Source organism: Pseudomonas sp. MF6755 (assembly GCF_016405635.1).
Classification (GTDB): domain Bacteria; phylum Pseudomonadota; class Gammaproteobacteria; order Pseudomonadales; family Pseudomonadaceae; genus Aquipseudomonas; species Aquipseudomonas haemolytica.
The window spans coordinates 56,891-282,745 of the sequence record NZ_JAEKDA010000002.1 but is presented as its reverse complement, the minus strand read 5'-3'; the positions used below and the strand labels follow the sequence as shown (position 1 = coordinate 282,745).

210 protein-coding genes, 1 other RNA gene, 3 pseudogenes and 1 riboswitch (2 of these 215 only partly in view) are annotated in these 225,855 nt (G+C 60.0%); of the genes and pseudogenes, 116 read left to right on the top strand and 98 right to left on the bottom strand.

What is annotated here, in order from left to right; all coding sequences use genetic code 11:
• The 5 genes from JFT66_RS03705 to JFT66_RS03685 form a co-directional block, all read right to left on the bottom strand.
• On the bottom strand, positions 1-2,468 hold the 5' portion of the coding sequence (locus JFT66_RS03705; RefSeq protein ID WP_198858780.1) for a toprim domain-containing protein. 331 nt of this gene lie to the left of the window's left edge; the window shows 2,468 of its 2,799 coding nt (coding positions 1-2,468); the start codon lies at positions 2,466-2,468; its stop codon lies beyond the left edge, outside the window.
• Positions 2,469-2,472: 4 nt separating this feature from the next.
• Entirely contained in the window at positions 2,473-2,706 is a 234-nt protein-coding gene (locus JFT66_RS03700) for a hypothetical protein (protein ID WP_122456916.1), read from the bottom strand.
• A 75-nt stretch (positions 2,707-2,781) separates the two neighbouring features.
• The gene (locus JFT66_RS03695; RefSeq protein WP_153838211.1) at positions 2,782-3,018 is read right to left on the bottom strand and encodes a hypothetical protein; all 237 of its coding nucleotides are present in this window, start codon (positions 3,016-3,018) and stop codon (positions 2,782-2,784) included.
• Positions 3,015-3,494 (bottom strand): YmfL family putative regulatory protein, encoded by a 480-nt coding sequence (locus JFT66_RS03690; RefSeq protein ID WP_332875111.1) that lies wholly within the window; start codon positions 3,492-3,494, stop codon positions 3,015-3,017. Before JFT66_RS03690 ends, JFT66_RS03695 begins: the two co-directional genes overlap by 4 nt.
• Before the next feature lie 29 nt (positions 3,495-3,523).
• The gene (locus JFT66_RS03685; RefSeq protein WP_198858812.1) at positions 3,524-3,724 is read right to left on the bottom strand and encodes a DNA-binding protein; all 201 of its coding nucleotides are present in this window, start codon (positions 3,722-3,724) and stop codon (positions 3,524-3,526) included.
• A 92-nt stretch (positions 3,725-3,816) separates the two neighbouring features.
• Between JFT66_RS03685 and JFT66_RS03680 the strand changes: the two genes are divergently transcribed.
• Both JFT66_RS03680 and JFT66_RS03675 read left to right on the top strand, forming a co-directional pair.
• The gene (locus tag JFT66_RS03680) at positions 3,817-4,164 is read left to right on the top strand and encodes a helix-turn-helix domain-containing protein (protein WP_153838259.1); all 348 of its coding nucleotides are present in this window, start codon (positions 3,817-3,819) and stop codon (positions 4,162-4,164) included.
• A 101-nt stretch (positions 4,165-4,265) separates the two neighbouring features.
• Entirely contained in the window at positions 4,266-4,442 is a 177-nt protein-coding gene (locus JFT66_RS03675; RefSeq protein ID WP_198858778.1) for a hypothetical protein, read from the top strand.
• 59 nt (positions 4,443-4,501) lie between these two features.
• On the opposite strand, the gene JFT66_RS03670 is transcribed toward JFT66_RS03675, so the two are convergent.
• The 3 genes from JFT66_RS03670 to JFT66_RS03660 all read right to left on the bottom strand — a co-directional run bounded on the left by JFT66_RS03670 (position 4,502) and on the right by JFT66_RS03660 (position 7,656).
• The gene (locus tag JFT66_RS03670) at positions 4,502-4,750 is read right to left on the bottom strand and encodes an ogr/Delta-like zinc finger family protein (protein ID WP_198858777.1); all 249 of its coding nucleotides are present in this window, start codon (positions 4,748-4,750) and stop codon (positions 4,502-4,504) included.
• A 70-nt stretch (positions 4,751-4,820) separates the two neighbouring features.
• Positions 4,821-5,666 (bottom strand): phage portal protein, encoded by an 846-nt coding sequence (locus JFT66_RS03665; protein WP_233097006.1) that lies wholly within the window; start codon positions 5,664-5,666, stop codon positions 4,821-4,823.
• Positions 5,605-7,656 (bottom strand): terminase large subunit domain-containing protein, encoded by a 2,052-nt coding sequence (locus JFT66_RS03660; protein WP_198858776.1) that lies wholly within the window; start codon positions 7,654-7,656, stop codon positions 5,605-5,607. Before JFT66_RS03660 ends, JFT66_RS03665 begins: the two co-directional genes overlap by 62 nt.
• A gap of 163 nt (positions 7,657-7,819) precedes the next feature.
• Here JFT66_RS03660 and JFT66_RS03655 point away from each other — a divergent pair, with 163 nt between their 5' ends.
• The 24 genes from JFT66_RS03655 (at position 7,820) to JFT66_RS03545 (ending at position 25,958) form a co-directional block, all read left to right on the top strand.
• Entirely contained in the window at positions 7,820-8,737 is a 918-nt protein-coding gene (locus JFT66_RS03655; RefSeq protein WP_198858775.1) for a GPO family capsid scaffolding protein, read from the top strand.
• 1 nt (position 8,738) lies between these two features.
• Positions 8,739-9,761, top strand: coding sequence for a phage major capsid protein, P2 family (locus tag JFT66_RS03650; protein WP_198858774.1), 1,023 nt, complete (start codon positions 8,739-8,741; stop codon positions 9,759-9,761).
• Positions 9,758-10,483 carry a phage terminase small subunit gene (gene gpM / locus JFT66_RS03645; protein ID WP_198858773.1) on the top strand — a complete coding sequence of 242 codons (726 nt, stop codon included), beginning with the start codon at positions 9,758-9,760 and terminating at the stop codon, positions 10,481-10,483. The genes JFT66_RS03650 and gpM overlap by 4 nt, the downstream gene beginning before the upstream one ends.
• A gap of 98 nt (positions 10,484-10,581) precedes the next feature.
• Positions 10,582-11,052, top strand: coding sequence for a head completion/stabilization protein (locus JFT66_RS03640; protein ID WP_198858772.1), 471 nt, complete (start codon positions 10,582-10,584; stop codon positions 11,050-11,052).
• Positions 11,049-11,498: a phage tail protein gene (locus tag JFT66_RS03635; protein ID WP_043047329.1), complete on the top strand. Its 450-nt coding sequence runs from the start codon at positions 11,049-11,051 to the stop codon at positions 11,496-11,498. The genes JFT66_RS03640 and JFT66_RS03635 overlap by 4 nt, the downstream gene beginning before the upstream one ends.
• A complete protein-coding gene (locus tag JFT66_RS03630; protein ID WP_198858771.1) occupies positions 11,488-12,168 on the top strand; it encodes a virion morphogenesis protein in 681 nt (226 codons plus the stop codon). Before JFT66_RS03635 ends, JFT66_RS03630 begins: the two co-directional genes overlap by 11 nt.
• A gap of 11 nt (positions 12,169-12,179) precedes the next feature.
• Positions 12,180-13,295 (top strand): DUF2586 domain-containing protein, encoded by a 1,116-nt coding sequence (locus JFT66_RS03625; RefSeq protein WP_198858770.1) that lies wholly within the window; start codon positions 12,180-12,182, stop codon positions 13,293-13,295.
• A gap of 5 nt (positions 13,296-13,300) precedes the next feature.
• Complete coding sequence (locus tag JFT66_RS03620) at positions 13,301-13,750, top strand: phage protein (RefSeq protein WP_133633468.1); 450 nt, start codon at positions 13,301-13,303, stop codon at positions 13,748-13,750.
• The gene (locus JFT66_RS03615) at positions 13,750-13,968 is read left to right on the top strand and encodes a TraR/DksA C4-type zinc finger protein (protein ID WP_198858769.1); all 219 of its coding nucleotides are present in this window, start codon (positions 13,750-13,752) and stop codon (positions 13,966-13,968) included. Before JFT66_RS03620 ends, JFT66_RS03615 begins: the two co-directional genes overlap by 1 nt.
• Positions 13,965-14,171: a hypothetical protein gene (locus JFT66_RS03610; RefSeq protein WP_198858768.1), complete on the top strand. Its 207-nt coding sequence runs from the start codon at positions 13,965-13,967 to the stop codon at positions 14,169-14,171. Before JFT66_RS03615 ends, JFT66_RS03610 begins: the two co-directional genes overlap by 4 nt.
• Positions 14,168-14,701, top strand: coding sequence for a lysozyme (locus tag JFT66_RS03605; protein WP_198858767.1), 534 nt, complete (start codon positions 14,168-14,170; stop codon positions 14,699-14,701). Before JFT66_RS03610 ends, JFT66_RS03605 begins: the two co-directional genes overlap by 4 nt.
• Entirely contained in the window at positions 14,701-15,159 is a 459-nt protein-coding gene (locus JFT66_RS03600) for a lysis system i-spanin subunit Rz (protein WP_198858766.1), read from the top strand. Before JFT66_RS03605 ends, JFT66_RS03600 begins: the two co-directional genes overlap by 1 nt.
• Before the next feature lie 33 nt (positions 15,160-15,192).
• On the top strand, positions 15,193-15,480 hold the full coding sequence (locus JFT66_RS03595; RefSeq protein ID WP_038451166.1) for a putative phage tail assembly chaperone: 288 nt from the start codon (positions 15,193-15,195) through the stop codon (positions 15,478-15,480).
• A 20-nt stretch (positions 15,481-15,500) separates the two neighbouring features.
• Positions 15,501-15,644: a DUF6890 family protein gene (locus JFT66_RS30140; RefSeq protein WP_032872601.1), complete on the top strand. Its 144-nt coding sequence runs from the start codon at positions 15,501-15,503 to the stop codon at positions 15,642-15,644.
• Positions 15,645-15,650: 6 nt separating this feature from the next.
• Positions 15,651-17,879 (top strand): phage tail tape measure protein, encoded by a 2,229-nt coding sequence (locus JFT66_RS03590; RefSeq protein ID WP_198858765.1) that lies wholly within the window; start codon positions 15,651-15,653, stop codon positions 17,877-17,879.
• Positions 17,876-18,193 carry a DUF2590 family protein gene (locus JFT66_RS03585; RefSeq protein WP_198858764.1) on the top strand — a complete coding sequence of 106 codons (318 nt, stop codon included), beginning with the start codon at positions 17,876-17,878 and terminating at the stop codon, positions 18,191-18,193. The genes JFT66_RS03590 and JFT66_RS03585 overlap by 4 nt, the downstream gene beginning before the upstream one ends.
• A complete protein-coding gene (locus JFT66_RS03580) occupies positions 18,190-19,362 on the top strand; it encodes a baseplate J/gp47 family protein (protein ID WP_198858763.1) in 1,173 nt (390 codons plus the stop codon). Before JFT66_RS03585 ends, JFT66_RS03580 begins: the two co-directional genes overlap by 4 nt.
• The gene (locus tag JFT66_RS03575; protein WP_120247865.1) at positions 19,359-19,883 is read left to right on the top strand and encodes a phage tail protein; all 525 of its coding nucleotides are present in this window, start codon (positions 19,359-19,361) and stop codon (positions 19,881-19,883) included. The genes JFT66_RS03580 and JFT66_RS03575 overlap by 4 nt, the downstream gene beginning before the upstream one ends.
• A gap of 9 nt (positions 19,884-19,892) precedes the next feature.
• A complete protein-coding gene (locus JFT66_RS03570) occupies positions 19,893-22,244 on the top strand; it encodes a phage tail protein (protein ID WP_198858762.1) in 2,352 nt (783 codons plus the stop codon).
• A 10-nt stretch (positions 22,245-22,254) separates the two neighbouring features.
• On the top strand, positions 22,255-22,833 hold the full coding sequence (locus JFT66_RS03565) for a DUF4376 domain-containing protein (protein WP_198858761.1): 579 nt from the start codon (positions 22,255-22,257) through the stop codon (positions 22,831-22,833).
• A complete protein-coding gene (locus JFT66_RS03560; protein ID WP_198858760.1) occupies positions 22,830-23,753 on the top strand; it encodes a hypothetical protein in 924 nt (307 codons plus the stop codon). Before JFT66_RS03565 ends, JFT66_RS03560 begins: the two co-directional genes overlap by 4 nt.
• On the top strand, positions 23,750-24,301 hold the full coding sequence (locus JFT66_RS03555) for a baseplate complex protein (protein ID WP_019817394.1): 552 nt from the start codon (positions 23,750-23,752) through the stop codon (positions 24,299-24,301). The genes JFT66_RS03560 and JFT66_RS03555 overlap by 4 nt, the downstream gene beginning before the upstream one ends.
• The gene (locus tag JFT66_RS03550; RefSeq protein WP_198858759.1) at positions 24,298-25,002 is read left to right on the top strand and encodes a hypothetical protein; all 705 of its coding nucleotides are present in this window, start codon (positions 24,298-24,300) and stop codon (positions 25,000-25,002) included. The genes JFT66_RS03555 and JFT66_RS03550 overlap by 4 nt, the downstream gene beginning before the upstream one ends.
• Entirely contained in the window at positions 24,975-25,958 is a 984-nt protein-coding gene (locus tag JFT66_RS03545; RefSeq protein WP_198858758.1) for a hypothetical protein, read from the top strand. The genes JFT66_RS03550 and JFT66_RS03545 overlap by 28 nt, the downstream gene beginning before the upstream one ends.
• Positions 25,959-25,960: 2 nt before the next feature.
• Here the strand turns inward: JFT66_RS03545 and JFT66_RS03540 are convergent, their stop codons facing one another.
• The 4 genes from JFT66_RS03540 to JFT66_RS03525 form a co-directional block, all read right to left on the bottom strand.
• A complete protein-coding gene (locus tag JFT66_RS03540; protein ID WP_198858757.1) occupies positions 25,961-26,497 on the bottom strand; it encodes a hypothetical protein in 537 nt (178 codons plus the stop codon).
• Positions 26,494-26,829, bottom strand: coding sequence for an STAS-like domain-containing protein (locus tag JFT66_RS03535; protein ID WP_198858756.1), 336 nt, complete (start codon positions 26,827-26,829; stop codon positions 26,494-26,496). Before JFT66_RS03535 ends, JFT66_RS03540 begins: the two co-directional genes overlap by 4 nt.
• Positions 26,819-27,910, bottom strand: a complete 1,092-nt coding sequence (locus tag JFT66_RS03530) for a hypothetical protein (protein WP_198858755.1) — start codon at positions 27,908-27,910, stop codon at positions 26,819-26,821. The genes JFT66_RS03535 and JFT66_RS03530 overlap by 11 nt, the downstream gene beginning before the upstream one ends.
• An 822-nt stretch (positions 27,911-28,732) precedes the next feature.
• The gene (locus tag JFT66_RS03525) at positions 28,733-28,948 is read right to left on the bottom strand and encodes a hypothetical protein (protein WP_198858754.1); all 216 of its coding nucleotides are present in this window, start codon (positions 28,946-28,948) and stop codon (positions 28,733-28,735) included.
• Between the two features lie 834 nt (positions 28,949-29,782).
• On the opposite strand from JFT66_RS03525, the gene JFT66_RS03520 reads away from it, so the two are divergent.
• Entirely contained in the window at positions 29,783-31,318 is a 1,536-nt protein-coding gene (locus tag JFT66_RS03520; RefSeq protein WP_034120712.1) for a sensor domain-containing diguanylate cyclase, read from the top strand.
• A gap of 178 nt (positions 31,319-31,496) precedes the next feature.
• Here the strand turns inward: JFT66_RS03520 and JFT66_RS03515 are convergent.
• The 4 genes and pseudogenes from JFT66_RS03515 to JFT66_RS03500 all read right to left on the bottom strand — a co-directional run bounded on the left by JFT66_RS03515 (position 31,497) and on the right by JFT66_RS03500 (position 33,789).
• A pseudogene (locus tag JFT66_RS03515) lies at positions 31,497-32,537 on the bottom strand (EamA family transporter).
• A 70-nt stretch (positions 32,538-32,607) separates the two neighbouring features.
• Entirely contained in the window at positions 32,608-32,943 is a 336-nt protein-coding gene (locus tag JFT66_RS03510; RefSeq protein WP_034120710.1) for a hypothetical protein, read from the bottom strand.
• Positions 32,944-33,042: 99 nt separating this feature from the next.
• Positions 33,043-33,396 (bottom strand): gamma-glutamylcyclotransferase family protein, encoded by a 354-nt coding sequence (locus tag JFT66_RS03505; protein ID WP_034120709.1) that lies wholly within the window; start codon positions 33,394-33,396, stop codon positions 33,043-33,045.
• 9 nt (positions 33,397-33,405) lie between these two features.
• A complete protein-coding gene (locus JFT66_RS03500) occupies positions 33,406-33,789 on the bottom strand; it encodes a DUF2784 domain-containing protein (RefSeq protein ID WP_034120708.1) in 384 nt (127 codons plus the stop codon).
• Positions 33,790-33,898: 109 nt separating this feature from the next.
• Between JFT66_RS03500 and JFT66_RS03495 the strand changes: the two genes are divergently transcribed.
• On the top strand, positions 33,899-34,585 hold the full coding sequence (locus JFT66_RS03495; RefSeq protein ID WP_153872694.1) for an HAD-IA family hydrolase: 687 nt from the start codon (positions 33,899-33,901) through the stop codon (positions 34,583-34,585).
• Between the two features lie 143 nt (positions 34,586-34,728).
• On the opposite strand, the gene JFT66_RS03490 is transcribed toward JFT66_RS03495, so the two are convergent.
• On the bottom strand, positions 34,729-35,475 hold the full coding sequence (locus JFT66_RS03490; RefSeq protein ID WP_034120705.1) for a 3-oxoacyl-ACP reductase family protein: 747 nt from the start codon (positions 35,473-35,475) through the stop codon (positions 34,729-34,731).
• Positions 35,476-35,581: 106 nt separating this feature from the next.
• On the opposite strand from JFT66_RS03490, the gene JFT66_RS03485 reads away from it, so the two are divergent.
• Positions 35,582-36,505, top strand: coding sequence for a LysR family transcriptional regulator (locus JFT66_RS03485; protein ID WP_034120703.1), 924 nt, complete (start codon positions 35,582-35,584; stop codon positions 36,503-36,505).
• A 5-nt stretch (positions 36,506-36,510) separates the two neighbouring features.
• On the opposite strand, the gene JFT66_RS03480 is transcribed toward JFT66_RS03485, so the two are convergent.
• From JFT66_RS03480 to JFT66_RS03470, 3 genes are all read right to left on the bottom strand, one after another.
• Positions 36,511-37,239: an aspartate/glutamate racemase family protein gene (locus JFT66_RS03480; RefSeq protein ID WP_198858753.1), complete on the bottom strand. Its 729-nt coding sequence runs from the start codon at positions 37,237-37,239 to the stop codon at positions 36,511-36,513.
• A 13-nt stretch (positions 37,240-37,252) separates the two neighbouring features.
• Positions 37,253-38,782: an NCS1 family nucleobase:cation symporter-1 gene (locus tag JFT66_RS03475; protein ID WP_153838188.1), complete on the bottom strand. Its 1,530-nt coding sequence runs from the start codon at positions 38,780-38,782 to the stop codon at positions 37,253-37,255.
• Between the two features lie 475 nt (positions 38,783-39,257).
• On the bottom strand, positions 39,258-39,992 hold the full coding sequence (locus tag JFT66_RS03470; protein ID WP_005790417.1) for a phosphoadenylyl-sulfate reductase: 735 nt from the start codon (positions 39,990-39,992) through the stop codon (positions 39,258-39,260).
• A 152-nt stretch (positions 39,993-40,144) separates the two neighbouring features.
• Between JFT66_RS03470 and thrH the strand changes: the two genes are divergently transcribed.
• Positions 40,145-40,762 (top strand): bifunctional phosphoserine phosphatase/homoserine phosphotransferase ThrH, encoded by a 618-nt coding sequence (thrH, locus tag JFT66_RS03465; protein WP_034120700.1) that lies wholly within the window; start codon positions 40,145-40,147, stop codon positions 40,760-40,762.
• Positions 40,763-40,900: 138 nt separating this feature from the next.
• Here thrH and pabB read toward each other — a convergent pair whose 3' ends face one another.
• From pabB to rloA, 4 genes are all read right to left on the bottom strand, one after another.
• Positions 40,901-42,244 (bottom strand): aminodeoxychorismate synthase component I, encoded by a 1,344-nt coding sequence (gene pabB, locus JFT66_RS03460; protein ID WP_198858752.1) that lies wholly within the window; start codon positions 42,242-42,244, stop codon positions 40,901-40,903.
• 100 nt (positions 42,245-42,344) lie between these two features.
• On the bottom strand, positions 42,345-43,331 hold the full coding sequence (locus JFT66_RS03455) for an alpha-L-glutamate ligase-like protein (RefSeq protein ID WP_003193326.1): 987 nt from the start codon (positions 43,329-43,331) through the stop codon (positions 42,345-42,347).
• Positions 43,331-44,863, bottom strand: a complete 1,533-nt coding sequence (rloB, locus tag JFT66_RS03450) for an osmotic stress tolerance membrane protein RloB (protein WP_034120698.1) — start codon at positions 44,861-44,863, stop codon at positions 43,331-43,333. Before rloB ends, JFT66_RS03455 begins: the two co-directional genes overlap by 1 nt.
• A gap of 5 nt (positions 44,864-44,868) precedes the next feature.
• Positions 44,869-45,405 (bottom strand): retropepsin-like aspartic peptidase RloA, encoded by a 537-nt coding sequence (gene rloA / locus JFT66_RS03445; RefSeq protein ID WP_034120697.1) that lies wholly within the window; start codon positions 45,403-45,405, stop codon positions 44,869-44,871.
• Positions 45,406-45,676: 271 nt separating this feature from the next.
• Between rloA and JFT66_RS03440 the strand changes: the two genes are divergently transcribed.
• From JFT66_RS03440 to prpD, 6 genes are all read left to right on the top strand, one after another.
• Positions 45,677-46,390 (top strand): GntR family transcriptional regulator, encoded by a 714-nt coding sequence (locus JFT66_RS03440; protein ID WP_034120696.1) that lies wholly within the window; start codon positions 45,677-45,679, stop codon positions 46,388-46,390.
• Positions 46,387-47,277 carry a methylisocitrate lyase gene (gene prpB, locus JFT66_RS03435; RefSeq protein WP_034120695.1) on the top strand — a complete coding sequence of 297 codons (891 nt, stop codon included), beginning with the start codon at positions 46,387-46,389 and terminating at the stop codon, positions 47,275-47,277. The genes JFT66_RS03440 and prpB overlap by 4 nt, the downstream gene beginning before the upstream one ends.
• Before the next feature lie 130 nt (positions 47,278-47,407).
• Positions 47,408-48,535 (top strand): bifunctional 2-methylcitrate synthase/citrate synthase, encoded by a 1,128-nt coding sequence (gene prpC / locus JFT66_RS03430; RefSeq protein ID WP_153838185.1) that lies wholly within the window; start codon positions 47,408-47,410, stop codon positions 48,533-48,535.
• Between the two features lie 200 nt (positions 48,536-48,735).
• Positions 48,736-51,330 (top strand): Fe/S-dependent 2-methylisocitrate dehydratase AcnD, encoded by a 2,595-nt coding sequence (gene acnD / locus JFT66_RS03425; protein ID WP_198858751.1) that lies wholly within the window; start codon positions 48,736-48,738, stop codon positions 51,328-51,330.
• Between the two features lie 11 nt (positions 51,331-51,341).
• Positions 51,342-52,532, top strand: a complete 1,191-nt coding sequence (gene prpF / locus JFT66_RS03420; RefSeq protein ID WP_198858750.1) for a 2-methylaconitate cis-trans isomerase PrpF — start codon at positions 51,342-51,344, stop codon at positions 52,530-52,532.
• A gap of 125 nt (positions 52,533-52,657) precedes the next feature.
• The gene (gene prpD, locus JFT66_RS03415; protein ID WP_198858749.1) at positions 52,658-54,142 is read left to right on the top strand and encodes a 2-methylcitrate dehydratase; all 1,485 of its coding nucleotides are present in this window, start codon (positions 52,658-52,660) and stop codon (positions 54,140-54,142) included.
• Between the two features lie 66 nt (positions 54,143-54,208).
• Here prpD and JFT66_RS03410 read toward each other — a convergent pair whose 3' ends face one another.
• Genes JFT66_RS03410 through JFT66_RS03390 form a run of 5 tightly spaced genes read right to left on the bottom strand, consistent with a single transcriptional unit; the run spans position 54,209 to position 59,736 of the window.
• A complete protein-coding gene (locus tag JFT66_RS03410; RefSeq protein ID WP_034120690.1) occupies positions 54,209-54,943 on the bottom strand; it encodes an alanyl-tRNA editing protein in 735 nt (244 codons plus the stop codon).
• Between the two features lie 2 nt (positions 54,944-54,945).
• Positions 54,946-55,938 carry a serine O-acetyltransferase gene (locus tag JFT66_RS03405; protein WP_198858748.1) on the bottom strand — a complete coding sequence of 331 codons (993 nt, stop codon included), beginning with the start codon at positions 55,936-55,938 and terminating at the stop codon, positions 54,946-54,948.
• Between the two features lie 37 nt (positions 55,939-55,975).
• A complete protein-coding gene (locus JFT66_RS03400) occupies positions 55,976-56,890 on the bottom strand; it encodes a PLP-dependent cysteine synthase family protein (RefSeq protein ID WP_034120835.1) in 915 nt (304 codons plus the stop codon).
• Between the two features lie 15 nt (positions 56,891-56,905).
• Positions 56,906-58,768: a molybdopterin-synthase adenylyltransferase MoeB gene (gene moeB / locus JFT66_RS03395; RefSeq protein ID WP_198858747.1), complete on the bottom strand. Its 1,863-nt coding sequence runs from the start codon at positions 58,766-58,768 to the stop codon at positions 56,906-56,908.
• Between the two features lie 23 nt (positions 58,769-58,791).
• Positions 58,792-59,736 (bottom strand): DMT family transporter, encoded by a 945-nt coding sequence (locus tag JFT66_RS03390; protein WP_034120685.1) that lies wholly within the window; start codon positions 59,734-59,736, stop codon positions 58,792-58,794.
• Between the two features lie 109 nt (positions 59,737-59,845).
• Here JFT66_RS03390 and JFT66_RS03385 point away from each other — a divergent pair, with 109 nt between their 5' ends.
• The gene (locus JFT66_RS03385) at positions 59,846-61,270 is read left to right on the top strand and encodes an aminotransferase-like domain-containing protein (RefSeq protein WP_153838180.1); all 1,425 of its coding nucleotides are present in this window, start codon (positions 59,846-59,848) and stop codon (positions 61,268-61,270) included.
• Between the two features lie 121 nt (positions 61,271-61,391).
• On the opposite strand, the gene ppsR is transcribed toward JFT66_RS03385, so the two are convergent.
• Complete coding sequence (ppsR, locus tag JFT66_RS03380; protein ID WP_003193298.1) at positions 61,392-62,210, bottom strand: posphoenolpyruvate synthetase regulatory kinase/phosphorylase PpsR; 819 nt, start codon at positions 62,208-62,210, stop codon at positions 61,392-61,394.
• Positions 62,211-62,388: 178 nt separating this feature from the next.
• Between ppsR and ppsA the strand changes: the two genes are divergently transcribed.
• The 8 genes from ppsA (at position 62,389) to JFT66_RS03340 (ending at position 70,527) form a co-directional block, all read left to right on the top strand.
• A complete protein-coding gene (ppsA, locus tag JFT66_RS03375) occupies positions 62,389-64,764 on the top strand; it encodes a phosphoenolpyruvate synthase (RefSeq protein ID WP_153838179.1) in 2,376 nt (791 codons plus the stop codon).
• Positions 64,765-64,870: 106 nt separating this feature from the next.
• Positions 64,871-65,860: an alpha/beta fold hydrolase gene (locus JFT66_RS03370; RefSeq protein ID WP_034120681.1), complete on the top strand. Its 990-nt coding sequence runs from the start codon at positions 64,871-64,873 to the stop codon at positions 65,858-65,860.
• Positions 65,861-66,089: 229 nt separating this feature from the next.
• A complete protein-coding gene (gene rraA / locus JFT66_RS03365; protein ID WP_034120679.1) occupies positions 66,090-66,581 on the top strand; it encodes a ribonuclease E activity regulator RraA in 492 nt (163 codons plus the stop codon).
• Positions 66,582-66,606: 25 nt separating this feature from the next.
• Positions 66,607-67,602, top strand: coding sequence for a zinc transporter ZntB (locus JFT66_RS03360; protein ID WP_034120677.1), 996 nt, complete (start codon positions 66,607-66,609; stop codon positions 67,600-67,602).
• An 86-nt stretch (positions 67,603-67,688) separates the two neighbouring features.
• Positions 67,689-67,934 carry a hypothetical protein gene (locus JFT66_RS03355; protein WP_005790375.1) on the top strand — a complete coding sequence of 82 codons (246 nt, stop codon included), beginning with the start codon at positions 67,689-67,691 and terminating at the stop codon, positions 67,932-67,934.
• Positions 67,935-67,936: 2 nt separating this feature from the next.
• Entirely contained in the window at positions 67,937-68,761 is an 825-nt protein-coding gene (locus JFT66_RS03350) for a mechanosensitive ion channel family protein (protein ID WP_003193288.1), read from the top strand.
• A gap of 87 nt (positions 68,762-68,848) precedes the next feature.
• Complete coding sequence (sigX, locus tag JFT66_RS03345; RefSeq protein WP_034120675.1) at positions 68,849-69,439, top strand: RNA polymerase sigma factor SigX; 591 nt, start codon at positions 68,849-68,851, stop codon at positions 69,437-69,439.
• 107 nt (positions 69,440-69,546) lie between these two features.
• Entirely contained in the window at positions 69,547-70,527 is a 981-nt protein-coding gene (locus JFT66_RS03340) for an OmpA family protein (RefSeq protein ID WP_034120674.1), read from the top strand.
• Positions 70,528-70,587: 60 nt separating this feature from the next.
• Here the strand turns inward: JFT66_RS03340 and cobA are convergent, their stop codons facing one another.
• The 8 genes from cobA to JFT66_RS03300 all read right to left on the bottom strand — a co-directional run bounded on the left by cobA (position 70,588) and on the right by JFT66_RS03300 (position 81,867).
• The gene (gene cobA, locus JFT66_RS03335) at positions 70,588-71,331 is read right to left on the bottom strand and encodes a uroporphyrinogen-III C-methyltransferase (RefSeq protein ID WP_034120672.1); all 744 of its coding nucleotides are present in this window, start codon (positions 71,329-71,331) and stop codon (positions 70,588-70,590) included.
• Between the two features lie 10 nt (positions 71,332-71,341).
• Positions 71,342-74,050 carry a nitrate reductase gene (locus JFT66_RS03330; protein ID WP_198858746.1) on the bottom strand — a complete coding sequence of 903 codons (2,709 nt, stop codon included), beginning with the start codon at positions 74,048-74,050 and terminating at the stop codon, positions 71,342-71,344.
• Complete coding sequence (nirD, locus tag JFT66_RS03325; protein ID WP_005790365.1) at positions 74,050-74,367, bottom strand: nitrite reductase small subunit NirD; 318 nt, start codon at positions 74,365-74,367, stop codon at positions 74,050-74,052. Before nirD ends, JFT66_RS03330 begins: the two co-directional genes overlap by 1 nt.
• The gene (gene nirB / locus JFT66_RS03320) at positions 74,364-76,817 is read right to left on the bottom strand and encodes a nitrite reductase large subunit NirB (protein WP_198858745.1); all 2,454 of its coding nucleotides are present in this window, start codon (positions 76,815-76,817) and stop codon (positions 74,364-74,366) included. The genes nirD and nirB overlap by 4 nt, the downstream gene beginning before the upstream one ends.
• A gap of 231 nt (positions 76,818-77,048) precedes the next feature.
• On the bottom strand, positions 77,049-78,719 hold the full coding sequence (locus JFT66_RS03315) for a bifunctional protein-serine/threonine kinase/phosphatase (RefSeq protein WP_198858744.1): 1,671 nt from the start codon (positions 78,717-78,719) through the stop codon (positions 77,049-77,051).
• Positions 78,719-79,930 carry a nitrate/nitrite transporter gene (locus tag JFT66_RS03310; protein WP_198858743.1) on the bottom strand — a complete coding sequence of 404 codons (1,212 nt, stop codon included), beginning with the start codon at positions 79,928-79,930 and terminating at the stop codon, positions 78,719-78,721. Before JFT66_RS03310 ends, JFT66_RS03315 begins: the two co-directional genes overlap by 1 nt.
• Before the next feature lie 148 nt (positions 79,931-80,078).
• Positions 80,079-80,654, bottom strand: coding sequence for an ANTAR domain-containing response regulator (locus JFT66_RS03305; protein ID WP_034120662.1), 576 nt, complete (start codon positions 80,652-80,654; stop codon positions 80,079-80,081).
• Between the two features lie 13 nt (positions 80,655-80,667).
• A complete protein-coding gene (locus JFT66_RS03300) occupies positions 80,668-81,867 on the bottom strand; it encodes a CmpA/NrtA family ABC transporter substrate-binding protein (protein WP_198858742.1) in 1,200 nt (399 codons plus the stop codon).
• A 358-nt stretch (positions 81,868-82,225) separates the two neighbouring features.
• Between JFT66_RS03300 and JFT66_RS03295 the strand changes: the two genes are divergently transcribed.
• The 4 genes from JFT66_RS03295 (at position 82,226) to JFT66_RS03280 (ending at position 84,549) form a co-directional block, all read left to right on the top strand.
• The gene (locus JFT66_RS03295) at positions 82,226-82,441 is read left to right on the top strand and encodes a FliM/FliN family flagellar motor switch protein (protein WP_034120657.1); all 216 of its coding nucleotides are present in this window, start codon (positions 82,226-82,228) and stop codon (positions 82,439-82,441) included.
• A gap of 165 nt (positions 82,442-82,606) precedes the next feature.
• Positions 82,607-82,990 (top strand): winged helix-turn-helix domain-containing protein, encoded by a 384-nt coding sequence (locus JFT66_RS03290; protein WP_153872674.1) that lies wholly within the window; start codon positions 82,607-82,609, stop codon positions 82,988-82,990.
• Positions 82,983-83,444, top strand: a complete 462-nt coding sequence (locus JFT66_RS03285) for a transglycosylase SLT domain-containing protein (protein WP_034120654.1) — start codon at positions 82,983-82,985, stop codon at positions 83,442-83,444. The genes JFT66_RS03290 and JFT66_RS03285 overlap by 8 nt, the downstream gene beginning before the upstream one ends.
• Positions 83,445-83,529: 85 nt before the next feature.
• Complete coding sequence (locus JFT66_RS03280; protein WP_198858741.1) at positions 83,530-84,549, top strand: quinone-dependent dihydroorotate dehydrogenase; 1,020 nt, start codon at positions 83,530-83,532, stop codon at positions 84,547-84,549.
• Between the two features lie 123 nt (positions 84,550-84,672).
• Here JFT66_RS03280 and rmf read toward each other — a convergent pair whose 3' ends face one another.
• A complete protein-coding gene (rmf, locus tag JFT66_RS03275) occupies positions 84,673-84,888 on the bottom strand; it encodes a ribosome modulation factor (protein ID WP_002553055.1) in 216 nt (71 codons plus the stop codon).
• A gap of 532 nt (positions 84,889-85,420) precedes the next feature.
• Here rmf and rlmKL point away from each other — a divergent pair.
• Positions 85,421-87,685 (top strand): bifunctional 23S rRNA (guanine(2069)-N(7))-methyltransferase RlmK/23S rRNA (guanine(2445)-N(2))-methyltransferase RlmL, encoded by a 2,265-nt coding sequence (gene rlmKL / locus JFT66_RS03270; protein ID WP_034120650.1) that lies wholly within the window; start codon positions 85,421-85,423, stop codon positions 87,683-87,685.
• A gap of 150 nt (positions 87,686-87,835) precedes the next feature.
• Positions 87,836-90,259, top strand: a complete 2,424-nt coding sequence (locus JFT66_RS03265) for a sensor domain-containing diguanylate cyclase (protein ID WP_198858740.1) — start codon at positions 87,836-87,838, stop codon at positions 90,257-90,259.
• A gap of 56 nt (positions 90,260-90,315) precedes the next feature.
• Here JFT66_RS03265 and dacB read toward each other — a convergent pair whose 3' ends face one another.
• The gene (gene dacB, locus JFT66_RS03260) at positions 90,316-91,776 is read right to left on the bottom strand and encodes a D-alanyl-D-alanine carboxypeptidase/D-alanyl-D-alanine endopeptidase (RefSeq protein WP_198858739.1); all 1,461 of its coding nucleotides are present in this window, start codon (positions 91,774-91,776) and stop codon (positions 90,316-90,318) included.
• A 237-nt stretch (positions 91,777-92,013) separates the two neighbouring features.
• Here dacB and JFT66_RS03255 point away from each other — a divergent pair, with 237 nt between their 5' ends.
• Positions 92,014-92,358, top strand: a complete 345-nt coding sequence (locus JFT66_RS03255) for a YggL family protein (protein WP_003193255.1) — start codon at positions 92,014-92,016, stop codon at positions 92,356-92,358.
• A 36-nt stretch (positions 92,359-92,394) separates the two neighbouring features.
• Here the strand turns inward: JFT66_RS03255 and JFT66_RS03250 are convergent, their stop codons facing one another.
• Positions 92,395-93,585, bottom strand: coding sequence for a benzoate/H(+) symporter BenE family transporter (locus JFT66_RS03250; protein ID WP_153838171.1), 1,191 nt, complete (start codon positions 93,583-93,585; stop codon positions 92,395-92,397).
• A gap of 225 nt (positions 93,586-93,810) precedes the next feature.
• Between JFT66_RS03250 and JFT66_RS03245 the strand changes: the two genes are divergently transcribed.
• The gene (locus JFT66_RS03245; protein WP_017739583.1) at positions 93,811-94,575 is read left to right on the top strand and encodes a GntR family transcriptional regulator; all 765 of its coding nucleotides are present in this window, start codon (positions 93,811-93,813) and stop codon (positions 94,573-94,575) included.
• Between the two features lie 137 nt (positions 94,576-94,712).
• On the opposite strand, the gene guaD is transcribed toward JFT66_RS03245, so the two are convergent.
• The 4 genes from guaD to xdhA form a co-directional block, all read right to left on the bottom strand.
• Positions 94,713-96,017, bottom strand: a complete 1,305-nt coding sequence (guaD, locus tag JFT66_RS03240) for a guanine deaminase (RefSeq protein WP_198858738.1) — start codon at positions 96,015-96,017, stop codon at positions 94,713-94,715.
• A gap of 12 nt (positions 96,018-96,029) precedes the next feature.
• Entirely contained in the window at positions 96,030-96,869 is an 840-nt protein-coding gene (gene xdhC / locus JFT66_RS03235; RefSeq protein WP_034119298.1) for a xanthine dehydrogenase accessory protein XdhC, read from the bottom strand.
• Between the two features lie 116 nt (positions 96,870-96,985).
• Complete coding sequence (gene xdhB, locus JFT66_RS03230; RefSeq protein ID WP_198858737.1) at positions 96,986-99,385, bottom strand: xanthine dehydrogenase molybdopterin binding subunit; 2,400 nt, start codon at positions 99,383-99,385, stop codon at positions 96,986-96,988.
• Positions 99,378-100,826 (bottom strand): xanthine dehydrogenase small subunit, encoded by a 1,449-nt coding sequence (gene xdhA / locus JFT66_RS03225; protein WP_198858736.1) that lies wholly within the window; start codon positions 100,824-100,826, stop codon positions 99,378-99,380. The genes xdhB and xdhA overlap by 8 nt, the downstream gene beginning before the upstream one ends.
• A 280-nt stretch (positions 100,827-101,106) precedes the next feature.
• On the opposite strand from xdhA, the gene JFT66_RS03220 reads away from it, so the two are divergent.
• The 7 genes from JFT66_RS03220 to JFT66_RS03190 all read left to right on the top strand — a co-directional run bounded on the left by JFT66_RS03220 (position 101,107) and on the right by JFT66_RS03190 (position 112,394).
• Positions 101,107-101,766, top strand: a complete 660-nt coding sequence (locus JFT66_RS03220; protein WP_153838168.1) for a GntR family transcriptional regulator — start codon at positions 101,107-101,109, stop codon at positions 101,764-101,766.
• Between the two features lie 2 nt (positions 101,767-101,768).
• The gene (gene smc / locus JFT66_RS03215) at positions 101,769-105,257 is read left to right on the top strand and encodes a chromosome segregation protein SMC (RefSeq protein WP_162524859.1); all 3,489 of its coding nucleotides are present in this window, start codon (positions 101,769-101,771) and stop codon (positions 105,255-105,257) included.
• Positions 105,258-105,516: 259 nt separating this feature from the next.
• On the top strand, positions 105,517-106,380 hold the full coding sequence (gene zipA, locus JFT66_RS03210) for a cell division protein ZipA (RefSeq protein ID WP_034119293.1): 864 nt from the start codon (positions 105,517-105,519) through the stop codon (positions 106,378-106,380).
• An 87-nt stretch (positions 106,381-106,467) separates the two neighbouring features.
• Positions 106,468-108,834: an NAD-dependent DNA ligase LigA gene (gene ligA, locus JFT66_RS03205; RefSeq protein ID WP_198858735.1), complete on the top strand. Its 2,367-nt coding sequence runs from the start codon at positions 106,468-106,470 to the stop codon at positions 108,832-108,834.
• A gap of 76 nt (positions 108,835-108,910) precedes the next feature.
• Positions 108,911-110,077: a zinc-binding metallopeptidase family protein gene (locus JFT66_RS03200; protein ID WP_198858734.1), complete on the top strand. Its 1,167-nt coding sequence runs from the start codon at positions 108,911-108,913 to the stop codon at positions 110,075-110,077.
• 99 nt (positions 110,078-110,176) lie between these two features.
• An RNA gene (gene ffs / locus JFT66_RS03195) (signal recognition particle sRNA small type) lies at positions 110,177-110,273 on the top strand.
• A gap of 159 nt (positions 110,274-110,432) precedes the next feature.
• Positions 110,433-112,394, top strand: coding sequence for an AAA family ATPase (locus tag JFT66_RS03190; RefSeq protein ID WP_198858733.1), 1,962 nt, complete (start codon positions 110,433-110,435; stop codon positions 112,392-112,394).
• Between the two features lie 19 nt (positions 112,395-112,413).
• Here JFT66_RS03190 and JFT66_RS03185 read toward each other — a convergent pair whose 3' ends face one another.
• The gene (locus JFT66_RS03185; RefSeq protein ID WP_153838163.1) at positions 112,414-113,277 is read right to left on the bottom strand and encodes a LysR family transcriptional regulator; all 864 of its coding nucleotides are present in this window, start codon (positions 113,275-113,277) and stop codon (positions 112,414-112,416) included.
• A gap of 102 nt (positions 113,278-113,379) precedes the next feature.
• Between JFT66_RS03185 and JFT66_RS03180 the strand changes: the two genes are divergently transcribed.
• From JFT66_RS03180 to JFT66_RS03155, 6 genes are all read left to right on the top strand, one after another.
• The gene (locus tag JFT66_RS03180) at positions 113,380-114,321 is read left to right on the top strand and encodes a DMT family transporter (protein WP_198858732.1); all 942 of its coding nucleotides are present in this window, start codon (positions 113,380-113,382) and stop codon (positions 114,319-114,321) included.
• Positions 114,322-114,398: 77 nt separating this feature from the next.
• Positions 114,399-116,462: a DNA polymerase III subunit gamma/tau gene (gene dnaX, locus JFT66_RS03175; protein WP_034119286.1), complete on the top strand. Its 2,064-nt coding sequence runs from the start codon at positions 114,399-114,401 to the stop codon at positions 116,460-116,462.
• Positions 116,463-116,505: 43 nt separating this feature from the next.
• The gene (locus tag JFT66_RS03170) at positions 116,506-116,844 is read left to right on the top strand and encodes a YbaB/EbfC family nucleoid-associated protein (protein WP_034119285.1); all 339 of its coding nucleotides are present in this window, start codon (positions 116,506-116,508) and stop codon (positions 116,842-116,844) included.
• A gap of 141 nt (positions 116,845-116,985) precedes the next feature.
• Positions 116,986-118,020 (top strand): NADP-dependent oxidoreductase, encoded by a 1,035-nt coding sequence (locus JFT66_RS03165; protein WP_034119284.1) that lies wholly within the window; start codon positions 116,986-116,988, stop codon positions 118,018-118,020.
• A 66-nt stretch (positions 118,021-118,086) separates the two neighbouring features.
• Positions 118,087-118,689 (top strand): recombination mediator RecR, encoded by a 603-nt coding sequence (gene recR, locus JFT66_RS03160; RefSeq protein WP_034119283.1) that lies wholly within the window; start codon positions 118,087-118,089, stop codon positions 118,687-118,689.
• Positions 118,690-118,880: 191 nt separating this feature from the next.
• Positions 118,881-120,029 carry an acyl-CoA dehydrogenase family protein gene (locus JFT66_RS03155; RefSeq protein ID WP_198858731.1) on the top strand — a complete coding sequence of 383 codons (1,149 nt, stop codon included), beginning with the start codon at positions 118,881-118,883 and terminating at the stop codon, positions 120,027-120,029.
• A gap of 117 nt (positions 120,030-120,146) precedes the next feature.
• Here the strand turns inward: JFT66_RS03155 and JFT66_RS03150 are convergent, their stop codons facing one another.
• Both JFT66_RS03150 and fnr read right to left on the bottom strand, forming a co-directional pair.
• Positions 120,147-120,695: an adenine phosphoribosyltransferase gene (locus tag JFT66_RS03150; RefSeq protein ID WP_034119280.1), complete on the bottom strand. Its 549-nt coding sequence runs from the start codon at positions 120,693-120,695 to the stop codon at positions 120,147-120,149.
• 77 nt (positions 120,696-120,772) lie between these two features.
• Positions 120,773-121,507 carry a fumarate/nitrate reduction transcriptional regulator Fnr gene (fnr, locus tag JFT66_RS03145; protein WP_034119279.1) on the bottom strand — a complete coding sequence of 245 codons (735 nt, stop codon included), beginning with the start codon at positions 121,505-121,507 and terminating at the stop codon, positions 120,773-120,775.
• 152 nt (positions 121,508-121,659) lie between these two features.
• Between fnr and JFT66_RS03140 the strand changes: the two genes are divergently transcribed.
• Positions 121,660-122,121, top strand: a complete 462-nt coding sequence (locus JFT66_RS03140; protein ID WP_153838159.1) for a hypothetical protein — start codon at positions 121,660-121,662, stop codon at positions 122,119-122,121.
• A gap of 5 nt (positions 122,122-122,126) precedes the next feature.
• Here the strand turns inward: JFT66_RS03140 and hemN are convergent, their stop codons facing one another.
• From hemN to ccoG, 6 genes are all read right to left on the bottom strand, one after another.
• Complete coding sequence (gene hemN, locus JFT66_RS03135; RefSeq protein ID WP_198858730.1) at positions 122,127-123,509, bottom strand: oxygen-independent coproporphyrinogen III oxidase; 1,383 nt, start codon at positions 123,507-123,509, stop codon at positions 122,127-122,129.
• Between the two features lie 111 nt (positions 123,510-123,620).
• Positions 123,621-124,304 carry a sulfite exporter TauE/SafE family protein gene (locus JFT66_RS03130; protein WP_198858729.1) on the bottom strand — a complete coding sequence of 228 codons (684 nt, stop codon included), beginning with the start codon at positions 124,302-124,304 and terminating at the stop codon, positions 123,621-123,623.
• Positions 124,297-124,509, bottom strand: coding sequence for a cbb3-type cytochrome oxidase assembly protein CcoS (gene ccoS, locus JFT66_RS03125; protein WP_034119272.1), 213 nt, complete (start codon positions 124,507-124,509; stop codon positions 124,297-124,299). The genes JFT66_RS03130 and ccoS overlap by 8 nt, the downstream gene beginning before the upstream one ends.
• 22 nt (positions 124,510-124,531) lie before the next feature.
• Positions 124,532-126,976 (bottom strand): heavy metal translocating P-type ATPase, encoded by a 2,445-nt coding sequence (locus JFT66_RS03120; RefSeq protein ID WP_198858728.1) that lies wholly within the window; start codon positions 126,974-126,976, stop codon positions 124,532-124,534.
• 114 nt (positions 126,977-127,090) lie between these two features.
• A complete protein-coding gene (locus JFT66_RS03115; RefSeq protein WP_153838156.1) occupies positions 127,091-127,630 on the bottom strand; it encodes a FixH family protein in 540 nt (179 codons plus the stop codon).
• 16 nt (positions 127,631-127,646) lie between these two features.
• Complete coding sequence (ccoG, locus tag JFT66_RS03110; protein ID WP_198858727.1) at positions 127,647-129,062, bottom strand: cytochrome c oxidase accessory protein CcoG; 1,416 nt, start codon at positions 129,060-129,062, stop codon at positions 127,647-127,649.
• 431 nt (positions 129,063-129,493) lie between these two features.
• Here ccoG and JFT66_RS03105 point away from each other — a divergent pair, with 431 nt between their 5' ends.
• Positions 129,494-129,880, top strand: coding sequence for a hypothetical protein (locus JFT66_RS03105; protein WP_153838155.1), 387 nt, complete (start codon positions 129,494-129,496; stop codon positions 129,878-129,880).
• Between the two features lie 73 nt (positions 129,881-129,953).
• Here JFT66_RS03105 and JFT66_RS03100 read toward each other — a convergent pair whose 3' ends face one another.
• From JFT66_RS03100 to ccoN (JFT66_RS03055), 10 genes are all read right to left on the bottom strand, one after another.
• Entirely contained in the window at positions 129,954-130,364 is a 411-nt protein-coding gene (locus JFT66_RS03100; RefSeq protein ID WP_034119267.1) for a type II toxin-antitoxin system VapC family toxin, read from the bottom strand.
• Positions 130,364-130,618, bottom strand: a complete 255-nt coding sequence (locus JFT66_RS03095; protein WP_034119266.1) for a type II toxin-antitoxin system Phd/YefM family antitoxin — start codon at positions 130,616-130,618, stop codon at positions 130,364-130,366. The genes JFT66_RS03100 and JFT66_RS03095 overlap by 1 nt, the downstream gene beginning before the upstream one ends.
• 175 nt (positions 130,619-130,793) lie before the next feature.
• The gene (gene ccoP, locus JFT66_RS03090) at positions 130,794-131,771 is read right to left on the bottom strand and encodes a cytochrome-c oxidase, cbb3-type subunit III (RefSeq protein ID WP_005790276.1); all 978 of its coding nucleotides are present in this window, start codon (positions 131,769-131,771) and stop codon (positions 130,794-130,796) included.
• Entirely contained in the window at positions 131,768-131,953 is a 186-nt protein-coding gene (locus tag JFT66_RS03085; protein WP_005790274.1) for a CcoQ/FixQ family Cbb3-type cytochrome c oxidase assembly chaperone, read from the bottom strand. The genes ccoP (JFT66_RS03090) and JFT66_RS03085 overlap by 4 nt, the downstream gene beginning before the upstream one ends.
• Before the next feature lie 5 nt (positions 131,954-131,958).
• Positions 131,959-132,567, bottom strand: a complete 609-nt coding sequence (gene ccoO, locus JFT66_RS03080) for a cytochrome-c oxidase, cbb3-type subunit II (RefSeq protein WP_003193167.1) — start codon at positions 132,565-132,567, stop codon at positions 131,959-131,961.
• Complete coding sequence (gene ccoN, locus JFT66_RS03075) at positions 132,567-134,009, bottom strand: cytochrome-c oxidase, cbb3-type subunit I (protein ID WP_034119262.1); 1,443 nt, start codon at positions 134,007-134,009, stop codon at positions 132,567-132,569. The genes ccoO (JFT66_RS03080) and ccoN (JFT66_RS03075) overlap by 1 nt, the downstream gene beginning before the upstream one ends.
• A gap of 353 nt (positions 134,010-134,362) precedes the next feature.
• A complete protein-coding gene (gene ccoP, locus JFT66_RS03070; protein ID WP_034119261.1) occupies positions 134,363-135,310 on the bottom strand; it encodes a cytochrome-c oxidase, cbb3-type subunit III in 948 nt (315 codons plus the stop codon).
• Positions 135,307-135,507, bottom strand: a complete 201-nt coding sequence (locus tag JFT66_RS03065; RefSeq protein WP_003193161.1) for a cbb3-type cytochrome oxidase subunit 3 — start codon at positions 135,505-135,507, stop codon at positions 135,307-135,309. Before JFT66_RS03065 ends, ccoP (JFT66_RS03070) begins: the two co-directional genes overlap by 4 nt.
• Before the next feature lie 3 nt (positions 135,508-135,510).
• Positions 135,511-136,119 carry a cytochrome-c oxidase, cbb3-type subunit II gene (gene ccoO, locus JFT66_RS03060; protein WP_003193159.1) on the bottom strand — a complete coding sequence of 203 codons (609 nt, stop codon included), beginning with the start codon at positions 136,117-136,119 and terminating at the stop codon, positions 135,511-135,513.
• 10 nt (positions 136,120-136,129) lie between these two features.
• The gene (gene ccoN, locus JFT66_RS03055; protein ID WP_034119260.1) at positions 136,130-137,554 is read right to left on the bottom strand and encodes a cytochrome-c oxidase, cbb3-type subunit I; all 1,425 of its coding nucleotides are present in this window, start codon (positions 137,552-137,554) and stop codon (positions 136,130-136,132) included.
• Between the two features lie 79 nt (positions 137,555-137,633).
• Between ccoN (JFT66_RS03055) and JFT66_RS03050 the strand changes: the two genes are divergently transcribed.
• Positions 137,634-138,326 (top strand): alpha/beta family hydrolase, encoded by a 693-nt coding sequence (locus JFT66_RS03050; protein WP_198858726.1) that lies wholly within the window; start codon positions 137,634-137,636, stop codon positions 138,324-138,326.
• 93 nt (positions 138,327-138,419) lie between these two features.
• Here JFT66_RS03050 and JFT66_RS03045 read toward each other — a convergent pair whose 3' ends face one another.
• Complete coding sequence (locus tag JFT66_RS03045; RefSeq protein ID WP_034119258.1) at positions 138,420-139,985, bottom strand: methyl-accepting chemotaxis protein; 1,566 nt, start codon at positions 139,983-139,985, stop codon at positions 138,420-138,422.
• Positions 139,986-140,080: 95 nt separating this feature from the next.
• Complete coding sequence (locus JFT66_RS03040) at positions 140,081-140,872, bottom strand: CPBP family intramembrane glutamic endopeptidase (protein WP_198858725.1); 792 nt, start codon at positions 140,870-140,872, stop codon at positions 140,081-140,083.
• A gap of 422 nt (positions 140,873-141,294) precedes the next feature.
• Between JFT66_RS03040 and JFT66_RS03035 the strand changes: the two genes are divergently transcribed.
• The gene (locus JFT66_RS03035) at positions 141,295-142,155 is read left to right on the top strand and encodes a DMT family transporter (RefSeq protein ID WP_034119256.1); all 861 of its coding nucleotides are present in this window, start codon (positions 141,295-141,297) and stop codon (positions 142,153-142,155) included.
• A 33-nt stretch (positions 142,156-142,188) separates the two neighbouring features.
• On the opposite strand, the gene JFT66_RS03030 is transcribed toward JFT66_RS03035, so the two are convergent.
• On the bottom strand, positions 142,189-143,073 hold the full coding sequence (locus JFT66_RS03030; protein ID WP_034119255.1) for a DMT family transporter: 885 nt from the start codon (positions 143,071-143,073) through the stop codon (positions 142,189-142,191).
• A gap of 141 nt (positions 143,074-143,214) precedes the next feature.
• On the opposite strand from JFT66_RS03030, the gene aceK reads away from it, so the two are divergent.
• From aceK to JFT66_RS29725, 3 genes and pseudogenes are all read left to right on the top strand, one after another.
• Positions 143,215-144,930 (top strand): bifunctional isocitrate dehydrogenase kinase/phosphatase, encoded by a 1,716-nt coding sequence (aceK, locus tag JFT66_RS03025; RefSeq protein ID WP_198858724.1) that lies wholly within the window; start codon positions 143,215-143,217, stop codon positions 144,928-144,930.
• A 70-nt stretch (positions 144,931-145,000) separates the two neighbouring features.
• Positions 145,001-148,912 (top strand): ATP-dependent RNA helicase HrpA, encoded by a 3,912-nt coding sequence (gene hrpA / locus JFT66_RS03020; protein WP_034119253.1) that lies wholly within the window; start codon positions 145,001-145,003, stop codon positions 148,910-148,912.
• A gap of 97 nt (positions 148,913-149,009) precedes the next feature.
• A pseudogene (locus JFT66_RS29725) lies at positions 149,010-149,198 on the top strand (group II intron reverse transcriptase/maturase); the annotation flags it as partial.
• A 122-nt stretch (positions 149,199-149,320) separates the two neighbouring features.
• On the opposite strand, the gene JFT66_RS03015 reads toward JFT66_RS29725, so the two are convergent.
• From JFT66_RS03015 to JFT66_RS30135, 3 genes and pseudogenes are all read right to left on the bottom strand, one after another.
• Positions 149,321-149,953: a hypothetical protein gene (locus tag JFT66_RS03015; RefSeq protein WP_198858723.1), complete on the bottom strand. Its 633-nt coding sequence runs from the start codon at positions 149,951-149,953 to the stop codon at positions 149,321-149,323.
• Complete coding sequence (locus JFT66_RS03010) at positions 149,950-154,644, bottom strand: RHS repeat-associated core domain-containing protein (protein ID WP_198858722.1); 4,695 nt, start codon at positions 154,642-154,644, stop codon at positions 149,950-149,952. The genes JFT66_RS03015 and JFT66_RS03010 overlap by 4 nt, the downstream gene beginning before the upstream one ends.
• A 139-nt stretch (positions 154,645-154,783) precedes the next feature.
• Positions 154,784-154,960: pseudogene (locus JFT66_RS30135) on the bottom strand (DUF7840 domain-containing protein); the annotation flags it as partial.
• A 498-nt stretch (positions 154,961-155,458) separates the two neighbouring features.
• Here JFT66_RS30135 and JFT66_RS03000 point away from each other — a divergent pair.
• The 3 genes from JFT66_RS03000 to JFT66_RS02990 all read left to right on the top strand — a co-directional run bounded on the left by JFT66_RS03000 (position 155,459) and on the right by JFT66_RS02990 (position 157,520).
• Positions 155,459-156,580 (top strand): beta-ketoacyl-ACP synthase III, encoded by a 1,122-nt coding sequence (locus JFT66_RS03000; RefSeq protein WP_034117172.1) that lies wholly within the window; start codon positions 155,459-155,461, stop codon positions 156,578-156,580.
• 98 nt (positions 156,581-156,678) lie between these two features.
• Positions 156,679-157,293: an RNA polymerase sigma factor gene (locus JFT66_RS02995; protein ID WP_034117171.1), complete on the top strand. Its 615-nt coding sequence runs from the start codon at positions 156,679-156,681 to the stop codon at positions 157,291-157,293.
• Positions 157,287-157,520, top strand: coding sequence for an anti-sigma factor family protein (locus tag JFT66_RS02990; protein ID WP_034117170.1), 234 nt, complete (start codon positions 157,287-157,289; stop codon positions 157,518-157,520). Before JFT66_RS02995 ends, JFT66_RS02990 begins: the two co-directional genes overlap by 7 nt.
• A 76-nt stretch (positions 157,521-157,596) precedes the next feature.
• On the opposite strand, the gene JFT66_RS02985 is transcribed toward JFT66_RS02990, so the two are convergent.
• The gene (locus tag JFT66_RS02985) at positions 157,597-158,919 is read right to left on the bottom strand and encodes a putative porin (RefSeq protein WP_034117169.1); all 1,323 of its coding nucleotides are present in this window, start codon (positions 158,917-158,919) and stop codon (positions 157,597-157,599) included.
• Between the two features lie 284 nt (positions 158,920-159,203).
• Between JFT66_RS02985 and JFT66_RS02980 the strand changes: the two genes are divergently transcribed.
• Positions 159,204-160,328, top strand: coding sequence for a GNAT family N-acetyltransferase (locus JFT66_RS02980; protein WP_034117897.1), 1,125 nt, complete (start codon positions 159,204-159,206; stop codon positions 160,326-160,328).
• A gap of 11 nt (positions 160,329-160,339) precedes the next feature.
• On the opposite strand, the gene aqpZ is transcribed toward JFT66_RS02980, so the two are convergent.
• The 5 genes from aqpZ to JFT66_RS02955 all read right to left on the bottom strand — a co-directional run bounded on the left by aqpZ (position 160,340) and on the right by JFT66_RS02955 (position 165,477).
• Positions 160,340-161,041 (bottom strand): aquaporin Z, encoded by a 702-nt coding sequence (gene aqpZ / locus JFT66_RS02975; protein ID WP_034117168.1) that lies wholly within the window; start codon positions 161,039-161,041, stop codon positions 160,340-160,342.
• 179 nt (positions 161,042-161,220) lie between these two features.
• A complete protein-coding gene (locus tag JFT66_RS02970) occupies positions 161,221-163,053 on the bottom strand; it encodes an ABC transporter ATP-binding protein (protein WP_034117167.1) in 1,833 nt (610 codons plus the stop codon).
• An 82-nt stretch (positions 163,054-163,135) separates the two neighbouring features.
• Positions 163,136-163,732, bottom strand: a complete 597-nt coding sequence (locus JFT66_RS02965; RefSeq protein WP_198858721.1) for a peptidylprolyl isomerase — start codon at positions 163,730-163,732, stop codon at positions 163,136-163,138.
• A 3-nt stretch (positions 163,733-163,735) separates the two neighbouring features.
• Entirely contained in the window at positions 163,736-164,539 is an 804-nt protein-coding gene (locus tag JFT66_RS02960; protein ID WP_034117165.1) for an alpha/beta fold hydrolase, read from the bottom strand.
• Between the two features lie 14 nt (positions 164,540-164,553).
• Complete coding sequence (locus JFT66_RS02955) at positions 164,554-165,477, bottom strand: LysR family transcriptional regulator (RefSeq protein WP_198858720.1); 924 nt, start codon at positions 165,475-165,477, stop codon at positions 164,554-164,556.
• Positions 165,478-165,526: 49 nt separating this feature from the next.
• Between JFT66_RS02955 and JFT66_RS02950 the strand changes: the two genes are divergently transcribed.
• The 3 genes from JFT66_RS02950 (at position 165,527) to JFT66_RS02940 (ending at position 167,662) form a co-directional block, all read left to right on the top strand.
• Positions 165,527-165,841, top strand: a complete 315-nt coding sequence (locus tag JFT66_RS02950) for a hypothetical protein (RefSeq protein ID WP_034117163.1) — start codon at positions 165,527-165,529, stop codon at positions 165,839-165,841.
• A 151-nt stretch (positions 165,842-165,992) separates the two neighbouring features.
• Positions 165,993-166,592, top strand: coding sequence for an FMN-dependent NADH-azoreductase (locus JFT66_RS02945; RefSeq protein ID WP_034117162.1), 600 nt, complete (start codon positions 165,993-165,995; stop codon positions 166,590-166,592).
• A gap of 203 nt (positions 166,593-166,795) precedes the next feature.
• On the top strand, positions 166,796-167,662 hold the full coding sequence (locus tag JFT66_RS02940) for a carboxylate/amino acid/amine transporter (protein WP_198858719.1): 867 nt from the start codon (positions 166,796-166,798) through the stop codon (positions 167,660-167,662).
• A 36-nt stretch (positions 167,663-167,698) separates the two neighbouring features.
• Here the strand turns inward: JFT66_RS02940 and JFT66_RS02935 are convergent, their stop codons facing one another.
• Positions 167,699-168,997, bottom strand: coding sequence for a mechanosensitive ion channel family protein (locus JFT66_RS02935; protein WP_198858718.1), 1,299 nt, complete (start codon positions 168,995-168,997; stop codon positions 167,699-167,701).
• 193 nt (positions 168,998-169,190) lie between these two features.
• Here JFT66_RS02935 and JFT66_RS02930 point away from each other — a divergent pair, with 193 nt between their 5' ends.
• Positions 169,191-170,537: a DEAD/DEAH box helicase gene (locus tag JFT66_RS02930; RefSeq protein WP_198858717.1), complete on the top strand. Its 1,347-nt coding sequence runs from the start codon at positions 169,191-169,193 to the stop codon at positions 170,535-170,537.
• Between the two features lie 48 nt (positions 170,538-170,585).
• Here JFT66_RS02930 and JFT66_RS02925 read toward each other — a convergent pair whose 3' ends face one another.
• A complete protein-coding gene (locus JFT66_RS02925; protein ID WP_034117155.1) occupies positions 170,586-170,861 on the bottom strand; it encodes a hypothetical protein in 276 nt (91 codons plus the stop codon).
• A 154-nt stretch (positions 170,862-171,015) separates the two neighbouring features.
• Here JFT66_RS02925 and JFT66_RS02920 point away from each other — a divergent pair, with 154 nt between their 5' ends.
• Positions 171,016-171,405, top strand: coding sequence for a hypothetical protein (locus tag JFT66_RS02920; protein ID WP_034117154.1), 390 nt, complete (start codon positions 171,016-171,018; stop codon positions 171,403-171,405).
• Between the two features lie 286 nt (positions 171,406-171,691).
• On the opposite strand, the gene JFT66_RS02915 is transcribed toward JFT66_RS02920, so the two are convergent.
• The 3 genes from JFT66_RS02915 to JFT66_RS02905 form a co-directional block, all read right to left on the bottom strand.
• Positions 171,692-172,558: a DUF6279 family lipoprotein gene (locus JFT66_RS02915; protein WP_198858716.1), complete on the bottom strand. Its 867-nt coding sequence runs from the start codon at positions 172,556-172,558 to the stop codon at positions 171,692-171,694.
• Between the two features lie 66 nt (positions 172,559-172,624).
• Positions 172,625-173,347: a TorF family putative porin gene (locus JFT66_RS02910; RefSeq protein ID WP_034117152.1), complete on the bottom strand. Its 723-nt coding sequence runs from the start codon at positions 173,345-173,347 to the stop codon at positions 172,625-172,627.
• 205 nt (positions 173,348-173,552) lie between these two features.
• On the bottom strand, positions 173,553-173,732 hold the full coding sequence (locus JFT66_RS02905) for a hypothetical protein (protein WP_034117151.1): 180 nt from the start codon (positions 173,730-173,732) through the stop codon (positions 173,553-173,555).
• Between the two features lie 322 nt (positions 173,733-174,054).
• Here JFT66_RS02905 and JFT66_RS02900 point away from each other — a divergent pair, with 322 nt between their 5' ends.
• Entirely contained in the window at positions 174,055-174,891 is an 837-nt protein-coding gene (locus JFT66_RS02900) for a CvfB family protein (RefSeq protein ID WP_034117150.1), read from the top strand.
• A gap of 113 nt (positions 174,892-175,004) precedes the next feature.
• Entirely contained in the window at positions 175,005-175,403 is a 399-nt protein-coding gene (locus tag JFT66_RS02895) for a DUF2177 family protein (RefSeq protein ID WP_080752902.1), read from the top strand.
• Here JFT66_RS02895 and JFT66_RS02890 read toward each other — a convergent pair.
• Positions 175,347-176,525, bottom strand: a complete 1,179-nt coding sequence (locus JFT66_RS02890; RefSeq protein ID WP_198858715.1) for an MFS transporter — start codon at positions 176,523-176,525, stop codon at positions 175,347-175,349. The two genes, JFT66_RS02895 and JFT66_RS02890, sit on opposite strands and share 57 nt — an antisense overlap.
• Positions 176,526-176,629: 104 nt before the next feature.
• Here JFT66_RS02890 and ptrR point away from each other — a divergent pair, with 104 nt between their 5' ends.
• Positions 176,630-177,523, top strand: a complete 894-nt coding sequence (ptrR, locus tag JFT66_RS02885; RefSeq protein WP_198858714.1) for a putrescine utilization regulator PtrR — start codon at positions 176,630-176,632, stop codon at positions 177,521-177,523.
• Positions 177,524-177,665: 142 nt separating this feature from the next.
• Positions 177,666-177,788, top strand: coding sequence for a PA1414 family protein (locus JFT66_RS30005; RefSeq protein WP_003193089.1), 123 nt, complete (start codon positions 177,666-177,668; stop codon positions 177,786-177,788).
• A gap of 97 nt (positions 177,789-177,885) precedes the next feature.
• Here JFT66_RS30005 and JFT66_RS02880 read toward each other — a convergent pair whose 3' ends face one another.
• Complete coding sequence (locus JFT66_RS02880; RefSeq protein ID WP_198858713.1) at positions 177,886-179,268, bottom strand: sodium:solute symporter; 1,383 nt, start codon at positions 179,266-179,268, stop codon at positions 177,886-177,888.
• A gap of 161 nt (positions 179,269-179,429) precedes the next feature.
• Positions 179,430-180,380, bottom strand: coding sequence for an agmatinase (gene speB / locus JFT66_RS02875; RefSeq protein ID WP_034117146.1), 951 nt, complete (start codon positions 180,378-180,380; stop codon positions 179,430-179,432).
• 157 nt (positions 180,381-180,537) lie between these two features.
• Here speB and JFT66_RS02870 point away from each other — a divergent pair, with 157 nt between their 5' ends.
• The 7 genes from JFT66_RS02870 to JFT66_RS02840 all read left to right on the top strand — a co-directional run bounded on the left by JFT66_RS02870 (position 180,538) and on the right by JFT66_RS02840 (position 188,225).
• Positions 180,538-181,431, top strand: a complete 894-nt coding sequence (locus tag JFT66_RS02870; RefSeq protein WP_198858712.1) for a LysR family transcriptional regulator — start codon at positions 180,538-180,540, stop codon at positions 181,429-181,431.
• 5 nt (positions 181,432-181,436) lie between these two features.
• The gene (locus JFT66_RS02865; protein WP_153838137.1) at positions 181,437-182,042 is read left to right on the top strand and encodes a tRNA-uridine aminocarboxypropyltransferase; all 606 of its coding nucleotides are present in this window, start codon (positions 181,437-181,439) and stop codon (positions 182,040-182,042) included.
• A 140-nt stretch (positions 182,043-182,182) separates the two neighbouring features.
• Complete coding sequence (gene cysM, locus JFT66_RS02860; RefSeq protein ID WP_005790197.1) at positions 182,183-183,085, top strand: cysteine synthase CysM; 903 nt, start codon at positions 182,183-182,185, stop codon at positions 183,083-183,085.
• Positions 183,085-184,437 carry a 23S rRNA (uracil(1939)-C(5))-methyltransferase RlmD gene (rlmD, locus tag JFT66_RS02855; protein ID WP_034117143.1) on the top strand — a complete coding sequence of 451 codons (1,353 nt, stop codon included), beginning with the start codon at positions 183,085-183,087 and terminating at the stop codon, positions 184,435-184,437. Before cysM ends, rlmD begins: the two co-directional genes overlap by 1 nt.
• Positions 184,438-184,577: 140 nt before the next feature.
• Positions 184,578-186,821: a GTP diphosphokinase gene (relA, locus tag JFT66_RS02850; protein ID WP_198858711.1), complete on the top strand. Its 2,244-nt coding sequence runs from the start codon at positions 184,578-184,580 to the stop codon at positions 186,819-186,821.
• The gene (gene mazG, locus JFT66_RS02845) at positions 186,821-187,654 is read left to right on the top strand and encodes a nucleoside triphosphate pyrophosphohydrolase (protein ID WP_198858811.1); all 834 of its coding nucleotides are present in this window, start codon (positions 186,821-186,823) and stop codon (positions 187,652-187,654) included. Before relA ends, mazG begins: the two co-directional genes overlap by 1 nt.
• 25 nt (positions 187,655-187,679) lie before the next feature.
• Positions 187,680-188,225, top strand: a complete 546-nt coding sequence (locus tag JFT66_RS02840; protein WP_014719402.1) for a DUF2058 domain-containing protein — start codon at positions 187,680-187,682, stop codon at positions 188,223-188,225.
• Between the two features lie 94 nt (positions 188,226-188,319).
• On the opposite strand, the gene JFT66_RS02835 is transcribed toward JFT66_RS02840, so the two are convergent.
• From JFT66_RS02835 to purM, 4 genes are all read right to left on the bottom strand, one after another.
• Positions 188,320-188,508, bottom strand: a complete 189-nt coding sequence (locus JFT66_RS02835; protein WP_034117140.1) for a hypothetical protein — start codon at positions 188,506-188,508, stop codon at positions 188,320-188,322.
• A gap of 264 nt (positions 188,509-188,772) precedes the next feature.
• The gene (locus JFT66_RS02830) at positions 188,773-189,486 is read right to left on the bottom strand and encodes a DUF3108 domain-containing protein (protein ID WP_198858710.1); all 714 of its coding nucleotides are present in this window, start codon (positions 189,484-189,486) and stop codon (positions 188,773-188,775) included.
• Between the two features lie 8 nt (positions 189,487-189,494).
• Entirely contained in the window at positions 189,495-190,145 is a 651-nt protein-coding gene (purN, locus tag JFT66_RS02825) for a phosphoribosylglycinamide formyltransferase (RefSeq protein ID WP_034117138.1), read from the bottom strand.
• Positions 190,145-191,203 carry a phosphoribosylformylglycinamidine cyclo-ligase gene (gene purM / locus JFT66_RS02820; protein ID WP_005790182.1) on the bottom strand — a complete coding sequence of 353 codons (1,059 nt, stop codon included), beginning with the start codon at positions 191,201-191,203 and terminating at the stop codon, positions 190,145-190,147. The genes purN and purM overlap by 1 nt, the downstream gene beginning before the upstream one ends.
• A gap of 352 nt (positions 191,204-191,555) precedes the next feature.
• Between purM and JFT66_RS02815 the strand changes: the two genes are divergently transcribed.
• The 5 genes from JFT66_RS02815 (at position 191,556) to JFT66_RS02795 (ending at position 196,157) form a co-directional block, all read left to right on the top strand.
• The gene (locus JFT66_RS02815) at positions 191,556-192,596 is read left to right on the top strand and encodes a DUF2066 domain-containing protein (RefSeq protein WP_198858709.1); all 1,041 of its coding nucleotides are present in this window, start codon (positions 191,556-191,558) and stop codon (positions 192,594-192,596) included.
• A 55-nt stretch (positions 192,597-192,651) separates the two neighbouring features.
• Positions 192,652-193,725: an AI-2E family transporter gene (locus tag JFT66_RS02810; protein WP_034117136.1), complete on the top strand. Its 1,074-nt coding sequence runs from the start codon at positions 192,652-192,654 to the stop codon at positions 193,723-193,725.
• Positions 193,726-193,929: 204 nt separating this feature from the next.
• Positions 193,930-194,634, top strand: a complete 705-nt coding sequence (gene hda, locus JFT66_RS02805; RefSeq protein ID WP_003193052.1) for a DnaA regulatory inactivator Hda — start codon at positions 193,930-193,932, stop codon at positions 194,632-194,634.
• Positions 194,635-194,843: 209 nt separating this feature from the next.
• Entirely contained in the window at positions 194,844-195,473 is a 630-nt protein-coding gene (locus JFT66_RS02800; protein ID WP_198858708.1) for a C40 family peptidase, read from the top strand.
• A gap of 144 nt (positions 195,474-195,617) precedes the next feature.
• Complete coding sequence (locus JFT66_RS02795) at positions 195,618-196,157, top strand: C40 family peptidase (RefSeq protein WP_034117134.1); 540 nt, start codon at positions 195,618-195,620, stop codon at positions 196,155-196,157.
• 68 nt (positions 196,158-196,225) lie between these two features.
• On the opposite strand, the gene JFT66_RS02790 is transcribed toward JFT66_RS02795, so the two are convergent.
• A complete protein-coding gene (locus tag JFT66_RS02790) occupies positions 196,226-197,539 on the bottom strand; it encodes a PQQ-dependent sugar dehydrogenase (RefSeq protein ID WP_153838133.1) in 1,314 nt (437 codons plus the stop codon).
• A gap of 99 nt (positions 197,540-197,638) precedes the next feature.
• A riboswitch (cobalamin riboswitch) is annotated at positions 197,639-197,884 on the top strand.
• A 79-nt stretch (positions 197,885-197,963) separates the two neighbouring features.
• Between JFT66_RS02790 and cobO the strand changes: the two genes are divergently transcribed.
• The 13 genes from cobO (at position 197,964) to JFT66_RS02725 (ending at position 209,439) form a co-directional block, all read left to right on the top strand.
• Positions 197,964-198,575 (top strand): cob(I)yrinic acid a,c-diamide adenosyltransferase, encoded by a 612-nt coding sequence (cobO, locus tag JFT66_RS02785; protein WP_034117132.1) that lies wholly within the window; start codon positions 197,964-197,966, stop codon positions 198,573-198,575.
• On the top strand, positions 198,572-199,963 hold the full coding sequence (locus JFT66_RS02780) for a cobyrinate a,c-diamide synthase (RefSeq protein WP_034117131.1): 1,392 nt from the start codon (positions 198,572-198,574) through the stop codon (positions 199,961-199,963). The genes cobO and JFT66_RS02780 overlap by 4 nt, the downstream gene beginning before the upstream one ends.
• Positions 199,960-200,610 carry a 5,6-dimethylbenzimidazole synthase gene (gene bluB, locus JFT66_RS02775; protein WP_198858707.1) on the top strand — a complete coding sequence of 217 codons (651 nt, stop codon included), beginning with the start codon at positions 199,960-199,962 and terminating at the stop codon, positions 200,608-200,610. The genes JFT66_RS02780 and bluB overlap by 4 nt, the downstream gene beginning before the upstream one ends.
• Complete coding sequence (cbiB, locus tag JFT66_RS02770) at positions 200,607-201,515, top strand: adenosylcobinamide-phosphate synthase CbiB (RefSeq protein ID WP_034117129.1); 909 nt, start codon at positions 200,607-200,609, stop codon at positions 201,513-201,515. The genes bluB and cbiB overlap by 4 nt, the downstream gene beginning before the upstream one ends.
• On the top strand, positions 201,508-202,497 hold the full coding sequence (cobD, locus tag JFT66_RS02765) for a threonine-phosphate decarboxylase CobD (RefSeq protein ID WP_034117128.1): 990 nt from the start codon (positions 201,508-201,510) through the stop codon (positions 202,495-202,497). Before cbiB ends, cobD begins: the two co-directional genes overlap by 8 nt.
• Positions 202,494-203,945, top strand: coding sequence for a cobyric acid synthase (locus JFT66_RS02760; RefSeq protein WP_198858706.1), 1,452 nt, complete (start codon positions 202,494-202,496; stop codon positions 203,943-203,945). The genes cobD and JFT66_RS02760 overlap by 4 nt, the downstream gene beginning before the upstream one ends.
• A gap of 208 nt (positions 203,946-204,153) precedes the next feature.
• A complete protein-coding gene (gene cobU, locus JFT66_RS02755; RefSeq protein WP_034117126.1) occupies positions 204,154-204,675 on the top strand; it encodes a bifunctional adenosylcobinamide kinase/adenosylcobinamide-phosphate guanylyltransferase in 522 nt (173 codons plus the stop codon).
• Positions 204,672-205,727 carry a nicotinate-nucleotide--dimethylbenzimidazole phosphoribosyltransferase gene (gene cobT / locus JFT66_RS02750; RefSeq protein ID WP_198858705.1) on the top strand — a complete coding sequence of 352 codons (1,056 nt, stop codon included), beginning with the start codon at positions 204,672-204,674 and terminating at the stop codon, positions 205,725-205,727. The genes cobU and cobT overlap by 4 nt, the downstream gene beginning before the upstream one ends.
• Positions 205,724-206,299, top strand: a complete 576-nt coding sequence (gene cobC / locus JFT66_RS02745; protein WP_198858704.1) for an alpha-ribazole phosphatase family protein — start codon at positions 205,724-205,726, stop codon at positions 206,297-206,299. The genes cobT and cobC overlap by 4 nt, the downstream gene beginning before the upstream one ends.
• 2 nt (positions 206,300-206,301) lie before the next feature.
• A complete protein-coding gene (locus JFT66_RS02740) occupies positions 206,302-207,030 on the top strand; it encodes an adenosylcobinamide-GDP ribazoletransferase (RefSeq protein ID WP_198858703.1) in 729 nt (242 codons plus the stop codon).
• Between the two features lie 42 nt (positions 207,031-207,072).
• Positions 207,073-207,477: a MarR family winged helix-turn-helix transcriptional regulator gene (locus JFT66_RS02735; RefSeq protein WP_153838126.1), complete on the top strand. Its 405-nt coding sequence runs from the start codon at positions 207,073-207,075 to the stop codon at positions 207,475-207,477.
• A 63-nt stretch (positions 207,478-207,540) separates the two neighbouring features.
• Positions 207,541-208,740 (top strand): MFS transporter, encoded by a 1,200-nt coding sequence (locus tag JFT66_RS02730; RefSeq protein ID WP_161793247.1) that lies wholly within the window; start codon positions 207,541-207,543, stop codon positions 208,738-208,740.
• Between the two features lie 150 nt (positions 208,741-208,890).
• Positions 208,891-209,439: a glutathione peroxidase gene (locus JFT66_RS02725; protein WP_153838125.1), complete on the top strand. Its 549-nt coding sequence runs from the start codon at positions 208,891-208,893 to the stop codon at positions 209,437-209,439.
• A 65-nt stretch (positions 209,440-209,504) separates the two neighbouring features.
• On the opposite strand, the gene JFT66_RS02720 is transcribed toward JFT66_RS02725, so the two are convergent.
• From JFT66_RS02720 to JFT66_RS02705, 4 genes are all read right to left on the bottom strand, one after another.
• The gene (locus JFT66_RS02720) at positions 209,505-210,785 is read right to left on the bottom strand and encodes an OmpP1/FadL family transporter (RefSeq protein WP_034117119.1); all 1,281 of its coding nucleotides are present in this window, start codon (positions 210,783-210,785) and stop codon (positions 209,505-209,507) included.
• A 146-nt stretch (positions 210,786-210,931) separates the two neighbouring features.
• Complete coding sequence (locus tag JFT66_RS02715) at positions 210,932-211,414, bottom strand: hypothetical protein (protein ID WP_034117118.1); 483 nt, start codon at positions 211,412-211,414, stop codon at positions 210,932-210,934.
• A 278-nt stretch (positions 211,415-211,692) separates the two neighbouring features.
• On the bottom strand, positions 211,693-211,917 hold the full coding sequence (locus JFT66_RS02710; RefSeq protein ID WP_005790139.1) for a hypothetical protein: 225 nt from the start codon (positions 211,915-211,917) through the stop codon (positions 211,693-211,695).
• A gap of 443 nt (positions 211,918-212,360) precedes the next feature.
• Positions 212,361-212,666, bottom strand: coding sequence for a hypothetical protein (locus tag JFT66_RS02705; protein ID WP_034117117.1), 306 nt, complete (start codon positions 212,664-212,666; stop codon positions 212,361-212,363).
• Positions 212,667-213,123: 457 nt separating this feature from the next.
• Between JFT66_RS02705 and JFT66_RS02700 the strand changes: the two genes are divergently transcribed.
• On the top strand, positions 213,124-213,447 hold the full coding sequence (locus JFT66_RS02700; protein WP_034117116.1) for a hypothetical protein: 324 nt from the start codon (positions 213,124-213,126) through the stop codon (positions 213,445-213,447).
• A 175-nt stretch (positions 213,448-213,622) separates the two neighbouring features.
• Entirely contained in the window at positions 213,623-214,987 is a 1,365-nt protein-coding gene (rmuC, locus tag JFT66_RS02695) for a DNA recombination protein RmuC (protein ID WP_167524269.1), read from the top strand.
• Positions 214,988-215,048: 61 nt separating this feature from the next.
• Here rmuC and JFT66_RS02690 read toward each other — a convergent pair whose 3' ends face one another.
• From JFT66_RS02690 to JFT66_RS02680, 3 genes are all read right to left on the bottom strand, one after another.
• Positions 215,049-218,519: a hybrid sensor histidine kinase/response regulator gene (locus JFT66_RS02690; RefSeq protein ID WP_198858702.1), complete on the bottom strand. Its 3,471-nt coding sequence runs from the start codon at positions 218,517-218,519 to the stop codon at positions 215,049-215,051.
• A 119-nt stretch (positions 218,520-218,638) separates the two neighbouring features.
• Positions 218,639-219,022: a YbaN family protein gene (locus JFT66_RS02685; protein ID WP_153871087.1), complete on the bottom strand. Its 384-nt coding sequence runs from the start codon at positions 219,020-219,022 to the stop codon at positions 218,639-218,641.
• A 20-nt stretch (positions 219,023-219,042) separates the two neighbouring features.
• Positions 219,043-219,630 carry a UPF0149 family protein gene (locus JFT66_RS02680; RefSeq protein ID WP_034117113.1) on the bottom strand — a complete coding sequence of 196 codons (588 nt, stop codon included), beginning with the start codon at positions 219,628-219,630 and terminating at the stop codon, positions 219,043-219,045.
• A 276-nt stretch (positions 219,631-219,906) separates the two neighbouring features.
• Here JFT66_RS02680 and recQ point away from each other — a divergent pair, with 276 nt between their 5' ends.
• Positions 219,907-222,036: a DNA helicase RecQ gene (gene recQ / locus JFT66_RS02675; protein ID WP_034117112.1), complete on the top strand. Its 2,130-nt coding sequence runs from the start codon at positions 219,907-219,909 to the stop codon at positions 222,034-222,036.
• 121 nt (positions 222,037-222,157) lie between these two features.
• A complete protein-coding gene (locus JFT66_RS02670) occupies positions 222,158-222,592 on the top strand; it encodes a MarR family transcriptional regulator (protein WP_034117111.1) in 435 nt (144 codons plus the stop codon).
• A 52-nt stretch (positions 222,593-222,644) separates the two neighbouring features.
• Here JFT66_RS02670 and JFT66_RS02665 read toward each other — a convergent pair whose 3' ends face one another.
• Positions 222,645-224,834 carry a patatin-like phospholipase family protein gene (locus tag JFT66_RS02665; protein ID WP_198858701.1) on the bottom strand — a complete coding sequence of 730 codons (2,190 nt, stop codon included), beginning with the start codon at positions 224,832-224,834 and terminating at the stop codon, positions 222,645-222,647.
• An 83-nt stretch (positions 224,835-224,917) separates the two neighbouring features.
• Between JFT66_RS02665 and JFT66_RS02660 the strand changes: the two genes are divergently transcribed.
• A complete protein-coding gene (locus JFT66_RS02660) occupies positions 224,918-225,205 on the top strand; it encodes a SelT/SelW/SelH family protein (protein ID WP_198858700.1) in 288 nt (95 codons plus the stop codon).
• Between the two features lie 2 nt (positions 225,206-225,207).
• Here the strand turns inward: JFT66_RS02660 and JFT66_RS02655 are convergent, their stop codons facing one another.
• Positions 225,208-225,855, bottom strand: partial view of a DMT family transporter gene (locus JFT66_RS02655; RefSeq protein WP_034117109.1) — the 3' portion only. 234 nt of this gene lie beyond the right edge of the window; only the last 648 of its 882 coding nucleotides appear in the window; its start codon lies beyond the right edge, outside the window — the gene reads right to left on this strand; the stop codon is at positions 225,208-225,210.

Genomic DNA, 225,855 nt, shown 5'->3' with positions numbered 1-225,855 from the left:
GCCTGGCGCTCGATCGCCATCCGCACGATCTGTCGCTGAGTGGCAGCGACCTGGGGATCACTGAGTTTCAGCACCAGGCGCAGGCAATCCAGCAGCGAGAGTAGCTGCGCGTGGTTCTTGCTGATGCGCTCGACACGGATGTACCCGCGCAAGTCATAGCCGCAACTGCTGCAGTTGCCCTGATCGCTGGTATAGGCGGTGCCGCAGGCAAAACATTGGGTATGCAGGCGACGCAGCTTCGCTTCGTGTTCGGGCATACGCTGGGCGAACAGCTCAAGCACCGCGGACTCTTTGCCTACAGCCCGTAATAGAAAGTGGCTGAGGGTGCCGCCGTCCAAAGCGTTTAACTGATCAGCTGCAGCGCGGCTTTCCGGTGTGACGATGGGGCGTACAAAGTGCAGTTTTACGATGCGCGTCATGATCGCTTCGTGAGCGACCACGGCCGCGTTTTGGCTGATTGCGATCGTTCCCCGGAATGGCGGCTCGTAGGTTTCGTTGCCTGCCGTCTTGACGCCTTTCGTAGCCAGCGTGCCGCCGCCGTAGAAGTCCTTCAGCTCGTCCCATTCGAAGGTTTTAGCGTGTGCCCGATCATCGCTGTGGCGATCGGCTTCCAGGAAAACAACCGGCATGCCGGACACTTGGCCCATCAGACGAGAGCGTCCGGCCTTTGTCGATTTCATCGGGTCGAAGCCCTCATAGCCTTCACGGCCGAGGAGTTTCCACAGGAGGTTCAGCAGGGTTGTTTTGCCGGCGCCGGCTTCACCGGTAGCCTCCAGAAACGGAAAGGACTGGTAGCGAGCGCGGATCTGTTCGCAGAACAATGAGCCGAAGAAGAACACCAGGGCGACAAAGCCCTGGGCACCGAAGCAGGTCCACAACAACGGCACCCATTTTTCATCAAAGCCCTTTGCTTCCCGCTGCAGTCTGATGGGGACACCTTTCTGCAGGGTTTTCAGGCGTAGCTTGCCGAACTCAAAATAGTCTTCGCTGTTGACCTTGTAGGTGGTGCCGTCCTTGATCGCGATATCGCCGTAGACGTAGCAGGCGTATTCCTTGCTGTAACCCACGTAGTCGATGGTCGAAACCGTTTTGATGCCGAACAGCTGGTCCTTCATGAGCTTGTCGAGCTGCTGGCCACTGCCGGTAAACATTGCACCTGCCGCCATGCCAAGCAGTCGCTTTTTGAATTCGCTCGCGGCCGACAGCTGGCCGCTGGTGAAGGTGTTTTTCACGCTTTCGGAGTCGTGCGGGAAGTCCACGCGCAGGTAGTACCAGGATTCGTCCGTTACCTCGTTACGCTGGAAGTACAGGGCTTGTGGGTAGCAGTTGGCAATCTCCACAACACTGCCGGACTGCTGCAGCGCTTTTTCACGTTGTTGCGCCTGGTTAAGCAGTTGGTCGTCGTGATTCTCGCTGTCCTCGATGTCGGACATGGCCCGGTTGAATTTCTCCATGTCCAACTTGAACCAATATAGGCGGCTGCCGAAGCCCAGGTGAAATTCCCCGCGTTTGTTCCAGTCGTACATCAGCAAGGCCTTTTCCGCTGCGCTCTCGGCCAGCAGCAGGGCGCCCTGGTGGCGGGCTTGCTTGAGGTCAGTAGCGATCTGTTCGGCGCGCTTGGTGTCGTCCTGGATGAAGCCCCAACGCTGATGAAGGTCGTTCCAGTCTGACTTGCGGCCGTCACGTTGCGGGATCTGCGCAGACTCACAAACAAAGCCCAGGGCACGGGCTTCGCGTACCCAACGTCGGGTGTAGGCGTTGGCGCTGGGCTCGTTATCAAGCGCCCAAACCAGCTTGGGCAACTTCCCGCCCTCGCGTGTCTTAACCAGTGCCTTGAGCGAGTCCCCAGGAAAAGCATTGGAGGACATGGCCGACACGGCTGCGATGTCGTTATGCACCAGGGCGATGGCGTCGAAGATGCCTTCAACAATCCAGATTTCCTTGGCTTCAAGAAGGTCGACGCAGGGAGGGCACCACCAGACGCCGCGATAGCTATCCTTGGATTTGAAGCGGGCTTTCATGTTGCCGAAGCGGTGTGGCTGATCGATTAGGCGTTCCCACCAACCGCCTTTTTCCAAGGCGAAGCGCACCGTTGCGCTGCCGGCGTTGTGTTCAGCGGAGTAGAACGTTTCCTGGGTGAACCAACCCTGGATTAGCTCAAACCGAAAGCCCCGGGCGAACTCCAGGTAGGCGCGTGCCGTTGCGTTGGGGTGCTGGTCTGTCGCCGGTGCTCGCTTGCTCCAATCTTCGAACAGATCGTCGTATAGCTCTTTCACATGTAGTGTGTGGCCACACTTTTCGGGGCGACCACAGATCACCATCCATGGCGTATCAAAGCGGGAATACAGCTCTTTCTTTTTGCACTTTGGGCAGGTGCCGCCGCGCATGTAGTCGGTGCCCGTGCGGTGCTTGAGCCCGAAGTCGGCCTGAAGGCGTTGCAGCACGTCGTGACGAAGGTCTTCTTTCATGGGGTTACTTCACTGCTTTGAGGCTGTGGGACAGGGCTGCCATGAGGCGTTTTTGCGCAGCCATGACCGGGATGTGAGCGAGAATTGCGCCATGGCGCAGACCAGCCGCTACAAGGCGGAATTGGTCGGCGTACCAGTGCTCGTTGAGGCTCAAGCGATACTGTTCACGCAGGTTGGCCAGCAACGCTTCGGCCTCGGCCGGGGGCAGTTGTGTGGTGACAATTACGGCGTTTGCCATCGTTAAACCTCAATTTCGGGCGCAGCTCACCCAAACCCACGTGGGCGTGGGGCCGGCGATTGGTTGGGTTTGGTGTTACGAGTTTGCGGAGCGTTGGCGCTTTGGCAGGTCCAGCAACTCGATGTGGGCAAGGTCGGTCAGTTTGGTTGCAACCGGTTCGGCCACGTCGAGGTTCTCCACCAAATGAATAACGGCCCGTTTACGTAGTGCCGACAAGTCGCCCAGGTGTTCGGCTTGGTGGCGCTTAAGGAACTCCAGTGCAGCGTTTTGCACACACTGTTGGTAGTCCAAAGCGTTGATGTGAGTGTTCATTGGCCTTTACCTGACCTAGCGCGGTAGAGATCGATGGCGGCATGAATTTCGGCAGTTCGTGCAGCTATGTGTAAGACGTGCGCGTTCAAGATCAATTCGGCCTCTTCTTCGGTGATTACTCCGTCCTCGATAGCCTGAGCGATAACCTGGTCGACCGTGCCCTGTTTGGCCGACGTCTGCACTGCCCGTGCATACATCTCAACGTTGTCTAGGTTTTCCGGTTGGATGACCGGTACGAACATGCCGCCGTACATGGCCGCTACGTAGTTGGCCAGGTGCTGGGTGCCTGTGACTTGTTCCAACTGATAGATCTGTAGGTCTGTCAGCGGACGGCAGTTATTGTTCTCGTAAGCGTGGTTATCAAACTTCTTGAGAGGTAGGCCGATGCGAGCGGCGGCGCGTTCGCGGCCACCTTCAAAGGTGCAAATAATTGCACTGACAACTTCACGCCGTGTTTTTAGAACCTGACTTTTCATTTTCTGCTGTTCCCTACCTATGCTGACCATTACTGTGCGATCACGCCGTTTTTGATACCGAGCAATACAGCGGCGCGATGTGCCTCCCCCCGGCGACCTTTGATCCGACCGTTCAATAGGTCGCTGACTAAATTTTTGTTCAGTCCGTGTTTGCGGCTGAACTCCGCGATGCTCACTCCCTTGTGATCAAGAGCGGCCCGGGCTTGCTCGGGTGTAACAGTGGCGGGCATCATGTCTACTCTGTTCGTTTGTGGTTGTTTCTGTTTGTCTGTGGCGATTCTTGGTCAAAAAATTGATCAGGTCAAGTGTGGTGAATAAAAAAATGCTCATAGCTGACGGAGTAGGTGATCGCCTAAGGGAAGAGCGCGAGCGCTTAGGTTTGAATCAAACTGATTTTGGGACGTTGTTGGGGGTTAGCCGTGGAACTCAGAAAAATTATGAGTTAGGCGCCAATTCGTTGGACCTGCGCTACGTCTCTGCGTTGGTAGAACATAAGGTTGACGCGGGTTACGTTCTTTCTGGGCATCGATCTCCACCACCTGGTCAGGGGCTCGCTCCCGCAGAGGCGGATCTGGTCGAACAATTCAGGCGGCTACCGCCTGATGATCAAAAAACTGTGCGGCGTATCGTTAAGTCCATGGCTGCAGAGGCCTCTGACCCATCCGATTAACTTGTAACAAACTGCGTATCTCCAATGAAATCGCTGGGTCAGAGCAGGGATCACAGCCCAATACCGTCGATTCAACAAATGCAAAGAACGGAGCAGTACGCATGTTGGATCGCAACAAATTGGAAAGTGGTTTTCGTGACTCGGCGGGTTGTGAATGGTTGAAACTTACGGATTTGGAAGTCCGGCTTATCGAGCTATATCGACAGATATCTGAAAAAGACCGTAAACAGATTCAGCGAATTGCCGGCTATTTTGCTGAGCCTTCTGACATCGAATGACCTTCCTGGCATAACACTCAAAGCACGCGCCGGCCTTTGCGACTGGCGCTTTATATCGTTCATGCAACGCCAAGCTGATCGATTAGCTCCCGCTGTTTCGCCTTGGGCATATCCCTCAAACGATCAAACAGCATTCTTTCGTATGACTGAGCGGAGGGGCTCAGCGTGTGTGAGAACGTCAAGTTTGCTACCCAGGTGTGCCCGCACGTTGCATCGAGGCACTGGCAATACAGCTTCGCAAAATCCCGCGATAGCTCTTCTCTGGAAGCAATCCGGCCCTTATTTCCGCATTTGCATACAACTCTCATTGTGTCCCTCCCCAGGGCAGCCAATATCCAATATGTTGCCATAAAGTTAGTGGTAGTCGCTGCTTTAGCCTTATTTCGTAGTGTTTGTGTCTGCTGATTTGGCTTTTAGCCAGCTAATACTCCTGTCTTTTCTCAGTGTGTCGTTCAACTGATTGAACAATTGACAGATCGGCCTGATTTCATTGCTGGTGTACACGCGATCGATTTTTTCGATGTCCCCGAACCCGCCGTTGTTTTCCGGGATGATTCCGGCTAGGGCAGGGTTCATACGCCACGCCGCGATTACGTCATTGCGGGTGATGTTCTTCACTTTCTCCAGTTCGTCCTTGGCCTGGAAGTCCCCCACGGGGATGATCTGGATGGCGTTTTCCTTGCCGTTGGGGATGTTGACGAACATCGAGCGGAAGTTGCCCACGCCCTTGCTGGCGCTGATCTGAGCGCGCAGGTTCTCTTCGTCTTCTTCGGTCAAGTCCGGGTCGTTGGTGTAGAAGATGTAACCCGCGTGTGCGCCGTTGCTGTAGTAGCGCCGGCGGAACAGGGTCGCGGCTTCGTTGAGCAGCAGCGCCTGCAGACCGCCCAGGTAGTCGGGCACGCCGTAGATGTTCTGTTCCACGTCATAGTCCAGGACGTGTTCGATTTCATCCTGGTGGAAGTCCATGTATTTGCTGTCTGGCAGTAGCATCCTGAAACCGCCGTCGACCTTCACCCGCATGTTGATGGCGGGCAGGTGCTGCATCTCCAGCACTTCGCCAAAGGCGTTGGTATCGCGATAGAAGTACGCTTCGCCAAACACCATGTAGTCCAGGCTCGCCCGGCCCATGGTCTGTGTGCTGCAGCCCTCGGACGGGATGAATTCACGCAACAGCAGGTTGCGCTTGAACTTCGGAATGGCGCCGTGGTGTGCGTTGGCGCGCAGCAGCTTGGCCAGGCCCGCCCGTGATACCGGCGGCTTGTAGATTTCGCCGTCGTCGCTGAGAAATACCCCCAGGTACTCGCCTATGTTGCCGGACAGTACCTGTTCGGGTTCCCCGAAAGTGAAAGCCCGCATGGGCTGTGGCTGTCGTACCTGCTGGCTGACTTGGGGCTTTTTGTGTCGTGGCTTGGGCATTGGTTCCGCTCGTGACATAGCGGCTACGGCGCCGCTTGTTGGTGTTGAGGGGTTCATTGAACAGGGCGTGCATGATCGACCAGGCGATATCGGCGTGACCGGTGGCGTCCGTGCGTGAAGCGCTGTAGGTGACCTGGCCGCTGGTGGTGGTGCCGCGCTTGATGGTCAGGAATGCCTGAGCGATATCAGTCCAGCCGGCGTCCCACTCGATGCGACTGCCCTGGATCGTGTCCTGGGCCTTGAGTACCAGAGTATTTTTGGTCTCAAGGCTGTAATGGATAGCGGTCGCACGCGGGTAGAAGTCCCGCACCAGGTCAAACACGCCGTAACCGATACCGGTCGTATCGATGCCGATGTGCTGCACGTTGAAACGCTCGGTAAGTTTCTTGACCTGGTCGGCCTGGTATTTGAATGACTGCCCACGCCAGCTGTGTTTTTCCAGGATGCGGAATTTCGCCCCGGGTTCCAGTGGCGGGGCGACCACCACGCAGGTAGCGTCGTCGCGGGTACGGCTCGGATCGTAGCCAAGCCATACCGGGCTGTTGCCAAACGGCTGATCCAGTTCCGGGTTGTAGTCCTCCCACAGCGACAGATCGGAATAGCAACGCTCCAGATCCTTGAGGCCGAATGCGCTCTGGCTGCTGTCGATGAACTTGCAGTAGAACAACTGCTGGAATTTGTCTTCGTCGTACTCCAGCTGCAGCTGTTCAAGGTCGAACAGATCGCAGCCGCCGGCGATGGCGTCGTCCAGAGTAATGGTCTTGCGCCATTGACCATCGGGGCACAGCGCGCCCTGGGTGTATGACGCCTCGGTGGGCCAAGTGCCGCCGGCTTTCTTGCCGCGTTTGCTGTTGCGGAATTCCTCACCGGACCAGAACGGGTACGCCTGGTGCGACACCGCGCTGGGCGTCGAGAAATAGGTTTTGCGCCATTTCTTGTGGGTGCCCATGGCGCTGGCCACGGTGCTGAGTTTGTCGAAGTCACGTATCCAGAAATACTCATCGACGTAGACGTGGCCATGGTAGCCCTGGGCGGTGCTGCTGTTGGTGCTTAGAAAGCGCAACTCGGCGCCGTTGCTGAGCGTGATCGGGTTGCCGGTCAGCTCGATGTCGAACCACTGTTTGGCAAACTGGATGATGTAGCTGCGGAAAATCTCCGACTGCGAGCGGCTGGCCGACAGGAACACCTGGTTGTCGCCAGTCAGCACCGCATCCATGAAGGCTTCGCCGGCGAAGTAGTAGGTCAGGCCCACCTGGCGGCTTTTCAGGATATTGCGGATTCGGCATGTCAGCGGGTTTTGCTTGGCCGCGAACAGCTCCTGCTGATAGCGGTACATCTTGCTGATGAACTTATTCAGGAAGTCGACTTCGGTTAGCCCGCTGATATCGTTCTTGGCTTTCTTCTCGCGTTTCTTCCCTCCGCTATCGCCACGGCCCGAACGTTCGCCACGCGCGCCCTGGCGGCGTTCCTGAGGTTCGCTGCCTGATTCCCCGGCCGGGGCCGGCGATGGCTTGACCGCTTGCTTTAACAAGCGCTCGCGCACCGTTGTCAGTCGGTCCAGCTCGTTGAGTTCGTCTTTGGTCAGGCTGCTGGCTTTGTCCAGGAGCAGGGTGATACGCCGGCCGACTGCGGTCAGCGGTTCTTCGTCCGACAGCATGTCCTCCCAACCGCCCTGGCGTATCCAGTAGTAGACGATGCGGATGTTGGGCAGGTTGAGCTGCGCTTGAATTTCCTTGGCCTTACAGCGGCGTAGAAACAGGCGTTTGGCAGCTTCTTTAACTTCGGTCGAGTAGTACATGGGCCGCAGTCTATGCGGCGAAAACGCTTGAAACGCGGGGTTAAATTCCGCGATCCGCCTATATCGCAGATATAGGAGAAACGCGCATTTGAACCGTTTGTTTGGGGCTTGGCGGCTCCCTATCGTGGCGGCTCATTCAACCGATTGAGCGCAGTTATCGCCCATGCCCCGTTCCCTTGTTTCATTCTGGAAACGTGTCGCCACCAGCGGCATTACCGCCGATGGTCGCGAGATCCTTCCCCAGGAACTGCGCGATATCGCTGAAACCTACAAGCCGTCGAAATACACAGCTGTGATCTGGTGTGAACACCAGCGTGCGGAAGGTTCTTTCGGCACCGTATACGCGGTCCGTCTGGTCGAGGAGGGCGATGATCTGGAGGAAGGGCAAGTCGCCCTGGAGGCCCAGCTCAAGCCCAACGATCGACTGCTGTACCTGAATGATCAGGGGCAGAAGCTGTTTACCAGTGTTGAGATTTGGCCGAATTTCGCCGGTAGCGGCAAATCCTACCTGACCGGCCTTGCGGTCACCGACACACCGTCGAGCCTTGGCACTCAAGAACTGTACTTCTCCCGCCAAACCAACAAAGCGACGTACTACGCCGCGTCCGTTGAACTGGGCTCTTTTGAAGCTGAGCCGCAAAGCGAGGTCGGCAAGCTGATCGGCTTGCTCTCCGGTTTGTTCAAGCGCTTTTCCACGGATGCCGAGCCCGCCGAACCCACCCCCCCAACTGAGAGCAAACCCCCAATGGATGAAGCTACCGCAACGGCGCTTAAAGCCCTGCTGGAGCAGCTGCTTGTCGTCGCTGCCGGCATTCAGGCTGTGATTGAGCCCGCCGCCGCAGATGCACCAGAACCCGAACAGGCACCAATCGACGACGTGAGCGCGGCCGTAGACGAGATCGTCACTACAGCAGAAGACGAGCGTGAGTTCAGCCGTAAGGGCGCGGCCACGAATAAGGCACTGTTGGCGAGCATGGCGGCTTTGGAAAAGCGCTTCACCGCGCTGCAGAACACTTCCGCAGGTCGCCAGTTGCCACGCAACCCCGGTCCAGTAGCCGCCCCACGACGTAAGGTGCTCTGACATGGCCCAGCCTTTAAGCGCCCGTGGCGCCAAGCAATATGCCGAGCTGCAGGAAGCCATCGCCGAAGCGTATGGCGTCCAAAGTTCGGCCCGCATGTTCAGCGTCGACCCGACGATTGCCCAGGAACTGAACGACGCAATCACCGCGAAAGCCGACTTCCTGGAGCGTATCAACGTCACCCCGGTCAGCGAGATCAAGGGTGAAAAGGTGTTCATTGGCGTGAACGGTCCGGTCACTGGCCGCACCAACACCAAGACCACCGACCGCGAAGCCAAGGACGCTTCGGCGCTGGACAACACCACCTATGAACTGGCTGATACACAGTCAGACGTTGGCCTGCCATATGCCAAGATCGACGCCTGGGCGAAGTTTCCCGACTTCAAAGAGCGCTATTCCGCTGCAGTGCAAAAGCGTATTGCCCAAGACCGAATCGTTATCGGCTTTCACGGCACCCGTGCCTCCCCTCAGACTGATCTGGCGGCCAATCCAAAGCTGCAGGACGTGAACAAGGGCTGGCTGCAGCAACTGCGCGAGCAAGCCCCGCAGCAGGTTCTTAAAGAGGGCGCCACCGCCGGTAAGGTGATGTTGGGCGCTGGTGGTGACTACGCCAACCTTGATGCCCTGGTGCATGACACCAAGCAGATGGTGGACGAGATCCTGCGCGAAGACGGCGACCTGGTCGCAATCATCGGCACCGACTTGCTCGCCTCCGACAAGGCAAAGCTGTACACCAAGCAAGGCGACACGCCGACCGAAAAAGAGCGCATCGAAAACGCCCAGGTTATTGCGACCTATGGAGGTCTGCCGGCTTTCAGCGTGCCGAACTTCCCGGTCAACGCCGTGCTGGTCACCAGCTGGGACAACCTGTCGATCTACTACCAGGACACCAGTTGGCGTAAGCAGACGATCGAGAACCCGAAACGCTCCCGCGTCGAGGACTACAACAGCCGCAACGAAGGCTATGTGATCGAGCAGCTGGAAAAGATCGCGCTCACTGAAAACGTTGAATTGGTGGCGGCGTGAGTTTGGCCCTGGCGCACAAGCGCCGCACCCTGGCCATGGGCAGCACTGCAGTAGCGGCGATGTCCGCTGCTGCAAGCTTGGCCTATTCGCCGGCCGATGCGCTCAGCAGTCCCGCCAATGCTCGCAAGCACCTGCTACTGCAGGAAGCGGCGTTGGACCAGGACCTGGAGCGAATCAGCGCCATTAACGGGCTGGCCGGACGTCAGGCACTCAAGCGCGAAGAACTGCTGCCCAAGTACCAGGAATACGTACAGCGCTACTGCGAGTCGGGCCTGAACTTCCCTAACCGCGTTGCGGTGCAGGTCATGGTCTGGCTGTTCGATACGACCCAGTTCGATGACGCTCTGGAACTTGCCGACTTCCTGATGGAGCAGGGCCAGCAGATGCCGGAGCGCTTCAAGCGCCGCGACATCCAGACCTTTGTGGCCGACGCAGTGTGTGAGTGGGCTTACGCCGAATACAACGCTAGCCGCAGCCCGGAGCCCTATCTGTCCGACCTTCTGCCCCGCGTTGACGGCGAATGGCAACTGACGGAGCAGATCCCAAGCAAGTACCACAAGTTGATCGGCATGCGCGCCATGGAGGCCGAGCAGTGGGAAACCGCGCTCAAGCATTTGGAACGATCCACCGAGCTATACGCCCAGGCTGGAAACAACACGCGCATCGATAAGGTCCGCAAGGCCCTGGCAAAACAAGCGGCCACTAACCCGGTCACCGAATAACCGACTACCCCCCCCAGCGGGGACCTGTGGAAGTGAGCCGCCCATTTATGGACCGTCCCACTGAAAACAGGCTCCCCGCCCTATTTGAGCGGCCAGCAATGAGCTTTTCCGGGAAACCCACCACCTTTGTGGAACTGACGATCGAGAATGACGGCTTCTGGCCTGACCTTTCTGTGACCGAGTTTCAGAAAGAACAACGCGTGCCGGCGGAGTACCTGGTGGAGCTGCTGGTCGACACACTGAAAAGCGCCATGTTCGAAGTGAATACCGACCTGGCCCGCGTGAAAGCGAAGCTGCAGACGGCAGGGGTATCGAACCTGCAAGCAGCGACCGGTGTGGCCACCCCGGCAGAATGGGCTTACGCCTATAAGGTCACGCTCTATAAACGCGCCGTCTACAGCCGTGCCAAGGGCAACTCACTGCCCCAGTTCGCCACTGTCACCCGCCGCGAAAGCGCCGAAAACACCGGCAAGGAAGCGCCGGAGCGTGCTGAAACCTTCCTGGCTTTCAGCCAGCAGGCCGTGCGTGCCCTGCAAGGCCGCGGCCGCATTACGGCGTCTTTGCAATGATCCAGCTGCAGGCGCTAACCGCCTACCTGATGGCCCGTAACCTGGTGGCGCCTGAGCTATTCGACAGCTGGACGGAGCAGGTCAGCCTTGAGCTGATCTGGAAGCCCGACCGCGACGGCTTGCACATGGCTGACATGCGCTACCGCGCTGTGTTCTCGCTGGAGAGCTTCACTGGCAATCCTTCCAGGCTGATGGCCCTGGTCGGTAGTTGGCTGGAAACCCACGACAGCAACCGCGACCGCCACGAGCTGCCGGCCCCGATGTTTACCGTTGAACCACTTGACCAGGACAGCTTCGACGTGGAGCTGTCGCTTGAATTCATTGAGCCGCAATACCTGGCCGAAGATCCTACCGGCGAGATCGAGGCGTTCGGCAAAACCTGGGCGTTCGTCCCCTTCGATTTGTGGGTAGCTGAGCAAGGCGAGGTGGGCAGCGATGGCCGCTAGTCCGCTCGCCCTCGATGTCAGGGGCATGGTCAATGTCGACGCCCAGTTGGCGTTGCTTGAGCTGCCGCCCCAGCTGCGCCGACGACTACTGAACAACGTCACTAAGCGCGTGCGGACGATAAGCCGTAAGCGAGTGCGCGAACAAAAGAACCTGGACGGCACGCCGTTCGCTGAGCGCAAGGGCTCGGCCAAGGGCAAAAAGAAGATGGAAGCCGGCCTGGCCAAGCTGCTGCAGGTCACCCGTGTCAGTTCGGATGAAGCCGAACTGGGCTGGAAAAACGCCCTGACCCGTTGGGTCGCCGCGCAGCAGCACAACGGCGTCAGCGAGCGACGCACCGCCGCGCAGATGCGGCGCTGGAACAAAGTCCCCCCGGGCATCGCTTGCACCGACAAACAGGCCAAGCGCCTGCGCCGGCTGGGCTTCCGTGTCCGCCAGAAGGGCAAAAAGGCGCTGGCCAGGCCGTCAGTGGCTTGGATTCAAGAACACGTGAACTACGCCAAGGCCGGCTTGCTGATCCGCATTTTGAACGACGAACGCACCGAGTCCACCGGCGCGCAAAGCTGGGATATCACCCTGCCAAAACGCCAGTTCCTCGGCGTGGAGAGCGGAAGCGAAACCCGCGACCTGGTTAACCAGGTGCTCCAACAAATCCTTAATTCACCCCGCTAACGAGGCACAGCATGGCACTTGGCAAAGTCAGCGTTAACAATCTCAATCTGGGCCAAGGCGCCGTGACTGAGATCGAGCGCTATTTTCTGTTCATCGGTCCCGGCCCGAAAAACACCGGCAAATTGATCGCCCTCAACACCGACAGTGACCTGGATTCGCAGCTGGGCGTGCCGGCCAGCGACTTGAAAACCCAGGTCACTGCTGCCCGCTTGAACGGCGGTGATCGCTGGGCCTGCCTGGCGGCGCCGATCAGCGCTGACGGTGACTGGAAAATCGCCCTGGAAACCGCGCAGCAACAGGGCTTTTCCGTCGAAGCCGTGGCGATCACCAAGCCGGTATCCAAGGGCGACGAACTGTCGGCCATGCATGACGCGGCTGTTTCCCTAAACAACACCTACGGCCGGCGCGTATTCGTCATGGCCGCGTCTGCCGGCATCGTCGCACCGCTGACCTGGGCGCAGTACCTGGTAGAGCAGAAGGCAATCACCGCCGACGTGGCCGCGCCGCGTGTGTTGGTGGTTCCGCAGCTCCACGGCAATGACTTGGGCGTTTTGGCCGGTCGCCTGGCCAATGCCGCCGTCAGCATCGCTGACAGTCCAATGCGCGTGGCCACCGGTGCGGTGTTGGGCTTGGGTGCGGTGCCGGTCGACGGCGAAGGCATCCCGCTACCGTCCGCGATTCGTGCCGAGTTGGATAAAGCCCGGTTCTCGGTCGCCCAGACCTATCCCGACTACCCGGGCGTGTACTGGGGTGACGGCAACATGCTGGACACGCCAGGCAGCGATTACCTCGTGATCGAATACCTGCGCCTGGCTGACAAGGCCGCTCGCCAGATCCGTCCCCTGTTGATCCGCCGCGTGGCCGATCGCCGCTTGAACAGCACCGCCAACAGCATGGCCGTGAACGTCAACGCGCTGATGGCACCACTGCGCAAGATGGCCAAGTCGACCAAGTTCGCAGGCCAGGTGTTCCCGGGCGAGATTCAAACGCCCAAAGACGGCGACATCGTACTGACCTGGACGAGCAAAACCGCCGTCGAGGTGTACATCAAGCTCAAACCCCACAACTGCCCGAAAGACCTCACGGCGAACATCGCCCTGGACCTTTCCACCGACGATTCGGAGTAACCCCCATGTCACGTATTGGCGGCAAGAACTTCGACGTGAACCTGGGCGATCTGCAGGTCCACGTTGAGAGCTGCACCCTGGATATCACCGACAACAGCAAGACCGCGCAAACCCGGGGCGTGCCTGACGGCTACGTTGACGGCGATGTGGCGGCAGCGGGCGAGATGGAATTGGACTCCACCAACTTTGCCCTGGTCGTAGAGGCGGCACGTACTGCAGGCAGCTTTCGCAAGCTTGAAGCCTTCGACGTCGTGTTCTTCGCCAAGGCCGGCGACGACGAGCTGCGCATTGAAGCGTTCGGCTGCAAGTTGAAGGTGTCGAGCCTGTTGAACATCGACCCCAAGGGCGGCGAAAAGACCAAGCACAAGGTGCCGTTTGAGGTCACCAGCCCGGACTTTATCCGTATCAACGGCGTGCCGTACCTGGATGCCACTGAGATTGAGGGCATTAGCTGATGGTCTGCCCGTTCGATCGCGCCCAAGCCCTGGAACAACGTCAGCGGGACCAGGCTATCAACGCCCAGTTGGCCCAGGCCCGGCGTGAGTCAGCGGGCCCAAGCCTTACTCACTGCCAGGACTGTGACAACGAAATTCTTGCAGCGCGCCAGGCGCTTGGCGGCAAGACCCGTTGCGTACCGTGCCAGTCTTTTTTCGAAAGAGGAATGCAGCGATGAGCGCGAATCAGGTGGCCCAGGACACCGCCATCGCATTGGCAAAGGCGTCGCCTGCGATCGGTGTAGCGGCCACTGGCGCGACAGGGACCGTCGATTGGTCGGCTGTCGCTTACATGCTGACTGCCCTTTACATGGTGCTGCAGATCCTGCTGCTGGTTCCCAAGTATCGCCAAATGCTGCGCGACTGGAAGGTGAAACCATGAGCCTGCGCGGCAAGATCGCCGCCGGCGCCATTGCGCTTTGCAGCTCCACGCTGGTGGTGTTCCTGGGCACCTGGGAGGGCAACGGCCAAAACACGGTCTACGCCGACAAGTTGGCCCGTGGCCTGCCCACCGTGTGCAAAGGCATCACCCGCCATACGAGCCCGTACCCAGTGGTTGTGGGTGACTACTGGTCGGACGCCCGGTGCAACGAGGTAGAGCAGCTGGTGATCAGCAAAGGCCAACTGCAGCTGGCCGACTGCATCACCAATCAGGACGTGGGCCAGAACACATTCGACGCCCTGAGCAGCCATGGCCACAACTTCGGCAACCCCAGCACCTGCGCCAGTCGCGCAGTGGGCTTGATCAATGCCGGCCGCATCAAAGAGGGCTGTCAGGCCCTGGCCTGGGCGCCTGATGGCAAAACCCCGGTGTGGGCCTTCGTCACCACCGCCCAGGGCAAGAAGGTGTTTATTCCGGGGCTGCACGCGCGCCGTTTGGCGGAAGCGGCTCTGTGTGAGGCGGGCCTGTGATGCGCGAAGGCACTTTCATCCTGGTGCTGTGCCTGGTGGCCTGGTTCGGCTTCGACCTGCTGGAAGGCCAGCGCGACACCGCCCGTAGCGAGCGTGACGCCGCGCTGTTCGAAGCCAGCGGCCTGCGTGAAGCGGCGCGCATCAGCGGCGAGATGCTGGCCGAGCGTGACGCGATCGATCTTCAACGAAGCCTGGAACTGACCCATGAACGTGCTGAAAACGATGCTCTGCGCCTTGACGTTGCTGCTGGCCGTAAGCGGTTGCGCGTCACCGCCACCTGCAGCACCTCGATGCCCACCAGTGCCAGTGCCAGTGCCAGCGGCGTGGCTGATGCAGTCGCCGCCGAACTCACAGCAGACGCTCGACAGGATTATTTCACCCTCAGAGATCAGCTTGCCCTCAGTCGGCAAATGATCCTGGGCCTGCAGGACCACGTGCGCCGGGTTTGCCTGCGCTGAACCTTACTTTTACCCCTAAACGGAGCAACACCCATGACCGATAGACGCGAAATCACCCTGGAGATTGGCGACCAGGAATTCACCTTTGAGCTGACCCCGCAGGACGTCACCAAATACTTCAACGCGGTGAACCAGAACAACAAGGTTTCGCCCGCCAACAACCTGCTGGTCACCACCGTCAAGCAAGAAGAACGCGCCCGCCTCAAGGGGATGCTGGGCAATCCGGTGTTGGTTATGCAACTCGCCGGCACGCTCCTCGAGGAGTACGGCCCTGATGTTGAAGTCACCGTAAAAAAGCCCTCGACCACGCCGAACGACTAACCGAAAACGGCCTTGGCCAACTGGTAGCCCTGGCCAGCCGCTGGCTACCTGGGGCCGAGCCCACCGCCGAGGTGATGGGCACGGCCAAATGGCTGGAGGACGAGCACTGGCGGCGGATGGAAATTGCCATCGCCAACGGTATCGCCCACGCACTCAACGGATAAACATCGATGACAGACCGTAGCGCCCGCCTGGCCTTCATTTTGAGCCTGACCGATAAGGTCACAGCCCCAATGGGCAAGGTGAAGACGAGTTTTTCTGACTTGGCCCAACAGGGCCAGAAGAACATCACCCAGATGGGCCTTGGCCTGGCTGGGATGGTGGGCGCCGGTGTGGCCATCACCCAGTCCCTGGAACCGGCTCTGGAGATGAACCGCGCCCTGGGCGAAGTCCGATCGCTGGGCGTGGCCGAAGATGCGTTGAATGCACTCAATCGCAAGTCCCTGGAATTCTCCGTCGCCTATGGGGAGAACGCCCGGGATTTTGTCGCCTCGGCTTATCACATTGAAGGCGCTATTAAAGGGTTGGTGGGTAATCAACTGGCGACGTTCACCAACGCCAGCGACGTGCTGGCCAAGGCCACCAAGGCCGACGCGGACACCATGGGCACCTACGTCGGCACCATGTACAACCTGTTCAAGGGCCAGGCCGACGCCATGGGCAAGGGCCAGTGGGTTGAAACGCTGGCCGGCCAAACTGCCACCGCCGTTCAACTGTTCCGCACCAGTGGCGAGCAGATCGGCGAGGCATTCAAAAGCGCCGGTGGCTTGGCCAGCACCGCCGGTGTAAGCCTGGCCGAACAAATGGCCGTGTTGGGCACGTTGGGCGGCACCATGGACGGCGGGGAGGCCGGTGGTCTCTACAAATCGTTTTTTGAGAACGTCAGCGGCGCATCGGAAAAGCTCGGCATGTCCTTTGTCGACCAGCAGGGCAAGTTGCTGCCAATGATGGACATCCTGGATAAGCTCAAGGGCAAGTTCGGGGATCTGTCGATCGAGGCCAACGGCAAGCAGCTACGCGACGCCTTTGGTGGTGAAGCGGCCCGCCTGATCACCACCCTGATGGGCGACACCGGCCGCTTGAAAAACGGCATGGAACAGCTCGGTAAAGTGCGCGGCCTGGAGAACGCCGAGCGCATGGCCAAGGCCATGGTGGACCCGTGGCAACAGTTCGGCGCCGCTGTGCAGGCCCTGCGTATCGCATTCGGCCAATCATTGATCCCAATCCTGGCGCCGCTGATGGATCGCCTGGTGGGGATCGCCAGCACGCTGACTCGCTGGACCCAGCTGTTCCCCAACATTACCCGCGTGATTGGCATCGCCACGTTGGTGGTGTTCGGCATCATCGCCGCCATGTCCTTGCTTACTTTAACCGTGGGCATGTCGAAGATGGTCTGGTTGGGCCTGGTCACGGTGTGGAAAGTGCTGACTATGGCCGGCCTGCGCAGTATCGCTATGTTCCTGTACCACACCGTTATGGTGATCGGCTTCGTGGCCGGCCTGGTGCTGATGGTCGCCTGGATGGGCCTGGTTAAGGGCGCCATGCTGCTGTGGCAAGGCGCTATCTGGTTGGTCAACACCGCGTTGCTGGCCAACCCGGTGACCTGGGTTGTGATCGGCATTGTTGCCCTGGTCGCGGCCGTGGCGGCGGCGATCATTTACTGGGACCAGTGGACCAGCGCGCTACTCAACAGCGAGGCGTTCAAATGGGTCAGCGGCCAACTGACCGCCTTGTCTGACTGGTTCGATTCGATGGGCGGCTGGTCGAGCATGGCCAGCGCCGCCTGGGACGGCATCGTCAGCATCTTTAAACAGGCCATCAATGGCTTGATCGAGATGTTGAACAAGATCCCCGGCGTAAACATTGAAGCGGCGTTCGGTGACATGCCAGCAGCGCCTGAGCTGCCAGGTATCAGCGCCCCCACCGTCGAGGCGCCGTTGCTGCCGCAACTGGTGAGCGCACCCCAGCAGCCGATCCAGGCACCTCTGGTAATGGCCAACACACCGAAAATGCCTGCGTCAGCCATGCCGACCTTGAACGGCCTGCAGCCCCGGGCCGAAGCGCCGGCCCTGGTCCTGGCCCCGGTACCGAAAACCCCGGCGCCGATCGCGCAGCCACTCGCTGCCCTGGAGCCACCACGTCAACCGCCTGCCCTAGTGCTGGCCTCGGCTCCTACAGAGAAGGCCAACCAGAGCCAACAGCGCATCAACGGCGCCGTGGCCAGCCTGTCACCGAAGCGGCCCGACGCCGTGCCCCGGGGCGGCTTGCTGGCGAGCATCCAGAACAACAACCAGACCCAAAACAAAGGCACCCACGTGGAGAACGTGAACATTCATACCGGTAAGCAAATGAATCCGCTGGAGCTGGAAGGCATGTTGGCCATGGCGGTGGGCGGATGAGCGAGTACATAGACCTCTTGATCGTCGACAACGATCTGGCGCTGGACCCTTCCCGCCAGCCGCTGCTGATCGAGGACCGGGCCAGCATCGCCCAGGACATTGCTCACATGATCCGCGAGAGCGGCTTGCTGGTAACGCTCGTGGCCGAGCGCAGCAAGTTGCGTCAGCGCGACTGCATCCAGCAACTGGAGCTGCTGGTGGAGGCCGACGCACGCCTGGTTCCGGGCACTGCGTTGATTAACCAGGTGCAACCCGGGCAGTACCTAGTTACGGCCAAAACGCTGAAATTCGGCGACATCGAGGTGACCCTGTGAGCGACGTCGATTTTAAACAGGCGCTCGCAGACGCCGGCATTCCAATCACCGAGGAAGGGCTACGCCAAGCCTGGGAAAAGGAAGTCGCCGCCCAGGGTAGCAAGATGAGCAACACCAGCGCCTATTCGCCTTTCTGGCGGGTAATCACGGCGCTGGTGACCAAGCCGGTTATGTGGCTGATCAGCTTTATCAGCGACACCGTGTTGCCCAACTTCTTTGTCAAAACCGCCCGCGCCAAGTGGCTGGACATGCTGGCTTGGGCGGTCAACGTCGAGCGCAAGGGCGCGACCAAGGCCAAGGGCGTATTGCTGTTTATCCGCGACGTCGCCGGCGGTGCGTTGGAGCTGCCCGCCGGCATTCTGGTGCAATCGGCGGCTATCAACGGCCATATTTACCAACTGGTGACCACCCAGGCCGTGACCTTCGCTGACGGGTTGGTGCAGCTTGAAGTCCCCGTGGAAGCGCAGGACGTGGGCAGCGGCTACAACCTGGCCCCCGGTTATTACGCGATCCTGCCGGTACCGATTGCTGGCATTGTCCAGGTGGTGAACGCGGAAGGTTGGCTGATTGCACCAGGTGCAGATCCTGAGCCGGATGATCAGCTGCGTTTGCGCGTGCGTAACCAGTTCTCGGCGGTCAACCAGTGGCACACCGACGCGGTCTACCGGGCGATGATTTCAGCCTTCCCCGGCGTGCGGCCAGATGGCGTGTACTTCCTGCACGGCGCACCCCGGGGCCCAGGCAGTGCCAATGCCTACGTGCTGTTTGAAGCGGACGTGCCGGCGGCGACCTACCTGGAGCAAATCAACGCGCATATCCGCGACCAGGGCAACCATGGCCACGGCGACGATCTGCTGGTGATGGTCATGCCCGAAACCCAGCACGCGCTGCACCTGACCCTGTGGCCACGCGCACTGTTGGGCGCCGAACAGCGCGCCAAGCTGCAGGCCGACGTCGATCAGTTCATTCGCGCCGCCTTCCGTGAGAGCGGCACCGGTGACTATCAGCCGACGCTGACCTATCCGCAGTCACGGTTCTCATTCAGCCGCCTGGGCGAAGAGCTTCACCAGCAGTTCGCCGGCATTGAGTCATTGCACTTTGATAACGCTGACATCGTGTCGGAGCTGAGCATCCCCCGGATTCAATCGCTGCAGGTGGTGTTCGCATGATCAAGCTGAATTTGCCGTTCTGGCTGGATGGCCCACAACTGACCAAGCTCAAAGCCGCCAGCCAATCCTGGTGGGAAAAGGTCGAGGGTTGGTTGCAGTGGCCCTTGTTGCAGATGGATGCAGACACCTGCCACCTGACCGTCCTCGATCTGCTGGCCTGGCAGCGCGATATCAGCCGCTTCAAGGATGAACCCGAAAGCTTGTACCGTTTGCGCGTCAAGTTCGCCTTTATCAATGCCGTCGACGCCGGCAGCACCGCCGGGCTTAAACGCATTCTGCAGCGTCTGGGCGTGGGCTACGTCGAGATTGACGAACGTATGCCCGACCGGGACTGGGACGTGGTTCTGCTGCGTCTGTCCGACTCGCAGCTCTCGCAAAACCCTGAGCTGATGCGGGTTCTGATCCAGCAGTACGGCCGCACGTGCCGGCGTTATGACTTCGTGACCATCACCCCCGTATCACTGCGCATTGTCGCGGTGGACTTCAACGACGACCAGCAAACGCTGGTTGCCAGCCTGTAGGAGCCTCCCGTGGGAGCCAGTATTACCCTTGCAGGTGAAAGCCTGATCGCGCAAAAACAAGGCGCACAACAACCCCTGATTGTTTCCCGATTCGTCCTGGCCAACGTGCCCGGGCTGGATCCTAACGGCCCGATCGACCGGGCGGCGCCGAAGCCGGCCGCGCATCTGGTGGCGACCTATGACGTCACCCAAAAAGGGTTCGTGAACCCCAACCAGATTGTTTACAGCCTGATGATGGGCAGCGATATCGGGGACTTTGACTGGAACTGGATCGGCCTGGAGAGCGCCGAAAACGTGCTGTTGGCCGTGGCCTACGTGCCGCTGCAGCAGAAGCGCAAGAACATTCCCCCGCAACAGATGGGCAACAACGTTACGCGCAACTTCCTGGTGGTGTTCGACGGCGCCCAGGCGCTGACCGGGATCACCATCGATGCCAAGACCTGGCAGCATGACTTTACCGTGCGCCTGCACGGCATCGACGAGCGCGAGCGCTTGAGCAATCGCGACACCTTTGGCCGGGCCTGCTTTTTCAGTGATGGCCTGAAACTGTCCAAGGTCGGCAACGGTTACCAACTGCAGGCGGGCACCGCCTATATCGAAGGTGTGCGGGTGCTTTCGACTGCAGCAGTTGCCGCCTCACCGCCGGCGTTTCCCGCGAGAGCCTGGCTGGATGTGAGCCTGGAGCGTCAGTTAAGTGATGTGGTGGCCCGCTGGGAGGTGCGTTTTGGCGCCGCCCTGGCTGACTTCACCGACAGTGCCGGCGTGCGCCATTTCTGCGTGCCGCTGGCGGATCTTCCCGACTCCAACACTGTGATCGATCTGCGTCAGGCTGAGCCGATCAGTGATTCCCTGGTCAAGCATTTCGCAAGTAAGGAGTGGGTCGAAGATGAATTGAAGAAGAAGGCCGACAAGGGGACCACCCTTGGTAGCTACGGCATCACCGACGCCATCCCGAACCTGAACATATTGCCGGGTTACAACCTGGATGTGCACGCGGGCCAATACGGTTTTCTGTCCGCAGCAGATGAGACCCACTTGTGCCAGAACTGCTATTGGAACGGCTCCAGTTGGTTGCGTCATGACGTCACTAAACCCGCTGTGGCGCTGATTGCTGGGGCCGGTAGTGTGCGTATCCAGCGCGTACGCGCAGGTGCCAATCCAATCGTTTGGGATCGCGGCGACTATGTGAGGGATAGCGGCGATACCTACAGCTCGACGGACGTTGATCAACTGATCAAAACGATCAATACGGCCATTAGCAAGAAGGCAGATAAAGGAAAGACGCTGGCTGAATACGGCATCCATGACGCCATTCCCAACCTAAACCCACTGCCCAATAGCAGCTTCGATATTCACGGTGGTTCCTACGCATTTCTCACTTCAATCAGTGAATCGAACCTCAGTCAAAACTGTTATTTCAACGGGGCGGAGTGGGTGCGCCATGACGAGACAATGCCGTCTGCCACGGTGTTTACCAATTCCGGCGGCGCTTATGTGCGCAAGGCACTACCTGGGCCGAATCCGATTCAGTGGTCCTATAGCGCTCAACTGATGGACAGCGGCAATACCTATGATACGAAGGCCATCGACCGCTTTTTCTTTGGTGTGAATCAGTCACTGGCGCAGCACGATAAGTCTATTTCACAGATCAATTCTGACCTCAGCAAAAAAGCGAACAAAGGTACAACGCTCGCTGAGTATGGGATCAACGATGCTATCGAGAACATCAACCCACTGCCCGAGGCGAGCCTTGATCTGCACGGTGGATCTTATGCGTTTGTCACGGCTGAGAGGGAATCGCACCTAACGCAGAACTGCTACTGGAACGGTAGGAGCTGGGTTCGCCACGACACGAGCAAACCCGCTGTAGCGCTGATTGCCGGGGCCGGTGGGTTGCGGGTTCAGCGGGTTGCTCCTGGGGCGAATCCTATTGTTTTCACGGGCTCGTCCGAGGTGATCGATTCCAGTAAGAAGGCCGGACCTGGTACGGCGGGTATTGCTCCGATTGCCACCTTAGAACAAGTGGCAGCGGGCGCCGATGAAACCAGCATCGTGACGCCTCGCACCTTGCGCTGGGGGTTCTCCATCAATCTGGCTGTCAATGGCTACCTTGCGTTCCCGCGCTGGATGGGCGGGCTGATCATCCAGTGGGGCAATGCCTACATCGCTACCAATGGCACCCAGTTCCTTTTCCCAATCGGGTTTCCCAATACGTGCTTCGTGCTGAACCTGGGCACAGGGGAGGACACCACCGGCCAGGCAGAAGTGATGAACATCAAGCCGGGCTCCCTCACTCAAAGCGGATTTATCGGCAACGCCACTGCCGCGTCGACCTATCCCTACATTGCGATCGGGCATTAAGGAAATTTTCATGAGCAAATACTTTTACAGCCCGTCGCTGCACACCTTCTTGGTCGAGGGCATACACCCGAAACGACCAGGTGATTGTGTGGTGGTCAGCTATCAGGACTATTCCTATCTGCTGGCCAAGCAGTCCCAGGGTTATCAGATCGTATTCGACGCAGAGGCCAAACAGCCCGTGGCGCGTCTGGCCCCCGGCACCAGTAAGCCCGAGCAATTGAAGGCCCTCTATCAGCAGAAGAGCGGCGAGATCAATGCAGCGTGTGAGGCCGCGATCATTGGTGGCTTCTGGTCGGACGCGCTCGGTTCGCCGCACCAGTACCCCAGCAAGCTGGACGATCAGTTGAACCTCACCGGCGTGATCCTGCAGGGCTTTGACAGCCCATACGGCTGCAGAGACGCGGACGGTTTGAAAGAGCTACGACCGCACACCGCCAAGCAATTGCGCCAGGTCAGTGAAGACTTCACCACCTACAAGATGGAGCTGCTGCAGCGCGCCAACCAGTTGAAGCAGCTGCTCGACCAGGCGCTGGCAGACGGCGACTTAAACGCGCTTGAGGTGGTGACCTGGGAGAGCCTGCAGTCATGACCTGGGCAGCGGTGACGATGCGCTGGCCAGCCCAGGCCACCCAATGGATGGGCCAACTAACAGAGGCCAAGGATCTGGCCAGCACTGAACAGGCCAGTACCTCCAAGCGCTTGGCGGATCTGGACGGCAAGACCAGCACCAACCCGGGGCCGGTGGGTGACGCCGCCCTGGGCGCGATCGTTGCCGGCCGTGGGGCACTGGCTGATCAGATGGGCGAGGCCCCGGCGTGCCTGGTGGTGACGCCGTTTCAGAGTGGTATCGGCCAGGGCCGGGGCTACCAGCGTTTCCTGTCGGCACCGAACCTGCTGCAGCAGCTGGCCGGCAAACTGGTGGACGTGAGCGACACCGGCCGGCCGGACGGCCCCCAGTTCGCCCTGTGCATGATGTTCCTGGCCACGCGCTTTGATCAGTTAGCCGAGAGCCTGGCGCGCTTCAATGCGCTGTTGCCCATACCTGGCCTGGTGCGAGCCGAGCGCCGCGCACGGCACCTGTCGAAGCTGGAGACGGAAAAGTGGGAGATCCCCGCCGCCGGCACTTTGCCGCGTTGGCAGGCGTTGCCCTTGGAGCGCTGCACCGTGGTCAAGGCCGCGCAGCAATCCATGTCTGGCCAGCTCGCTGTCCTGGAGAGCTACGCGGCCGACAGCTCGCCCATGGCCGACCTCGCCGCGCTGGCAAACCGCAAGGCGGCTCAACAGCATGGCCGGGATCAGCAGCTGGCCGACCTTAAAGCCTCACTTGCCGGCGGCAACCCTGACAGCAGTATGCGCGCTCGCCTGATTGGCCCAGGCAACTCCACCGAACTGCGTCAGGCGCTGTTGGCCGGTGACGCCCCGGGGCATGAATGGGTGCTGTGTGCCGGCGCGCTCCTGGTGGGATCTGAAAAGGGGCTGAGCTTTGTTCGTGAGTTGGTGGGCCTATGACGCTGCTACTGGATGGGCAAGAGGTGCGCGGGAAAAATCTCAAGGTCACCGGCAATCTGCGCATCGAGAGCGACGATTTGTCAGGCCAGACCAGCAACACCGACAAGGGGCACAAGGGCTTCAAGCCCAAGACCCTGACCGTCAGCCTTATGATTCCTTTCGTTGACCAGGTGCAGCTGCGCGACCTCATGCGGCTGGTGGAAGCAACCGAAGGCGGTGGTCAGCTCAAGACCTACCGCATCGTCAACGACACCGCCGCCGCGTTTGGTATGCGCCAGGTGACGTTCACCGAAGGCGTGAGCGCCCGGGAGGACGACAACCTTCGCGGCTGGCTGATCCAGTTCACCCTGACTGAAAAGCTGTCGAACCCTGAGAAAGTAGAGGGCCGGCGATCGGGTAACGCGGTTACCGCGCAGTCAGGCCCAGGCGGGGCAGTGGGTGGCAGCGGGGGCACCGGTGGCGACTCCAGCAGCGGACCGGAGGAACTGACCGGCTTTGAAGCCACGCTGAAGAAGGTGGACGGATGGCTGGGCGGGGCTAACACATGAAGCTGCACAAGGAGTTGGCCATCAACGGCGTGCCCTACGTCCTGGTCAAAAACGAAGTCCGGCTGGACGCGAAAAGCCCCGGCCGGGCGACGTTCACCATTCAAGCCTCGGCGCCGGTCAACGGCCTGGTGACGCTCGATATCGGCTACAACGGCAACATGCTGCAGCGACACTTCATTGGCTACGTCGAACGCTCCACCACGGCCAGCAGCACCCAACAGGTGCTGTTCTGCCGCGAGCTGGCCGCGATCCTGGCCAACCCGCTGCCGCTGAATCTGCGCCACGTCGACCTGCGCGCTGTCCTGGTCGAGATCAGCCAGCACACCGGATTGCGCTTTCGCGTCCCGGACCGGCATTACGCCGGCGTTAAGGCGCCGTTCTTCTACAGCCTGGCCGCTGGTTACCAGGCCATGGACAGTCTGGCCCGGGTTTTCAACATCCCCGACTTTATCTGGCAGCAACAGGGTGACGGAGAGGTATTCGTGGGCAGTTGGGCCGACAGCTTTTTTGGCGTTCGCCCGCCGCTGCAGCTGCCGGTGGAACTGTTCGACGACTACCAGGGCAATCAAAGCGCGATGATTGCAGCCCTTCCCGGGTTGCGACCAGGTGCAACAATCAACCACGGCGAGCGCATCACCAGTGTGACGCTCATCGACAACCAAATGGCCATCCGATGGACGACGCAATCCGCCGCAGCGTAGAACGACAATTTCCTGAACTCACCGGTGGTTACCACCTGCCACGCTTTGCCCGGGTTGTCGCTGTGGCCGATGCCCCGGCGGGCGCCGGGATCTGTGACGACTTCCGGCCGCGCTATGCGGTCGACATCGAGGTGCTGGGCCCGGACGGTGAGCCAGACACCAAGCTGCCGATCCTGGCGGGCGTGCCGTTGCCACTGCCCACCGGTGGCGAGGAAATGGGCATCTATGCGTTTCCCGAGGAAGGCACCCAGGTGGTGGTGTGCTTTGCCTATGGCCTGCCGCACAAGCCCTATATCCAAACCATTCTGCCCCACGGTCTGAGTATGCCCAGCGTGCCGAAAGGGGACCAGGTGTGGCAGCACAGCGAGGCTTGTCAGCAGCGTGTGGACGCCGATGGCAACTGGCTGCGCCAGACTGACGGCAAGATCCGCGATAAGGCGATCGAGCGGGAAGTAGAGGCGATGGGGAACACTGAGCGTTTCCAGAATCACACCAGGACGGTGGATGACCATTCAAAGGAGTTGGTGGGGGGCATCAAGACGCTGGAGGCCTTGGGCGCGCTCAAGCTGTTGTCGGGCGGATCTGCGAGCCTGGCGGCAGTCGATGATCTGCACCAGGCGACCGGGCGAGACTTGAATCTGGTGGTGGGGCAAAGGTACAACGCTACGGTGGGAGGTGATATGCGCGAACGAGTTGAAGGTGTACGCCAGAGTGTTGCCCGTTTGAGTCAGATTCACCAAGCCCCAAAAAACTGGATAGGTTCCGAAAGTGTAAATCTTTTTCAAGTTGTATGTGAAATTCTCGACTTATTGGAGAGGTTGAGTTTACAAGTTGCTAAACATTCTCATACGCCAGGGGCGTCACCGCTCCCTGAAGACGTAAAGGAGTTTCTCGTTACTGCGTCGGTAGCTAACAGCCTATTGTACAAGACTGCAGAGGTAACTGATCTGAGATGAAACTAGTAGTTGTCGGGCCACTTCCACTCAGTCATTGGCTGAAAACGAAGATGAATAAATTCCGATACCTCAGAAAAAAGTTTCATTGTTAAATGGTTGATTGCATTGATGCGAGCGTACTTGCTTTTTACAAGGGCGAGGTTTTCAGAGTTTATTGTGGATCTGTCACGTATCTTAGCAATTAAATCAATCGCATCTGGAAGAAAAGTTGATTTCGGGACTGCCGGGTTAAGACATGCTATAGATTTGTTAAAGAGTAAGTTTATTTTTTTCTCAACAATGTTGCATCGGTATTCTATATAAGAGCTAAATAGTTTGCTTTTTGCTAGATGTGTTTCGTCATCGTTTTCTGCATCTTTCCAAAACTTGTAGTTCTCGTCTGCAATTTCTTGCAGCGTCTTTTCAATAGACGCTGCAAGTGAGTTTATTTCAGATTGACGTGCGAGAGCTCGTGAGTTTTTAAAAACAAAAATCCACCCGATGAACATCAGGGCTATCGCCAAGATTCCAGTTTCAGCGAGATACTTGATAGCTGTCAATTTGATTTAGCCTTAGGCTTGGCCTCTGAAATGTATTTTAAAATATTGTTCTTAATGCTGTCGAACTCAGTAATGAAGCTTAGTCTTCTCAATACATCTTCTTTTTTGAAGCCTTCATAGATTACCAATCCTGCAAATGCCTCATCTGAAAAAGATGAGGGGCAGCCAAGTACATTGCTTAAGTCAATGATTACATGCTCATACTCTTCCAAGCGTTTGAGTAGAATGTCTTTCCTAAAACGAAGGCCATTATCTTCCCCATCCTTATCATCCCTTCCGAAGGGCATGTCGGAAAACTCATTCCCGACGTCGATGGTGGTTTCAGGTTTCATCGTTGGTCTCCAACATTAAATTCCACTGGATCAGTGTCCCACGGAACTGTGAACCTAAAGTTTCAAGAGTCTCTTGATCATCTTTAGTCTTGTACTCGTAGTGACCCGATCCGCTAAAAATCAGCATAGAACCATGAGGGTTGCGTTGAACAAAATCTTTTGCCTCTGTCAACCCTTTACCTCTGTTATCTAACTTAAATCTGGATCTTCCATAGTCTACCGCTGCCTTGATACTTTTTGCGTCTGGCGAAACCAAAACTTTATAACCTTTTAGATCAACCCATTTTGAAATAGTTTCAATGAGTGCTGCTGCCCAAGGCTTAGTGCTAATTGTAGCAGGTATGCCTGCCCCCATATCATACACAGCAATAAAAAATTGATCATCTATGCGCTGTGCAATGAACCACCAATTTCGCAATATTAATGGCACGGGGCTAGTATGGAACTCATCATCGTATGCATGTTGCCACACATTTGAAATTGACTCCGTAATAGCATTGTAAGCGAGTACCTTGCCTTCGTGCATTCCAGCTTTTAGTACTGAAGCTTGTGCGTACTTTAAAAGCTTTCTGAGCTCACTTTTGTCTTTTTGTAAGTGAGCCTCATATGTCATTGTGCAGATTTCTAAGGAGTCTGGATACGCCTGCAAAGATCTAGATCTAGATTCGCCAGTTAGATTCCAGAATCCATAAGTTCGAAGGATTACGGAAATTTCTTTAGATGTTGTGCATGTGGTTTTAATTATGTTTTTGTCGTTATAAGTCTTTTGTAGCTGCTCGATGCTGGCATATAGAACTAGCAAGGCTGCGCTTTTGATTGTTGTAACGTTTTTCAGGTCGATAAGAACTCGGCCCGAGCGGCATAGTTTATTAAGCTCTTTTATGAACTTATCGAATTCATCATATCTTTTTTCAAAAAAAGAGATGCTTGATGGTGCTGTAATCACCGTTCTTGAAAATACTTTTCTGAATCTATTTTCCGACTTTAAGGAGTTGTATTTCCGTTTGGCTCGAGCATTTTGCGTACTCCTGCGGGTGGAAATTTCTTGCTTGACAAAGTCAGCTTCCGTTCTTTTCTTCATTGAGATCTGAGATCCATACCTTGCGCTGCGAAATCTGCCCCTGCAGAGAGAGCAAGCACGATAGGTGGACGACCTTCGGGCGTCAATATTTACACCAGCTTCTCGCTGGTCAGAAAGGGACTTTTTTAGCCTCTGAGCGTGAGACTTCATCGCGAGAATGCCTTCTTCTAGGCGCCTGTAGACGCCCTCGATAGAGGTAATTGACAGCGAAAGTAGTCGAAGCTTCCAATTTATACCACTGGTTCCTGTGCCCAAAATGGGGCTGTGTATCTCTTCCTGCTTGGCCATCCTGGCCTGCTCACCTAGCATGATTTCCACTCCTTGATTTCGCTGTATATATATACAGGTTATCGTGAGTGTCTGACTACATTTTCTTGGCTTCGCGCAATGGGTTTGATTCGATGGGGATAAGTGCGCAGCTTGAGAAAAAAGGGAGCGAAATAGCACTTATCCCCCTCCCGCCGACGGGGTTTGCGTCCTTTTTTTGTGCAAACCCAGATGTAGTGCAAACGAACCGGCAGCCCAGACGGGCCGGGGGGCTTTAGGGGCAACCGGCAGTTTCATAGATTGCAAAGTTTTGAAGAGAAGTGCAGGGCGACTGCACAGAGGTGCAGCTGACGATCACGGACGGGGCAGGGCTGGAGGCCCCGGGTTCATTGATCCGTATACAGAAAAATATAGGAATACGGGTGTTTTCAAAAACGAGATAGATCTTTTTTCTCGCCGTCCGTGGCTGCCTTCGATGAGGTCGAATGCTGTCATAAGCCACGAATCGTGTGGGTTTCGCCGAGATTGGAGCATTTCACAATTTGTCGCGATTCCTTAACTGTCGCCTGACCTTCTCAATCGGGCCAAACCTTGCTTGATATGCCCCGCGTTCTCACCGATTGCATCCAAGGCACCACGCACGTTTTCACCTACTTCTACTGAGCCTTGTTGTTCCAGGCGTAGCGTGAGTTCCATCACAGCGGCTTCAAGTGCCAACTGGTTTTCATACATCCTTTCAAGCACATCTGAGAGCGAATATTCATGCGCCATACGAAGGTTCCTATCGTGTCTGAGTCTCTCAGACTAGCCCCAAGCTGAAGGACCCGCCAAATAGATGGCTATTTTGGAACCAGGGCTGGGAAAGAGGTAATTTTGGTTAGGAAAGGCATTAAATCTCCCGCAGCCCGCGTATTTCTTGGGTTTGACGCATTACCCTGAGAAGTAATATTGGGTAATTGCAAAGGTAATATTCGCCCAAGTGCCCGGTTTTGCTGGGGATTGAGCTTGTCAGGAATTACCCGATGAAAAGGTAATGACCTAACCTATAAATTACCAAATTATTACCTTTCTAAATATCTATCAAGCTATTGAAATTAAAGGGTTTTATTCTGTTTTATCAAGCGTATTACCAATATTACCTTTTTCCCATGCCTCAACATAAACCGGGCGGCACGCCGTTTTTTACCCTCTCTCAACCCTCGCGCACTAACTTGGTGCAAAACCCATGGGACTACCATGGGACTGAGAATGCCGATTTTTTGGAGAGCGAGCATCGCTGCAGCCCTCGTAAACCGGGCACTTGCATAATGAAAGTGACTTTGCGGGTAGTTTCGAATCTCTCCTTCACCGCCACATTAAGTAAACACAAACCCCTGGTTTTCCTAAAGAAAACCGGGGGTTTGTGGTTCTTGGTGTCTGAAAAATGGCCCATGGAACTGGCGGGTTCTTAACGTTGATCTTGCGTAGATTCATAGCGTGCATGTTGGGCGTATTAAGCCCATATTGACTTGGTATTTTGATCGCTGTGGGTACGCTCAACCTGGATACTGATGAACCTAGAAAATTCACAGTAAGGTTCAGCACGCCAACACTATGAAGAGGTCCATGAAAACCATCACGCTCGTGTCTGGTCGATTAACACCTAAAGCTCTTTCTGTGGGCCTGGTAGCGTTCATCTTTCTGGTGTGTGTCATGTTGGTTTCCGCAATTGCCTGGCAGTTAAAGCAATCGGCGGATGAACGATTGGCGAATGCCAAAATTGCTGTTCATAACATTGTTCGGGCTTCCGAGCAGCAGGCTCAAGATACCTTGCGTCAGGCTGAAAGCATTCTCAGCAATCTTGCAGAACGCGTTGAACATGAAAAACTTGACGCCGAACAGAGAGTTCGCTTATCCAAAGTAATGGCCAACAACGTTGAGGCAACCGACGGCATTCAAGGATTGTTCATTTACGACCAGAATGGCGACTGGGTAGTCAATTCGTTCTCCGCAGAGGCGGTCGCGAAGAACAATAGCGATCGATCTTATTTTATTTACCACAAAAATCATCCTGGCTCGGCTATCCATGTAGGCCAGGTCATTTTGAGCCGCACCACTGGCGACATGATCATCCCTGTCAGCCGCCGCACTCAATACCCGGATGGCAGCTTCAGCGGTGTGGTATTGGCGACGTTGCCTGTCGCATATTTTCAACGTTTCTTTGAGCGTTTAGACGTAGACAAACAAGGGGTGATACTGCTTGCGCTGAATAACGGCGATTTGTTGGCCCGCCGACCAATGATTGACGCGCTAATGACGACGAATATCGCCAAGGGGGAGCTGTTTAGTCGATATTTGATAAACAGCAACGACGGAACAGCAAGCCTGACTTCCGTTGTGGACGGGATAGAACGAGTCTATGCCTACAGCCGCATACGGGGCCTTCCGATCGTCGCCGCAGCGGGATTGTCGTTAGACTCAGTATTTGCAACATGGTGGACGTACGTCTATCAGGCATCCATTATGGTGGCGCTAATCATTTTTGTGCTGACCGGTCTGGGCTTTCTCTTTTACCGACAAATTCAACGTTTGTTGGTGGCAGAAGAAGATCTGCGTCTTGCGCATCGTGATTTAGAACTTATTGCTAAAACTGATAGCCTTACTGGGTTGCCCAACCGTAGGTGTTTCGACATTACACTGGCGCAAGAGTGGTCCAGAGCATGCCGCACGGGGAATAGCGTAGCGCTCATACTTATCGATATAGATTGGTTCAAGCAGTACAACGATTATTATGGCCATGTTCTCGGCGACGAATGTTTAAGGCGAATTGCACAGTTAGTCGGCAAGAATATAAATCGTCCGGCCGACCTGGCTGCTCGGTATGGTGGGGAAGAGTTTGTAATCCTGCTTCCAGAGACGGAACTGGCAGGTGCAGTAGGGATCGCAGAGGAAGTGCGGTCAGCAATAGAGGCTGCAAAAATTGAACACAGGGGCAGTGCGACAGGCATTGTCACCATCAGCGCAGGTGTCGCTTCCAACCACCAGGATGGCGTAATTGAAGCAACTGATTTGCTGGAAAAATCAGATAGTTTTCTGTATCGCGCAAAAAAACTGGGGCGCAACCGAGTGGAGCATCAGTCGCTGGAAGTCCTCGAAACATAAAGCGTCGCGGCTCCCCCGCATATCATTTTAATCAACAGCACGTAGCCTCTCGGATCATCGGTAACTCGGCCGCCCTGGAGCGACTTGGCAGCTATTGGAGTTGCGATTTCGAGGCGCAAGCATGTCACTTCTGAGTGGTGTGTAAGGTGTTGCCAACACCTTGCGCACAAACTCGTCATTAATGCCTATGCCGATGATGCACATCCGGAAAATGCGCATGGCTATGCCTCATCACACCATGAACATGCACATGACTATGGGGCACCTTCGGATCCCACTCAAAACCATGCTCATGCTGATGATGTTCATCATGCACATGCCGATGCCCGTGTTCCGTGGCCTCATGCAGATGCTCATGGGCGTGCCGCTCAGTCAGGTGCAGCCACACGCCCACAGCCATCAGCGCTGAGGCAATCCAGAACGCCACGGTCACGGACTCTCCGAAGCCTAGCAAGGCTACTGCGGCACCGAGGAAGGGCGCGGTCGAGAAGTAGGCCCCGGTACGCGCGCTACCCAGCCCGCGTAAGGCCAGCACAAACATGACCAGGCTGATGCCATAGCCGAGGAACCCAACCAGCAAGATAGGCGCCAGTTGCGCCACGCCGGGAATCTGCGCCCCGAGGTAAAGCGCCAGGCTGCAATTTACCAGCCCTGCAATCAAGCCCTTGGCTGCGGCGATAAACACCGCGTCAGATGCAGAGACCTTGCGCGTCAGGTTGTTATCGATTCCTCAGCACAAGCAAGCCAGCGCAACGGCAAGCGGCCCGGTCCAATCCTGGTTGCTACCGCCAGCGCCGGTCCATGACAACACTACGCCGCCGAGCACAATGGCAAGCATGCCGAGGACGATGCGGCGGTCTGCGTTTTCTCGGAATATGACCCAGGCGATCACGGCGGTCAGTACCGATTCAAGGTTGAGCATCAGGGAGGCAGTGGCGCTGGCGGTGCGGGTCAGGCCGAACATGAGGGCGACGGGACCGAGGATGCCGCCGAAGGCGATGGCGCCGAGTAGCCAGGGCCATTCCGATGGGGTCAGCCCGGTGGGTACCCAGCCGCGATCGCGGATCAGGCGTACGCTGGCAAGGCCAATGCCGCTGCCCAGGTAGAGCAGGCCGGCGAGCAGTATGGGCGAGAGGCCCAGGCCGAGGCTTTTGGCGAGCGGGGTGCTGGCGCCGAACAGGGCGGCGGCCGCGAGGGCGTAAACGATACTGAGGTTCATGGGCCAGCCTCGAGAAGGCTGGCCCATGATACGTCGCTTGCCGAGGTCAGTGCCCTGGCAATTGCTTACTTTATTGCGCGTTTTTCAGCTTGATCACATCACCGGAAATCTTGGTGGTGTAGCCGTTCAGTACCCAGGCCCAGAACCACTTTTCCTGCACTTGGGTATTGATCAGCGCGTCGCCGCCTTTGGCCTTGATGGCTGCATTCTGGGCGCGTACGAAACGGTTGTTCTGGCCGATTGGGATGATGCCCAGCAGCATGATGCCGGTGGCGCTGGCTTCGCTGTGGCCGATGACGGTGTATTGGCTGGCGTCGTATTGCGGGGTTTTCATGGCGGTGCCGGTGCAACCTGCCAGGGTGAAACCAAGAACGGCTGCTGCAACTACTTTACTGACGTACTTCACGTGTAACTCCATGGACTAGATCTCGAGATTCAATTCTCGGGGGGCGACACTCTAAGCGCTTCGCTGGCAGATTGAAATCAATCGGCCAGGGTTTCATGTTCAGGCTTGCACGTACACCCAGGCTGTCAGGCCCGACGCCAATGCCACCGAAACGCGCTTGTAGTCCGACACTTCATAGGCATCGGCTGCCGCGAGTTCCTGTTCGGTAATCTGAAAGACCATGCCTTCAACGCTGCAGCCCTTTTCCGTGGTGGGCGCGACGATGGGGTGGTGGGTCTTGCCGCTGGTGGCCAATACGGCGGGGTCGGTGATCTCTACCCAGCTTTGGGAGTAGCCCAGCATCGCGTCGTGCTGGCCGAGGAGTTCGCGGCCGAAGTTGGCGAGTTGTACGGCTTTGTCTTGCAGGGTGCCGTAGGAAAACAGCAGCACGGGAAATTCGGTGGAGTGTTCCATTGGGGATCCTTAAAGGTTCAGGCTAGTAGGTCTACGGAGAAGGCGCCGGATAACCAGCCCATACACTGTGACGTTGATCACCACCACCACCGCCCCCAGCACCAGTTGAATATTCGGAGTGAGCCCGGCGGGGTAGATCAGCGTCAGGATGTAGTGCTCGATAAAACCGCCGCCATAACCGTCCTGCCCGGCCAGGTGGCGAAACAGATTTTCCCAGCGGGTGAGCGGGCAGGGCAGGTGCAGCAACTCTACCGCAATACCCCAGGCAACGGCGGGCAAGTGCAGCCACATCGCCCGGGGCCACTTCAGGGTGAGCAGGCCGCCGAACAGCACGAACAGGATAAACGTCAGGTGAAACAGCACGAGGCCGTCGGCGGCTAAACGGTAGAGCATTATGAGTACTTCGAAAAAAGGGGGCTGACAGTCTAAAGGGTTGCTTGCCGGCAAGCGTGGCCGTTATTGTGCTGAATCCTTTTAGTCCTTGCCCTAAGGTTGTGTCGTGATGAATGCACCGCGTACCGCTGTCCCGATCAAGGCCGTGATTTTCGATATGGACGGGTTGTTGCTGGATACCGAAGGCATCTACACCGAAGTCACGCAGATCATCGCCGAGCGCTATGGCCGTACCTATGACTGGGGGATCAAGCAGCACATTATTGGGCGGGGTGCCCAGGATCTGGCCGATTACGTGGTCAAGGCGCTGGACTTGCCGATCACGCCTGCCGAGTTTCTGGAGATTCGCGAACCGCTGATGAGCGAGCGTTTTCCCAAGGCACTGGGCATGCCGGGCGCCGAGGCGTTGGTGCGGCATTTGAAGGCGCACAATATTCCGATTGCGGTGGGCACCAGTTCATCGCGTAACTCGTTCGGCCACAAGACCACCCTGCACCGCGAATGGTTTGGTCTGTTCGACACTATCGTCACTGCGGACGACCCCGAAGTCGGCGCCGCCAAGCCAGCGCCGGACATCTTCCTCACCGCCGCGCGCCGTTTGGGTGTCGCGCCCGAGGATTGCCTGGTGTTCGAAGACTCGCCGTTCGGCGTGACTGCAGCGAAGGCTGCTCACATGACCGCTATTGCCGTGCCCGATGAAGCCATGGCTGACAGCAAGTACCAGCATGCTGACCAGATCATCCGCAAGCTCGCCGACTTTGACCTGGCGGCCTACGGCTTGCCACCCATGTCCTGACCCAATAAGGTCAAAATGTGGGAGGGGCGGTGCGACGATTCGACTTGCTCCCGATAGCGGTGTATCACTCAGTTATCTATAGCTGACCCGCCGCCATCGGGAGCAAGCCCCCTCCCACATTTGGTTTGCGGTTCTCCCAAAAATCAGGCGCTGAAACCACCGTCGATGGTCAGGCTGGCACCCGTGATATACCCGGCTTCCGGCCCAGCGAGATACGCCACAAAGCTGGCAATCTCCTCCACATGCCCATACCTGCCTACCGCCATCAACCCAATCAAGCTCTCGGCAAACTCACTGTTCGCCGGGTTCATATCGGTATCCACCGGCCCAGGCTGCACGTTATTGATGGTGATACCCCGTGGCCCCAGATCCCGCGCCAAACCCTTGGTCAAACCCACCAGCGCGGCCTTGCTCATCGCGTAAGGGCCGCCACCACCAAATGGCATGCGCTCGGCATTGGTGCTGCCGATATTGATCACGCGGCCACCTTCGCCCATGTGCTTGGCGGCTTCCTGGGTGGCGATAAATACGCTGCGCACGTTGATCGCCAGGGTCTGGTCGAAGTCTTCCAGCGTGAAGTCTTCCAGCGGGGCGACGGCCAGCACGCCGGCGTTATTGACCAGGATATCCAGGCGCCCAAACGCTTCCACCGTGGCGTTGACCGCATTGCGAATCGCCGTGGCATCGGCGCTGTCGGCATGAATCGCCAGGGCTTTGCCGCCTTCGCTGATCACGCTGTTCTGCAATGCTTCGGCCTTGGCAGCCGAACTGACATAAGTAAAGGCGACGGCAGCACCTTGGGCGGCGAGGCGCTTGACGATGGCGGCGCCGATTCCGCGGGAACCGCCTTGGACCAAGGCGACTTTGCCGGTGAGGTTGGATGTAGTCATGTCGATCTCCGAGTAGTTGATGGGCCGAGTATCGACCTCACCCGTTCGAGCCGGTAGACCGTGGTTGCTATAGTCTGTGTAAACCAAAAGTTTAGAGTGGGACGGTATGGAGAGCTTTGGCAGTATCGAATGCTTTGTGCGCAGCGCCGAGGGTGGCAGTTTTGCCGAGGCTGCCCGGCACCTGAGCCTGACCCCGGCAGCCGTGGGCAAAAGCGTCGCCAAGCTGGAGGGGCGCCTGGGTGTGCGGCTTTTCCAGCGCAGCACCCGGCGCCTCACCCTGACCGAAGCCGGCAAGCTGTTTCTTGACGAGGTCAGCGGCAGCCTCACCACCATCCAGAACGCCGTGGCCAACCTGGCCAGCGCCGAAGGCCGGCCGGTGGGCACGCTCAAGGTCAGCATGGGCACAGTATTCGGCAATCGTTATGTAGTGCCGCTGCTGGGGGCGTTCATGCGGCGTTTTCCGGATATCAGCCCCGACTGGCATTTCGATAACCGCCAGGTCGACCTGATCGGCCAAGGGTTTGATGCCGCCATTGGCGGTGGTTTCGAATTGCCCCAGGGCGTGGTGGCGCGCAAGTTGACGCCTGCGCACCGGATACTGGTGGCCTCACCGGACTACTTGGCGCAGCGTGCGCCCGTGCGGGTGCCCGAAGATTTATCGCGCTGCCTTGGCATCCTGATCCGCTCACCGCAAACCGGCCGCGTGCGTTCCTGGCAACTGACCCGCGCTGACCGCGAACAGCGCCCGCTGATGCTCAAGCCAAAGATGACGATGAGCGACTCCGAAGCCGCCTGCTTCGCCAGCGCCCAAGGCTTGGGTATTGCGCTGGTAAGCATGCCCATGGCCGTGCCGTTCCTCGACAGTGGCGCGGTGGTGCGAGTGCTGCCGGATTGGTACGTCGACGACGGTAATATTTCCATTTATTACGCCGAACACAAACTGCTACCCGGCAAAACCCGGGCGTTTGTAGATTTCATCATCGAGCAGTTTGCCGAGCAGCGGTTGGCACAAAGATTCAGTGCAGTCTAACGGCTTCATTGGCCGAACTTGCCGGGCCAACCCATGACTTTCTTCGGCCTTGGCGTCGCATAAGTCCTGACTTTGGATGTCGACAATCCCAACCGCACCAACGATTCGGCGATCATCACCGCCGCCGTCACCCCGTCCACCACCGGCACCCCGGTGCGCTGGCGAATCTGCTCATCCAGCCCGGCCATGCCCCCGCAACCCAGGCAAATCACCTCAGCCTTGTCGTCGCGGATGGCCAGTTCCGCCTGGCGCACGATGGCCTCCATGGCAGCCGGCGGGTCTTCTTCCAACTCCAGCACCGCCATGCCACTGGCGCGCACCGATGCACAACGCGGGTACAGGCCAGCGAGTTTCAGCCGGTCTTCAATCAGCGGTACCGTGCGGTCCAGGGTGGTGACCACCGAGTAGGCATGCCCCAGGAACATCGCGGTGCTGGCTGCCGCTTCGGTGATATCCACCACCGGCACATTGAGCAATTCCTGCAAGCCTTCACGGCCATGTTCGCCGTAGCCGGCCTGGATCACCGCATCAAACGGCTGATCGTAGGCCATGACCCGGTCCATCACGGCGATGGCCGCCAGGTAGCTTTCAAAATTACCCTCCACCGATTCTGCGCCGAAGTAGGGGGTGAGCCCGACTATCTCGGTGCCCGGTGACGCGATGGCTCGCGCTTGCTGGGCGATGGTTTCAGTGATGGATTCGGTGGTGTTGACGTTGACCACGAGGATGCGCATGGAATGTCCTTGTTTAATGACTGACGTTATCGACGGCAATGCTTTCGCCGCTGACATCGGCGTAGTGCGGTTGGCGCTTGGCGATCAGCAGGTACAGCAGCCCCGCAATACCGGCGCCAAACAACCAGGAAAACGGCGAGACACTGGCAAATCCCGGCAACAGCGCCAGCAGAATGGCGATCACCGCCGCAGGAATAAACGCCGCCACTGCGCGCATATTCACCCCACGGCTGTAGTAATAAACGCCATGGGGGTCTTCGCTATACAGCTGCGGCACATCCACCTGGCTTTTACGGATCAGCCAGTAATCGACCATGATCACTCCATACAATGGCCCCAGCAGCGCGCCCAGGCCGGAGAGGAAATACACGATCACCAACGGGCTGTTGTAGAGGTTCCACGGCAGAATCAGCACCGCCACGAAGGCGCTGATCAACCCGGCGCGCCGGAAGTTCAGGTACTTGGGTGCCAGGTTGCTCAGCACAAAGGCCGGGGCGACGAAGTTGGCCATGATGTTCACCGCCACGGTGACGATCAGGAAGGCCAGGCAGCCGAGCACGAGGAAGAAGGTGTTGGGGATCGCCGCGATGATTTCGGTCGGGCTTTCGATCACCCGGCCATTGAGTTGGAACTGCCCGCCGCACAGCAGCACGGTGATAGCGGCAAACACCAGGATATTCACCGGCAGGCCCCAGAAGTTGCCGACCTTGATGGTCGTGCGGCACGGTGACGAGCGGGCGAAATCACAGAAGTTGAGGATCAAGGTGCCGTAGATCGCCAGCCACAGTGCGCCACCGGCAAATATATTGCGCCACATCTCGCCGCCGCTCAGCGGTTCGCGGATCGACCAGGCGATAACGCCGCCCGCCTGGTAATACATCCAGCCGGCCAACGCGGCCACAGTGAGCAAAATCACCGGCCCGGCGAAGCCTTCGTAGCGACGTACCATTTCCATGCCGTAGGCGAGGATTACTAACTGCACCAGCCAGATTGTCACAAAACACGCCCAGCCCAAGGTCGACAAACCGAGGATCGAGTTGTGGTCATAGTCGGCAAAACTCGGATGAATTGCGGTCAGCAATACGCGGAAAACGACCGATGCAAGGTAGGTCTGGATACCAAACCAGGCAATCGCAATCACCGCGCGAATCAACGCCGGAATCTGCGCGCCGTGAATACCGAAACTGATTCGGCTGATCACTGGAAACGGCACACCCGTCTTCTGCCCCATGTACCCCGACAAGTTCATGAAGAAGTACACCAGCGCCGCGCCGATCCCCAGGGACAGCAAGATCTGCCAACCGCCCAGCCCCAACGCATATAAGCCGATCGCGAATGAGTAGTTGGCGATGTTGTGAACGTCATTGGTCCACAACGCAAAGATGCTGTAGCGCCCCCAGCGCCTGCCTTCGACTTTGGTGGGGGCCAGGTCCTTGTTATGCAGGCGCGGGCTGAGTACCAGTGGGCCGGGGCCTGTGCCCGCGGGGGTCAGGGCGGAGGAGGGCAGGTCCAGTGCGATATTGCTCGAGAGACTTGTACGCATTCCGGCAGGCTCCAGCACATCTGCAGCAAAGCGGCGGATGGAAAAGTGTATGTAGGTTTTGTATTGATTGTATACAAAGCGTACTTTTCACTAAGCCACATGCGTGCCAGTTTTCGATATATAAAAAACGAGGTTAATTTCTTTTTAACACGATATTTAAATAAACTACTGAATTAAAACAAATATAAATTGACCGATTGAACAGGTATTTATTTTTTGATTGGGAATGGCGCGATTCAGATAGGAGGGAACTAGCAAAGAGGGATGTTACGTTTTGGTGCGCTGGATTATAAGTTGCACACAAAAATGGCACCGATGGTTACATAGTTGTGTACATTTTAAAGCTATGCACAAAACAAGTGTGGGAGGGGGCTTGCCCCCGATGACGGTGTATCAGTCAGCAAATCTGTGGCTGACCCACCGCTATCGGAAGCAAGCTCCCTCCCACACTTTTTAGCGCATCAACTTTCGGGCTTCATGCCTTGCTGATGATATTCCCCGCATGCAGCCCGCATTCTTTCTGCGTGGCTTCTTCCCACCACCAGCGGCCTTCACGCTCATGCTGGTTAGGCAATACCGGGCGGGTGCAGGGCTCGCAGCCAATGCTGATAAACCCGCGCTCATGCAGGCTGTTGTAGGGCAGTTCCAGCATGCGGATATAACCCCAGACCTCTTCGCTGGTCATCTGTGCCAGCGGGTTGAACTTGTACAGGGTGCGTTCCGGGGTGGAGAAGGCGGTATCGATTTCCAGCGCCGCCACCTGGCTGCGGGTGCCAGGGCTCTGGTCGCGGCGCTGGCCGGTGGCCCAGGCACTTACGCCCGCGAGTTTGCGGCGCAAGGGTTCGATCTTGCGGATGCCGCAGCATTCGCCATGGCCGTCCTTATAGAAGCTGAACAAGCCCTTTTCCTTGACGAAGGGTTCCAGCTTGCTCTGGTCGGGTGAGATCAGTTCGATGTCGATTTTGTAGAACTCACGCACCTGCTCGATAAACCGGTAGGTCTCCGGGTGCAGGCGGCCGGTGTCGAGGCTGAACACCTTGACGTTCTTGTTCAGCTTCCAGGCCATGTCCACCAGCACCACATCCTCGGCACCGCTGAAGGAAATCCACAGGTCATCACCGAACTGGCTGAACGCCAGCTTGAGAATGTCCTGGGCAGACTTGTTGGCATAAGTCGCGGCGAGTTCAGCGACGTCGAAGGCTTGGTTCATCAGGACGGTTCCTACAGGTCAATGGCGCTGAGCGCTCTATAGGGGGGCGATGGTATCAAAATCCGTCCCGCGTTGCGGCGGCGTGCTTGAGTCGCTAGAGTTCGGCAGTCCTTTTGCTCGCTCAACTAACAACATCTATATGGGAGTGTCTTGTGGAAATTGCCTGTCTTGACCTGGAAGGGGTGCTGGTTCCGGAAATCTGGATCGCCTTTGCCGAAAAAACCGGTATTGAATCCCTGCGCGCCACCACCCGCGACATTCCCGACTACGACGTGCTGATGCAGCAGCGCCTGCGCATCCTCGACGAGCACGGGCTCAAGCTGGCCGATATCCAGGAAGTGATCGCCACCCTCAAGCCGCTGGACGGTGCCATCGAGTTCGTCAACTGGCTGCGTGAGCGCTTCCAGGTGGTGATCCTGTCTGACACCTTCTACGAATTTTCCCAGCCGCTGATGCGCCAGTTGGGCTTCCCGACCTTGCTCTGCCACCGCCTGATTACCGATGAGAATGATCGGGTGGTGAGCTACCAACTGCGCCAGAAAGACCCCAAGCGCCAATCGGTATTGGCGTTCAAGAGCCTCTACTACCGTGTGATCGCGGCTGGTGATTCCTACAACGACACCACGATGCTGGGTGAAGCTGATCGTGGGATTCTGTTCCATGCGCCGCAGAATGTGATTCGTGAGTTCCCCCAGTTCCCGGCGGTGCACACGTTTGAGGAGTTGAAGCGGGAGTTCATCAAGGCGTCGAATCGGCAGTTGACTCTGTAAGTTATATAGCGAGGCGGGTGGCCCCATCGCGGGCAAGCCCGCTCCCACATTGGACTGCGTTCCTCCAGGATAAACGCAGTCCAATGTGGGAGGATGAGGCCGGCGCAGTCAGCCTCTACAGCACTGGAAGGGAGTGCTCTACAAACTTTCCAACGTTTGCAACAACACCCGCACCTTCGTCAGCGACTCCTGATACTCCGCCTGCCACTCTGAATCTGCCACAATCCCGCCGCCGCCCCAGCAACACACTTGCCCATCCTTGACCAGCAAACTGCGAATCGCGATGGAGCTATCCATCTCGCCGCGCACGTCCAGGTACACCAGCGAGCCGCAGTACAGCCCGCGGCGGGTGGGCTCCAGCTCGTCGATGATCTGCATGGCGCGAATCTTCGGCGCGCCGGTGATGGAGCCGCCGGGGAAGCTGCCGGCGATGAGGTCCAAGGCGTCTTTATCGTCGGCCAATACGCCGGTGACGCTGCTCACCAAGTGATGCACGTTGGGGTAGCTTTCCAGGCTGAACAACTCCGGCACTTTCACCGAGCCGATGCGGCAACTGCGGCCGAGGTCGTTGCGCAGCAGGTCGACGATCATCAGGTTCTCTGCGCGATCCTTGGGGCTGGCCAGTAGTTCGGCGGCGTTGGCGGCATCCTCTTGCGGCGTTAAACCGCGAGGGCGGGTGCCCTTGATCGGGCGGGTCTCGACCTGACGTTCGCTGATGCGCACAAAGCGTTCCGGCGACAGGCTCAGCACTGCGCCGTCATCAGGCAGGCTCTGGAACCCGGAAAATGGCGTCGGGCAGGCTTCGCGCAGGGCGCAATAGGCTGCCCAGGGATCACCCATGCATGGCGCGCGAAAGCGCTGGGCGAAGTTGACCTGGTAGCAGTCGCCGGCCTGGATGTAGTCCTGGATACGCACGATGGCTTGGCGGTAGGCCTCTGCGGTGAGGTCGGGCGCCATCGGGCCTTGGAGTTTGAACGTCGCAGAGGTGTCAACAGCGCCATGGCTGAACAGCGCGATCAGTCGTTGCCGTTCGCTATCCGCCAGCGTGGGATGAAACACCAGTTGGCTGCCCTGGGCCTGGTGGTCACTGATCAGCGCCCAGGCGTACAGTCCGAAGCGCGCATCCGGCAGGTGCAGGTCATCCACCGCCAGGTGCGGCATGTGCTCCAGGTGCCGACCGAAGTCGTAGCTCAGGTAGCCGATCAAGCCTCCGGCGAACGGCAACTGCAAACCAGCGGGGATTGCGGCTTCACCCAATCGCGAGAGGTTTTCGCGCAAGCGTTGCAGGAAAGCAGCGCCGCTTTCGTCAGGCGCTACCGTCAAGGTCGCTTCGGGCCAGGCGCTGAGCAGGTCGTAACGCCCACGCTCGGCCGTCGGTCGGCCGCTGTCGAGCAGCACCGCGCCGGGAGCATGGCGAATCGCCGCAAAATACTCGGCGGGGTTGGCCCGGTAGGGCAATGGGTGTACGGAGCAGGTCAACATGCGGGGTTGGATCAGCTAATGGCGCGGGGAGGGGGATTGTAGTCCCCTGTAGGATTTGCTCCTAGAGGGGATGTCGGGGATAGACGGTTCGAAGACCGGATCAGCCTTCCACGGGCGGAATATGCCCGAACATCTCCTGCACGAACTTCACCCGTTCTTCCGGGGTTTCCGTCACGCCGGCAGCCTTGAGTTCTTCCAGCCGCGCTTCCACCGCATGGGTGCGCAAGGTCAAGCCGCAGTCATTGGCAATCTGGATGTTCAGCCCCGGCCGCGCATTCAGTTCAAGGATCAGCGGGCCTTTTTCCTGGTCCAGCACCATGTCCACGCCGATATAACCCAGCCCGCACAGCTCATAGCAGCCGGCCGCGAGCTTCATGAAACCGTCCCAATTAGGCAGTTGCACACCATCCACGGCATTGGTGGTGTCAGGGTGCTTGGTGATGATGTTGTTCAGCCAGGTCCCGCGCAGGGTCAGGCCGGTGGCCAGGTCGACGCCCACGCCAATCGCGCCCTGGTGCAGGTTGGCCTTGCCGCCGGACTGGCGGGTCGGCAAGCGCAGCATGGCCATTACCGGGTAGCCCATCAGCACGATGATGCGGATATCCGGCACGCCTTCGTAGCTGATGCTCTTGAAGATCTGGTCGGGCACCACGCGGTATTCGATCAGCGCGCGGTCGCGGTGGCCGCCCAGGGAGTACAGGCCGGTGAGGATGCTGGAAATCTGGTGCTCGATCTCTTCATGGCTGATGATCTTGCCGGACACTGTGCGATAGCGCCCTTCAAACCGGTCGGCCACCACCAAAATGCCGTCACCGCCGGCACCCTGGGCTGGCTTGATCACGAAGTCGCTGCGCCCCCCGATAATCTCGTCGAGCTTGTCGATTTCCTTTTCGGTGGAGATCACCCCGTACATTTCCGGTACATGGATGCCGGCCGCCAGGGCCCGTTCCTTGGTGATGATCTTGTCATCCACGATCGGGTACAGGCTGCGCTTGTTGTACTTGAGCACGTAGTCGGCGTTACGCCGGTTGATGCCCATGATCCCACGCGCTTCGAGGGCCTTCCAGGTCTTCCAGAAGCCGAACATCAGGAGTCAGCCTTCAAGAACGCCTTGAAGCGCACCAGCTCGGTGAGGCGGTAGCCGCGATAACGACCCATGGCCAGCATGAAGCCCACCAGGATCAACAGGATCGCCGGGAACGTGAACACGAAGTAGATCAGCTCCGGCACGCTCATGATGAGGTGCGCCAGGGACGCGGCGAACAGCGTGCCAATCGCCACTTTCAGCGCATGGTTGGCGCCACGCTCCTCCCAGGTGATCGACAGGCGTTCGATGGTCATGGTCAGGATCACCATCGGGAACAGCGCCACCGACAAGCCCCGCTCCAGCCCCAGCTTGTGGCTGAACAGGCTGATGGCGGCAATCAGCACTACCACGAAGGTCAACACCACCGACAGCCTCGGCAGCATCTGCAGTTTCAAGTGCTCCAGGTACGACCTGAGGGACAACCCGAGCGCTGTGATAATCGTAAACAGCACAATCCCGAAGCCCAGTTGCGTCTCGCGGAACGCCAGGGCGATCAGCACCGGGGTAAAGGTACCCAGGGTCTGCAGGCCGATCAGGTTGCGCAGGATCAGGATCACCAGCACGCCAATCGGGATCATCACCATGATCATGAAGGTCTGCTGGGTTTGCAGCGGCAGGCCGTACAGCGAGTATTCGAGGAAGTTGGCGTCGGTGTTTTCGTCGGTCAGCTTGGCCAGGCGGATGGCGTTCATCTCGCTGTTGTTCAGGCTGAAGGTCACCATGGCTTTCTTGCCGCCATCGACTGTGATCAGGTTTTCATCGCCGGTCCACCACAGCAGGCGGTCGGCCGGCAGGCCCTGTTCGCCGGTTTCCGGGTTGAAGTACAGCCAGTCATTGCCATTGAAGCTGCGCAGCCACAGTTCCGGGGTTTGCGGCTGGTCGGCCACCAGGCGGATGGTGTGGACTTTCTCTACCGGCACATGGGCGATGGACAGCAGCAGTTCGACGATCTTGGCCTTGTGCGGCGTCGACGGGTCGCCGGCCAGCAACAGTTTCACGTTGTCGTCGTTGAGGTTGTTGGTGCGCTTGATGGCTTCGCTGATAAAGGTCTCGACGTCGGCCGAGTGTTGGCGGATCGGCGCCAGCAAGGCTTCGGCGGCGATCTTCTCCGGGCCTTCCACGGCGATGCTGTCGCGGAAGGTCGGGCCCTTGATCTTGACCTTCTCGCCGCTGTAGCGCTTGGTCAATACCAGGCGGTAATACAGGGTCTGGTTGCCCTTGGCCCGGCGCGCCGACCAGGTGACTTTGCGGTTGCCGTCGATGCGGTTGACGCTCACCCCGTAGTTGTTCGAGATAAAGCTTTCATTAAGGCTGACGAAGTCGCGGCTCAGGGGCGGCACGAACATCTGGATCTTGACCGGGTCTTTCGGGTTGGCGACGAACTCGACCTTGGCGTCGATGTTCCACAAGTCGTCGGTGGCATCCTCGGTAACGGGGATCCCCAACACGAAAATCTGATAGGCGGTGACTGAAATGCCCAGCACCACCAGCAAGGTGATCAGGATTTTCAGGTGCAGGGTCAGAGAGCGCATTCGGTTTACTCGGCGGTATGAGCGTCGGCGGCGCAGGCAGGTTTGCCTGCTGCATATTTAAGACTGGGGTCGACCAGCGCATCAAAGCGTTTCAGCGCTTCGGAGCCGATCAGCAGCGGGTATTGGAAGGCGCTGCGGTCAGTCAAGTTCACTTCGATGCTGCGTAAAGCAGTGCCCATGCAGATATCCAGGGCAATCACCGGACGGGCGGTGTAGTTCTTGTCCTCATCGGGATCGTAGTCACCGGCGCGGCGCTTGATCTTGCTGACGCGGGCCAGGGGGCGTTCGATGGGGTGGGAGTGGGCGGTGTCGATGGCCAGGTAGAAGCGCACCCAGGATTCGCCGTTGCGCTTGAAGCGCTTGATATCGCGGGCACTCAGCGAAGCGGTCTTGGCGCCGGTGTCGAGTTTGGCCGCGACTTCCAGGTCGATACCCGCAAGCTTGGCGTATTCATTGAGGCCATACACCGTTTTCTCGGCGGCGATGCCAAGGCTCGGTATCAACAGTAGGCAGAAAAGCAGGGGGAAGGGCTTGAGTCTCATAAATCCTGAGGCGGTGCCGTGCGATGTTCAATTCAAGGCGACTGGCATTGCTGCGCAAACTCCCTCGTGCGCCGTTTCATCCAGAGATGTCAGGCAAATACGCCGGGCATTCTAACATGATGCTTTTTTGGCGCCAGCGCTGGCAGGCGGCCATGCCTGGTGGTCATTAACAAAGCGTATTAGACGATTGTCGACAATGTTCATTTATTCTTTGACTAATGCGGGGTGATTGGCTAGTTTTTGCGACATTGCTTTTAAAGGTGTCGACAATATGCTCGGTCAGTCGGAAGTTCCGATAGCAGCGTCAGACGAATCCCAAACGATGTCCGAGAACGTCTTCCGGCGTATCCAGGCCGCCATCGTCAAAGGCGAGATCGCCCCCGGCAGCAAGATCTCCGAGCCGGAGCTGGCGCGTACCTACGGCATCAGCCGTGGCCCGCTGCGCGAAGCGATCCACCGCCTGGAAGGCCAGCGCCTGCTGGTGCGCGTGCCCCACGTCGGCGCGCGGGTGGTGTCCTTGAGCCACGCAGAGCTGATTGAGCTCTATGAAATCCGCGAGTCCCTGGAAGGCATGGCCTGCCGCCTGGCAGCCGAACGCATGACCGATGCGGAAATCGAAGAGCTGCGCCAGGTATTGCACACCCATGAACGGGATGCGGCGTTCCAGGCCGGTGTCGGCTATTACCAGCAGGAAGGCGACTTCGACTTTCATTACCGGATTATCCAGGGCGCCGGTAACCGCACCCTGACCCAGATGCTTTGCGGCGAGCTGTACCAATTGGTGCGTATGTATCGCATCCAGTTTTCCGCCACCCCCAATCGTCCACGCCAGGCCTTTGCCGAGCATCACCGCATTCTTGATGCGATTGCCGATCGCGACGGTGAACTGGCCGAACTGTTGATGCGCCGGCATATCGGTGCATCCAAACGCAACATCGCCCGTCACTTCCCGGACGGTGCTCCTTCATCACGAGGTGAGTCATGAGTTCCAACAACAGCACTCCCGGCCAGCGTTTCCGTGACGCAGTCGCCAGCGAACAGCCCTTGCAAGTGGTGGGCGCGATCAACGCCAACCATGCCCTGCTGGCCAAGCGCGCCGGTTTCAAGGCGATTTATCTGTCAGGTGGCGGCGTAGCGGCGGGTTCCCTCGGCGTGCCGGATTTGGGTATCACCGGCCTGGATGACGTACTCACCGACGTGCGCCGTATCACCGACGTGTGCGACCTGCCGTTGCTGGTGGACGTGGACACCGGTTTCGGCTCCTCGGCGTTCAACGTGGCGCGCACCGTCAAGTCGATGATCAAGTTCGGCGCCGCCGCTATCCATATCGAAGACCAGGTCGGCGCCAAGCGCTGCGGGCATCGCCCCAACAAAGAAATCGTGTCCCAGCAGGAAATGGTCGACCGCATCAAGGCCGCCGTGGATGCGCGCACCGATGACAGCTTCGTGATCATGGCGCGTACCGACGCCCTGGCTGTCGAGGGCCTGGAGTCCGCCCTTGAGCGTGCCGCCGCGTGTATCGAAGCCGGTGCCGACATGGTGTTCCCGGAAGCCATCACCGAGCTTGAGATGTACAAGCTGTTCGCCTCCCGGGTAAAGGCGCCGATCCTGGCTAACATTACCGAGTTTGGCGCGACCCCGCTGTATACCACCGAACAGTTGAAATCTGCCGATGTTTCCATCGTGCTGTACCCGCTCTCGGCCTTCCGCGCCATGAACAAGGCCGCCGAGAACGTCTACACCGCAATCCGTCGCGACGGCACCCAACAGAACGTGATCGACACCATGCAAACCCGCATGGAGCTTTACGATCGCATCGACTACCACACCTTCGAGCAGAAGCTCGACGCGCTGTTTGCCGCGAAAAAATAGACCCTGTGGGAGCGGGCTTGCTCGCGAATGCGGTGGTTCAGTCAGATAGTCAGCGACTGACACGACGCCTTCGCGAGCAAGCCCGCTCCCACAGGCGCCTCCCTAATAAATTCAAGATTGGAGAACGAACATGGCTGAAGCAAAAGTATTGAGTGGCGCCGGCCTGCGTGGCCAGGTAGCCGGGCAGACGGCGCTGTCCACCGTGGGCCAGGCCGGGGCTGGCCTGACCTATCGCGGCTACGACGTGCGCGAACTTGCCGCCGATGCGCAGTTTGAAGAGGTCGCCTACCTGCTGCTCTACGGCGAGCTGCCGACCAAGGCCGAACTGGCTGCCTACAGTGCCAAGCTGAGCAAACTGCGTGATTTGCCCCAGGCACTGAAAGAAGTACTTGAGCGTATCCCCGCCGACGCCCACCCGATGGACGTGATGCGTACTGGTTGCTCGTTCCTGGGCAATATCGAGCCGGAAAAAGACTTCAGCGTGCAGCGCGATGTCACCGACCGCCTGCTCGCCGCGTTCCCGGCGATCATGTGCTACTGGTACCGCTTCAGCCACGACGGCAAGCGCATCGATTGCGTGACCGACGAGCCTTCCATTGGCGGCCACTTCCTGCACCTGCTGCATGGCAAGAAGCCCAGTGACTTGCACGTCAAGGTCATGAACGTGTCGTTGATCCTCTACGCCGAGCACGAATTCAACGCCTCGACCTTCACCGCGCGGGTGTGTGCCTCGACCTTGTCCGACCTGTATTCCTGCGTCACCGCCGCCATCGGCTCCCTGCGCGGCCCGCTGCACGGTGGTGCCAACGAAGCAGCGATGGAAATGATTGAGCGTTTCTCCTCGGCTGAAGAAGCGGTTGAAGGCACCCTCGGCATGTTGGCGCGCAAAGACAAGATCATGGGCTTTGGCCACGCGATCTATAAAGACAGCGACCCGCGTAATGAAGTGATCAAGGGCTGGTCGAAAAAACTCGCTGACGAAGTGGGCGACACGGTGTTGTTCCCGGTGTCCGAAGCCATCGACAAGACGATGTGGGAACAGAAGAAACTGTTCCCCAACGCCGACTTCTACCATGCCTCGGCGTACCACTTCATGGGCATCCCGACCAAGTTGTTCACACCGATCTTCGTGTGCTCACGCCTGACTGGCTGGGCCGCGCATGTATTCGAGCAGCGCGCCAACAACCGCATCATCCGTCCAAGCGCCGAATACATCGGCGTTGAGCAGCGCAAGTTCGTGCCAATCGAACGTCGCTGAGTGGGAAGGCCGGCGATTTTGAAGGTGTAACCGAATCAAATGAGGGAGCGGGCTTGCTCGCGAAAGCAGTGTGTCATTCAACACATCTGGCGGCTGTTCCACCGCGTTCGCGAGCAAGCCCGCTCCCACATTTTGATCGCATTCCACCTTGGATCAGCACTGGTTCTTCCTTTTGTAACTACCGTGACCGAGTCCTGACGATGAACACTGAATTTCGCAAACCGCTCCCCGGCAGCCGCCTGGATTTCTTCGACGCCCGTGCGGCAGTCGAAGCAATCACCCCCGGCGCCTACGCCACCTTGCCCTACACTTCACGCGTGCTCGCCGAGAACCTGGTGCGCCGTTGCGACCCGGCCACGCTCAACGCGTCCCTGAGCCAATTGATCGAACGCAAGCGCGACCTCGATTTTCCCTGGTTCCCGGCCCGCGTGGTGTGCCATGACATCCTCGGCCAGACCGCCCTGGTTGATCTTGCCGGCCTGCGCGATGCCATCGCCCTGCAAGGCGGCGACCCGGCCCAGGTCAATCCGGTGGTGCCGACCCAACTGATCGTCGACCACTCGCTGGCCGTCGAAGCCGGTGGTTTCGACCCGCAGGCGTTCGAGAAAAACCGCGCTATCGAAGACCGTCGCAACGAAGACCGTTTCCACTTTATCGAGTGGACCAAAAAGGCCTTCAAGAACGTCGATGTGATCCCACCGGGCAACGGCATCATGCACCAGATCAACCTGGAGAAAATGTCCCCGGTGATTCAGGTGCGCGACGGTGTGGCGTTCCCGGATACCTGCGTCGGTACCGACAGTCACACCCCGCATGTGGATGCCCTGGGCGTGATCGCCATCGGCGTCGGCGGCCTGGAAGCCGAAAGCGTGATGCTCGGCCGTGCCTCGTGGATGCGCCTGCCGGAAAGCGTCGGTGTGGAACTGACCGGCAACCTGCAACCGGGCATCACCGCCACCGATATGGTGCTGGCGCTCACCGAGTTCCTGCGCCAGCAGAAAGTGGTCGGCGCCTGGCTGGAGTTCTTTGGCGAAGGCGCTTCGGCACTGACCCTGGGCGACCGTGCGACCATCTCCAACATGGCCCCTGAATACGGTGCCACGGCGGCGATGTTCTATATCGACCAGCAGACCATCGCCTACCTGAAACTGACCGGCCGTGAAGACGAGCAAGTCGCCCTGGTGGAGCAGTACGCCCGCCACACCGGCCTGTGGGCCGATGACCTCAAGGGCGCGCAATACGAGCGCGGCCTGACCTTTGACCTGTCCAGCGTCGTGCGCAACATGGCCGGCCCGAGCAATCCGCACGCCCGTGTGGCGACTCGCGATCTGGCCTCAAAAGGCATCTCTGGTCAGTGGGACGAAGTGCCCGGGCAAATGCCCGACGGCGCGGTGATCATCGCCGCCATCACCAGTTGCACCAACACCAGCAACCCGCGCAACGTGATTGCCGCCGGCCTGTTGGCGCGCAACGCCAACAAGCTCGGGCTGACCCGCAAACCGTGGGTCAAGTCGTCCCTGGCGCCGGGCTCGAAAACCGTGGCCATGTACCTGGAGGAAGCCGGCCTGGGCCATGAGCTGGAAAAACTCGGTTTCGGCGTGGTGGCGTTTGCCTGCACCACCTGCAACGGCATGTCCGGCGCGCTCGACCCGGTGATCCAGCAGGAAATCATCGACCGCGACCTGTACGCCACCGCCGTTTTGTCGGGCAACCGCAACTTCGACGGGCGGATTCACCCGTACGCCAAGCAAGCGTTCCTGGCGTCGCCGCCGTTGGTGGTGGCCTATGCGATTGCCGGCACCATCCGTTTCGATATCGAGAAGGACGTGCTCGGCCTGGACGCCGACGGCAAGGAAATCCGCCTGCAAGATATCTGGCCGAGCGACGAAGAGATCGACGCGGTGGTCAAGGCATCGGTCAAGCCCGAGCAGTTCCGCGCGGTGTACATTCCGATGTTCGCTATCCACGAAGATACCGGCCCCAAAGTCACCCCGCTGTACGACTGGCGCCCGCAGAGCACCTATATCCGCCGCCCACCGTATTGGGAAGGCGCGCTGGCCGGCGCCCGGCCGCTCAAGGGCATGCGCCCGCTGGCGGTGCTGCCAGACAACATCACCACCGACCACCTGTCGCCGTCCAACGCGATCATGCTCGACAGCGCCGCCGGTGAATACCTTGCGAAAATGGGCTTGCCGGAAGTCGACTTCAACTCCTACGCGACTCATAGGGGTGATCATTTGACTGCGCAGCGCGCTACCTTCGCCAACCCGAAACTGTTCAACGAAATGGTGCAGGAAAACGGCAAGGTCAAGCAGGGTTCCCTGGCGCGTATCGAGCCGGAAGGTAAGGTCACGCGGATGTGGGAAGCCATCGAGACCTACATGGAACGCAAGCAGCCGCTGATCATCATCGCAGGCGCCGACTACGGCCAGGGCTCGTCCCGCGACTGGGCCGCCAAGGGCGTACGCCTGGCCGGTGTGGAAGCGATTGCCGCCGAAGGCTTTGAGCGCATCCACCGCACCAACCTGGTGGGCATGGGCGTGTTGCCCCTGGAGTTCCTGCCGGGCACCGACCGCCACACCCTGCAGATCGACGGCAGTGAAACCTATGATGTGGTGGGTGAACGCACACCGCGGGCGCAACTGACCCTGGTGATCAACCGCAAGAATGGCGAACGTGTCGACGTGCCGGTGACTTGCCGCCTGGATACCGCCGAAGAAGTGTCGATCTATGAGGCGGGCGGCGTGTTGCAACGTTTCGCCCAGGACTTCCTGGAATCGGCGGCAACTGCCTGAAGAGGATCACCATGGCACACGTAGCGCAAATCAAGATCCCCGCCACCTACATGCGTGGCGGCACCAGCAAGGGCGTGTTTTTCAGCCTCAAGGACCTGCCCGCAGCGGCGCAGGCCCCGGGGGCTGCCCGCGATGCCTTGTTGTTGCGGGTGATCGGCAGCCCCGACCCCTACGACAAGCAGATCGACGGCATGGGCGGGGCCACCTCGAGCACCAGCAAAACCGTGATCCTTGCCAAAAGCATTCGCGCCGATCACGACGTGGACTACCTGTTCGGCCAGATCTCCATCGACAAGCCGTTTGTGGATTGGAGCGGCAACTGCGGCAACCTGTCGGCGGCGGTGGGCGCTTTCGCCATCAGCGCGGGGTTGGTCGATCCGGCTCGCGTGCCCCACAACGGCGTGGCCGTGGTGCGGGTGTGGCAGGCCAATATCGGCAAGACCATCATCGCCCACGTGCCGATCACCGACGGTGCGGTGCAGGAAACCGGCGACTTTGAACTGGACGGCGTCACCTTCCCGGCCGCCGAGGTGCAGTTGGAATTCATGGACCCGGCAGCGGAAGAAGAGGGCGGCGGTGGCTCGATGTTCCCCACCGGCAATCTGGTCGACGACCTCGAAGTGCCCGGCGTCGGCACCTTCAAGGCCACGTTGATCAATGCTGGTATTCCAACGATTTTCATCAATGCCGAAGACCTCGGCTATACCGGCACTGAGCTGCAAGGCGCGATCAACAGCGACCCCAAGGCCTTGGCGATGTTCGAGACGGTACGGGCGTATGGCGCGTTGCGCATGGGCCTGATCAAGCATCTGGACGAAGCCGCGCAACGCCAGCACACGCCCAAGCTGGCATTCGTGGCCAAGCCTGCGGATTACGTGGCGTCGAGCGGCAAGGCGATCAAGGCTGGCGACGTGGACCTGCTGGTGCGCGCCCTTTCGATGGGCAAGCTGCACCACGCGATGATGGGCACGGCGGCGGTGGCGATTGGCACGGCGGCGGCGATTTCCGGCACGTTGGTCAACCTGGCGGCGGGCGGTATCGAGCGTAATGCCGTGCGCTTCGGGCATCCCTCCGGCACCTTGCGCGTCGGTGCCGAGGCCAGCCAGGTAGACGGCGAATGGGTGGTGAAGAAAGCCATCATGAGCCGCAGTGCGCGGGTGCTGATGGAAGGTTTCGTACGCGTCCCCGGTGACGCTTTTTAGCTTTATGTGGGAGGGAGCAAGCCCCCTCCCACAGGGGATCTCTATTCCAAAAGGCAGGCATCCAAGATCTGCTTCCAGTAACCGTTAGCCCGAGGATTGACCCCACCCATTTTTGGAGAACTGCCATGAGCGCCAATGTCGACCAGAACAACCGCCCCGACTACGATCAGGTTTTGCAGGACATCGCCGACTATGTCCTCAACTACCGCATCGACTCCCGGGATGCACTGGACACCGCCCGCAATTGCCTGATGGATACCCTCGGATGTGGCCTGCTGGCCCTGCGTTTCCCCGAGTGCACCAAGCACCTGGGGCCGATGGTGGAGGGCACGGTGGTGCCGTTCGGTGCACGAGTGCCGGGCACTTCGTTTCGCTTGGACCCGGTCAAGGCCGCCTGGGACATCGGTTGCATCGTGCGCTGGCTCGACTACAACGACACTTGGCTTGCTGCTGAATGGGGCCACCCTTCGGACAACCTCGGCGGTATCCTCGCCGTGGCCGATCACCTTTCACAGAAACGCGTGGCCAATGGCGACGCGCCGTTGACCCTGCGTGCGGTGGTGGAAGCGATGATCATGGCCCACGAAATCCAGGGCGTGATTGCCCTGGAAAACTCCTTCAACCGCGTCGGCCTCGACCATGTGCTGCTGGTGAAAGTCGCCTCCACGGCCGTCACCGCCAAGCTGATGGGCGCCAACCGTGAACAGTTGCTATCGGCACTGTCCCACGCCTTTGTCGACGGGCAGGCGTTGCGCACCTATCGCCATGCGCCGAATGCCGGCTCGCGCAAATCCTGGGCCGCGGGAGACGCATCGAGCCGCGGCGTGCGCCTGGCGGATATCGCCCTGCGTGGCGAAATGGGCATCCCCGGTGTGCTGAGTGCGCCGCAGTGGGGCTTCTACGACGTGCTGTTCAGCCACACCAACAAGGACCTGGCGCTCAAGCCTGAAGACAAGCGCGCTTTCAGCCTGTCCCAACCCTACGGCACCTACGTGATGGAGAACGTGCTGTTCAAGATCAGCTTCCCTGCCGAATTCCACGCGCAAACCGCCTGTGAAGCGGCAGTGACTTTGCACCCACAGGTCAAGCATCGCCTGCACGAGATCGAGCGTATCGTGATCACCACCCACGAGTCGGCGATTCGCATCATTTCCAAGGTCGGCCAACTGGCCAACGCCGCCGACCGCGACCACTGCCTGCAATACATGACCGCAGTGCCCCTGGCGTTCGGCAACCTGGTGGCCGAGCAGTACGAAGATGACTTCCACGCAGCCCACCCGATCATCGATGAGTTGCGCAACAAGATGGTCATCGTCGAAGACCCGCGCTACAGCCGCGAATACCTGGAGGCCGACAAACGCTCCATTGCCAATGCGGTGCAGGTGTTCTTTACGGACGGCACCTGCACCGAGCAGGTGGCAGTGGAATACCCGATTGGCCATCGCCGCCGTCGAGCGGACGGTATCCCGTTGCTGGAGGACAAGTTCAAGGCCAACCTGACCACGCGGTTCACTGCGCAGCGCAGTGCTGAGATTTTTGCGTTGTGCAAGGATCAGGCGCGGCTGGAGGCGATGCCTGTAAACCGTTTCATGGATCTGTTCGTGATCTAGTGGGCAACGCAATACCAAAATGTGGGAGGGGGCTTGCCCTCCACTTGGGCAACTATCGGGTCAGATTCAAGCTTGTTCAAACCGCAGGATCACCCTGCGGTTGTGCTTGCTCTTCTTCTCGATCTTCTCGCAGAACACCCGGCCGATTTCCTCAGTGTTGAGCACATGGGTACCGCCACATGGCTGGATATCGATGCCGGGGATTTCAATCACCCTCACCGAGCCCGAGATCACCGGTGGCGCGACTGCCTGGGTGCGAGTGATCTGCAGCAGGGTCGCGTACTCGGTGGCGGGCATCGACAGGGTCTTCACCGTGTGGGCCTGCTCGATCAGGGCGTTGAGCTCGCGGGTGAGGCTGTCTTTGTCCAGGGTCATTTCCGGCAGGTCGAAATCCAGGCGGCCTTTGTCCGCGCTGATGCTGCAACCGGTCACGGGCGCGTCGATGAGCGAGCACAACAAGTGCAGGCAAGTGTGCATCTTCATGTGCTGGTAGCGCCGCTCCCAATCCAGCCCCGCGTCGACCTGGACGCCGGCGGTCAATGGGGCGGGGCAATGCTCTACCTGGTGCCAGATGATCGAGCGCAACACCGGGTCGCGCACGGTTCCCGTCACCTCGACCCGCGTGCCATCGGCCAGGGTGAGATGGCCGGTATCGCCCGGTTGCCCGCCACCGGTGGGGTAGAACAGCGTGTGCTCCAGGGCGATGCCGTGTTCGCTGACGGCAATCACCCGGGCGCTGAATGCGTTCTGGTAGGGCGCGCTGTCGAACAGCGCCAGGGTTTCCATGGTATGCACGGACATGTTCAGCCTCCGACGATCAATGGGCTGGCTTGCAATAGGTGGCGCACCATCGCGCTCAAGCCAGGGGGGGAGAGCAGGGTGATTTCAAATTCGGGCCCGCAGACTTTCAGGTTCAGCGGCAGGCGCGGCAGCTGTTCGCCGGTGCCGAGGCGGCGCAGGCGAAATTGCAGGTGGTGGCGCTCTTTTACCGTGGGCTCGAGCATCAACCCTTGCAGCGGATGAAAGTCGGCATCCAGCACGGTGACCTTGTGGCCGGCACTGACCTCGCCGACGACGTGCAAGCGCTCATCCAGGGCAAAGGCGCCGAGATAATTGCTGTGGTCCGATTCATCGTTTTTTTGCAGTTGGATCTGGTTGACCACCTTGACCTTGGTGCCTGCCGGTACGTCCTGGGTGATCACGCAGGAAGGGCTGATAAACACGTTATCGCCAATCGACACATAACCCAGTACACGGGCGCCGGCGCCCACTTCGACGTTGTTGCCCAGGCGCGGGTGGCGCTTGCCATCCGGGTTGTTGGCGATGCCGCGGGCGCCCAGGGTCACGCCGCACAGGATGTAGCAATCGTTGCCGATCACGCAGGTCTCGCCGATGACGGTGCCGTAGCCATGGTCCAGCACAAAGCGTCGGCCGATGCGCGCTGCCGGGTGAATCTCGGCGCCAGAGAGGATCTTGCCCTGATTGCTGAGCATGAGGGCCATGCGCGAAAACTCACCCTGGGCAGGGTCCGGGAAATTCCATACCAGGTGCGCAAGGCGATAGAACAGCACCGCCTTGAACGAAGCATAGGATTCCAGGATCAACTCACCGCGCCCGCGTGACGCCGGGTCGCGATAGGCGTAGGCGATCAAGTCCTCGGCCACCGCCTGGGCCGCGTTCTGGATCAGCGGCGCAAGGTGCGGTTCCAGCTGCTTCATCTGCCCGGGCGTCAGGGTCGTGATGAGATGGGTGAGCAACTCATCGTGCAACTGTTGCATGTCGATAAAGCCCCCCATGGAGGCACCCCCGCATTCTGGATGGTTGGAAAGCCCGTTACTCGAAACTGGGCAGGTAGCTGTCGGCATTGTCGTAGACCATGGTCAACACCACCGTTTCAGGCGGCAGTTCGGGGGCGAGCTGGGCGATGGCAACCATGTTGGCGGCCGAGGACAACCCCAGGCTGATGGCGTCGGTGCGCATGATGCGTTTGATCATGTCCAGGCATGCCGCGTGCGACACCTTGAGCATGCCGTCGATCACATCCAGGTTGAGGATGCTCGGGATCAGGCCAATCGACAGGCCCTGGATCGCGTGCGCGGCGTGCTGGTCTTTGAGCAGGTCACATTCTTGCGGCTCCACGCCCATCACGCGGATCGCCGGCCAGGCCGCCTTGAGGGTTTCGCCGATGCCGGTGATATGGCCACCGGTGCCGATACCGCTGACGAAGTAATCCACGCGCTGTTCACCGAAGGCACGGATGATTTCCGGTGCGGTGGTGTCGCGGTGGGTCTGCGGGTTGGCGCCGTTGCGCTGCTGGTTGAGCATCACGTAGTTGGGGTTTTCCAACTGCAGTTCCATGCACTTTTCGCCGTGGGAGTTGTTGCCCAGGCGGCTGTCTGACAGCACCACCCTGGCGCCGTACAGGCGTAGCAGTTTCTGCTTTTCGGGGCTGTAATTGTCCGGGATCACCAGTACCACTTTGTAGCCGAGCACGTTGCCGGCCATTACCAGGCCAATGCCGGTGTTGCCACCACTGGGTTCGATGATGGTTTGCCCGGAATCACGGATCAGCACCCCACGGCGCTCGGCATCGAGGATCATGCCCAGGGCGATACGCGCTTTGTGGCTGCCGCCGGGGTTAAGGGATTCCAGCTTGGCGTAGACCTCGATGCCGAGGTCTTCGGAAAACTGCGCCAGACGCACGATCGGCGTTTGGCCGATGACGTCGAGAATCGAGTTATGCAACATCAGCAAGTCCCACCCTCAGTACAAAGGCATGTCGGGTTCGACGTCGCGAACCCAGTGCTTCATGCCGCCTTGCAGCACTTTGGTATTGGCAAAACCGGCTGCCAGCAAGGTGCTGGCGGCTTGCTCGGCGCGGGTACCGGCGTAGCAGATCAGGTAATGGGTATTGTCGCGGCTCAAGCTGGCGAGTTGCCCATCCAGCTCGGCCAGGGGGATATGCACCACGCCTGGCAGTTTGCACACTTCCAGTTCGCTGGCGTCGCGTACATCCAGCAATACATCGGCGCTGCTGGGGTGTTCGAGCACTTGCTTGAGCCCCTGCGGCTTGATGTAGCGCTCTGCCGCCAGGGACGGTTGGCTCGGGACGGCATCTGCGCAGGTAGCGGGTGCGACGGTTTCGCTGTGGCGCAGTTCGGAGCAGCAAGGGCAGTCGGCGCGGCGCTTGAAGCGGATCTCGCTGAACTTCATTGCCAGTGCGTCGAAACGCATCAAGCGGCCGGACAAGGGTTCGCCAATACCGATCAGCAACTTGATCGCTTCGGTGGCCTGGATCATTCCTACTACGCCCGGCAGCACGCCGATCACACCGCCGGCGCTGCAATTGGGCGCCAGTTCAGCGGGCGGGGCCTTGGGAAACAGGCAGCGATAGCACGGCCCGCCTTTATAGTTGAGCACGCTGATCTGCCCGTCGAAGCGGTAGATGGCGCCGTACACCAAGGGTTTGCCCAGTTGCACGCAGGCGTCGTTGACCAGGTAGCGGGTATCGAAATTGTCGGTGCCGTCGATCACCAGGTCATAGGCGCTCACGAGCTCCAGGGCGTTGTCGGCGTTGAGCGCCGTGTCGTGCGCGTTGATCTGGATATGGCGGTTGAGGTCCTGGAGGCGTTGCTTGGCGGAGTCGACCTTGGGCATCCCCAGGGTGCTGTTGCCGTGGACAATCTGGCGTTGCAGGTTGCTGCTTTCCACCACGTCAAAGTCCACCAGCCCCAGGGTGCCAATGCCGGCCGCCGCAAGGTACAGGCTGATGGGCGAGCCCAGGCCGCCGGTGCCGATGATCAGCACCTTGGCTTTCTTCAGGTTCAACTGGCCCTCGCGACCGACGCCGGGCAGGGTGATGTGGCGCACGTAGCGTTGCACTTCTTCATTGCTCAGGGCATCAACGTCCATGCCGCCGGAGGTGGCAAGCAACACTTCGATTTTGGCTTTTTCCGGCAAGCGATCGTCGGCGTCGATCAGTTCTTCCTCGGCCGTGAACAGAAAGTGTTCCTTGAGCTGGTTGTTCTTTTCATGAAACAGGTGCTGGCGCAGCTGCGGGTGGCCGCTGCAGAGGTTTTCAATGACTTCGCGCAATGTCGATCCAGTGCCCTCGAGGGTTGATGCCGGCAACTTGGCCACGCGGACCAGGATGTCGGGGAAAGAGACAGCGTTCATGGACAACTCCGTGTGCAGGTCGTTGAAGGGTTGAAGGGCGAAATGCTTGCCATCCCAGGCAAACAGCTTTGAGCCCAGGGCCTGGCCCTGGCGAACATCCACTACCAGATAGCTGACGGGGTAGATCGGCTCGCCCAGGAACAGCGCCTTATCCTGGTCTTCGTCACTGAAATAGGCGCCGACATCCGGGTGCGAGTGATAGATCACCACCACCGGGTTGTCGCTGCGAAACGCCTTGTTCATCAGCAGGGTATCGGCCACCGAGAAGGTATAGCCGTTGGCCGCGCTGCGTGGGTACATCTCGGGGTTCTTGCGGTGCAACTCGTTCTGGATATTGCTGCCCAGGAACACGCTGCCGTCGGCGAAGACAAAACCACAGCACTCCTCGGGGTAGCTGTGGCTGGCGTGGGCGTAGATCTGTTCCAGAGCGGTGGGGCGGAGGACTTCCATGTTTCTCTCGCGTTGGTTGAGGTTCACTTTTTCTTGGCCAGGAGTTTTTCAACGGGCAATTTGGTGATCGCAAAGCCGGCCAGCAGGATCGCCGAATACAGCATCAGGTCGCGGGAAATTTCCACGCCTTCGTACCAGGCACCGATGATGACTGCGAACACCGGGAAGATGATGAAGACGAACGACAGGATGATTGGGCTCAGGCGTTTGAGCAGCATGAAATACACGATGAATCCGCCTACCGAGGCCACCAGCCCCAGGTAGAACAGCGCGCTCCAGGAACGCAGGGTGATGTCGTCGAAGACCGGCGTTTCAAACCACAGGCCGGCTACGAACAACATCAGCCCGGCAATGCCGATGGGCAGGGTGTTGTAGGTAATCACGCTGATGGCACTGCCTTTTTGCTTGGTGATGACATAGCACAAGGCGTGCATGATCGCGGCGCTCAGAATGGCCAGTACCCCGAAGAACTCGGCGTGGTCCAGGTGCAGGCCCTGGCTTTTGATGATCATGTAGAGGCTGCCGAAACCGATGCCGATGCCGACCACTTGGGAGAAGTAAATACGCTCGCGCAGGAACAGCGCGGAGAAAATCAGGATGAACACCGGCATGCAACTGAACAGCAGGGCAGTGAGGCCGGACGACACATGCATCTCGCCATAGTTGAGCAGGTAGTAGGGAATACTGAAGTAGGACAGGGTCACAAACACGAAGAACCAACGGCTTTCCCGTGGGAACAGGATCGGCTCACGCCGCACCAGGGCAAAGCACAGGAACAGTGGGAAGGCGATCAGGAAGCGCAGCCCGGCGGACGTCAGCGGCGGCACACTCTCCACGGCAATCTTGATACCCAGCCAGGTCGTGCCCCAGCTCAGGCACACGATGAGAAACATCACACTGGTCACCAGCCCGGCGAGCCACTGTTTTTGAGTTTTTGTTTTTGCAGTGTTTTCGAGAACGGCGGACATTGGCATCGTTTATTGCTTCCCTGAGCCGGAATTGAACTCTATATTGAACTTGTAATGAGTTATTTTTATCGGCGATTGAACCCGTAAAAGCACACTATTAGGGCGAAAGATGGCTGTCAAAACAAATATTGACATGGTGTCAATTATGCGTGAGGGCTTGTCCAACGGGCAGGGCGTGAAGTACAAGCGCCTGTCCGATGTCATGGAACGGGGCATCCTCGAAGGCTTGATTGAGCCAGGACGAAAGCTGCCGCCTCATCGGGTGCTTTCCGACAATCTTGGGGTGACCATCGGCACCATCAGTCGGGCCTACGGTGAGCTTGAACGCCTGGGGTTGGTGGTAGCACGGGTCGGTGACGGAACCTTCGTGCGCAAGCGTGGGATGGAGCGCCAGCGTGATGAAGGCTTTCGAAATTTCAGTGAGGAGCCGCGCCAATACTTCGACATGAGCCGCAACATGCACATTCCCGGGCAGGAGACGGTGTTTCTCGCCCAGAGCTTCCAAACCCTGTCGACCAACGCCAAGTTCCTCCAGGACATCAGTGCCTACACGCCTGACGCCGGCCTGCCGCGTTATCGTGAGGCCGGTGCGCAATGGTTGGTGCAGCGCGAGTTCCATCCAATTCCTGAACAGGTGATCTGCGTTAACGGCGGCCAGCATGGCTTGTTGTGCGCGATGATGGCGTTGCTGCGCGCTGGCGATACGGTGGTCACCGAGCAACTGACTTATCCAGGGCTGATTACCGCTGCGCGCATGCTCGGCGTGCGGCTGATCGGCCTGGAAATGGATGAGGAGGGCGTGCTGCCCACGGCGCTGGATGAGGTCTGTCGTAATCATCGGATTTCGGCGTTGTACTGCACGCCGACTATTCAGAATCCGACGACAGCGGTGTTGTCGGTTGCGCGCCGTGAAGCCCTGGCCAAGGTGTGCCGCGAGCACAACCTGTTGATTCTTGAGGACGAAGCCCACGGCGTGTTGGTGGAAGATCGCCCGCCACCTCTCAGCTATTTCGCGCCTGAGCGTACGATTTTGATTAGCAGCCTGAGCAAGGCGGTGTCGGCAGGCTTGCGGGTTGGCTACGTGCATGCGCCACCGGCACTGGTCAGCCGCATCTCGGCAGCGCTGCGTTCGACCTGCTGGATGGCCACACCCGTGACCCTGGAACTGGCAACCCAATGGATCGAAAACGGCACGGCGGAATACCTGCTGCGTCAGCAAATCAACGAAATCAGCCGGCGCAAGGCCTTGGTGCGCGACCTGCTGGGCGGCCTGGCCTATCGCACTCACCTCAATAGCCCGCACTTCTGGATCGAAGTGCCGGAGCCATGGCGTGCGTCGGAAATCGAGGCAGAGCTCAAGCAGAATAATTACCTGATCGCCACCGCCGAGGCGTTTGCTGTAGGGCAGACGGCGGTGCCGCAGTTTATTAGGGCGAGTATCTGTAATACGTCAGGCGATGATCAGCTATTGCGCGAGGGCTTCGATGCGCTGGCGACTGCGCTGGGGCAGGGCGGGGGGCGGTTTCATCTGTGAGACCGCGTTATCGTTCTTCGCGAGCAAGCCCGCTCCCACATTGGACCGAGTTCCCTCTTTGGAATAGGGTCAAAATGTGGGAGCGGGCTTGCTCGCGAAAGCGCCAGTTCAAGCGATACAACTATTTGAATCTGCGCTCCACACCCTTCTCCACCAAAATTTTCGCCGAAATCTCTTCCACCGAAAAATGTGTGGAATTGATGTGCGCGATATTCTCGCGACGGAACAGATTTTCTACCTCGCGCACTTCGAATTCGCACTGGGCATAGCTCGAATAGCGGCTGTTGGGCTTGCGCTCGTTGCGGATGGCGGTCAGCCGGTCCGGGTCGATGGTGAGGCCGAACAGCTTGTGCGAGTGCGCGCGCAGGGCGGCGGGCAACGTAAGGTGCTCCATATCATCTTCGGTCAACGGATAGTTGGCTGCGCGGATGCCGAATTGCATGGCCATGTACAGACAGGTCGGGGTCTTGCCGCAACGCGACACGCCCACCAGGATCAGGTCGGCCTTGTCGTAGTAGTGGGTGCGGGCGCCATCATCGTTGTCGAGGGCGAAGTTCACCGCCTCGATTCGCTCCATATAATTGGAGTTATGCCCGATGGAATGGGACTTGCCGACGGAATAGGAGGAATGTTCACTCAACTCCTGCTCCAGCGGCGCCAGGAAGGTCGAGAAAATGTCGATCATGAAACCATTCGACGTTGCGAGAATCTCACGAATGTCTTGATTGACGATGGTGTCGAAAATGATCGGCCGAAAACCGTCTTTTTCAGCCGCCAGATTGATTTGTTGTACCATGGCCCGCGCTTTATCCACGCTGTCTATATAAGGCCGTGTGAATTTGGCGAAGGTAATGTTTTCGAACTGCGCAAGCAGGCTCTGGCCCAATGTTTCGGCTGTGATGCCGGTGCCGTCGGAGATAAAGAAAGCAGATCGTTTCATTTGAGCCCTGGGCCTTAAGCTGATGGCGAATCTTGGATATGATAGGCGCGATTTTGCCGTCCCGCAGTGGGCCGCATTCTCACTTATTTTCCAGGTCCAGGCCACAAGCGCTGGCGTTAGCTCCTACTGAGCAACCCGCGTCCTGAGCTTTTCCAACACAGAAAGTGGAGAGATCACCTTGGTAGAGTACGTAGTTTCCCTCGATAAGCTCGGCGTCCATGATGTAGAGCATGTGGGGGGCAAGAACGCATCCCTCGGCGAGATGATCAGTAATCTTGCAGGCGCTGGTGTTTCGGTGCCTGGTGGTTTCGCCACCACGGCCCAGGCTTACCGCGACTTCCTCGAGCTGAGCGGCCTCAACGCCCAGATCCACGCCGCGCTGGATGCCTTGGACGTCGATGACGTCAACGCCCTGGCCAAGACCGGCGCCCAGATCCGTCAGTGGATCATGGAAGCCGAGTTCCCCGAGAAGCTCAACGAAGAAATCCGTACCGCCTTCGCTATCCTGTCCGCCGGTAACCCGGACATGGCCGTTGCCGTACGTTCCTCGGCCACCGCCGAGGATTTGCCGGACGCCTCCTTTGCCGGCCAGCAGGAAACCTTCCTTAATATCCGCGGCGTGGAAAACGTGATCCGCGCAGCCAAGGAAGTCTTCGCCTCGCTGTTCAACGACCGTGCGATTTCCTACCGCGTACACCAGGGTTTCGACCACAAGCTGGTGGCCCTGTCTGCCGGTGTGCAGCGCATGGTGCGTTCGGAAACCGGCACAGCCGGCGTGATGTTCACCCTGGACACCGAATCGGGCTTCCGTGACGTGGTATTTATCACCGGTGCCTACGGCCTGGGCGAAACGGTTGTACAAGGCGCGGTCAACCCCGACGAATTCTACGTGCACAAGCACACCCTTGAGGCCGGCCGCCCGGCCATCCTGCGCCGCAACCTGGGCAGCAAGGCGATCAAGATGATCTACGGCGACGAGGCCAAGGCCGGTCGTTCGGTGAAAACCGTTGACGTCGACAAAGCCGAGCGCGCGCGGTTCTGCCTGACCGACGCTGAAGTCAGCGAGCTGGCCAAGCAAGCGATGATCATCGAGAAGCACTACAAGTGCCCGATGGACATCGAGTGGGCCAAGGACGGTGACGACGGCAAGCTGTACATCGTGCAGGCGCGCCCCGAGACCGTGAAGAGCCGCACTTCGGCGAACGTCATGGAACGCTACCTGTTGAAGGAAACCGGTACCGTGCTGGTGGAGGGCCGTGCCATCGGCCAGCGCATCGGCGCCGGCAAGGTGCGGATCATCAAGGACGTGTCGGAGATGGACAAGGTCCAGCCCGGCGACGTGCTGGTCTCCGACATGACCGACCCGGACTGGGAACCGGTGATGAAGCGCGCCAGCGCCATCGTGACCAACCGTGGCGGGCGTACCTGCCACGCGGCGATCATCGCCCGTGAGCTGGGGATTCCTGCGGTAGTCGGTTGCGGCAACGCCACCCAACTGCTCAAGGAAGGCCAGGGTGTGACCGTGTCTTGCGCCGAAGGCGACACCGGCTTCATCTTCGAAGGTGAACTGGGCTTCGACATCAAGCAAAACTCCATCGACGCCATGCCGGATCTGCCGTTCAAGATCATGATGAACGTCGGCAACCCGGACCGTGCCTTTGATTTCGCGCAGTTGCCGAACGCCGGCGTGGGCCTGGCCCGCCTGGAATTCATCATCAACCGCATGATCGGTGTGCACCCCAAGGCCCTGCTGAACTATGACGGCCTGCCGCTGGACATCAAGGAAAGCGTCGACAAGCGCATTGCCGGCTACAGCGACCCGGTAGGTTTCTACGTCGAGAAGCTGGTAGAGGGCATCAGCACCCTGGCGGCGGCTTTCTATCCGAAAAAGGTCATCGTGCGCCTGTCGGACTTCAAGTCCAACGAATACGCCAACCTGATCGGCGGCAAGCTCTACGAGCCGGAAGAAGAAAACCCGATGTTGGGTTTCCGCGGCGCCTCGCGTTACATCAGCGAAGCGTTCCGTGATTGCTTCGAACTCGAGTGCCGCGCCCTCAAGCGCGTGCGCAACGAGATGGGCCTGACCAACGTCGAGATCATGGTGCCGTTCGTGCGTACCCTGGGCGAGGCGAGCCAGGTGGTAGACCTGCTCGCCGAAAACGGCCTGACCCGCGGCGAAAACGGCCTGCGCGTGATCATGATGTGCGAGTTGCCGTCCAACGCCATCCTGGCCGAAGAGTTCCTGGAGTTCTTCGACGGTTTCTCCATCGGCTCCAACGACCTGACCCAACTGACCTTGGGCCTGGACCGTGATTCGGGGATCATCGCTCACCTGTTCGACGAGCGTAACCCTGCGGTCAAGAAGCTGCTGGCCAATGCTATCCAGGCGTGTAATAAGGCCGGCAAGTACATCGGGATCTGCGGTCAAGGCCCTTCCGACCACCCAGACCTAGCCAAATGGCTGATGGAACAGGGTATCGAAAGCGTCTCGCTGAACCCTGATTCCGTGCTGGAAACCTGGTTCTTCCTGGCGGAAGGCCAAGCGTCCGCCTAAGGCCGCGATGTCAAAAGTGCCGGTCACTCGTCTAGGGTGACCGGCATTCTTATCTGTACAGGGCGGAACTCCTTGCGGACGCCGCCCTTTTTTGTGCAAGAGCATTATGCAAAGCAGCAGCAATCTATTTCCCGTCGCGTTGATCAGCGCTGAGCGTCGTGGCGACCTGAGTGAAGATGTGTACCGGCTCAAACCCGGCAACAGTCCCGACGGCACCGTCGAGCTGGCGGTTACCCGTTTGGGCCTGGCTGATGTCCCGGAAAACCGGGGCACGCCGATTATTTTGTTGCACGGTAGTTTTTCCAATCGGCGCTTCTGGTACTCGCCCAAGGGCATCGGTCTGGGCGCTTACCTGGCGCGCCGGGGCTTTGATGTTTGGATCCCGGAAATGCGCGGTCATGGCCTGTCCAAACGCAACCACGACTACGCCAGAAACCGTGTCGCCGATTACGCGCGCTACGATTTGCCGGCCATTGGCGCATTTGTACGTGAGCAAAGTGGGCAAAAACCCCATTGGGTCGGGCATTCCCTCGGCGCCACTACCTTGGCTGCGGCCCTGGGCGGGCAGCATCTGGGGGCGCCAATGGTAGCTTCGGTGGCGCTGTTCGGCTGCCAGGTCAGTCGCACCCATTGGCCGTTGAAAATTCCACCAGTGGAGTGGGGCGGTCGATTCATCCTCAAGCGCCTTGCCCAGGTGTCCGGCCCAAGGTTCAAGCGCGGCCCCGAGGATGAGCCGGCGGGTGTGATGATCGAAGCGATGCGTTGGAACGGCCTGTTTGGCCGTTTTGGCGATGCCGAGCGTGATTGGTGGAAGGGCCTGGCGGAAGTCGACGTGCCGCTGCTGGCGGTCAGCGCTGCCGGCGACCGGCAAGACCCGGACTGGGCATGCCGCCAGCTCTTCGAGCAAGTTGGCAGCGAGCATCGCCAGTACCTGTGTCTGGGGCGCAAACACGGTTTTACCGAGGATTTCGGGCATGTGCAGATGCTGGTCAGCAAAGCCGCGCAGACTGAAGTGTGGCCATTGGTGGAGCGTTGGTTGAAAGACCCGCTGACACCTTTGGTGGGCACGCACCCCGAAATAGCTGCAACGGTTTGACGAAACGCTCTGCCAAGGGCGTTTCACTCTCGAGTGGTTGCGGCTAAGATATGACGCGCCGGGCGCTTCTGGTCATATTCAGTCGCGCAACGTCTATTGCGTTGCGCTGGTGTGGGTCTGATCATGGCCGCCGCTAAACGACGGGCACTTAAAGAATGCCTGTCATGGCGCGTTTTCCTGCTGTACACCGTGGATGTTCGATCCCTTCTTTGACGACAGGAGTTTCTCGATGAACCATTACGTGACCCCCGACCTGTGTGACGCCTACCCGGAGCTGGTGCAGGTAGTGGAGCCGATGTTCAGCAACTTCGGTGGCCGAGACTCCTTTGGCGGCGAGATCGTCACCATCAAATGCTTCGAAGATAACTCCCTGGTCAAGGAGCTGGCTGATAAGCCTGGCGCCGGCAAAGTCATGGTGGTCGACGGTGGCGGTTCCCTACGCCGCGCCTTGCTGGGCGACATGATTGCCGAGAAGGCCGCGAAAAACGGCTGGGAAGGGCTGGTGATCTACGGTTGCGTCCGTGATGTCGACGTTATCGCCCAGACCGACTTGGGCGTGCAGGCCCTGGCTTCTCATCCGATGAAAACCGATAAGCGCGGCCTCGGCGACCTGAACGTCGTGGTGACATTCGCCGGCGTGACATTCCGCCCGGGTGAGTACATTTACGCCGACAACAACGGCGTGATCGTGTCACCCAGCCCACTGAAAATGCCTGAATAAACCGCAATAGCCGATAGGGGTGAGGATGTTCGAGGAAGAGAACGCGCAATGGGGGCTGGTGCATGCCCTGGTGCTGGACGGTAAAGGTGGTGCGCGTTCGATTGCCCGGACTGAGCTCGACGATTTGCATTTGCAGCCCCAGGAAAGCCTCTGGCTGCATTGGGATCGCAGCCACCCCCAAACGCAGACCTGGCTGCGCAAATCCAGCGGCCTGAGCGAGTTTGCCTGTGACCTGCTGCTGGAAGAGAACACCCGCCCGCGGCTGTTACCGCTGCCGGACGCCGAATTACTGTTGTTTTTGCGCGGGATCAATCTCAACCCGGGCGCAGAGCCGGAAGACATGGTTTCGGTACGTATCTTCGCTGCCGCCAACCGTGTGATCTCCCTGCGTTTGCGGCCGTTGCGCGCTACCGACGAGCTGCTGGTGCAACTGGCAGACGGTAAAGGTCCCAAGACAGCGTCTGAACTCATCCTTTATATGGCTCAGTTCTTGACCAATAAAGTGCAGGACCTGGTGACGAATCTGTCTGAAATCGTCGATTCCGAGGAAGAAAAACTCGATGCCGACGAACGGTATACCCCAGAGCACGGCAGCGTTTTGCAGATTCGTCGAAGGGCAGCCGGCCTCAAGCGTTTTCTTGCCCCGCAGCGGGATATTTTTGCCCAACTGACGCGAATAAAATTGGCATGGTTTTGCGACGACGATGCCGACTATTGGAATGAACTGCACAACAGCCTGACCCGTTACCTGGAAGAGCTGGAATTGGCGCGAGAGCGCGTGGGGCTTGTGCTTGAGGCCGAAGACCGGCGCTTGAGCGTGCGTATGAATCGCACCATGTACCGCTTCGGGATCATCACGGGGATCTTCCTGCCGATGAGTTTTCTTACCGGGTTGCTCGGTATAAATGTGGGGGGCATTCCGTTCTCCGCCAGCCCTTATGGATTCATGATTGCGTGCCTGTTGATGGTCTCGGTGGCACTGGGACAATGGTGGTTATTTCGACGATTGCGCTGGGTTTGACCTGAATATGACCTGAACGTAGGAAGGGGCCGATGTGACCCCATGAATTTTACCCTCGTCTTTTAAAACACTTGCGAGAGGTCTCTATGCACGATCCGTTCGAACAGTCTTTGCGTGACATGCTCAATGCCTCGCCATCCAACCGTGATGACGATGCTTGCCTGGGCCGCGTACTGAAAACCGCCAACCGTCAGGTTGGGGCGGGTGACCTGTTCGGTCTGCTCGGGCGTTGGCTGCCGGCATTGATGATGGCCCTGAACAACGGTTCGGCCCATGTCTCACCGGTTTCCCGTCGTAAACCTCTTGCTCGCACTGCTGATAAGGCTGATTGAATATGGAACTTGATCTCTGGACCCAGAGCCTGGTCACCGCGATGACCGCATTGTGGACCAAGGTGGCGAATTTCATTCCCAACCTGTTTGGTGCACTGGTCCTGGTATTGCTGGGTTTTGTCGTGGCCAAGCTGCTCGACACCCTGCTGTCCAAATTGCTCGCAAAACTGGGGCTGGATCGCCTGATGGCCGGCACCGGCCTCACCAAGCTATTGGGTCGGGCCGGGCTGCAAGTGCCGATTTCTACCCTGATCGGCAAGATCGTCTACTGGTTCGTTCTACTTATTTTTCTGGTTTCTGCGGCTCAATCCCTTGGACTTGAGCGAGTTTCAGCTACGCTCGACATGCTGGCGCTGTATTTACCGAAAGTTTTCGGTGGCGCGCTGGTGCTTCTGGTGGGGGTTTTACTGGCGCAACTGGCCAACGGGCTGGTGCGCGGGGCCGCCGAAGGCGTGGGGCTGGACTATGCGGCAGGCCTGGGGCGAATCGCCCAGGGGCTGGTGATCATCATCAGTATTTCCGTCGCGATCAGCCAGTTGGAGGTCAAGACTGACCTGCTCAACCATGTGATTGTGATTGTTTTGATTACCGTTGGTCTGGCCGTTGCGCTAGCCATGGGCTTGGGAAGCCGGGAAATTGCCGGCCAGATTCTTGCGGGAATCTATGTGCGTGAGCTATATCAAGTTGGGCAACAGGTGCGTGTGGGCGAGGTCGAAGGGCAAATCGAGGAGATCGGCACAGTCAAGACGACAGTGCTGACCGATGACGGGGAACTGGTTTCGCTGTCCAACCGGATTCTCCTTGAACAGCAGGTCAGTAGCCGCTAATCCGGCAAACCCTGCTAATGTACGCCGCCGCGAACCCGGGTGACCGGGTTGCAACGGACATTGACCTGACTGTCGGCACGACTTGTTTTGAATAAAGCCCAAACGCTGTCCACGCGCTATGACCCCCGTGAGCTCTCTGATGAGGAGTTGGTCGCGCGCGCGCACACGGAGCTGTTTCACGTAACACGCGCGTACGAAGAATTGATGCGCAGGTATCAACGCACTCTGTTCAACGTTTGTTCAAGGTATTTGGGGAACGATAGAGATGCGGACGATGTCTGTCAGGAAGTGATGCTCAAGGTGCTATATGGCCTGAAGAACTTCGAGGGCAAATCGAAGTTCAAGACATGGCTGTATAGCATCACGTACAACGAGTGCATCACGCAGTATCGGAAGGAACGGCGAAAGCGTCGCTTGATGGATGCTTTGAGTCTGGACCCCCTCGAGGAGGCGTCTGAAGAGAAGGCGCCGGCACCCGAGGAGAAGGGCGGACTTGATCGCTGGTTGGTGCATGTGAACCCGATTGACCGTGAAATTCTGGTGCTTCGCTTTGTCGCAGAGCTGGAATTTCAGGAAATCGCTGACATCATGCATATGGGCTTGAGTGCTACAAAAATGCGTTACAAACGTGCTCTTGATAAATTACGTGAGAAATTTGCGGGCGAGACTGAAACTTAGTGCGTAGCAAATATCTCTTACGTGTAGGCAAGTTCTGTTAGACTTGTCGCCGAGTTGTCCCCCGGTTTGTGGGACTGCTTTACAATCACCAGATGGGGATTTAACGGATGAAACTGAAAAACACCTTGGGCTTGGCCATTGGTTCTCTTATTGCCGCTACTTCTTTCGGCGTTCTGGCACAAGGCCAAGGCGCAGTTGAAGGCGAGCTGTTCTACAAGAAGCAGTACAACGATAGCGTTAAGCACATCGAAGACGGCTTCAACCCAGGCGCTCGCATTGGTTACTTCCTGACCGACGATCTGTCGTTGAATCTGTCGTACGACAAGACCAACCACACCCGTTCGAACGACGGTACTGGCAACCAGAAGATCAAAGGTGATACCGGCAGCCTCGTTGCCCAGTACCACTTCGGTCAGGCTGGCGTTGATAGCCTGCGTCCATACGTTGAAGGCGGTTTCGGCCACCAGAGCCGTACCAACGTCAAGGCTGATGGCCACAGCGGTCGCGACCAGACCACTTTCGCTACCATCGGTACCGGCGTGAAGTACTACTTCACCAACAACCTGTACGCTCGTGCTGGTGTTGAAGCTGACTACGGTCTGGACAACGGCAAGTGGGACTACTCCGCACTGGTTGGCCTGGGCGTAAACTTCGGCGGTAACGCTGGCGCAGCTGCTCCAGCTCCTACCCCAGCACCAGCTCCAGAGCCAGTTCCAGAGCCAGAAGCTCCGGTTGCTCAGGTTGTTCGTGTTGAGCTGGACGTTAAGTTCGACTTCGACAAGTCGGTTGTTAAGCCTAACAGCTACGGCGACGTGAAAAACCTGGCCGACTTCATGGCTCAGTACCCAGACACCAACGTAGAAGTTGCTGGTCACACTGACTCCATCGGTCCAGACGCCTACAACCAGAAGCTGTCCCAGCGTCGTGCTGACGCTGTTAAGCAAGTCCTGGTTAAAGATGGCGTAGCTCCTAGCCGCATCACTTCCGTTGGTTACGGTGAGTCCCGCCCAGTTGCTGACAACGCAACTGAAGCTGGCCGCGCTGTTAACCGTCGCGTAGAAGCAGCTGTTGAAGCTCAAGCTAAGTAATTAGCCTGGCTTTACAAAAAAACCCGGCTTAGGCCGGGTTTTTTTCGCCTGTCATTTGCCTCAGGCGATTGCCGCCACCGCTGAGCAAGCGGCCTGTGCGGTGGCGGCAACACTGCCAATCACCAGGATCGCCGGGCTCTTGAGCGCGAACGCCTGCGCATCGTCATGCATCCGTGCCAGATCGCTGCGGCATTCGCGCTGCTGGGGCAGTGATGCGTTTTCGATCATTGCCACTGGCATATTTGCGGCCATGCCACCTTCCAGCAATTGTTGACGAATCTCTTCCAGCTTCGCCACCCCCATGTACACCACCAATGTGGTCCCACCGTCGGCCAGTGCACGCCAGTTCAGTTGGCTATCGTCCTGGGTATGGGCGGTGATCAGCGTCACCCCACGGCTTACGCCGCGTAAAGTCAGAGGAATATCGCAGTGGGTTGCACCCGCCAGCCCAGCCGTGATGCCGTTGACCAATTCAACCTCAACGCTGCGCTCACGCAGCCACAGCGCCTCTTCGCCACCGCGGCCAAAGATGCACGGGTCGCCGCCCTTGAGCCGCACCACACATTTACCCTGGCGTGCATAACGCAGCATCAGGCGATGGATAAAATCCTGAGGCGTGGAGCGGCAGCCACCACGCTTGCCGACGGTAACCACCCGCGCACCGGCGCAGTGTTCCAGCACTGCCGGGTTGACCAAGTCATCAATCAGCACTACATCCGCCTCATGCAGGGCTCTGACCGCCTTGAGGGTCAGCAACTCCGGATCACCGGGCCCCGCGCCTACCAGCCACACTTTTGCGCTCATGTTGTTACCCTCACACACTGATTGCGATTGGCTGCGGGTTGCTGGCCAAAAGACGTTTGATTTCCGGTACGCAGGAACCGCACTGGGTGCCGCAGCCCAATTGCTGTTTGAGCCCGTCCAGGTCCAGGCCACGGCCAATACCGGCGCACACGGCGTTTTCGCTGACGTTCTTGCAGTTGCACACAATCTTGTTGCTCGTCGTGGCGCCGCCCGGTGGCGCGCTTAACGGCGCCAGCAACCAGCGGCGCAGTTGCTCGTCGGCCCGACCTTCCAGCCATAGGCTTTGCAGCCAGTGGCGGGCGAGGGTTTCGCCGGCCAGGCGCAGGGCGGTGATGCGACCATTCTCGATCTTGACGCGCTTGCCGATTGAACGGCGCGGGTCGTCGTAGGCCATGACCGGGCCGTCATTGAGGCCCAGCAGTTGGTCAATCCGGGTCAACAGCTGCAGGTCGGGCGCCTCGGTATGCGCCGCCCGCACCAGCAACGCGGGGCGTTCACGTCCGGCCAGGCTCAGGCTGACGTAGGTAAATTCCTCACACAAAGGGCGTAGCGCCTCGAAATGCTGCTGCACATCGCCCTCGATCAGCGCAAACAGCTGCCACGGCAGTTGCACGGCCTCCAGACGGACGCCGCTGTGCTTGAGTTCCGGCTGCTTGGACAGCGGGTCGAACGCCGGTTGGGTGAGGACATTGACGCCGCCCTTGAGAAAGCGGTCGCCCCAATGCATCGGCAGGAATGCCTGGCCTGGGCGTACGCTGTCATCGCTGCTGACAGCGACAATCACATTGCCGCGACGGCTTTTCAGGCTGACCAGGTCACCTTCTTTAAAGCGGTGGCGGCGTAGTTCGTCCGGATGCAGGCTCAACAGCGCCTCACTGACATGGCCGAACAACTGCGCGGCCGTGCCGGTACGGCTCATGCCATGCCATTGGTCGCGCAGACGGCCGGTGATAAGGGTCAGGGGGAAGCGTGCGTCACGCTGCTCCTTGGCGGCGCGATAAGGGTCAGTGACAAACCGCGCCCGGCCATTGTCGGTGGGGAATATGCCATCGGTGTACAGGCGCGGCGTTCCGGTCTGCGCACCCGTGGGGAACGGCCATTGCTGTGGGCCGAGTCGGTCGAGCAGGGCATGGCTGATGCCCGACAAATCCAGGTCGCGACCCTGGGTTAGCCCCTTGAATTCATCAAACAACTGCGCCGGCTCTTCAAAGGCGAACAGGCTGGGCAGCCCCGGACGCAGTCGATGTTCCATGCGCTGTGCGAAATCTACAGTTATTGCCCAGTCTGGCCGTGCCTCTCCCGGTGGGCTGATAGCGCGGCGTACGTGGGAAATACGCCGCTCGGAATTGGTCACCGTGCCGTCCTTTTCACCCCAACTGGCGGCGGGCAGCAGCAGGTCGGCATAGGTGGCGGTTTCGGTGGTGCGAAACGCCTCCTGTAACGCCACGAACGGACACGCCGCCAAGGCCGCACGCACCGCATTCTGGTCGGGCAACGATTGGGCGGGGTTAGTGCAAGCGATCCACAAGGCCTTGATCTTGCCGGCCTGCACCTGTTCAAACAGTTCGATGGCGGTAAGCCCGGTGGGCGCGGGCAGTTGATCCACGCCCCAGTAGGCGGCGACTTCGGCGCGGTGTTCAGGGTTGGCCGCGTCGCGGTGGCCCGGTAGCAGATTGGACAGGCTGCCGGTCTCGCGCCCGCCCATGGCATTCGGTTGGCCGGTCAGGGAAAACGGCCCGCACCCCGGTCGGCCAATGGTGCCCGTGGCCAGGTGCAGGTTGATCAATGCGCTGTTTTTGGCGCTGCCGGCGGTGGATTGATTCAGCCCCATGCACCACAGCGACAAAAAGCTACTGGACGTGCCGACCCACTGTGCGCACAAGCGCAACTGTTCGACGCTGATACCGCACAGCTGCGTGACCATCTGCGGCGTGTAGTCATGCACCAGGCGCTTCAATTCGGCCAGGCCATCGGTGTGGGCCTGGATAAACGCGCGGTCGATCCAGTCTTCCCACAGCAGCACATGCAAAATCCCATGGAACAGCGCCACATCCGTCCCCGGCAAGATTGCCAGGTGCAGGTCAGCCAAATCGCAAGTGTCTGTACGCCGAGGATCAATCACCAGCACTTTCATCTGCGGGCGTTGCGCTTTGGCCTGCTCAAGGCGTCGGAACAATACCGGGTGGGCGTAGGCCATGTTGCTGCCGACGATCATCACGCAGTCGCTGTTTTCCAGGTCTTCATAGCTGCACGGTGGCGCATCGGCGCCCAGGCTGCGCTTGTAGCCGACCACCGCCGACGACATGCACAGCCGTGAGTTGCTGTCGATATTGTTGGTGCCCACCACCGCCCGGGCCAGCTTGTTGAAGCTGTAGTAATCCTCGGTCAGCAGTTGCCCCGAGATATAGAACGCCACGCTGTCTGGCCCATGTTCGGCGATGGTATCGGCGAACACATTGGCCGCGTGTTCCAGGGCGGTGTCCCAGTCTGTACGGGTACGTGCCAGGTCTTTGCCCAGGCGCAACTCCGGGTACAGGGCGCGGGCACTCAAGTCGCCGGTCAGGTGCAGGCTCGCGCCTTTGCTGCACAACTTGCCGAAGTTGGCCGGGTGATTGGGGTCGCCTTGCACCCCCAGGATCTGCTTACCGTCGTGCTCGATCAGCACGCCGCAACCCACCCCGCAATAACAGCAGGTGGACGCAGTGGTCTGGCGGTTCATCAACCGGCGTCCCGCAGGGCCAGCATCACCCGGCCGTTTTCCACCCGGGCCTGGTGATGGTGGGCACAGCCGATATCCGGGGCCTGGGCCTCGCCGGACGCCAGGTCGATCTGCCAGTTGTGCAGCGGGCAAGCCACGCGCTTGCCGTAGATCAAACCCTGAGACAGCGGGCCGCCTTTGTGTGGGCAACGGTCGTCGAGGGCGAAGACTTCGTCGTCACTGGTGCGAAAAATCGCGATGTCGCCTTTCGGTCCGCTGATGATGCGCGAGCCCAGGGTGTTGATTTCATCGAGGGCGCAGATATCCAGCCAGTTCATAGCGAGACCTCCAGCTGTTTGACAGAGATAACGTCGAATTCCTTTTTCAGCAGTGGCTGTTCCAGGCGCTCTTTCCACGGATCCTGTTCGAATGACAGCGAGAACTGCAGGCGCTCGTTGAGGGCCTTGCGACGGGCCGGGTCTTCCAATACGGCCTTCTTGATATGCTCCATGCCGACCCGTTGCAGGTAGTGCACGGTGCGCTCCAGGTAGAAAGCTTCCTCGCGATACAGCTGCAGGAACGCGCCGTTGTATTCGCGCACTTCCTCGGCGGTTTTCAGCTTGACGAAGAACTCCGCGACTTCGGTCTTGATCCCGCCGTTGCCGCCGATGTACATCTCCCAGCCCGAGTCGACGCCGATAATTCCCACGTCCTTGATGCCCGCTTCCGAGCAGTTGCGTGGGCAGCCGGAGACCGCCAGCTTGACCTTGTGAGGCGACCACATATTGAACAGGTCATGCTCCAGCTCGATGCCCAGTTGCGTAGAGTTCTGTGTGCCGAAACGGCAGAACTCGCTGCCCACGCAGGTTTTCACCGTGCGGATGGATTTGCCGTAGGCGTGGCCGGACGGCATGTCCAGGTCCTTCCACACCCCCGGCAGATCCTGTTTCTTGATGCCGAGCAAGTCGATACGCTGACCGCCTGTGACCTTGACCATCGGCACGTTGTACTTGTCGGCCACATCGGCGATGCGGCGCAACTCCGAAGGATTGGTCACGCCGCCCCACATCCGTGGGACTACAGAGTAGGTGCCGTCTTTCTGAATATTGGCGTGGGCCCGTTCGTTGATCAGTCGTGATTGCGGGTCGTCCTTGGCCTCGCCCGGCCAGGTTGAAATCAGGTAGTAGTTGAGAGCGGGGCGGCAGGTGGCGCAGCCATTGGAGGTACGCCAGTTCAGGTAGCGCATGGTGCTATCGATAGTCAGCAAGTGCTGCTCGCGGATAGCCTGGCGGATCTGCCCGTGATTAAGGTCGCTGCACCCACAGATGGCCTTTTCGCTTTTGGGTTTGACGTCAGCCGCACCGCCCACGGTGTTGATCAGGATCTGCTCAACCAGTCCGGCACAGGAACCGCAGGAGCTGGCGGCCTTGGTGTGTTTTTTCACCTCGTCGACGCTGAACAGCCCTTGTTCCTGGATCGCCTTGACGATGGTGCCCTTGCACACGCCGTTGCAGCCGCAGACTTCGGCACTGTCGGCCATGCTCATGGCTTTGTCCTGGCCTTGGTGGCCCACATCGCCCAGGGCGTTTTCACCGAACATCAGGTGATCGCGGATCTCGCCAATTGCATGGTTCTCACGGATCTGGCGGAAGTACCAACCCCCATCCGCGGTATCGCCGTACAGGCAGGCACCGACCAGGATGTCGTCCTTGATTACCAGCTTCTTGTATACGCCGCCGATCGGGTCGGACAAGGTGATGGTTTCGGTGCCTTCACCGCCCATGAAGTCGCCAGCAGAAAAGAGATCAATGCCGGTCACTTTCAGCTTGGTCGAGGTCACCGAGCCTTTGTAAGTGGCAAAGCCCAGTTGGGTCAAGTGGTTGGCACAGACCTTGGCCTGTTCGAACAGCGGTGCCACCAGGCCATAGGCAATCCCGCGATGGCTGGCGCATTCGCCGATCGCATAGATGCGCGGGTCGTAGGTTTGCATCGTGTCATTGACCAGGATCCCACGGTTGCAGGGGATGCCAGACTTTTCCGCCAGTTCGGTATTGGGGCGGATACCGGCGGCCATCACCACCAGGTCGGCCGGGATGATGTCGCCATTCTTGAACTGCACCGATCCGACGCGGCCGTTGCCGGCATCGTGCAGGGCCTGGGTCTGTTCGCACAGGCGAAACACCAGGCCACGGCTTTCCAGTTCGGTTTGCAGCAATTGGCCGCTGGTTTTGTCCAGTTGCCGCTCCAGCAGCCATTCGCCGATATGCACCACCGTGACGTGCATGCCGCGCAGCATCAGGCCATTGGCCGCTTCCAGGCCAAGCAGGCCGCCGCCGATCACCACCGCGTGCGTGTGGGTCTTGGCGGTGTCGATCATCGCCTGGGTGTCGGCAATGTCGCGGTAGCCAATCACGCCCTGCAAGGTGTTGCCCGGGATCGGCAGGATGAAGGGTGTGGAACCGGTGGCGATCAGCAGGCGGTCGTACTCGGCCTCGGTGCCGTCTTCGGCGATGACTTTGCGTTTGACCCGATCGATCTGCACCACCTTGCGGTTGAGCAGCAACTTGACGTGGTTATCCAGGTACCAGTCCAGGTCGTTGAGCACGATCTCTTCGAAGGTTTGCTCGCCGGCCAGTACCGGCGACAGCAGGATGCGGTTGTAGTTGGTGTGGGGCTCGGCGCCGAACACGGTGATGTCGTACAGCTCGCTGTTCAGCTTGAGCAATTCTTCAAGGGTACGAACCCCGGCCATGCCGTTGCCGATCATCACCAGTTTGAGTTTTTTCATGTCGTTCTCCGCAATGGCTCGACAAATCGTGCGCAAACAAAAAAGGCGTCCCCGCTAGTCAGCTAGCGAGGACGCCTTTGTCCTGGTCCCGTTCTCTCGGGAAGCTCGACCCTTCGACGTTGAAGGGATGGCTGTATGTGAGTTGTTGAAAGAGCTAATGCAGCAGGTGTGCCAAGTTCCATACCCCCAGTTTTATTGGGTTTTTTAGAGAGAGCGGGCGGATTTTGCCCGTTAGTGGTGCAGCAGCCAGTACAGCAGCACCAGATTGATCAGCAGCGAAGCCATCGCCAGGGTTTGCCAGACCTTCAGCGGTTCTCGCTCCAGCAAAGGTCGCGGCCGCACGCTCAGCTCGCGGCGGTCGGCTTGTTCCAGTACCAATAGCCATTCTTCAGCCGTTTCATAGCGTTGCGCGGGCAGGGCGGCTACGGCGCGCTCAAGGCTGTGAGGTAGCCAATCTGGCAGGTCAGGGCGATAGCGGCTGGCGCTGACGGGCTGGTTAAAACGCGGGCGTTGGAAGGCTTCGATTTCGCCATAGGGATAATGCCCGGTCAGCAGGTAATACAAGGTTACACCGACGCTATACAAATCCTGTTGCGCTGTAGGCCGCTCGCCACCGAAAGCTTCGGGCGCGATAAAACTCGGGGTGCCGGGCAGCAGGTGGGCGCGGTCCTCAGAGAGGCCGGGGCAGTAGGCCAGGCCGAAGTCCAGTACACGCAGTTCGCCATCCTCCCCGAGCAGCAGGTTTTGTGGCTTGATGTCGCGGTGCAGGATTTGCCGGCGATGCAGCAGGCCCACTGCCCGCAGCAAACGCTCGGCGATGGTCTGCCATTGCGCCAGTGGCAGCGGGCCTTGTTGTTGGAACAGTTGGGCCAGGGTTTGCCCTGGGTATTCGCGCATCACGTAGTACAAATGCTGACGGCCACTGGCGGCATGCACTTCAGGAAAGGCCCGGCCGGCGACCCGGCGCAGGAACCATTCCTCCGACAACAGGGCTTGGGCTGCGTCGGTGTCGTCGTCATGACGCAGGGGCAAGGTCTTGAGCAGCCATGGCTGGCGCTGGTCGTCGCGGACCCGATACAGCAATGACTGCCGACTTTGCGCCAGCACGCTTTCCACCTGCCAGCCTTCAAAAGTTTGCCCGGCTTTCAGGGGGGGCGGCAGTGGCCATTGTTGCAACTGCACCAGAGCGTCGCCGAGGGTGGCGGCGCCGAGTTGGTCGATGCGCACGAGCAAGGCGCTGGCATTATCTTGGCTGCCCGCCAAGTGTGCTGCGTTGACCAGAGTATGGACGGCCAGGTCGAGGTCGCTTTGCTCACGCAGGATTGCAGCGATGCTGTGATCGCCCAGCGTGGCCCACACTCCGTCGCTGAGCAGCAGGAAGCACTCGCCTTCGCGCAGTTCGCCGTCGAGGAAATCCAGCACCAGATGTTGATCCAGGCCAAGGGCGCGCTTGAGCACATGCTGCATGCCCGGCTGTTCCCACACATGGTCTTCACTGATGCGTTGCAACTCGCCGGCGAGCCAGCGATACACCCGGCAATCCCCGACATGGGCGAGGGTGAAACGCCGGCCGCGAAACACCAGGGCGCTGAGCGTGGTCAACAACGGTTGCCCGCCGCCATTGGCCTGCAACCAGCGGTTCTGCGCCAGCAACAGGCGCTCCAGCGCCTGGGCTACGCCCCAGGTCTGCGGCGTGGCGTAGTAGTCCAGGGCCAGGGCCTGCAAGGTCGAGCGTGCGGCCAGGCCACCGTCGGCGCATTGGCTGACACCATCGGCCAGCGCACACAGGTAGCCTTTGCTCGTCGCCAGTTCTGCCAGGGGCGTGACCACCCGCAGCGCATCCTGGTTTTCGTTGCGTGGGCCGACGGCACTGGCCTGGGCGACGCTCAATTGCAGGCTCATCAGACGCGTGCGGCGGTCACGGCGGCCGACCCCCAGGTGGTTCTCCAGCGCCGCTTCACCCCATACAGGCCGAACCAGGCCAGCACACCGAGGCTGGCGAACAACCACAGGGCCAGTTGATAACTGCCGGTACTCTGTTTGATCGCGCCCATGCCCGCCGCGAGGGCGAAGCCGCCGATGCCACCGGCCATGCCGATCAAGCCGGTCATGACGCCGATCTCACTGCGAAAACGTTGCGGCACCAATTGAAATACCGCGCCATTACCGGCACCAAGCCCGAGCATGGTGCAGACGAAAAGCGCCAGCGCCGCGTAGGAACTGGGCAGGTTGAAACCCACAGCCGCGATGCAGATCACGGCCACGCTGTACATGCCGAGCAGGGTCTTGATCCCGCCGAAACGGTCCGCCAGGGCGCCGCCCAATGGCCGCATCAGGCTGCCACCGAACACGCAGGCGGCAGTGTAGTAACCGGCAGTCACCGGGCTCAGGCCGTACTGGTCGTTGAAGTAGCCGGGCAGGGCGCTGGCCAGGCCGATAAACCCGCCGAAGGTCACGCTGTAGAAGAACATGAACCACCAACTGTCGCGGTCGCCCAGGGCCTTGAAGTAGTCGGCCATGGATTTGGCTCTAGGTCGTTCAGGGGCATTGCGTGCCAGCCAGGCGAACACGATCAGCGTCAGCACCAGCGGAATCAGCGCAAAGCCGAACACATTGCTCCAACCGAACGCGGCCGCCAGCACCGGGGCCAGCAAGGCGGCGAATACGGTGCCGGAATTACCGGCACCGGCGATGCCCATGGCTTTGCCCTGGTGCTCCGCCGGGTACCACTGGGACGCCAAGGGCAGGGCGACCGCAAAGGACGCGCCGGCCATGCCCAGGAACACGCCCAGCAGCAAGGCTTGCTCGTAACTGTGGATCCCCAGTTTCCATGCGCAGAACAGCGCCACGATCACAATCACCTGGCCAATCAGCCCGGCGGTCTTGGGTGAAAGCTTGTCGGCCAGCATGCCCATCAGAAAGCGCAGCAGCGCGCCCGCCAGGATTGGCGTGGCCACCACCAGGCCACGCTGTTGGGTGGTCAGTTGCAAGTCCGCGGCAATCTGTACAGCCAATGGGCCCAACAGGTACCAGACCATGAAGCTCAGGTCGAAATACAGGAACGCGGCAAACAGGGTCGGGGTGTGCCCGGATTTCCAGAAGCTTGATTTCATCACGCACCTCAACGGTTCTAGGGGGCCAAAACAAAAAAACGCCGCCACCGGGTTCGCGATGGGCAAACCGGGTGGGCGACGTCTTTGTCGGGGAGGGGCAACCGCCGTTGGCTACCTGTGAGGATTGCTTAGCAAGAGCTGAGCCAGATCAGCCGAGCAACTCGCTCATGGCAATAATCTGCTCGGCGACCTGGATCAGTTTCTGCTGGCGACTCATGGCTTGGCGGCGCATCAGGGTGTAGGCCTCCTCTTCATTACAACGCTTCATTTTCATCAACAGGCCCTTGGCCAATTCGATGCGTTTGCGTTCGGCCAGTTGCTGGTCGCGGGCCTGCAATTGGGCGCGCAGCGCCTGGTCGCTCTCGAAGCGCGCCATAGCTACCTCGAGGATCGGTTGCAGGCGTTGGGCCTGGATGCCTTCGACGATATAGGCACTGACCCCGGACTTGATCGCCTGGCGCATCACGGTCGGGTCGTGTTCATCGGTAAACATCACGATGGGCCGGGGCTGGTCGCGGCTGACCAACACCACTTGCTCCATCACATCACGGCCGGGTGACTCGGTATCGATCAGGATCACGTCCGGGCGCACCGTTTCGACGCGTGCAGGCAGGTCGATGGTCAAGCCAGACTCATCGATCACCTCGAAGCCGGCCTCGGTCAGTGCGGCCTTGAGGCGCCCGACCTTGCGCGGGGTGTCGTTGATCAACAGGATTCGCAGCATCATCGTGCTCCTGTCAGCGCAGCGCTTGGCGGCTGGCGTCATCGGCCAGGGCATGCAGGCGAAAGCTGCGGGCGTAGCCGGCTGGGTCGGAACCGTCCCAGGTTTTGCCGTCGATCAGTTGGCTGCTGCGCATGTCCGAGTCGGCGGCACAGATGCCCAGCGCATCAGCCGCCTGGCGATACAGCGCCAGTTGCTGCACTTGTCGGGCGACGCGCAGGTAGTCAGGGTCTTCACGCAACAAGCCCCAGCGCCGGAACTGGGTCATGAACCACATGCCGTCGCTGAGGTAGGGCAGGTTCACCTCGCCATTGGCGAAAAAGCGCAGTGCGTGAGGATCCTGCCACTGGTTGCCCAGGCCATCGTCATAGTTGCCCAGCAGGCGTGGTTCGATGCAGTCCACTGGGGCGTCGAGGTATTCACGGGCACTGAGCAGTTGCGCGGTGGAGCGGCGGTTTTCACGGCCTTGCTCGATAAACCGGCTGGCCTCGAGGATCGCCATCACCAGCGCGCGGGCCGTGTTGGGGTACGCGTCGACGAAGGCTTGGGTGCAGCCCAGGACTTTTTCCGGATGATCCGGCCAGATCGCCTGGGTGGTCGCCAACGTGAACCCCTGGTTTTGCTTTACTGCGCTGGCACACCAGGGTTCGCCGGCACAAAACCCGTCGATGCGCCCGGCTTGCAGGTGCGCAACCATCTGCGGTGGCGGCACGACCACGCTGTTTACATCCAGCAACGGATGGATGCCTTGACTCGCCAGCCAGTAGTACAACCACATGGCATGGGTGCCGGTGGGAAACGTCTGGGCGAAGGTCAGTTTTGTCCGGCTTTGGTGCACGTGGCGTTCCAATGCTTCAGGAGAGACCATCCCTTGCTCTTGCAGGCCGTGGGACAGGTTGATGCTCTGGCCATTCTGGTTCAGCCCCATCAGCACCGCCATGGGGCAGGGCGCGATGCCGCCGATGCCCAGGTGCACGGCATAGATCAGCCCGTAGAGACTGTGTGCGGCGTCCAGTTCACCGCTGACCAGCTTGTCGCGCAGGTTGGCCCAGGACGATTGGCGCTTGAGGTGCAGCGTGAGGCCGTAGGGTTGAGCGAAGCCCTGGGTAGCGGCGACCACCAGCGACGCGCAATCGGTCAGGGCCATGAATCCCAGGTCGAGGCTGCTCTTTTCCGGGGCATCGCTGCCGTTTACCCAAGCCAGCGGATCGTTCATCAATACCTGCCTTTTCTGAAAAAAAAAGCGCCGTTCCCCGGGCTGGCGTTACAGGCCATTGCAGGGGACGACGCCGATGTCCGTAGGCTTGCGCCGCCGTTGGTGCGAGCCTGATACAGAGTGCATAGCAAGGCACATGCCATGGGCGGGGCGGTACAGTTCGCCGTCAACTTTTCATCATGATTGAACCTCGTGCGCCTCGCAGTATGGCCGCTTCTTCAGGCCAGACCGCCAGGAATACCCACGGTGCATGCTGAACCCCTCGCAACCAAGAACTGCCGCTGGCTGTGCAGCAGGCTGCTATGTGCCGTGCTGTCGAACGGACCTTGAGTTCCCTCCCTGAAAAAGGCGTTTGTCCATGCACCTGGAAATACTGCTGCAGGAGCAATTGATCAGTCGCAAGCGTTTGGCCGCGTTCGCACCGGGGAAGGTGCTGCCCTTGGATCCAGGAGTCACCCAATGTGTGGAGGTGCGGGTCAATGGGCAACTGATGGCGTTAGGTGAGCTGGTGCAGTTGGAAGACCGGCTCGGGGTTGAATTGCAGGAGATTTATCAGGAATGGCTGCCTCGATAAGGGTAGCCAGCGAATTGTCTGACCGGCAGTTGCCAAAAAAGGGCGCTTGAATGGGCTTTATCCTAACGCGAGTCATCGGGCGGTTTTTTATAGTCGTGCCATTGGCAGGTGAGCCGGTTCGGAAAGTAAGGATGTGAATGTTAGTAGTCGAATGCAGAGGTGCGTATGGCCGTCGTGACTGATGAATCGACGACGGCCCTGGTCTTCGCTCGCTGGACCCTGCATGGTGATGGCCGGTTGACGGGCGCAGATTCGGATATCCAGTTGCCACCCAAGGAAGGGCATGTGCTGCGATTGCTGCTGGCCTCCGGTGGCACACTGATGACCAAGGACCGTTTGCTGGAGCTGGCCTGGTCCCGGGGCGAGGTGGCCGATGAGTCACTGACGCGTTGTATTTATTCCCTGCGCAAGCACTTGAGGGCCGACAAAGGGTTTATCAAGACGATTTATGGCAAGGGCTATCGCTTTACATGCCCGGTACGGGCGGGTAATCAACCAAGGGCAGTCGTTCACGTGTGCCCCCGCTGTGGTCAGGCCAGCAATGTGTAAGCTATGGCGCAAAGGCCTGTTGCTCATGCTACTGATGGGCAGCAACCGGGCGTTGGCCTACTGCTGGGAAGAGGTGGCCACTCGTTACGACCTCGAACCGGAGTTGCTGCAGGCCATTGCCGCAGTCGAGTCGGGGTACCGTGCGCAGGCGATGAACCACACCAACCGAAATGGCACGCGTGACATCGGCCTGATGCAGATCAACAGCATCCACCTGCCCCGTTTGCTCAAGCAGGGCATTACCGAAGAGCGGCTGTTGAACGAGCCTTGCTTGTCGGTGGAGGTAGGCGCCTCGATTCTTGCCGAGTTTATCCAGCGTTTTGGCTACAACTGGACGGCAGTGGGTTCCTACAATGTCGGGCCGGGGGCCGGGCCTCAGCGTGAGGCGTTGCGCCTGCGGTACGCCGAAAAGATCTGGGTGCGTTACGAAGCGTTGGTTTCGCAGCGTCAATGAGATCGGGTAGCACGCCTCGCGTGCAGGCCGCCACCCCGGCTATAATCACCGCCACCTTTCGCCGCCATCCGAGTCTAGCCCGCCCATGTATACCCTGGCCCGCCAGCTGTTGTTCAAACTCTCCCCGGAAACCTCCCACGATCTGTCCCTGGACCTGATCGGTGCCGGTGGCCGCCTGGGGCTCAATGGCCTGGTATGCAAGGCACCGGCGAAGATGCCGGTGTCGGTGATGGGGCTGGACTTCCCCAACCCGGTCGGGCTGGCAGCTGGCCTGGACAAGAACGGCGCGGCCATCGATGGGTTTGCACAGCTGGGTTTCGGCTTTGTCGAAATCGGCACCGTGACCCCACGGCCGCAGCCGGGCAACCCAAAGCCACGCATTTTCCGCCTGCCAGAAGCGGAGGCGATCATCAATCGCATGGGCTTCAACAACCTCGGTGTTGATCATCTGCTGTCGCGGGTTCAAGCGGCCAAATACACGGGCATCCTCGGTATCAACATCGGCAAGAACTTCGACACCCCAGTGGAGCGTGCGGTGGATGATTACCTGATCTGCCTGGACAGGGTCTACGCGCACGCCAGCTACGTTACCGTCAACGTCAGTTCGCCCAACACCCCGGGCCTGCGCAGCCTGCAATTTGGTGACTCCCTCAAGCAACTGCTCGAAGCCTTGCGTCAGCGCCAGGAAGACCTGGCGGTGCGTCACGGCAAGCGTGTGCCCCTGGCCATCAAGATTGCCCCGGATATGAGTGATGAAGAAACCGTGCTGGTGGCCCAGGCCCTGGTGGATTCGGGAATGGACGCGGTGATTGCGACCAACACCACCCTCAGCCGCGTGGGCGTCGAAGGCCTGGCCCATGGTGACGAGGCGGGCGGCCTGTCGGGCGCGCCGGTACGGGACAAGAGCACCCATATCGTCAAGGTGCTGGCGGCCGAGTTGGCCGGGCGTTTGCCGATCATCGCGGTGGGCGGTATTACCGAAGGCAAGCACGCAGCCGAGAAAATCGCGGCTGGCGCCAGCCTGGTGCAGTTGTACTCCGGCTTTATCTATAAAGGGCCGGCGTTGATTCGCCAGTCGGTGGATGCCATCGCTGCCCTGCGCTGAAAATCTGCGCAATAAAAAGGGCTCCATAAAGGAGCCCCTGGGCCGAAGCCCGCCGCCCGGATGGGGCGCGCGTGGTTAAGTCGTTACAATTTCAAAGGTGTGTGTCGGAATTAAATGCCCTGATTAGCCGACGGCGTGAAGTTCGTTGAGTCTGTGGATACCCGCAGTGCCAGTCATACCGTCCCAGTTGTCGCCGCGTCCTTCTCGCCAGCCGTTGATCCAGGCTTGGCGTACCGACGGTAGAGTAAATGGGCAAAGCTCACGGGATTTTCCATGAACGCCATATTGATATCCGCGTAAAAATGCTCTTTCCAACGGATCACGCTTAAGTCTTCTCATAGGGTGTTTCCCTCACTTGTTGACTGTCTAGATATCCTTCGGCCTTGTCCAAGGCCGGGCAGAGTTTTTCTGCCGTTGGTGGGCTCGCTGCCGGCGTGGCGAGCCGATGTGTCGGCGTCGTTACGGCGCCAACCTGTGTTGAGTTCTAACCAATAGGTCACATGTATTCAATGATCGTTTTGTCATAAGCACGTAACGATAACGATGCTATAGCCATAAGCTGGGATGGCTTTTCGCCCCTTTTATTGGGCAAAGCCCGCTATGATGTGCCCTGCAAAGAGGAAGGGTTTAATCCTTTCGTGAGAATACCCGCTTGTTGCAGTCGGTTATTATTCGACGAAGGGTCTGAATATTTCCTTTTGTTGCACAAAATTATTTATCTGCCCCGTCAATCAAGGCTCAACGGCCCGGAACGCGGGGTGGGACGGCACATTCGTGCCACGCGAGCACTCTTCAAGAAAAGTGCTTGATTAAAAACCGAGCCGGCGATGCGTCGCCCGTTCATTTATTGCTGAAAAGCCTGGAATGCCCCATGTCGGACCGTTTTGAACTCTTCCTCACCTGCCCCAAGGGTCTCGAAGGCCTGCTGATCGAGGAAGCCGTCGGGCTTGGCCTTGAAGAAGCCCGCGAGCACACCTCGGCCGTACGCGGCATGGCCGACATGGAGACCGCCTACCGCCTGTGCCTCTGGTCACGCTTGGCCAACCGCGTGCTGCTGGTACTCAAGCGCTTCCCGATGAAGGACGCCGAAGACCTCTACCACGGTGTGCTGGATATCGAGTGGGCCGATCACATGGTCCCCGACGGTACGCTGGCGGTGGAGTTCAGCGGTCACGGCTCGGGCATCGACAACACCCACTTCGGCGCGCTGAAGGTCAAGGATGCGATCGTCGACAAGCTGCGCACCCCGACTGGCGAACGTCCGTCCATCGACAAGATCAACCCGGACCTGCGCATTCACCTGCGCCTGGACCGTGGCGAAGCGATCCTGTCCCTGGACCTTTCCGGCCACAGCCTGCACCAGCGCGGCTACCGCCTGCAGCAGGGCGCGGCGCCATTGAAAGAAAACCTGGCGGCGGCAATCTTGATCCGTGCCGGCTGGCCACGCATTGCGGCCGAAGGCGGCGCGCTGACGGACCCGATGTGCGGCGTCGGCACCTTCCTGGTCGAAGGCGCAATGATCGCCGCCGACATGGCCCCCAACCTCAACCGTGAATTGTGGGGTTTCACCACCTGGCTGGGTCACGTCCCGGCGCTGTGGAAGAAGCTGCACAGCGAGGCAACCGAGCGCGCGGCCATCGGCATGAACAAGCCACCGTTGTGGGTGCGTGGCTACGAAGCTGACCCACGGCTGATCCAACCGGCGCGCAATAACATCGAGCGCGCCGGCCTGAGCCATTGGATCAAGGTGTACCAAGGCGAAGTCGGCACATTCGAGCCGCGCCCGGACCAGAACCAGAAAGGCCTGGTGATCTGCAACCCGCCCTATGGCGAGCGCCTGGGTGACGAAGCCAGTCTGTTGTACCTCTACCAGAACCTCGGCGAGCGCCTGCGCCAAGCCTGCATGGGCTGGGAAGCCGCAGTGTTCACCGGCGCGCCGGACCTGGGCAAGCGCATGGGTATTCGCAGCCACAAACAGTATTCGTTCTGGAACGGCGCGTTGCCGTGCAAATTGCTGTTGATCAAGGTCAACCCGGATCAGTTCGTCACGGGCGAGCGCCGCACCCCGGAACAGCGCCAGGCCGAACGTGAGCAAGCCGCTTACGATCAGGCGCCGACCGAGCCGGTAGAGCGTCAGTACAACAAGAACGGCAACCCGATCAAGCCAGCCCCGGCGCCGGTAGTCGAGCAGGCGCGCTTGAGCGAAGGCGGGCAGATGTTTGCCAACCGCCTGCAAAAGAACCTCAAGCTGCTGGGCAAATGGGCCAAGCGTGAAGGTGTGGATTGCTACCGTGTGTATGACGCCGACATGCCTGAGTACTCCATGGCCATCGACCTGTACCACGATTGGGTTCACGTACAGGAATACGTCGCGCCAAAATCCATCGACCCGGAAAAAGCCTCGGCCCGTATGTTCGATGCCCTGGCAGCGATTCCCCAGGCACTGAACGTCGACAAGAGCCGCGTGGTGGTCAAGCGTCGTGAGCGTCAGAGCGGCACCAAGCAATACGAGCGCCAGAGCGCCCAGGGCAAATTCACCGAGGTCAGCGAAGGCGGCGTGAAGCTGCTGGTCAACCTCACCGACTACCTGGACACCGGCCTGTTCCTCGACCACCGGCCGATGCGCATGCGTATCCAGAAGGAAGCGGCGGGCAAGCGCTTCCTCAACTTGTATTGCTACACCGCCACCGCCAGTGTGCACGCTGCCAAGGGCGGTGCACGCAGTACTACCAGCGTCGACCTGTCCAAGACCTACCTGGATTGGGCGCGTCGCAATTTCTCCCTCAACGGGTTCTCTGACAAGAACCGCCTGGAGCAGGGTGACGTGATGGCGTGGTTGGAAGCGAGCCGCGATGAGTTCGATATGATTTTCATCGACCCACCGACCTTCTCCAACTCCAAGCGCATGGAAGGTATCTTCGACGTGCAGCGCGACCACGTGCAGTTGCTCGACCTGGCCATGGCCCGCCTGGCGCCGGGTGGGGTGTTGTACTTCTCGAACAACTTCCGCAAGTTCCAGCTGGAAGACAACCTCAGCGAACGTTATGCGGTCGAGGAAATCAGCGACAAGACCATCGACCCGGATTTTGCGCGCAATGCGAAGATCCATCGGGCCTGGAAAATCACTGCGCGCTGATTGCCCGCGAGTGTCCAATGTGGGAGGGGGCAACCTCTCCCACAATAAGCCCCCACAGTTTTTAGGCTGGTCAAACACCCGGCCAATGGCTATAACTTAAGCCCTAGCCAAAGTGACACCCCCCGCACGCTGGCGTTGTGAGTGTTGCCTATGCCGATGCAAGCTGTTCGCCCGAAAATCCTTGGTTTTATCAGTGAGCAGGCATCGGCTTGGCTGGTGGCATTGGTGGTGTTATTGACGGGTAGCGCGTTGACGGTGATTGTCGCGTGGACGGCTGCCGACCTGTATCAGCAGCAGGTGCGCCAGCGATTCCAGTTGCTGGTCAACGAACGCTACACCCGCATTCAGGAACGCTTTGAAGACCAGGAGCAACGCCTGGGTAGCTTGCAGCGTTTCTTCGTCAATTCCGGCGATGTTTCCCGTGCCGAGTTCGACGGTTTCGCCCAACCCTTGTTGTTGCATGCGCGTGCCTATGCCTGGGCGCCGCGGATTTTCCGCGAGCAGCGCAGCCTGTTTGAGCAGGAAATATCCCGCCAGCGTGGCGTCCCTTTCAACATTCGTGAACTGAATGCGGCAGGTGTGTTGGCGTCGGCCTCCGAGCGCGATGAATATGTACCGGTGCTCTACAGCCAGACGCAAAGCTTGCTGGGCTCGCCCTTGGGCTTTGATCTGCTGGCTCAGCCCCTGCGCCGCTCGGCCCTGGAACGTGCACAACAAAGCGGTAAGCTGGCGGTTTCACAACCCATGCAACTGGTGGGTGTGGAGCCTGCCTATGCGGCGGGCGTGCTGCTGGTGGCGCCTGTGAGCAAAGTCGCCGGTACCAAGCCCTACGGTTTTGTCATGGCCGTGATCAGCATGCGCCAGTTGGTGGCCGATGGCTTGCCCCGGCCGAACCGGGACAACCTGGTGATGCAGATCGTCGACACCTCTGACACCCGGCAACGGGTGTTGTATGCGTCCAGTAACGCCGTGGGCAACAGCGATTTGACCGCTGCGCGCCGCCTCACCCTGGGTGATCATGTCTATGCCCTGAGCCTGCGTGCGAGCGAGGTGTTCGACAAGGCCAACCATTCCTCGATGCACACCATCCTGGCCATGGGCGTGCTGTTCAGTGTCTTGCTCAGTGCGCTGCTCTACGTGTTGGTCAGCCAGCGCCAGCGCGCCCTGAAACTGGTGGAGCAGCGCACCGTGCAGTTGCGCTCGCGTGAGCAGGAGTTGCGTGGGGCCCATGGGCAATTGCGCAGTGTGTTGAATGCGGCAACTCAAGTGGCGATCATCGCCACGGATTTGCGCGGTGTGGTCAATACCTTCAATGCCGGCGCCGAACAGATGCTGGGGTTCAAGGCCGAAGAGGTGCTGGGCCACCTGACCCTGGAAAGCCTGCACATGGCCGCGGAGCTCGAAGCGCGGGCGGTGACTTTAAGTCTGGCGTTAGGCAAGCGCATCCCGCCGAGCCAGGCGATGCTGGTGGAAAGCCCTGATAGCCAACATGAAGCCCGTGAGTGGACGCTGGTGCGCGAGGACGGCAGCCAGTTGACGGTCAACATGCTGGCGACCGTGCTGTTGGATGACTATGGCCTGTGGGTCGGGCACTTGGCGATTTACCTGGATGTCACTCAGCAAAAGCGCGCCTATGAGGCTCTGGCCGCACGGGACCGGCTGTTGAAGAAACTCAGTATTCATGTGCCTGGCGGGATCTTCCAGTTCACCCTCGAGCCGCCGGACAATTGGCGTTTCATCTACGCCAGCGAAGGTATGCGCGATATCTATGAAATTGAGCTTGGCGTGTTGCAGCAGGATGCGGGCAAGGTGTTGGAGCGCATTCACCCCTTGGACGTCGAACGCGTGCGTGCTTCGATTCGTTTATCGGCGCTGCAATTGAGCCATTGGCGCGAAGAGTACCGCGTGCAGTTGCCTCAGCGAGGACTGCGCTGGATTCGCGGCGAAGCTACGCCGGAGGAGTTACCGGGAGGCGGTACGCTTTGGCACGGTTATGTATCGGATATCTCCGATCTCAAGCGGGTCGAGGAGGAGCTGCGGGCGCTGTCGATCACCGACTCCCTGACGGGTATCTACAACCGGCGTTATTTCCAGGATCGTCTCAAGGGCGAGATGCTCCGGCTTAACCGTATCTCTGGGGCGCTGTCGCTGATCATGCTCGATGTAGACCACTTCAAGCGCATTAACGACCAGCACGGCCACGCTGTGGGCGATGCTGTGTTGCAGGAATTGTGCAGGCGTATAGGCCAGCGCCTACGCCGCACCGATGTGTTTTGCCGGCTGGGTGGGGAAGAGTTCGCGGTGCTGTGCCCCAACACCGATGGCACCCAGGCATACAGCTTGGCGACGCAGTTATGGCAGTCGCTGCGCGATACGTCGATGGAGCCGGTCGGTATCGTCACCGCCAGTTTTGGCGTGGCCAGTTGGCGGATCGATGAAGGCAGCGATGGGTTGCTGCTGCGCGCCGATTCGGCGGTGTATGTGGCCAAGCAGGCGGGCAGGGACCGGGTGGAGGCCTGTGGGAGCGGGCTTGCTCGCGAAGGCGTCGGCCCAGCAAACATTGAGGTTGACTGACCCACCGCTTTCGCGAGCAAGCCCGCTCCCACAGGGTATTGCGGTGCTCAAATGTGCTAGAGGACCGGCGCGGCTGCCACCGTCTTCGGCTGGCGATACAGGTCCAGCAGCACCTGGTCCAACACCGACGAAGCTCCCCAGGGTTTCGAGTCGTTGAGAATCGCCACCACGGCCCAAGTATTGCCATTGTTGTCGCGGCTGTACCCGGCGATGGCACGCACGGTGTTCAAGGTGCCAGTCTTCACATGGGCTTCGCCGCGCATGGCGGTGGTTTTCAGGCGTTTACGCATGGTGCCGTCGGTGCCGGCGATCGGCATAGAGCTGATGTACTCCGCCGCATAGGGGCTTCTCCAGGCTGCTTGCAGCATGGCCGCCATCTCGCGAGCGCTGACGCGTTCGGCGCGGGACAGGCCGGAGCCGTTCTCCATCACCAGGTGCGGCGCGGTGATGCCTTTCTTGGCCAGCCACTGGCGCACCACGCGTTGCGCGGCCTTGGCATCGTCGCCATCGGCGTCGTTGCGAAACTGTGCACCCAGGCTCAGGAACAGCTGCTGGGCCATGGTGTTGTTACTGTACTTGTTGATGTCGCGGATGATTTCCGCCAGGTCCGGCGAGAAGGCACGGGCCAGTACTTTGGCATCCTTGGGCACTGGCGCCTGGATATCACGGCCCTGGATCGTGCCGCCCAGTTCCTTCCAGATTGCACGCACGGCACCAGCGGTGTAGGTGGCGTGGTCGAGCAGCGACAGGTAAGTCTGCGAGCTGCAGCCATCCGCCAGTTGGCCGCTGACGGTTACGGTCACACTGCCATCGGCGGCGGTCACCGGGCTGTAGCGCACATCGCCGGTGCATTGCTTGGCGTTGCTGACTTTCACTTGGTTGTCGATGCGAATGCTGGCAATCGGCGGTTCGACCGACACGATCACTCGCCCCGAATCATTGCGGGTCACGAAGCGCAGGGCCTTGAGGTTGACCAGCAAGGCGTCGGGCTTGACCAGGAACGGCTTGTTCTCGTCGTTGCCGTCGTCATTGAACTCGGGCAATTGCGGCGGGTTGAAGAAGTTGCGGTCCAGCACCAGGTCGCCGGTGACTTGCTGCACGCCATTGGCGCGCAGGTCACGCATCAGCAGCCAGAGTTTTTCCATGTTCAGCTTGGGATCGCCGCCGCCCTTGAGGTACAGGTTGCCGCGCAATACGCCGCCGCTGAGGGTACCGTCGGTGTAGAACTCGGTCTTCCACTGATGGTTGGGGCCGAGCATTTCCAGGGCCGCGTAGGTGGTCACCAGCTTCATGGTGGACGCCGGGTTCACTGAGACGTCGGCGTTGAACACGGTGGGGGTGCCGGGGCCGTTGAGCGGCAGCATGACCAAAGACAGCGCGGTGTTTTGCAGCTTGGCTTTTTGCAGGGCCTGAGCAACGCTGGGTGGCAGGGTGGTGTTGATGGGGGCGGCAGTGGCGCAGAAGGCCAGTGGCAACAGGAAACCGGCGAATAACACTGAACGTAAAGATTTGATCATAAGAAGTAAAACCCTACTGCTGAGGAGGGTGAAAAAGACGAGGGGTATGGAAGAAAATCCCTCATTGGTCACGAAAGTGTCGGCATTATGCCCCAAGCTGGAACCACTTGTAGCTGAACGATAGCTGCTAATCGCGGTTTTTTTGCCCGGCATTTGCCCGCTGGTCCCAGAGAGTCGGGCAATCGCTGCCTTAAACTGCTAAAGTGCCGCCCGTTATTACTTATGAGGATTGTTCCAATGGCGACTAACCGTTCCCAGCGTCTGCGCAAAAAACTGTGCGTTGATGAATTTCAAGAGCTGGGTTTCGAACTGAACCTGGACTTCAACGAAGGCCTGAGTGAAGAAGCTATCGACGCTTTCCTCGAAGCATTCATCAAAGAAGCCATGGAAGCCAATGGTCTGGGCTATGTCGGCGGCGATGACTACGGTCTGGTTTGCCTGCAGAAGCGTGGCTCGGTTTCCGAAGAGCAGCGCGCTGCTGTTGAAGCCTGGCTGAAAACCCGTTCCGAGCTGACCAAGGCTGAAGTCAGCCCGCTGCTGGACGTGTGGTATCCGGAAAAGCCGATCAACGCGGCTAAGTGATACTAAAAAAAACGGCGACCTGAGGTCGCCGTTTTTTTATGCCTTGCGCCAATTCAGAATCAGCAGCGTCAACACCCCCGCGACAATCCCCCAGAACGCCGAGCCGATGGAAAACAACGTCAAGCCTGACGCGGTGACCATAAAGGTAATCAGCGCCGCTTCCCGTTCCTTCGGCTCATTCATGGCGATACTCAGGCCATTGATGATCGAGCCAAACAGCGCCAACGCTGCAATCGACAGCACCAACTCCTTGGGCAGGGCTGCGAACAACGCCGCCAAGGTTGCGCCGAATACCCCGGCAATCCCGTAGAACACCCCGCACCACACCGCAGCGGTGTAGCGCTTGTTGCGGTCTTCATGGGCATGGGGCCCGGTGCAGATCGCGGCGCTGATCGCCGCCAGGTTGATGCCGTGGGAGCCGAACGGGGCCAGCACCAGCGAGGCCAGGCCGGTGGTGGTGATCAGTGGCGAGGCCGGCACGTTGTAGCCGTCGGCCCGCAGTACGGCAACGCCAGGCATGTTCTGCGAGGTCATGGCCACCACGAACAGCGGAATGCCGATGCTGATCGTCGCCGCCAGTGAGAAGTGCGGCGTAGTCCATACCGGCGTCGCCACTTCCAGGTGGAAGCCGCTGAAGTCCAGCAGCCCCATTAGCCCTGACAATGCGGTGCCGATGAGCAAGGCAGCCAGCACCGCATAGCGCGGTGACAGGCGCTTGATGACCAGGTAGGTGAAAAACATCCCCAGCACCAGGCCGGTGCGATGCTGCGCGGCGACGAAAATCTCGCTGCCGATCTTGAACAGGATGCCGGCCAGCAACGCCGCCGCCAGCGACGCCGGAATCCGCTTGACCAGCTTTTCAAAGCTGCCGGTCAGCCCGCAAAGCGTCACCAGTACCGCGCAGGTGATGTAGGCACCGATAGCCTCGCCATAGCTCACGCCGCCCAGGCTGGTGATCAACAGCGCCGCGCCCGGTGTGGACCAGGCGATGGTGATCGGCGTGCGGTAGCGCAGCGACAGGCCGATACTGCACACCGCCATGCCGATGGAAATCGCCCAGATCCATGAAGAAATCTGCGCCGTGGTCAAGCCGGCAGCCTGGCCGGCCTGGAACATCAGCACCAGGGAGCTGGTATAGCCGGTCATCATGGCGATAAAGCCGGCGACGACGGCCGACGCAGAAGTGTCGGCCAGCGGGCGCAAGGGCGCTTGGGTGGCGTCTGTCATGGAAAGGTGTTCCTTCTTACCTGGGATTTGCCGGTGACGGCTCAGATTCAAGCCTAAACTCAAACGTAACGACTCATTGCGATACAGCCGGGCCCGCAAACAGCCGTACAGTGTGTTGGCGCATGCGGTTGTGTACAATGTGCGCTGTTTTTAGGCGATACTTGCCAGCGTAGCGTCGTTGCCGTATTACCTTATTTCGCCGCCGTTCTCCAAACCCGAGTGCCCATGAACGAACAGTTGCAACCTCTCAAGAAACAACCGCGAGCCGGCAAGGCCGGTCGCAGCGGAACCCAGGACGATATCGTCTATGCGCATATCTTCGAGGCGATCCTCGAACAACGCCTGGCGCCCGGAACCAAATTGAGTGAAGAGGCACTGGGCGAGATCTTCGGCGTGAGCCGCACTATCATTCGTCGTGCGCTGTCGCGCCTGGCCCATGAAGGCGTGGTACTGCTGCGGCCCAATCGCGGTGCGGTAGTCGCCAGCCCAAGCGTCGAAGAAGCGCGCCAGGTGTTCATGGCCCGGCGCCTGGTGGAGCGGGCGATCACGGAGTTGGCGGTGCAGCACGCCACGGCCGAGCAATTGGCTGAGTTGCGCCAAATGGTCAACGACGAACGCGACAGTTTCTCGCGCGGCGATCGCGGTGCGGGTATCCGTCTTTCTGGCGAGTTCCACTTGAAACTGGCCGAAGCGGCAAAAAACGCACCACTGATCAGCTTCCAGCGCAGCCTGGTGTCCCAGACGTCACTGATCATCGCCCAGTACGAAAGCGGCAACCGCTCGCACTGTTCCTACGATGAACACACCCAGTTGATCGACGCGATCGAAGCCCGCGATGCGGTGCTGGCGGTGGACTTGATGATGCATCACATGGATCACATCGACAGCAAGCTCAACCTCGATGAAGAGAGCGCGTCGGATGATTTGCATGCGGTGTTCTCGCATTTGTTGCAGACCAAGAAGCCGGGGCGTTCTTCGGTCAAACTGTAGTTTCCCAGGTTCACCCGGAACCAAATGTGGGAGGGGGCTTGCTCCCGATAGCAGAGTGTCAGTAGCAGATAGGCTGACTGACACACCGCTATCGGGAGCAAGCCCCCTCCCACATTTGTTTTGTGTTGTGGCTGGAATCAGCGTTGGTGCACGAGTTGGCCGGCAGCGTAGGTCTGCAACACCGCCCGATCATCCCCCAGCGTCATCAGCACAAACAACGTCTCGCCAATGTTATTGGCCTGCTTCAAGCGATAGCTCAGCAGCGGCGTGGCGTTGTAGTCCAACACCAGGAAGTCCGCATCCGTACCCGGCTGCAAGGTGCCGATCTTGTCTTCCAGACGCAGCGCCCGTGCGCCGCCCAGGGTCGCCAGGTACAGCGACTTGAACGGGCTCAACCGCGCACCTTGCAACTGCATGACCTTGTAGGCTTCATTGAGTGTTTGCAGCAGCGAAAAGCTGGTGCCGCCGCCCACGTCGGTGCCCAGGCCCACATTCAGCTTGTGCTTCTCCGCCATCGGCAGGTTGAACAAGCCGCTGCCGAGAAAGAAGTTCGAAGTCGGGCAGAACGCTACCGCGGAGCCGGCCTCTGCCAAGCGTGCACACTCGTCATCGCACAGGTGCACGCCGTGGGCAAACACCGAGCGCTCGCCGAGCAATTTGTAGTGGTCGTACACATCCAGGTAGCCATTGCGCTCCGGGAACAGCTCCTTCACCCATTCCACTTCCTGCTTGTTCTCGCTGATGTGGGTCTGCATATACAGGTCGGGGTATTCCCCCAGCAGTTTCCCGGCCAGTGTCAATTGCTCCGGCGTGCTGGTGGGGGCGAAGCGTGGCGTCACCGCATAATGCAGGCGGCCTTTGCCGTGCCAGCGCTCGATCAGTGTCTTGCTTTCCTGGTAGCCGGATTCGGCGGTGTCGGTCAGATAATCCGGCGCGTTGCGGTCCATCATGACTTTGCCGGCGATCATGCGCAGGTCGAGCTTCTCGGCCGCTTCAAAGAACGAGTTCACCGATTGCGGGTGCACGCTGCCGAACACCAATGCGGTGGTGGTGCCGTTGCGCAGCAGTTCCTTGATGAAGATATCCGCGACTTCCTCGGCGTGGGCCTTGTCGGCGAACTGGCTTTCACACGGGAAGGTGTAGGTGTTGAGCCAGTCCAGCAGTTGCTCGCCATAGGCGCCGACCATGCCGGTCTGCGGCAGGTGGATATGAGTGTCGATCAGGCCGGGGGTGATCAGCGCGTCCTGGTAATGGGTGATGTCGATATCGGCGGGCAGGCTCGGCAGCAAGTCGCTGGCGTGACCGAGTGCACTGATTTGACCGTTATCGATCACCAATAGCCCGTCTTCGAAATACTCGTAGGAAGCTTCGATGCCAACGATGGCAGGGTCGTCGATGCTGTGCAGGATGGCGGCACGGTAGGCTTTGCGAGTCAAAGGCATGGTTATCTCAACTTAGATAGCTTGGCTGCGGCGCGAAGCCGGCAGCAGTTTGGCAATGGGTTCGGCGCCGGCAGTGTGCTGGCCGAAATTGGCGTTATAGGTGGCGATGATTTCGCCGGCGATGGAGATGGCGATCTCCACCGGCAACTTGCCCTTGACCTCGGTGAGGCCCATGGGGCAGCGCATGCGTTGCAACTGCGCGGTGTCGAAGCCGCGGTCACGCAGGCGGTGTTCGAACTTCACCCGCTTGGTCTTCGAGCCGATCAAGCCGAAGTAGGCGAAGTCATTACGCTTGAGCAGGGCGGCGGTCAGCTCCAGGTCCAGCGCGTGATTGTGGGTCATGACGATGCAGTAACTGCCCACTGGCAGGTCGGCAATTTCATCGACCGGCTCTTCGCTGACGATTTTACGCACGCCTTGGGGGATATTCTCCGGGAATTCCTGATCGCGCGAATCGATCCAGCGCACCCGACATGGCAGGCTCGCCAGCAACGGCACCAGCGCACGCCCCACGTGGCCGGCGCCAAACACTGCGATCTGCGCCTGCACCTGGCCCATGGGTTCGAACAGCAGCACGGTCACGCCACCGCAGCACTGGCCGAGGCTGGCGCCCAGGCTGAAGCGCTCCAGATGGGTGTTTTGCTGACCACGCACAAGCATGTCGCGGGCGATCTGCATCGCCTTGTATTCCAGGTGCCCGCCACCGATGGTGTCGAAGGTGTGCGCAGCGCTGATCACCATCTTCGAACCGGCATTGCGCGGCGTAGAGCCGAGCTCTTCGATGATGGTCACCAGTACGCAGGGTTCGCCCTGGTTCTGCAGGGTGGCGAGGGCGCTGATCCAGTTGTTCATGTTCACCTCAACATCTCTGTTGTCAGTTCGGCCGTCATCGGGAGCAAGCCCCCTCCCACATTTGAAATGCATTCCAAGGGTGGGAGGGGGCTTGCCCCCGATGGCAGCGCCTCGGTCTAGAGCGAAGCCATTTCAGTTTCAGCCTCAACAGCCTTAGCCACTTGCAACTGGCGCATCTGCTCACATCCCCACAACACCCGCTCCGGTGTCGCCGGCGCATCAATCTTCGGCTGCTGGCGATAGTCAGCCAAACTCGCCACCGCATCCTTGATCGCACACCAGGAAGCAATCCCCAGCATGAACGGCGGCTCGCCCACCGCCTTGGAATGGAACACCGTGTCTTCCGGGTTCTTGCGGTTTTCCACCAGTTTTACCCGCAGGTCCAGCGGCATGTCCGCAACCGCCGGGATCTTGTAGCTGGCCGGGCCGTTCGTCATGAGCTTGCCCTTGTTGTTCCACACCAACTCTTCCATGGTCAGCCAGCCCATGCCCTGGATAAAGCCGCCTTCGACCTGGCCGATGTCGATGGCCGGGTTCAGCGAGGCGCCCACGTCGTGGAGGATGTCGGTGCGCAGCATCTTGTATTCGCCGGTCAGGGTATCGACGATCACTTCGCAACAGGCGGCGCCGAAAGCGAAGTAGTAGAACGGTCGACCACGGGCCTGGCTGCGGTCGTAGAAGATTTTCGGGGTCTTGTAGAAGCCGGTGCTCGACAGTGAGACCTGAGCGAAATACGCCTGCTGGATCAACGCCTCGAAGGTCAGGATCTGCTCGCGTACCCGCACATGGCCGTTGCGAAATTCCACGTCTGCTTCGCTGACGTCGTACTTGCGTGCGGCGAATTCCACCAGGCGCTGCTTGATGGTTTCGGCGGCGTTCTGTGCGGCCTTGCCGTTCAGGTCGGCACCGCTGGAAGCGGCGGTGGGCGAGGTATTGGGCACCTTGTCAGTGTTGGTGGCGGTGATCTGTACGCGGTCGATTTCCACCTGGAACACTTCGGCCACCACTTGCGCGACCTTGGTGTTCAAGCCTTGGCCCATCTCGGTGCCGCCGTGGTTCAGGTGGATGCTGCCGTCGGTGTAGATATGGATCAACGCACCGGCCTGGTTAAGGAAGCTGGCAGTAAAGGAAATACCGAATTTCACCGGCGTCAGCGCCAGGCCCTTTTTCAGGATCGGGCTGTGGGCGTTGTACAAGCGGATCGCTTCGCGGCGCTCAGCGTATTGGCTGCTGGCTTCCAGCTCGGCGGTCATCTCCTCGAGCATGTTGTGCTCGACGGTCTGGTAGTAGTGGGTGACGTTGCGCTCGGTCTTGCCATAGTAGTTGGCCTTGCGCACTGCCAGCGGGTCTTGGCCCAAGTGGCGGGCGATGGCGTCCATCACTTCCTCGATGGCGACCATGCCTTGGGGGCCGCCGAAGCCGCGGTAGGCGGTGTTGGACGCAGTGTTGGTCTTGCAGCGATGGCCGTTGACCGTGGCGTCACCCAGGTAATACGAGTTGTCGGCGTGGAACATGGCCCTGTCGACAATCGAGTTGGACAGGTCTGGCGAGCAGCCGCAGTTCCCCGCCAGCTCCAGGTTGATCCCGTGCAGGCGGCCGCTGTCGTCGAAGCCCACGTCGTATTCGATATAGAAAGGGTGGCGCTTGCCGGTCATCAGCATGTCTTCGACCCGTGGCAGGCGCATCTTGGTCGGCTGGCCGGTCAGGCGGGCCACCACGGCGCACAGGCACGCCGGGCTGGCGGCCTGGGTTTCCTTGCCGCCAAACCCACCGCCCATGCGGCGCATGTCGACCACGATCTTGTTCATCGACACGTCGAGTACTTCGGCCACCAGCTTCTGCACTTCGGTAGGGTTTTGCGTGGAGCAGTAGACGATCATGCCGCCGTCTTCGGTGGGCATGACCGAGGAAATCTGGGTTTCCAGGTAGAAGTGTTCCTGGCCGCCGATATGCATGGTGCCCTGGATTCGGTGCTTGGCGCTCGCCAGTGCAGCGGCAGAATCGCCGCGTTGGTGAGTGTGGCTGTCGAGCACGAAGTGCTTGTTGCGAAAGGCCTCGACCACATCCAGCACCGGCTCGAGGTCTTCATATTCGATTACCGCCGCCATCGCCGCCTTGCGCGCAGTCTCAAGATCGCGGGCCGCCACGGCCAGCACCACCTGGCCGACAAACTGCACGGTGTCGATAGCCAGCAAGGGGTCGCCGGGCATCAACGGGCCGATGTCTTTCAGGCCCGGTACGTCTTCGTGGGTGATGACGATGCGCACGCCGTCGAAGGCATAGCAGGGCGTGGTGTCGATGCTGATGATGCGGGCGTGGGCGCGGTCGGACATGCGCGCATACAGGTGCAACTGGTTGGGGAATTCCAGGCGGTCATCGATGTACTGCGCTTCGCCGCTGACGTGTTTGGCGGCGCTGTCATGCTTGACGCTGCGACCGACGCCGGAGGTGAGGTCCTGGGCAAACAGATCGGCCAGTTCGGCCTGGGTTTTTGCCACGGCGTGATGGTTAGACATAAGCGGTCACCCGAGTCTCGATGTGCGGCGTTTGCAGTTCGATGAAGTATTTGCGCAGCAGGTTTTGTGCGCTGAGCAAACGGTATTCCTTGCTGGCGCGGAAGTCCGACAGCGGGGTGAAATCCTCGGCCAGGGCGGCGCAGGCTTTTTCGACGGTGGCGCTATTCCAGGTCGCACCGACCAACGTGGCTTCGCAGCTTTTTGCGCGTTTTGGCGTGGCGGCCATGCCACCGAACGCAACGCGGGCCTCGCTGATCACACCGTTGTCGATCTTCAAATTGAACGCCGCGCACACGGCGGAGATATCGTCGTCCAGGCGCTTGGACACCTTGTAGGCGCGAAACAGCGTGTGGCCCTTGGGCACGATGATCGTCTCGATGAACTCGCTGTCCTGGCGGGCGGTGACTCTGTAATCGATGAAATAGTCTTCCAGCGCCAAGGTGCGGCGGGTGTCGCCTTTGCACAGGACGATCTGCGCACCGAGGGCGATCAGCAGCGGCGGCGAATCACCAATCGGCGAGGCGTTGCCGATATTGCCGCCCAGGGTGCCCTGGTTGCGGATTTGCAGGGAGGCAAAGCGCTGCAGCAGTTCGCCGAAGTCCGGGTATTCGTGGTGCAGCGCGGTGTAGCAATCGGAGAGGGCGGTGGCCGCACCGATTTCCAGGCGGTCATCGAAATGCTCGATGCGCTTCATCTCTTCTATGTTGCCGACGTAGATCATCACCGGCAGGGTGCGGTGGAACTGGGTGACTTCCAGTGCCAGGTCGGTGCCACCGGCCAGCAGGCGGGCTTGCGGATAGGCGTCGTAGAGGTCGGCCAGGTCGGCGACGGTCAGTGGCACCAGGCAGCGTTTGTCGCCGCTGTTGAGTTCGCCGGTCTGGGTGGGTGCGATGGCTTTGAGACGGGCGATGGTGTCGGCCTGGCGGCTGTCGAATTGATCCAGGGGCTTGTTGCAGCAGGCTTGTTCGGCGGCGGCGAGGATCGGGCGATAACCGGTGCAGCGGCACAGGTTGCCGGCCAGCGCTTCATGGGCTTTCTGACTGTCGGGGGCGTCGCTGTTCTTTTGCAGGGCAAACAGCGACATCACGAAACCCGGGGTGCAAAAGCCGCACTGCGAACCATGGCACTCGACCATGGCCTGTTGCACGCTGTGCAGTTGGCCTTGATGCTTGAGGTCTTCGACGCTGATCAGTTGTTTGCCGTGCAGCGAGGACACAAACGTCAGGCAGGAATTGAGGCTGCGATAGCGAATCTGCTCGGCGCCCTGATCATTGGTGTGCAACTCGCCGACCACCACGGTGCACGCACCACAGTCGCCGCTGGCGCAGCCTTCCTTGGTTCCGGGTTTGCCCACATGCTCACGCAGATAGTTGAGCACGGTCAGGTTGGGGTCCAGGGCGTGCTCGCTACGGAGTTCCTGGTTAAGTAAAAACTGGATCACGGAAGGCCTCGCAGACTCATTATTGTTGTTAACCGCTTTGCGCCGAATCTAGTCATGTCTGACTTTTGGGTCAACGGTTTTCTGACCTAAGGGTCAAGAAACTGCGATCACAACACTTTCAATTATGGTCCAGTCTTCTCGAACCGGCGTTTCTAGCGGCGTGTGGCCTCACAACACTGCTTATTTCATGCCAAATTCGCCGCGGTGGGCGTAGCGCCATCAGCGGGCCAATGCGCTACACTGCCGCGCTTGTACCGATAGAAGATTTTGAAGGGTAAACATGACGTTCAAGGCGCCGGACAGTCTCGCCGAGCAAATTGCTCACCACCTCGCCGAACGTATCATTCGCGGCGATCTCAAGCCTGGAGAACGGATCCAGGAACAGAAGGTCACGTTGGCGCTCAACGTCAGCCGTGGTTCCGTGCGTGAAGCCTTGCTGATCCTCGAGCGCCGCCACTTGATCGCGATCCTGCCGCGCCGTGGTGCCCATGTCACCGAGCTCACTGCTCACAAGGTGCAGAGCCTGTGTACGCTGATGGGCGAGATGTACATTCTGCTGGGCAATGCGGTGGCCGAAGGCTGGCAGACCCAGGCCGACATGGCGCCATTCCTGCAGATCCAGCAACGCCTGATGGCCAGTTTCGAGCGCGAGGACGTGCGCGCCTTCGTCGAAGAAAGTTTCAATGTGATGCGCGCCGCGTATCCCTTTGCCAACAACCCGTATTTGCAGGAAACCGTCGAGAACCTGCAACCGGCGATGAGCCGTGCCTATTACCTGGCCCTGGACCAGCGCAAGGCGGAAATGGGCGAGTACCTGGCGCTGTTCGAGCAACTGCTCGCGGCGGTGCTTGCCCGTGACCTGCCGCAGATCCGCCAGGTGCTGTCGGCCTACTGCCAGCGCAGCAGCTCGTTGGTTATCGCTGCGTTGGCGGACGCCTAAGCGTGCGGCTCAAGTGCATCAAGTTGGCGGGGTTCAAATCCTTCGTCGACCCGACCACCGTGAACTTCCCCAGCAACATGGCGGCGGTGGTGGGGCCCAATGGCTGCGGCAAGTCGAACATCATCGACGCCGTACGCTGGGTGATGGGCGAGAGCTCGGCGAAAAACCTGCGCGGCGAGTCGATGACCGACGTCATCTTCAACGGCTCCACCAGTCGCAAGCCGGTGAGCCAGGCCAGTATCGAGTTGGTGTTCGACAACTCCGACGGCACCCTGATCGGTGAATACGCGGCGTACGCGGAAATCTCCATTCGCCGCAAAGTCACCCGCGACAGCCAGAACAGCTACTTCCTCAACGGCACCAAGTGCCGCCGTCGCGACATCACCGATATCTTCCTTGGCACAGGCTTAGGCCCGCGCAGTTATTCGATCATCGAACAGGGCATGATCTCCAAGCTGATCGAAGCCAAGCCCGAAGACCTGCGTAACTTTATCGAAGAAGCGGCCGGCATCTCCAAGTACAAGGAGCGCCGTCGCGAGACCGAAAACCGTATCCGCCGCACCCATGAAAACCTCGCCCGCCTGACCGACCTGCGCGAAGAGCTGGAGCGCCAGTTGGAGCGCCTGCACCGCCAGGCCCAGGCCGCCGAGAAGTATCAGGAATACAAGGGCGAAGAGCGCCAGCTCAAGGCGCAACTCTCGGCCCTGCGCTGGCAGGCATTGAATGACCAGGTGGGCCAGCGCGAAGCGATCATTGGCACCCAGGAAATCAGCTTTGAAGCGCTGGTGGCCGAGCAGCGCAACGCCGATGCCAGCATCGAACGCCTGCGTGACGGCCACCATGAATTGTCCGAACGCTTCAATCTGGTGCAGGGGCGTTTCTATTCAGTGGGCGGCGATATCGCCCGGGTTGAGCAGAGCATCCAGCACGGCCAACAGCGCTTGCGCCAGTTGCAGGATGACTTGAAGGAAGCCGAACGTGCGCGCCTGGAAACCGAATCGCACCTGGGCCATGACCGCACCCTGTTGCTGACCCTCGGCGAAGAGCTGGACATGCTCACCCCGGAGCAGGAAATCACCAGCGCCGCCGCCGAAGAAGCCGCCGCGGCCCTGGAAGAATCCGAAACCACCATGCACAGCTGGCAGGAACAGTGGGACGCCTTCAACCTGCAATCCGCCGAGCCGCGCCGCCAGGCTGAGGTGCAGCAGTCGCGCATCCAGCAGCTGGAAACCAGCATGGAGCGCCTGGCCGAACGCCAGCGTCGCCTGCAGGAAGAGCGTGTATTGCTTGCCGCCGACCCGGAAGACGCGGCGATCCTCGACCTGAGCGAGCAACTGGCCGAAAGCGAAATGACGCTGGAAGAGCTGGAAGCCAGCGAAGAACAACAAGTGGAGCGCCTGGAGCAATTGCGTCAGCAATTGCAACAGGCGACCCAGGCACAGCAAACCGCCCAAGGTGATCTGCAGCGGCTCAACGGCCGGCTGGCTTCCCTGGAAGCCCTGCAGCAAGCGGCGCTCGACCCGGGCACCGGCACGGCGCAATGGCTGCGCGACCAACACCTGGCCGAGCGCCCGAGACTGGCCGAAGGCTTGAAGGTCGAAGCCGGTTGGGAGCTGGCGGTGGAAACCGTGCTCGGCGCCGACCTGCAAGCGGTGCTGGTGGATGATTTTGGCGGCTTTGACCTGGCCGGTTTTACCCAGGGCGACCTGCGTTTGCTCAGCCCCGCGGCGGACGGTACGCGCGTGCCGGGCAGCCTGCTGGACAAGGTTGAGGCGGCGATTGATTTGTCGCCTTGGCTCGGCCAAGTCAAACCCGTGGACAGCCTTGAGCAGGCCCTGGCCCTGCGCGGTCAACTGGCTGCCGGGCAGAGCCTGATCAGCCGCGACGGCTTTTGGGTTGGCCGGCACTTCTTGCGTGTGCGCCGCGCCAGTGAAGCAGAAAGCGGCGTTCTTGCTCGTGGCCAGGAAATCGTCAACCTGACCGCCGAGCGTGAAGAGCGCGAAGCCACCCTCGAAAGCCTGGAAACCGAACTGCAAACCCTGCGCGCCACTCAGCGCCAGCAGGAAACCGGCCGCGAACACCTGCGCCGGTTGTTGCAGGACGAAGCGCGCCAGCAGGGCGAATTGAAAGCCCAGCTGTCGGCGAGTAAGGCCAAGGTCGAGCAACTGACCCTGCGCCGTACTCGCCTCGATGAAGAAGTGGCCGAGATGGGCGAACAGCGCGCCCTGGAACACGAACAAATCGGCGAAGCCCGCCTGCAATTGCAGGAAGCCCTCGACAGCATGGCCCTGGACACCGAGCAGCGCGAGTTGCTCCTGGCACAGCGCGACAGCCTGCGCGAACGCCTCGACCGCGTGCGCCAGGAAGCCCGCCAACACAAGGACCACGCCCACCAATTGGCGGTGCGCCTCGGCTCGCTGCGCGCCCAGCACGACTCTACGCGCCAGGCCCTTGAGCGCCTGGAAATGCAGTCCGAACGCCTGACCGAAAAGCGTGAGCAACTGAGCCTCAACCTGGAGGAGGGCGAGGCGCCGCTGGAAGAGTTGCGCCTCAAGCTCGAAGAGCTGCTCGATAAGCGCATGACCGTCGACGTAGAACTCAAGACGGCGCAGATCGCCCTGGAAGATGCTGACCGCGAACTGCGCGACGCGGAAAAACGCCGCACCCAGGCCGAGCAGCAATCCCAGTTGATCCGCGGCCAGCTCGAACAACAGCGCATGGAATGGCAAGCCCTCACCGTGCGCCGCAAGACCTTGCAAGACCAATTACTGGAAGACGGCTATGACCTGCACGGCGTGCTCAACACCCTGACCGCCCAGGCCAACGAGAAAGACGCCGAAGAAGAACTTGAACGCATTGCCGCGCGCATTCAACGCCTCGGCGCGATTAACCTCGCGGCTATTGATGAATACCAGCAGCAGTCCGAACGTAAACGTTATCTGGATGCCCAGAACGCCGATCTGGTCGAAGCCCTGGACACCCTGGAAAATGTGATCCGCAAGATCGACAAGGAAACCCGCAACCGCTTCAAAGATACCTTTGATCAGATTAATAGCGGTTTACAGGCGTTATTCCCAAAAGTTTTCGGTGGTGGCAGCGCTTACTTGGAACTGACGGGCGAAGATCTACTCGATACAGGGGTAACGATCATGGCGCGGCCTCCGGGCAAGAAGAACAGCACCATCCATTTGTTGTCAGGCGGGGAAAAAGCCCTGACCGCATTGGCCCTGGTATTTGCCATCTTCAAGTTGAACCCGGCGCCGTTCTGCATGCTCGACGAAGTTGACGCGCCGCTGGATGACGCTAACGTTGGACGCTACGCTCGGTTGGTTAAAGAGATGTCCCAGACCGTGCAGTTCATCTATATCACCCACAACAAGATCGCCATGGAAATGGCCGATCAGTTGATGGGGGTCACGATGCACGAGCCGGGTTGTTCGCGATTGGTAGCGGTGGATGTGGAAGAAGCGATGGCGATGGTCGAATCCTGAGCCAAGCCAGCAAAGAGAATTTACGGCACGATGTAGGGTGGTTTACCGGTCTGAAGAAAGTGGCAAATGGACATATTTGTTCAAGGCATTTTGACAGACGGTGTAAAGTTATCTTTGGTCGTGCTAGTTTAATGTCAATTTTTCGTATGCGTGGGCAAAACGTCAGTCAGAACATAGAGTTGGCGCCACGTTTTAAAGCGGTTTGCACGGTGCTAAACCCCTTATTTTTCAGCATTTTTTATTAGAGGCACGGGATTACATGGAAATCGGTCTGCGCGAGTGGCTGATCGTCATCGGCATCATTGTCATTGCCGGTATTCTTTTTGATGGCTGGCGCCGCATGCGCGGTGGCAAGGGCAAGCTCAAATTCCGCTTGGACCGAAACCTGTCCAACCTGCCGGACGACGACGGCAGCGCTGAGCTGCTGGGGCCTCCCCGTGTGCTGGATACCCATAAAGAGCCGCAACTGGACGAGCACGACTTGCCGTCGATGAGTGCGCCGGTGCGTGAAGCCCGCGAGCCGTCGTCCAAACGTGGCAAGCGTGGCAGTGCAGCGGTTGCCGAGCCGCATCAGGGTGACCTGAACCTCGACGTCGACGACGGCCCGAGCTTCAGCAGCCGCGATGACGATTTCCCGGACGAGACGCCGACCAAGAGCGCACCGCGCCAATCGGTGAACGATCAGCCAGCCGCCGAAGAAGTCCTGGTCATCAGCGTGATCTGCCGCGACGCCGCCGGCTTCAAAGGCCCGGCACTGTTGCAGAACATCCTTGAAAGCGGCCTGCGTTTCGGCGAGATGGATATCTTCCACCGTCACGAAAGCATGGCCGGTAACGGCGAAGTGCTGTTCTCCATGGCCAATGCGGTCAAGCCGGGCACCTTCGACCTGGACGATATCGACCTGTTCAGCACCCCGGCGGTCAGTTTCTTCCTCGGCCTGCCAGGCCCGCGTCACCCGAAACAAGCGTTCGACGTGATGGTGGCCGCCGCCCGCAAGCTGTCCCAGGAACTCAATGGCGAGCTCAAGGATGATCAACGCAGCGTGCTGACCGCCCAGACCATCGAACACTACCGTCAGCGCATCGTCGAGTTCGAGCGTCGCGCCCTGACACAGAAACGCTGAGGTTCGATCTTAAGCGTTGTCTGTAGAATCCATGCACTAACATATTGAGCAGCTTCGGCTGCTCTTTTGCTTTATGAGAGAACACCCATGACCGCCGCCCCTACCCGCATCCTCGAACTGCGCGCTGAACTGGATCAGCACAACTACCGCTACCACGTGCTCGACGAGCCGAGCATTCCGGACGCCGAGTACGACCGCCTGTTCCACGAGCTCAAGGCTCTGGAGGCCGAGCATCCGGAGCTGGTGACGCGCGATTCACCGACGCAGCGGGTTGGCAGTGCGGCGCTGTCGGCATTCACCCAGGTCAAGCACGAGATCCCGATGCTCAGCCTGGGCAACGCCTTTGATGAAACCACCATGCTCGAGTTTGATCGCCGGGTCATCGAGGGCCTCGACCTGCCGGTGGGTGATCTGTTCGGCGCTGGCGCGGCGGTGGAATACAGCTGTGAGCCGAAGCTGGATGGCCTGGCGGTCAGCCTGCTGTACCAGGATGGCGAGCTGGTGCGCGGCGCCACCCGAGGTGACGGCACTACGGGCGAAGACATCAGCGTGAATGTGCGCACCGTACGCAATATCCCCTTGAAGCTGCATGGCACGGGATGGCCGGCGACCCTGGAAGTGCGTGGCGAAGTGTTTATGTCCAAGGCCGGTTTCGAGCGTCTGAACGCCTCGCAACTGGAGGTCGGCGGTAAGACGTTCGCCAACCCGCGCAACGCTGCGGCCGGCAGCCTGCGCCAACTGGATTCGAAGATCACTGCCAGCCGACCGTTGGAATTCTGCTGCTATGGCATCGGCCAAGTGACCGCGGATATCAGCGACACCCATATCGGCAACCTCAAGCAGTTGCAGAAGTGGGGCATGCCGATCAGTCACGAACTGAAGTTGGCCAAGGGTATCCAGGAGTGCCTGGACTACTACCGTGATATCGGCGAGCGGCGTAATGCGCTGGGCTATGAAATCGACGGCGTGGTGTTCAAGGTCAACAGCATCGCCTCCCAACGTGAACTCGGCTTCCGCGCCCGCGAACCGCGCTGGGCTATCGCGCATAAATTCCCGGCGATGGAAGAACTCACCGAGCTGCTCGACGTGGAGTTCCAGGTCGGCCGCACGGGCGCCGTGACGCCGGTGGCGCGCTTGAAGCCGGTCAAGGTGGCTGGCGTGACCGTGTCCAATGCCACGCTGCACAACATGGACGAAGTGGCACGCCTGGGGTTGATGATCGGTGACACCGTGATCATCCGCCGTGCCGGTGATGTGATCCCGCAAGTGGTCTCGGTGGTCACCGAGCGTCGCCCGGAAAACGCCCGTGCGGTGCAGATCCCCGAGAGCTGCCCGGTGTGCGGCTCCCATGTGGAGCGCACGCAGTTGGTCAAGCGCAGCAAGGGCAAGGAAACCGTCAGCGAGGGCGCGGTGTACCGTTGTGTCGGGCGCCTGGCCTGTGGTGCGCAGCTCAAGCAGGCGATTATCCATTTTGTCTCGCGCCGTGCCATGGACATCGACGGCCTGGGCGACAAGACCATCGAGCAACTGGTGGATGAAAAACTTATTGGTTCACCGGCGGATCTCTACAAGCTCAAGTACGAACAGATCATCGACCTGGAAGGCTTTGCCGATATCTCCAGCAAGAAACTGATCAGCGCCATCGAAAACAGCAAGACGCCGACCCTGGCGCGCTTTATCTATTCCCTGGGTATTCCCGATGTAGGCGAGGAGACTGCCAAGGTACTGGCGCGCTCCCTGGCGTCCCTTGAGCGTGTGCAGAAGGCCCTGCCGGAAGTGCTGACGTACTTGCCTGACGTCGGCCTGGAAGTGGCGCATGAGATTCACAGCTTCTTTGAAGACAGCCATAACCGTGAAGTCATCGGCGCGCTGCTGTCGCCGCAGGAGTGCGGCCTGCAATTGCAGGAACAGGGCGACCTCAGCGCCGAATTTGCCGCCAGCGCCACTCTGGGCGGCCTGCTTGATAAGTTGCACGTGCCGTCGGTGGGCCCAGGCGCCGCGCAGAAACTCGCGGACAAGTTTGGCACCCTCGAGGGTGTGATCAAGGCTGACTGGCTCGACATGCGTCAGGCGCTGCCCGAGAAGCAAGCCAAGGCCGTGCGGGACTTTTTTGACAATACCGACAACGCCCGTCACGCCCTGGCCATCGAGCAACAGCTCAAGGACTTTGGCATGCACTGGCAGAGCGAGAAGAAGGTGGTCGAAGGCTTGCCCGAGGCCGGGCACACCTGGGTGCTCACCGGCTCCCTGGAGCTGATGAGTCGCGATGTCGCCAAGGACAAGCTCGAAAGCCTTGGCGCCAAAGTGGCCGGTTCCGTCTCGGCGAAAACCCATTGCGTGGTGGCCGGGCCGGGTGCTGGATCGAAACTGGCCAAGGCCAGTGAGCTGGGCTTGAAAGTGCTGGACGAAGAGGCTTTCGTGGCCTTCCTGGCCGAGCACAACATCAGCGTCTGACCGGCCTCACAGGAAAGTGGAACGAACTCTCGCCAGGGATGCTCTAGTATTGGCAAGCATCCAGGGAGAGCCCGCCATGTTCCGCTACTTCGAGCAACTCAGTACGCGCATTGCCGCACCGTTCATGGCCCACACCTCGCGCAACGGCAAGGTGTGGCAATGCCGGTGTGGCCAGTCGCTGTTCTTTCGCAACAGCCAATGCCTGGCCTGCCAGGCGGTGCTGGGTTATCAGCCGCAGCAGAGTCGCCTGTCCTCCCTGCAACCCGGACCTGTCGTCGACACCTGGCTGGCGGACGATAACCTTGATGCTGGAGCCTTCCGTCGCTGCGCCAACCTTGACACCCCGGCCGCGTGCAACTGGCTGATCCCGGCCCACAGCAGCGCGTCGCTGTGTGTGGCCTGTAGCCTGAACCGCACCATTCCCGACCTGTCGATCCCCGAAAACCCCGAACGCTGGCGCAAGGTCGAAACCGCCAAGCGCAGGCTGGTGGCGCAATTGATCAGCCTGGGCCTGCAAGTGGTGCCCAAGAGCATCGACGAAAACACTGGCCTGGCTTTCGACTTCATCGGCATCGACCTGGAAGGCAACGCGCCCACCACCGGCCATGCCAACGGCCTGGTCACCCTCGACATCAAGGAAGCCGACGATGCCCACCGCGAAAAAGTCCGCGTACAGATGCGCGAGCCTTACCGCACCTTGCTCGGCCACTTTCGCCATGAGGTCGGCCACTATTATTGGGATCGCCTGATCGCTGACAGCCATTGGCTCGGGCCTTTTCGCACGCTATTCGGCGACGAACGCGCCAGTTACGCCGAAGCCCTCGACCAGCACTACCAGAACGGCCCGCGCCCGGACTGGCAACAAACCTGCGTGAGCGCCTACGCCACCATGCACCCCTGGGAAGACTGGGCCGAAACCTGGGCCCACTACCTGCACATGATGGACGCCGTCGATACCGCCCTGGGCTTTGGCATGAGCGCCCGCGAGATGGACCTGGATTACCAGCCGTTTCCCCTGACCACACTGTACGAACCCGAACACCCTGGCGGCCCGGCGTTCCTCTCTTTCGTCAACGCCTGGATCGAACTGGCCGGCATGCTCAACGAGCTGTCCCGCGCCATGGGCCAGCCGGATTTCTACCCCTTCGTGCTGCCGCCGGCGGTGATTGCCAAGTTGCACTTTATTCACCTGGTCATCCAGGAAGAGGGCGGCAGGGCTGATACGGTTATGGCAAGTACTTGAACCCTCTCATTTTTTAATCCGGAACCAACGGTTGTAACTTCCGATGAGATCGGTACAATGGCGCGGCTTGCCGAGAGGCCAGCGTCGTTATGGTGACCCCATCGGTCCCCCCGCAACGATTACCCGTGAACCTGGTCAGAGCCGGAAGGCAGCAGCCACAGCGGGAACATTGTGTGCCGGGGTGTGGCTGGTGGGGTTGCCTCCATAACGCTCCCTCCTGCAGTCCCTTCTTCAATTTCCAATCCGAATTTATTGCCCTGCCAGTCACCTGTGACGCTATTGCACAGTGCCTGACGGTCATTTCACGACTAGTGGCATACTCTCCAGCGTCTCATTCCCCTGGCTACGAGGCTGTATGCACTCGGAACATTTTGATTTATCCAGCCCTGTGTTCTTGCCGATCACCGATCAAACCTGTGCGGGTTTGTTGGGGACTGACGGTGCAGAGGCGCTCGTAGCCCTGAGTGAGCCGGAGCTGGCGGCGGTGCTGGTGATCCAGAATCTGGCGCAGGTGCCGGAAAGCGACTTGAGCGCCAATGGCGCTGAAAAGGTGTTGGCCAAGCTCATTGACTGGGCGGTAGATGCCAGCCATTCGGCGACCGTGTGCCTGCTGTCGGAAGCACAGCGGCTGTTTGACCAAAGGAAGCTGTACTTCGGTCTCAGCGTGGTCAAAAGCCTGAAGCTGCGTTTTCTGCTGGCGGAGGAAGTACAGGCGCGAGATTACCTGTTGCCCGATGGCAAGTGGGACGTCGAGTATAAAGTCCGTCACCTCAAGGCAAACGACCCGTTCAGCAAGCAGATGGTCACGCCCCGGCACCGCGAGCGCTGGTTGAGCGCCGAGCAAGACAAGCTGGTCAGAACCTTCCGCGCCAACCTGAATGAAGACCTGCATGTCCAAGGTTACGCGGGCATCGGCAAGAGTCACCTGCTGGTGGCCTTGATGGAGCATCTGCGTCCGGAAAAGACCTTGTTGCTGGCGCGTACCCCGGAAAAACTGGAAACCCTGCGTACCCGCATGGTGGGCGTTCGCGAGCGAAAGGCCGGGCATACTTTCCACGCGTTTGCGCATGCCTTGCTGCATGGCCCGCGGCCCAAGCCGCTGAATACGCAGGTGCGAGCGCCGAGCAAGCAGGCACTGGCCCGGGAGCTGAATATCTTTGGCTTCCGGCGCCTGGAAGGGCAGGCGGTGCTGGACGTCTGCCTCAAAGTGCTTGAAGCCTACTGCCGCTCCTGGGAATACAGCCTGTCGGCCAAGCATCTGCCACATTTCAAACAGCCGCTGTCCAGCGTCGATAGTCGGGCGCTGCTCGAATACGCCAGCCGGTTATGGGGCTACCTTGAGGCGAATCCGGCCTGGGGCAGCCACACCGGGTTTGAAGCCTTGTTGATGATCAAGCGCGCCAGCCTTGCGGGCTGCGTGGTGCCCGAGCGCTATACCCATGTGCTCATCGACGAGAGCCAGGACATTCCGGCGCCGCTGCTGCAGATCATCGAGCGCGGCCGCCAGGTGCTGATTACCCTGGGGGATGAGTATCAGCAGGCCAGTGGGGGCGTGGTCAAGCGCGCCCGTGAGGTTCGCCATACGGACGTCTGCTACTCCGTACGCTCGGGCCGCAATGTCGAGCGCCTGGTCAACCCATTGATCAGCCAGCACTCGGATAAAAGCAAGGTGCTCTTCGAGGGCGCGCGGGACGCCGACGTCGGTATTGAGTTTTATCCGCAGGGCTTCGTACCGCCGCAAGGTTGCGTGGTGCTGACGGCGTCCCATTGGGACACCATGAAGTGGGCCATCCAACTGAGCGAAGCCCGGTGTGTATTTGGCCTGGCGAGCAAAGAGGCGCAGCAGTCGCTCAAGTACTTCATGGACACGGTCATCGCGTTGTTCAAGCCAGATTTCTACAGCAATGAGTTCAACGACGTCGGCCCCCATCCATTTTTCATCGATATGCTCGATTGGCAGCAGGTGCGGGATGCCTGCCAGTTCGATGAGGCGTTTCTGTGGGTCGAGGCCGAGCTGGAAAAAGGCTTTAACCTGGCTGATGTCACGCGCTTGAACAGGTTGAGCGGTCATCCGCACGAGCGCTGCCTGTTGATGCTGGCGCAAGACGCGGGTGGCATGGAGTTCGACCGGGTGTTGCTCACCCCCGAGTTATTGACCAATGTGAAGTTCAAGGACGCCTACGCGTTCGATCAGCGACTCTGTGCGGTCTACATCGCTATTTCCCGGGCCAGGATGCAACTGTATCTGCCCTACGATGTAGTCGAGTGGCTTGACTACCACACGTATCAGAAAACCCGGGAATTGCACGGTTACTGATGGATTTAGTCAGGCGCTGTCAGCCAAAGGTCTCGCGCAGTAGCCCGGCAAACGCATCCCGCGCCAGATGTCGCTGGGTGTCCTTGTGCCAGAACAGCAGGTTGTCCACCGCTGCCAGTTCTTCAAACCGATAGGACGCCAACTGATCGGCCTGTTCATAGCGCGCCAGAATGCCCTCAGGCGCCAACGCCACGCCAATCCCGGCGCTGACGCAACCGATGATCGTGCCCCAACTGGCATAGCTGGCAATCGCTGGCTTCACGTCATGGGGCTTGAGCCAGTTTTCCAGCGCGGCACGATAGGGGCAGCCCGGTGGCCACACCAGCAGCGTGCGGCCGGCCAGGTCCTTGGCGCTGTTGATAGGCGCGCTGGACGCACTGGCGATCAGCACCAGGCGTTCGCTGTAGACCACGCTTTGCTCCAGCTTCGTACGTTTGCCACCGGCGGCCACCAGCGCCACATCCAGCCGATGGTGTTGCAGGTCGTCCAGCAGTTGCGCCCAGGCGCCGGTGACCAGTTCCAGGCTGACGTCCGGGTAACGTCGGTGGTATTCAGCCAGCAACGGTGGCAGGCGGCCGCTGGCGCTGGACTCCACCGCGCCAATGCGCAAGGTGCCACGGGGAATGGCGTTGGCATCCACTGCACGTTTGGATTCATCCACCAAGGCCAGGATGCGTTCGCAGTAATCCAGGAAGATCTCACCGGCGGCGCTGATCGCCAGCCCGCGGCCGGCGCGGATGAACAACGGCGTGCCCAACTCGCTTTCCAGCTGCTTGATGCGTGTGGTGATGTTGGACGGCACGCAGTGCAACTGCAGGGCGGCCTGGGCCACGCTGCCGGTTTGTGCCACGGCTCGCACCATTTTCAGTTGGGCCAGTTCCATTGCTCAGTTCCAGTGATTTCAGAAGTCAGAAACGCTTAATTGTCCTGGGCCTGGCGTGGGCCAAGACTGACGGTATGCCTTCTCAATGTGTGGATGCCGTCGATGAATACCCCGTCACCGCTAAAGCTTACGCTAGTCATTGCCGCCGTCATCCTCTGTTGGGCCTATTCACCCATCGGTGTGCACATGGGCCTGCATAGCTACAGCCCGGGTCAATTGGCATTGCTGCGGTTTTTGATCGCGTCGGTATTCATGGCGGGCGTGGCCTGGGTGGTCGGTATTGGGCGGCCGCATGTGCGCGACCTGCCGTGGCTGCTGGTACTGGGTTTTTTCGGGGTGTTCCTGCACCACATCAGTCTCAATCACGGGCAGCAATGGGTGACGGCGGCGGCGTCGAGTGTGTTGGCACAGTCGGCGCCGCTGTTCAGTGTGTTGATCGCGTTTTTCTGCTTGAAGGAGCGGGTCAGCATCTGGCGTTGGGGGGGCGTGCTGTTGGGTTTGGCCGGCGTGCTGGTGGTGATCTGGGGTGACCAGGGCGTGGGCGACATTGATCCACGAGGCTTGCTGATCCTGCTGGCGGCGTGCTCATGGAGTGTGTATTTCGCTATCCAGAGGCACTACGCCCATCGTTACAGCCCGCTGACCATGGCGTGCTACATGGTGTGGTCCGGCACCTTGATGCTCTGCGTGAACCTGCCGGGCTTGCCCGCCGCCATCATGCAGGCGCCGCTACCGGAGAATTTCGCCGTGCTGGTGCTGGGTATTTTCCCCAGCGCCTTGGCGTATCTGGCCTGGGGCTATGTGTTGAAGCACGTCGAGGTCAGTCGCGCTTCGGTGGCGATGTACCTGATTCCACCGGTGGCCATGGTGATGGCCGCGACGCTGCTCGGCGAGCACGTCGCCCTGCAGGTGATACTGGGCGCGGTGATCGTACTGGCCAGCGTCGCCGCCATCAGCCTGGAGGGCCGTTGGCGTTCAATCGTTCCTGCAGACCGTGCGCAGAAGCCCTCTGTGAGGCCAATCGAGCAAGCTTCGTCAGATTAGACGAGCGTGCCGGATGCAATTTCCCCCTTGCTCCGCTAGCATTACCGGCTTCCGCTTCCCAGTTGCGACGGTTTTCGATGAGTTATCAGGTTCTTGCACGTAAATGGCGCCCGCGCTCGTTCCGCGAAATGGTCGGCCAGACCCATGTGCTCAAGGCTCTGATCAATGCCTTGGACAGCCAACGGCTGCACCACGCCTACCTGTTCACCGGTACTCGCGGGGTGGGCAAGACCACGATTGCGCGCATCATTGCCAAATGCCTGAATTGTGAAACCGGTATCACTTCAACGCCTTGCGGCACCTGTTCGGTATGCCGCGAGATCGACGAAGGGCGCTTTGTCGACTTGATCGAGATCGACGCCGCGAGCCGTACCAAAGTCGAAGATACCCGCGAGCTGCTCGACAACGTGCAGTACGCGCCGAGCCGTGGCCGCTTCAAGGTCTACCTGATCGACGAAGTACACATGCTCTCCAGCCACTCCTTCAACGCCCTGTTGAAAACCCTGGAAGAGCCGCCGCCCTACGTTAAGTTCATCCTGGCCACTACCGACCCGCAGAAACTTCCTGCAACGATTTTGTCGCGGTGCCTGCAGTTCTCTCTGAAAAACATGACCCCCGAGCGCGTGGTCGAGCATTTGACCCATGTGCTGGGCGTCGAGAACGTACCGTTCGAAGACGACGCGCTGTGGTTGCTCGGCCGCGCCGCCGACGGTTCGATGCGTGACGCCATGAGCCTCACCGACCAGGCCATCGCGTTTGGTGAAGGCAAGGTTATGGCCGCCGACGTGCGCGCCATGCTCGGCACCCTCGACCACGGCCAGGTGTTCGACGTGCTGCACGCGCTGATCGAAGGTGACGCCAAGGCGTTGCTCGAAGCGGTGCGCCACTTGTCGGAGCAGGGCCCGGATTGGAACGGCGTGCTCTCGGAGATCCTCAATGTGCTGCACCGCGTCGCCATCGCCCAGGCCCTGCCGGAAGGTGTCGACAACGGCCATGGTGACCGCGACCGCGTATTGGCCCTGGCCCAGGCATTGCCGGCCGAGGATGTACAGTTCTACTACCAGATGGGCCTGATCGGTCGTCGAGACCTGCCCCTCGCGCCGGACCCGCGAGGGGGCTTTGAAATGGTGCTGCTGCGCATGCTGGCGTTCCGGCCGGCGGATTCGGCAGACGCGCCGAGACAGCCGCTAAAGCCAGTGGGGATCAGCCAGGCCACAGTTGATTCCGCCAAACCAGTGGCTGGCGCGGCAGTTGTCGCGCCAGTAGTAGTTGCTGCGCCTGCGCCGGTTGTGCCAGCCCCCGAGCCTGAGCCTGAACCGGTTGCAGTAGCGGCTGCGGTTGAACCCGCGCCGGTTATCGAGCCCGAGCCTGTGGTCGACCTGCCCTGGAATGACCCGATCGAAGCTGAGGCCGAGCCCGAGCAGCAACCCGCCGTGGAACCCGTACTGGAAACCACCGGCGAGCAGCCCGAGCTGACACCGATGCCGGCGCCGACCCCGGACAGCGTCGTGCCGGATGCCCCTGAGTGGGCCTCGGCGCCGGTCCCCGAGCCGACGGTCGCCCAGGTTGAGGCTGCAACCCCAGGCATCGATCTGGACGACGAACCGCCGCTGGACGAAGACTATATAGAGCCAGACATGGACTCGGCCTACAGCTACCTGGACGAATTGGCCAGCGAGCATACCGCCGAGCCGGCTCCCGAGCCCGAGGCAGAACCCGCAGCGGCCCCCGCCACCGGCCTGGCCCTGCAATGGCTGGAATTGTTTCCGAAATTGCCGATCTCCGGCATGACCGGCAGTATCGCTGCCAACTGCACCCTGATTTCCATCGAGGGCGACCACTGGCTGCTGCACCTGGACCCGGCCCACAGCGCCTTGTTCAATGCCACCCAGCAGCGCCGGCTCAACGACGCACTCAACCAGTTCCATGGGCGCACGCTGACCATCGCCATCGAGCTGATCAAGCCCGAGCAGGAAACCCCGGCCCAGGCTGCGACCCGTAGGCGCCTTAACCGCCAGCGCGAGGCCGAGGATTCGATTCACGCTGATCCGCTTATCCAACAAATGATGCAACAGTTCGGTGCGGTCGTCCGTCACGATACTATTGAACCTGTCGAAGCTCCGGTGCCTCAGGCGTCATGACACCGGGCTACTAACTTGATCCACGTACTTTGAGGTGATTCCCATGATGAAAGGTGGCATGGCCGGCCTGATGAAGCAGGCGCAGCAGATGCAGGAAAAGATGGCCAAGATGCAGGAAGAACTGGCCAACGCCGAAGTCACCGGTAAAGCCGGTGGCGATATGGTCAGCGTGGTGATGACTGGTCGTCACGACATCAAGCGCGTCAGCATTGATCCGAGCCTGCTCGAGGGCATCAGCGATGACGACCGTGAAGTGCTGGAAGATTTGTTCGCCGCAGCCGTCAACGACGCGGTGCGCAAGATCGAAGCCAACAGCCAGGACAAAATGTCCGGCGTGACCGCTGGCATGCAGCTGCCACCGGGCATGAAGCTTCCGTTCTGATACACACTTTGGCTAGACTCAAATGCCAGGCATCGCGCCTGGCATTTTTTTTGGACGGTCGAAACATCGAACCCCAACCCTTCACCCATGGTCTGCACCCTATACCGTTGAATTCACTCACCGATAAAAGGAGCCCCGCTGATGCCTCAAGAATTGACGCTCAACCAACGCATCGTTCTGGTCTCACGCCCTCAAGGCGCACCCACGCCGGAAAATTTTCGACTGGAGCGTGTGAGCTTGCCGGACCTGGCGGACGGCCAGGTGTTGTTGAAGACGCTGTACCTGTCCCTGGACCCGTACATGCGTGGGCGCATGAGCGACGCGCCTTCCTACGCCGCGCCTGTGGAAATCGACGAGGTGATGACCGGTGGCGCTGTCAGCCGTATCGAGCAATCACGCAACCCTAAATTCGAAGTGGGCGACCTGGTGGTCGGTGCCACCGGCTGGCAAAGCCACAGCATTACTGATGGCCATAACCTGATGCCGGTGCCCAAGGGGCTGGCAAGCCCATCGATGGCTTTGGGCGTGCTGGGTATGCCGGGCATGACCGCCTACATGGGCCTGATGGACATCGGCCAGCCCAAGGCCGGGGAAACCCTGGTGGTGGCGGCGGCGTCCGGCGCGGTGGGTTCGGTGGTAGGCCAGGTGGCCAAGCTCAAGGGCTTGCGTGTGGTGGGAGTTGCCGGCGGTGCGGACAAGTGCCGCTATGTGGTGGAAGAGTTGGGCTTTGACGCCTGCATCGACCACAAGAGCGCAGACTTTGCCCATGAGTTGGCGCTGGCCTGTTTCAAAGGCGTGGACATCTACTTTGAAAACGTCGGCGGTAAGGTCTTCGATGCGGTGCTGCCTTTGCTCAACCCCAAGGCGCGCGTGCCGCTGTGCGGGTTGATCGCCGGTTATAACGCCCATGAAGCGCCCAGCGGTCCTGATCGCCTGCCGGGGCTGCAGCGCACCTTGCTGACCAAGCGGGTGCGGATGCAGGGCTTTATCGTGTTCGACGACTATGGTGACCGCCAGCCGGAATTTCTCAGCGCCATGGCGCCTTGGGTGCGCGACGGCAAGATCAAGTTCCGCGAGGACGTGGTCGATGGCCTGGAGCAGGCGCCCGAAGCCTTTATCGGCCTGCTTGAGGGGCGCAACTTTGGCAAGCTGGTGGTACGCGTCGCGCAGGATTGAGTATTTGACGCTAATCCGGGGCGCGGGTATAAACCGCGTCTCGTTGTTTTGTCGGACCCGTCGCCCATGAGCTTCAGCCCCCTGATTCGCCAACTGATCGATGCCTTGCGCACTTTGCCCGGCGTCGGCCAGAAAACTGCCCAGCGCATGGCGCTGCAACTGCTGGAGCGTGATCGCAGCGGCGGCACACGCCTGGCCCAGGCCCTGAGCCAGGCCATGGAAGGCGTTGGCCACTGCCGCCAGTGTCGCACCCTTACCGAAGAAGAACTCTGCCCGCAGTGCGCCGACCCACGTCGCGACGACACGTTGCTGTGCGTGGTGGAGGGGCCGATGGATGTGTACGCGGTGGAGCAGACCGGCTACCGCGGGCGTTACTTTGTGCTCAAGGGCCACCTGTCGCCCCTGGACGGCCTGGGGCCGGAAGCCATCGGCATTCCGCAACTGGTCGCGCGGATTGAAGCGCAGGGCACCTTTACTGAAGTGATCCTGGCGACCAACCCGACGGTGGAAGGTGAAGCCACGGCGCACTACATCGCTCAACTGCTCAACAACAAAGGGTTGATTGCCTCGCGTATTGCCCATGGCGTGCCGCTGGGCGGCGAGCTGGAGTTGGTCGATGGTGGCACCTTGGCGCACTCGTTTGCAGGTCGTAAGCCGATCGCCCTCTAAAGACCAGTGCAATACCCAATGTGGGAGGGGGCTTGCTCCCGATAGCGGTGGGTCAGCCAACCAATCTGTTGACTGATGCTCTGCTATCGGGAGCAAGCCCCCTCCCACATTAGTTTCTGGTCGCCTGTAATTGGGTTGATAACCAAGCAAGCGCTTGGTAAGTTCGCTCCATCTCGCCATGGAGCTTGCCGATGTCTGCCTATCAGGAATACTTCGATCCCAGCCACCAATTGGTCCGCGACAGCGTGCGCCGTTTCGTCGAGCGCGAAATGTTGCCCGGCATCGAGCAGTGGGAGGAGGCTGAGAGCTTTCCCCGCGAGCTCTACCTCAAGGCCGGCGCGGCGGGCATACTGGGGATCGGCTATCCCGAAGCGCTGGGTGGCAGCCACGAAGGTGACCTGTTCGCCAAGGTTGCCGCCAGCGAAGAACTGATGCGCTGTGGTTCCGGTGGCGTGGTGGCGGGGCTTGGCTCCCTGGATATCGGCCTGCCGCCCATCGTCAAATGGGCCAGGCCCGAGGTGCGCGAACGTATAGCGCCGCTGGTGCTGAGCGGCGAGAAAATCATCGCCCTGGCGGTCACCGAGCCGAGTGGCGGCTCGGATGTGGCCAGCCTGCAAACCCGCGCCATACGTGACGGCGAGCATTACCGCGTGAGCGGCGCCAAGACCTTTATCACCAGTGGCATTCGTGCCGATTTCTATACCGTGGCGGTGCGCACTGGCGGCCCGGGCTTCGGCGGCATCAGCCTGTTGCTGATTGAAAAAGACACGCCTGGTTTCACGGTCGGCCAGCCGCTGAAGAAGATGGGCTGGTGGGTGTCGGACACCGCTGAGTTATTCTTCGACGACTGCCGCGTGCCCGTCAGCCACCTCATCGGCGCCGAAAACATGGGGTTTGCCTGCATCATGGGCAATTTCCAGAGCGAGCGCCTGGCCCTGGCCTTGATAGCCAACATGACCGCGCAATTGGCCCTGGAGGAAAGCCTCAAGTGGGCCGCCCAGCGCGAAGCATTCGGCAAGCCCATTGGCAAGTTCCAGGTGCTCAAGCATCGCCTGGCGGAAATGGCCACCGCCGTGGAAGTCTCCCGCGAGTTCACTTATCGCCAGGCTGCGAAGATGGCTGCTGGCAAGAGCGTGATCAAGGAGATTTCCATGGCCAAGAACCTGGCTACCGATACGGCTGATCGGGTGACCTATGATGCGGTGCAGATACTCGGTGGGCAGGGGTATATGCGGGGCAACCTGGTGGAGAGGCTGTACCGGGATAATCGCATCCTGTCCATTGGTGGCGGGACGCGTGAGGTGATGAACGAAATCATCAGCAAGCAGATGGGGTTGTGAGCTGTGGTGTGCTTTCGGTCCTCATCGGGGGCAAGCCCCCTCCCACATTTTGATTTGTCAATACAGTCAAAACTGTGGGAGGGGGCTTGCTCCCGATGAGGCCGGTTCTGACAAGGACTACCTTTCGGTCAACCCAAACTGCGTCAGGCAAAACGTGGGAATCCCCATATCTTCCAAGCGCTGCGACCCACCCAACTCCGGCAAATCAATAATCGCCGCGGCTTCAAAGATCTTCGCACCCATGCGCCGCACCAGGTTCGCCGCCGCGATCAGCGTGCCGCCAGTGGCGATCAGGTCATCGAACATCAGCACCGAATCCCCTTCGCACAGGCTGTCGGCGTGCACTTCCAGGAGGGCCTCGCCGTATTCGGTCTGGTAACCCTCCGCCAGGACGTCCGCCGGTAGCTTGCCTTGCTTGCGAAACAGGATCAGCGGCTTGTTGAGCTGGTAGGCGATGATCGAACCGATCAGGAAACCACGCGCATCCATCGCGCCGATATGGCTGAAGTCGGCTTCGACATAACGGTGGGCAAAGCTGTCGGCGACCAGGCGCAGGGCACGGGGCGATTGGAACAGAGGGGTGATGTCACGAAAGATAACCCCCGGCTTGGGGAAGTCGATGACGGGGCGAATCAGGGATTTGATGTCGAACGAATCGAAGGTCATCGTCGCAGAGTCCTGGGCGGAAAACGGACTCGAAGTATACCTGCGGCCTCGCCGATTGGCGCGACCGCAGTACGGGATCAGACCTCCAGGGAACCACCGGCCAGTGCGCACAGCTGGATGGGGTCGAGGATATGCACCTCCTTGCCCTCGGCGGCAATCAACTGGTTCTGCTGGAAGCGGGTAAACACGCGGGACACGGTCTCCACTGCCAGGCCCAGGTAATTGCCGATTTCGTTGCGCGACATGCTCAAGCGGAACTGGTTGGCCGAAAATCCACGGGCACGGAAGCGCGCCGACAGGTTGACCAGGAACGTAGCGATGCGCTCGTCGGCGGTTTTCTTCGACAGCAGCAGCATCATTTGTTGGTCGTCACGAATCTCGCGGCTCATCACGCGCATCAGCTGGCGACGCAACTGCGGCAGTTGCAGGGCCAATTCATCCAGGCGCTCGAAAGGAATCTCGCACACCGAAGTGGTCTCAAGGGCCTGGGCCGACACCGGGTGAATCTCAGTGTCCATCCCCGACAGCCCGACCAACTCGCTGGGCAGGTGGAAACCGGTGATTTGTTCTTCGCCGCCGTCGCTGAGGCTGAACGTCTTCAACGCTCCCGAGCGTACTGCATAGACGGAATCAAACTTGTCGCCCTGGCGAAACAGAAACTCGCCTTTTTTCAGCGGGCGGCCGCGTTTGACAATGTCGTCCAGCGCATCCATGTCTTCCAGATTCAATGAAAGTGGCAGGCAGAGTGGGGCCAGGCTGCAATCCTTGCAATGAGCCTGGCCGTGAGCGCGCAGTTTAACTGGCTCGGACATTTCTTAAATCCTTGTGGGAAAACACACATAAGACGTAAGGGTAACGTACTGGGGGGTATGGAGGCCAGCGTGTACAAAAAACCGGCAGGGGTATAAAGATTTGGCAAAAGCCGCCGATGCACCATTATCGAACACAAACTCGGTAGCTAAAAATGATCTCTCTCACGACTCAACTCGCCGCTCGTACTCAAGTCCAGGCACTGCCCGAAACCAAAAAGGCTGCCGAGTCCGGTGCTGCTGAGGTTCCAACGGCTGATGAAGTCAAGCCTGCAGCTTCAGTGACCATTTCCGGTGCTGCAATGAAGGCTGCGGCAGATGAGAAAACTTCAAACAGTGACATCGACGACAGTGGCCTGTCGGACAACATCAAGAATTTGCTGAAGATGATTCGTCAGATCAAGAAGCAGATTGCCGAGAAGCAGGCTGAGATGGCGGCAGTAATGGCCGACAAGACCCTCAGCCCAGAACAGGCTCGCGCCCGACTTTCTGGTCTGCAATCGGCTCTGAGTGCGCTGCAAGCCAGCTTGACCGGCGCTCAGGCGTCCCTCAGCAAGGCGATGAAAGACATGAGTGCCGGTGATGCAGCCAAGGCCGCTAGTCTGGCAATGAAGTAACTGCCTTAGATTACTCGCGAAAATCGCTGCCTGTTCTGATGCTCCAGATAGGCGTCGAACACCATGCACACCGAGCGCACCAGCAAGCGCCCAGCCGGCAGTACACGAATGCCCTGGGCGTCCAGCTCGATCAAGCCGTCCGCGGCCATCGTCTCCAACTGCGGCCATAGTTCGGCGAAGTAGCCGCGAAAATCGATGTTATAAACCTGTTCGATCTCCTCGAATTCCAGGCTGAAATTGCAGATCAACTGCTGGATCACTTCCCGTCGCAAACGGTCGTCCGTGGTGCAGACCAAACCGCGGCTGGTCGCCAACTGTGCGCCCGCCAAGGCGTTCTGATACTGGTTGAGGTCGCTGTTGTTCTGGCAATACAGGTCGCCGATCTGGCTGATCGCCGACACCCCCAGCCCAATCAAGTCGCAGTGCCCGTGGGTGGTATAGCCCTGGAAGTTGCGTTGCAGCTTGCCTTCTTCCTGGGCGACGGCCAGTTCGTCGTCCGGCAGGGCAAAGTGGTCCATGCCGATATAGCGGTAGCCGGCCTGGGTCAGTTGTTCGATGGTGGTTTGCAGCATCAGCAGTTTTTCTGCTGGCGAGGGCAGGTCGTCGGTGTTGATTCGTCGCTGGGGCATGAAGCGTTCAGGCAAGTGTGCGTAGTTGAATACGGACAGGCGGTCCGGCTGCAAGCGGATGACTTCTTCCACGGTGCGCGCAAAGGCCAGCGGTGACTGTTTGGGCAAGCCGTAGATCAGGTCGATATTGATCGAACGAAATTGCAGGGTGCGCGCCGCATCGATCACGGCGCGGGTTTCTTCCAGGCTTTGCAGGCGATTGACCGCTCGTTGCACCTCGGGGTCGAGGTCTTGCACGCCGATGCTCACGCGGTTGAAGCCCAATTCGCGCAGCAGGCCCATGGTGGCCCAGTCGGCTTCGCGCGGGTCGATTTCGATGCCGTAGTCGCCCGAGTCGTCATCCAGCAAGTTGAAATGTTGGCGCAGGCGTGTCATCACCTGGCGCAGTTCATCGTGGCTGAGAAAGGTGGGCGTGCCGCCACCGAAATGCAGCTGTTCTACGGGCTGTTTGGGGTCGAGATGGCAAGCCACCAGCTGGATTTCCTGCTCCAGGCGTTGCAGGTAAGCCTGGGCGCGACCGCGGTCCTTGGTGATGACCTTGTTGCAGGCGCAGTAGTAGCAAATGTTGGCGCAGAACGGCACATGCACATACAGCGATAACGGCCGTACGGCCTTGCGGCTGTCACGCAGGGCGTGGAACAGGTCGAAGGTGCCGACCTGGCTGTCGAATTGCACGGCAGTGGGGTAGGACGTGTAGCGCGGCCCCGCCAAGTCGTAGCGGTGAATCAGATCTGTGTCCCAACGAATGGCGTCGAGCATGCGGGCGGTCCCCCGGATTGGCTAGTGGGCCGAGTCTAGGGGCAGGGCAGGGCAGGCATCTTGATTTGCATCAACGGGGAGCGGCGCTATGCCACATGGCAAGGTAGGGCACTAGTGACCCATCAGCCAGTGCTGATGCGGGCCTGGCAACGTCCATATTCCGAAGATAATCACCAGCACGCCACCGGCCATGCGCACGCTGCGCTTGCGCAAGAGCGCAGTCACGCGTTCGGCCGCCAGCCCGGTCGCCAGCAAAACCGGCCAGGTGCCCAGGCCGAACGCCAGCATCAGCAGTGCGCTATCCAGCGCGTTGCCCTGGCTTGCCGCCCACAAGAGGCTGCTGTAGACCAACCCACAGGGCAACCAGCCCCACAGCGCGCCCAGCAGCAAGGCGCGGGGCAGGCTGGACACCGGCAGCAAACGGTTGGCCACCGGCTGGATATGCCGCCACAGGCCGCGCCCGAGGCTTTCGATACGGGTGAGGCCGCTCCACCAGCCGGCCAGGTACAAGCCCATGCAGATCAGCAGCAGGCCGGCGAGCACGCGCATGAACATCGCCGCGGGGCTATTGGCTACCGCCCAGCCGGCCAGGCCAATCAGCAACCCGGCCGTGGCATAACTGAGGATGCGCCCCAGGTTGTACGCCAGCAACAGCCGAAAGCGCCGGCTGCGTTGTTCCTTGGGGATCGCCAGGGTCAGCGCACCCATCAGCCCGCCGCACATGCCCAGGCAATGGCCGCCGCCGAGCAGGCCGAGGATCAGCGCCGATACCAGCAGTGGCGCCAGCTCAAGCATGGGGTGGGGCTTTGGGTGGTTGCTCGGGGCCATTGGCTTCGTCGATGGCGGCCAGGTGATTCGGGTCCTGGTCGTCGAACAGCACGCTGTGGGCCGGGCCATCGAGATCCTCGTACTGGCCGCTGTCCACTGCCCAGAAGAAGATGTAGATGGCGACACCTACTAACAGCAATGCCGCCGGAATCATCACGTATAGAGCTGGCATCTGCACTCCATGCCCGCGCGGCTCAAGCCGGCAGCGGGCGAGTTACTAAGGGGGCGCCTGTGGCTTGCGCGCTCGGCAGGCGAGTCAGGCGCAACGCGTTGAGCACCACGGTCAATGAGCTGAGGGACATGCCGATCGCCGCCCAGATTGGAGTGATCCAACCCAGGGCGGCAAAGGGCAGCATAAGGCCATTGTACAGCCCGGCCCACAGCAGGTTTTCAATGATCACCCGACGGGTGCGTCGCGCCAGGCTGAAGGCTTGCACCAGCGCGTCGAGGCGATTGGACAACAGCACCGCATCGGCGCTGGTTTTTGCCAGGTCGGTGGCCGAGCCCATCGCCACACTGATATCGGCTGCGGCGAGCACGGGCACATCGTTGACGCCATCGCCGAGCATCAGCACCTTGCGTCCTTCCTTGCGCAACTGTTGCAGCACTTGCAGCTTGTCGTCAGGGCGCAGGCCACCGTGGGCTTCGTCGATACCCAGTTCAAAGGCGACACTGGCGACCATCGGCGAACTGTCACCCGACAGCAGCAACGTGCGCCAGCCACGCGCCTTGCATGCGGCCAGCAGGGCCGGCGCGTCGCTGCGCAGGCGGTCGTCCAGCACGAACCAGGCGAGGGCGCCGCCAGGGTCGCCCAGCAGCAGCCATTGCCCCGGCTCATCCGGCGATTCGGGGATCGAGCAACCGCTCAGCTCGCAGACAAACCCGGGCTGGCCAATGCGCAATTGCCGCTCACCTACGCGGCCTTCCAGGCCCAGGCCGGGGAAGCTGAGAACTTCCTCGGCCGCCAGTGGCGCACGGCCGAAGGCGCGGGCAATCGGATGTTCGGAGCGGTTTTCCAGGGCGGCGGCGAGGCCCAGGCATTCGTCGCGGTTCAGCGTGCTCAAGGGGCGGATCGCACGTAACGCCAGGCGGCCTTCCGTCAGCGTGCCGGTCTTGTCGAAAATCACCGTATCAATCTGGTTCAGGCCCTCGAGCACATGGCCGCGGGTCAGCAGCAACCCGAGGGTGTGCAAGGTGCCGGTGGCGGCGGTGAGGGCGGTCGGCGTGGCCAGTGACAGCGCGCACGGGCAGGTCGCCACCAGCATCGCCAACACAATCCAGAACGCCCGAGACGGGTCCAGCTCCCACCACAGCAGGCCGATCAGCGCGGCGGCGATCAGCGAGCACAGCAAGAACCACTGCGCAGCGCGGTCGGCGATTTGCGCCAGGCGCGGCTTCTCGGCCTGGGCGCGCTCCAGCAGGCGCACGATGGCGGACAGCCTTGTGTCATGGCCCAGGGCACGCACCTCGACGCTCAGCGCGCCTTCGACATTCAGCGTGCCGGCCGTGACACTGTCGCCGATCTGCCGGGGTTGCGGCAGGTACTCGCCAGTCAGCAGGGATTCATCGATGCTGGATTGACCGTCGAGAATCACCCCATCCGCTGGCAGCACGGCGCCGGGGTGTACCAGCACGCGATCACCCAGCGCCAATTCACTGAGCAGGATGCGTTCGCTCTGACCATCGCCTTTCAGGCGCAGGCACGAGGCGGGCAACAGGTTGACCAGTTGGGCGGTGGCCGCTGCGGTGCGTTCCCGGGCGCGGCGCTCAAGGTAACGCCCGGCCAGCAGGAACAGTGCAAACATGCCCACCGCATCGAAATACAATTCGCCCACACCGGTGATCGCGGTCCAGATGCCCGCCAGGTAGGCCCCGCCAATTGCCAGGGACACCGATACGTCCATGGTCAGGTGGCGCGTGCGCAAGTCACGCAGGGCGCCTTTGAAGAACGGTGCGCAACTGTAGAACACGATGGGCGTGGTGAGAAACATCGCGACCCAACGCAGGATCACATGCAACTCCGGGCTCAGATCGATATTGAATTCCGGCCAGGTGGCCATGGTTGCCATCATCGCCTGGAACCACAACAACCCGGCGACCCCCAATTGACGCAGGGCCAGGCGGTTCTCGCTGGCCAATTGCTCGGCGGCGCGGTCGGCCTGGTAAGGGTGGGCGGCGTAGCCGATATGGCGCAGCTCGCTGAGCAGTTGGCTCAGCGGCAGTTGCCCATCGGCCCAGCGCACGTGCAGGCGATGATTGGACAGATTCAGCCGCGCCTCGGCTACGGCGGGCAAGCTGCGCAGGTGTTTCTCAATCAGCCAGCCGCAGGCAGCGCAGCTGATGCCTTCCATCAACAGGGTGGTTTCGGCAAGGTCGCCTTGATGGCGCACAAAGGGTTTTTGCACATCGGCGCGGTCGTACAGCGCCAGCTCGTCCACCAGTTGCACCGGCAACGCCTCGGGGTTGGCTGAGGCTTCGCTGCGGTGCTGGTAATAGCTTTCCAGCCCGCCAGCCACGATGGCCTCGGCCACCGCCTGGCAGCCCGGGCAGCACAGTTCGCGGCGTTCGCCGAGGATCTGGGCGGTAAACCGGCTGCCGGAAGGGACGGGCAGGGCGCAGTGGTAGCAGGGGGTGGTCATGGTTCGGGGTCTTTGGTGGCTGGGAGGGCCTCATCGCGGTCAAGCCCGAATTCCACAGGGATCGCGGTGTCCATGTGGGAGAGGGCTTGCCCGCGATGCGCGAAGCGTAATCTTTTACTTCTTCAGGTCTTCAGCACCCTGCAACGGTTCGTCACCCAACAGCAAGTCTTTGGCGTGACTGACCTCTTCCTCCTCGAACATTCTCCAGGTCCGGTCGCCTTCTACACCGAGCAATTCCACGAAACGCCGGCCTTCAACCTTGTCGGTGACCTGGCCGATATAACGGCCGGGCTCACTGTCACTGCGGGCCAGGACGATCTTGCGATCCTTCTCCGGCTGGGTCGGAGAAATCAGGTTCAGTTCCAGGGTCCCCGGGCCGCTGTTGCCGGTCAGGAGCAGCTCGACTTCGCCGGTCAGTTCATCCAGGTGCAACTTGGCGCGCAATTGCAGAGTCTGGGCCAGGCGTTCGCGGTCCAGAGAGCGGTTGATGCCTTTGCCGGCCTCGTAGTAGTTGTCGTTGACCAGGTTGTCCGGGTTGTTCACCGCGATGGTCACCATGGACAAGGTCAGTGTCACCGAACAGGCCAGGATAGCGATGATGATCCAGGGCCAGAGGTGCTTGTACCAAGGGCTTGCGGCAGTGGCTGAGGACATTTGTTCTATTCCCTGATTAACGGACTTGTGGGCCGATGAATCGGCTCTTGGCTTCAATATGAACGCTGGTGTCATCGGCATCCTTGAGGATGAACGTCACCTCATTGGTGCTCGACGGCAACTGTTCCGGCGCACTCGACAACTCCACAGGCATGCTGACAATGTCGCCAGCGGCTACCTTGATCTCGCGCCGGCCTTGCAGCTTGAGATCCGGTAGCCCAGCGGCGTCGAGCACGTAGGTGTGGTCACGCTGGTCTTTGTTCATGATCTTCAGGCTGTAGACGTTCTCGATGCGCCCTTCAGCGTTTTCGCGGTAGAGCACGCGGTCCTTGCTGACATCGAAACCTACCAGCGAGCGCATGAAAAACGCCCCGACCAGCAGGCTGATCATCGCCAGCAGCACCAGCGCATAGCCGATCAGCCGTGGGCGCAACTTGTGAGTCTTCTGCCCGGACAGGTTGTGCTCGGTGGTGTAGCTGATCAGGCCGCGTGGGTACTCCATCTTGTCCATGATGGTGTCGCAGGCATCAATACAGGCGGCGCAGCCGATGCACTCGATTTGCAGGCCGTCGCGGATATCGATACCGGTAGGGCATACCTGCACGCACATTGTGCAGTCGATGCAGTCGCCCAGGCCCTGGGCCTTGTAGTCGATGCCCTTTTTACGCGGGCCACGCACTTCGCCGCGGCGCGGGTCGTAGGAAACGATCAGGGTGTCCTTATCGAACATCACACTCTGGAAGCGTGCATACGGGCACATGTAGATGCACACCTGTTCGCGCAGCCAGCCAGCGTTACCGTAGGTGGCGAGGGTGAAGAAGCCGACCCAGAAATACGACCAGCCATCGGCCTGGCCGGTGAAGAAATCGAACACCAGTTCGCGGATCGGCGAGAAGTAGCCGACGAAGGTCATGCCGGTGGCGAAGCCGATCAGCAACCACAGGGTGTGCTTGCTGAATTTGCGCAGGAACTTGTTGGCACCCATGGGCGCCTTGTCCAGCTTGATGCGCTGGTTACGGTCGCCTTCGGAAACCTTTTCGCACCACATGAAGATCCATGTCCACACGCTTTGCGGGCAGGTATAGCCGCACCACACACGCCCGGCATACACGGTGATAAAGAACAGGCCAAACGCCGCAACGATAAGAATGCCCGAGAGCAGAATGAAGTCCTGAGGCCAGAAGGTCGCGCCAAAAATGAAGAACTTGCGTTCCGGCAGGTTCCACCACACCGCCTGGTGACCGCCCCAATTCAGCCACACGGTGCCGAAGTAGAGCAGGAACAACCCGGCACCACCGAGCATGCGCAGGTTGCGGAACAGGCCGGTGAAGGCGCGAGTGTAGATTTTCTCTCGCGACGCGTAGAGGTCCACGCTGTTATTCGGGTTTTTGGCAGGCGGGGTAACGTCATGTACCGGTATCTGGTTGCTCATCATTGCATCCCACGGCGGTGGAGATTTGCCTCGGCCAGTACGTGCCAACCGGGGTCAAATTAAGGGTGTTGCAGTGGCCTAATGATACGCCCCCGTGGGTATTCAAAGGGTGCGACCTTTGGTCGCGTTGGGGGAAATCAATTGATGGTGTACGTGACCTGGATCAATTGACTTGTCGAGTATGGACGATTTTTGCGAAAACCGAGGTCATTCGTTTGCTTCAAAGGGTGGGCGCGGCGTGAAGTAATCAAGGTGTGACGGTTTTTTACAGCACTACATGATTGTTCAGTCAGTTATTAATATTCGCATATCTGTGTAAATAAACATGTGTATGACGCTGTATGTATTTCGGGAACGGCTGTTTGTTAATCGGTACTCAAGGGGACACCGCTCAAACTTGACCGGTGAAACTACGAGAGGAGTGCATAGATATGGAAGTTGGAACGTTTTCTCCCCAGCAGCCCGCTGCTGAGCTGTACGAGCAAAAGCCGACAGGAGCGTTAATGCCGAGGCTCGACCCTGCCAAAGTTGCGCAGATGGCCGTGCACTACTTTCCCAGGTTGGAAGACGCTGACAAAAAAGGGTATATCACCCAGGACTCGCTCAAGATGGCCGCTGAAGGCCCTGACGAAATGATCGGGCGTGTGGCATATGCGTTGCTGGACAGTAAAGACTTGCTGCAATTTGCCGGTAGCGGTACGGATAACTATTCATTTGATCGGTTCCTAGAGGTGGTAATCAACTCTCGGCCGCTCGAGCTTTATAAACGCGAACAGAACCGGCCTAGGCCGCCCGTGTACGGTCAACCACGTCTCTAACTCGCTGACCTTACTCATAAAACGCTCCATCGATGTTAATCGGTGGGGCTTTCTGGCGTGCGATGCGCAAGCGTCATTCTCCCCAGGGGTTTATCAGTGGGACACCGCTCGATTGAAAGTCGCTGATGTTGCGAGTAACCACGGTAAGTCCGTGAACCAGAGCGGTCGCGGCAATCAGGGCATCACTTTCATTGGCTCGATCCGGAACATGCAAATGCGCACAACGCAGTGCCACCGCAGCGTCAACCGGCAGGATCCGGGCATCGAAAGCCGGCATCACATGGCGTTTTAACCAGGTCCGCAAAACCTTCCCTTGCGCCGGGTCTCGCCGCTCTATGCGCAAGACTCCGGTTTCCAACTCTTTCAACGTAATGGCCGAGATAAACATGCGCGGGGCAATAACGCTTTTTGCCCAGGCCACCACGTTTGCGTCAGCCTGAGGTTTACGAAGTTCGGAAATAACGTTGGTGTCGAGTAGATACATCAAGAAAGGTCCACGGGTCGATGAGTGATCACGGCACGTTCGGTTTCGAAGTCGATATCGGCCGCCTCCGGCATCACCAACAGGTCAACGATGTCGGCATTGAGGCCTGTCAGTTTTTGGTAGTCCTCAATGCTTAGCAGTACATGGGCAGGCTTGCCGCGGTCAGTGATAAAAACCGGGCCATGGCGCGCGGCTTTTTTGGCACCGCTTGTGTCTTGGTTGAATTCGCGGCTGGAAATGGTCGTGATGGTCATGGGGCTGCCCCCTTCTGTGGATAGAATGTAGTTACGTTACTACTCTGCGGTGGGGCCCTGCAAGCCTGGGTCTACAAGCGGTAGTGCGTTGCTGCCTGGAAAGACTCCCGGAGCCAGAAACAACAAAGCCCCGCCAGCTTTCGCTGCGCGGGGCTTTGTTGTTTTTCAGGCCTTCTTACTGTTCCTCGGCCTTCTTATCCCCATGGGACAAGCTGTACACATACGCCGCCAGCAAATGCACCTTGTCATTACCCTGCAACAGTTCCTGCGCAGGCATCTGGCCCTGGCGACCATAGCGAATGGTCTGCTGCAGTTGCGCAAAGCTCGAACCGTAGATGAACGCGCCTGGGTGGGTCAGATCCGGCGCGCCCATGGCTGGCGTGCCCTTGCCAGCCGGGCCGTGGCAGGCCACGCAGTTGGCGGCGAAAAGTTTCTCACCGTTGGCTACGTCGGCCTTGGCGCCTTCCGGAAGCTTGCGGCCGTCGAGGTTGGTCACCACAAAGCCCGCAACATCGGCCACACCTTGCTCGCCGATGACTTCGGCCCAGCCTGGCATCACCGCGTGGCGGCCTTGCATGATGGTTTGCTTGATGGTTTCCGGTTCACCGCCCCAGCGCCAGTCGGCGTCGGTCAGGTTGGGGAAGCCGTAGGCGCCCTTGGCGTCGGAGCCGTGGCACACCGAGCAGTTGGAGGCAAACAGGCGGCCGCCCATTTTCAAGGCTTGTGGGTCCTTGGCGACTTCTTCAATCGGCATGGAGGCGAACTTGGCGAAGATCGGCCCGAACTTGGCCTCCGACCTGGCCATTTCCTTTTCCCACTCGTGCACACCCGTCCAGCCGGTCTGGCCGTTGGCGAAAGCGGTTTGCTTGTCGTTGTCGAGGTAGTTGTAACCCGGCAGCAAGCCCTTCCAGTTGCCCAGGCCGGGGTACAGCACCAGGTAGCCAAGAGCAAAGACGATGGTGCCGACAAACAGCATGAACCACCATTTGGGCAGTGGGTTGTCGTACTCCTCGATGCCATCGAACGAGTGGCCGACGGTCTCGTCCGTCTGTTCGGTGCGCTGGCCCTTGCGGGTCGACAGCAGCAGCCAGGTCAGGGCGAAGATGGTACCCAGACTGAGGACTGTGACGTACAGACTCCAGAACGTAGTCATTCTTTGTTACTCCTAGAAGCTTGCTCGACGTGCTTGATGGCTTCGGGGTCATCCGCAAAGGGCAGCATGGTCGCGTCGTCAAACTCCGACTTGCGCCGCGGGCTGAATACCCACAACGCCAGGCCGACAAAGGCCACCATCACCACAACGGTGCCCAGGCCACGAATCATCCCGATATCCATGTAGGTCACCGTTTGCTTTTGATGATGGTGCCAAGGCCTTGCAGGTAGGCCACCAATGCGTCCATTTCGGTCTTGCCTTTCACGGCGGCGGCCGCACCGGCGATGTCTTCGTCGGTGTAGGGCACGCCCAGTGTGCGCAGGACTTCCATCTTCTTCGCGGTGTCCTTGCCGTCGAGCTTGTTTTCCACGAGGAACGGGTACGCCGGCATTTTCGACTCAGGCACCACGTTGCGCGGGTTGTACAAGTGCGCACGCTGCCAGTCATCGGAGTAACGCCCGCCAACACGGGCCAGGTCCGGGCCGGTGCGCTTGGAGCCCCACAGAAACGGGTGGTCCCACACGCTTTCACCGGCGACCGAATAGTGGCCGTAGCGTTCGGTTTCGGCGCGGAATGGGCGGATCATCTGCGAATGGCAGCCCACGCAACCGTTGGCGATATAGACGTCGCGGCCTTCCAGTTCAAGGGCGGTGCGTGGCTTCATGCCTTCGACCGGCTTGTTGGTCACGTCCTGGAAAAACAACGGAACGATCTGGGTCAGGCCGCCGATACTCACGGCGATGACCATGAAGAAGGCCAGCAGGCCGATATTCTTCTCGACTACTTCATGCTTCATCAGTGAGCTCCCACAACGGCGATCTTGGCGGCGGCTTCGGCTTCTACAGGGTCGGAGGCACGCACGGTGCGCCAGACGTTGTAGGCCATCAACAGCATGCCGCTGGCAAAGAACGCACCGCCCAGGGCGCGGACGATAAAGCCCGGGTGGCTGGCTTGCAGCGCTTCGACGAAGGAGTAGGTGAGGGTGCCGTCATCGTTGATCGCACGCCACATCAGGCCCTGGGTTATGCCGTTGACCCACATGGAGGCGATGTAGAGCACGGTGCCGATGGTGGCCAGCCAGAAGTGCGCGTTGATCAGCCCGACGCTGTGCATCTGCACGCGGCCGAACAGTTTGGGGATCATGTGGTACAGCGCGCCGATGGAGATCATTGCCACCCAGCCCAGAGCGCCGGCGTGTACGTGGCCGATGGTCCAGTCGGTGTAGTGGGACAGCGAGTTGACGGTCTTGATCGCCATCATCGGCCCTTCGAAGGTCGACATGCCGTAGAAGGCCAGGGAGACAACCAGAAAGCGCAGGATCGGGTCGGTGCGCAGTTTATGCCAGGCGCCCGAGAGGGTCATCATGCCGTTGATCATGCCACCCCAGCTGGGCGCCAGCAGGATGATCGACATCGCCATGCCCAGGGACTGGGCCCAGTCCGGCAGGGCGGTGTAGTGCAGGTGGTGCGGGCCGGCCCAGATATACAGGGTGATCAGCGCCCAAAAGTGCACGATGGACAGGCGATAGGAGTAGATCGGGCGCTCGGCCTGTTTCGGCACGAAGTAGTACATCATCCCCAGGAAGCCGGTGGTGAGGAAGAAGCCTACGGCGTTGTGGCCGTACCACCATTGGATCATCGCATCCGTCGCACCGGAATAGGCCGAGTAGGACTTGAACAGGCTGACCGGCAGCGAGGCGTGGTTGACGATGTGCAGCATCGCCGTCACCAGGATGAACGCGCCGTAGAACCAGTTGCCCACATAAATGTGCTTGGTCTTGCGCTTGACGATGGTGCCAAAGAACACCACCGCGTAGGTCACCCAGACGATGGCGAGCAAAATGGCGATCGGCCATTCCAGCTCGGCATATTCCTTGGTGGTGGTGTAGCCCAGGGGCAGGCTGATGATGGCGCCGACGATGACCGCCTGCCAGCCCCAGAAGGTAAAGGCTGCAAGGCCGTCGGAGATCAATCGCGTCTGGCAGGTGCGTTGCACGACATAGTAGGAGGTGGCAAACAGCGCACATCCGCCGAAGGCAAAGATCACCAGGTTGGTATGCAGCGGGCGCAGACGACCGAAGGTCGTCCATGGCAGGTCGAAATTCAATTGCGGCCAGACCAGTTGCGAGGCGATGAACACCCCGAGCCCCATGCCAAGGATCCCCCAGACCACCGTCATGATGGCGAACTGGCGGACTACCTTATAGTTATAAGCAGTCGGACTGATTGCTGTGCTCATTCTAAGGTTCCACGGTTTAGGTTTTTTTATAGGTAAAATCGGTCGCAAGTATGTAGAAACCGAGGGGCCATTGCAACGCAATGACTGACCTGTATCAATGCGTTCCACGCCAGATTCTGCGCCCTTTCCATGTTTGGCGTAAGGATTAAATCCGAAATAGAAAGCTGATCAAGTGGACAGGAATTTTGGAGGGCGCAACGGATACCGCCGCCTACGCCAGAATTGCTCCACTGTGGGAACAAGCGTAGACCCGAATATGAGGAGGGGAAAGTTGGGTGTCGCAAGGGTGCGACACTTGGTCGCGACTTGTGCCTGTGGCGAGGGAGCTTGCTCCCGCGCCACAGGTAGAGCGCTTACTGAGGTTGGCTTTCTGGCATTGCACCATCAGCGTTATGGGAGAGGCTGTACACGTACGCCGCCAGCAGGTGCACCTTGTCGTTGCCTTGCAACATCTCCTGGGCCGGCATCTGGCCCTGGCGACCATGGCGAATGGTCTGTTGCAACTGCGCCAGGCTGGTGCCGTAGATAAAGCCGGCGGGCTCGGTCAGGTTCGGCGCACCCATGGCTTCCACGCCGTGGCCTTGCGGGCCGTGGCAGGCTACGCAAGTGGTGCTGAATGCAGCCTGGCCGGCGGCCAGGTCGGCGGTGTTGTCCGCCGGCAAGGGCAGCTTGGCCAGGTCGTGGCGAACATAGGCGGCGACGTTCTTCACCCCGTCCTCGCCCAGCACTTCACCCCAGGCTGGCATTGCCGCGTGGCGACCGCTCATGATGGTGGCCTTGATTGCCTCGGCCGAACCGCCCCAGCGCCAGTTGCTGTCCGCCAGGTTCGGGAAGCCATAGGCGCCCTTGGCATCCGAGCCGTGGCACACCGCGCAGTTGGAGGCGAACAGGCGACCACCCATCTTCAACGCTTGAGGGTCCTTGGCGACTTCTTCTACCGGCATCGCCGCGAACTTGGCGTAAATCGGCCCGAACTTGGCGTCGGCCCTGGCCATTTCCTTGTCCCATTCCTTGGTCTGGGTCCAGCCGTCTTCATAGCCCGGCAACACGCCTTTCCAGTTGCCCAGGCCCGGGTAGAGGATCAGGTAGCCGACGGCAAACACCAGGGTGCCGGCGAACAACATGAACCACCACTGGGGCAGTGGGTTGTCGTATTCCTCGATACCGTCGAAGGCGTGGCCCATGGTCTGGTCGACGCTGCCCTTGGTTTCGCCCTTGCGGGTGCCGACCAAAAGCCAGGTCAGGCCGATCAGGCTGCCGAGGGTCAATACGCAGATCCATGTACTCCAGAAGGTAGTCATGGCCGAGTGCTCCTTGTTGCTGGCTCTGCTTGAGCGTCGGGTGGGGAAGGTTCATCGGCAAACGGCAGCAGGCGGGCCTGCTCGAATTCCGCATTGCGGCGGTTGTTGAAGACCCACAGCGACAGGCCGATAAAGGCGATGGCGACCACCAGCGTGCCGAGGCCGCGGATGGTGCCCGCATCGAATTCAAATCCCATGGCTCACCTCTTGCTCTTGATGGCAGTGCCGAGCACTTGCAGGTAGGAAACCAGCGCGTCCATCTCGGTCTTGCCCTTGAGGCTGGCGACGGCGCCATTGATGTCGTCGTCGGTGTAGGGCACGCCGAGGGTGCGCATCACTTTCAACTTGGTCTCGGTGTGGCTGCTGTCCACGGCGGCGGTAACCAGCCACGGATACGCCGGCATTTTCGACTCCGGTACCACGTTGCGCGGGTTGTACAAGTGCGCGCGGTGCCAGTCGTCCGAGTAGCGCGCGCCGACGCGGGCCAGGTCCGGCCCGGTGCGCTTGGAGCCCCACAGGAACGGGTGGTCCCACACGCTTTCGCCTGCCACCGAGTAGTGGCCGTAGCGTTCGGTCTCGGCGCGGAAAGGGCGGATCATCTGCGAGTGGCACTGTACGCAGCCCTCGCGGATGTAGATGTCGCGGCCTTCCAGTTGCAGCGCGGTGTAGGGCTTCATGCCTTCCACCGGCTTGTTGGTCACGTCCTGGAAGAACAGCGGGACGATCTGGGTCAAGCCGCCGATGCTCACGGCGAGCACCATCAGCAGCATCAACAGGCCGACGTTCTTTTCAATCGTTTCGTGTTTCATCATCGACTCCTCAGGCCATCTGCGCTGCAGCGGTGACTTCGGCAGGTTGCGCCGAACGCACGGTGCGCCAAGTGTTGTAAGCCATCAGGAACATGCCGCTGAGGAAGATGGCACCGCCTACCAACCGCACAATGAAGCCTGGGTGGCTGGCCACCAGGGTTTCGACGAACGAGTAGGTCAAGGTGCCGTCTTCGTTGACCGCACGCCACATCAGGCCCTGGGCGATGCCGTTGACCCACATCGAGGCGATGTAGAGCACGGTGCCGATGGTGGCCAGCCAGAAGTGCGCGTTGATCAGGCCGAGGCTGTACATCTGCTCGCGACCGAAGACTTTCGGGATCATGTGGTACAGCGCGCCGATGGAAATCATCGCCACCCAACCCAGCGCCCCGGCGTGTACGTGGCCGATGGTCCAGTCGGTGTAGTGGGAGAGGGCGTTGACGGTCTTGATCGCCATCATCGGGCCTTCGAAGGTCGACATACCGTAGAACGCCAGGGACACCACCAGGAAGCGCAGGATCGGGTCGCTGCGCAACTTATGCCAGGCACCCGATAGAGTCATCATGCCGTTGATCATGCCGCCCCAGCTCGGGGCCAGCAGCACCAGCGACATCACCATGCCCAGGGACTGCGCCCAGTCTGGCAGGGCGGTGTAGTGCAAGTGGTGCGGGCCGGCCCAGATATACAGGGTGATCAGTGCCCAGAAGTGCACGATGGACAAGCGATAGGAATACACCGGACGCTCGGCCTGCTTGGGCACGAAGTAGTACATCATCCCGAGAAAGCCCGCAGTGAGGAAAAAGCCCACAGCGTTATGCCCATACCACCACTGCACCATGGCATCCGTCGCACCACCGTACAGCGAGTAGGACTTGGTCAGGCTGACCGGGATTTCCAGGTTATTGACGATATGCAGGATCGCCACGGTGATGATGAACGCACCGAAGAACCAGTTACCAACGTAGATGTGCTTGGTGTTGCGCTTCATGATCGTGCCGAAGAACACAATGGCATAGGCGACCCAGACGATGGTGATCAGGATGTCGATCGGCCATTCCAGCTCGGCGTATTCCTTGGAGCTGGTGTAGCCCAGCGGCAAGCTGATGGCAGCCAGCAGGATAACAAGCTGCCAGCCCCAGAAGCAGAACGCGGCGACTTTCGGCGCGAACAGTTGCGTCTGGCAGGTACGCTGCACCGAGTAGAAGGAGCTGGCAAACAGTGCGCAGCCACCAAAGGCGAAGATCACCGCGTTAGTGTGCAACGGGCGCAGGCGGCCGAAGCTGGTCCAGGGCAAATCAAAGTTGAGCGCAGGCCATACCAATTGGGCAGCGAGAAAAACCCCGAGCCCCATGCCGACGATGCCCCACACCACCGTCATAATGGCGAATTGGCGGACCACCTTGTAGTTATAGGCGGTACTTAAAGTAGTGTTCATGGTTCCCCATCCACGGTTCAACCCAAGCAAATGCGGCACTTGGGCTGGAGTTATAGGCAGACTAAAAAGCGAGGCAAGCATGGGCAAAGAGCACAAGGCCAGTATTGACGGGGATCAATGGGCGCAGTGTGTGCGCGAACGCGGCTGGCTGTGGAATGTCGCCACGGGCAAGACGTCGGGCGAGCCGGTCACGTTGATCCTGGCCCACGGCGCCGGCGCACCGATGGACTCGGCGTTCATGAGCGACATGGCTGAACGCCTTGCCGGGCATGGCGTGAACGTGCTGCGCTTCGAGTTCCCGTACATGGCCCAACGCCGGGTAGACGGCGGCAAACGCCCGCCGAATCCGGCGCCCAAACTGCTGGAGTGCTGGCGTGAGGTGTATGCCCAGGTGCGACGTCATGTCGCTGGGACACTGGCGATTGGCGGCAAGTCCATGGGTGGGCGGATGGCGAGTTTAGTAGCCGACGAGTTGGGTGCCGATGGCTTGGTGTGCCTGGGCTATCCGTTCTATGCAGTGGGCAAGCCGGAAAAACCACGGGTGGAGCATCTGGCCGGGTTGAAGACGCCGACCTTGATTGTGCAGGGCGAGCGTGATGCGCTGGGTAATCGGCAGGCAGTGCAAGGCTATGAGTTGTCGCCGAACATCGAGGTGATGTGGCGGGTGGCGGGGGATCATGATCTGAAGCCGTTGAAGGCTTCGGGGTTCAGCCATGAGCAGCATCTGGAGGCTGCGGCGGTGCAAGTGGCTGAGTTTCTCGGCTCCTGTTAGGGCCTATCGGGGGCAAGCCCCTCCCACATTCGACCGAGTTCCAACTTTGGAATAGGGTCAAAATGTGGGAGGGGGCTTGCCCCCGATTGCGGTCTACCGGTTAAAGCGCTCTACCAGCGAGTACTGGGTATTCGCGGTATGGGTCAGTTCCTCACTCAACTGCGCCGAGTTCATCGCCTGTTCCGAGGTCTGATCCGCCAGCAGCGCAATGGTGCTGATATTTCGGCTGATCTCTTCAGCAACAGCGCTTTGCTCCTCGGTGGCAGCGGCGATCTGGGTAGTCATATCGGTGATATTCGCCACCGCCTCACTGATACCCACCAACGCCTGGTCCGCTTCCATTACCCGCGCTACACCCTCTTCAGCCTGGCGATGCCCGGCGTCCATGGTTTGCACGGCCGCAGCCGCCGTGTGTTGCAGCTTGGCGATCAAGGCATGGATCTGCCCGGTGGACTCGGCCGTACGCTGCGCCAGTTGGCGAACCTCGTCTGCCACCACCGCAAAACCACGACCCATCTCCCCGGCACGCGCCGCTTCGATGGCCGCGTTGAGGGCCAACAGGTTGGTCTGGTCGGCGATGCCTTTGATCACATCGACCACGCCGCCGATTTCATCGCTGTCCTTGGCCAATTGGGTGACGGTCACGCCCGTCTCGCCCACGGCCACCGACAGCCGTTGAATCGCCTCGCGGGTTTCCCCGGCGATATCGCGGCCGCGGCCGGTCAGGCGGTTGGCTTCCTGGGTGGCGTCGGCGGTGCGCTGTACATGGCTGGCCACTTCCTGAGTGGTCGCCGCCATCTGGTTGACCGCTGTGGCCACCTGTTCGGTTTCCACGCGCTGGCGTTCCAGGCCGCTGGAGCTGTTGTGCGCCAGGGTGTTGGACTGCGCCGCCTGGGCGTTGAGGTGCTCGGCAGTGTCCTGCAACCGAGTCAGACAGGTCTTAAGACGTGCTTCCTGGCTGAGGATCGACATTTCCAGTCGCGCCTGGGCGCCACGGCTGTCGGTGTACATCTGCGCGATCAACGGGTCGGAGGTGGTCTGCTCGGCCAGGCGCAGCAAACGCTTGAGGCCGCGTTGTTGCCAGCTCAGGCCCAGCAGGCCCAACGGCACCGACAGACCCGCCGCCAAGGCAAAGCCCCAGTGGGAGTTGAGCGACGCGCCGATCATGAAGCTCAACTGGCTGACCAGGATAAACGGCAGCCAGTCCTGCAGCACCGGCAGCCATTTGTCCCGCTGAGGAACGGCCGACTTGCCCTGGTTGATGCGTTGATAGAGCGCTTCGGCCCGGCGGATCTGCTCGGCGGTGGGCTTGATGCGCACCGATTCGTAGCCGATCACCTGGTTGCCGTCGAAGACCGGTGTTACGTAGGCGTTCACCCAGTAGTGGTCACCGGTCTTGCAGCGATTCTTGACAATGCCCATCCATGGCAAGCCTTGTTTGAGCGTTGACCACATATGCGCGAATACCGCTGCCGGAACGTCCGGGTGACGTACCAGATTGTGCGGGGCACGGATCAGTTCGTCGTGGGTGAACCCACTGATTTCGACAAACGCGTCGTTGCAGTAGGTAATGACACCCTTGGCATCTGTGGTGGAGATCAACCGTTGCTGAGCGGGGAAGGTACGTTCGCGCTGGGTAACGGGTTGGTTATTACGCATGATTGTTCAATCCACAAGGCTTTCAGGGGTTATCGGCAATGGCGAGCATTTATTTAACTTGTTTTTTGCAACAATCCAGTGGGCCGAGGTAAGCGTCAGCTGGCCAGCATCGGATAGGTGAACAGTCCGAAGTGAAGCAGGTTCAAGCCAAAGTGCGTGGCAATCGCCGCGCCCAGCCCGCCAAAGCGATACGCCAGGCCGTAACCGACGCCGGCAATACTCGCCAGCAGCACCCACTGCCAACCCGCGCCCAGGTGCACCAGGCCGAATAACAGCGAGGCCAGCAGCAGCGCGAGGTTCTCGCCGTAGGGCAGGTTTTTGAAGCGCTGGCTCAGGCCACCCTGGATATAGCCACGGAACAGCGCTTCCTCGACCAGCGTCACCAGCAGCAGGTTATTCAATACCCAGAGCCACGCCTGGTCCGGCCACTTCGGTGCCCAGCTGATCATGCCCGTCAGGGCTGCGCCACCCAAGGCGGCGATGGCGGTCAAGACCAGCGCCACGGCAGTGACGCAGATCGACAGGCGCAATGACCGCCGCGCCACAATCCACGGGCAGGCCAGCAGCAGCCAGAAGCCGATCAGCGGTTTGTCCTGGTTCAGGTACATCGAAAAGGGCACGGCGTCAGGGGTAAGGCGCTGGGGCGCGATGCCGCGGCCATTGTAGAAACCCGGCAACCAGTGCATCGCCAGGCCCAGGGCAAGGACGATAAACAACCCGTGGCCCAGGTAGCGTGCCCAAGGGTTACGCTGCTGGCGTACGGCGTATCCGGCCACCAGCAACAGCGCCACGGAGACCGCCGCCAGTATGCCCAGTTGGCCGTAGATCAAGGCCATGACATAGCCGATGGAAAGCAGCGTGAGGTACAGCCAGGGCAGAGCAATCATGTGAAATCCTTAGAAAAAACTGGGCGGCATTATAGCGAGTGGTCTGGTTCGACGGCATGAAAAGTCCTCCACGCACAGGGCGGCGGGGGAAAGGATTGCAAAATGTGTTTGCGGCTGGTTATAGTCGACGCGTTCTTATCCCTTCAAAAAGATCAGCACATGCCAGCTTCCCAGCGCATAGCGGTAGTCGATTCAGCGGTCAACGCTGTGGTCGTGCCGTGCGGCGGCAAGCAGCCTGCGCAGATCAGTCACTACCCCCCACCTGTCAGTAGCACGCCGGTGTACGCAGTCGTATCACCGCCGGGTGTTGGCATTTCGGGCTGATCAGCGATTCGCTGTTGCCCTGTGCCTGCCTGAAAAAAACCTACCGAATTTCAGCCTTGGCTGAATTGGCTTTTTTGCCTGATTACAGGTGGTAACTCATGTCTGTTCTTTCGAAACAATCCGTGGCCGCGGTGGCCTCGACGAGCCTGTTTGTCTTGCTGTGGAGCAGCGGGGCGATCTTTTCCAAGTTGGGCCTGGCTCACGCTTCACCCTTTGCCTTTCTACTGATCCGTTTTGCCATCGCCCTGCTGGGGTTGGTGCTGCTGGTGCCTATCCTCACGTTGAAGATGCCACGTCCCGGCAGGCCGATGTTGTATGCAGCGGCGACGGGCCTGGTGCTGTTGGGGGCCTACCAGATTTTCTATCTGCTGGCCCTGGACCTCAAAGTCACGCCCGGCGTGATGGCGACCATCATGGGCGTACAGCCGATCCTCACTGTGGTGCTGATGGAGCGCCAGCGCTCCTGGCGCCGGCTGTTCGGCCTGGGGTTGGGCTTGGCCGGGTTGATCATGGTGGTGTACCAGGGCATCGGGCTGGCGGGCATGTCCCTGGCCGGGATGCTGTTCGGGCTGCTGGCGCTGGCGAGCATGACGTTGGGCTCGATCATGCAAAAACGCATCACCGACAACCCCTTGGGCACGTTGCCGCTGCAATATCTGGCCGGGCTGTTGTTGTGCGCCGTGTTCGTGCCCTTCCAGCCGTTCCACTTTGAACACAGCGCGGGCTTTTACCTGCCGGTGCTGTGGATGGGGCTGGTGGTGTCAGTGCTGGCGACGTTGTTGCTGTATCGCCTGATTGCCCGCGGCAACCTGGTGAATGTCACCAGCCTGTTCTACCTGGTGCCGGCGGTGACGGCGGTGATGGACTACCTGATCTTCGGCAATCGGCTGGCCGTGTTGAGCCTGTTGGGGATGGTGTTGATCATTGTCGGTCTGGTCTTTGTATTCCGTAAAAACTGAAACCTACCCCTGTAGGAGCGAGCACGCTCGCTCCTACAGTTTTTGCGGGCGCAGCACCAACCACAACGCCCCGGCGATCAACACCCCGCCATACAGATGGGCCATGGACAACGGCTCATCCAGCAGCAATGCCCCCCACAGCACGCCGAACGGCGGGATCATGAAGGTCACGGTCATCGACTTGACCGGGCCAATCGATGACAGCAAGCGGAAGTACAGGATGTACGCAAATGCTGTACACACCAATCCCAGCCCCAGCAGCGACGCCCACACCTGCCAGCCGCCCCAACTCGCCGGTGGCTGGCTGATGGCGCTGTAGGCAAACAACGGCAGCAAGAACAATGTAGCGCCAAGCATGCTGCCCAAGGCCGACAGGCGGCTGTCCAACCCGCCGCGCTGATCCAGCCAGCGCCGCGCCAGGAAACCGGCAAAGCCATAGCAGGTGGTCGCCAACAGGCACGCCAGTGCGCCCATCAACAATTCCAGATCAAATGCCACCGGCCCTGCGCGCGTGAGCACGGCGACGCCAAACAGCCCCAAGGCTACCCCTGAGATTTTCGACGGTGTCAGGCGTTCACTGAAGAACAACCCGCCAATCAGCACGCCCATCAACGGTGTGGTGGCGTTGAAGATCGCCGAATAACCCGCCGGCAATACCTGGGCCGCCACCGAGTACATGGTTGCCGGGATTCCGGAGTTGATCACGCCCAGCAGCAGGACCGTCTTGAACTTGCCCTGGAAATCCCAGCTCACGCGCATCATCGCCAGGATTACCAGCAAGCCGGCGGCGGCAATCGACACGCGGAAAAACGCAGTCGGCACCGTGCCGATTTCGGGCGCGATGATGCGCATAAACAGAAAACTCGCGCCCCAGATGGCAGCCAGTCCCAGCAGATACAGGGTGTCGACAGGTCTCACGGAAAACTCCTATGCCAATCAGGCGGGGGAGTGTTGCCCAGCGTCCGGGCCGACACAATGTCTAAGTACAAATCATCCTTCTCCTGCCTCGGTTCACTGGCTAAGCTCTGGGCTTCCAGTTACCCGTTCGAGGTTTCCCGCATGTCGCAGCCCGCCCTCGCTATCGCCCGAATGATCCTCGACGGGTTCGACGATTACCGTGAGCACTTCCGCCAAATCACCGATGGCGCCCGCGAACGTTTCGAGAAGGCCCAGTGGCAGCAGGGGCAGGCCGCTTCCGCGGCGCGCATCAACTTGTATGAGGACAAGGTCAGCGAAGTCACCACCCGCCTGCGGGCAAGTTTCGAAGGGGCCGCGTTGCAGGACATCGACCTGTGGCCCCTGGTGAAAAGTGCCTATATCGGCCTGATCGACCTGCGCTTTGACGATGAACTGTCCGAGACCTGGTACAACTCGATCTTCTGCGGCCTGTTCAGCCACGACCTGATCAGCGACGGCTGCATGTTCATCCACACCACCCGGCCGAGCCTGCGCCGGGCGCGGGCGGCGCAAACCCGGATCTACACACCGGCCGGTAACCTCGCAGACATGTTGGCGCAGGTTTTCTCGGACTACAGCTTCAGCGAGCCCTACGCCGACCTGCCGGCAGACCTGCAACGCCTCGAAGCCCAATTGCGGGAAAACCTGCCGGATTGGGTGTGCAAAGACCCGGACCTCAAGGTCGAGTTGTTTTCCTCGGTGCTCTACCGTAATAAAGGCGCCTACCTCGTGGGGCGCATCTACACCCGTGACGAACAATGGCCGTTGGTCATCCCTTTGCTGCACCGCGAAGGCCGTGGCATCCAGATCGATGCGTTGATCACCGACGAAGCCGACGTGTCGATCATCTTCTCGTTCACCCGTTCCTATTTCATGGTCGACGTGCCGGTGCCGGCCGAATTCATCGGCTTCCTCAAGCGCATCCTGCCGGGCAAGCACATTGCCGAGTTGTACACCTCCATTGGCTTCTACAAGCACGGCAAATCCGAGTTCTACCGTGCGTTGATCAACCATCTGGCGACCACCGATGACCAGTTCATCATGGCTCCAGGTGTGCGTGGCATGGTCATGAGTGTGTTCACGCTGCCGGGCTTCAACACCGTGTTCAAGATCATCAAGGACCGCTTTTCGCCGTCGAAAAACGTCAACCGGGCCACGGTGATCGAAAAGTATCGCTTGGTGAAAAGCGTCGACCGGGTAGGGCGCATGGCCGACACCCAGGAGTTCGCCGACTTCCGCTTCCCCTTGAGCAAGTTCGAGCCCGAGTGCCTGGCCGAGTTGCTGGAGGTCGCCGCCGGTACGGTCCAGGTAGAAGGCGACACGGTGCTCATTCGCCACTGCTGGACGGAACGGCGCATGACCCCGCTCAACCTCTACCTCGACAACGCCAACCCCGCCCAGGTGCGCGAAGCCCTGGAAGACTACGGCCTGGCGATCAAGCAACTGGCGGCGGCGAATATCTTCCCCGGCGACATGCTGCTGAAAAACTTCGGCGTCACCCGTCACGGCCGCGTGGTGTTCTACGATTACGACGAAATCTGCTTTCTCACTGAAGCCAACTTCCGCCATATCCCCGCGCCGCGTACCCCAGAGGATGAAATGGCCTCGGAGCCGTGGTACTCCATCGGCCCGCTGGACGTATTCCCCGAAGAATTCCCGCCGTTCCTGTTTGCCGACGCCGGCCAGCGCAAGTTGTTCGACGAGCTGCATGGCGAGCTGTACAACGCCGATTACTGGAAGGGCCTGCAAGACGCGATTCGCGCTGGCAAGGTCATTGATGTGTTCCCGTACCGGCGCAAGGACCGCGATAGCGAATGAGGGGCGCGCACATCCAGGGTTTTCTGCGACAATCCGCCCCCTGCATAAATAGACGACCCAAACGCACCTGATGACTGACCAAGCACCCACCATCGACCAACTGCTGAAAACCCTCGATCACGCCATGCTCGCCGACCGCCACCGCTTGCGCCGGCAGTTGCTCGAGCTGCGCAAGAAGCCCGATGAGGAGAAGCTGGCGCAGTGGGTGGCGCGCATGCAGGCATCCTGTGCCCAGGTCACGGCGCGGCGCGCCAGCCTGCCGCTGATTCGCTATGACGACAGCCTGCCGATTGCCGCCAAGCGCGATGAAATCAAGGACGCGCTGCTCAAGCATCAGGTGCTGATCATTGCTGGCGAGACCGGCTCGGGCAAGACCACCCAGTTGCCGAAAATCTGCCTGGAAATCGGCCGCGGCCAGTACGGCCTGATCGGCCACACCCAGCCACGGCGGATTGCAGCGCGCAGTGTCGCCAGCCGTGTCGCAGAAGAGTTGGCCACACCATTGGGCGCTTTGGTCGGCTATCAAGTGCGCTTCGAAGACCAGAGCGATTCCAACACCCTGATCAAGCTGATGACCGACGGCATCCTCCTGGCTGAAACCCAGAACGATCGCTACCTGGAACGCTACGACACGATCATCGTCGACGAAGCCCACGAACGCAGCCTGAACATCGACTTCCTGCTCGGCTACCTCAAGACCCTGCTGCCGCGTCGCCCCGACCTGAAAGTCATCATCACCTCGGCGACCATCGACCTGGAGCGTTTTTCCAAGCACTTCGACGATGCGCCGATTGTCGAGGTCTCTGGCCGTACCTTCCCGGTGGATACCTGGTATCGCCCGCTGACCCTGGAACAGGACGAAGAGGGCAACCGCGTCGAGGACGACTTGACCGTCGATCAGGCAATCCTCGCCACCCTCGATGAAATCGCCGCTTATGAGCGCAGCGAACGCCGCAGCCCCGGCGACGTGCTGGTGTTTTTGCCGGGCGAGCGTGAGATCCGCGACGCCGCCGACATGCTGCGCAAGGCCCAGCTCAAGCACACCGAGATCCTGCCGCTGTATGCACGCCTTTCACCGGCCGAGCAGCAGCGTATTTTCCAATCCCACCCGGGCCGGCGCGTGGTGCTGGCGACCAACGTCGCGGAAACCTCGCTGACCGTGCCGGGCATTCGTTATGTGATCGACAGCGGCACCGCGCGCATCAGCCGCTACAGCTACCGCGCCAAGGTGCAGCGCCTGCCGATCGAGGCGATTTCCCAGGCCAGCGCCAATCAGCGGAAAGGCCGCTGTGGCCGGGTTGAGCCGGGCATCTGCATTCGCTTGTACAGCGAAGAGGACTTTATCGGCCGCCCGGAATTCACCGACCCGGAAATCCTGCGCACCAACCTTGCCGCCGTGATCCTGCAGATGCTGCACCTGCGCCTGGGTGAAATCACCGATTTCCCGTTTATCGAACCGCCCGATGGCAAGGCGATCAGCGACGGTTTCAACCTGCTGCAAGAACTCTCGGCGGTGGACCGCAACAGCCAGCTCACGCCATTGGGCCGCCAGCTCGCACGCCTGCCGGTGGACCCGCGCATGGGCCGCATGTTGCTGGAAGCGGCCAAGCTCGGCAGCCTGCAGGAAGTGCTGATCGTCGCCAGCGCCATGTCGATCCAGGACCCGCGCGAGCGCCCGCCGGAGCGCCAACAAGCCGCCGACCAGGCCCACGCTCAGTGGAAAGACCCGGATTCGGACTTCGCCGGGCTGGTCAATTTGTGGCGCGGGTTTGAAGAGCAGCGCCAGGAACTGACTGCCAGCCCGTTGCGTAACTGGTGTCGCAAGAACTTCCTCAACTACCTGCGCCTGCGCGAGTGGCGCGATTCCCATCGTCAGTTGAGCCTGATTTGCCGCGACATGCAGCTGAGCATCAATAAAGAACCGGCGGACTTCCCGAAACTGCACAAGGCGGTACTGTCCGGCCTGCTCAGCCAGATCGGCCAGAAAACCGAAGACGGCGATTACCTCGGGGCGCGGCAGCGGCGCTTCTGGATTCACCCCTCGTCCGGCATCGGCAAGAAGCGCCCGCAATGGCTGATGACCGCCGAACTGGTGGAAACCACCAAGCTTTATGCGCGCATGGTGGCGAAGATCGACGCCGACTGGATCGAGCCGCTGGCCGGGCACCTGATCAAGAAAAACCACTTCGAACCCCATTGGGAGAAGAAGCGCGGCCAAGTGGTGGCGTTTGAGCAGATCACCCTGTTCGGGCTGATCATAGTCGGGCGTCGGCCGGTGCATTACGGGCCGATTGACCCCGTGGTGTCCCGCGAGCTGTTTATCCGTGAGGGCCTGGTACGCGGCGAAATTCAGTCCCGGGCCAAGTGCCTGACGGCCAACCAGCAACTGCTGGAGCAACTCGACGAACTGGAAGCCAAGGCCCGCCGCCGCGACATCCTGGCCGATGAAGAAACCCTGTACGCCTTCTACGATGCGCGCCTGCCGGCGGAGATCCACCAGACGGCGACCTTCGACAGCTGGTACAAGGTCCACAGCCAGAAAGACCCACAACTGCTGATCATGCGCGAAGAAGACGTGCTGGCCCGCGAGGCCAGTGAAGTCACCGCCGCGCATTATCCGGACACCTTGCACCTGGGCGACCTGGCGCTGGCCTTGAGTTACCACTTCGAACCCAATCACCCCCGCGACGGCGTCACCCTGCGTGTGCCGGCGCCGTTGCTGCCGGCGTTGCCGGCCGAACGCCTGGAGTGGCTGGTACCGGGGGTGATCGAAGCCAAGTGCATCGCCCTGGTGCGTAACTTGCCCAAGGCGTTGCGCAAAAACTTCGTGCCGGTGCCGGACTTCGTCAAGGCGGCGCTGCAACGCATCGAATTCGGCCAGGGCTCGCTGCCCCAGGCGCTGGGGCGCGAGTTGCTGCGCATGACCGGTGCGCGGGTCAGCGATGAGGCTTGGGCCGAAGCGGCACAACAGGTGGAAAGCCACCTGAAGATGAATCTGGAAGTGGTCGACGGCCAGGGCAAGTTCCTTGGCGAAGGTCGCGACCTGGCCGAACTGACCGCACGTTTTGCAGAGGCCAGCCAGGCCGCATTGGCCGTACCGCAAACCGCGAAAAGCCAACAGCCTGTAGAAGCCAAGGTGTTCGCGGCGGTGGCTGAAAAGACCCAGCAAAACATCGCCGGCCTGTCGATGACGGTGTACCCGGCGCTGGTGGAAGAGAACGGCACGGTCAAGGAAGGGCGTTTCTCCACCGCCGCCGAAGCCGAGTTCCAGCATCGCCGCGCGTTGCAGCGCCTGCTGATGCAACAACTGGCGGAACCGGCGAAATTCCTGCGCGGCAAATTGCCGGGCCTGACCGAGCTGGGCTTGATGTACCGCGAACTGGGGCGTATCGACGCGCTGGTGGAAGACATTCTGCTGGCCAGCCTCGATACCTGCGTGCTCGAAGGCGAGGCCAGCCTGCCCCGCGACGGCGCGGGCCTCGCGGCTTTGGCTGAACGCAAGCGCGGCGGTTGGACCGAACACGCCGAGCGCCTGGCGCGCCTGACCCTGGAAGTGCTGAAACTGTGGCACGGCCTGCAAAAGCGCTTCAAAGGCAAGATCGACCTGGCCCAGGCCGTGGCCTTGAACGACATCAAGCAGCAACTGAGCAACCTGGTGTACCCGGGTTTTGTGCGGGAAACCCCGGCGCAATGGTTCAAGGAACTGCCGCGTTTCCTTAAGGCCATCGAACTGCGCCTGGAAAAACTGCCGAGCCAGGTACAGAAGGACCGGGTGTGGAGTACCGAGTTGAGCGGCCTGTGGGCGCAGTACCAGAACCGCCTGAACAAACACACCCAGGAAGGTAAGCGCGACCCGCAGTTGGAGCTATACCGCTGGTGGCTGGAGGAATATCGGGTGTCATTGTTTGCCCAGCAGTTGGGTACCAAGGTGCCGATTTCCGATAAGCGCCTGAGCAAGCAATGGAGCCTGGTGGAAGCTTGATAAAGACCACATCTGTCCAGGTGGGAGCTGGCTTGCCTGCGATGCAGACGCCTCGGTGTATCAGTGATACCCAGTCGCTGCCATCGCAGCATAGGGTATTCATTGCCATAGCGAAAAGCAGGCATGCGAGGTCATGGCGGCAATCAAGGAACGCTTGGAAAAGTGTCTGCTGATCATGCACCCGGACAAGTCGAAGATCGTCTACTGCAAGGGCAGTAACCGAAAAGCAATTTACCTAACGACGCAATTTACCTTTCTTGGTTTCACCTTTCGGCCCAGCGAGGCATAGGGCAAAAGAGTGCGTCTGTTTACCAGCTTTCTGCCCGGCGCTAAGTAGTCCAATATTCAGCTCTTCTGAGAGGACATGCACGTAAAGTAAGCAAGGTGAATGTCGCGTTCCTAAATCCATTACCTGTGGATATATGCGTAAACACCTTCCTGCTGAATTTCTTCCAGGTTCATTTTCTGAAGGATTTTGTTTAAAAAAGGCAAGTGTTCTGAGTGGCAAATGAGCTGGGCAACACCATGTGTTTCTGCATCATAGAACCGGAAGGAAATAGATCTCTCGTCAGAAAGAATTAGTTTGAAGTCGTCAGTTTTTGAAATGTCTGTGAGTTTGCTTAGATTGCGCCATAGGTGTTCAAGGCTGTCGTTAGTATTCAGCATGAGTGTTACAGATGTTCGATAGCAAGTCATACGGTTAGGGTCTATCCGAAACGGATCGCAATCTAAATTTATTACCTGGGAGTAAATGTTGGTTGAATCGTTTTTTCTTAAAATATCTCCTGGTTTGGAGTTTTTGTAGAAGTTCTTTTGTGAAAGATATTCTTGGGTCTTATTGTAATAAGGTAATAGCTTTGTGTTCCATTGTACGATGCTTGGCCATTTTGATTTAAGTAGCGAGCTGAACTCGCACCAAGTATTCCAAGCCCCAGAATAATCTTGGTTAAGTAGTGTGATCGTTATATAGTTTTCATTGTGGGTGGGATGTAGCTGATCCCAAGGATGAATACCTATTTCTCTGATGAATACTGATTTCATTTTTGTCTCTTGAAGTATGAGTGGTTGTCTGTGTGGTTTTTTAATGGTGCTGACTCTCCATCGATACTGGCCTCTGTATTGAAGTGTGGACCAAGGTTCCCTTTTTTATGGCCGAGCGAGTGCTCCCGGATTTCTATTTGGCGTTCCAGTAGTTCAAAAATATACACTCTACCCTCCGTATATTGTTCTTGATCTGTGATCTTGACTCTGCGTATTCGCGTTGGGTGTTGGGTTTGTGGGACTCCGCCTATTGCTTTTGCTCTTTTAAATGCACCATTTCTAGATAGTTTGCTATCGGTTCCTTTGGGGAGTTCCGCATCTCCTTCGTGGACCTTGGCATGTTTTCCGGGGGCATCAGCGCCGTGTGTCGGCTTACATCCATTTTCACCAGGGCACGAACTTAGGCCTAGTGGATCCACCCACCCGGTAGGGTTGGGCACGTACTGATAGGCATTGATCCCTCCCGCCAATTTCACCGGGTCCGGTGTCAGATAACGGCCAATATCTGGATTGTAGTAGCGATGGCGGTTGTAGTGCAGCCCGCTTTCCTGATCGAAGTATTGACCTTGGAAGCGTAATGGATTGTCGATTTTGCCTACGTCGAGCCGGGCGATCTGGCCGTAGGCGCGGTAGTGGGCGGACCAGACGATTTCGCCTTCAGGCGTGGTGAGTTCCTGCGGTGTGCCAAGGTGGTCGAGTTGGTAGTGGTAGGGCTCGGTGTCCTTTGGACCATAGCCTTCTAGCAGCGCCAATGGGCGGAAGCTGTCCGGTTCGTAGAGGTAGCTGCGATGACAGTCCGCATGGTGTTCGGCAATCAGCTTGTCGCCTTGCCAGAAAAACTCTGTGGTTTTGTTATCAACGGTTTTGCTGATGCGCCGCCCAAACGGGTCGTAGCGGTAACTGGCGGTTTCGCCGTTCGGCTTTGTGATGCCGATCAGCCGATGCTGGCAGTCGTAGCGGTATTCGGTGACGAGTTGCTGGCCCTTCCCGCGCCGTTCGCGGATAAGGTTGCCGAAGGCGTCGTAGTCGTAATGGCGGTTGCCTTGGATCACCAGGCGGTTGGCCGCGACGATGTCCGGGCCCGGCCGATCTTGCATCAGCAGGTTGCCCGCCGGGTTGTGGCCGAAGCGTTCCTGTACGTCTTGCGAATGATCGGCGCGGGTCAGGCGGGCGAGGGGGTCGTAGTGGTAAAGGTGTTGGCCTTTGCGGGTGTCGTGCAGGCGGGTGAGGTTGCCGCTTTTGTCGTAGTCGTATTGGCGTTGATAGAGGTGGTTTTGCTGTTGGGTAACCGAGTGGGCGTGCAGGCGGTTTTGTTCGTCGTAGTGGTAGTGGCTGAGGAGCTGACCTTGCTGGCGTTGGTGTTCGCGACCGCTCTTGAATAGATGCGAGGTGAGCTCTTCACCGTTGAGTTCGACGGTGGCGAGTTGGCCGCCTTTGTCATGGTTGAAGGTGAGGCGGTTGTTGTCCGGCAGGCGCAGGTTTTTCAGTTGGCCGCAGGCGTCGTAGCCGTAGCGCAAGGTGCCCCAGCCTTGGTGTTCGGCGGTGAGACGGTTTTGGCGGTCGTACTCGTAGGCTAACGCCCAGTGGCCGTCCTCGACGCTGAGGAGATTGCCTTGGCGGTCGTAGGCATAGTCGACAACGCTGTTATCGGGCAGGGTTTTTCGTACAAGACGTCCGGCGTGGTCTCGCTCGTAGCGGGTAACTAGCTGACTGCCGTCGTCGCCGTATTCGGTCTTTTCCTGCAGGTTGCCGTTGAGGTCGTAAACGTAGGCGGTGCGCTGGCCGTCGAAGCCGGTTTCCTGTTGGATCAGGCCGTTGGGGTGATAGTCGAGTTGGTAGGTTTCGCCGACTTCGTTTTCGATTTCGGTCAGCAGCAGCCGAACATTGTCGTAGCGATATTTGACCTGGGTGCCGTCGGCATTGATGCGACGGCTGATCAGGTGCAGGCCGTCGGCGTATTCGTAGCGGGTGACGTGGCCGAGTTCGTCGCGTTCGGCGATGATTTTTCCGTAGGGGTTGTAGCTGAATTCGCGTGTAGCGCCGCCTGGCAATACGAGGCGAATCAACCGACCGACGCAGTCCCATTGATACTGAGTCAGCGCGCCATGCTCATCCTCAAGGGCAACTTGCCGTCCCAGGTCGTCATAGCGATAGCGCTTAAATCCGCCATTGGGCAGTTGTTCTTCAACGAGCTGCCCACGCTCATTCCACACCAACCGATGACAACTGTGATCGGGATACCAAACCCCGGTCAGTTGCCCCTGTTTGTTGTAGCTGTAGTCCGTAACCTGCCCATCGGGATCGGTCCTACGCGTAACATCGCCCTGATCATTACGCTCATATTTCCAGACCGCCTCACCACGCCGTACAACTCGTACAAAACCGTTGTCATGCTCGTAGGTGGTCGGCTCATCATCCCCCGGAAATAACGCCACCAAGCGCCCAGCTTCGTCGTACTGATAGGCCGTCACCGCCCCCAGCGGATCTTGCTCGACGGTCAGCCGGCCTTTTTCATCGTAGGATTTGAAATGCTCGGCGCCGTCGGGATCGATGCGCTGTACCAACCGCGCCCGGTCATCGTGAACATAGACTTCCTGGCTACCATCGGCGTTATGCACGGTGACGCGCCCGTCATCCCCCCAGACATACCGCGTGTCCATCTGCGAAAAACTCGCCCAATGTCGGACGCAGCGTGCCGCTTTGCCGGAGCCTTCCCACGCCCAAAAGAAACTCGCCCCACCGGCCAACTGTCGCTCAACAATGACGTGCTGATCGTCGTACCGATAACCCTCGCTTTCACCGACGGCATTGGTCGCGCAAACCAGTCGTCCATCTTCGTCATAGGCGTAGGAAACAACGTTCTGCTCGGTCACCCAGACGTAGGGCTCACGCCCTTTTGCGCGATGAACCTGGTAGTCCACCGCGACGATGCGATCCAGTTCATAGCGCAACAAAAGCGAGCGACCGACGCCGTTATCCAGCCGCTCAATCCGCCCTGAACGATCACGGCAAATGCGCAGGCGGTTGTCATACGCATCGCTGATCGAAACCAGCACACCATCGCGAAAGTGATAAAACCGCGACGCCTGGGCCAGCACCAGTTCATCAGGAGCCGAGCCCAAGTAGATAGCCGCTTCCGCCAGGCTATTGGTGATCGCGGGCCGGGCAGATGTGGGCAAGGGCAGGGTGGTCGAGCGGTTCTCATGATCGGTCCACACCACCGAGTCGCCAGAAACAGCAAGGCTGTGCGCCAGCGAATGACTCCACCCAAACCCCAACCCACAATCCACTTCTACCGCACTGGTGCGATACAACCGTGTCCACTCAAACGGCAAAATCCCGTCCAGCGCACCATCGGTGAGGGTCAGCAATTCCTCGCCGGTGACCATCGACACCGGACAGCCATTGGTTGCAGTTTTATTCGCTGGGGCCGCCGCATCCCCCTTCGGATTCGAAGCCATGACAGGCGCATCATCGACGTGCTCCTGTCGGACCAATACGGTCTGCTGAGACTTGCTGCGCACCGCCGGCATCGGGTTTGAAACCACCTGATCCCCAGCCTTCAACGGCGCAACCGGTACCGTCCTGATCGGCGTTGCCTGGCTGCTGAGCAATATGGGCTTGGCAGCTTCGGCGTGCTCATCCAAGCGGGCCTTATTGAATTGCGTGGCGAGCCGCTCCAACCATTCGCGGGCGCGGCGAGACTTGATGCCAGCCAGCACTTGCGTACTCATGCGCAGCACAACGCCCATACCGCCTGTCGCCAGCGCCAACAATAGATTGATCAGTACCTCGGCACTGATTTCCCCCAACAGCTCGTTCATATACGGCGGGGGCAACAAACGCATCCAACTGACCAGTGTCGCCAGGTAGATGAACAGCAAGGGTTCATCGCTGAGCACGAGCAGGCCCTTGGCAAGGGTCTCTGTGCTTAATGCCAGTAGCTTTTCAAGCTCGTCCTGGGAAAGGTAATGCAGTAGCTTTTCAGCATTGGCCAGCGGATCTGCAAGCCACTGAAACAATTGCTTGATGTTGTCCCACAGTGAATAAAGCGCTTCGCCAAATCCTCGGGCGTAGGCGTGGTGCAACGAAAGGTAGCGCTTGAGAAAGTTCGCCTCGGAATAGCCCTTCCATAGCGGTTCGAATGTGTCGTGCCATTCATTGCGCAGCCAGTCTTCCAGCGGTGCGATAACCGACTGATAAGAGGCATACAGGGCCTTGAAATGCGCCGTGGAAACGTTGGGGTAAAAACTGACTCGGTACTGCTGGTTGCGATCACACTCGGTGATTTCCAGAATGCCGCTGGGGCCGATGGTTTTATGGATCGGCTTGCCCAGCGCGCCACCGTTTAGATCTATGCGTTGCACCATCACTGGCGTATTGCCAATAGGCACGAACCGAACACTCTGGAACATGTGCACCAGCGTCAGAGTGCCGTTGGCCTGACATGTAGCGACAGTACTGCTGGGCAGGATAGAGCGGTTGATCGGTGCTACCAGCGCCACTTCATTTCCGACCTTGAACACCTGCTCGACATCCAGTGCCGAAAAGCTGGGGAAACTCTCTGCCCAGGTGTCGTAGGCGTTGAGGCATTGGCGGAAATCGGTGAGTACGGATTCGACGTCACGCGTCTTAGAATCCATCGCGGCCAGAACCAGAAAGCCGATAGCCTGGTTGGTGGCTCCGATCATGGGAGCCCCCCGTCAACCGAGGCTCTAACGAAAAATACCATCTGCAATCCCTCGCACTGTTTAATCAGGCGAGGGACTTTGCAGCGGTTTTCAGGGCTGAGGAGTAGAGCTTATCCGGCGGTTATGTGGGATTTTTCACCAGGCTCAGGTTGCCCAGCAGGTTTTTCCACAGCACGCCGGTGTTGAAGCTGGCAGCAGGGGAGATGGCTTCGCTGAAATCGTTGTTGTGTTTCACTCGCATGGTGCCGAGGGCGAAGCCGAGCATGTCGTCGCTCAGTTGCCAGGTGCCGCCGTTGACGTGGGTGACCAGGATTTCGATCTGTGCGCCGATGGCATAAGTATCTACACAACTCTGGGTATTGCGCTGAACCTGTGGCGTACCGAGAGTTGTGTAGATACTCATGGCTTTCGCAGGCAAGCCATAATGCCAGTCAGTTAAGCGCAGATCCCCTGTGGGAGCGGGCTTGCTCGCGAAAACGGAGGGTCAGTCAACCTCAATGTTTGCTGGGCCGACGCCTTCGCGAGCAAGCCCGCTCCCACATTTGATCTTCGCTGCTTTGAGCATTTCGTTCGCTTAACTGACCGGCATTAAGGCAAGCCAGGTCCCACATTAAAATGAGGGCTACCCTGGATAATGGCGCCAAAATTCCGGGTTTGTGGCAAACTTCGCGGTTATAAATGCCGGGATCGTCGTCAAAGCGGCGCGATGGAATAAAGCGTTGCCAGTTTGATGGCCGCTGGACGGGATCAAACGACTTACAGTTTGGTACGACGGTACCAATATCTTCTGCCTGACAGATTTAGAGGAACGACCGTGCATAACGTCGTCATCAGCGGCACTGGCCTGTATACCCCGGCCAACAGCATCTCCAACGAAGAGCTGGTGCAGTCTTTCAATGCCTATGTGCAACAGTTCAACGCAGACAATGCCGCCGCCATCGAGCGTGGCGAGGTGCAGGCGCTGACCGAGTCGAGCGCGGCATTCATCGAGAAAGCGTCCGGTATCAAGAGCCGTTTCGTGATGGACAAGGACGGCATCCTTGACCCGCAGCGCATGGCTCCACGATTGCCTGAGCGCAGCAACGACGAGTGGTCGGTGCTGTGCCAGATGGCTGTCGGCGCTGCGGAACAAGCCCTGCAACGCGCCGGCAAGACCGCCGCCGATATCGATGGCGTGATCGTTGCCTGCTCCAACCTGCAGCGTGCCTACCCGGCGATCGCCATTGAAGTCCAGGAGGCTTTGGGTATCCAGGGCTTCGGTTTCGACATGAACGTGGCGTGCTCCTCCGCCACTTTCGGCATCCAGAACGCGGCCAACAGCATTCAGTTGGGCCAGGCCCGGGCGATCCTGATGGTCAACCCGGAAGTCTGCACCGGCCACCTGAACTTCCGTGACCGTGACAGCCACTTCATCTTCGGTGACGCTGCCACCGCAGTGATCCTGGAGCGCGCCGACCTGGCGACATCCGAGCATCAGTTCGACGTGGTAAGCACCAAGCTGCTGACCCAGTTCTCGAATAACATCCGCAACAACTTCGGCTTCCTCAACCGCACCGCGGAAGAGGGCGTCGGAGCCCCTGACAAGCTGTTCGTACAGGAAGGCCGCAAGGTATTTCGCGATGTCTGCCCAATGGTGGCCGAGTTGATCGGTGCGCACCTGGCCGAAAACCAGCTCAGTGTCACGGATGTGAAGCGCTTCTGGCTGCACCAGGCCAACCTGAGCATGAACCATCTGATCGTGAAGAAATTACTGGGGCGCGAGGCGTCGGTGGAAGAAGCGCCGGTGATCCTCGATACTTACGCCAATACCAGCTCGGCCGGTTCAGTGATTGCGTTTCACACCTACCAGGATGACCTGCCCAAGGGCGCTGTTGCCGTACTCAGCTCTTTTGGCGCCGGATATTCGATTGGCAGTGTGATCCTGCGCAAGCGCTGATTGCGCGGCCCGACGCGGTCAAATGTGGGAGCTGCCTGTATCGCAGGCAAGCCAGCTGCCACATTGACCGTATCTCCAAGGCAAGATTGAGGTAAACGATGGCAGCAGCGGACGACGCGCACCTGCTTGAACGCCTGCTCAAGGGAGAGCAGCGGGCCTACAAGGAATTAGTCACCACTTATCAAAGCGCAATGCGGGCGGTAGCATATGCCATCGTCGGCCAGCGTCACGCCGACGAGGTGGTGCAAGATGCCTGGCTCTCGGTGGTGCGCAACCTCGCCAAGTTCGAAGGGCGATCCAGCCTGAAGACGTGGCTGTTGACCATCACGGCCAACTCCGCCAAAAGCCGTTACAAACAAAATCGCCGGGAAGTACTGCTCGATGATTTGCCTTCGCCCCACGGCACCATTGGTGATGACCGCTTCAGCCCGGATGATGGCCATTGGGCAGTTGCCCCGTATGCCTGGCACCAGGACACCCCGGAAGCGCTGTTGACCGAAGATGAACTGCGCAAATGCCTGGAGCACACGATTCTGAGTTTGTCCCAATTGCAAAGCAGTGTGCTGGTGTTGCGTGAGCGCCAGGGCCTGGAGCTGGAAGAAATCTGTAATCTTCTGACCCTTTCGCTCTCCAACGTGCGTGTGCTGTTGCATCGGGCACGGCTTAAAGTCTTCGCCACGGTGGAGCATTTTGAGGAAACGGGAGAATGTTGACCTGTAGAGAGCAAGTAGCACGCTCCAGTGACTATCTTGATGGTCAATTGACCTTTCGTGAACGTCTGATGGTGCGTCATCACTTGATGTTCTGCCCGAACTGCCGGCGCTTTATCCGTCAGATGCGCCTGATGCAGGCGACGCTGAAGATCCTGCCGCAGGAGCCGGTGGAGGGGGCTGATGCGCTGGCTGAACGGCTGGCGGCCGAACGGCGCAAAGAGCAATAAAACAGCTCCAAGTTGTAAGCGACAAGTGGCGCGCTTCTACTTGAAGCTCGTCACTTGCCGCTCAAAGCTGTTTTTCTTAGAACTTGGCTTCAGCATCCAACTGCAGGGTGTTGGTGTTGGCATCACGCTGAGTGCGGCTGGCGAAGTCAGCCTTGGTCAGGAAGTAGGTGGCGCCGAGGGCGAAGTTCTTGTCGATGTCGTAGCTGACTTTCATTTTGTGGCCGCGTGAACCGGTGGTGCCGTTGGCGAAGTCCGAATCGGTGAAGGCACCTACGACCGCATTACGTTGCACGTCGCGGTAGTTGTAGTCCAGGTTGAAACCGAACACTTTGGACTTGGCGCCCAGCAACCAGGCGGTGTCCTGATCGGTCACGGCATCGTTGTTTTTCACGTATTGGCCGTAGAACGACAGGGGCACTGCCAGGCCGCCGACATCTGCCTGTGCAAAGCCTTCATACAGGCGGAATTCGTTGTTGGCCGAGTTACCGTTGACCGCCAGTGCGCAAGGCGTGGTGGTGGTCGTGCAGCGGCTGTCCTTGTCGTTCTGGTAGGCGTAGACGCTGCCGCCCAGGGTCATTTTCAGGTTGTCGGTGACCGAGAAACGCGTCCCCAACTGGCCGGACGTCAGGCGCAGGTCGTGGCGAAATTGCACGCCGTCGCCGTCGACGTTGTCCTTGAGGTTGTAGTTTCCGAGGCTACCGAACAGTTCGGCGCTGCTGCCCAGTGGGTATTTGTAGGTGACTGCCAGGCCTTCAGGGTTGATGTCGCTATCCCAGATCACGTCGCCCATGCTTACCCACGGCTGGAGCATCTTGCCGCCGATGATGTGCAGGTTCTTGATCTGGTCCGGGTGGTAGTCGATGTAGCCGAGGTCCAGCCAGATCGATTTTTTATCGAAGTAACCGTCCTGATCCTGGTTGGTAGAGCGCGCATCGTCGCCACCACCAGTGGCGATACGAATACCGGTGTCTACCTGCGGGTTGATTTCGGTGTACGCACCCAGGCGGGCACGGATACGTTGACGGTCCTTATCGCGCCCACCGTTGTTAGGCTCGCCATCGATCTTGATGGTTTCCTGACGGAAACGCACATCCCCCTTGAACTGGGTCTTCGCAGCCCAAGCCAGCTTCTGGTCGAACACGCTCAGGTCGTTGGTTTTTTTCGCGGTGGCCGCGATCTGCTCGTTGGTCTCTTGTTGAGCTTGCCGTGCGATCTGCTTTTCTTTCTGGTCATTGGCCAGTTCCGCTTGCAGTTCGGTGTACTGCGCTGCGGTGATCTGGCCGTTGGCCTTGAGCATGTCGAGCAATTTAGCGTCGACTGCAGCGCTGGCCGGTAGGCTCAGGGCCAGCAACAGGCCGCCACACAGGACCGCCGCAGTTTTAGTGGAAGCAAGACGCATATCAATCTCCGAAAGTGAGGAGGGATGGCAAACCATCCAGGACACAACCGACCGATGACGGACGGAAAAATAGCCGCCTGCTAGAAGCCGGCGCTCTAAAAACAGGCGTCAGTATCGCGATCGTTTATGACGGAGTAGTGGCTAAGTGATTTCATCTAGATGACAAACGGGTTGAGGGCGGAACTAATTATTTTCACGTCTGTCGGCGTGTTTTCGTGGTGTGCGCCGGGGTCTGATAAGCGATACTCGCCAGGCTTTCACGTCAAGAATCAGTGAGGATGCCGATGCCGTTGCAACGCCTGGACAGCCTGTCCGCAATCGCCCCAGAGCTCTGGGACGCCCTGGTGCCGCAGGCTCAGCCCTTTGTGCGGCATGGGTTCTTGAGCGCGCTGGAAGACAGCGCCAGTCTGGGCCGGCATTCGGGCTGGCAGCCGGAGCATTTGCTGCACTGGGAAGGGGAGCGGTTGGTGGCGGCATTGCCCAGTTATCGCAAATGGCACTCCTACGGCGAGTACGTGTTCGACCATGGCTGGGCCGATGCCTGCCAGCGCGCCGGTATCGACTACTACCCCAAGCTGCTGACGGCCGTACCGTTCAGCCCCGTCAGCGGCCCACGTCTTTTGGCCGCCAATGCCGAGGACGGCTTCGAACTGTTGAACAGCCTGCCGGGCTATCTGGAAATCGAAGGGCTCTCCAGCGCTCATATCAATTTCACCGACGCCTTGGCCGATGATGCTCTGGCCCGGCAACCGGGCTGGATGCAACGCCTGGGCTGCCAGTTTCATTGGCAGAATCGTGGCTACCGTGATTTCCAGGATTTCCTCGACGCCCTGAGTTCACGCAAGCGTAAACAGATGCGCAAAGAGCGCGAACAAGTGGCAGGGCAGGGTATCGAGTTCGAGTGGCTGAAAGGCCATGAGCTCAGCGAAGCCCAGTGGGATTTTGTCTATGCCTGCTATGCCAACACCTACGCGGTACGCCGCCAATCGCCCTACCTGACCCGGGCGTTTTTCAGCCTGTTGGCCGAACGCATGCCCGAGGCGATCCGCGTGGTATTGGCCAAACAAGGCCCGCGCCCGGTGGCCATGGCCTTTAGTCTGATCGGTGGCGACAGCTTCTACGGCCGTTACTGGGGCTGCCTGGCAGAATTCGACCGGCTGCATTTCGAAACCTGCTTCTACCAGGGTATGGACTATGCCATCGCCCACGGCCTGCAACGCTTCGACGCCGGCGCCCAGGGTGAGCACAAATTGATTCGCGGATTTGAACCGGTGATTACCCGCTCCTGGCACTACCTGCGCCATCCTGGGTTGAAGAGTGCCGTGGAGGATTTTCTTGAGCGGGAGCGGGTGGGGATTCTGGCGTATGCCGAAGAGGCGAGGGCAGCCCTGCCTTATCGGCAGGGCTGACTCGTTTGCCTTTAAGCCTGCTCCTCCTTGCCCAACCAACGGTAGGTCACGCCGCCGATCACCGCGCCGAGGATCGGCGCGAGCCAGAACATCCACAACTGCTGGAGCGCCCAGCCGCCGACAATCAACGCAGGCCCCGTGCTGCGGGCCGGGTTGACCGAGGTGTTGGTGACCGGGATCGAGATCAGGTGGATCAGCGTCAGCGCCAGGCCAATGGCGATAGGTGCCAGGCCCGCCGGAGCGCGGCGGTCGGTGGCGCCAAGAATGATCAGCACGAACATCGCTGTCATCACCAGCTCACAGACAAACCCTGCCACCATCGAATAACCACCCGGTGAGTGCTCGCCATAACCATTGCTTGCCAGCCCGGTGGCCAGTTCGAATCCCGGCTTGCCGCTGGCGATAAAGTACAGCAGCGCCGCGGCGACAGTGCCGCCGATCACCTGGGAGACGATGTAGGCCGGCAACTCCTTGGCCGGAAATCTTCCGCCCACTACCAGCCCCACCGAAACCGCCGGGTTAAGGTGGCAGCCGCTGATATGTCCGATGGCAAATGCCATGGTCAGCACCGTGAGCCCGAACGCCAGGGCCACACCGAGCAAACCGATTCCGACGTTGGGGAACGCTGCGGCCAACACCGCACTCCCGCAGCCGCCCAACACCAGCCAAAACGTACCCAGTCCTTCCGTTACGGAACGCTTGAACAGTGACATGAACACATCCTTAGTAGATTTCTCTATCTGATTAACGGGTCTGTGAAGCATCCCTGCTGCCTTAAATCAGGGCCCTCCAGGGGCCTGATTGCAGTACAGCAGGATTGTGTCTCAAGACCAGCGGGATAGAGAAAGCTGTCAGAATTGTTCGGAATTGCCGGTGCACCTATCCAATGAAATCAATCTATTCCCACGAATCCGCCGGTCTGATGCTGCCACAACCGCGCATAAAGCCCGCCATGTGCCAGCAGCTCGGCATGGCTGCCGGTCTCGGCGATCTGGCCTTTCTCCAGCACCACCAACCTGTCCATTCGCGCAATGGTCGACAACCGGTGCGCAATCGCAATCACCGTCTTGCCCTGCATCAGGGTTTCCAGGCTCTCCTGGATCGCCGCTTCCACTTCCGAGTCTAGCGCTGAGGTGGCTTCGTCCATGATCAGGATCGGCGCGTCCTTGAGCAGTACGCGTGCGATGGCGATACGTTGCCGCTGACCGCCAGACAGTTTCACCCCGCGTTCACCCACATGGGCATCCAGCCCGGTGCGGCCTTCGGAGTCCGACAGCAGCGGGATGAACTCATCGGCGCGGGCCTTGTGCACGGCGGCCCAGAGCTCTTCGTCTGTTGCGTCGGGTTTGCCATACAGCAAGTTGTCGCGGATCGAACGGTGCAGCAGCGAGGTGTCCTGGGTGATCATGCCGATCTGTTCGCGCAGGCTTTCCTGGGCCACTTCGGCGATGTTCTGGCCGTCGATCAGGATGCGCCCGCCTTGCAGGTCGTACAGGCGCAGCAGCAGGTTGACCAGGGTCGATTTGCCTGCGCCGGACGGGCCGATCAGGCCGATCTTTTCCCCGGCCTTGATCTCCAGGTTGAGGCCGCCAATGATCCCGCTCTTCTTGCCGTAGTGGAAGTCCACCTGCTCGAATCGCACTTGACCCTGGGGCACGTCCAGGCGTGGGGCGTTGTCGCGATCGATCACGGCCAGTGGCTGGGCGATGGTTTTCAGGCCGTCCTGCACGATGCCGATGTTTTCGAAGATGCCATTGACCACCCACATGATCCAGCCGGACATGTTGACGATGCGGATCACCAGCCCAGTGGCCAAGGCAATTGCACCGACGGAAATCAGCGATTGGGTCCACAGCCAGAGGGCCAGGCCGGTGGTGGTCACAATCAGCAGGCCGTTCAAAATACAGATTACGGTGTCCATGCTGGTGAGCACGCGAGCGGCCAGTTGGGTTTTTTCGGTCTGCTCGATGATCGCTTGCTTGGCGTATTCCTGCTCATTCTGCGTATGGGCGAACAGCTTCAAGGTGGTGATATTGGTATAGCCGTCGACAATTCGGCCCATTAACTTGGAGCGCGCTTCCGAGGAAATCACCGAGCGTTGCTTCACGCGCGGTACGAAGTAACGAAGAGCCAGGCTGTAGCAAACGATCCAGGTGATCAACGGGATCATCAGCCGCCAGTCGGCCTCGGCAAACAGCACCAGGGCGCTGATGGCGTAGATCGACACGTGCCAGATGGCTTCGGCTGTCGCCACGGCCGAGTCACGCAAGGAGTTGCCGGTTTGCATGATCCGCTGGGCGATGCGCCCGGCGAAATCGTTCTGGAAGAAGTTCAGGCTCTGCTTGAGCACGTAGCTGTGGTTCTGCCAGCGGATCAGGCTGGTCATGCCGGGGTTGATGGTCTGGTGCACCAGCAAGTCATGCAGCCCGTTGAAGATCGGGCGCAACAGCAGGGCGACCACGGCCATCCAGATCAACTCGGTGCTGTGGATCTGGAAGAAATTCGCCGGTGGCGTGCCCTGGGCCAGGTCGATGATGCGACTCAGGTAGCTGAACAGCGCGACTTCGATGAGCGCACCGACCAGCCCGACCACCAGCAGTGCGGCGAAGCACGGCCATACTTGGCGAAGGTAATAGAGATAGAAGGGCAGGACTTTTTCGGGAGGGGCCGCGCTGGGAGCGTCGCGGAAAATATCGATCAGTTGTTCAAAGCGACGATAGAGCATTAGGTTTGACGCCCGCCGGGCGGGCTCTCCTTTCAAATGCGCACGGTGCCGTGCGGGCACCGCGCGAAGCTACCTGCAGACCTCAGTCGATGCGCTTGGCCGACTTGATCAGAACAGGATCGATTGGCACGTTCTGCATGCCTTGCTTGGTGGTGGTCTGGGAGTTGACGATGATGTCGACCACGTCCATGCCCTTGACCACTTTGGCGAATACGGCATAACCGGCATCGCGACCGGGGTCGAGGAAGGCATTGTCGGCGACGTTGATGAAGAATTGGCTGGTGGCCGAGTTCGGGTCATTGGTGCGGGCCATGGACAAGGTGCCACGCACGTTGTGCAGGCCGTTGCTCGCTTCGTTCTTGATCGGTGCTTCGGTGGGTTTTTGCGACATTTGCGCAGTGAACCCGCCGCCCTGGACCATGAAACCCGGGATCACACGGTGGAAAATCGTGTTGGTGTAGAAGCCCTTGTCGACATAAGCGAGGAAGTTCTTGGTGCTGATCGGCGCCTTGACCGGGTCCAGTTCGATTTCAATGTCGCCATTGGTGGTGCTGATCAGCACGTGAGGCGCGGCGGACTTGGCCGGTGCGGCAGGTTTCACCGGTGCAGCAGCGGTGGCGGCCATCAGGTTGGCGGCAAACAGAAAGGAGCCGGCAAAGAAGGCGAGTTTTTTCAGCATGGGTCAGTGATCCTGGGTAGTGGTTTCGACTGTCTTTAGAAAATCGAGCAAGGTCGCATTAAAGACTTCGGGTTGATCCAAGGGCGTGGCATGGCGGGAATCTTCGATCACCACCAGTCGCGCATCGGGCAGCAGTTTTACATAGATTTCTTTCTGCGCCACGGGGGTGTAGTCGTGGTCGGCGCTGATGACCAGGGTTGGACAGGTAATCCTCGAAAGTTGTTCCTGCACGCCCCAGCCCACAATCGCGTCGAAGCTGGCGAGATAAGCACGTTTGTCGTTTTTTGCCCAGCGTTCGGCCATCTTGTGGCGCAGGTCGGCTTGCTGTGGTTTGGGGAACAGTCGCTCGCTCAGGGCCTTGCCGATGGTGCTCAGGCTGAGTACGCGGGCCAGGGTCCAGCGCTTGGCCCACTGCCAATAGTCATCGGCACTGCGCACCTTGACTTCGGGCGCGCTGTTGACGATGCACAGGCTTCTGACTCGCGCGGGGTCGTCCACCGCCAGTTGGAAGGCGATCATGCCGCCCATGGATAAACCCACAACGTGGGCGGGCGACAGGTCCAGATGCTCGATCAGGGCGAGCAGGTCGAACGTGAAGCCCTGGATGCTGTAGCGCTCGCGGGGTTTATCGGAGCGGCCATGACCGCGCACGTCGACCACGATCAGGCGGTAGTGCCGGGCCAGTACCGGCACTTGCATCTCCCAATCCTGGCAGCTTGAGCCCAGGCCATGGATCAGTATCAGCGGGTTGCCGTGGCCGTATTCCTCGTAATGCAGGCTGCAGCCTTCATGGTCGAACCAGGCCATGGGTGAACTCCGTTTCAGGCTTGTTGGGGAGCGGCAAAAGGCGCGTCCAAGGGAGCGGTGTCAAAGGTACGCAGCAATTCCACGAGGATCTGCGTCGCCGGCCCCAGGGGTTTGTCCTTGTTGGAGTAGAGATAGAACGTCGGGTGACGGCTGCCGCCTTGTTCCAGGGGCAGTTGCTTGAGTACGCCTTCGGCCAGTTCGCGCTCGATCATGTGCCGCGGCAGCCAGGCAAAGCCCAGGCCGCTGCCCACGAAGGCGGCGGCGGTAGCCAGGCTGCCGACCGTCCAGCGCTGTTCGGCGCCCAGCCAACCCACGTCGCGCGGTTGCTGGCGGCCGGAGTCGCGGATGACCACCTGCATCTGGCTTTCCAGGTCCTGGAAACTCAGCTCTCGATTCATGCGGTGCAACGCATGTTCGGGGTGGGCCACGGCGATAAATTCCACATCGCTCATTTCGGTGCCCAGGTAACCGGGGATACTGAAACCGCAAATTGCCAGGTCGGCTACGCCTTCGATCAGCAGCTCTTCGACGCCGGACAACACCTCTTCACGCAAGCGCACGCGGCAGCCGCGACTCTGCGGCATAAACGCAGTCAGGGCGCGCACCAGGCGCGCATTGGGATAGGCCGCATCCACTACCAGGCGCACTTCGGCCTCCCATCCCTGTTCCATATGATGGGCAAGGTCTTCCAGTTGACTGGCGTTCTTCACCAGTTGCCGGGAGCGACGCAGCAGCACTTCACCGGCCTCGGTCAGCACCGCCTTGCGCCCGTCGATGCGCAGCAGCGGCACGCCGAGTTGATCCTGCATACGAGCCACGGTGTAGCTCACCGAGGATTGCGAACGGTGCAGCGCTTCAGCCGCCTGGGCGAAGCCGCCATGGTCAACCACAGCCTGCAACGTGCGCCATTGATCGAGGGTAACGCGGGGCGCTTTCAAGATGAGCTCCTCTTGTCCTAAGCTGGCGATCCTTATTGGAGACTGCCGAATGAGAAAATTCTGTTGTGTGTTGCTGGCGCTGCTGCCGATTAGCGCGTTTGCCTACCCCATCGACGTGACTAAAAAGATCGACGGTGTAAGCGTGGACTACACAGCATCCGATGTGGACGCCGACATCAGTTCGATCCAATTGAGTAATTACGGCGCTAATGACGCGGTGTGTTCGGTAACCTTCACCAACGGCCCGGAATCACCGCGCCGTCGCACCGTGACCGTGCCCGCCGGCAAAAGCACCAACGCCACGGCCAAGTTCAACCGGGCGATCATCAAGATGCGTATTGCCTTGGTCTGCGCCCCAAAATAAAGCAGCAGCGGAGCATGTCCACAGGAATACTCCGCTTAAGAACAAATTTCTAGATGGGTTATAGCAGTTTTTTGCGCTTTTTTATCGAATAGGCCCTGGATAACCTTCGCTCCATCGACTTACAGCAATTACCGATGGAGCCTACGAAGCCATGTCCAATGTCCTGATCATCGAAAGCAGTGCGCGCCAGCAGGATTCGATTTCCCGCCAGCTCACCCAACAGTTCATCAGCCACTGGCAAGCAGCCCATCCGGCGGACCGCATCACCCTGCGTGACGTGGCGCTCAACCCAGTGCCTCACCTGGACGCCAACCTGCTGGGCGGCTGGATGAAGCCGGCCGATCAGCGTAACGACGATGAACAGGTTTCCCTGGACCGCTCCAATGAATTGACTGACGAGCTGCTGGCTGCGGACGTATTGGTGATGGCCGCGCCGATGTACAACTTTGCCATCCCCAGCACCCTTAAAGCCTGGCTGGATCACGTGTTGCGGGCCGGTGTGACTTTCAAGTACACCGCCACCGGGCCACAGGGTCTGTTGACCGGCAAGCGTGCCATCGTACTCACCGCTCGCGGTGGCATTCATACCGGCGCGAGCTCGGATCATCAGGAACCGTACCTGCGCCAGGTCATGGCATTTATCGGGATTCACGACGTCACCTTCATTCACGCCGAAGGGGTGAACCTGGGTGGTGACTTCCAGGAGAAGGGCATCAATCACGCAAAAGCACAGCTGGCGCAAGTCGCCTGAAGCTTTAATCGCCAGATAATCCCGCGCTGTTTATATGGCGCCACGCAAACCCTTCAAGTACGCGTATCGAACCTCCCTTTGCACTTGTAGCTCCTGAGTGCTCCTGCCCGACTGCCGCTTCAGCGAGGTCGGGTTTTTTTTGCGCCGAGTTTCTTCAAGTCCCGAAAAGCTTTAATGTCGCGCCCATTCGAAATGAGGCGCACATGGGCTATCTACTGGTTGTCACCCTGATTCAGGCATTTTCCTTCAGCTTGATCGGCGAATACCTCGCCGGTCATGTCGACAGCTACTTTGCGGTACTGGTGCGGGTGCTGCTGGCAGGGCTGGTGTTTATCCCGCTGACACGCTGGCGCTCGGTGGAACCTGCGTTTATGCGCGGCATGTTGATTATCGGTGCGCTGCAGTTCGGCGTGACCTACGTGTGCTTGTACCTGAGCTTTCGTGTGCTCACGGTGCCTGAGGTGTTGCTGTTCACCATCCTCACACCGTTGCACGTGACCCTCATTGAGGACGCGCTCAACCGGCGTTTCAACCCCTGGGCGCTGGTGGCAGCCTTGGTGGCGGTGGCGGGCGCGGCGATTATCCGTTTTGACCAGATCACCCCGCACTTCCTCATGGGCTTCCTGCTGCTGCAACTGGCCAACCTCACCTATGCCGCCGGGCAGGTGATGTACAAGCATCTGGTGGCGCGTTATCCGAGTGATCTGCCGCACTACCGCCGCTTCGGCTATTTCTACCTGGGGGCGCTACTGGTGGTGCTGCCGGCGTTCCTGCTGTTCGGCAAGTCCAACTTCCTGCCGGAGGCGCCGCTGCAATGGGGTGTGTTGGTGTTTCTCGGCCTGGTCAGCACGGCGCTGGGCCTGTACTGGTGGAACAAGGGGGCCTGCCTGGTCAATGGCGGCACCCTGGCGGTGATGAACAACCTGCATGTGCCGGTTGGCCTGCTGCTGAACCTGCTGATCTGGAACCAGCATGAACCGCTGGGCCGTCTGGCCCTGGGCGGCTTGGTGATTGTGGGGGCGGTGTGGATCACCCGGCTTGATAGCGCTCGGCGACAGTCGATTGCTTGATCTGCGCCGCATCCTCCTGGTCACCCACTTCCATCACTACGCCGGGCTGTTTTCGGGCTCAGGCAAATGGCTGACGCCCGCCAGCGCCGGTAGCATCCCGGCGCGCAAATCGTTGCCGCTGGGCTGCTGGTACAGGCTCAAGCCGAACTCCGGCAACACCGCCAGCAGGTAATCGAAGATATCCCCCTGGATCCGCTCGTAATCCGCCCACGCCGTGGTGCGGGTGAAGCAGTAGATCTCCAGCGGCACGCCCTGGGCGGTGGTTTGCATCTGGCGCACCATGCAGGTCATGTTCGGCTGGATGTCCGGGTGGCTTTGCAGGTAAGCCAACGCGTAGGCGCGGAAGGTACCGAGGTTGGTCATGCGCCGGCGGTTGGCCGAGAGTTGCGCGCTGTGGCCCTGGGCCTCGTTCCAGGCCTTGAGTTCGGCCTGCTTGCGGCCGATGTAGCCGGTGAGCAGGTGCACCTGGGTCATGCGCACTTCTTCGTCATCGCGCAGGAAGCGCACGCCGCTGGCGTCGATATACAGGCTGCGCTTGATGCGCCGCCCACCGGAAGCCTGCATGCCGCGCCAGTTCTTGAACGACTCGGACATCAGGCGCCAGGTGGGGATGGAGACAATGGTCTTGTCGAAGTTCTGCACCTTGACCGTATGCAGGGTGATATCCACCACATCGCCGTCAGCGCCGACCTGGGGCATTTCGATCCAGTCGCCGACCCGCAGCATGTCGTTGCTGGTCAATTGCACACTGGCGACGAACGACAGCAGCGTGTCCTTGTACACCAACAGGATCACCGCCGACATGGCACCCAGGCCCGACAGCAGCAACAGCGGCGAGCGGTCGATCAGCGTGGCGACGATGATGATCGCGGCAAATACGAACAGCACCATCTTCGCCAACTGCACATAGCCTTTGATCGAGCGAGTGCGCGCGTGTTCGGTGCGGGCATAGATATCCAGCAGGGCATTGAGCAGGGCGCTCATGGCCAGCGTCATGAACAGGATGGTGAACGCCAGTGCCAGATTGCCAATAAACAGAATGGCGGTCTTGCTCAAGCCCGGCACCAGGTACAGCCCGAACTGGATCACCAGGGACGGCGTCATTTGCGCCAGGCGATGGAAGACCTTGTTGTGCAGCAGGTCGTTGAGCCAGTGCAGGGCCGGTTGCCGGCCAAGCAGTTTGATGGCGTGAATGATGAGGTAACGCGCTACCCGTCCAAGCAACAGGGCCACCACCAGCAACACCAGCAAGCCGAGGCTGGCATGCAGCAGCGGGTGTTCATCGAGAGTGCCCCAGAGGTCCTGGACGTTGAGCCAGAGCTGTTTGATATCCATGAATGAAACCGATTCTTCTGTAAGACGAGACGAGGCGATTAGAGCATTTAAGTGCAACAAAGTTGACGTTGCAGACAAACGCGCTGACAAAAAAGCAGCTGATTAGCACCGTTCGCGTAAAGAAACTCGGTTTGGACGCCCGAAACCGGTAACCTATGCAGCTGATATTTTGTATTTCTTCGAGGTAGCACCCGTGTTTTCCCAATTCGCCCTGCACGAACGCCTGCTCAAAGCCGTGGCCGAGCTGAAATTTGTCGAGCCTACGCCTGTGCAAGCAGCGGCCATCCCGCTCGCGCTCCAAGGGCGTGACCTACGGGTGACGGCTCAAACCGGCAGCGGCAAGACCGCTGCTTTTGTCCTGCCGATTCTGCACCGCCTGATCGGCCCGGCCAAAGTCCGTGTGAGCATCAAGACCCTGATCCTGCTGCCGACCCGCGAGCTGGCCCAGCAGACCTTGAAGGAAGTAGAGCGCTTCTCGCAGTTCACCTTCATCAAGTCCGGCCTGATCACCGGCGGCGAAGACTTCAAGGTCCAGGCCGCCATGCTGCGCAAGGTGCCGGACATCCTGATCGGCACCCCAGGGCGCATGATCGAGCAACTCAACGCTGGCAACCTCGACCTCAAGGAAGTCGAAGTGCTGGTGCTCGACGAAGCTGACCGCATGCTCGACATGGGCTTTGCCGATGACGTGCAGCGCCTGGTGGCTGAGTGCGTCAATCGCCAGCAGACCATGCTGTTCTCCGCCACCACGGGCGGTTCGACCCTGCGCGACATGGTCGCCAAGGTCCTGAACAACCCTGAGCACTTGCAGGTCAACAACGTCAGCGACCTCAACGCGACCACGCGCCAGCAGATCGTCACCGCCGACCACAACGTGCACAAAGAGCAGATCCTCAACTGGCTGTTGGCCAATGAGACCTATCAGAAGGCCATCGTGTTCACCAACACCCGGGCTGCGGCTGACCGCATCTACGGTCGCCTGGTGGCGCAGGATTACAAGGCGTTCGTGCTGCACGGCGAGAAAGACCAGAAGGACCGCAAGCTGGCCATCGACCGCCTGAAGGCTGGCGGCGTGAAGATCCTGGTGGCCACCGACGTCGCCGCCCGCGGCCTGGACGTGGACGGCCTGGACATGGTCATCAACTTCGACATGCCACGCAGCGGCGACGAATACGTACACCGTATCGGCCGTACCGGGCGTGCCGGCAACGATGGCCTGGCCATCTCGCTGATCTGCCACGGCGACTGGAACCTGATGTCGAGCATCGAGCGCTACCTCAAGCAGGCGTTCGAGCGCCGCACCATCAAGGAAGTCAAAGGCACCTACACCGGGCCGAAGAAGGTCAAGGCGTCGGGCAAGGCCGTTGGCGTGAAGAAGAAAAAGACCGACGCCAAGGGCGACAAGAAGAAAGCCGGCGCCAAGTCGCCGACCAAGCGCAAGATCGCCAACCGCCCGAAGACCGACAACCTGTCGCTCGTCAGCAAGGACGGCATGGCACCGCTCAAGCGCCGCAAGCCAGAAGCACCCGCTGCCGAATAAGCACAGGGGCATAAAAAAAACCGGACGATGTCCGGTTTTTTTTCGCCATCAGTTTGCTGTCTTGGCGGCCGCTTCCTTCAACTCCTTGAGCCGGGCCTCGATCAACTGGCACTTGTCAGGAAACTTGGCGCTTTCGGTATCCAGGTCCATTTTCTGCAACTCGTCATTCATCTCCTTGGCTTTCGTCGGGTTCTGCTTAGTGAGTTCGCTTACTTGTTTGGCCAACTCTTCGCGCTTGGCCGTGGCCTCCTCGGGCGTACAAGCCCAAGCGGGCAGCGCGGTTAGCAGTGTCGCGGCGACGGCCAGGTTTATCAGGGTTTTCATGAACGGACCTCCTTGGCGGTATATGCAGTTGAGGCGATGAATGTCTGGAAAGTTCAGAGAAATGACGCCCGTCCATTCGTTTGAACGGCAGGTGCCAGGACGTGTCACTACCTTTGACGGGCTAATTTTCCATCGGCCTGCAGGAGGAATCAGGATGACGACTTACAACTGGGATCTGATCGAGCGTTTGCTGCATGAGGTGCAGAACGGCGAGGGCAGCTTTGCCCCGCGTAAATACGCTGAGCAAGAAGCGGCCGAGAAGGCTACTGCGGGCGAGTCTACCGGCAACCTGGATGCATTGAAGAAGACCGCTGCCGATTACGAAGCACTGTTGTTCAAGCGCGGGTTTATTGAAACCCGTCCGGAAGAAGAGGGTGGCAATGGTGAGAATTTCATCCTGACAGCGCTGGGCGCGCAATTGCTGGCGCTGATCGACAGCTCGATTCCGGGCAATGATCACCCGCGCCAAGTACTGGATGAACAGGCCGACGCGCTGGACCCGGCGACCTTCGCTGAAGTGGCCTCCAAGGCACAGATCGCCTGAAGAGACGCGCTGAAGACGTATGTGGGAGGGGGCGCTGGCCCACTCTTATCAAACCTCAAATCAGCTACTGATTTTAAAGAGTTAAAATTTAGTCTTTAAAACCAGATATTTTGGAGGCAGCGTACGCGTACCCCTGTGGGAGCGGGCTTGCCCGCGAAAGCGGTGGGTCAGTCAACATCAACGGTTGCTGGGCCGACGCCTTCGCGAGCAAGCCCGCTCCCACAGAAAAGCAGCGAGCCTGCCGCATGACAGCGTCACATTGAAGATGTGGTGGGTACCCCCCACATTAGTTTGCATTGGCCTTCAAGCATTTGAGCGCCTTGAAATCGCTGCGCATACCCTCGATCTTTTGCGTCAGCTTCAATCGCTGCTGCACCGTGCTTTCAGCTATCAGGTCTACGATCAGGCTGGGCGCCGCGGCTTCGGTCTGGGCGTAGGCTGCTTGGTATTGCGGGGTCCAGAGACGCTCTCGTTCTACCAGCAACTGCTGCATTTTCTGCGGGAAGTCGGCGCTATGGCGTTGCTGCACGGCCTCGATAAACTGCGCCTGCCAATGCGCGCGGTTAGCGATCCACTCTTGGTTTTGCTCACCCAACTCTATGGACCATGCCGTGACCCGATTCTGCTGGCTGGCACTCAGCGGGCCCATCCAGGCATCCAGGCGTTTACTCATGCGCTGGGCGCGCTCCTTGATTTGTTGCGCCAGCGGCGGCTTGAGGTATTCGTCTTGGCGTTTGCGCAGGTCCTTGACCAAGGCATCGTTCATGTCCTTGACCTGTTGATCATCCAGGCCTTGGAGCAATTGCACGGCTGACGGGGTGATTTCCCGCGCAATCTCGGCAATGGCTTGTTTGGCCTCGACAGTTCGGGCTTGCAATGCGGCGTCGGTGACCTGGTTGCTGTCGACCATTTGCTGCAGGCGGTCCAGCCAGTCCAGGTAACCTGGCAATTGCGTGGTGCAATGCCAGGCCAGGTGTTCCTTGAGCGTGTCGTTGAACCAGCTCTTCTGCCCGGCGTTCATGTCCAGGTAGTCGTTGAGGGTCCAGGGGATGATCACGTCGAGATTACGGTAGGCAAGGCCCACGCGATTGCAGCCGGCGAGCACCAGGCTCAGGGTCAGCAATACCATCAGGAGTTTAAGCCGACGCAACATGGGCGAGTCCTTGCACGGATGGGGTTAATGCATGTGAACCTGCGCCGGGTGCGACAGTTCAGCCCATCAATAAAACGACCGGACAGCCTTCAAGGTCAACAGGCCGTCACATTGCGAATTGTGTCCGGAGTAGGCCGAGCAGTCACCGCCGCTGAGGCTGGAGTCGCTGTAGATCAGGTCCAGGTCAATACCCTTCCAGGCCCTGGAAAATTGCACCGACCAGTCGCTGAAACTGCTGATGGCACCGCTCTCTACCGAGACCGGTGTACCCAATTGATGGGTGGTGTATTTCATGCTGACGCCGATGCCAAAAGGCTGGGTACCGCCGAGGTCGGCAAACAGGGTGCTGTCCTGGCGGTCGGGGTCGTTGCTGAAGGACACCCCGAAGCGGTTGCCCAGCAAGTTCAGGCCGCCGTAGAACTCCTGGCTGTCGAGGGGGCTGAGCTTGGGGTAGCTGTAGTGGATCAGGCCTACTTCGTAGCCCAAGGTCTGGTCGAAAGGGCGCTTGAAGCCCATGTAGGAGTCGACTTCGAGGTTGTTGGCCGATGAGAGGCCCATGTTGGGTGAATACTGGCCGACATACAGGCCGCTATCGTGGGTAAGGTCCAGGCCACCGTGAAATGATCCGCTGCCAGGGGAGGTAGGCTTTACCAGGCCCTGGGCCATGCTGCGGCTGGGGGTGGTGCCCAATTTCAGGTCGAAGTCACCCAATTCACGCTGGAAGATTTGCGCTTCGGCCAAAGGGCTGGCGACCAGGATACTGACCAGGAAAATGCAGCGTTTAAGCATGCTTCACTCCATGAAAAGCGAGGAGCAGTAACGGATGGATTCGGGCAGATGCCCGTGCTAGACGTGTGCAAGGATACCGGCGAATGCCAGGCGCTGAGGCCCGTTCGTCGATTAGCTTGATATTGAATGGCGTGCGAGGGGGGTTGAACTCTAGTCCTAGCGCCTTGAAGGCAAGACGCTTAGGGACCAGATGGTGTGCTGGGTATTACTTCTTACCCAGGCTGATCTGCTTGGACGGGCCGAAAGTCTGGCCGCTCACGCCTTTGGCAATCTGCTGGATTTCGCCGCCCTGCTTGAGGAATGCAGCAATCTGGCTGTTGATCGATTCGCTGGTTTCAACGGCGGGAGCTGGCTTTGCTTTGCTGTTGGATGCTTTTACGCGCATGGCGGCCACTAACCTGTAGAAAATTAACTTGGCCAGGCATCGTACAGGAAATACTTGACAATTGCTTGGCAAATATCCCTGAGGAGTAATTGCCAAACCGTGAAACAACCGAAGTTAATCGATGAAATAAAGCGCTAACTTGCTGTTTTAGCTCGAAACCATTGGACGCGTGGGGGCTGGCGGCATGGCAAAATTCAACCGCTTGATCAGACGAGTGGGGTGATGCCAGTGGAACGCCATGCCAGCCCGCGATTTTTCAGGCGTGCGCGCGTACGGGGCGCAACTCGGGTAGAATGCCGCCCACGTAATGAGGGTATTGGAAATGGCTTTAGTCGGGCGCTACAACAGCTTGCAAGTGGTCAAGCACACTAACTTTGGTTTGTACCTCGATGGTGCGCAAGATGGGGAAATCCTCTTGCCTAATCGGTATATCCCTAAAGATATTCCCAGCGAAGATGAAGACTGGCTTAACGTTTTCATTTATCTGGACAGCGATGACAAACTTATCGCCACCACCGAAAAACCCAAAGTTCAAGTCGGTGAATTTGCCAGTTTGAAAGTTGTGGAAGTCAACAGTATCGGTGTGTTCCTCGATTGGGGGCTGCCAAAGGATCTGCTGTTGCCGTATTCAGAAGAAAAACGCCAGCTGACGGCGGGTGAATATTGCGTGGTGCACGTCTACCTCGACAAACACACCAAGCGCATCACTGCCACTGCACGTCTTGACCGCTACCTGGATAAGACGCCAGCCAACTACCAGGTGGGCCAGGAAGTCGACCTGCTGGTGGCCGAAGCTACGGACATGGGCTTCAAAGCGATCATCAACAACAAGCACTGGGGCCTGATCCACAAGAACGAAGTGTTCAAGTTCCTGCGCCCGGGCAAGGAAGAGAAAGGCTTCATTAAAGAGATCCGCGCCGATGGCAACATCAGCTTGAGCCTGCAACCGGTTGGCCAGGAAGCGGCCTCCAGCCTGAACTCGAAGATCCTCGCCAAGTTGCGCGACAACAACGGCACCCTGCCGGTCAGCGATAAAAGCGACCCGGCGTTGATCAGCAACTTGTTCGGCGTGAGCAAGGGCAACTTCAAGAAGGCCATTGGTGCGCTCTACAAACAAGGTCAGATCGTGATTCATGCGGATCGCATTGAACTAAGCTGAGCACGACTTGCTCTTCTGTAGGAGCGAGCTTGCTCGCGAAAATATTCCAGGCGCAGTGTGGCGTCGGATGTACGTTTTTCGCGAGCAAGCTCGCTCCTACAAAGGCTTGTGTCATGTCCAAGAGAACGCTGTTCGCCTACCTCGGTACCTTGCTCGCCTTCCTCGTGCTTGACGGCCTATGGCTCGGTGTCCTGATGGGCCCTACCTACAAATCCCTGCTCGGCCCGCTGATGCTTGATCAGCCGCGCCTGTTGCCTGCGGTATTGTTCTATCTCCTGTATGTGCTCGGTTGTGTAGTGTTGGTGGTCTTGCCCAGTGCAAGTTGGCAACGCGCTGCGCGTTCAGGCGCCTTGCTTGGCCTGGTGGCCTACGGCACTTATGACTTGAGCAACTGGGCCACGCTTCAAGGCTGGTCGGCCGGGTTGGCGGTGATGGACATGGCGTGGGGCACCTGCTTAACCGCCGTTTGCTGCGCTGTCGGCTACGTGTGTGCACATCGGATGCACCGGTAGTGGGCGGTTGATCAGTACTGAGCCCGCCAATAACAAACCGGCACCGGCAACCACCAGCGCCGGCTGCAGGCCACCACTGAGGTGGCTGCTCACCGACGCCAGCAACGGCCCGCTCAGTTGGCCGATGGCAAAGCTGGCAGTCAGCAACCCAGTGCTGCGTTGATAGCCGTGGGGCGCGACCTCCCGCAAGCGCGCCATCACCAGTTGCATGCACGCCAGGAAGGGCGCGCCGCACAGCAATACACCGAGCGCCAGGCCCCAACTATTGCCGAGCAGGCAAGCGAACACCCCCGCCGCTTGCAGCCATAAGGTCGCCATCAGCCAGCGGCGGGTGGTGTGCGGGTTTTTGCGGCGCAGGCTAGTCACCACTACACCCAGTGCGGCCGCCAGGCCAAAGCAAGGCCAGAACAGATCGGCTTGCCAGGCGCCTTTGAACTGCGCGTTGGCCATCTGCGAGAGAAAGGTCGCCGGGATGATGTAGCCCAGGCCGTACAAGAAGTAAATCCAGCACAGGTGCACGATGCTGCCGTTGTTGCCCGCGCTTGTCGCCTGTGTGACCGCGATGGTCGGCTTCGGTAAAAACGGTAGGATCGCCAGCAGCATAAGCAGCGCAACCAGGCCGTAGACTAGCCACAGCGTGGCAGAACTTTGCCCCATCAGGTTCGAGCCCAGCGCCAGCAAACCCGTCAGTAAAATCCCCAGCCCAGGTCCGGCAAATATCAACGCGCCCAGGCGGGGCCTGCCGGCGGCAATCGCCAGTGGCTGGCTCAAACTGGTGATCATCACCAACACCCAGGCGCTGGCCACGCCGGTGCCGAAGCGCAACACCAAGTGTGGCCAGAACCCATCGGCCCAGTACGACGCCAGTGTCAGCAATACGCAGAGCCACAGCCCGCCGTAGAGGCGCCCGCGTACATGGTGGTGGCTACGGGCGAAGATCGAGTCCACTGCGCCAACGAAGTAGCCCAGGTAATTGGCAGCTGCGATCAACCCGGCACCGGTCAGGTCGATCTGGCCTTCGCTGAGCAAATGCGGCATTTGCGGGGTGAGGGCGAAGCGGCCAATGCCCATGGCCATCATCAGGGCGATAAAGCTGGCGAGTAAGCGAATCAGCGGTGACATGCTCAGGTTTCCTACAAGGAAGCGAATGACTTGTAGGCTAGGGCGGATTGATTTTCTGTTAAATTGAATAATAGTGAGTAACTTGTTCAGTTTTGGAGAAGGGTATGGAGTTCAGTCAATTGCGGATTTTCCAAGCCGTGGCAGAGGAGGGCTCCATCACCCGTGCGGCCGAGCGCCTGCACCGCGTGCCATCGAACCTGTCAACCCGGCTAAAACAGATGGAGGAGCAACTCGGCGTTGAACTGTTCGTACGCGAACGCCAGCGCTTGCAACTTTCTCCTGCGGGCAAAGTGCTGCTGGACTACAGCACCCGACTGCTGGCGTTGCACGACGAAGCCCATGGCGCCGTACAAGGTGGGCAACCGGCCGGCGATTTTGTATTGGGCAGCATGTACAGCACCGCCGCGATTCATTTGCCCAAGTTATTGGCGCACTATCACAAGGCTTACCCGATGGTGAACTTGCAGGTGCAATCGGCGCCCAGTGGGGAATTACTGGAAGGTTTGATCATGGGCCGGCTGGATGCGGCCTTGGTGGACGGCCCGTTGACGATCGCTGCCCTGGATGGCGTACCGCTGTGCGAGGAGCGCCTGGTATTGATTTGCGAGGCCGATCACCCGCCGGTACGCGGTCCCCAGGATGTGGCTGGCCGTTCGGTGTTCACTTTCCGACGCAGCTGCGCCTACCGCACGCGCTTGGAAACCTGGTTTTCCCACGAGCGCGTGGCCATGGGGCGCGCTATCGAGATCGAATCCTACCAAGGCATGCTCGCTTGCGTGATCGCCGGTTCAGGGGTGGCGTTGATGTCCGAATCGATGCTCGACAGCCTTCCGGGAAAGGACAGCGTGTCCGTTCATCCGCTGACCGGGCCTTTTGCCACTGCTACCACTTGGCTGATGTGGCGAAAAGGTATGCTCGGCGCTAACCTCAATGCATGGATCGACCTGCAGCAAGAGGGCAGAGCAGCGCATTTGCCAGACACCCGCGCGACGGCGTGAACGTTCCGTCAGGATTCGGATCAATCCAGTAATAGTTCGTTGTGGTTTCGTTCAAGCATTGCGTAGGACTTAGGGCTACTATCACTGTAGGAAACGGCGACAGAACTCACGCCGACCAGCATTACCCTCAAAGGGGGCAACCATGAAAGAGAAAATCCAGAACTGGCTCCACGATCTTGGCGTTGCGCTGGGCTTGATCGAGCCACCGCTGCAACCGGTGCCGATCCGTACGGATGATGAGCAGCGTCGGCCACGCCGCCGCTAAGCACTCGCTCTCACAATTGTTGTGTGCAGGGCAAAAAAAACTGGCGCGACCTCCGACGTCGCGCCCGCTGAAGTAACTCGCTAGATCCTTTTATAGCTCAAACTGTCCGAGCCGCCACCGTCTGAGGTCGGCGCGAGAGCAAGCTCACCAACACAAAACTCACCAGCGCTACTGCCAGGCTGTAGTAAATCGGCGTGTTAGCGTCCAGCCCATCCTTGAACATAAACACCAGTGCGGTCACGAAGCCCAGGCTCATGGAGGTGATTGCTCCCGAAGTCGTCGCCCGTTTCCAGAAGATCGCGCCGATCAATGGCACCAACATACCGCCGACCAACAGGTTATACGCCAGGGTCAGGGCGCTGATCACGTCGTTCACCACCAGGGCGATACCCAGTACGGCAATGCCAGTCAACAGGGTGAACAGGCGGTTGATGCGCAGGCTTGATTGCTTGCCGCCGCGCAGCCGAGGCAGCAGGTCTTCGGTCAATACGGTGGAGGCGGCGAGCAGTCCGGCGCTGGCGGTGGACATCATGGCGGCCAGCGCGGCGGCGATCACCAGGCCACGGATGCCGTCCGGCAACGAGGCCTTGACGATGGCGGCGAAGGCATTGTTGACGTTATCCAGGTCCGGGATCAGTACGTGTGCCGCCATGCCGATCAGCGCACAGGCCAGGCCGTAGAGGATGCAGTAGAAACCGGCGAAGGTGCCGGCGTACTGGGCGACCTTTTCGTCACGGGCAGTGAACACACGCTGCCAGATATCCTGGCCGATCAGGATGCCGAAGAAGTAGATCATGAAGTAAGTGATGATCGTGTCCCAGCCGATAGCGGTGAAGCTGAAGTTCGACGCGGGTAGCTTGGCCACCAGTTCATCCCAGCCACCGACGCGGTACAGGCAGATAGGCAGCAGGATAAACATCAGGCCGACAGTCTTGATCACGAACTGTACGATGTCGGTGAGGGTCAGCGACCACATGCCACCGATGGTCGAATACACCACCACCACGCCACCGCCCACCAGCACCGACATCCAGAAGGGCAGGTCGAACAGCACTTGCAGCACGGTGCCGATGGCCAGGATCGAGGTCACGCCGATCATCAATGCGTAGGCGAGCATGATCACCGCACTGGCCTGGCGGGCCATGGGGTTGTAGCGTTTTTCCAGGACCTGGGTGACGGTAAAGATTTTCAGCTTCAACAGCGGCTTGGCCAGGAACAGGTTGAGCGCAATGATCCCCGCACCCAGCGCGGCACACAGCCAGAAACCTGAAATACCGTGCACATACCCAAGGCGCACGGTGCCGACGGTGGAAGCCCCACCCAATACCGTAGCGGCCATGGTGCCCATGTACAGCGACGGGCCGAGGTTACGGCCGGCCACCAGGTAGTCTTCGTGGGTCTTGGCGCGGCGCATGCCGAAGTAGCCGAGCACGAGCATGCCGGCGGCGTAGAGGAGTACGACGAATAAATCCAAAGCCATGACGGTTCTCCGATTATCTTTTTTATGGGTGATCAGGCGGCAGCCGGCTCCGTAAACACGCGAGCAAAAGTCAGGTATATCGAGGGATGGGGGGCTTTGTGACCCCCGTAGTTGTTAGGGTGGAAGGACTTTGTTGTTATTTCATACCCTGTGCGCGCTCATCAGCGATGCACCACCCCAGGCAGTACGCAGAGCATCTCGTACAGCAGGTTGGCGCCCAGCAACGAGGTGTTGCCGGTGGTGTCATAAGGCGGCGAAACTTCTACCAGGTCGCAACCAATCAAGTCGAGGCCCTGGCAGCCGCGGATGATTTCGATGGCCTGGATGGTGGTCAGCCCGCCGATTTCCGGGGTGCCGGTGCCGGGCGCCCAGGCGGGGTCGATGCCGTCGATGTCGAAGCTCAGGTACACCGGGCCACCGCCGACTTTCTCGCGCACTTCAGCCATCAGCGGCGCGAGGGAGTGGTGCCAGCATTCTTCGGCCTGTACGACGCGAAAGCCCTGTTTGCGGCTCCAGTTGAAGTCTTCGGCGGTGTAGCCCTGGGCGCGCAGGCCGATCTGCACCACGCGGTCGCAATCGAGCAAGCCTTCTTCCACGGCGCGGCGGAAGGTGGTGCCGTGGGCGATTTTCTCGCCGAACATATGGTCGTTGACGTCGGCATGGGCATCGATGTGCACCAGCCCGACCTTGCCGTGTTTCTTGTGGATCGCCCGCAGGATCGGCAGGGTGATGGTGTGGTCGCCGCCCAGGGTCAGGGGGATCACGTCATGCTCGAGGATTTCATCGTAGGCTTCTTCAATGATGCGCACGGCGTCGAGCAGGTTGAAGGTGTTGATCGCCACGTCGCCGATATCGGCCACCGACAGCGAATCGAACGGTGCCGCGCCGGTGGCCATGTTGTACGGGCGAATCATCACTGACTCGGCACGGATCTCCCGTGGGCCGAAACGCGTACCGGCGCGCAACGAGGTGCCGATATCCAGGGGCACGCCGATAAAGGCCGCATCCAGGCCCTTGGCGGTTTGCAGGTGGGGAAGACGCATCATGGTGGCGATGCCGGCGAAGCGCGGCATTTCGTTGCCGCCCAGTGGTTGGTGGAAAATCTTGTCCACGGATTGCCTCATCGTTGTTTTGTTTATTAGGGGCCGATTCTGCGAAAAGCCTGGCGTAGGAAGAATCGGCAGGGGCAAATACTTAGTTCAGATTTTTCTGAACTAAAGCTTGAGGTAAACTCGCCCCCACAGGTTTTTGTGTGCCTCTGGAGACCCCATGGCCAACGCCTTGCCCGACCTGAAACTCCTGCGCATCTTCGTCAGCGTTGTGCGCCACCAGGGGTTCGCCAATGCCCAGCACGAACTCAACCTGTCGACGTCGGCGATCAGCACTTACATGAGCCAGCTCGAATCAGCCCTGGGCCTGGTGCTGTGCCATCGCGGGCGCGGCGGCTTCAGCCTGACCAGCAAGGGCGAACTGTTTTATCAGGAAACTCTGCGCCTGTTGGGCGAACTGGAAGGCTTCGAGCAGTACGCTGCTGCATTGAAAGGCGAGCTGCGCGGTACTCTCAAGCTCGGCGTGCTCGACTCCACCGTCAGCGACAAGGCCTTGCCCTTCGCCGAAGTCATCGGCGCCTACAGCCTGGAGCACCCGGCGGTACACCTGCATCTGTCGGTGATGAGTCCCTACGAACTGCAGCTGGGCGTGCAGGACAACCGTCTGGACCTGGCCATCGGCGCCTTTTCCAATCGTATGAGCGGGCTGATCTATATGCCGCTGTACCGCGAGCAGCACTGGCTGTATTGCAGCAATCGGCACTCGTTGTTCAACGAGCGGCGCATTCCCGAGCAGGTCATTACTCAGCAACGCATGGTCGGGCGCGGCTACTGGAGTCAGGCCGGGCTGGCGCGCCACGGTTTCAAGCACAGCGCCGCGACGGTGGAAAGTATGGAGGCGCAACTGATCCTGGTGCTGTCCGGCGCCTACATCGGCTACCTGCCCGAACACTACGCACAAGCCTGGGCCGACAAGGGCGACCTGCGCGTCTTGTTGCCCGCCACTTTCGGCTACCAGGCACCGTTTTCAATGATCATGCGCCGTGGCCGCAGCCGCGAACCGCTGATCCAGACCTTCCGTGACTTGCTCAAGACCCAGCTCAATCAGGCCTGAAAATCATGTCCAGACCCCAATGCCCGCGCTGCCTCAGGCCGACCACTCACTGTCTCTGTGCGCTGATCCCCAGCCTCGACAGCCGCACCCGCGTATTGCTGTTGCAGCACCCGAGCGAGGTCAGCCATGCGCTCAATACCGCACGGTTGGCGACGGCGGGCCTGAATAATGCGCAGTTGGTAGTGGGGGAGGTGTTTGATGATCTGACGACGTTATTGAACCCGCCTGGGTACCAGGCGCGGTTGTTGTTTCCTGCCGATGACGCCCAGCCTTTGCAAGCCTATGCGCCCGGTGATCTGCCGCTGTTGCTGGTGGTGCCCGATGGTACTTGGCGCAAGGCACGCAAACTGCTGCACCTCAATCCTCTGCTGGCGGCGTTGCCCCGGGTGGCATTGGCTGACGGCGGCATCTCCCGGTATCGCTTGCGCAAGGCACCGGGGCCTGGAGCCTTGTCGACGGTCGAAGCGATCGTGCAAGCGCTGCAGGTAATGGAAGCGCCAGCATCGTTCGAGCTGCTGCTCAAACCCTTTGAGGCACTGATCGAAGGGCAGATTGCTGCGATGGGTGAAGAGGTTTTCCAGAGAAATCATGGCGACGGGCGGCAGGAATAACAGGTTTATCGATGCGTCTGCACAGCCAACACTTGATTGGCTTATTCCTATAAGCAATAAGCACCACACTTTGCGTGATATGGCCCGTCGGCCTTTCCCGGTATGATGTTCGCCCCCGCAGTCTGGATTGCGAATACGCCATGACCTTGCAGTACCCAACAATCGCCGATTGCGTCGGCAACACGCCCCTGGTCCGCTTGCAACGCATGGCGGGTGAAACCAGCAACACCCTGTTGCTCAAGCTCGAAGGGAACAACCCGGCCGGCTCCGTCAAGGACCGCCCGGCGTTGTCGATGATCGCCCGCGCCGAGCTGCGCGGGCAGATCAAGCCCGGCGACACCCTGATTGAAGCCACCTCGGGTAACACCGGGATCGCCCTGGCCATGGCCGCGGCGATCAAGGGCTACAAGATGGTGCTGATCATGCCCGACAACGGCAGTGCCGAGCGCAAGGCGGCGATGACCGCTTATGGCGCCCAGCTTATTCTGGTGAGCCAGGAAGAAGGCATGGAAGGTGCCCGTGACCTCGCCGAACGCATGGCCGCCGAAGGCCGTGGCGTGGTGTTGGACCAGTTCGCCAACGGTGACAACCCCGAGGCGCACTACACCAGCACCGGCCCGGAAATCTGGCGCCAGACCCAGGGCACCATCACCCATTTCGTCAGCTCCATGGGCACCACCGGTACCATCATGGGCAACTCGCGCTACCTCAAGGAGCAGAACCCGGCGATCCAGATCGTCGGCCTGCAACCGATGGAGGGCGCGGCCATCCCGGGCATCCGCCGCTGGCCCGAAGAGTACTTGCCGAAGATCTACAACGCCACGCGGGTAGACCGCATCATCGACATGGCCCAGCGCGAAGCCGAAGACACCACGCGCCGCCTGGCCCGTGAAGAAGGCATCTTCTGTGGCGTGTCCTCTGGTGGCGCCGTGGCCGGTATGTTGCGCTTGTCCAAGGAAGTGGAAAACGCGGTGATCGTCGCGATCATCTGTGACCGAGGCGACCGCTACCTGTCGACCGGCATTTTCGACGAACCCAACTGATGGCCAAGCACGAGAGGGGCCTGCGCTTCCAACCGACGGGCGGCAGCCGGGCCCCGCAGATTCCAGTCGGCAAGAAACAGCGCCTGACTATCGAGCGCCTGGCCAATGATGGCCGTGGCATTGTGTTCTTTGAAGGCCGTACCTGGTTCGTGAATGGTGCGCTGGCCGGCGAAGAAGTCGAAGCACGGGTATTGGGCACCCATGGCAAAGTAGTGGAAGCCCGCACCGAGCGGGTGTTCAAGGCCAGCGAACTGCGTCGCCCCGCACCCTGCGCCCACGTTGGCCGCTGTGGCGGCTGCAGCGTGCAGCACCTGCCCCATGATCAACAACTTGCCCTGAAACAGCGCATGCTCGCCGAGCAACTGTCCCGGGTGGCGGGTGTCGAACCGCAAGAGTGGGCGCCGCCTTTGAGCGGGCCGGAGTTCGGTTATCGGCGCCGTGCCCGCGTGGCCGTGCGCTGGGATGCCAAGGCGAAAAAACTCGAAGTGGGTTTCCGTGCCGTGGCCAGCCAGGACATCGTCGCCATCGATGAGTGCCCGGTGCTGGTACAAGCCTTGCAACCGATCATGCAGCGCTTGCCGAATATGCTGCGGCGCTTGAGCAAACCGCAGGCGCTGGGGCATGTGGAGCTGTTCAGCGGTTCGTCCATCGCCGTGTTGCTGCGGCATATGGCGCCGTTGTCGGAAGCCGACCTGCTGATCCTGAAAGAATTCTGCACCTTCCATGGCGCTCAATTGTGGCTGCATGGCGAGGGCCAGCCGGAGCCTGTCGAGCCCGACCAGGCCCTGGGCTTTCGCTTGGACGCCTGGGATCTTGAGTTGGCTTACCGACCGGGAGATTTTGTGCAGGTCAACGCCGGGGTCAACCAGGCGATGGTCGCCCAAGCCCTGGAGTGGCTGGCGCCGCAGGCCGACGAACGGGTGCTGGATCTGTTTTGCGGCCTGGGCAACTTTGCCTTGCCACTGGCTCGCCAGGTGCGCGAAGTGGTGGCGGTGGAAGGTGTGCAGGCCATGGTTGAGCGTGCGGCACTCAATGCCCAGAGCAACAATGTGCATAACGCGCAGTTTTTTCAGGCGGATTTGTCCCAGCCTTTGACAGACGCAGAGTGGGCCAAACAGGGCTTTTCTGCGGTACTCTTGGACCCACCCCGCGATGGTGCCCTGGAGGTTGTGCGCAAGCTCGCCACCCTGGGCGCCAAGCGCCTGGTGTATGTGTCCTGCAACCCGGCCACGCTGGCGAGGGACACGGTTGAGTTGGTCAAGCAAGGCTACCGGCTAAAGCGTGCCGGGATCCTCGACATGTTTCCGCAGACCGCGCATGTCGAGGCCATGGCATTATTTGAAGCGGGCTAGGATGCCCGTTCAATCCGACCGGCCTGTCGTCTCCAGAGCGAGTGATCTGCCAGGGAGACCGCAGTGTGAGCTTTAGTGATAAAGCAGACCGGCGATGATTTTTGACGCACCTAAAGTGCGTCGTAGGGAAGGTAAGCAAGATGGTACAGGTGAGAGCACACCAGCCGATCAACACCGACGGCAGTATCAATCTCGAGGCATGGCTGGATCATGCCGTCAGTGTCGACCCGGCACTGGACCGTGAAGCCTTGAAAGCAGCCTGCGAGTTCGCTCGTGAGTCTGAACAGCAAGACAATGCAGCCAAGAACCTGTGGGCCGAAGGCACTTCAAGCTTTCGCACCGGGTTGGAAATCGCCGAGATCCTCGCCGATCTCAAGCTGGACCAGGATTCGCTGATCGCAGCCGTGCTCTATCGCGGCGTGCGTGAAGGGCATATTGCCTTGCCACTGGTCAGTCAGCGTTTCGGCGCCGTGGTGGCCAAGCTGATCGACGGCGTGCTGCGCATGGCGGCCATCAGCGCCAGCCTCAGCCCGCGCCAGTCGATGGTGCTGGGCACCCAGGGCCAGGTGGAAAACCTGCGCAAGATGCTGGTGGCGATGGTCGATGACGTACGCGTCGCGCTGATCAAGCTGGCTGAACGTACCTGCGCGATCCGCGCAGTGAAGACCGCCGACGACGAGAAGCGCAACCGCGTCGCCCGCGAAGTCTTCGATATCTACGCGCCGCTGGCCCACCGCCTGGGTATCGGCCATATCAAGTGGGAGCTGGAGGATCTGTCCTTCCGCTACCTCGAACCCGACCAATACAAGCAAATTGCCACGCTGCTGCACGAACGGCGCCTGGACCGCGAGCGCTTTATCAGCGATGTGATGGGCCAGTTGCGGTCTGAGTTGCAGGCGACCGGCGTCGACGCTGACATCAGCGGCCGGGCCAAGCATATCTATTCCATCTGGCGCAAAATGCAGCGCAAGGGCCTGGCCTTCAGCCAGATCTACGACGTGCGTGCGGTGCGCGTACTGGTGCCGGAAATGCGCGATTGCTACACCGCGCTGGGTATCGTCCACACCCTGTGGCGCCACATCCCCAAGGAATTCGACGACTACATCGCCAACCCCAAGGAAAACGGCTACCGCTCGCTGCACACTGCGGTGATCGGCCCCGAGGGCAAGGTGCTGGAAGTACAGATCCGCACCCACGCCATGCACGAAGAGGCCGAGCTGGGCGTGTGTGCGCACTGGCGCTACAAGGGCACTGACGTCAAGGCCGGGTCCAACCAGTACGAAGAGAAAATTTCCTGGCTGCGTCAAGTGCTGGAATGGCACGAGGAACTCGGCGACATCGGCGGGTTGGCCGAGCAACTGCGTGTCGACATCGAGCCGGACCGGGTCTATATCTTCACCCCCGACGGCCACGCCATCGACTTGCCCAAGGGCGCCACGCCGCTGGATTTCGCCTACCGCGTGCACACCGAAATCGGGCATAACTGCCGGGGCGCCAAGATCAACGGGCGCATCGTGCCGCTCAACTACAGCCTGCAAACCGGCGAACAGGTCGAGATCATCACCAGCAAGCACGGTACGCCGAGCCGCGACTGGTTGAACCCGAACCTGGGCTACATCACCACCTCGCGGGCGCGGGCGAAGATCGTCCACTGGTTCAAACTGCAGGCACGCGACCAGAACGTCGCCGCCGGCAAAACCCTGCTTGAACGCGAATTGGCGCGCCTGGGCCTGCCCCAGGTGGACTTCGACAAGCTGGCTGAAAAAGCCAACATGAAGATCGCCGAAGATATGTTCGCCGCCCTCGGTGCCGGCGACCTGCGCCTGGCGCAACTGGTCAACCTGGCCCAGCAACTGGTCGAGCCGGAACGCGGCAACGAACAGCTGGAACTGATCCCGCGCAAGGCCAACGGCTACAAGCCTGGCAAGCGGGGCGATATCCAGATCCAGGGCGTGGGCAACCTGATGACGCAAATGGCAGGCTGCTGCCAACCGCTGCCGGGCGACGCCATCGTCGGCTATATCACCCAGGGGCGTGGCGTGAGCATTCACCGCCAGGATTGCGCCTCGGTGCTGCAACTGGGCGGGCGCGAGCCGGAGCGGATCATCCAGGTCAGCTGGGGCCCGGTGCCGGTGCTGACCTACCCGGTGGACATCATCATTCGTGCCTACGACCGTTCCGGTTTGCTGCGTGATGTCTCGCAAGTGCTGCTCAACGAGCGGATCAACGTGCTGGCGGTCAACACCCGGTCGAACAAGGAGGACAACACCGCGTTGATGTCCCTGACCATCGAGATTCCGGGCTTGGATGCGTTGGGGCGGTTGCTGGGGCGGATTTCGCAGTTGCCGAACATCATCGAGACGCGGCGTAATCGCACACCATGATGTATTCACTTGAAGACTTGCTGCACCTGATGAACCGCCTGCGGGACCCGCAATACGGGTGCCCGTGGGACATCAAGCAAACCTACGCCACCATCGTCCCGCACACGCTGGAAGAAGCCTACGAAGTCGCCGACGCCATCGAGCGCGGCGACTTTGATCATCTGCAGGGAGAGCTGGGCGACCTGCTGTTCCAGGTGGTGTATTACAGCCAGTTGGCGCGGGAAGAAGGGCGCTTCGAATTTGCCGGGGTGATCGACAGCATCACGCGCAAGCTGATCCGGCGCCATCCCCATGTGTTTCCCACCGGCGACCTGTATGCGCCGCTGGATATCCCGCAATTGAGCGAAGAGCAGGTCAAGGAACGCTGGGAGCAGATCAAGGCCGAGGAGCGTGCAGAAAAATCCGACGCACCGGAGCAGCTTTCCCTGCTGGATGATGTACCCACTGCTTTGCCGTCCTTGTCCCGTGCCGCCAAATTGCAAAAGCGCGCCAGCCAGGTCGGTTTCGACTGGCCGGCCGCCTTGCCGGTAGTAGACAACGTGCGCGAAGAGTTGGACGAAGTGCTCGAAGCCATGGCTGATAATGATCCGCAGGCCATTGCCGATGAAGTCGGTGACCTGCTGTTTGCCGCGGTCAACCTGGCCCGTCACCTCAAGGTCGACCCGGAAGCCGCGTTGCGTGGCGCCAATGCCAAGTTCGAGCGACGTTTCCGATTTATCGAACAGGCATTGCGCGCTACCCACCAACCCATAGAAGATTGCACCCTCGAAGAGTTGGACGCCCTGTGGGGCGAAGCCAAACGTCAGGAAAAGAATGTGTCCAGCTGCGGTTGAGCAGTTGCCTAAGTGAGTAAGCACCATGAGCCTTTCCCTTCGCGACCAGTTGCTCAAAGCAGGTCTGGTCAACCAAAAGCAGGCCAAGCAGGTCGGCAAAGAGAAACAGAAGCAGCAGCGCCTGGTCCACAAAGGTCAAGCTGAAGTCGATGACACCCAGGCACGCCTGGCCGCCGAGGCCCATGCCGAGAAGGTCAAGCGTGACCAGGAGCTGAACCGTCAGCAACAGGAAAAGGCCGAGGCCAAGGCCCGTACGGCCCAGGTCAAGCAACTGATCGAGACCTCGCGCTTGCCCAAGCTGACGACCGAGGACTACTACAACTTCGTGGATGACAAGAAGGTCAAGCGCCTGTCGGTCAACACACTGATGCGCAACAAGCTGAGCAACGGCTCCCTGGCCATCGTGCACCACGGTGGCGGCTACGAGGTAATCCCTCGAGAAGCAGCGCTGAAGATCCAGGAGCGGGCGCCGGAACGTATCGTGCAGCTCAACATCCTCACCGAAAGCCAGGTACCGGATGAGGATGATCCTTACGCCGCGTACCAGATCCCGGATGATCTGATGTGGTAAGGCTGTAGAAACAACAAACCCCGCTTAAAAGGCGGGGTTTTTGTTTGTAGACGGCCCGGCTGCGTGGGCCGGGCGTCAACATGATTTCAGAGCTTCAGGAGCTTTTTGCCTGGCGTTGCAGTTCGAGAGTTTCGAGCTCGTTTTTATAATTGTGGGCGTCGTTCTCGTTGTGAAACATGCCGACCAATACGTCTTGCTGATGGACATCCCAGATGTGAATCCCGTGGCCTACTGCTTCATGGGACATATGTTCATCGTCGCGTTCAGTTACTTTTACAGTCATCTGCTTGCTCCAATCTCTGGTTGATCTGCGGCAAGTCGTCGCAGGCCTCTTTTATATTATTTGTTAGCTTGCTAAGTAAACGGGTTTTACGCGCAACAATTCATTGCAGCAAACGCAACAATCCCGCAGGCCGCGTAAACCGTGACATTGCGCCGCAGGGCCATGAGTTTTATGACAAAAGTTTCATGTTCGACGCTTCACATCAAAATCCCCAGGCAAAAAAAGCCCCGCATTCAGCGAGGCTTTCCCAGCACATCAGCGCAATCAGCTGCCCTTGACGGCCTGACCATCAACAGTGCCATCCTGCAGCATGATGTTGTATTCCTTGCCATCAGTCTCAACCTGACGCAGGGCTACCAGAATGCCGCCTTGGTCCTTGGCAAACCACATCTGGGTAATGCGCTTGCTCTGCGATGGGTCACGCACGCGCTCGACCTTGATCGCGTCGATTGAGCCTACCTTGGTCTGGACCTTTTCCGAGCCGATAACGCGGAAGTCGTAGGTATCGGTATCAGTGCCTTCGACCACACGATAGCTCATGCTTTTCTTGCCAGCGGCCACATCGCGCTGCAAGGCGAGCTGGTAGGTGGACTTGTCGAGCATGGCGCTTTCAAGCGTGACATTGACCGGGTCTTTATTTTCAAAGCCGGTCACTTTCTTGGCGCTCTGGTCGAAGTCCAGATTGATTTTCTTCGCCTTGCCCAGCCCGCCGCGCTCGAAGCTGTAGCTCTTGGGTTGCAGGGTGTCCCTGTCGAACAGGATCACGCTGGTTTCGGTCAGGCTGGCAATCATCATCGAGGCCTTGAAGTTCAAGGTCCAGGTGCCGTCGCCATTCTTGACCAGGCTGCGTTCAGCCGAACCACTCATGGGCAGCTGCTTCCAGTCGGCGGTGTAGCTGACGGAGAAAGGGTGAAGGTCTGCCGCTTGTACGGCAGGCAAAGCGAACAGCGCAAAAGCGAAGAGCAGGGCGCGACGCATAAAATCTCCTAGGTTCGAATCAAGTGGCCGCTGGCCGCGAGTAACTGACCGTCCAATAATGCACCTTGGTCACCGAGAATCAACCGCCCCTCGGCAAACCAGCGAACAGCCAGCGGGTAAATCCTGTGTTCCTGGGTATGAACCCGTTGCGCAAGCGTCTGCGCCGAGTCGCCTGACTCTACCGGAACCACTGCCTGTACGACCAGAGGCCCGCCATCGAGTTCCTCCGTGACAAAGTGCACGCTGCAGCCATGCTCGCTGTCACCGGCGTCGAGGGCGCGCTGATGGGTATGCATACCTTTGTACTTGGGCAGCAGGGAAGGGTGGATATTGAGCAAGCGCCCCTCGTAGTGCCTTACGAAATCTGCGCTGAGGATGCGCATGAAGCCGGCAAGCACCACGAGTTTGGGCGCGAAGGCGTCAATCAGTTCGATCAAGGCGCTGTCGAAGGCCTCGCGACCATCGAACGCCTTGTGATCCAGAGAGCGGGTGTCGATACCCGCGTCCCTGGCGCGTTGCAGGCCGTAGGCGTCGCTGCGGTTGGAAATCACCGCAGCGATGCGCACTGGGCTGTCGCCAGTGCGCGTGCTATCGATCAGGGCCTGCAAGTTACTGCCGGTGCCGGAAAGCAGCACCACGACATCACAGGTTGCAGGCATCAGTGTGCCTTAAGGTTCTTCAGTTCAACCTGGGCCGCGCCTTCCGGGGCGGTTGCGATCTGGCCGATGACCCATGGCTGTTCGCCGGCTTCACGCAATACGTTCAGTGCCGTTTCCACGTGCTCTTGTGCCACGCAGATGACCATGCCCACGCCGCAGTTCAGCACGCGGTGCATCTCGGTTTCGTTGACGTTGCCTTTTTCCTGCAGCCAATCGAAGACCGCCGGGCGCTGCCAGCTGGCCACGTCGACAATCGCCTGGGCGCCTTTTGGCAGGACGCGCGGGATGTTGTCCAGCAGGCCACCGCCGGTGATGTGGGCCATGGCCTTGACTGCGCCAGTGTCCTTGATCAGCTTGAGCAATGGCTTGACGTAGATACGGGTCGGGGCCATCAGCAGGTCGGTCAGTGGCTTGCCGTCGAGCTGGATGTTCTCGATGTCGGCGCCGGACACTTCGATGATCTTGCGGATCAGCGAGTAGCCATTGGAGTGCGGGCCGGACGATGGCAGGGCGAGCAGGGCGTCGCCGGCAGCCACTTTGGAGCCGTCGATGATCTCGGCTTTTTCGACAACACCAACGCAGAAGCCCGCCAGGTCGTAGTCTTCGCCTTCGTACATGCCTGGCATTTCAGCGGTTTCGCCGCCGACCAGGGAGCAACCCGACAGTTCGCAGCCAGCGCCGATGCCGGTCACGACTTGGGTCGCGGTCTCGACATTGAGCTTGCCGGTGGCGTAATAGTCGAGGAAGAACAACGGCTCGGCGCCGCACACCACCAGGTCGTTGACGCACATCGCAACCAGGTCGATGCCGATGCTGTCGTGCTTGTTCAGGTTCAGAGCCAGGCGCAGCTTGGTACCCACGCCGTCGGTGCCGGACACCAATACAGGCTGCTTGTAGCCGGCCGGGATTTCGCAGAGGGCGCCAAAACCGCCCAGGCCGCCCATGACTTCGGGGCGCGCAGTGCGCTTGGCGACGCTCTTGATGCGTTCGACCAATGCTTCACCGGCGTCGATGTCTACACCGGCGTCCTTGTAGCTCAGGGAGGGTTGCTTGCTCATGATCCAGGCCTTTAGGGGGGATTTCTGGGTAACGACCGGGCGGGCGCAGGCTTTTGGAAAAGGCCCTGCCGTTGACGGTCTGCGAAGGCGCGCGATTTTATCAGGCTTGAGGGGCAGCGGCCATCCTCGGGCCGACGGGCAGGGCCATATAGGTAGAAAACCGCTTAAAAAATGCTGATCGGCTCTGCTTGGGTGGCTGTTAAGGTATAGCCTTGAACCGGCTATCGTTATGACAGTACAAAAACTTACCGAGGCCCTGTGAATGTTTTGCTGGCTGCTGTGGTCACAGCCCTGCCAAGCCGAGTTCACGCGGGCTGTTCCAGCCGCTAAATTTGTCGTTCGGGAATCTTAAATGCGTCTGTGTAAATTCTTCTTTGTAGGCTGCTTGTCGTTGGTCAGCCTGGCGAGTCATGCCGAAACCCTCAATGGCCTCTATCAAGTGCTCGAACCGGTCAGCAGCCAGTCGCCCCAGGAACGCGACCAGGCTACCCAGCGTGCCGTGCAGACCCTGGTGATCCGCCTGACCGGCGACGCCAAGGCCGCCGATGGCCCGGGCTTTGCGGCGATCCGCAAGGACCCGCAGCAAATCATCAGCCAGTACGGCTACGACGCCGGCCCACCGGAAAGCCTGCAAGTAGACTTCGACCCGGTCAGCACCGACCGTGCCTTGCGTGAGGCGGGCTTGTCTATCTGGGGCAGTAATCGGCCGTCGATCCTCGGTTGGTGGCTGAACGATTCTACCGAAGGCAGCAGCCTGGTCGGCGACGGCCAGTCCGTTGCCCAAGCGCTGCGCCGGGCCGCGCAACACCGTGGCTTACCGCTGCGCTTGCCGCTGGGCGACCTGGATGAGCAGGTCGTTGCCACGGCGCCGAATCTCGAAAGTGCCGACGCTACGCCCTTGCGTGCAGCCTCCGAGCGCTACGGCGCCGATGCTTTGCTCGCCGTGCATGCGCGTCAGGAAGGTAATCAGTGGCAGGCCAACTGGCGCCTGTGGCTGGGTGACAAGGCCGAGCAGGGCGCCGCCCAAGGGGCTGACACTGCCGCGCTGGCCGACGCTGTAATGCTGGCGGTCAGCCAAAAGCTGGCGCCGCGCTTTGCGGTCAAGCCGGGGGTGAGCAGCGAGCAATTGCTTGAGGTGCAGGGCATGAACCTGGAGCGCTACGCCGCACTGGGCCGTTTGCTGGAACCCTTTGGTGGTCAGCCGCAGTTAGTGGATGGCAATCGCATTGTGTATCGCGTCCATGGCAGTGCCGATCAACTGCGTACCCAATTGAGCCTGGCCAAGCTGCAGGAGATCCCTGCTGGCGAAGTCCCGGCCCAGCAACCCGTGGTGGATGGCACGCAACCGGCAGTTGCACCTGAGCCCCAGGCGCAATTACGTTTTCGTTGGTAAATAGTGTTTCTTCTTCTATATAGAAGAAGGGCGTAGATAACAGATGGAGTGGTGTATGGCGGATACGCGTCGTTGGGTGTGGCTTGGCGGGATTGTCCTGCTGTGCGGTTTTGTGTTCTTGCTGCATTCGATCCTGACGCCGTTCCTGGTGGCGTTGCTGCTCGCCTATCTGTTCGATCCCGTGGTGGATCGCCTGGAAAAAGCCGGCATGTCACGCACCTGGGGCGTGGTCACGGTGTTTGCGCTGTTCACCCTGATCATCACGGCGCTGGTGTTGATACTGGTGCCGATGTTGGCCAAGCAGCTGTTTCGCCTCTATGAACTGGCGCCGCAGATGCTCGACTGGTTGCAGCACACGGCAATGCCGTGGGCACAGTCCAAGTTTGGGCTGGCGGATGGTTTCTGGAAGTTCGACAAGGTCAAGGCGGCCATCAGCGAACATATGGACAAGACCACCGACATCGTCAGTGTGGTGCTCAGCCAGGCGACCGCTTCAAGCCTGGCGCTGATCGGTTGGTTGACCAACCTGGTGCTGATCCCGGTGGTAGCGTTCTACCTGCTGCGGGACTGGGACATCATGATGGCCAAGATCCGCAGCCTGCTGCCCCGTGACCGTGAAGAACGCATCGTTTCCCTGGCTGGTGAGTGCCATGAGGTACTGGGTGCATTTGTCCGCGGCCAATTGCTGGTAATGCTGGCCCTGGGGGTTATCTATGCCGCTGGCCTGATGGCGATCGGCCTGGAGCTGGGGCTGTTGATCGGCCTGATCGCGGGCCTTGCGGCCATCGTGCCGTATATGGGTTTTGTGATTGGCATCGGTGCGGCGCTGGTTGCCGGGTTGTTCCAGTTTGGTGGCGACCTCTACCCGATGCTGGGGATTGTCGCGGTGTTCATGGTCGGCCAGGCCCTCGAAGGCATGGTGCTGACACCGCTGCTGGTGGGTGACCGGATTGGCCTGCACCCGGTGGCGGTCATCTTTGCGATCCTGGCGGGTGGCGAGTTGTTCGGCTTTACCGGCATCCTGCTGGCGCTGCCAGTGGCGGCGGTGATCATGGTGCTGGTGCGTCATGTTCACGACTTGTACAAGGATTCCGACGTATACACGGGCGTTGATGAGCCCGATCTGTAATCGCGATGTCACAAACCCGGCCAAGGCCGGGTTTGTTGTTTCTGGCGCCGGGTGCGTCAAACATTCCGCGTAAATCTGCCGAGTTAACGCAAACCTTTGATTTTGCTTGTGGTCTGCTGCATTGTGCGCCCGGCGTCACGGGTATAAACTTTGCAAACTTTACATAGAGGCCACTAACGGTTCGATGGGAGCCGTTCAGTCAGCATGAAACCGATTCAGCTGCCCCTAGGTGTGCGTCTGCGTGACGACGCTACCTTTATCAACTACTACCCAGGCGCCAATGCCGCTGCACTCGGCTATGTCGAGCGGCTCTGCGAAGCCGACGCCGGGTGGACTGAAAGCCTGATCTATCTGTGGGGCAAGCATGGCGTGGGGCGTACCCACCTGCTGCAGGCCGCGTGCCTGCGTTTCGAGCAGATGGGCGAGCCGGCGGTGTACCTGCCGTTGGCCGAGTTGATGGACCGCGGTATCGGGATCTTCGACAACCTTGAGCAATATGAGCTGGTGTGCCTCGACGACTTGCAGGCAGTAGCGGGCAAGGCGGAGTGGGAAGAGGCGCTGTTTCACCTGTTCAACCGCCTGCGCGACAGCGGCCGCCGCCTGTTGATCGCGGCTTCTACGTCGCCTCGTGAGCTGCCGGTGAAGCTGGCCGACCTCAAATCGCGCCTGACCCTGGCACTGATCTTCCAGATGCGCCCATTGTCCGACGAGGACAAGTTGCGTGCCCTGCAACTGCGCGCATCCCGTCGCGGCCTTCACCTGACCGACGAAGTCGGGCACTTTATCCTGACCCGTGGCACCCGCAGCATGAGCGCGTTGTTCGATTTGCTCGAACAGCTCGACCAGGCTTCGTTGCAGGCCCAAAGGAAATTGACGATCCCTTTCCTGAAAGAAACCTTGGGTTGGTAAGGTATTGATTTCCCATGGTTCGGCACTTTTCAGGCGTCAGAAAACCTGCGTTTGAGCCCGGCGGGCCACGCAGTTGCAGGAATAAATTGAATTACGGCTTAGATGTCACAGTCGAAACCAGAAGTCACATAGATCGCGATTGAATTTGCAAATCGATGTGATAGAGGGCATAGTCTCGGCTTCTTTACACATCAGCCACGGTCGTGCCCATGCTAAATCGCTTCGCACCCCTCGTGCCTCTCGCACTCGTTACCCTGTTGTTTGGTTGCGCCTCCCACCCTCAACAGGTGGTTGAGCAGCAGAAACCACAACAGCAGACTCAACAGAAATTCGTCGCCGCGCAGTCTTCCACTGTCTATGAAGAAGAGCTGGCAACCGAGAAGGAACTGGCCGATTTCTCCGGCAGCAAGCCTTATCAACTGCCTCTGCTGGCCGACAGCATCCTTGAGCGCGGTAAGTCCCTGATCGGTACACGTTACCGTTTTGGCGGCACCTCTGAAGCCGGTTTCGACTGCAGTGGTTTCATCGGCTACCTGTTCCGTGAAGAAGCCGGCATGAATCTGCCTCGCTCGACTCGCGAAATGATCAACGTGGATGCACCGTTGGTCGCACGGAACAACCTCAAGCCGGGTGATCTGCTTTTCTTTAGTACCAGTGGCCGCGGTCGTGTCAGCCATGCCGGTATCTACCTGGGCGATAACCAGTTTATCCACTCCAGCAGCCGCCGCAGTGGTGGTGTTCGGGTAGATAACCTGGGTGACAGCTACTGGAGCAAAACCTTCATCGAAGCCAAGCGCGCACTCGCCATGGCCCCGACTACGGTTACCGCTAGTAAGTAAAGTTAAAGTGATACTTGAAGTTTGACGTGTAAGCGCTAGAATCCCTGGACATTGTTGTCATCCGTTCGCGCGAGCTTTGCTTGCGCGTTCTGGTTTTCAACGTTCGGCAGCGAAAGCCGCATCCAGACCAGGATTGTTCTGCACATGTCGACCTCGGCCCGCCTGATTCTTATTGTTTGCGCCGCGCTGCTCAGCGCCTGCGCTAGTCGCCCGCCGCCGCCCGCTCCTGTAGCGGTCAAGCCTAAGCCGGTGTTCAACTACGCCACCCAGAATTTCTCGCCTGCTGCCGAGGACGTGCTTTTCCGCGCACTGGGCCTGGTCGGCACGCCTTATCGCTGGGGCGGCAATACACCGGACTCGGGTTTTGATTGCAGCGGCCTGATCGGCTTTGTGTTTCGCGATGCCGCCGGCATCTCCCTGCCGCGCACCACCCGTGAGCTGATCGTGATGCGTGCCCAGGACGTCAGTGAGCAGAACCTGCAAACTGGCGACCTGCTGTTCTTCGCCACGGGCGGTGGTTCACGGGTCAGCCATGCGGGGATCTATGTCGGGGAAGGGCGCTTTGTGCATGCGCCGCAAACCGGCGGTACGGTGAAGCTCGATACGCTATCCAAAGCGTATTGGCAGAATGCTTACCTGAGTGCCAAGCGGGTGTTGCCGGGGAATCTGGCACGCAATCCTTGAAAGCAGCGGTAAGCTTCAAGCTCTAAGCTGCAAGAGGGCGCAACGCCTGCTTGCAGCTTGCAACTCTGCTATTTAGCAGCCGACACCCGCCAAACCTTATTCCCCACATCATCCGCCACCAACAAATCTCCCTGCTGGTCGATCACCACGCCCACCGGCCGGCCCATGGCTTTCTCGTCGCTGTTGAGAAACCCGGTCAGCACATCCACCGGTTGTCCTTTCGGCTGACCGCCTTCAAACGGCACGAAAATCACCTTGTAACCACTGTGCGGCTTGCGATTCCACGAACCATGCTGGCCAATAAATGCGCCGTTGCTGAACTGCGCGGGCAGTTTGTTGCCCTCGGCGAAGGTCAATCCCAAAGAGGCTGTGTGAGGGCCTACCGCATAGTCTGGCGCGATGGCCTTGGCGACCAGGTCCAGATTTTGCGGGGTCACGCGCACATCCACATGCTGGCCGTAATAGCTGAAAGGCCAGCCATAAAACCCGCCATCCTTGACCGAGGTGATGTAGTCGGGCACCAGATCGCTACCGATCTCATCGCGCTCGTTAACCGCGGTCCACAGTTTGCCGCTCTGTGGCTCCCAGGCCATGCCATTGGGGTTGCGCAGGCCAGAGGCAAAAATGCGGTGCTGGCCGGTAGCGCGGTCGACTTCCCAAATCGCGGCGCGGCCCTGTTCTGCCTCCAAGCCGTTTTCGCCAACGTTGCTGTTGGAGCCGACGCTTACATACAGCTTGCTGCCATCCTTGCTGGCGACCACGTTTTTGGTCCAGTGGTGGTTCAAGGGGCCACCCGGCAAATCCACGACAGTGGTGCCTTGGGCTTTGATCGCGGTTTCACCTGGCTGGTAGGGAAAGCGCAGCAACTTATCTGAGTCCGCTACATACAGGTCGTTACCGACCAGCGTCATGCCAAAGGGCGAATTGAGATTCTCCAGAAACACCGTGCGGGTTTCCGCCACGCCGTCGTGATCGGCGTCGCGCAATAACGTAATGCGGTTCGGGCTCGGCACGCCTGCGCCGGCACGCCCCATGACTTTTTCCATCACCCAGCCACGCACGCCCTTGGAATCATCCGGCTTGGGCGGTGCATTGGTCTCGGCCACCAGCACGTCACCGTTGGGCAACACGTAGAGCCAGCGCGGGTGATCCAGGCCCTCGGCGAACGCGGCAACCTGGGTGCCTGCGGCGGCCGTTGGCTTGGCGCCTTCAGGCCAGCCAATCGCCGGGGCGATATTGACGGTGGGGATCAGGGTCTTGTTCGGCTCCGGCAGTTTGGGCGAGGGCCCGATGCCGTCGGAGACCTGCAGGGTAGAGCTTTCACCGCAGGCCGCGAGGCTGCCTGCGAGCATGATCAGTAAGGCGAGTCGGGTTTTATGCATGGTTTTCTCCTTAATACCTGTAAGGGTAGAGAAGCACGGCGTACGGATGGTTCAAGTACAGAGCCAGCTTTAATTGACGCTCCACCCCCAACCCACTAACCTTCGCGGCTTGTTCCAGGTGCTCTGTGGCGCACGCGTCGACAGAGTGAAACAGGGAAGCCGGTGAGTGAGCGCACTTGTACACAGTGCTGCCGCGATTCCGGCGCTGCCCCCGCAACGGTAAATGAGTCAAGACGGTGCTGTTTGCCACTGTATCGCCCGCGATATGGGAAGGCGCGCCCTCGGCTGCTTCGATAAGACGCGCCACTCATGAGTCCGGAGACCGGCCTTGAACATTCAACAGCATCACGGTGGGCGATGCTTGGCTGTCTGTTTTTTCTTTTTCCTGCCCGCCGTTTTTGTCCAGCCCCAACGGAGAGCTGCCATGACTGATTCCCCCGACCGCGACGAACGCCACCTGGCGCGCATGCTGCGCAAAAAAGCCGTGATCGACGAACGCATCGCCAATTCCCCCAACGAGTGCGGCCTGCTGCTGGTGCTGACCGGTAACGGCAAAGGCAAGAGCAGCTCGGCATTCGGCATGTTGGCCCGGGCCATGGGCCATGGCATGCAGTGCGGTGTGGTGCAGTTCATCAAGGGGCGTAACAGCACTGGCGAAGAGTTGTTCTTTCGCCGTTTCCCCGAGCAGGTGCGCTTCCATGTGATGGGCGAAGGCTTTACCTGGGAAACCCAGGACCGCCAACGCGACATCGCCGCCGCCGAAGCCGCTTGGGCGGTGTCCCGCGCGCTGTTGCAAGACCCGGCCATCGGCCTGGTGGTGCTCGACGAACTGAACATCGCCCTCAAGCACGGCTATCTGGACCTGGACCAAGTGCTCAGCGACCTGCAAGCCCGCCCGCCGATGCAGCATGTGGTGGTCACCGGCCGCGGCGCCAAGCCTGAGTTGATCGAAATGGGCGACACCGTCACCGAAATGGGCATGCTCAAGCACGCCTTCCAGGCCGGTATCAAGGCACAGAAGGGCGTCGAACTTTGAATCAGCCCCGTCATTGCCCAGCCGTATTGATCGCCGCTCCGGCGTCCGGCCAGGGCAAAACCACCGTCACCGCTGCGCTGGCCCGTTTGCACCGCAACCTGGGACGCAAGGTGCGCGTGTTCAAATGCGGGCCGGACTTCCTCGACCCGATGATTCACGAGCGCGCCAGCGGTGCGCCGGTGTATCAATTGGACATGTGGATGGTGGGCGAGCAGGAAAGTCGCCGCCTGCTCTGGGAAGCGGCGGGGGAGGCCGACCTGATCCTGATCGAAGGCGTGATGGGCTTGTTCGACGGCACACCTTCCAGCGCCGACTTGGCGCGGCACTTCGGTGTACCGGTGCTGGGTGTGATCGACGGCACCGCCATGGCCCAGACCTTTGGCGCCCTGGCCCTGGGCCTGGCGCGCTATCAACCCGACCTGCCGTTCGCCGGCGTACTGGCCAACCGCGTCGGCACCCTGCGCCATGCCCAGTTGCTCGAAGGCAGCCTCACCGAGGGCTTGCGCTGGTACGGCGCGCTGTCCCGCGAGACCGGCATCGAACTGCCCAGTCGCCACTTGGGCCTGGTGCAAGCCAGCGAGCTGAATGACCTCGATGTACGCCTGGACGCCGCTGCCCAGGCATTGGGCAGCAGTTGCGAAGTCGCCCTGCCGCCGCCGGTGACCTTTGCTGCGCCCACAGTTATTGAGGCCAGACCGCTGCTCGCAGGCGTGCGTATCGCCGTGGCCCGTGACGAAGCCTTTGCCTTTACCTACGGCGCCAGCCTCGATCTGTTGCGGGCGATGGGCGCCGAACTGAGCTTTTTCTCACCGATCCATGATCGCCAACTGCCTGAAGCTGACAGTCTCTATTTGCCCGGTGGCTACCCGGAGTTGCACCACCAGGCGCTGTCGGCAAACACAGCGATGCTGGATGCGATCCGTGCTCATCACGCCGCTGGCAAGCCGTTGCTCGCCGAATGTGGCGGCATGCTCTATCTGCTCGATTCGCTGACGGATGTGGACGGCAATCGCGCCGAATTGGTTGGCCTGCTGCAGGGCGATGCGGTGATGCAAAAGAAACTCGCGGCCCTGGCCCTGCAAAGCGTCGAACTGCCGGAAGGCGTACTGCGCGGCCACACTTATCACCATTCCCTGACCAGCACCGAATGGGCACCGATTGCCCGTGGCCTGAGCCCCAACGGCGGGCGCGGTGCTGAAGCGGTGTATCGGCAGGGGCGGATGACCGCTTCCTACGTGCACTTTTATTTTCCGTCCAACCCAGGCGCGGTGGCCGCACTGTTTGCGCCGGACCTTGAGACCGTTATCGCAGGCAAGCCAGCTCCCACAATTGACCGAGTTGAAACCCAATTCAATGTGGGAGCGGGCTTGCTCGCGAAGAGGCCATGACTGACAACCAATTCCCCCAGGCCGACCGCGACGCCGTCTACCGCGCCATCGCCGAGCGCCGCGACATGCGTCATTTCAGCGGCGGCAGCGTCGCCCCCGAACTGCTGCAGCGCCTGCTCCAGGCCGCGCACCAGGCGCCAAGCGTCGGCCTGATGCAGCCCTGGCGTTTTATCCGCATCAGCGACCGCCCCTTGCGTGGGCAGATTCAACAGCTGGTGGAAGAAGAGCGCGTGCGCACCGCCGAGGCCTTGGGCGAGCGCTCCGATGAGTTCATGAAGCTCAAGGTCGAAGGCATCAACGACTGTGCCGAGGTCTTGGTGGCGGCTTTGACGGACGATCGCGAGCGCCACATCTTCGGGCGCCGCACCTTGCCGGAAATGGACATGGCGTCGTTATCCTGTGCAATCCAGAACCTGTGGCTGGCGGCGCGTGTGGAGGGCTTGGGCATGGGCTGGGTCTCGCTGTTCGAACCCCAGGCCCTGGCCGAGCTGCTGGGCTTGCCACCCGGTGCCAAACCCCTGGCCGTGTTGTGCCTGGGGCCGGTGGCGGAGTTCTATCCGGCACCGATGTTGCAGCTCGAAGGCTGGACCGAGCCGCGACCGTTGAGTGACATGCTGTATGAAAACAAGTGGGGAGTGAGTCAATGAGTGTGGCCTTGCTGTGTGTCGCTGCGGTGGCGCTCGATGCGTTGCTGGGTGAACCCAGGCGCTGGCATCCGCTGGTGGCGTTCGGCAATTTCGCCGGGCGCATCGAGCAGCGTTTCAATACTGGTGGGCGTGGCTGGCGCAGCCATGGCGTGACCGCGTGGTTTATCGCGGTGGTGCCGCTGACCCTGTTGGCCACGGCGTTGTCGTGGGCGCCTGTTATTGGCTGGCTGCTGGAAATCCTGGCGTTGTACTGCGCCCTTGGCATGCGCAGCCTGGGCGAGCATGTGACCCCGGTGGCTCAGGCCTTGCGCAGTGACGACTTGGATGAAGCACGCAAGCGCGTGAGCTACCTGGTGAGTCGCCAGACCAGCGAACTGGACCGCACCGAAGTCGCTCGTGCTGCCACCGAGTCTGTGCTGGAGAACGGCAGCGATGCGGTGTTCGCCGCGCTGTTCTGGTTTGTGGTGGCCGGTGTGCCAGGCGTGGTGCTCTATCGCCTGAGCAACACCCTCGACGCCATGTGGGGCTATCGCAACGAACGCTTCGAGCGCTTTGGCTGGGCGGCCGCCAAGATCGACGATGTCCTGAACTACATTCCTGCGCGTTTGGTGGCGTTGACCTACGCGTTATTGGGTAAAACCCGCCTTGCCTTCAAATGCTGGCGCACCCAGGGCCCGACCTGGGACAGCCCCAATGCTGGCCCTGTGATGGCCTCCGGTGCCGGTGCGTTGGGCGTCGAGCTCGGCGGCGCGGCGATTTATCACGGCGAGGTGCATCAGCGCCCGCAGTTGGGCGAAGGCCCACCGGCCGATGCCGACGCCATCGACCGTGGCTGGCAACTGGTGCAGCGCGGAGTATGGTTGTGGTTGCTGGTCCTGTGCGTAGGGGCGCAAATCTATGCTTGAGCATGGCGGTCGGCTGCGTAAAGCCGCGATTGAGTACGCAATTGCCGAGGCAGATTGGCTTGATCTGTCCAGTGGCCTGGCGCCCTGGCCGTGGCCTATCCCGGAGATTCCGTTGCGTGCCTGGGCACGTCTGCCGGAGAGCGACGACGGCCTGGAACAGGCTGCCAGCGAATATTACGGTACCGCCCAGTTGTTGCCAGTGCCGGGCTCCCAGGCCGCGATCCAACTGCTGCCGCGCCTGCGTCGCACCGGCAAGGTCGGCGTGCTCTCGCCCTGTTATGCCGAGCACGCCGAAGCCTGGCGTCGTGCTGGCTACGTGGTACGCGAGGTGCAGGAGCAGGAGGTCGACTTCTTTCTCGACAGCCTCGACGTGCTGGTGGTGGTCAACCCCAACAATCCCACCGGCCTGAGTCTGCCCCCGCAGCGCCTGCTGGACTGGCATGCGCGGCTGGCCCAGCGCGGTGGCTGGCTGGTGGTGGATGAGGCGTTCATGGACGTCACCCCAGACTTGAGCCTGGCAAGCCATACCCATGAAGTCGGCTTGATCGTACTGCGTTCATTCGGCAAGTTCTTTGGGCTGGCCGGTGTGCGCCTGGGTTTTGTGTTGGCCGAGCGCAAGTTGCTCAAGTTACTGGCCGAACAGGTCGGGCCATGGGCGGTCAGCGGGCCAACGCGGGTGCTGGGCCAGGTGTGCCTGCGCGATACCGCCGGGCACGCCCGTCAGCGCAGTCGGTGCATCGAAGCCGGCCAGCGCTTGTTCGAGTTGCTTGAGCGCCGGGGCTTTCAACCCCACGGCGGTTGCGCGCTATTCCAATGGTTGATTACACCTCACGCCGAACGGCTGCACGAGTTCATGGCCCAGCGCGGCATTCTGCTGCGTTTGTTTGTGCATGACAGCAGCGTGCGTCTGGGCCTGCCCGACACCGAAGCCGATTGGCTGCGGCTCGATGAGGCCCTGGCCGCCTACAAGGAGGCCACATGAGTACGCTGATGGTGCAGGGCACCACCTCCGACGCCGGCAAGAGCACCCTGGTGACCGCGCTGTGTCGCTGGTTGGTGCGTCAGGGCGTGGCGGTGGTGCCGTTCAAGCCACAGAACATGGCGCTCAACAGTGCCGTGACCGCCGAAGGCGGCGAGATTGGCCGCGCACAGGCGGTACAGGCCCAGGCTGCCAATCTGGCGCCCCACACTGATATGAACCCGGTGTTGCTCAAGCCCAACAGCGACACCGGCTCCCAAGTGATCATCCATGGCCGCGCCGTCACCAGCATGAACGCCGTGGCCTACCACGACTACAAAGCCATTGCGATGCAAGCCGTGCTGGCTTCCCACACGCGGTTGAGCGAAGCCTACGCGGTGGTGATGGTCGAAGGCGCGGGTTCCCCGGCCGAGATCAACCTGCGTGCCAATGACATTGCCAACATGGGCTTTGCCGAAGCGGTGGATTGCCCGGTGCTGTTGATCGCCGATATCAATCGCGGTGGGGTGTTTGCCCATCTGGTCGGCACGCTGGAGCTGCTGTCGCCCACTGAGCAGGCGCGAGTCAAAGGTTTCATCATCAACCGTTTTCGCGGTGACATCGCGTTGTTGCAGCCTGGGCTGGATTGGCTAGAGGCGCGCACTGGCAAGCCGGTAGTGGGGGTGTTGCCCTATGTGATGGACCTGCATCTGGAGGCAGAGGACGGTATTGACCAGCGCCAGATCGACAAGGCCGCCCAAGTGCTCAAGGTGGTGGTGCCGGTGTTGCCGCGTATCAGTAACCATACCGATTTCGACCCGCTGCGCCTGCATCCCCAGGTGGATTTGCAGTTTGTCGGGCCGGGGCAGGCGATTCCAGCGGCTGACTTGATCATCCTGCCGGGCTCGAAAAGCGTACGCAGCGATTTGGCGTTCTTGCGTGCCAATGGCTGGGATGTGGCCGTGGCGCGGCATTTGCGTTATGGCGGCAAGGTGCTGGGGATTTGTGGGGGCTTGCAGATGTTGGGTGAGCAGGTGCATGACCCGCTTGGGCTGGAAGGTGTGGCCGGGTCCAGTGCTGGCCTCGGGCTGCTGGCATTCGCTACGACGCTGGAGGAGGAGAAGCAACTGCGCAATGTGCGCGGGCGCTTGGTGCTCGAGGATGCTGAGGTGAGTGGGTATGAGATTCACGCGGGCGTGACGTCGGGTGATGCCTTATCGAGCGCTGCCGTGCTGCTTGATGATGGGCGCAGCGATGGGGCGCTGAGTGCTGATGGGCAGATTCTGGGTACGTACTTGCATGGTTTGTTCGAGACGCCTGAGGCGTGCAGTGCCTTGTTGCGTTGGGCGGGGTTGCAGGATGTGCAGGCGGTGGATTATCACGGGTTGCGCGAGCGTGATATCGAGCGGCTCGCGGACTTGGTAGAGCAGCACTTGGACACCGGTTTGTTGCGCGAGCTATGTGGGGTCTGACGGTGTGCATGGGATCAAAGTGTGGGAGGGGGCTTGCCCCCGATGGCGGCCCGTCGGCCCACGGATTCAAGCCTGCGTTCGGCCAGCGTGGTTTAACGGGGCGCCTGAGATCAAAAGCAAGAGCGACTCGCTGCGCATCGTGGTTACGTATAGCGCCACGTTTATTCTGGTTTCCCGCTCCATTTTTGACTTTTACAGGGCTCATTCCATGCTCCAACTGATCTTGGGCGGCGCACGCTCGGGCAAGAGTCGCCTTGCTGAAAAGCTCGCCAGCGATAGCGGTTTGACCGTCACTTATATCGCCACCAGCCAACCCTTGGACGGCGAGATGAACGCGCGCGTTGCCTTGCATCGTCAGCGGCGTCCTGACTCGTGGGGCTTGGTTGAAGAGCCCGTTGAACTGGCGCGTGTGCTGCGGGAAAACGCGGCGGCCGACCGTTGCCTGCTGGTGGATTGCCTGACCCTGTGGCTCACCAATCTGTTGATGCTCGATGACACGCAGCGCCTGGCCGTTGAGCGTGATCTATTGCTGCACACCCTGGCGTCGCTGCCGGGTGAAATCATTTTTGTCAGCAACGAGACCGGTCTGGGTGTCGTGCCGCTGGGCGAATTGACTCGCCGTTATGTGGATGAAGCCGGTTGGCTGCATCAAGCCTTGGCCGAGCAGTGTCAGCGTGTTGTGCTGACGGTCGCCGGTCTGCCCCTGACTTTGAAAGGTACTGCGTTATGACGGATTCCTGGTGGCTCAACCCCTGCAAGGCCATCGATGCCGCTGCCCACGAACAGGCGCTGGTGCGCCAGCAGCAGTTGACCAAGCCCGCCGGTTCCCTCGGCCAGTTGGAAGCGCTGGCGGTGCAGTTGGCGGGTTTGCAGGGCCAGGTCAAACCGTCGGTGGATCGGCTGTGGATCGCGATTTTCGCGGGCGATCACGGCGTGGTCGCCGAAGGCGTGTCGGCGTTTCCCCAGGAGGTGACCGGGCAGATGCTGCATAACTTTGTCACCGGTGGTGCGGCGATCAGCGTATTGGCGCGGCAACTGGATGCGCAGTTGGAAGTGGTCGACCTCGGCACGGTGACGCCATCGCTGGATTTGCCCGGTGTTCGCCACCTGAATATCGGTGCGGGCACGGCCAATTTCGTCGAGGGCCCGGCGATGACCCAGGCCCAGGGGCAGTTGGCCCTGCAAGCCGGACGAGACAGCGCGCACCGCGCCCTGGAAAGCGGCGCGCAGTTGTTTATCGGCGGCGAGATGGGCATTGGCAACACCACCGCAGCCAGTGCGTTGGCCTGTGCATTGCTGGATTGCCAGGTGAGTGACCTGACAGGCCCCGGCACGGGTTTGAATGCCGTGGGCGTCAGCCACAAGGTAGCGGTGATTGAGCGCGCGTTGGCGCTGCATGCCGGCCAGCGCGGTGATGCGTTGCAAACGCTGTTCAACCTTGGCGGCTTTGAAATTGCCGCACTGGTCGGTGCCTACCTGGCCTGCGCTCAGGCAGGCGTCGTGGTGTTGGTAGACGGCTTCATCTGTAGCGTTGCCGCGCTGGTGGCGGTGCGCTTGAACCCGGCGTGCCGCGAATGGCTGGTGTTCGGCCATCGGGGTGCCGAGCCGGGCCATCGCCATGTGCTGCACAGTCTCGATGCCCAGCCTTTGCTGGAACTGAATTTGCGCCTGGGTGAGGGCAGCGGTGCGGCGCTGGCGGTGCCGTTGTTGCGCCTGGCGTGTGCGCTGCACGGGCAAATGGCGACGTTCGCCGAAGCGGCCGTGGCGGACCGCCCCGCATGACCTTGCACCTGGACCTGTTGCGCCACGGCGAAACCGAGCTGGGTGGCGGCCTGCGTGGCAGCCTTGACGATGCATTGACGGCCAATGGCTGGGCGCAGATGCGCGCCGCAGTGGTGGGGCAGGGGCCGTGGGATCGGTTGATCAGCTCGCCGCTGCAACGCTGCGCCTTGTTTGCCCAGGAGTTGGGGGCACGGCTCGACCTGCCGGTGAGCCTGGAGCCCGCGCTGCAAGAGCTTCACTTCGGCGCCTGGGAAGGCCAGAGCGCAGCCGCGTTGATGGAGACCGATGCCGAAGGGCTGGGGCTGTTCTGGGCTGATCCCTACGGTTTCACACCGCCGCAAGGCGAGCCTGTCATCCGGTTTTCCGAACGGGTGCTCGGTGCTGTCTCGCGGCTGCATCAGGCTTATGCTGGCCAGCGCGTGCTGTTGATCAGTCATGGCGGTGTCATGCGCCTGCTGTTGGCCCGGGCGCGCGGTTTGCCACGTGAGCAACTGCTGAATGTCGAAGTCGGCCACGGCGCATTGTTCAGCCTGCAGGTGGGTGCTGACAGCGTATTGAAGGAAGGAACCTGAGGATGCTGCCGTTCTGGATCGCCCTGCAATTTCTCAGCAGCCTGCCGATTCGCTTGCCGGGCATGCCGCAGCCTCATGAGCTGGGCCGTTCATTGCTGTTTTATCCGCTGGTGGGGCTGCTGTTCGGCGTGCTGCTATGGGGCCTGAACCTGATGTTGATGGGCGCGCCCTTGTTGCTGCATGCCGCGCTGCTGCTGACGGCCTGGGTGTTGCTCAGCGGCGGCCTGCACCTGGATGGCCTGGCGGACAGTGCCGACGCCTGGCTGGGTGGCTTTGGTGATCGTGAACGCACCCTCAGCATCATGAAAGACCCACGCAGCGGGCCGATTGCGGTGGTCACCCTGGGCCTGGTGTTGCTGCTCAAGTTCAGCGCGTTGGTGGCCTTGATCGAACAACATAATGGCGCCGCCTTGATCCTGGCGCCGCTGATCGGGCGGGCTTCGATGTTGGCGCTGTTTCTCTCTACGCGCTATGTGCGTGCAGGAGGATTGGGCCAGGCACTGTCAGACCATTTACCGAGGATTGTCGGCCAACAGGTGCTGATTCTCAGCGGGTTGGCGTGCATCCTGATCGGCGGCTTCAACGGCGGTATCGCGGTATTGCTGGCGGCGCTGTGTTTCATGTGGCTGCGCCAGTTGATGGTCAAGCGTCTTGGCGGCACCACGGGCGATACCGCAGGCGCGCTGTTGGAGCTGCTTGAGGTGGCTGTACTGGTCGGGCTGGCGCTGTAACGTTTTCTTGCATTTCCTTAACTCCGGGTATATACACGCTCTATGCTTGCCTCTCAATGTTTATGCACTAACCTGCGACGTGCCGCCCGTGGCGTCAGCAGGCATTACGACGGCGCTCTCGACGGCTTCGGGATCAACGTTGCCCAGTATTCTTTGCTGTGTAACTTGCAGCGCCTCGACCAACCGAGCATCTCCAGCCTGGCCGAAGCCATGGGCCTGGATCGAAGCACCTTGGGGCGTAATCTGCGAGTGTTGGAAGGCGAGGGCCTGGTGCAGTTGGTCGAAGGTGACGATCTGCGCAACCGCCTGGTGTTGTTGACCGAAACGGGCCAGGAACGACTGGCCGCCGCCTTACCGGCTTGGGAGGCGGCGCAGCAGAAATTGATTGATAAGCTGGGCGCCGAAAAGCGCGAAACGTTGTTGGCCTTGCTGGATGAACTCGCCTGAAGCGCGGTTTGTTCGACTACAAGCGGGTATATACCCGCGAGCGGAGAATAAGAAATGACCTCGATGTGGCGCACCAGTGGTTGGATCCTTGTGGGGAGTGCGCTGATCCTGGCGTTGTCCTTGGGCGTACGGCACGGCTTCGGCCTGTTCCTGGCGCCGATGAGCAGCGAATTCGGCTGGGGTCGTGAGACCTTTGCCTTCGCGATTGCCTTGCAGAACCTGATCTGGGGCCTGGCGCAGCCGTTTACCGGAGCCTTGGCCGACCGTTTCGGCGCGACCAAAGCGGTGTTTGTCGGTGGGGTGTTGTACGCCGTGGGCCTGGTGTTGATGGGCATGTCCGACTCGGCGTGGTCGCTGTCCCTGAGCGCAGGCTTGCTGATTGGTATTGGCCTCTCCGGTACTTCGTTCTCAGTGATTCTCGGCGTGGTTGGCCGCGCCGTCGCCCCGGAAAAACGCAGCATGGCCATGGGCATCGCCAGCGCCGCAGGTTCTTTTGGCCAATTCGCCATGGTGCCCGGCACCCTCGGCTTGATTGGCTGGCTGGGCTGGTCTGCGGCCCTGCTGGCGTTGGGCTTGATGGTGGCGCTGATCCTGCCGCTGGTCGCGATGCTCAAGGACCGGCCGCTGCCGGTCACGGTCGGCCAGCAAACCCTGCGCGAAGCACTCAAGGAAGCCTGTTCTCACTCCGGGTTCTGGCTGCTGTCCTTCGGCTTTTTTGTGTGCGGTTTCCAAGTGGTGTTTATCGGCGTGCACTTGCCGGCGTACCTGGTCGACCAGCATCTGCCGGCCACGGTGGGTACCACGGTGCTGGCCCTGATCGGCCTGTTCAATGTGTTCGGCACCTACACGGCCGGTTGGCTGGGCGGGCGCATGTCCAAGCCGCGCCTGCTGACCGGCTTGTACCTGTTGCGGGCCGTGGTGATCGTGTTGTTCCTGTGGGCGCCGGTCACTGAAGTCACGGCGTATCTGTTTGGCATGGCGATGGGGTTCCTGTGGTTGTCCACCGTACCGCTGACCAACGGCACCGTCGCGACCTTGTTTGGTGTGCGCAACCTCTCGATGCTCGGTGGGATTGTGTTCCTGTTCCACCAACTCGGCTCATTCCTCGGCGGTTGGCTGGGCGGGGTGGTCTATGATCGAACCGGCAACTACGATTTGATCTGGCAGGTGGCGATTCTGCTCAGCCTGCTCGCCGCGGCCCTGAACTGGCCGGTGCGTGAGCGGCCGGTAGCACGTGTGCAGGCGCAGATGGAGGCGGCATGAGTTTAGCGGTGCGTGTGATGGCCATGGCGGCGGGGCTGCTCTTGTTGCTGTTGGTCTGGTGGGGTTGGCAACAGGGCGGCCTGGCGTTGATGCAGTTGGGCATGGCGATCTGTTAAGTTCAATGCCTGAACTGACTCAAGGAGTTTCGACATGCTGATGCGTTGGCTCGCTGTACCCGTACTGATGGCTGTTGGTGGCCTGGCCATGGCAGCCGACTGTCCGCCTTTGTTGGAGGGCCAACTGCCCAAGCTGCGGGCCAAGGAATCCATTGACCTGTGCCAGCGCTTCGCCGGCAAGCCCCTGGTGATCGTCAATACCGCGAGCTTTTGCGGGTTCGCACCGCAATTCAAAGGTCTCGAAGCCTTGTACCAGCGTTACAAGAGTCAAGGCCTTGAAGTGATTGGTGTGCCGTCCGATGACTTCAAGCAGGAAGCCAAGACCGGGGAGGAGACTGCCAAGGTCTGCTACGTGAATTACGGCGTGACCTTCACCATGACCGAGCCGCAGAAGGTCAGGGGACCGGATGCGGTGCACCTGTTCAAGCTGCTGGCGCAGCAGAGCAGTGCGCCGAAGTGGAATTTCTATAAATACGTGGTGGACCGCCAAGGCAAGGTGATTGCCAACTTTTCCAGTGTGACCAAGCCGGACAGCCCTGACTTGATCAAGGCTGTAGAAGAGGCGTTGGCGTCCAAACCCTGAGCAGCAACCACTGAAAAGCCCCGCCTCCTTTGCAGGAGAGCGGGGCTTTTTTATACCGCTGTGAATCAGAAGCGGTAGGTCATGCCCAGGCCGAAACCGTTGGCACTGTTTTCATACTTGGCGTTATAGCTGGCCAATTGGTTGGAGCGTGCAACCTTGACGTCTTCTTCCTTCAGGTAGGAGTAAGCCAGGTCGACGGTCATGTTAGGCATGACCTCGTAGCCCAGGCCCAGGCTGAAGATAGTACGGTCGCCGGTAGGGATGCGTGGCGAACGATCCGTATTGTTGGTAGGCGACTGGTCGAAGGTCAGGCCGGTACGCAACACCACTTGCTTGGTGAGCTGGTACGAAGTACCCACGGCGTAGGCCCAGGTATCGTGCCAGTTCTGGTCTTCCTTGATGGTGCCGATCAGGGCCGGGGCGAGCGCGCCGCCGGTAGCACCGCCGACCACGCCTTCGTTCTTGACGGTGATGTCTTTCAGGCGGCTCCAGCGCGTCCAGGTTGCACCCGCGTAGAGCTTCCAGGCATCAGTCAGGTCTTGGGTGACCGAAAGGTCGTAGGACTCAGGTGTATCGATCTTCAGCGACGCATCGTAGCGGTTGCTGCGCAAGGCGCCAGCGGTTGCCGCCGGACCGCTGACTTCGGTGTGGCCGTCCAGCTTGTAGCTGACCTTGGAGTGATAGGTCAGGCCGACGCGGGTGGTATCGGTGGCTTGTACCAGCACGCCGATATTGAAACCCAGCGCGGTGTCATCACCCTTGATCTTGATATTGGTGGTCGGTGCGGCAGGGTTCAGCGTCAGGTCCGATTCCAGGGTGCCGGCAATACGGTTGAAGGTAGGGCCAAAGCCGACGGAAACGCGGTCGTTGAAGGCGTAGCTGACCGTCGGTTGGAAGGTGATGACTTTTACTTCGCTTTTGCTGCCAAAGGGAGCGCCCTGGAAGCCGCTTTCGTAGTCAGTCACCAGGCCGAACGGTGCATAGACGCCGAAGCCGACAGCCCACTGATCGTTGAGTTTATTGGTGTAAAAACCGAAAGGGACGGCAGTGAAAGGCACCATGTCGCCTTTGTTGCTGCCGCGGGAGCGGCCGCTGACGTCGCTGATATCGGTGGAGGCATCAATGGCTGCAACACCGCCGGTGATCTGCTGACCTTCCAGGCGTGCCATACCGGCAGGGTTGCCGAACACAGTGCTGGCATCATCGGCAGAAGAAGAGCGACCTGCGAAACCGGTACCCATCCCGCTGACGCTCTGTTCGTTCAGGGCGAAGCCGCTGGCGAACAGTTGGGAGGATGCCATGGCAACGGCGAGGCTAAGTGTGGTCTTGAGCATTACTTTTTTCATTATTAGAACTCCGTGGTGATCACCGCTGCGGAAAGTATCAATAAATTTCACATCGCGCTATAGGCTGTAATGTGTGAGATAGAGCGGTTTTGTAGGACAATCCGACCAAAATCCGTGTTTTTTGGCGAATCTTGCAAATTGCCTGATCAGCAAGCCACCTGTTTTATTGGGTTGACACAGGTTTGCCAGGCGCGGGTGAAATCTCGCAACCGGCCCTGAGGGTGAAAAATTTCTTTCCAGATACGCGCCATTGCCAGTACATCGCCGGGCGCCGGTAGGGCCGGACGCTGTTGTTCCACCAGCAACCAGGCGATCGCCGTGGCGTATCTCAGGTTGACGGTCAACTCCAAGTGCGGTGCGCTGAGGAAGGCGTGTTGGCTGGCCAGCCCGCGTACCAGGCTCGCCCGCTCGGGGTCCAGGGCCAGGTAGTCATCCCACAGGGCGCGGTGGCGCGGTTCGGTGATGCTGTAGAGGCCATGGCCACGCCGATCATGCAGGGCCGAACCCAGTTCCGACTGGCTGGCGGCAATGCCCAGCAGCAGGGATTCGGCTGTCGGGTTATGGCGGCCTAGGTATATCAACGTCGGCCTGATCACATAACGACACAATTCGCTGGCGGCAATACCCATACAAGCCTCAACCGATGAAGGGGGTGGACGAGACCTGAGAAGGGGAGCTTGGCAGCGGTGGATCGGATCTCAGGCCCGTCGCAAGCGGAATAGCCCGCTTGAGTTGAAGTGTAGTGTCATATTCATGGTGTAAAGGACTGTTTTTAAAACATCTTCTCCATCCAGTTATAACGTTTATATCTATTCATACTTAGCGCAGGGGCTGCAATACCAAATTGCGGGCAATAAAAAACCCTGTTTTTTAGACAGGGTTTTTGTGTTTCAGCGACTCGGGTCGATCAGGCAGTCAGTGCCTGACGGGTACGCTCGATCACGGCCTGCAGCGGTTCTGCGCTGGAGTATTGATCGGGGTACAGGCGTTCGCTGTGACGCGCGATGCCGTGTTCGTTGACCAGGGTGAAGCTGAAGCAGCCTTTGCGAGCGGCCATGATCAGGCAGTTCATTGGGGCAAAAGCATTAGTGAGGGTGCGAATGGCATCCTGAGTGTGGATTTGAGCGTTCATATTATTGGTGTTCCTACAAATGACACGGATAAGAACCGTGCAACGTTAAAACGTTCCAGTGACGCTGATCACAATTGATCAAGCGAAGAACCTGACTGGAACAAAGCAGCCAGTTTGAAGCGCTGATAAGTTAGGCGCGCTTGGGCTGGCAGGTAGGTACTTAGGAGGGCAGGCAACACAACAGGGGCAAAGGTTCTGGGCCCAGGGTGAAGATCCTGATCAATTTGCAGGTTGGTTCGGTCAGAGTATTGAAACTTCGCGGCACCCTTTGCTTGTTCAAAGGCAGTGTCGTCGCAAGAAATACCTGGAAACCATCGAGGTGGTCGATCCCATGTGGTTCAAGGGAGTTGGTCGACCAGAATTGACTTTCAGCTTGGTACTAACGCCGCGGATAGTAACGGATTGAAACAGGGAAAGGAAGTGCGCTGGCAAAAAAACTTCAATCAGCCGCCTAGCCACCCACGATAGACCAGCACTGTCATGGATGCTGCCAGGGCACAACCCAACCCGTAGGCGGCGAGCGTCAGGCGCAGGGACTGGCCGGTCTCGATCACTTTCATGACATCGCGCAGGTCATTGATTCTGCCTTCACTCAGTTCGGTACACAGGCTCACGGCGGTGAAGGCCGCTGAAAGCAGGATCGCGCTGGCGAACAGCGCGCCGTCCGGGGAAGGTAGCAGGGCATTGATTCCCAATGATGTCGCGCAGATGGCCAGTAGCAGCACGGCGAATAACAGAATTCCTTTCATCGGCTTTACAGGGGGTCATTGTCGGTGCAGCAGTGTGGCGAGCCTGGACAGATTTGAAAAGCCCTCGGCTTTGTTGCGGCAGTAACATGTTTAACGCGCGTTGAATCAAAAAACGCCGGCGATATAACCATTCAATGGTGACTTGTGCACATTCGTTGCGGCGTGTGTAACCTCACTGTCACTCGCCTGGAAGTGTGCCCATTTGCCTGTAATCAAAATTCAAGTCAATGAAAAATCTCACTTTTTTTTATTGGTGAAAAAATCGTCAGTTTGACTGCGGCCCCCATTCCATGGGCCTTTGCGCCACTTAAAGGGGGGTTGTCCACTGAGTTATCCACAGCTTCTGTGGATTGTCCCGAGCGCTTGCTCTAGAACGGGCGTGCAGGGTTTTTTCAGCTTTACCTGTACGAAAAAAAGAGTAGAGTGGCGCGCCTTCCGTTCTGTCCCGCAGTGCTTTATGAAGTTTCGCTCAGTATCACCTTCTGTTACCGACACTCCCCAAACTGTTACCGCACCCAAGCGTTTTTCCTTGAAGGTCGCTTTGTGGTTGCTCGACAGCCCGCGCCTTGGGCAAAGCAGCAACATCAAGCATTTCGCTGGACGTTTGCTCAAACAGCCTGCCCGGGAAGGGGTAGTGGCTGCACAGAGCCGTCTTGGCCAACTGATGTGCCGTGAATGCGGGAATGCCCGTGACCGTCGCATCGGTCACGATCTGTTGCGCTCAGCCGCACGCGCCGGTGACCGCCGCGCCCAACGCGAACTGGGCCAGGTCGAAGACTGAGCTGTCCTCCAGACCTGTGCTTGGTTACCCTTGATTTTTTTCGGTGATGGCAGAAATGGCTATGGTTGTTGACTGGACCAGTATCGCCTTGGGGCTTGTTGGCGCAGCGGTGCCTTTATTGGCGCTGTGCTGGCAGGTTCAGCGGCGCCTGAGCGCACGCACCACCGGCTGGGAACTGCTGGAAGAGCGCCTGGCGACAGCGCAGCTGGCCCAGGAAGGGCTCGCCGCGCAGTTGGACGCCAGCCGTGATGAGATCAGCGACCTGAGCCACGCCAATGCCGCCAAGCAGGCTGACCTGGCTGCTCTGCGCCGCGAAGTCGAGCTATTGCAGATCGATCGCGATAACGCCCGCGATGCCGCCCACGCCTGGAACCTCGACCGCAGCGCCAAGGAAACCGAACTACGCCGTCTCGACGCCTTGGCCGCGGCCCTGAGCGCGGAACTGCGCGAGCAACAAGAGAGCCACCAGCAACGCCTCACTGACCTGCAAGGCTCGCGGGACGAGCTGCGTGCGCAGTTCGCTGAGCTTGCCGGCAAGATCTTCGACGAGCGTGAACAGCGCTTTGCCGAGTCCAGCCAGGAACGCCTGGGCCAGTTGCTTGACCCGCTCAAGGAGCGCATTCAGTCGTTCGAGAAGCGTGTCGAAGAAAGCTATCAGAACGAAGCCCGCGAGCGTTTTTCCCTGGCCAAAGAGCTGGAGCGCCTACAGCAATTGAACCTGCGCCTGTCGGACGAAGCCACCAATTTGACCCGCGCGCTCAAGGGCCAGAAAACCCAGGGCAACTGGGGTGAGTTGATCCTTGAGCGGGTGCTGGAGCACGCGGGCTTGGAGAAAGGCCGTGAGTACCAGACCCAAGTCAGTCTCAAAGGCCCGGATGGCGAGCGTTTCCAGCCTGACGTGCTGATCATGTTGCCGGGCGACAAGCAGGTGGTGGTCGACTCCAAGGTCAGCCTGACTGCCTATCAACAGTACGTCGCGGCGGAGGATGAGGTGATTGGCCAGGCCGCTTTAAAGCAGCATGTCCTGTCCCTGCGCAATCACGTCAAAGGCTTGGCCGGCAAGGACTACAAGCGTCTGGAAGGTTTGCACAGCCTGGATTTCGTCCTGCTGTTCGTGCCGATCGAGGCGGCTTTTTCCGCTGCTTTGCAGGCCGAACCCAACCTGTTCCAGGAAGCCTTCGACCGTCATATCGTGATTGTCAGCCCCACCACCTTGCTCGCCACTTTGCGGGTGATCGACAGCCTGTGGAAGCAGGAGCGCCAGAGTCAGAACGCGCGGGAAATCGCCGAGCGTGCCGGGTGGCTGTACGACAAGTTCGTGTTGTTCATCCAGGACTTGGACGAAGTGGGCAATCGGTTGCAGCAGTTGGATAAGGCTTACAGCGCGGCGCGCAACAAGCTGACGGATGGGCGCGGGAATCTGGTCAGCCGTACTGAGCAATTAAGGCTACTCGGCGCCCGTGCCAGTAAAAGTCTGCCGGCGGATCTACTCGAGCGGGCGATGACAGATTCGGATGGCGTAGCGCATCTTCCCGAATAGACATAGAGCCAAATGTGGGAGGGGGCATGCCCCCTCCCACATTTTGACCGAGTACAAGCCTTTACAAAGGCAGGTGCCTGCTTAACAGCGCCCGCAACGCCGCCGGCTTCACCGGTTTGGCCAGGTAATCCAGCCCCGCCCCATGCACTTCAGCCACCATCTCTGGGCGGCCATCGGCGCTGATCACCACGCCGGGAATCGGCTCGGCCAATTGCGCACGCAACCAGCCCATCAACTCGGTGCCGGTTTCGCCATGGTCCAGGTGGTAATCCACCAGCGCCAGTTGCGGGCGCATGCCGTCGGCCAGCAGCGCCGCGCATTGGGCCTGATTGGCAGCGGTCCAGACTTCGCAACCCCAGCGCGTCAGCAGGCTGCGCATGCCGATCAGAATGCTTTCTTCGTTATCCACACACAGCACCCGTGCGCCGCTCATAGGCAGGCCGTTTTCCGCCGGTGCCTTGGGCTGCGGGCTGGCCTGGTTACGCGCCAGTGGCACACACACGCTGAAGACGCTGCCCTTGCCCGGCCATGAGCGCACGCTCAGGCGGTGGCCCAGCACGCGGCACAGGCCATCGGCAATCGCCAGGCCCAGGCCCAGGCCCTTTTCGGCACGGGTCTGGTGGCTGTCCAGGCGCTTGAATTCTTCGAAAATCACCTTCTGTTTATCCTGCGGAATACCCGGGCCGCGATCCCAGACTTCCAGGCACAGTTCGCCCTTGCGTCGACGTACGCCAAGCAGCACTGGGCCGTCGGCATAGCGGAAGGCATTGGTCAGAAAATTCTGCAAAATCCGCCGTAGCAGCTTGATGTCGCTGTCCACCCGCAAGCGACTGCCGTGCCAACGGAACCGCAAGCCTTGCTCGTGGGCCAGCGCCTTGAATTCAGCGCCCAAGGTGTCGAACAGCTCATTGAGTACAAAGGGCTGGCGTTGTGGATTGATCTTGCCGTTTTCCAGGCGTGAAATATCCAACAAGTCGCTGATCAAGTCTTCGGCCGAGCGCAACGAGCTGTCCAGGTGCTGTACCAACTGCCGTGCCTCGCTGGACAGGCCATCGTGCTGGTGGGAGAGGGCGGCGGAGAACAGCCGCGCAGCGTTCAGCGGTTGCATCAGGTCATGGCTCACCGCCGCCAGGAATCGTGTCTTCGACTGGCTGGCGGATTCGGCCACGCCTTTGGCGTCGGTAAGCGCCACATTGAGCTGCGACAGTTCATGGGTACGCTCGGTTACTCGCTGCTCCAGGCCCTCGTTAGCCTCGGTCAGTGCTTGTTCGGCTTCGCGGAACGCAGTGATGTCGGTGAAACTCATGACAAAACCGCCACCGGGCATCGGGTTGCCGATCAACTCGATCACCCGACCATTGGGAAACAGACGTTCGGAGGTGTGCGCGCGACCCTGGCGCATCCAGTGCAGGCGGCGGGCCACATGCACTTCTGCTTCGCCAGGCCCGCACAGGCCACGCTCAGCGTTGTAGCGAATGATGTCGGCAATCGGCCGCCCAACGCTGATCAAGCCGTCTGGGTAGTTGAACAGCTCCAGGTAGCGTCGGTTCCAGGCCACCAGCTTGAGGGACTGGTCTACCACGCTGATGCCTTGGGTGATGTTCTCGATGGCGCCTTGCAGCAGGGCGCGATTGAACTGCAGCACCTCGGAGGCTTCGTCGGCGATGCGTACTACGTCCTCCAACTGCATTTCCCGCCCTTCGATCGCGGCTTTCACCACTGCACGCGTCGAAGAGGCCCCAAGTACACCGGCCAGTAAGCGTTCGGTATGGGCGATCCAATCGTTGTCGGCATTCTGGTTGGGGTTGAAGCCTTTGCCCTGGCGATAGGCGAAGCGAATAAAGCTCTGCTGGGCGCGTTCTTCACCGACGAAACGTGCAGCCAGGCTCAGCAGGTCACTGATCTGCACCGATAACATGGAGCGGGCATTGGCGCGCTGGCTGGTTTCCTGGCCGATAAAACGGCCCGCCTGCCAGTGCTCGGAAACCCGTGTGCGCGACAGCATTGAAACCCATACGAAGAGGGTGAAGTTACCCGCCAGGGAGAACACGGTGCCCAAGGTCAGCGAAGTCACTGAAAGCCCGAACGGATGGGAATGCATCCAGGTCAGGCCGGGGAAAAGACTGAGCGACCAGCCGAGGCTTTTCGCCGTCACCGGTAGGACCAAGGTGTAGAACCACAGGAACGTACCGGCGGCCAAGCCGGCGAATACACCTCGCCGGTTGGCCTGCTTCCAGTAGAGCGCGCCGAGCATCGCCGGGGCCAGTTGCGTCACGGCGGCAAAGGCGATCTGGCCGATGGTGGCCAGGCTGGCGGTCGAGCCCAGCAGGCGGTAGCTCACATACGCCAGCAGCAGGATGATCACAATGCTCACCCGGCGCACCGAGAGCATCCAGTGGCGGAACACTTCGAACGGTCGCTCGGCACTGGAGCGTCGCAGCAACCAGGGCAGCAGCATGTCGTTGGAGACCATGGTAGACAAGGCGATGCTGGCCACAATCACCATGCCGGTGGCGGCCGAGGCGCCGCCAATGAACGCCAGCACGGCGAGGGCCGGATGGGCCTGGGCCATCGGCAGGCTGATCACATAGGAGTCCGGCAGCACCGAGCCAGGCAACAACATCTTGCCGCCCAGCGCGATGGGCACCACAAACAGCGCGGCGAGGATCAGGTAGGCCGGGAACACCCACTTGGCCAGGCGCAGATCCTGAGGGTCAATGTTCTCAACTACCGTCACATGAAATTGTCGTGGCAGGCAAATGATCGCCATCATGGCGACGCCGGTCTGCACCACCATCGACGGCCAATTGATGGTCTCTTTCCAGTATTCCTCCAAGCGTGGTGCAAGCATTGCCTGGCCGAACAGATCGCCGAAACCGTCGTACAAGCCGTAGGTGACAAACACACCGACGGCGAGAAAAGCGAACAGCTTGACCAGGGACTCAAACGCAATCGCCAGCACCATGCCCCGGTGGTGTTCGGTGGCATCGAGGTTGCGGGTACCGAACACGATGGTAAACAGCGCCAATACCAGCGACACGATCAAGGCGGTGTCCTGGGATCGAGTGCCGGTGGTGTCGGGGCCGGCGCCGATCAACAGGTTTACGCCCAGTACGATGCCCTTGAGTTGCAGCGCGATGTAGGGCAACACGCCGACCAGGCAGATCAGCGCCACCACCACCGCCAGGGATTGGGACTTGCCATAGCGAGCGGCGATAAAGTCGGCAATGGAGGTGATGTTTTCCTGCTTGCTGATCAGGATCATCTTCTGCAGCACCCAGGGCGCCAACACCAGTAACAGCACCGGTCCCAGGTAAATCGGTAAAAATGCCCACAATTGCTCGGCGGCTTGGCCTACAGCGCCGAAGAAGGTCCAACTGGTGCAGTACACGGCCAGCGACAAGCTATAGACCCATGCACGCACCCGCGGCGGCAACGGCGCATGGCGGCGGTCACCGTAGAAGGCAATGGCAAACATAATGGCCATATAGGCCAGGGCAACGGCGGCGATCAGCCCGCTGGACAGCGTCATGGTAACTCCGAACATAGGAACACCCAGGCATTCCAGGCCCGGGTGGACAGTCTCGCATGATGCCTGGTGTTAGTCAGTGTCGACCAAGGTCGTGTGGGATCTAATGTCGCAGGCGGCGTCTAGCGAGGTGGCAGGGTTTTCTGGCGCAGGATGTAGATCGTCACCAGCACCGCACTGGTCAGCATAAAAGCGCGTGCCCATGGCAGTGGTACCAGGTAGCAGGAGATCGTGATGCTCAGCCACATCAAGGCGATGGCGTAGACCTTGCCTTTGAGCGGTATGCCATTGCCGTCCAGGTAGTCTCGGATCCACGGGCCAAGGCGCGGGTGTTCCACCAGCCAGTGGTAGAAACGCGGGGAGCTTCGAGCGAAGCAAGCGGCGGCGAGTAGCAGGAAGGGCGTGGTCGGCAACACCGGTAGGAAAATGCCGATCACTCCCAGCGCTACACTGAGCCAGCCGATAGCCAGCAGCACGTAGCGCAGGAGCAGCGAGCGGTTGCCCATGGGTGCCACGGGCAATCGACTCAGTGGTGACGTGGCTTGAGGATCGCCGGTTTTTCATCAGGCGCGTTGCACAGCAGGTACAGCGCGGTGAGGGCTTCCGGGATCTGCACGATCATGTCGTCCATCAGGTTGGCGTCGGCGGCGATGTCGGCGAACTCAGGCTGGTCGTCGAACAAGCCCGAACCGACCATGATCGGCAGCAGCATTTCGCTGACTTCTTCCTCGGCGGTTTCGAACCAGGCGGCTTCGCGCAGGAACACGCCTTCCATGAAGCCGATGCACCAACCGCGCAGGTCGGAGTCGTCCGGCTCTTCGCCCAGGTCCAGGTCGCATGGCAGCTCGAACTCCTCATCGGAGGCCAGTTGGCGACCGATGTGGGCCTTGAGGGCCAGCAGGGTGGCTTCGATTTCTTCACGCTGGGCGGCGTCGGCGTAGTGAGGCTCTTCAGCGAACAAGGCGTCGATCCACTCACGGTCCGGCACGACTTCGGAACAGATCGACAGGGCGGTCAGGTAGCCGTGGGCGGCCACGTAGTCCAGCGCCTCGTCATGCAGCTCATCGGCGTCGAGGAAGGCTTGCAGGCGGGTTAGTTGCTCAGCGAAGGACATTGAAGGGCTACCTTGGGAATAAACGATGCTGAATTCTAGGCTTTCTTGAGCGCCCAGGCCAGCCGCAGTGCACATTTGCCCGGTTTTAGAATGGGGCGTCTATTCGTCAGTCGCGTCCTTTGGTGGATGACGCTCGGGTATACTGCCGCGTTTTGTGATGCCCCTGCAGGCCCAGCGCCAATCCGGGAAAACTTCGCTTACGGATTATTTTCCGTGACAGCGCATCTTTTCGGCCAGCCTGTACAGAGGGATTTCGGCACCATTTTGGAGTTTTACATGCTCGAGCAGGCTCAACGCGTCCTCAAGGACATCTTCGGCTACGACAGTTTTCGTGGCCGCCAGGGTGCGATCATTGAGCGCGTGGCCAATGGCGGCGATGCCTTGGTGCTGATGCCTACGGGTGGCGGCAAATCGTTGTGCTTCCAGGTGCCGGCGCTGTTGCGCAATGGCCTGGCCGTGGTGGTGTCGCCGCTGATTGCATTGATGGACGATCAGGTCGCGACCTTGGAAGAACTTGGTGTGGCCGCAGCATCATTGAACTCCACCCTCAGCGCCGAGCAGCAGCGCGACCTGGCCGCCCGTATCAAGCGTGGCGAGGTGAAGATGCTGTACCTGGCGCCAGAACGCCTCGTGCAGCCGCGCATGCTGGCCTTCCTGCAGAGCCTGGAAATTGCTCTGTTCGCCATCGACGAAGCCCACTGTGTATCGCAATGGGGTCACGATTTCCGCCGCGAATATTTGCAGCTTGGCCAATTGGCGGAACTGTTCCCCGACGTGCCACGCATCGCGCTGACCGCCACTGCCGACAAACGTACTCGTGAAGAGATCGTTGAACGCCTGCATTTGCAGAACGCCGAGCGCTTCCTCTCAAGCTTTGACCGGCCGAATATTTTCTATCGCATTGTGCCCAAGGAGCAGCCACGCAAGCAGTTGCTGGCGTTCCTGTCCGAGCGGCGCAGTGATGCGGGCATTGTGTATTGCCTGTCGCGCAAAAAAGTTGATGAAGTCGCCGCGTTCCTTTGCGAACAGGGCTATCCGGCGTTGCCTTATCACGCCGGCCTGCCGAACGATCTGCGTGCTTATCACCAAAAGCGCTTCCTCAACGAGGAGGGCCTGATCATGGTGGCGACTATTGCCTTTGGCATGGGCATCGACAAATCCAACGTGCGTTTCGTGGCGCACATGGATCTGCCCAAATCCCTTGAGGCCTATTACCAGGAAACCGGGCGTGCCGGTCGTGATGGCCTGCCGGCGGATGCCTGGATGGTCTACGGCTTGCAAGACGTGGTGATGCTCAAGCAGATGCTGCAAAACTCCGAAGGTGACGAGCGCCACAAGCGCCTGGAGCAGCACAAGCTCGACGCGATGCTCTCACTGTGCGAAGAGACGCGCTGCCGGCGCCAGACGCTGCTGGCGTATTTTGACGAAGACATGCCCGAACCCTGCGGCCACTGCGATAACTGCATTGACGGTGTGCAGACCTGGGACGCCACCGAGCCGGCTCGCCAGGCGTTGTCGACGATCTACCGCACCGGCCAGCGTTATGGCGTGGGTCACTTGGTGGATGTGTTGCTGGGCAAGGACAACGAAAAAATCCGCAGCTTTGGCCACGAGAAACTCTCGGTCTACGGTGTCGGCAAGGCACGGGCTGAGGGCGAATGGCGTTCGCTGTTCCGTCAGATGGTTGCCCGTGGCCTCGTCGACATCGATATTGAGGGCTACGGCGGGCTGCGCCTGAGTAGCAGTTGCCGGCCGTTGCTCAAGGGTGAAGTGAGCCTGGAACTGCGCCGTGACCTCAAGCCACAGACCACCGCCAAGAGCAGCAGCACCAGCCAGGCCAGCCAACTGGTGCGGGGCGAGGAGCGCGAACAGTGGGAAGCCCTGCGCACCCTGCGGCGCAAACTGGCGCAGGAGCACAGCGTGCCGCCCTACGTCATTTTCCCCGACTCCACTTTGCTGGAGATGCTCCGCGAGCAACCCACCACCATGGCCGAGATGGCCAGGGTCAGCGGTGTGGGTGCGCGCAAGCTGGAGCGTTACGGCCAGGCGTTCCTCGAAGTGCTTGGCGGCCAGGCCGAAGCACCGAAGGAAATCGCCGATATTCGCCACGAACTGATCAGCCTGGCTCGCGCCGGCATGACCCCGATCCAGATCGCCGGCCAACTGCAATGCTCGGAAAAAAATGTGTATACCTTGCTTGCCGAAGCCATCGGCAAGCAGCAACTGTCGCTGGAGCAGGCCCTTGATTTACCTGAGGATTTGCTCGGCGAAATCCAGGATGCCTTTCTCGATGGAGAAGGCGAATTGCCACCTGTCACGGAGATCGCTCCATTGTTCACCGGGCGTGTTCCTGAAGGCGTTTTGTACTGCGTGCGTGCCGCTTTACAGTCGGAATTCGAAATTTAGTGTGCCAATTACGACAATGTAACGAATCAGTACATACCGGGCCTTGCCTACTGGCATGGCGCATGCTTAGCTGACTAATAATTAGCCACACTTTATTTTCAGTCTTAAACATGAGTTTTTTATGCCGTTAACCGATCAACACCGTTTTGGCATGCAGTTGGCGCAAATGTCCCGAGGTTGGCGCGCCGAGCTGGACCGCCGCTTGGCGGGGCTGGGCTTGTCCCAGGCGCGCTGGCTGGTGCTGTTGCATTTGGCCCGTTTTGTCGAAGCACCTACCCAGCGTGAATTGGCACAAAGTGTCGGCGTGGAAGGGCCAACCCTGGCGCGTCTGCTCGACAGCCTGGAAGGCCAGGGCCTGGTGCAACGCCAGGCCGTGGTAGAAGACCGCCGCGCCAAACGTATCCTGCTGTGTGACACCGCCCGGCCTCTGATCGACCAGATCGAAACCATCGCTACGGCGTTGCGCCATGAGTTGTTCGTGGGGGTGGATGAGGAGGAGCTGCGGGTGTGCATGCGTGTGCATGAACACATCTTGGCGAATCTGGAAAAGTCCTGATCCCCAATGTGGGAGGGGCAAGCCCGCTCCCACAGTTGATTTGTGCAGAGGTTTAAAAGGTCTGGCCCAGGTTCAGGTACACCGCCTTCTGATTATCATCATTGAACCCATAGCTGAAATTCAGCGGCCCCAGTGGCGTATCAAACCCGAGGAAAATACTCGCCGCATTGATATAGCCGCTATCGAACTCATTGTCGTTGTTCCACGCGCGGCCCCGTTCCACTGAGGCGCCCAGGTACAACGGGAAGTCCAGCGGCAGGTACGACCGCGGGGTCAGTCGCCGGAAGTACACCGCGCGCATCAGGCTGACGTTCTGCCCCGAAATCGCATCCTGGCGAAAGCCTGACAATTGCCGCGCCCCACCCAGCAGGAAGCTGGAAATCACCACATCCGAATTATCCAGGGTGCGTCCGTAACGACCGCCCAGTATCAGTGTGTCCGGGCCGTGGCTCATGGCCTTGTCCAGCTTGAACTCCCATTGACGGTAGCGCTGGTCCGAGCCAAGCCCCGGTTCGAATTCACGGTAGGCCAGGCCGATGTCCTCGCCGCTGTGGGGGAAGTACACGTTGTCCAAGGAATCGAAGGAGTATTTGAGTTCATAGAAGCCTTCGCTGAAACTCACGCTCGGCAGGTCGCGCTCGCCGATACGCACGTCGGCCTTGCCCCAGGCTTCACCAACGCCGAAGCGGATCTCGCCGCTGTTGCCGATCTGTCGGCCCACGTTCAAGCCGAAACCATAGCGTTCCAGGCGGTATTCGGAGATGGGGTCGTTGTCCAGGATCAGTTCAACGTTCTGCGCCTCAGCTCTGATATAGGGCGCGACAAAGTAACGCGAGCCGGTGTCCATCGGTTGGTAGAACTCGCTGTACAGCTCTTGCCGATCACCGATCTGCACCCGGGTCAGCCATTCTGCACCGAGGCGGTTGATACCGTTCACGCGATAGCTGGCGCCGAGGTTGAAGGCGCTGTCACCGCGCATATCGTCCGACAGGTTCAAGCCCAGACGCAGGTAATCGGTGCCGCTGCGTTTGCCGCGCGCACTGATCACCAGGGTGTTTTCCTTGCCCTTTTTGACCACGCGGTATTGCACCTGCTCGAAGTAGTCCAGTCCGTACAGCGTGCCCATGTCCGATTGCAGGCGGCCCAGGTTCAGCGGTTCTCCCAGCCCCTGGCGGATGTAATAGCGGATCACGTCGTCGCTGACTTTGGAGTCATTCTCCACCCTGATCGCGGTGATCACCGGGGTGCGCTCGCCCGGCGTGCGTGCGGCCACCAATTCGGGGTCGATGGGCTCGGCAGGCCGCAGGTGCGCCAGGCGTACATCAAGGGCGCGGGTAGCGCGATAGCCAGCATCGATCATGTCCTTGGCGCGGCCGAAGTCCGTCACGCCATAGGCGGCCAGAGGCGGCTGGATCAGTACGTCCTTGGGGTTCAGGGCCTTGAGTTGTTCCTCGGAATTGCGCCGGGTCATCAAAGTGATGGACTGGTTAAGCACGTCCACCACGGTCGCCAGTTGCTTGCGCGAACGCAGCGGGGTGCCGATGTCGACCACGATAGCGATGTCGACGCCCATTTCTCGCGCTACATCGAGCGGGATATTGTCGGTCATGCCGCCGTCCACCAGCAGGCGACCATCGATTTCCACCGGGGCGAACACCGCGGGGATCGACATGCTCGCGCGTATCACCTGGGGCAGGTGGCCCTTGCTGAACACGACTTTTTCGCCAGTGGTAATGTCGGTGGCCACGGCGCGGAACGGGATCGGCAGCTTGTCGAAGTTACGGGTGTTGCTGCTATGGGCAAACATGCTTTCCAGCAGCAGGGCCAGGTTCTGGCCCTGGATCACGCCCAGCGGCAGGCCGAGGCTGCCGTCGTCGCGGAAGCTGAGTTTCTGCTTGACCAGGAAATCCCGGTCATCCTGTTTGCGTCGAAACGGCACGTCTTCGCGTGGTGGTGCGTCGGAGAGGGCCTGCTGCCAGTCGATACCCAGCGCCAGCTTCTCCAACTCGTCGATCTTGTAGCCCGACGCGTACAGCCCGCCAATCACCGCGCCCATGCTGGTACCGGCAATCGCATCAATATGGATGCCCTGTTCCTCAAGGGCCTTGAGGACGCCGATATGCGCCAGGCCACGTGCGGCACCGCCGGACAGCACCAGGCCGATCTTGGGGCGTGGCGTTTCTACGGCGTCGGCGAGAAGGGGGATCAGGCACAGGAACAGGCAGGACAACAGGCGGCGCATCATCGATCTCAAGGCTGGGCGATAAAGGCCGCTATTATAGCCACTCGATCCGCCGAGCCCGTTACGCCAGGAGCCGCTAAATTATGTCCGCAAGCAAACCCGAGATCGTTATCACCTATTGCACCCAGTGTCAGTGGCTGCTGCGCGCCGCGTGGCTGGCCCAGGAGTTGCTCAGTACATTTGCCGATGACCTGGGGCGCGTGGCGCTGGAACCGGCCACCGGCGGCGCCTTTCGCATCACCTGTAATGGCGTGCAGATTTGGGAGCGCAAGGTGGATGGCGGCTTCCCGGAAGCCAAAGTACTCAAGCAACGGGTGCGCGACCATATCGACCCGCAGCGTGACCTGGGGCATAACGATCGTACATCTTGAGGTCAGACCGGCGTGGGCTGTTTGGCCTGGCTGGCGCTGCCCATCAGGCCGGAGAGCACGATGGCGACGATGATCAAGGCGCCGCCCAGCAGCATGCGCAAGGTAGGGGTTTCGGCAAACAGCAGCCAAGCCACGGTGATGCCGTAGACCGGTTCCATGGCAAATACCACTGAGGCGGTGCGCGCCTTGATCACCGCGAGGCTGGCGACAAACAGGCTATGGGCCAGACCCGTACAGAACACACCCAGCAGCCCGATCCACAGCCAGTCAATCCCACGCACATCTGCCAGCCCCGGCGCGGCCACGGGCAGCAGGCAGGCCGCGACCACGATGTTCTGGCACAGCGCCGCCTGTACCGCTGGAATGCGTCCGGCACTGGCGCGATTGTTCAGCGACAACAAGGAGAACAACAGCCCCGAGGCGATGCCCCACAGCAGGCCGCTTGTGGCCTCGCTGGCGAGGTTGAAGTCTGGGGTGACCAGCACCAGGCCAACGGTGACCAGAGCCACCAGCAGCACTTCATTGGCGCGAATGCGCTCGCGGAAGATCAGCCCTTCGAGGATCACAGTAAAGGCCGGGAAGGCGGTGAACCCCAGGGTCGCCACGGCCACACCGGCGACCTTGACGGCAATGAAGAACGTCACCCAATG

Excerpts from the sequence above, each read along its gene's own strand:
- JFT66_RS03700 (WP_122456916.1), bottom strand. The coding sequence starts at position 2,706 with ATGGCAAACGCCGTAATTGTCACCACACAACTGCCCCCGGCCGAGGCC.
- JFT66_RS03695 (WP_153838211.1), bottom strand. The coding sequence starts at position 3,018 with ATGAACACTCACATCAACGCTTTGGACTACCAACAGTGTGTGCAAAAC.
- JFT66_RS03690 (WP_332875111.1), bottom strand. The coding sequence starts at position 3,494 with ATGAAAAGTCAGGTTCTAAAAACACGGCGTGAAGTTGTCAGTGCAATT.
- JFT66_RS03685 (WP_198858812.1), bottom strand. The coding sequence starts at position 3,724 with ATGCCCGCCACTGTTACACCCGAGCAAGCCCGGGCCGCTCTTGATCAC.
- JFT66_RS03680 (WP_153838259.1), top strand. The coding sequence starts at position 3,817 with ATGCTCATAGCTGACGGAGTAGGTGATCGCCTAAGGGAAGAGCGCGAG.
- JFT66_RS03675 (WP_198858778.1), top strand. The coding sequence starts at position 4,266 with ATGTTGGATCGCAACAAATTGGAAAGTGGTTTTCGTGACTCGGCGGGT.
- JFT66_RS03670 (WP_198858777.1), bottom strand. The coding sequence starts at position 4,750 with ATGAGAGTTGTATGCAAATGCGGAAATAAGGGCCGGATTGCTTCCAGA.
- JFT66_RS03660 (WP_198858776.1), bottom strand. The coding sequence starts at position 7,656 with ATGTACTACTCGACCGAAGTTAAAGAAGCTGCCAAACGCCTGTTTCTA.
- JFT66_RS03655 (WP_198858775.1), top strand. The coding sequence starts at position 7,820 with ATGCCCCGTTCCCTTGTTTCATTCTGGAAACGTGTCGCCACCAGCGGC.
- JFT66_RS03650 (WP_198858774.1), top strand. The coding sequence starts at position 8,739 with ATGGCCCAGCCTTTAAGCGCCCGTGGCGCCAAGCAATATGCCGAGCTG.
- JFT66_RS03640 (WP_198858772.1), top strand. The coding sequence starts at position 10,582 with ATGAGCTTTTCCGGGAAACCCACCACCTTTGTGGAACTGACGATCGAG.
- JFT66_RS03635 (WP_043047329.1), top strand. The coding sequence starts at position 11,049 with ATGATCCAGCTGCAGGCGCTAACCGCCTACCTGATGGCCCGTAACCTG.
- JFT66_RS03630 (WP_198858771.1), top strand. The coding sequence starts at position 11,488 with ATGGCCGCTAGTCCGCTCGCCCTCGATGTCAGGGGCATGGTCAATGTC.
- JFT66_RS03625 (WP_198858770.1), top strand. The coding sequence starts at position 12,180 with ATGGCACTTGGCAAAGTCAGCGTTAACAATCTCAATCTGGGCCAAGGC.
- JFT66_RS03620 (WP_133633468.1), top strand. The coding sequence starts at position 13,301 with ATGTCACGTATTGGCGGCAAGAACTTCGACGTGAACCTGGGCGATCTG.
- JFT66_RS03615 (WP_198858769.1), top strand. The coding sequence starts at position 13,750 with ATGGTCTGCCCGTTCGATCGCGCCCAAGCCCTGGAACAACGTCAGCGG.
- JFT66_RS03610 (WP_198858768.1), top strand. The coding sequence starts at position 13,965 with ATGAGCGCGAATCAGGTGGCCCAGGACACCGCCATCGCATTGGCAAAG.
- JFT66_RS03605 (WP_198858767.1), top strand. The coding sequence starts at position 14,168 with ATGAGCCTGCGCGGCAAGATCGCCGCCGGCGCCATTGCGCTTTGCAGC.
- JFT66_RS03600 (WP_198858766.1), top strand. The coding sequence starts at position 14,701 with ATGCGCGAAGGCACTTTCATCCTGGTGCTGTGCCTGGTGGCCTGGTTC.
- JFT66_RS03595 (WP_038451166.1), top strand. The coding sequence starts at position 15,193 with ATGACCGATAGACGCGAAATCACCCTGGAGATTGGCGACCAGGAATTC.
- JFT66_RS03590 (WP_198858765.1), top strand. The coding sequence starts at position 15,651 with ATGACAGACCGTAGCGCCCGCCTGGCCTTCATTTTGAGCCTGACCGAT.
- JFT66_RS03585 (WP_198858764.1), top strand. The coding sequence starts at position 17,876 with ATGAGCGAGTACATAGACCTCTTGATCGTCGACAACGATCTGGCGCTG.
- JFT66_RS03575 (WP_120247865.1), top strand. The coding sequence starts at position 19,359 with ATGATCAAGCTGAATTTGCCGTTCTGGCTGGATGGCCCACAACTGACC.
- JFT66_RS03565 (WP_198858761.1), top strand. The coding sequence starts at position 22,255 with ATGAGCAAATACTTTTACAGCCCGTCGCTGCACACCTTCTTGGTCGAG.
- JFT66_RS03560 (WP_198858760.1), top strand. The coding sequence starts at position 22,830 with ATGACCTGGGCAGCGGTGACGATGCGCTGGCCAGCCCAGGCCACCCAA.
- JFT66_RS03555 (WP_019817394.1), top strand. The coding sequence starts at position 23,750 with ATGACGCTGCTACTGGATGGGCAAGAGGTGCGCGGGAAAAATCTCAAG.
- JFT66_RS03550 (WP_198858759.1), top strand. The coding sequence starts at position 24,298 with ATGAAGCTGCACAAGGAGTTGGCCATCAACGGCGTGCCCTACGTCCTG.
- JFT66_RS03545 (WP_198858758.1), top strand. The coding sequence starts at position 24,975 with ATGGACGACGCAATCCGCCGCAGCGTAGAACGACAATTTCCTGAACTC.
- JFT66_RS03535 (WP_198858756.1), bottom strand. The coding sequence starts at position 26,829 with ATGAAACCTGAAACCACCATCGACGTCGGGAATGAGTTTTCCGACATG.
- JFT66_RS03530 (WP_198858755.1), bottom strand. The coding sequence starts at position 27,910 with ATGAAGAAAAGAACGGAAGCTGACTTTGTCAAGCAAGAAATTTCCACC.
- JFT66_RS03525 (WP_198858754.1), bottom strand. The coding sequence starts at position 28,948 with ATGGCGCATGAATATTCGCTCTCAGATGTGCTTGAAAGGATGTATGAA.
- JFT66_RS03520 (WP_034120712.1), top strand. The coding sequence starts at position 29,783 with ATGAAAACCATCACGCTCGTGTCTGGTCGATTAACACCTAAAGCTCTT.
- JFT66_RS03505 (WP_034120709.1), bottom strand. The coding sequence starts at position 33,396 with ATGGAACACTCCACCGAATTTCCCGTGCTGCTGTTTTCCTACGGCACC.
- JFT66_RS03500 (WP_034120708.1), bottom strand. The coding sequence starts at position 33,789 with ATGCTCTACCGTTTAGCCGCCGACGGCCTCGTGCTGTTTCACCTGACG.
- JFT66_RS03495 (WP_153872694.1), top strand. The coding sequence starts at position 33,899 with ATGAATGCACCGCGTACCGCTGTCCCGATCAAGGCCGTGATTTTCGAT.
- JFT66_RS03490 (WP_034120705.1), bottom strand. The coding sequence starts at position 35,475 with ATGACTACATCCAACCTCACCGGCAAAGTCGCCTTGGTCCAAGGCGGT.
- JFT66_RS03485 (WP_034120703.1), top strand. The coding sequence starts at position 35,582 with ATGGAGAGCTTTGGCAGTATCGAATGCTTTGTGCGCAGCGCCGAGGGT.
- JFT66_RS03480 (WP_198858753.1), bottom strand. The coding sequence starts at position 37,239 with ATGCGCATCCTCGTGGTCAACGTCAACACCACCGAATCCATCACTGAA.
- JFT66_RS03475 (WP_153838188.1), bottom strand. The coding sequence starts at position 38,782 with ATGCGTACAAGTCTCTCGAGCAATATCGCACTGGACCTGCCCTCCTCC.
- JFT66_RS03470 (WP_005790417.1), bottom strand. The coding sequence starts at position 39,992 with ATGAACCAAGCCTTCGACGTCGCTGAACTCGCCGCGACTTATGCCAAC.
- pabB (WP_198858752.1), bottom strand. The coding sequence starts at position 42,244 with ATGTTGACCTGCTCCGTACACCCATTGCCCTACCGGGCCAACCCCGCC.
- JFT66_RS03455 (WP_003193326.1), bottom strand. The coding sequence starts at position 43,331 with ATGTTCGGCTTCTGGAAGACCTGGAAGGCCCTCGAAGCGCGTGGGATC.
- rloB (WP_034120698.1), bottom strand. The coding sequence starts at position 44,863 with ATGCGCTCTCTGACCCTGCACCTGAAAATCCTGATCACCTTGCTGGTG.
- rloA (WP_034120697.1), bottom strand. The coding sequence starts at position 45,405 with ATGAGACTCAAGCCCTTCCCCCTGCTTTTCTGCCTACTGTTGATACCG.
- JFT66_RS03440 (WP_034120696.1), top strand. The coding sequence starts at position 45,677 with ATGCTCGGTCAGTCGGAAGTTCCGATAGCAGCGTCAGACGAATCCCAA.
- prpB (WP_034120695.1), top strand. The coding sequence starts at position 46,387 with ATGAGTTCCAACAACAGCACTCCCGGCCAGCGTTTCCGTGACGCAGTC.
- prpC (WP_153838185.1), top strand. The coding sequence starts at position 47,408 with ATGGCTGAAGCAAAAGTATTGAGTGGCGCCGGCCTGCGTGGCCAGGTA.
- acnD (WP_198858751.1), top strand. The coding sequence starts at position 48,736 with ATGAACACTGAATTTCGCAAACCGCTCCCCGGCAGCCGCCTGGATTTC.
- prpF (WP_198858750.1), top strand. The coding sequence starts at position 51,342 with ATGGCACACGTAGCGCAAATCAAGATCCCCGCCACCTACATGCGTGGC.
- prpD (WP_198858749.1), top strand. The coding sequence starts at position 52,658 with ATGAGCGCCAATGTCGACCAGAACAACCGCCCCGACTACGATCAGGTT.
- JFT66_RS03410 (WP_034120690.1), bottom strand. The coding sequence starts at position 54,943 with ATGTCCGTGCATACCATGGAAACCCTGGCGCTGTTCGACAGCGCGCCC.
- JFT66_RS03405 (WP_198858748.1), bottom strand. The coding sequence starts at position 55,938 with ATGGGGGGCTTTATCGACATGCAACAGTTGCACGATGAGTTGCTCACC.
- JFT66_RS03400 (WP_034120835.1), bottom strand. The coding sequence starts at position 56,890 with ATGTTGCATAACTCGATTCTCGACGTCATCGGCCAAACGCCGATCGTG.
- moeB (WP_198858747.1), bottom strand. The coding sequence starts at position 58,768 with ATGGAAGTCCTCCGCCCCACCGCTCTGGAACAGATCTACGCCCACGCC.
- JFT66_RS03390 (WP_034120685.1), bottom strand. The coding sequence starts at position 59,736 with ATGTCCGCCGTTCTCGAAAACACTGCAAAAACAAAAACTCAAAAACAG.
- JFT66_RS03385 (WP_153838180.1), top strand. The coding sequence starts at position 59,846 with ATGGCTGTCAAAACAAATATTGACATGGTGTCAATTATGCGTGAGGGC.
- ppsR (WP_003193298.1), bottom strand. The coding sequence starts at position 62,210 with ATGAAACGATCTGCTTTCTTTATCTCCGACGGCACCGGCATCACAGCC.
- JFT66_RS03370 (WP_034120681.1), top strand. The coding sequence starts at position 64,871 with ATGCAAAGCAGCAGCAATCTATTTCCCGTCGCGTTGATCAGCGCTGAG.
- rraA (WP_034120679.1), top strand. The coding sequence starts at position 66,090 with ATGAACCATTACGTGACCCCCGACCTGTGTGACGCCTACCCGGAGCTG.
- JFT66_RS03360 (WP_034120677.1), top strand. The coding sequence starts at position 66,607 with ATGTTCGAGGAAGAGAACGCGCAATGGGGGCTGGTGCATGCCCTGGTG.
- JFT66_RS03355 (WP_005790375.1), top strand. The coding sequence starts at position 67,689 with ATGCACGATCCGTTCGAACAGTCTTTGCGTGACATGCTCAATGCCTCG.
- JFT66_RS03350 (WP_003193288.1), top strand. The coding sequence starts at position 67,937 with ATGGAACTTGATCTCTGGACCCAGAGCCTGGTCACCGCGATGACCGCA.
- JFT66_RS03340 (WP_034120674.1), top strand. The coding sequence starts at position 69,547 with ATGAAACTGAAAAACACCTTGGGCTTGGCCATTGGTTCTCTTATTGCC.
- cobA (WP_034120672.1), bottom strand. The coding sequence starts at position 71,331 with ATGAGCGCAAAAGTGTGGCTGGTAGGCGCGGGGCCCGGTGATCCGGAG.
- JFT66_RS03330 (WP_198858746.1), bottom strand. The coding sequence starts at position 74,050 with ATGAACCGCCAGACCACTGCGTCCACCTGCTGTTATTGCGGGGTGGGT.
- nirD (WP_005790365.1), bottom strand. The coding sequence starts at position 74,367 with ATGAACTGGCTGGATATCTGCGCCCTCGATGAAATCAACACCCTGGGC.
- nirB (WP_198858745.1), bottom strand. The coding sequence starts at position 76,817 with ATGAAAAAACTCAAACTGGTGATGATCGGCAACGGCATGGCCGGGGTT.
- JFT66_RS03315 (WP_198858744.1), bottom strand. The coding sequence starts at position 78,719 with ATGAGCCTGCAATTGAGCGTCGCCCAGGCCAGTGCCGTCGGCCCACGC.
- JFT66_RS03310 (WP_198858743.1), bottom strand. The coding sequence starts at position 79,930 with ATGAAATCAAGCTTCTGGAAATCCGGGCACACCCCGACCCTGTTTGCC.
- JFT66_RS03305 (WP_034120662.1), bottom strand. The coding sequence starts at position 80,654 with ATGCTGCGAATCCTGTTGATCAACGACACCCCGCGCAAGGTCGGGCGC.
- JFT66_RS03300 (WP_198858742.1), bottom strand. The coding sequence starts at position 81,867 with ATGAACGATCCGCTGGCTTGGGTAAACGGCAGCGATGCCCCGGAAAAG.
- JFT66_RS03295 (WP_034120657.1), top strand. The coding sequence starts at position 82,226 with ATGCACCTGGAAATACTGCTGCAGGAGCAATTGATCAGTCGCAAGCGT.
- JFT66_RS03290 (WP_153872674.1), top strand. The coding sequence starts at position 82,607 with ATGGCCGTCGTGACTGATGAATCGACGACGGCCCTGGTCTTCGCTCGC.
- JFT66_RS03285 (WP_034120654.1), top strand. The coding sequence starts at position 82,983 with ATGTGTAAGCTATGGCGCAAAGGCCTGTTGCTCATGCTACTGATGGGC.
- JFT66_RS03280 (WP_198858741.1), top strand. The coding sequence starts at position 83,530 with ATGTATACCCTGGCCCGCCAGCTGTTGTTCAAACTCTCCCCGGAAACC.
- rmf (WP_002553055.1), bottom strand. The coding sequence starts at position 84,888 with ATGAGAAGACTTAAGCGTGATCCGTTGGAAAGAGCATTTTTACGCGGA.
- rlmKL (WP_034120650.1), top strand. The coding sequence starts at position 85,421 with ATGTCGGACCGTTTTGAACTCTTCCTCACCTGCCCCAAGGGTCTCGAA.
- JFT66_RS03265 (WP_198858740.1), top strand. The coding sequence starts at position 87,836 with ATGCCGATGCAAGCTGTTCGCCCGAAAATCCTTGGTTTTATCAGTGAG.
- dacB (WP_198858739.1), bottom strand. The coding sequence starts at position 91,776 with ATGATCAAATCTTTACGTTCAGTGTTATTCGCCGGTTTCCTGTTGCCA.
- JFT66_RS03255 (WP_003193255.1), top strand. The coding sequence starts at position 92,014 with ATGGCGACTAACCGTTCCCAGCGTCTGCGCAAAAAACTGTGCGTTGAT.
- JFT66_RS03250 (WP_153838171.1), bottom strand. The coding sequence starts at position 93,585 with ATGACAGACGCCACCCAAGCGCCCTTGCGCCCGCTGGCCGACACTTCT.
- JFT66_RS03245 (WP_017739583.1), top strand. The coding sequence starts at position 93,811 with ATGAACGAACAGTTGCAACCTCTCAAGAAACAACCGCGAGCCGGCAAG.
- guaD (WP_198858738.1), bottom strand. The coding sequence starts at position 96,017 with ATGCCTTTGACTCGCAAAGCCTACCGTGCCGCCATCCTGCACAGCATC.
- xdhC (WP_034119298.1), bottom strand. The coding sequence starts at position 96,869 with ATGAACAACTGGATCAGCGCCCTCGCCACCCTGCAGAACCAGGGCGAA.
- xdhB (WP_198858737.1), bottom strand. The coding sequence starts at position 99,385 with ATGTCTAACCATCACGCCGTGGCAAAAACCCAGGCCGAACTGGCCGAT.
- JFT66_RS03220 (WP_153838168.1), top strand. The coding sequence starts at position 101,107 with ATGACGTTCAAGGCGCCGGACAGTCTCGCCGAGCAAATTGCTCACCAC.
- zipA (WP_034119293.1), top strand. The coding sequence starts at position 105,517 with ATGGAAATCGGTCTGCGCGAGTGGCTGATCGTCATCGGCATCATTGTC.
- ligA (WP_198858735.1), top strand. The coding sequence starts at position 106,468 with ATGACCGCCGCCCCTACCCGCATCCTCGAACTGCGCGCTGAACTGGAT.
- JFT66_RS03200 (WP_198858734.1), top strand. The coding sequence starts at position 108,911 with ATGTTCCGCTACTTCGAGCAACTCAGTACGCGCATTGCCGCACCGTTC.
- JFT66_RS03190 (WP_198858733.1), top strand. The coding sequence starts at position 110,433 with ATGCACTCGGAACATTTTGATTTATCCAGCCCTGTGTTCTTGCCGATC.
- JFT66_RS03185 (WP_153838163.1), bottom strand. The coding sequence starts at position 113,277 with ATGGAACTGGCCCAACTGAAAATGGTGCGAGCCGTGGCACAAACCGGC.
- JFT66_RS03180 (WP_198858732.1), top strand. The coding sequence starts at position 113,380 with ATGAATACCCCGTCACCGCTAAAGCTTACGCTAGTCATTGCCGCCGTC.
- dnaX (WP_034119286.1), top strand. The coding sequence starts at position 114,399 with ATGAGTTATCAGGTTCTTGCACGTAAATGGCGCCCGCGCTCGTTCCGC.
- JFT66_RS03170 (WP_034119285.1), top strand. The coding sequence starts at position 116,506 with ATGATGAAAGGTGGCATGGCCGGCCTGATGAAGCAGGCGCAGCAGATG.
- JFT66_RS03165 (WP_034119284.1), top strand. The coding sequence starts at position 116,986 with ATGCCTCAAGAATTGACGCTCAACCAACGCATCGTTCTGGTCTCACGC.
- recR (WP_034119283.1), top strand. The coding sequence starts at position 118,087 with ATGAGCTTCAGCCCCCTGATTCGCCAACTGATCGATGCCTTGCGCACT.
- JFT66_RS03155 (WP_198858731.1), top strand. The coding sequence starts at position 118,881 with ATGTCTGCCTATCAGGAATACTTCGATCCCAGCCACCAATTGGTCCGC.
- JFT66_RS03150 (WP_034119280.1), bottom strand. The coding sequence starts at position 120,695 with ATGACCTTCGATTCGTTCGACATCAAATCCCTGATTCGCCCCGTCATC.
- fnr (WP_034119279.1), bottom strand. The coding sequence starts at position 121,507 with ATGTCCGAGCCAGTTAAACTGCGCGCTCACGGCCAGGCTCATTGCAAG.
- JFT66_RS03140 (WP_153838159.1), top strand. The coding sequence starts at position 121,660 with ATGATCTCTCTCACGACTCAACTCGCCGCTCGTACTCAAGTCCAGGCA.
- hemN (WP_198858730.1), bottom strand. The coding sequence starts at position 123,509 with ATGCTCGACGCCATTCGTTGGGACACAGATCTGATTCACCGCTACGAC.
- JFT66_RS03130 (WP_198858729.1), bottom strand. The coding sequence starts at position 124,304 with ATGCTTGAGCTGGCGCCACTGCTGGTATCGGCGCTGATCCTCGGCCTG.
- ccoS (WP_034119272.1), bottom strand. The coding sequence starts at position 124,509 with ATGCCAGCTCTATACGTGATGATTCCGGCGGCATTGCTGTTAGTAGGT.
- JFT66_RS03120 (WP_198858728.1), bottom strand. The coding sequence starts at position 126,976 with ATGACCACCCCCTGCTACCACTGCGCCCTGCCCGTCCCTTCCGGCAGC.
- JFT66_RS03115 (WP_153838156.1), bottom strand. The coding sequence starts at position 127,630 with ATGTCCTCAGCCACTGCCGCAAGCCCTTGGTACAAGCACCTCTGGCCC.
- ccoG (WP_198858727.1), bottom strand. The coding sequence starts at position 129,062 with ATGAGCAACCAGATACCGGTACATGACGTTACCCCGCCTGCCAAAAAC.
- JFT66_RS03105 (WP_153838155.1), top strand. The coding sequence starts at position 129,494 with ATGGAAGTTGGAACGTTTTCTCCCCAGCAGCCCGCTGCTGAGCTGTAC.
- JFT66_RS03100 (WP_034119267.1), bottom strand. The coding sequence starts at position 130,364 with ATGTATCTACTCGACACCAACGTTATTTCCGAACTTCGTAAACCTCAG.
- JFT66_RS03095 (WP_034119266.1), bottom strand. The coding sequence starts at position 130,618 with ATGACCATCACGACCATTTCCAGCCGCGAATTCAACCAAGACACAAGC.
- ccoP (WP_005790276.1), bottom strand. The coding sequence starts at position 131,771 with ATGACTACGTTCTGGAGTCTGTACGTCACAGTCCTCAGTCTGGGTACC.
- JFT66_RS03085 (WP_005790274.1), bottom strand. The coding sequence starts at position 131,953 with ATGGATATCGGGATGATTCGTGGCCTGGGCACCGTTGTGGTGATGGTG.
- ccoO (WP_003193167.1), bottom strand. The coding sequence starts at position 132,567 with ATGAAGCATGAAGTAGTCGAGAAGAATATCGGCCTGCTGGCCTTCTTC.
- ccoN (WP_034119262.1), bottom strand. The coding sequence starts at position 134,009 with ATGAGCACAGCAATCAGTCCGACTGCTTATAACTATAAGGTAGTCCGC.
- ccoP (WP_034119261.1), bottom strand. The coding sequence starts at position 135,310 with ATGACTACCTTCTGGAGTACATGGATCTGCGTATTGACCCTCGGCAGC.
- JFT66_RS03065 (WP_003193161.1), bottom strand. The coding sequence starts at position 135,507 with ATGGGATTTGAATTCGATGCGGGCACCATCCGCGGCCTCGGCACGCTG.
- ccoO (WP_003193159.1), bottom strand. The coding sequence starts at position 136,119 with ATGAAACACGAAACGATTGAAAAGAACGTCGGCCTGTTGATGCTGCTG.
- ccoN (WP_034119260.1), bottom strand. The coding sequence starts at position 137,554 with ATGAACACTACTTTAAGTACCGCCTATAACTACAAGGTGGTCCGCCAA.
- JFT66_RS03050 (WP_198858726.1), top strand. The coding sequence starts at position 137,634 with ATGGGCAAAGAGCACAAGGCCAGTATTGACGGGGATCAATGGGCGCAG.
- JFT66_RS03045 (WP_034119258.1), bottom strand. The coding sequence starts at position 139,985 with ATGCGTAATAACCAACCCGTTACCCAGCGCGAACGTACCTTCCCCGCT.
- JFT66_RS03040 (WP_198858725.1), bottom strand. The coding sequence starts at position 140,872 with ATGATTGCTCTGCCCTGGCTGTACCTCACGCTGCTTTCCATCGGCTAT.
- JFT66_RS03035 (WP_034119256.1), top strand. The coding sequence starts at position 141,295 with ATGTCTGTTCTTTCGAAACAATCCGTGGCCGCGGTGGCCTCGACGAGC.
- aceK (WP_198858724.1), top strand. The coding sequence starts at position 143,215 with ATGTCGCAGCCCGCCCTCGCTATCGCCCGAATGATCCTCGACGGGTTC.
- hrpA (WP_034119253.1), top strand. The coding sequence starts at position 145,001 with ATGACTGACCAAGCACCCACCATCGACCAACTGCTGAAAACCCTCGAT.
- JFT66_RS03015 (WP_198858723.1), bottom strand. The coding sequence starts at position 149,953 with ATGAAATCAGTATTCATCAGAGAAATAGGTATTCATCCTTGGGATCAG.
- JFT66_RS03010 (WP_198858722.1), bottom strand. The coding sequence starts at position 154,644 with ATGATCGGAGCCACCAACCAGGCTATCGGCTTTCTGGTTCTGGCCGCG.
- JFT66_RS02995 (WP_034117171.1), top strand. The coding sequence starts at position 156,679 with ATGGCAGCAGCGGACGACGCGCACCTGCTTGAACGCCTGCTCAAGGGA.
- JFT66_RS02990 (WP_034117170.1), top strand. The coding sequence starts at position 157,287 with ATGTTGACCTGTAGAGAGCAAGTAGCACGCTCCAGTGACTATCTTGAT.
- JFT66_RS02985 (WP_034117169.1), bottom strand. The coding sequence starts at position 158,919 with ATGCGTCTTGCTTCCACTAAAACTGCGGCGGTCCTGTGTGGCGGCCTG.
- JFT66_RS02980 (WP_034117897.1), top strand. The coding sequence starts at position 159,204 with ATGCCGTTGCAACGCCTGGACAGCCTGTCCGCAATCGCCCCAGAGCTC.
- aqpZ (WP_034117168.1), bottom strand. The coding sequence starts at position 161,041 with ATGTCACTGTTCAAGCGTTCCGTAACGGAAGGACTGGGTACGTTTTGG.
- JFT66_RS02970 (WP_034117167.1), bottom strand. The coding sequence starts at position 163,053 with ATGCTCTATCGTCGCTTTGAACAACTGATCGATATTTTCCGCGACGCT.
- JFT66_RS02965 (WP_198858721.1), bottom strand. The coding sequence starts at position 163,732 with ATGCTGAAAAAACTCGCCTTCTTTGCCGGCTCCTTTCTGTTTGCCGCC.
- JFT66_RS02960 (WP_034117165.1), bottom strand. The coding sequence starts at position 164,539 with ATGGCCTGGTTCGACCATGAAGGCTGCAGCCTGCATTACGAGGAATAC.
- JFT66_RS02950 (WP_034117163.1), top strand. The coding sequence starts at position 165,527 with ATGAGAAAATTCTGTTGTGTGTTGCTGGCGCTGCTGCCGATTAGCGCG.
- JFT66_RS02945 (WP_034117162.1), top strand. The coding sequence starts at position 165,993 with ATGTCCAATGTCCTGATCATCGAAAGCAGTGCGCGCCAGCAGGATTCG.
- JFT66_RS02940 (WP_198858719.1), top strand. The coding sequence starts at position 166,796 with ATGGGCTATCTACTGGTTGTCACCCTGATTCAGGCATTTTCCTTCAGC.
- JFT66_RS02935 (WP_198858718.1), bottom strand. The coding sequence starts at position 168,997 with ATGGATATCAAACAGCTCTGGCTCAACGTCCAGGACCTCTGGGGCACT.
- JFT66_RS02925 (WP_034117155.1), bottom strand. The coding sequence starts at position 170,861 with ATGAAAACCCTGATAAACCTGGCCGTCGCCGCGACACTGCTAACCGCG.
- JFT66_RS02920 (WP_034117154.1), top strand. The coding sequence starts at position 171,016 with ATGACGACTTACAACTGGGATCTGATCGAGCGTTTGCTGCATGAGGTG.
- JFT66_RS02915 (WP_198858716.1), bottom strand. The coding sequence starts at position 172,558 with ATGTTGCGTCGGCTTAAACTCCTGATGGTATTGCTGACCCTGAGCCTG.
- JFT66_RS02910 (WP_034117152.1), bottom strand. The coding sequence starts at position 173,347 with ATGCTTAAACGCTGCATTTTCCTGGTCAGTATCCTGGTCGCCAGCCCT.
- JFT66_RS02905 (WP_034117151.1), bottom strand. The coding sequence starts at position 173,732 with ATGCGCGTAAAAGCATCCAACAGCAAAGCAAAGCCAGCTCCCGCCGTT.
- JFT66_RS02900 (WP_034117150.1), top strand. The coding sequence starts at position 174,055 with ATGGCTTTAGTCGGGCGCTACAACAGCTTGCAAGTGGTCAAGCACACT.
- JFT66_RS02895 (WP_080752902.1), top strand. The coding sequence starts at position 175,005 with ATGTCCAAGAGAACGCTGTTCGCCTACCTCGGTACCTTGCTCGCCTTC.
- JFT66_RS02890 (WP_198858715.1), bottom strand. The coding sequence starts at position 176,525 with ATGTCACCGCTGATTCGCTTACTCGCCAGCTTTATCGCCCTGATGATG.
- ptrR (WP_198858714.1), top strand. The coding sequence starts at position 176,630 with ATGGAGTTCAGTCAATTGCGGATTTTCCAAGCCGTGGCAGAGGAGGGC.
- JFT66_RS30005 (WP_003193089.1), top strand. The coding sequence starts at position 177,666 with ATGAAAGAGAAAATCCAGAACTGGCTCCACGATCTTGGCGTTGCGCTG.
- JFT66_RS02880 (WP_198858713.1), bottom strand. The coding sequence starts at position 179,268 with ATGGCTTTGGATTTATTCGTCGTACTCCTCTACGCCGCCGGCATGCTC.
- JFT66_RS02870 (WP_198858712.1), top strand. The coding sequence starts at position 180,538 with ATGGCCAACGCCTTGCCCGACCTGAAACTCCTGCGCATCTTCGTCAGC.
- JFT66_RS02865 (WP_153838137.1), top strand. The coding sequence starts at position 181,437 with ATGTCCAGACCCCAATGCCCGCGCTGCCTCAGGCCGACCACTCACTGT.
- cysM (WP_005790197.1), top strand. The coding sequence starts at position 182,183 with ATGACCTTGCAGTACCCAACAATCGCCGATTGCGTCGGCAACACGCCC.
- rlmD (WP_034117143.1), top strand. The coding sequence starts at position 183,085 with ATGGCCAAGCACGAGAGGGGCCTGCGCTTCCAACCGACGGGCGGCAGC.
- relA (WP_198858711.1), top strand. The coding sequence starts at position 184,578 with ATGGTACAGGTGAGAGCACACCAGCCGATCAACACCGACGGCAGTATC.
- mazG (WP_198858811.1), top strand. The coding sequence starts at position 186,821 with ATGTATTCACTTGAAGACTTGCTGCACCTGATGAACCGCCTGCGGGAC.
- JFT66_RS02840 (WP_014719402.1), top strand. The coding sequence starts at position 187,680 with ATGAGCCTTTCCCTTCGCGACCAGTTGCTCAAAGCAGGTCTGGTCAAC.
- JFT66_RS02835 (WP_034117140.1), bottom strand. The coding sequence starts at position 188,508 with ATGACTGTAAAAGTAACTGAACGCGACGATGAACATATGTCCCATGAA.
- JFT66_RS02830 (WP_198858710.1), bottom strand. The coding sequence starts at position 189,486 with ATGCGTCGCGCCCTGCTCTTCGCTTTTGCGCTGTTCGCTTTGCCTGCC.
- purN (WP_034117138.1), bottom strand. The coding sequence starts at position 190,145 with ATGCCTGCAACCTGTGATGTCGTGGTGCTGCTTTCCGGCACCGGCAGT.
- purM (WP_005790182.1), bottom strand. The coding sequence starts at position 191,203 with ATGAGCAAGCAACCCTCCCTGAGCTACAAGGACGCCGGTGTAGACATC.
- JFT66_RS02815 (WP_198858709.1), top strand. The coding sequence starts at position 191,556 with ATGCGTCTGTGTAAATTCTTCTTTGTAGGCTGCTTGTCGTTGGTCAGC.
- JFT66_RS02810 (WP_034117136.1), top strand. The coding sequence starts at position 192,652 with ATGGCGGATACGCGTCGTTGGGTGTGGCTTGGCGGGATTGTCCTGCTG.
- hda (WP_003193052.1), top strand. The coding sequence starts at position 193,930 with ATGAAACCGATTCAGCTGCCCCTAGGTGTGCGTCTGCGTGACGACGCT.
- JFT66_RS02800 (WP_198858708.1), top strand. The coding sequence starts at position 194,844 with ATGCTAAATCGCTTCGCACCCCTCGTGCCTCTCGCACTCGTTACCCTG.
- JFT66_RS02795 (WP_034117134.1), top strand. The coding sequence starts at position 195,618 with ATGTCGACCTCGGCCCGCCTGATTCTTATTGTTTGCGCCGCGCTGCTC.
- JFT66_RS02790 (WP_153838133.1), bottom strand. The coding sequence starts at position 197,539 with ATGCATAAAACCCGACTCGCCTTACTGATCATGCTCGCAGGCAGCCTC.
- cobO (WP_034117132.1), top strand. The coding sequence starts at position 197,964 with ATGACTGATTCCCCCGACCGCGACGAACGCCACCTGGCGCGCATGCTG.
- bluB (WP_198858707.1), top strand. The coding sequence starts at position 199,960 with ATGACTGACAACCAATTCCCCCAGGCCGACCGCGACGCCGTCTACCGC.
- cbiB (WP_034117129.1), top strand. The coding sequence starts at position 200,607 with ATGAGTGTGGCCTTGCTGTGTGTCGCTGCGGTGGCGCTCGATGCGTTG.
- cobD (WP_034117128.1), top strand. The coding sequence starts at position 201,508 with ATGCTTGAGCATGGCGGTCGGCTGCGTAAAGCCGCGATTGAGTACGCA.
- JFT66_RS02760 (WP_198858706.1), top strand. The coding sequence starts at position 202,494 with ATGAGTACGCTGATGGTGCAGGGCACCACCTCCGACGCCGGCAAGAGC.
- cobU (WP_034117126.1), top strand. The coding sequence starts at position 204,154 with ATGCTCCAACTGATCTTGGGCGGCGCACGCTCGGGCAAGAGTCGCCTT.
- cobT (WP_198858705.1), top strand. The coding sequence starts at position 204,672 with ATGACGGATTCCTGGTGGCTCAACCCCTGCAAGGCCATCGATGCCGCT.
- cobC (WP_198858704.1), top strand. The coding sequence starts at position 205,724 with ATGACCTTGCACCTGGACCTGTTGCGCCACGGCGAAACCGAGCTGGGT.
- JFT66_RS02740 (WP_198858703.1), top strand. The coding sequence starts at position 206,302 with ATGCTGCCGTTCTGGATCGCCCTGCAATTTCTCAGCAGCCTGCCGATT.
- JFT66_RS02735 (WP_153838126.1), top strand. The coding sequence starts at position 207,073 with ATGCTTGCCTCTCAATGTTTATGCACTAACCTGCGACGTGCCGCCCGT.
- JFT66_RS02730 (WP_161793247.1), top strand. The coding sequence starts at position 207,541 with ATGTGGCGCACCAGTGGTTGGATCCTTGTGGGGAGTGCGCTGATCCTG.
- JFT66_RS02725 (WP_153838125.1), top strand. The coding sequence starts at position 208,891 with ATGCTGATGCGTTGGCTCGCTGTACCCGTACTGATGGCTGTTGGTGGC.
- JFT66_RS02720 (WP_034117119.1), bottom strand. The coding sequence starts at position 210,785 with ATGAAAAAAGTAATGCTCAAGACCACACTTAGCCTCGCCGTTGCCATG.
- JFT66_RS02715 (WP_034117118.1), bottom strand. The coding sequence starts at position 211,414 with ATGGGTATTGCCGCCAGCGAATTGTGTCGTTATGTGATCAGGCCGACG.
- JFT66_RS02710 (WP_005790139.1), bottom strand. The coding sequence starts at position 211,917 with ATGAACGCTCAAATCCACACTCAGGATGCCATTCGCACCCTCACTAAT.
- JFT66_RS02705 (WP_034117117.1), bottom strand. The coding sequence starts at position 212,666 with ATGAAAGGAATTCTGTTATTCGCCGTGCTGCTACTGGCCATCTGCGCG.
- JFT66_RS02700 (WP_034117116.1), top strand. The coding sequence starts at position 213,124 with ATGAAGTTTCGCTCAGTATCACCTTCTGTTACCGACACTCCCCAAACT.
- JFT66_RS02690 (WP_198858702.1), bottom strand. The coding sequence starts at position 218,519 with ATGACGCTGTCCAGCGGGCTGATCGCCGCCGTTGCCCTGGCCTATATG.
- JFT66_RS02685 (WP_153871087.1), bottom strand. The coding sequence starts at position 219,022 with ATGGGCAACCGCTCGCTGCTCCTGCGCTACGTGCTGCTGGCTATCGGC.
- JFT66_RS02680 (WP_034117113.1), bottom strand. The coding sequence starts at position 219,630 with ATGTCCTTCGCTGAGCAACTAACCCGCCTGCAAGCCTTCCTCGACGCC.
- recQ (WP_034117112.1), top strand. The coding sequence starts at position 219,907 with ATGCTCGAGCAGGCTCAACGCGTCCTCAAGGACATCTTCGGCTACGAC.
- JFT66_RS02670 (WP_034117111.1), top strand. The coding sequence starts at position 222,158 with ATGCCGTTAACCGATCAACACCGTTTTGGCATGCAGTTGGCGCAAATG.
- JFT66_RS02665 (WP_198858701.1), bottom strand. The coding sequence starts at position 224,834 with ATGCGCCGCCTGTTGTCCTGCCTGTTCCTGTGCCTGATCCCCCTTCTC.
- JFT66_RS02660 (WP_198858700.1), top strand. The coding sequence starts at position 224,918 with ATGTCCGCAAGCAAACCCGAGATCGTTATCACCTATTGCACCCAGTGT.